This window comes from Enterococcus sp. FZMF, from assembly GCF_030263915.1.
Taxonomy (GTDB): Bacteria; Bacillota; Bacilli; order Lactobacillales; family Enterococcaceae; genus Enterococcus_D; species Enterococcus_D casseliflavus.
This window is the reverse complement of sequence record NZ_CP127160.1, coordinates 1,815,001-2,045,686: the sequence shown is the minus strand read 5'-3', so window position 1 is coordinate 2,045,686 and position 230,686 is coordinate 1,815,001. Positions and strand designations below refer to the sequence as shown.

General features: G+C 42.7%; 205 protein-coding genes, 1 tRNA gene, 2 rRNA genes, 9 pseudogenes, 3 riboswitches and 3 other annotated features (2 of these 223 running past the window's edge). Of the genes and pseudogenes, 163 read left to right on the top strand and 54 right to left on the bottom strand.

What is annotated here, in order from left to right:
• From QN079_RS09890 to QN079_RS16690, 3 genes and pseudogenes are all read left to right on the top strand, one after another.
• A protein-coding gene (locus QN079_RS09890) for a phage holin, LLH family (RefSeq protein WP_289229641.1) crosses the window boundary here: on the top strand, positions 1–47 show its 3' portion. Its footprint begins 289 nt before the window's first position; 47 of the gene's 336 nt are visible here — the last part of the coding sequence; its start codon lies off the left edge, out of view; it ends in the stop codon at positions 45–47.
• Between the two features lie 35 nt (positions 48–82).
• Positions 83–550 (top strand): annotated as a pseudogene (locus tag QN079_RS16695) (N-acetylmuramoyl-L-alanine amidase); the annotation flags it as partial.
• A 327-nt stretch (positions 551–877) separates the two neighbouring features.
• Positions 878–1,060, top strand: a pseudogene (locus QN079_RS16690) (N-acetylmuramoyl-L-alanine amidase); the annotation flags it as partial.
• Positions 1,061–1,579: 519 nt separating this feature from the next.
• Here QN079_RS16690 and QN079_RS09880 read toward each other — a convergent pair.
• The 3 genes from QN079_RS09880 to QN079_RS09870 form a co-directional block, all read right to left on the bottom strand.
• Positions 1,580–1,837: a hypothetical protein gene (locus tag QN079_RS09880; RefSeq protein WP_289229639.1), complete on the bottom strand. Its 258-nt coding sequence runs from the start codon at positions 1,835–1,837 to the stop codon at positions 1,580–1,582.
• A 188-nt stretch (positions 1,838–2,025) separates the two neighbouring features.
• Positions 2,026–2,316, bottom strand: a complete 291-nt coding sequence (locus QN079_RS09875; protein ID WP_289229638.1) for a DUF5960 family protein — start codon at positions 2,314–2,316, stop codon at positions 2,026–2,028.
• A gap of 151 nt (positions 2,317–2,467) precedes the next feature.
• The gene (locus QN079_RS09870) at positions 2,468–3,085 is read right to left on the bottom strand and encodes a DUF4352 domain-containing protein (protein WP_213357303.1); all 618 of its coding nucleotides are present in this window, start codon (positions 3,083–3,085) and stop codon (positions 2,468–2,470) included.
• A 311-nt stretch (positions 3,086–3,396) separates the two neighbouring features.
• Here QN079_RS09870 and QN079_RS09865 point away from each other — a divergent pair, with 311 nt between their 5' ends.
• A complete protein-coding gene (locus QN079_RS09865) occupies positions 3,397–3,906 on the top strand; it encodes a QueT transporter family protein (protein ID WP_005229760.1) in 510 nt (169 codons plus the stop codon).
• An 85-nt stretch (positions 3,907–3,991) separates the two neighbouring features.
• On the opposite strand, the gene cbpA is transcribed toward QN079_RS09865, so the two are convergent.
• A complete protein-coding gene (gene cbpA, locus QN079_RS09860) occupies positions 3,992–4,630 on the bottom strand; it encodes a cyclic di-AMP binding protein CbpA (RefSeq protein WP_005229762.1) in 639 nt (212 codons plus the stop codon).
• Between the two features lie 155 nt (positions 4,631–4,785).
• On the opposite strand from cbpA, the gene rpmG reads away from it, so the two are divergent.
• The 6 genes from rpmG to QN079_RS09830 all read left to right on the top strand — a co-directional run bounded on the left by rpmG (position 4,786) and on the right by QN079_RS09830 (position 8,747).
• A complete protein-coding gene (gene rpmG / locus QN079_RS09855; protein ID WP_005229764.1) occupies positions 4,786–4,938 on the top strand; it encodes a 50S ribosomal protein L33 in 153 nt (50 codons plus the stop codon).
• A gap of 12 nt (positions 4,939–4,950) precedes the next feature.
• Positions 4,951–5,121: a preprotein translocase subunit SecE gene (gene secE, locus QN079_RS09850; RefSeq protein ID WP_005229766.1), complete on the top strand. Its 171-nt coding sequence runs from the start codon at positions 4,951–4,953 to the stop codon at positions 5,119–5,121.
• A 118-nt stretch (positions 5,122–5,239) separates the two neighbouring features.
• Positions 5,240–5,782, top strand: a complete 543-nt coding sequence (nusG, locus tag QN079_RS09845; protein WP_005229769.1) for a transcription termination/antitermination protein NusG — start codon at positions 5,240–5,242, stop codon at positions 5,780–5,782.
• 128 nt (positions 5,783–5,910) lie between these two features.
• Positions 5,911–6,108 (top strand): hypothetical protein, encoded by a 198-nt coding sequence (locus QN079_RS09840; protein ID WP_289229637.1) that lies wholly within the window; start codon positions 5,911–5,913, stop codon positions 6,106–6,108.
• Between the two features lie 75 nt (positions 6,109–6,183).
• Positions 6,184–7,362: an IS256 family transposase gene (locus QN079_RS09835; RefSeq protein ID WP_289229636.1), complete on the top strand. Its 1,179-nt coding sequence runs from the start codon at positions 6,184–6,186 to the stop codon at positions 7,360–7,362.
• Positions 7,359–8,747, top strand: coding sequence for a DUF1576 domain-containing protein (locus tag QN079_RS09830; RefSeq protein ID WP_289229635.1), 1,389 nt, complete (start codon positions 7,359–7,361; stop codon positions 8,745–8,747). Before QN079_RS09835 ends, QN079_RS09830 begins: the two co-directional genes overlap by 4 nt.
• A 152-nt stretch (positions 8,748–8,899) precedes the next feature.
• Here the strand turns inward: QN079_RS09830 and sdaAA are convergent, their stop codons facing one another.
• Both sdaAA and sdaAB read right to left on the bottom strand, forming a co-directional pair.
• Positions 8,900–9,772 carry an L-serine ammonia-lyase, iron-sulfur-dependent, subunit alpha gene (sdaAA, locus tag QN079_RS09825; RefSeq protein ID WP_289229634.1) on the bottom strand — a complete coding sequence of 291 codons (873 nt, stop codon included), beginning with the start codon at positions 9,770–9,772 and terminating at the stop codon, positions 8,900–8,902.
• Between the two features lie 14 nt (positions 9,773–9,786).
• Positions 9,787–10,452: an L-serine ammonia-lyase, iron-sulfur-dependent subunit beta gene (gene sdaAB, locus QN079_RS09820; RefSeq protein WP_005229781.1), complete on the bottom strand. Its 666-nt coding sequence runs from the start codon at positions 10,450–10,452 to the stop codon at positions 9,787–9,789.
• A 318-nt stretch (positions 10,453–10,770) separates the two neighbouring features.
• Here sdaAB and rplK point away from each other — a divergent pair, with 318 nt between their 5' ends.
• The 4 genes from rplK to rplL all read left to right on the top strand — a co-directional run bounded on the left by rplK (position 10,771) and on the right by rplL (position 13,172).
• Complete coding sequence (rplK, locus tag QN079_RS09815; protein WP_005229787.1) at positions 10,771–11,193, top strand: 50S ribosomal protein L11; 423 nt, start codon at positions 10,771–10,773, stop codon at positions 11,191–11,193.
• Positions 11,194–11,293: 100 nt separating this feature from the next.
• Positions 11,294–11,983: a 50S ribosomal protein L1 gene (rplA, locus tag QN079_RS09810; RefSeq protein ID WP_005229790.1), complete on the top strand. Its 690-nt coding sequence runs from the start codon at positions 11,294–11,296 to the stop codon at positions 11,981–11,983.
• A 63-nt stretch (positions 11,984–12,046) separates the two neighbouring features.
• Positions 12,047–12,173, top strand: a sequence feature (ribosomal protein L10 leader region).
• Between the two features lie 65 nt (positions 12,174–12,238).
• A complete protein-coding gene (gene rplJ / locus QN079_RS09805; RefSeq protein WP_015509955.1) occupies positions 12,239–12,739 on the top strand; it encodes a 50S ribosomal protein L10 in 501 nt (166 codons plus the stop codon).
• A gap of 61 nt (positions 12,740–12,800) precedes the next feature.
• Positions 12,801–13,172, top strand: a complete 372-nt coding sequence (rplL, locus tag QN079_RS09800; RefSeq protein WP_003127081.1) for a 50S ribosomal protein L7/L12 — start codon at positions 12,801–12,803, stop codon at positions 13,170–13,172.
• Positions 13,173–13,289: 117 nt separating this feature from the next.
• Here rplL and QN079_RS09795 read toward each other — a convergent pair whose 3' ends face one another.
• Together QN079_RS09795 and QN079_RS09790 are read right to left on the bottom strand one after the other, a co-directional pair.
• Positions 13,290–13,463, bottom strand: a complete 174-nt coding sequence (locus QN079_RS09795) for a hypothetical protein (RefSeq protein WP_005231922.1) — start codon at positions 13,461–13,463, stop codon at positions 13,290–13,292.
• 147 nt (positions 13,464–13,610) lie between these two features.
• Positions 13,611–14,630, bottom strand: a complete 1,020-nt coding sequence (locus tag QN079_RS09790; protein ID WP_289229633.1) for a branched-chain amino acid aminotransferase — start codon at positions 14,628–14,630, stop codon at positions 13,611–13,613.
• A 210-nt stretch (positions 14,631–14,840) separates the two neighbouring features.
• Here QN079_RS09790 and QN079_RS09785 point away from each other — a divergent pair, with 210 nt between their 5' ends.
• Together QN079_RS09785 and QN079_RS09780 are read left to right on the top strand one after the other, a co-directional pair.
• Positions 14,841–15,809 carry a pyridoxal-phosphate dependent enzyme gene (locus tag QN079_RS09785; RefSeq protein ID WP_213334328.1) on the top strand — a complete coding sequence of 323 codons (969 nt, stop codon included), beginning with the start codon at positions 14,841–14,843 and terminating at the stop codon, positions 15,807–15,809.
• A gap of 282 nt (positions 15,810–16,091) precedes the next feature.
• Positions 16,092–17,374, top strand: a pseudogene (locus QN079_RS09780) (ISL3 family transposase).
• Positions 17,375–17,516: 142 nt separating this feature from the next.
• Here QN079_RS09780 and QN079_RS09775 read toward each other — a convergent pair.
• Genes QN079_RS09775 through QN079_RS09765 form a run of 3 tightly spaced genes read right to left on the bottom strand, consistent with a single transcriptional unit; the run spans position 17,517 to position 20,705 of the window.
• Entirely contained in the window at positions 17,517–18,341 is an 825-nt protein-coding gene (locus tag QN079_RS09775) for a TPM domain-containing protein (RefSeq protein WP_015509953.1), read from the bottom strand.
• Entirely contained in the window at positions 18,338–19,459 is a 1,122-nt protein-coding gene (locus tag QN079_RS09770; protein ID WP_289229632.1) for a TFIIB-type zinc ribbon-containing protein, read from the bottom strand. Before QN079_RS09770 ends, QN079_RS09775 begins: the two co-directional genes overlap by 4 nt.
• A gap of 16 nt (positions 19,460–19,475) precedes the next feature.
• Positions 19,476–20,705: an SPFH domain-containing protein gene (locus QN079_RS09765; RefSeq protein WP_289229631.1), complete on the bottom strand. Its 1,230-nt coding sequence runs from the start codon at positions 20,703–20,705 to the stop codon at positions 19,476–19,478.
• A 283-nt stretch (positions 20,706–20,988) separates the two neighbouring features.
• Between QN079_RS09765 and dnaX the strand changes: the two genes are divergently transcribed.
• From dnaX to QN079_RS09700, 13 genes and pseudogenes are all read left to right on the top strand, one after another.
• Positions 20,989–22,710: a DNA polymerase III subunit gamma/tau gene (gene dnaX / locus QN079_RS09760; protein ID WP_289229630.1), complete on the top strand. Its 1,722-nt coding sequence runs from the start codon at positions 20,989–20,991 to the stop codon at positions 22,708–22,710.
• A 20-nt stretch (positions 22,711–22,730) separates the two neighbouring features.
• Entirely contained in the window at positions 22,731–23,045 is a 315-nt protein-coding gene (locus tag QN079_RS09755; RefSeq protein ID WP_081118470.1) for a YbaB/EbfC family nucleoid-associated protein, read from the top strand.
• A 14-nt stretch (positions 23,046–23,059) separates the two neighbouring features.
• Positions 23,060–23,656 (top strand): recombination mediator RecR, encoded by a 597-nt coding sequence (recR, locus tag QN079_RS09750; RefSeq protein ID WP_005229813.1) that lies wholly within the window; start codon positions 23,060–23,062, stop codon positions 23,654–23,656.
• A 20-nt stretch (positions 23,657–23,676) separates the two neighbouring features.
• A complete protein-coding gene (tmk, locus tag QN079_RS09745; RefSeq protein WP_213356613.1) occupies positions 23,677–24,324 on the top strand; it encodes a dTMP kinase in 648 nt (215 codons plus the stop codon).
• A gap of 32 nt (positions 24,325–24,356) precedes the next feature.
• Positions 24,357–24,686, top strand: a complete 330-nt coding sequence (gene darA, locus QN079_RS09740; protein WP_289229629.1) for a cyclic di-AMP receptor DarA — start codon at positions 24,357–24,359, stop codon at positions 24,684–24,686.
• Positions 24,687–24,700: 14 nt separating this feature from the next.
• Positions 24,701–25,633 (top strand): DNA polymerase III subunit delta', encoded by a 933-nt coding sequence (holB, locus tag QN079_RS09735; protein WP_015509950.1) that lies wholly within the window; start codon positions 24,701–24,703, stop codon positions 25,631–25,633.
• A gap of 29 nt (positions 25,634–25,662) precedes the next feature.
• Complete coding sequence (locus QN079_RS09730) at positions 25,663–26,463, top strand: PSP1 domain-containing protein (RefSeq protein WP_005229821.1); 801 nt, start codon at positions 25,663–25,665, stop codon at positions 26,461–26,463.
• Positions 26,464–26,482: 19 nt separating this feature from the next.
• Complete coding sequence (locus QN079_RS09725) at positions 26,483–26,830, top strand: DNA replication initiation control protein YabA (protein WP_026008088.1); 348 nt, start codon at positions 26,483–26,485, stop codon at positions 26,828–26,830.
• Between the two features lie 70 nt (positions 26,831–26,900).
• On the top strand, positions 26,901–27,761 hold the full coding sequence (gene rsmI, locus QN079_RS09720) for a 16S rRNA (cytidine(1402)-2'-O)-methyltransferase (RefSeq protein ID WP_015509949.1): 861 nt from the start codon (positions 26,901–26,903) through the stop codon (positions 27,759–27,761).
• A gap of 171 nt (positions 27,762–27,932) precedes the next feature.
• The gene (locus QN079_RS09715) at positions 27,933–29,150 is read left to right on the top strand and encodes an ammonium transporter (RefSeq protein WP_289229628.1); all 1,218 of its coding nucleotides are present in this window, start codon (positions 27,933–27,935) and stop codon (positions 29,148–29,150) included.
• 16 nt (positions 29,151–29,166) lie between these two features.
• Positions 29,167–29,508, top strand: coding sequence for a P-II family nitrogen regulator (locus QN079_RS09710; protein ID WP_005229830.1), 342 nt, complete (start codon positions 29,167–29,169; stop codon positions 29,506–29,508).
• A gap of 150 nt (positions 29,509–29,658) precedes the next feature.
• Positions 29,659–30,783, top strand: a complete 1,125-nt coding sequence (gene dinB, locus QN079_RS09705) for a DNA polymerase IV (protein ID WP_005229832.1) — start codon at positions 29,659–29,661, stop codon at positions 30,781–30,783.
• Between the two features lie 19 nt (positions 30,784–30,802).
• Positions 30,803–31,461, top strand: a pseudogene (locus QN079_RS09700) (DNA alkylation repair protein).
• Between the two features lie 136 nt (positions 31,462–31,597).
• On the opposite strand, the gene nrdG reads toward QN079_RS09700, so the two are convergent.
• Complete coding sequence (nrdG, locus tag QN079_RS09695) at positions 31,598–32,194, bottom strand: anaerobic ribonucleoside-triphosphate reductase activating protein (RefSeq protein ID WP_289229627.1); 597 nt, start codon at positions 32,192–32,194, stop codon at positions 31,598–31,600.
• A gap of 83 nt (positions 32,195–32,277) precedes the next feature.
• Entirely contained in the window at positions 32,278–34,473 is a 2,196-nt protein-coding gene (nrdD, locus tag QN079_RS09690) for an anaerobic ribonucleoside-triphosphate reductase (RefSeq protein WP_289229626.1), read from the bottom strand.
• Positions 34,474–34,760: 287 nt separating this feature from the next.
• Here nrdD and QN079_RS09685 point away from each other — a divergent pair, with 287 nt between their 5' ends.
• From QN079_RS09685 to lplA, 6 genes are all read left to right on the top strand, one after another.
• Entirely contained in the window at positions 34,761–35,525 is a 765-nt protein-coding gene (locus QN079_RS09685) for an ABC transporter ATP-binding protein (RefSeq protein WP_005229848.1), read from the top strand.
• Positions 35,515–37,569, top strand: coding sequence for an FtsX-like permease family protein (locus QN079_RS09680; protein WP_289229625.1), 2,055 nt, complete (start codon positions 35,515–35,517; stop codon positions 37,567–37,569). Before QN079_RS09685 ends, QN079_RS09680 begins: the two co-directional genes overlap by 11 nt.
• Positions 37,570–37,757: 188 nt before the next feature.
• Positions 37,758–38,840, top strand: a complete 1,083-nt coding sequence (locus tag QN079_RS09675; protein ID WP_010749523.1) for a M42 family metallopeptidase — start codon at positions 37,758–37,760, stop codon at positions 38,838–38,840.
• Positions 38,841–38,849: 9 nt separating this feature from the next.
• Complete coding sequence (locus tag QN079_RS09670; protein WP_230319135.1) at positions 38,850–39,635, top strand: DUF975 family protein; 786 nt, start codon at positions 38,850–38,852, stop codon at positions 39,633–39,635.
• Between the two features lie 206 nt (positions 39,636–39,841).
• The gene (locus tag QN079_RS09665; protein ID WP_005229857.1) at positions 39,842–40,582 is read left to right on the top strand and encodes an MBL fold metallo-hydrolase; all 741 of its coding nucleotides are present in this window, start codon (positions 39,842–39,844) and stop codon (positions 40,580–40,582) included.
• 18 nt (positions 40,583–40,600) lie between these two features.
• A complete protein-coding gene (gene lplA, locus QN079_RS09660; protein WP_015509943.1) occupies positions 40,601–41,605 on the top strand; it encodes a lipoate--protein ligase in 1,005 nt (334 codons plus the stop codon).
• Between the two features lie 45 nt (positions 41,606–41,650).
• On the opposite strand, the gene proS is transcribed toward lplA, so the two are convergent.
• Together proS and QN079_RS09650 are read right to left on the bottom strand one after the other, a co-directional pair.
• Complete coding sequence (proS, locus tag QN079_RS09655; RefSeq protein WP_142968228.1) at positions 41,651–43,084, bottom strand: proline--tRNA ligase; 1,434 nt, start codon at positions 43,082–43,084, stop codon at positions 41,651–41,653.
• Between the two features lie 41 nt (positions 43,085–43,125).
• Positions 43,126–43,330: a binding site (T-box leader), on the bottom strand.
• A gap of 96 nt (positions 43,331–43,426) precedes the next feature.
• Positions 43,427–45,304 carry a hypothetical protein gene (locus QN079_RS09650; RefSeq protein WP_353957170.1) on the bottom strand — a complete coding sequence of 626 codons (1,878 nt, stop codon included), beginning with the start codon at positions 45,302–45,304 and terminating at the stop codon, positions 43,427–43,429.
• A gap of 142 nt (positions 45,305–45,446) precedes the next feature.
• Here QN079_RS09650 and QN079_RS09645 point away from each other — a divergent pair, with 142 nt between their 5' ends.
• The gene (locus QN079_RS09645; RefSeq protein WP_010749528.1) at positions 45,447–45,965 is read left to right on the top strand and encodes a S24/S26 family peptidase; all 519 of its coding nucleotides are present in this window, start codon (positions 45,447–45,449) and stop codon (positions 45,963–45,965) included.
• Between the two features lie 62 nt (positions 45,966–46,027).
• Here QN079_RS09645 and QN079_RS09640 read toward each other — a convergent pair whose 3' ends face one another.
• From QN079_RS09640 to QN079_RS09625, 4 genes are read right to left on the bottom strand one after another with little or no spacing between them, the layout of a single operon-like run.
• On the bottom strand, positions 46,028–46,708 hold the full coding sequence (locus tag QN079_RS09640) for an energy-coupling factor transporter transmembrane component T (RefSeq protein ID WP_289229623.1): 681 nt from the start codon (positions 46,706–46,708) through the stop codon (positions 46,028–46,030).
• Positions 46,635–48,047 (bottom strand): ABC transporter ATP-binding protein, encoded by a 1,413-nt coding sequence (locus tag QN079_RS09635; protein ID WP_289229622.1) that lies wholly within the window; start codon positions 48,045–48,047, stop codon positions 46,635–46,637. Before QN079_RS09635 ends, QN079_RS09640 begins: the two co-directional genes overlap by 74 nt.
• The gene (locus tag QN079_RS09630) at positions 48,044–48,646 is read right to left on the bottom strand and encodes an ECF transporter S component (protein ID WP_289229621.1); all 603 of its coding nucleotides are present in this window, start codon (positions 48,644–48,646) and stop codon (positions 48,044–48,046) included. Before QN079_RS09630 ends, QN079_RS09635 begins: the two co-directional genes overlap by 4 nt.
• Positions 48,639–49,262: a YkoF family thiamine/hydroxymethylpyrimidine-binding protein gene (locus QN079_RS09625; RefSeq protein ID WP_289229620.1), complete on the bottom strand. Its 624-nt coding sequence runs from the start codon at positions 49,260–49,262 to the stop codon at positions 48,639–48,641. The genes QN079_RS09630 and QN079_RS09625 overlap by 8 nt, the downstream gene beginning before the upstream one ends.
• A 93-nt stretch (positions 49,263–49,355) precedes the next feature.
• A riboswitch (TPP riboswitch) is annotated at positions 49,356–49,455 on the bottom strand.
• 321 nt (positions 49,456–49,776) lie between these two features.
• Between QN079_RS09625 and QN079_RS09620 the strand changes: the two genes are divergently transcribed.
• Together QN079_RS09620 and QN079_RS09615 are read left to right on the top strand one after the other, a co-directional pair.
• Positions 49,777–51,315, top strand: a complete 1,539-nt coding sequence (locus tag QN079_RS09620; RefSeq protein WP_118215709.1) for a metal ABC transporter substrate-binding protein — start codon at positions 49,777–49,779, stop codon at positions 51,313–51,315.
• A 66-nt stretch (positions 51,316–51,381) separates the two neighbouring features.
• On the top strand, positions 51,382–52,392 hold the full coding sequence (locus QN079_RS09615; protein WP_015509935.1) for a plasmid pRiA4b ORF-3 family protein: 1,011 nt from the start codon (positions 51,382–51,384) through the stop codon (positions 52,390–52,392).
• Positions 52,393–52,482: 90 nt separating this feature from the next.
• Here the strand turns inward: QN079_RS09615 and QN079_RS09610 are convergent, their stop codons facing one another.
• Positions 52,483–53,598 carry an NAD(P)/FAD-dependent oxidoreductase gene (locus QN079_RS09610; RefSeq protein WP_289229619.1) on the bottom strand — a complete coding sequence of 372 codons (1,116 nt, stop codon included), beginning with the start codon at positions 53,596–53,598 and terminating at the stop codon, positions 52,483–52,485.
• Between the two features lie 118 nt (positions 53,599–53,716).
• Here QN079_RS09610 and recQ point away from each other — a divergent pair, with 118 nt between their 5' ends.
• The 16 genes and pseudogenes from recQ (at position 53,717) to QN079_RS09530 (ending at position 73,510) form a co-directional block, all read left to right on the top strand.
• Positions 53,717–55,483 (top strand): DNA helicase RecQ, encoded by a 1,767-nt coding sequence (recQ, locus tag QN079_RS09605; RefSeq protein WP_289229618.1) that lies wholly within the window; start codon positions 53,717–53,719, stop codon positions 55,481–55,483.
• Positions 55,484–55,539: 56 nt separating this feature from the next.
• A complete protein-coding gene (locus QN079_RS09600; protein WP_289229617.1) occupies positions 55,540–55,959 on the top strand; it encodes a GNAT family N-acetyltransferase in 420 nt (139 codons plus the stop codon).
• A gap of 57 nt (positions 55,960–56,016) precedes the next feature.
• Positions 56,017–56,760 carry a MurR/RpiR family transcriptional regulator gene (locus QN079_RS09595; protein ID WP_015509932.1) on the top strand — a complete coding sequence of 248 codons (744 nt, stop codon included), beginning with the start codon at positions 56,017–56,019 and terminating at the stop codon, positions 56,758–56,760.
• 541 nt (positions 56,761–57,301) lie between these two features.
• Positions 57,302–57,667: an EF2685/EF0750 family sortase-dependent surface protein gene (locus QN079_RS09590; protein ID WP_289229616.1), complete on the top strand. Its 366-nt coding sequence runs from the start codon at positions 57,302–57,304 to the stop codon at positions 57,665–57,667.
• Positions 57,668–57,711: 44 nt separating this feature from the next.
• Positions 57,712–60,045 (top strand): annotated as a pseudogene (locus tag QN079_RS09585) (lectin-like domain-containing protein).
• Positions 60,046–60,347: 302 nt separating this feature from the next.
• Positions 60,348–62,492, top strand: a complete 2,145-nt coding sequence (locus tag QN079_RS09575; RefSeq protein ID WP_289229613.1) for a glycoside hydrolase family 3 N-terminal domain-containing protein — start codon at positions 60,348–60,350, stop codon at positions 62,490–62,492.
• A 222-nt stretch (positions 62,493–62,714) separates the two neighbouring features.
• Positions 62,715–63,716 (top strand): LacI family DNA-binding transcriptional regulator, encoded by a 1,002-nt coding sequence (locus QN079_RS09570; RefSeq protein WP_289229612.1) that lies wholly within the window; start codon positions 62,715–62,717, stop codon positions 63,714–63,716.
• Positions 63,717–63,729: 13 nt separating this feature from the next.
• Positions 63,730–64,656 (top strand): ROK family protein, encoded by a 927-nt coding sequence (locus QN079_RS09565; RefSeq protein ID WP_289229611.1) that lies wholly within the window; start codon positions 63,730–63,732, stop codon positions 64,654–64,656.
• 48 nt (positions 64,657–64,704) lie between these two features.
• Positions 64,705–65,652, top strand: coding sequence for an ABC transporter permease (locus QN079_RS09560; RefSeq protein WP_016610970.1), 948 nt, complete (start codon positions 64,705–64,707; stop codon positions 65,650–65,652).
• A 12-nt stretch (positions 65,653–65,664) separates the two neighbouring features.
• Positions 65,665–66,540 (top strand): carbohydrate ABC transporter permease, encoded by an 876-nt coding sequence (locus QN079_RS09555; protein ID WP_005236529.1) that lies wholly within the window; start codon positions 65,665–65,667, stop codon positions 66,538–66,540.
• 18 nt (positions 66,541–66,558) lie between these two features.
• Positions 66,559–68,202 (top strand): type 2 periplasmic-binding domain-containing protein, encoded by a 1,644-nt coding sequence (locus tag QN079_RS09550; protein ID WP_016610972.1) that lies wholly within the window; start codon positions 66,559–66,561, stop codon positions 68,200–68,202.
• Positions 68,203–68,215: 13 nt separating this feature from the next.
• Positions 68,216–68,794 (top strand): YesL family protein, encoded by a 579-nt coding sequence (locus QN079_RS09545; RefSeq protein WP_289229610.1) that lies wholly within the window; start codon positions 68,216–68,218, stop codon positions 68,792–68,794.
• Between the two features lie 162 nt (positions 68,795–68,956).
• A pseudogene (locus QN079_RS09540) lies at positions 68,957–70,265 on the top strand (PTS transporter subunit EIIC); the annotation flags it as partial.
• A pseudogene (locus QN079_RS16685) lies at positions 70,241–70,585 on the top strand (PTS sugar transporter subunit IIB); the annotation flags it as partial. The pseudogenes QN079_RS09540 and QN079_RS16685, both read left to right, overlap by 25 nt.
• Positions 70,585–71,916 (top strand): 6-phospho-alpha-glucosidase, encoded by a 1,332-nt coding sequence (locus tag QN079_RS09535; RefSeq protein ID WP_289230734.1) that lies wholly within the window; start codon positions 70,585–70,587, stop codon positions 71,914–71,916. The pseudogene QN079_RS16685 and the gene QN079_RS09535, both read left to right, overlap by 1 nt.
• A gap of 220 nt (positions 71,917–72,136) precedes the next feature.
• On the top strand, positions 72,137–73,510 hold the full coding sequence (locus QN079_RS09530; protein ID WP_010749542.1) for a gluconokinase: 1,374 nt from the start codon (positions 72,137–72,139) through the stop codon (positions 73,508–73,510).
• Positions 73,511–73,528: 18 nt separating this feature from the next.
• Here the strand turns inward: QN079_RS09530 and QN079_RS09525 are convergent, their stop codons facing one another.
• On the bottom strand, positions 73,529–74,269 hold the full coding sequence (locus QN079_RS09525) for a MurR/RpiR family transcriptional regulator (protein WP_289229608.1): 741 nt from the start codon (positions 74,267–74,269) through the stop codon (positions 73,529–73,531).
• 151 nt (positions 74,270–74,420) lie between these two features.
• Between QN079_RS09525 and QN079_RS09520 the strand changes: the two genes are divergently transcribed.
• From QN079_RS09520 to QN079_RS09500, 5 genes are all read left to right on the top strand, one after another.
• A complete protein-coding gene (locus QN079_RS09520) occupies positions 74,421–75,173 on the top strand; it encodes an IclR family transcriptional regulator (RefSeq protein WP_026008086.1) in 753 nt (250 codons plus the stop codon).
• A 110-nt stretch (positions 75,174–75,283) separates the two neighbouring features.
• Positions 75,284–75,931: a bifunctional 4-hydroxy-2-oxoglutarate aldolase/2-dehydro-3-deoxy-phosphogluconate aldolase gene (locus QN079_RS09515; protein WP_005229908.1), complete on the top strand. Its 648-nt coding sequence runs from the start codon at positions 75,284–75,286 to the stop codon at positions 75,929–75,931.
• A 1-nt stretch (position 75,932) separates the two neighbouring features.
• Positions 75,933–76,931, top strand: a complete 999-nt coding sequence (locus QN079_RS09510) for a sugar kinase (protein ID WP_289229607.1) — start codon at positions 75,933–75,935, stop codon at positions 76,929–76,931.
• Between the two features lie 12 nt (positions 76,932–76,943).
• Entirely contained in the window at positions 76,944–77,786 is an 843-nt protein-coding gene (gene kduI / locus QN079_RS09505; RefSeq protein ID WP_005229915.1) for a 5-dehydro-4-deoxy-D-glucuronate isomerase, read from the top strand.
• A gap of 22 nt (positions 77,787–77,808) precedes the next feature.
• On the top strand, positions 77,809–78,615 hold the full coding sequence (locus tag QN079_RS09500) for a gluconate 5-dehydrogenase (RefSeq protein WP_005229917.1): 807 nt from the start codon (positions 77,809–77,811) through the stop codon (positions 78,613–78,615).
• A gap of 258 nt (positions 78,616–78,873) precedes the next feature.
• Here QN079_RS09500 and QN079_RS09495 read toward each other — a convergent pair whose 3' ends face one another.
• From QN079_RS09495 to QN079_RS09475, 5 genes and pseudogenes are all read right to left on the bottom strand, one after another.
• Positions 78,874–79,545 carry a rhamnogalacturonan acetylesterase gene (locus tag QN079_RS09495; protein WP_289229606.1) on the bottom strand — a complete coding sequence of 224 codons (672 nt, stop codon included), beginning with the start codon at positions 79,543–79,545 and terminating at the stop codon, positions 78,874–78,876.
• 10 nt (positions 79,546–79,555) lie between these two features.
• A pseudogene (gene uxaC / locus QN079_RS09490) lies at positions 79,556–80,944 on the bottom strand (glucuronate isomerase).
• Between the two features lie 20 nt (positions 80,945–80,964).
• A complete protein-coding gene (locus tag QN079_RS09485) occupies positions 80,965–82,476 on the bottom strand; it encodes a UxaA family hydrolase (protein WP_289229605.1) in 1,512 nt (503 codons plus the stop codon).
• Positions 82,477–82,488: 12 nt separating this feature from the next.
• Positions 82,489–83,892 carry a tagaturonate reductase gene (locus QN079_RS09480; RefSeq protein ID WP_289229604.1) on the bottom strand — a complete coding sequence of 468 codons (1,404 nt, stop codon included), beginning with the start codon at positions 83,890–83,892 and terminating at the stop codon, positions 82,489–82,491.
• A 71-nt stretch (positions 83,893–83,963) separates the two neighbouring features.
• The gene (locus QN079_RS09475) at positions 83,964–84,944 is read right to left on the bottom strand and encodes a LacI family DNA-binding transcriptional regulator (protein ID WP_005229927.1); all 981 of its coding nucleotides are present in this window, start codon (positions 84,942–84,944) and stop codon (positions 83,964–83,966) included.
• A 162-nt stretch (positions 84,945–85,106) separates the two neighbouring features.
• Between QN079_RS09475 and QN079_RS09470 the strand changes: the two genes are divergently transcribed.
• Positions 85,107–87,320, top strand: coding sequence for an AraC family transcriptional regulator (locus QN079_RS09470; protein ID WP_289229603.1), 2,214 nt, complete (start codon positions 85,107–85,109; stop codon positions 87,318–87,320).
• Between the two features lie 60 nt (positions 87,321–87,380).
• On the opposite strand, the gene QN079_RS09465 is transcribed toward QN079_RS09470, so the two are convergent.
• Positions 87,381–88,268, bottom strand: coding sequence for a carbohydrate ABC transporter permease (locus QN079_RS09465; protein WP_015509917.1), 888 nt, complete (start codon positions 88,266–88,268; stop codon positions 87,381–87,383).
• Positions 88,269–88,527: 259 nt separating this feature from the next.
• Between QN079_RS09465 and QN079_RS09460 the strand changes: the two genes are divergently transcribed.
• The 12 genes from QN079_RS09460 (at position 88,528) to QN079_RS09405 (ending at position 100,396) form a co-directional block, all read left to right on the top strand.
• The gene (locus tag QN079_RS09460; protein ID WP_289229602.1) at positions 88,528–89,496 is read left to right on the top strand and encodes an ABC transporter permease; all 969 of its coding nucleotides are present in this window, start codon (positions 88,528–88,530) and stop codon (positions 89,494–89,496) included.
• Between the two features lie 15 nt (positions 89,497–89,511).
• Positions 89,512–90,189, top strand: coding sequence for a DUF624 domain-containing protein (locus QN079_RS09455; RefSeq protein WP_289229601.1), 678 nt, complete (start codon positions 89,512–89,514; stop codon positions 90,187–90,189).
• A 165-nt stretch (positions 90,190–90,354) separates the two neighbouring features.
• A complete protein-coding gene (locus tag QN079_RS09450; protein ID WP_289229600.1) occupies positions 90,355–91,476 on the top strand; it encodes a glycoside hydrolase family 88/105 protein in 1,122 nt (373 codons plus the stop codon).
• Positions 91,473–92,789 (top strand): glycoside hydrolase family 28 protein, encoded by a 1,317-nt coding sequence (locus tag QN079_RS09445; RefSeq protein ID WP_128488409.1) that lies wholly within the window; start codon positions 91,473–91,475, stop codon positions 92,787–92,789. Before QN079_RS09450 ends, QN079_RS09445 begins: the two co-directional genes overlap by 4 nt.
• The gene (locus tag QN079_RS09440; protein WP_289229599.1) at positions 92,786–93,676 is read left to right on the top strand and encodes a dienelactone hydrolase family protein; all 891 of its coding nucleotides are present in this window, start codon (positions 92,786–92,788) and stop codon (positions 93,674–93,676) included. Before QN079_RS09445 ends, QN079_RS09440 begins: the two co-directional genes overlap by 4 nt.
• The gene (locus QN079_RS09435) at positions 93,637–94,554 is read left to right on the top strand and encodes a pectinesterase family protein (protein WP_289229598.1); all 918 of its coding nucleotides are present in this window, start codon (positions 93,637–93,639) and stop codon (positions 94,552–94,554) included. Before QN079_RS09440 ends, QN079_RS09435 begins: the two co-directional genes overlap by 40 nt.
• A complete protein-coding gene (locus QN079_RS09430) occupies positions 94,551–94,997 on the top strand; it encodes a DUF4064 domain-containing protein (protein ID WP_289229597.1) in 447 nt (148 codons plus the stop codon). Before QN079_RS09435 ends, QN079_RS09430 begins: the two co-directional genes overlap by 4 nt.
• A complete protein-coding gene (locus QN079_RS09425; RefSeq protein ID WP_289229596.1) occupies positions 94,994–96,586 on the top strand; it encodes a glycoside hydrolase family 43 protein in 1,593 nt (530 codons plus the stop codon). Before QN079_RS09430 ends, QN079_RS09425 begins: the two co-directional genes overlap by 4 nt.
• Positions 96,587–96,589: 3 nt before the next feature.
• Positions 96,590–98,083: an extracellular solute-binding protein gene (locus tag QN079_RS09420; protein WP_289229595.1), complete on the top strand. Its 1,494-nt coding sequence runs from the start codon at positions 96,590–96,592 to the stop codon at positions 98,081–98,083.
• 149 nt (positions 98,084–98,232) lie between these two features.
• Entirely contained in the window at positions 98,233–99,066 is an 834-nt protein-coding gene (locus QN079_RS09415) for a sugar phosphate isomerase/epimerase family protein (protein WP_289229594.1), read from the top strand.
• 165 nt (positions 99,067–99,231) lie between these two features.
• Positions 99,232–100,104 carry a VOC family protein gene (locus tag QN079_RS09410; RefSeq protein ID WP_289229593.1) on the top strand — a complete coding sequence of 291 codons (873 nt, stop codon included), beginning with the start codon at positions 99,232–99,234 and terminating at the stop codon, positions 100,102–100,104.
• Between the two features lie 64 nt (positions 100,105–100,168).
• Positions 100,169–100,396: a hypothetical protein gene (locus tag QN079_RS09405; RefSeq protein WP_005229963.1), complete on the top strand. Its 228-nt coding sequence runs from the start codon at positions 100,169–100,171 to the stop codon at positions 100,394–100,396.
• Between the two features lie 88 nt (positions 100,397–100,484).
• On the opposite strand, the gene QN079_RS09400 is transcribed toward QN079_RS09405, so the two are convergent.
• The 3 genes from QN079_RS09400 to QN079_RS09390 form a co-directional block, all read right to left on the bottom strand.
• Complete coding sequence (locus QN079_RS09400; RefSeq protein WP_123833686.1) at positions 100,485–101,756, bottom strand: hypothetical protein; 1,272 nt, start codon at positions 101,754–101,756, stop codon at positions 100,485–100,487.
• A gap of 196 nt (positions 101,757–101,952) precedes the next feature.
• A complete protein-coding gene (locus QN079_RS09395; RefSeq protein ID WP_289229592.1) occupies positions 101,953–103,179 on the bottom strand; it encodes an Ltp family lipoprotein in 1,227 nt (408 codons plus the stop codon).
• Positions 103,180–103,584: 405 nt separating this feature from the next.
• A tRNA-Leu gene (locus QN079_RS09390) sits at positions 103,585–103,667 on the bottom strand.
• A 191-nt stretch (positions 103,668–103,858) separates the two neighbouring features.
• Between QN079_RS09390 and QN079_RS09385 the strand changes: the two genes are divergently transcribed.
• From QN079_RS09385 to QN079_RS09370, 4 genes are all read left to right on the top strand, one after another.
• Positions 103,859–104,971, top strand: coding sequence for a hypothetical protein (locus tag QN079_RS09385; RefSeq protein WP_289229591.1), 1,113 nt, complete (start codon positions 103,859–103,861; stop codon positions 104,969–104,971).
• Positions 104,968–106,182, top strand: coding sequence for an ABC transporter permease (locus QN079_RS09380; protein ID WP_289229590.1), 1,215 nt, complete (start codon positions 104,968–104,970; stop codon positions 106,180–106,182). Before QN079_RS09385 ends, QN079_RS09380 begins: the two co-directional genes overlap by 4 nt.
• A gap of 10 nt (positions 106,183–106,192) precedes the next feature.
• Positions 106,193–107,068 carry an ABC transporter ATP-binding protein gene (locus QN079_RS09375; protein WP_289229589.1) on the top strand — a complete coding sequence of 292 codons (876 nt, stop codon included), beginning with the start codon at positions 106,193–106,195 and terminating at the stop codon, positions 107,066–107,068.
• Positions 107,069–107,235: 167 nt separating this feature from the next.
• Entirely contained in the window at positions 107,236–108,453 is a 1,218-nt protein-coding gene (locus tag QN079_RS09370; protein WP_005229975.1) for a pyridoxal phosphate-dependent aminotransferase, read from the top strand.
• A 55-nt stretch (positions 108,454–108,508) separates the two neighbouring features.
• Here the strand turns inward: QN079_RS09370 and QN079_RS09365 are convergent, their stop codons facing one another.
• Positions 108,509–108,688, bottom strand: a complete 180-nt coding sequence (locus QN079_RS09365) for a hypothetical protein (RefSeq protein WP_005229977.1) — start codon at positions 108,686–108,688, stop codon at positions 108,509–108,511.
• Positions 108,689–108,847: 159 nt separating this feature from the next.
• Here QN079_RS09365 and QN079_RS09360 point away from each other — a divergent pair, with 159 nt between their 5' ends.
• The 5 genes from QN079_RS09360 (at position 108,848) to QN079_RS09340 (ending at position 116,189) form a co-directional block, all read left to right on the top strand.
• Entirely contained in the window at positions 108,848–109,693 is an 846-nt protein-coding gene (locus QN079_RS09360; RefSeq protein ID WP_289229588.1) for a helix-turn-helix domain-containing protein, read from the top strand.
• A gap of 68 nt (positions 109,694–109,761) precedes the next feature.
• The gene (nagA, locus tag QN079_RS09355; protein WP_289229587.1) at positions 109,762–110,907 is read left to right on the top strand and encodes an N-acetylglucosamine-6-phosphate deacetylase; all 1,146 of its coding nucleotides are present in this window, start codon (positions 109,762–109,764) and stop codon (positions 110,905–110,907) included.
• 122 nt (positions 110,908–111,029) lie between these two features.
• A complete protein-coding gene (locus QN079_RS09350; RefSeq protein WP_115232458.1) occupies positions 111,030–111,869 on the top strand; it encodes an SDR family oxidoreductase in 840 nt (279 codons plus the stop codon).
• Between the two features lie 195 nt (positions 111,870–112,064).
• Entirely contained in the window at positions 112,065–112,766 is a 702-nt protein-coding gene (locus QN079_RS09345; protein ID WP_015509898.1) for an ABC transporter ATP-binding protein, read from the top strand.
• On the top strand, positions 112,767–116,189 hold the full coding sequence (locus tag QN079_RS09340) for an ABC transporter permease (protein WP_502875131.1): 3,423 nt from the start codon (positions 112,767–112,769) through the stop codon (positions 116,187–116,189).
• A gap of 44 nt (positions 116,190–116,233) precedes the next feature.
• Here the strand turns inward: QN079_RS09340 and QN079_RS09335 are convergent, their stop codons facing one another.
• Positions 116,234–116,833 carry an FUSC family protein gene (locus QN079_RS09335; RefSeq protein WP_005231932.1) on the bottom strand — a complete coding sequence of 200 codons (600 nt, stop codon included), beginning with the start codon at positions 116,831–116,833 and terminating at the stop codon, positions 116,234–116,236.
• 98 nt (positions 116,834–116,931) lie between these two features.
• On the opposite strand from QN079_RS09335, the gene QN079_RS09330 reads away from it, so the two are divergent.
• Complete coding sequence (locus QN079_RS09330; RefSeq protein WP_289229585.1) at positions 116,932–117,894, top strand: aromatic acid exporter family protein; 963 nt, start codon at positions 116,932–116,934, stop codon at positions 117,892–117,894.
• A gap of 32 nt (positions 117,895–117,926) precedes the next feature.
• Here QN079_RS09330 and QN079_RS09325 read toward each other — a convergent pair whose 3' ends face one another.
• Positions 117,927–118,883 (bottom strand): Gfo/Idh/MocA family protein, encoded by a 957-nt coding sequence (locus QN079_RS09325; RefSeq protein WP_289229584.1) that lies wholly within the window; start codon positions 118,881–118,883, stop codon positions 117,927–117,929.
• A gap of 123 nt (positions 118,884–119,006) precedes the next feature.
• On the opposite strand from QN079_RS09325, the gene QN079_RS09320 reads away from it, so the two are divergent.
• The 9 genes from QN079_RS09320 (at position 119,007) to purB (ending at position 127,236) form a co-directional block, all read left to right on the top strand.
• Entirely contained in the window at positions 119,007–119,510 is a 504-nt protein-coding gene (locus QN079_RS09320) for a hypothetical protein (protein WP_005229993.1), read from the top strand.
• 32 nt (positions 119,511–119,542) lie between these two features.
• Positions 119,543–120,553 carry a M15 family metallopeptidase gene (locus tag QN079_RS09315; RefSeq protein WP_353957182.1) on the top strand — a complete coding sequence of 337 codons (1,011 nt, stop codon included), beginning with the start codon at positions 119,543–119,545 and terminating at the stop codon, positions 120,551–120,553.
• Complete coding sequence (locus QN079_RS09310) at positions 120,550–121,155, top strand: glycoside hydrolase family 73 protein (protein ID WP_005229997.1); 606 nt, start codon at positions 120,550–120,552, stop codon at positions 121,153–121,155. Before QN079_RS09315 ends, QN079_RS09310 begins: the two co-directional genes overlap by 4 nt.
• A gap of 20 nt (positions 121,156–121,175) precedes the next feature.
• The gene (locus QN079_RS09305; RefSeq protein ID WP_010749577.1) at positions 121,176–121,853 is read left to right on the top strand and encodes a beta/alpha barrel domain-containing protein; all 678 of its coding nucleotides are present in this window, start codon (positions 121,176–121,178) and stop codon (positions 121,851–121,853) included.
• Between the two features lie 82 nt (positions 121,854–121,935).
• A riboswitch (purine riboswitch) is annotated at positions 121,936–122,033 on the top strand.
• A 76-nt stretch (positions 122,034–122,109) separates the two neighbouring features.
• On the top strand, positions 122,110–122,691 hold the full coding sequence (locus QN079_RS09300) for a xanthine phosphoribosyltransferase (RefSeq protein WP_289229582.1): 582 nt from the start codon (positions 122,110–122,112) through the stop codon (positions 122,689–122,691).
• Entirely contained in the window at positions 122,691–123,995 is a 1,305-nt protein-coding gene (locus tag QN079_RS09295) for a nucleobase:cation symporter-2 family protein (RefSeq protein WP_010749579.1), read from the top strand. Before QN079_RS09300 ends, QN079_RS09295 begins: the two co-directional genes overlap by 1 nt.
• A 329-nt stretch (positions 123,996–124,324) precedes the next feature.
• Positions 124,325–124,813 (top strand): 5-(carboxyamino)imidazole ribonucleotide mutase, encoded by a 489-nt coding sequence (gene purE, locus QN079_RS09290; protein ID WP_289229581.1) that lies wholly within the window; start codon positions 124,325–124,327, stop codon positions 124,811–124,813.
• The gene (purK, locus tag QN079_RS09285) at positions 124,797–125,924 is read left to right on the top strand and encodes a 5-(carboxyamino)imidazole ribonucleotide synthase (RefSeq protein ID WP_015509893.1); all 1,128 of its coding nucleotides are present in this window, start codon (positions 124,797–124,799) and stop codon (positions 125,922–125,924) included. Before purE ends, purK begins: the two co-directional genes overlap by 17 nt.
• Positions 125,925–125,937: 13 nt before the next feature.
• Complete coding sequence (purB, locus tag QN079_RS09280) at positions 125,938–127,236, top strand: adenylosuccinate lyase (RefSeq protein WP_077453800.1); 1,299 nt, start codon at positions 125,938–125,940, stop codon at positions 127,234–127,236.
• 48 nt (positions 127,237–127,284) lie between these two features.
• Here purB and pbp4 read toward each other — a convergent pair whose 3' ends face one another.
• The 3 genes from pbp4 to QN079_RS09265 form a co-directional block, all read right to left on the bottom strand.
• Positions 127,285–129,333 carry a penicillin-binding protein PBP4(5) gene (pbp4, locus tag QN079_RS09275; RefSeq protein ID WP_289229580.1) on the bottom strand — a complete coding sequence of 683 codons (2,049 nt, stop codon included), beginning with the start codon at positions 129,331–129,333 and terminating at the stop codon, positions 127,285–127,287.
• A gap of 1 nt (position 129,334) precedes the next feature.
• Positions 129,335–129,940: a DUF1054 domain-containing protein gene (locus QN079_RS09270; RefSeq protein ID WP_118215140.1), complete on the bottom strand. Its 606-nt coding sequence runs from the start codon at positions 129,938–129,940 to the stop codon at positions 129,335–129,337.
• 100 nt (positions 129,941–130,040) lie between these two features.
• Positions 130,041–130,475: a hypothetical protein gene (locus QN079_RS09265; protein WP_353957169.1), complete on the bottom strand. Its 435-nt coding sequence runs from the start codon at positions 130,473–130,475 to the stop codon at positions 130,041–130,043.
• Positions 130,476–130,689: 214 nt separating this feature from the next.
• Here QN079_RS09265 and purC point away from each other — a divergent pair, with 214 nt between their 5' ends.
• From purC to QN079_RS09170, 19 genes are all read left to right on the top strand, one after another.
• Positions 130,690–131,415, top strand: a complete 726-nt coding sequence (gene purC, locus QN079_RS09260; protein WP_289229578.1) for a phosphoribosylaminoimidazolesuccinocarboxamide synthase — start codon at positions 130,690–130,692, stop codon at positions 131,413–131,415.
• Entirely contained in the window at positions 131,406–131,678 is a 273-nt protein-coding gene (gene purS / locus QN079_RS09255; RefSeq protein WP_010749587.1) for a phosphoribosylformylglycinamidine synthase subunit PurS, read from the top strand. Before purC ends, purS begins: the two co-directional genes overlap by 10 nt.
• A complete protein-coding gene (gene purQ / locus QN079_RS09250) occupies positions 131,675–132,352 on the top strand; it encodes a phosphoribosylformylglycinamidine synthase subunit PurQ (protein WP_010749588.1) in 678 nt (225 codons plus the stop codon). The genes purS and purQ overlap by 4 nt, the downstream gene beginning before the upstream one ends.
• Positions 132,345–134,573 carry a phosphoribosylformylglycinamidine synthase subunit PurL gene (gene purL, locus QN079_RS09245; RefSeq protein ID WP_289229577.1) on the top strand — a complete coding sequence of 743 codons (2,229 nt, stop codon included), beginning with the start codon at positions 132,345–132,347 and terminating at the stop codon, positions 134,571–134,573. Before purQ ends, purL begins: the two co-directional genes overlap by 8 nt.
• The gene (gene purF, locus QN079_RS09240; protein ID WP_010749590.1) at positions 134,558–135,982 is read left to right on the top strand and encodes an amidophosphoribosyltransferase; all 1,425 of its coding nucleotides are present in this window, start codon (positions 134,558–134,560) and stop codon (positions 135,980–135,982) included. Before purL ends, purF begins: the two co-directional genes overlap by 16 nt.
• A 115-nt stretch (positions 135,983–136,097) precedes the next feature.
• A complete protein-coding gene (purM, locus tag QN079_RS09235) occupies positions 136,098–137,144 on the top strand; it encodes a phosphoribosylformylglycinamidine cyclo-ligase (RefSeq protein WP_015509886.1) in 1,047 nt (348 codons plus the stop codon).
• A complete protein-coding gene (purN, locus tag QN079_RS09230) occupies positions 137,141–137,725 on the top strand; it encodes a phosphoribosylglycinamide formyltransferase (RefSeq protein ID WP_010749592.1) in 585 nt (194 codons plus the stop codon). Before purM ends, purN begins: the two co-directional genes overlap by 4 nt.
• The gene (gene purH, locus QN079_RS09225; RefSeq protein WP_015509884.1) at positions 137,718–139,253 is read left to right on the top strand and encodes a bifunctional phosphoribosylaminoimidazolecarboxamide formyltransferase/IMP cyclohydrolase; all 1,536 of its coding nucleotides are present in this window, start codon (positions 137,718–137,720) and stop codon (positions 139,251–139,253) included. Before purN ends, purH begins: the two co-directional genes overlap by 8 nt.
• A gap of 16 nt (positions 139,254–139,269) precedes the next feature.
• The gene (purD, locus tag QN079_RS09220) at positions 139,270–140,556 is read left to right on the top strand and encodes a phosphoribosylamine--glycine ligase (RefSeq protein WP_289229576.1); all 1,287 of its coding nucleotides are present in this window, start codon (positions 139,270–139,272) and stop codon (positions 140,554–140,556) included.
• Positions 140,557–140,725: 169 nt separating this feature from the next.
• The gene (locus tag QN079_RS09215) at positions 140,726–141,640 is read left to right on the top strand and encodes an aldo/keto reductase (RefSeq protein WP_016611032.1); all 915 of its coding nucleotides are present in this window, start codon (positions 140,726–140,728) and stop codon (positions 141,638–141,640) included.
• 210 nt (positions 141,641–141,850) lie between these two features.
• Positions 141,851–142,828, top strand: a complete 978-nt coding sequence (gene guaC, locus QN079_RS09210; RefSeq protein ID WP_005230038.1) for a GMP reductase — start codon at positions 141,851–141,853, stop codon at positions 142,826–142,828.
• Between the two features lie 121 nt (positions 142,829–142,949).
• Positions 142,950–144,050, top strand: coding sequence for a non-hydrolyzing UDP-N-acetylglucosamine 2-epimerase (gene wecB / locus QN079_RS09205; RefSeq protein ID WP_142974097.1), 1,101 nt, complete (start codon positions 142,950–142,952; stop codon positions 144,048–144,050).
• 390 nt (positions 144,051–144,440) lie between these two features.
• Positions 144,441–144,612, top strand: a riboswitch (M-box (ykoK) riboswitch).
• 187 nt (positions 144,613–144,799) lie between these two features.
• On the top strand, positions 144,800–147,391 hold the full coding sequence (gene mgtA, locus QN079_RS09200) for a magnesium-translocating P-type ATPase (RefSeq protein ID WP_289229575.1): 2,592 nt from the start codon (positions 144,800–144,802) through the stop codon (positions 147,389–147,391).
• A gap of 434 nt (positions 147,392–147,825) precedes the next feature.
• Positions 147,826–148,935, top strand: coding sequence for a pyruvate dehydrogenase (acetyl-transferring) E1 component subunit alpha (gene pdhA / locus QN079_RS09195; protein WP_005231936.1), 1,110 nt, complete (start codon positions 147,826–147,828; stop codon positions 148,933–148,935).
• 2 nt (positions 148,936–148,937) lie between these two features.
• Positions 148,938–149,915, top strand: a complete 978-nt coding sequence (locus tag QN079_RS09190; RefSeq protein WP_289229574.1) for an alpha-ketoacid dehydrogenase subunit beta — start codon at positions 148,938–148,940, stop codon at positions 149,913–149,915.
• Between the two features lie 25 nt (positions 149,916–149,940).
• A complete protein-coding gene (locus QN079_RS09185) occupies positions 149,941–151,587 on the top strand; it encodes a dihydrolipoyllysine-residue acetyltransferase (RefSeq protein ID WP_015509880.1) in 1,647 nt (548 codons plus the stop codon).
• A gap of 7 nt (positions 151,588–151,594) precedes the next feature.
• A complete protein-coding gene (lpdA, locus tag QN079_RS09180; RefSeq protein ID WP_005230052.1) occupies positions 151,595–153,001 on the top strand; it encodes a dihydrolipoyl dehydrogenase in 1,407 nt (468 codons plus the stop codon).
• 110 nt (positions 153,002–153,111) lie between these two features.
• Positions 153,112–153,365 (top strand) — a binding site (T-box leader).
• A gap of 50 nt (positions 153,366–153,415) precedes the next feature.
• Positions 153,416–154,687: an O-acetylhomoserine aminocarboxypropyltransferase/cysteine synthase family protein gene (locus QN079_RS09175; RefSeq protein WP_074932646.1), complete on the top strand. Its 1,272-nt coding sequence runs from the start codon at positions 153,416–153,418 to the stop codon at positions 154,685–154,687.
• A 162-nt stretch (positions 154,688–154,849) separates the two neighbouring features.
• Positions 154,850–156,049, top strand: coding sequence for an MFS transporter (locus tag QN079_RS09170; RefSeq protein WP_289229573.1), 1,200 nt, complete (start codon positions 154,850–154,852; stop codon positions 156,047–156,049).
• 72 nt (positions 156,050–156,121) lie between these two features.
• On the opposite strand, the gene QN079_RS09165 is transcribed toward QN079_RS09170, so the two are convergent.
• Positions 156,122–156,646, bottom strand: a complete 525-nt coding sequence (locus QN079_RS09165; protein ID WP_005230058.1) for a type 1 glutamine amidotransferase domain-containing protein — start codon at positions 156,644–156,646, stop codon at positions 156,122–156,124.
• A gap of 188 nt (positions 156,647–156,834) precedes the next feature.
• On the opposite strand from QN079_RS09165, the gene QN079_RS09160 reads away from it, so the two are divergent.
• From QN079_RS09160 to QN079_RS09065, 20 genes are all read left to right on the top strand, one after another.
• Positions 156,835–157,740, top strand: a complete 906-nt coding sequence (locus tag QN079_RS09160; protein WP_271772738.1) for a hypothetical protein — start codon at positions 156,835–156,837, stop codon at positions 157,738–157,740.
• Between the two features lie 207 nt (positions 157,741–157,947).
• Positions 157,948–158,220 carry a UPF0223 family protein gene (locus QN079_RS09155; protein ID WP_008381425.1) on the top strand — a complete coding sequence of 91 codons (273 nt, stop codon included), beginning with the start codon at positions 157,948–157,950 and terminating at the stop codon, positions 158,218–158,220.
• An 8-nt stretch (positions 158,221–158,228) separates the two neighbouring features.
• On the top strand, positions 158,229–158,996 hold the full coding sequence (locus tag QN079_RS09150) for an inositol monophosphatase family protein (protein ID WP_005230062.1): 768 nt from the start codon (positions 158,229–158,231) through the stop codon (positions 158,994–158,996).
• Between the two features lie 129 nt (positions 158,997–159,125).
• Entirely contained in the window at positions 159,126–160,964 is a 1,839-nt protein-coding gene (gene typA, locus QN079_RS09145; RefSeq protein WP_005230064.1) for a translational GTPase TypA, read from the top strand.
• A gap of 240 nt (positions 160,965–161,204) precedes the next feature.
• A complete protein-coding gene (gene rlmD, locus QN079_RS09140; RefSeq protein WP_289229572.1) occupies positions 161,205–162,572 on the top strand; it encodes a 23S rRNA (uracil(1939)-C(5))-methyltransferase RlmD in 1,368 nt (455 codons plus the stop codon).
• Positions 162,573–162,994: 422 nt separating this feature from the next.
• Entirely contained in the window at positions 162,995–164,656 is a 1,662-nt protein-coding gene (locus QN079_RS09135) for a phosphoenolpyruvate carboxykinase (ATP) (RefSeq protein WP_289229571.1), read from the top strand.
• Positions 164,657–164,729: 73 nt separating this feature from the next.
• Positions 164,730–165,158, top strand: coding sequence for a VOC family protein (locus QN079_RS09130; RefSeq protein ID WP_289229570.1), 429 nt, complete (start codon positions 164,730–164,732; stop codon positions 165,156–165,158).
• Positions 165,159–165,494: 336 nt separating this feature from the next.
• Positions 165,495–166,325, top strand: a complete 831-nt coding sequence (locus tag QN079_RS09125) for a prenyltransferase (protein WP_289229569.1) — start codon at positions 165,495–165,497, stop codon at positions 166,323–166,325.
• Positions 166,326–166,432: 107 nt separating this feature from the next.
• Complete coding sequence (locus QN079_RS09120) at positions 166,433–167,125, top strand: response regulator transcription factor (protein ID WP_010749609.1); 693 nt, start codon at positions 166,433–166,435, stop codon at positions 167,123–167,125.
• Positions 167,118–168,101, top strand: coding sequence for a sensor histidine kinase (locus QN079_RS09115; protein ID WP_142974086.1), 984 nt, complete (start codon positions 167,118–167,120; stop codon positions 168,099–168,101). The genes QN079_RS09120 and QN079_RS09115 overlap by 8 nt, the downstream gene beginning before the upstream one ends.
• Positions 168,102–168,194: 93 nt before the next feature.
• Positions 168,195–168,953, top strand: coding sequence for an ABC transporter ATP-binding protein (locus tag QN079_RS09110; protein WP_010749611.1), 759 nt, complete (start codon positions 168,195–168,197; stop codon positions 168,951–168,953).
• Between the two features lie 3 nt (positions 168,954–168,956).
• Positions 168,957–170,930, top strand: coding sequence for an ABC transporter permease (locus QN079_RS09105; RefSeq protein ID WP_289229568.1), 1,974 nt, complete (start codon positions 168,957–168,959; stop codon positions 170,928–170,930).
• Between the two features lie 323 nt (positions 170,931–171,253).
• The gene (locus QN079_RS09100) at positions 171,254–171,946 is read left to right on the top strand and encodes a M23 family metallopeptidase (RefSeq protein WP_289229567.1); all 693 of its coding nucleotides are present in this window, start codon (positions 171,254–171,256) and stop codon (positions 171,944–171,946) included.
• A 128-nt stretch (positions 171,947–172,074) separates the two neighbouring features.
• Positions 172,075–172,626: a CDP-alcohol phosphatidyltransferase family protein gene (locus QN079_RS09095; RefSeq protein ID WP_195961653.1), complete on the top strand. Its 552-nt coding sequence runs from the start codon at positions 172,075–172,077 to the stop codon at positions 172,624–172,626.
• 141 nt (positions 172,627–172,767) lie between these two features.
• Positions 172,768–173,751: a serine hydrolase domain-containing protein gene (locus QN079_RS09090; protein WP_289229566.1), complete on the top strand. Its 984-nt coding sequence runs from the start codon at positions 172,768–172,770 to the stop codon at positions 173,749–173,751.
• 391 nt (positions 173,752–174,142) lie between these two features.
• Positions 174,143–174,394 (top strand): hypothetical protein, encoded by a 252-nt coding sequence (locus tag QN079_RS09085; protein ID WP_289229565.1) that lies wholly within the window; start codon positions 174,143–174,145, stop codon positions 174,392–174,394.
• Between the two features lie 167 nt (positions 174,395–174,561).
• Positions 174,562–174,864, top strand: a complete 303-nt coding sequence (locus tag QN079_RS09080; protein WP_289229564.1) for an antibiotic biosynthesis monooxygenase family protein — start codon at positions 174,562–174,564, stop codon at positions 174,862–174,864.
• 58 nt (positions 174,865–174,922) lie between these two features.
• On the top strand, positions 174,923–175,387 hold the full coding sequence (locus QN079_RS09075; RefSeq protein ID WP_015509866.1) for a hypothetical protein: 465 nt from the start codon (positions 174,923–174,925) through the stop codon (positions 175,385–175,387).
• A gap of 48 nt (positions 175,388–175,435) precedes the next feature.
• The gene (locus QN079_RS09070; protein WP_270290267.1) at positions 175,436–175,894 is read left to right on the top strand and encodes a DUF3788 family protein; all 459 of its coding nucleotides are present in this window, start codon (positions 175,436–175,438) and stop codon (positions 175,892–175,894) included.
• A gap of 315 nt (positions 175,895–176,209) precedes the next feature.
• A complete protein-coding gene (locus QN079_RS09065) occupies positions 176,210–176,623 on the top strand; it encodes a VOC family protein (protein ID WP_270275812.1) in 414 nt (137 codons plus the stop codon).
• An 88-nt stretch (positions 176,624–176,711) separates the two neighbouring features.
• Here QN079_RS09065 and QN079_RS09060 read toward each other — a convergent pair whose 3' ends face one another.
• Positions 176,712–177,596, bottom strand: coding sequence for a LysR family transcriptional regulator (locus tag QN079_RS09060; RefSeq protein ID WP_289229563.1), 885 nt, complete (start codon positions 177,594–177,596; stop codon positions 176,712–176,714).
• Between the two features lie 211 nt (positions 177,597–177,807).
• Between QN079_RS09060 and QN079_RS09055 the strand changes: the two genes are divergently transcribed.
• The 3 genes from QN079_RS09055 to QN079_RS09045 all read left to right on the top strand — a co-directional run bounded on the left by QN079_RS09055 (position 177,808) and on the right by QN079_RS09045 (position 180,132).
• Positions 177,808–178,905, top strand: coding sequence for an alpha/beta hydrolase (locus tag QN079_RS09055; RefSeq protein WP_375856484.1), 1,098 nt, complete (start codon positions 177,808–177,810; stop codon positions 178,903–178,905).
• Between the two features lie 122 nt (positions 178,906–179,027).
• Complete coding sequence (locus QN079_RS09050; RefSeq protein WP_289229562.1) at positions 179,028–179,540, top strand: cyclophilin-like fold protein; 513 nt, start codon at positions 179,028–179,030, stop codon at positions 179,538–179,540.
• 22 nt (positions 179,541–179,562) lie between these two features.
• The gene (locus QN079_RS09045) at positions 179,563–180,132 is read left to right on the top strand and encodes a sugar O-acetyltransferase (protein ID WP_289229561.1); all 570 of its coding nucleotides are present in this window, start codon (positions 179,563–179,565) and stop codon (positions 180,130–180,132) included.
• 78 nt (positions 180,133–180,210) lie between these two features.
• On the opposite strand, the gene floT is transcribed toward QN079_RS09045, so the two are convergent.
• Together floT and QN079_RS09035 are read right to left on the bottom strand one after the other, a co-directional pair.
• Complete coding sequence (floT, locus tag QN079_RS09040) at positions 180,211–181,665, bottom strand: flotillin lipid rafts scaffold protein FloT (protein WP_142974387.1); 1,455 nt, start codon at positions 181,663–181,665, stop codon at positions 180,211–180,213.
• Between the two features lie 25 nt (positions 181,666–181,690).
• Positions 181,691–182,218, bottom strand: a complete 528-nt coding sequence (locus tag QN079_RS09035; protein ID WP_034858578.1) for an NfeD family protein — start codon at positions 182,216–182,218, stop codon at positions 181,691–181,693.
• Between the two features lie 426 nt (positions 182,219–182,644).
• On the opposite strand from QN079_RS09035, the gene QN079_RS09030 reads away from it, so the two are divergent.
• Positions 182,645–182,773, top strand: a complete 129-nt coding sequence (locus tag QN079_RS09030; RefSeq protein ID WP_005236316.1) for a hypothetical protein — start codon at positions 182,645–182,647, stop codon at positions 182,771–182,773.
• A 79-nt stretch (positions 182,774–182,852) separates the two neighbouring features.
• On the opposite strand, the gene spxB is transcribed toward QN079_RS09030, so the two are convergent.
• From spxB to QN079_RS09015, 3 genes are all read right to left on the bottom strand, one after another.
• Positions 182,853–184,586 carry a pyruvate oxidase gene (gene spxB, locus QN079_RS09025; RefSeq protein WP_289229560.1) on the bottom strand — a complete coding sequence of 578 codons (1,734 nt, stop codon included), beginning with the start codon at positions 184,584–184,586 and terminating at the stop codon, positions 182,853–182,855.
• A 127-nt stretch (positions 184,587–184,713) separates the two neighbouring features.
• Positions 184,714–185,406, bottom strand: coding sequence for an N-acetylmannosamine-6-phosphate 2-epimerase (locus tag QN079_RS09020; protein ID WP_289229559.1), 693 nt, complete (start codon positions 185,404–185,406; stop codon positions 184,714–184,716).
• 180 nt (positions 185,407–185,586) lie between these two features.
• Positions 185,587–186,072 carry a MerR family transcriptional regulator gene (locus QN079_RS09015; protein ID WP_005230125.1) on the bottom strand — a complete coding sequence of 162 codons (486 nt, stop codon included), beginning with the start codon at positions 186,070–186,072 and terminating at the stop codon, positions 185,587–185,589.
• A gap of 137 nt (positions 186,073–186,209) precedes the next feature.
• Between QN079_RS09015 and QN079_RS09010 the strand changes: the two genes are divergently transcribed.
• Positions 186,210–187,688, top strand: coding sequence for an MDR family MFS transporter (locus QN079_RS09010; protein ID WP_289229558.1), 1,479 nt, complete (start codon positions 186,210–186,212; stop codon positions 187,686–187,688).
• On the top strand, positions 187,685–188,392 hold the full coding sequence (locus QN079_RS09005; protein ID WP_289229557.1) for a DUF4811 domain-containing protein: 708 nt from the start codon (positions 187,685–187,687) through the stop codon (positions 188,390–188,392). Before QN079_RS09010 ends, QN079_RS09005 begins: the two co-directional genes overlap by 4 nt.
• 133 nt (positions 188,393–188,525) lie before the next feature.
• Here the strand turns inward: QN079_RS09005 and QN079_RS09000 are convergent, their stop codons facing one another.
• From QN079_RS09000 to QN079_RS08990, 3 genes are read right to left on the bottom strand one after another with little or no spacing between them, the layout of a single operon-like run.
• Positions 188,526–189,680 (bottom strand): pyridoxal phosphate-dependent aminotransferase, encoded by a 1,155-nt coding sequence (locus QN079_RS09000; protein ID WP_289229556.1) that lies wholly within the window; start codon positions 189,678–189,680, stop codon positions 188,526–188,528.
• 17 nt (positions 189,681–189,697) lie between these two features.
• Positions 189,698–190,420, bottom strand: a complete 723-nt coding sequence (locus QN079_RS08995; RefSeq protein ID WP_005230134.1) for an amino acid ABC transporter ATP-binding protein — start codon at positions 190,418–190,420, stop codon at positions 189,698–189,700.
• Positions 190,413–191,894: an ABC transporter substrate-binding protein/permease gene (locus QN079_RS08990; protein ID WP_005230136.1), complete on the bottom strand. Its 1,482-nt coding sequence runs from the start codon at positions 191,892–191,894 to the stop codon at positions 190,413–190,415. Before QN079_RS08990 ends, QN079_RS08995 begins: the two co-directional genes overlap by 8 nt.
• A gap of 415 nt (positions 191,895–192,309) precedes the next feature.
• On the opposite strand from QN079_RS08990, the gene QN079_RS08985 reads away from it, so the two are divergent.
• The 5 genes from QN079_RS08985 to QN079_RS08965 all read left to right on the top strand — a co-directional run bounded on the left by QN079_RS08985 (position 192,310) and on the right by QN079_RS08965 (position 197,267).
• Entirely contained in the window at positions 192,310–192,972 is a 663-nt protein-coding gene (locus QN079_RS08985) for a 2,3-bisphosphoglycerate-dependent phosphoglycerate mutase (RefSeq protein WP_225001362.1), read from the top strand.
• Between the two features lie 103 nt (positions 192,973–193,075).
• Positions 193,076–193,342 (top strand): ACT domain-containing protein, encoded by a 267-nt coding sequence (locus QN079_RS08980; protein ID WP_005230142.1) that lies wholly within the window; start codon positions 193,076–193,078, stop codon positions 193,340–193,342.
• 8 nt (positions 193,343–193,350) lie between these two features.
• Positions 193,351–194,700, top strand: coding sequence for a PFL family protein (locus QN079_RS08975; RefSeq protein ID WP_289229555.1), 1,350 nt, complete (start codon positions 193,351–193,353; stop codon positions 194,698–194,700).
• Between the two features lie 140 nt (positions 194,701–194,840).
• Positions 194,841–196,433, top strand: coding sequence for a TPM domain-containing protein (locus QN079_RS08970; protein ID WP_353957181.1), 1,593 nt, complete (start codon positions 194,841–194,843; stop codon positions 196,431–196,433).
• A gap of 216 nt (positions 196,434–196,649) precedes the next feature.
• Entirely contained in the window at positions 196,650–197,267 is a 618-nt protein-coding gene (locus tag QN079_RS08965) for an HAD-IA family hydrolase (RefSeq protein ID WP_005230151.1), read from the top strand.
• A 72-nt stretch (positions 197,268–197,339) separates the two neighbouring features.
• On the opposite strand, the gene QN079_RS08960 is transcribed toward QN079_RS08965, so the two are convergent.
• Together QN079_RS08960 and QN079_RS08955 are read right to left on the bottom strand one after the other, a co-directional pair.
• Positions 197,340–198,782 carry a sensor histidine kinase gene (locus tag QN079_RS08960; protein WP_289230733.1) on the bottom strand — a complete coding sequence of 481 codons (1,443 nt, stop codon included), beginning with the start codon at positions 198,780–198,782 and terminating at the stop codon, positions 197,340–197,342.
• Complete coding sequence (locus QN079_RS08955; RefSeq protein WP_289229553.1) at positions 198,772–199,440, bottom strand: response regulator transcription factor; 669 nt, start codon at positions 199,438–199,440, stop codon at positions 198,772–198,774. Before QN079_RS08955 ends, QN079_RS08960 begins: the two co-directional genes overlap by 11 nt.
• Positions 199,441–199,610: 170 nt before the next feature.
• Here QN079_RS08955 and QN079_RS08950 point away from each other — a divergent pair, with 170 nt between their 5' ends.
• The gene (locus tag QN079_RS08950; RefSeq protein WP_289229552.1) at positions 199,611–201,410 is read left to right on the top strand and encodes a penicillin-binding transpeptidase domain-containing protein; all 1,800 of its coding nucleotides are present in this window, start codon (positions 199,611–199,613) and stop codon (positions 201,408–201,410) included.
• A 193-nt stretch (positions 201,411–201,603) separates the two neighbouring features.
• Positions 201,604–202,644, top strand: coding sequence for a CAP domain-containing protein (locus tag QN079_RS08945; RefSeq protein ID WP_289229551.1), 1,041 nt, complete (start codon positions 201,604–201,606; stop codon positions 202,642–202,644).
• A gap of 118 nt (positions 202,645–202,762) precedes the next feature.
• Here QN079_RS08945 and QN079_RS08940 read toward each other — a convergent pair whose 3' ends face one another.
• Positions 202,763–203,788, bottom strand: coding sequence for an AraC family transcriptional regulator (locus tag QN079_RS08940; RefSeq protein ID WP_289229550.1), 1,026 nt, complete (start codon positions 203,786–203,788; stop codon positions 202,763–202,765).
• Between the two features lie 167 nt (positions 203,789–203,955).
• Here QN079_RS08940 and QN079_RS08935 point away from each other — a divergent pair, with 167 nt between their 5' ends.
• The 6 genes from QN079_RS08935 to holA all read left to right on the top strand — a co-directional run bounded on the left by QN079_RS08935 (position 203,956) and on the right by holA (position 212,444).
• Entirely contained in the window at positions 203,956–205,245 is a 1,290-nt protein-coding gene (locus tag QN079_RS08935) for a PTS sugar transporter subunit IIC (protein ID WP_289229549.1), read from the top strand.
• Positions 205,246–205,264: 19 nt separating this feature from the next.
• Complete coding sequence (locus QN079_RS08930) at positions 205,265–207,859, top strand: family 78 glycoside hydrolase catalytic domain (RefSeq protein WP_289229548.1); 2,595 nt, start codon at positions 205,265–205,267, stop codon at positions 207,857–207,859.
• A gap of 86 nt (positions 207,860–207,945) precedes the next feature.
• Positions 207,946–208,587 carry a helix-hairpin-helix domain-containing protein gene (locus QN079_RS08925; RefSeq protein ID WP_289229547.1) on the top strand — a complete coding sequence of 214 codons (642 nt, stop codon included), beginning with the start codon at positions 207,946–207,948 and terminating at the stop codon, positions 208,585–208,587.
• Between the two features lie 93 nt (positions 208,588–208,680).
• Complete coding sequence (locus tag QN079_RS08920) at positions 208,681–209,178, top strand: ComE operon protein 2 (protein ID WP_005230159.1); 498 nt, start codon at positions 208,681–208,683, stop codon at positions 209,176–209,178.
• On the top strand, positions 209,150–211,393 hold the full coding sequence (locus QN079_RS08915; protein ID WP_289229546.1) for a DNA internalization-related competence protein ComEC/Rec2: 2,244 nt from the start codon (positions 209,150–209,152) through the stop codon (positions 211,391–211,393). The genes QN079_RS08920 and QN079_RS08915 overlap by 29 nt, the downstream gene beginning before the upstream one ends.
• Positions 211,394–211,424: 31 nt before the next feature.
• Positions 211,425–212,444: a DNA polymerase III subunit delta gene (gene holA / locus QN079_RS08910; protein ID WP_289229545.1), complete on the top strand. Its 1,020-nt coding sequence runs from the start codon at positions 211,425–211,427 to the stop codon at positions 212,442–212,444.
• Positions 212,445–212,496: 52 nt separating this feature from the next.
• On the opposite strand, the gene rpsT is transcribed toward holA, so the two are convergent.
• Positions 212,497–212,751 carry a 30S ribosomal protein S20 gene (gene rpsT / locus QN079_RS08905; RefSeq protein WP_005230162.1) on the bottom strand — a complete coding sequence of 85 codons (255 nt, stop codon included), beginning with the start codon at positions 212,749–212,751 and terminating at the stop codon, positions 212,497–212,499.
• A 236-nt stretch (positions 212,752–212,987) separates the two neighbouring features.
• Here rpsT and QN079_RS08900 point away from each other — a divergent pair, with 236 nt between their 5' ends.
• Together QN079_RS08900 and QN079_RS08895 are read left to right on the top strand one after the other, a co-directional pair.
• Positions 212,988–214,043, top strand: a complete 1,056-nt coding sequence (locus QN079_RS08900) for an inorganic phosphate transporter (RefSeq protein ID WP_005230169.1) — start codon at positions 212,988–212,990, stop codon at positions 214,041–214,043.
• A gap of 12 nt (positions 214,044–214,055) precedes the next feature.
• Entirely contained in the window at positions 214,056–214,679 is a 624-nt protein-coding gene (locus QN079_RS08895; protein ID WP_289229544.1) for a DUF47 domain-containing protein, read from the top strand.
• A gap of 76 nt (positions 214,680–214,755) precedes the next feature.
• Here the strand turns inward: QN079_RS08895 and QN079_RS08890 are convergent, their stop codons facing one another.
• From QN079_RS08890 to QN079_RS08880, 3 genes are all read right to left on the bottom strand, one after another.
• The gene (locus tag QN079_RS08890; protein ID WP_289229543.1) at positions 214,756–215,589 is read right to left on the bottom strand and encodes an undecaprenyl-diphosphate phosphatase; all 834 of its coding nucleotides are present in this window, start codon (positions 215,587–215,589) and stop codon (positions 214,756–214,758) included.
• 148 nt (positions 215,590–215,737) lie between these two features.
• Positions 215,738–216,442 (bottom strand): histidine phosphatase family protein, encoded by a 705-nt coding sequence (locus tag QN079_RS08885; RefSeq protein WP_005230175.1) that lies wholly within the window; start codon positions 216,440–216,442, stop codon positions 215,738–215,740.
• A 33-nt stretch (positions 216,443–216,475) separates the two neighbouring features.
• Positions 216,476–217,096, bottom strand: a complete 621-nt coding sequence (locus QN079_RS08880; RefSeq protein ID WP_289229542.1) for an MBL fold metallo-hydrolase — start codon at positions 217,094–217,096, stop codon at positions 216,476–216,478.
• Positions 217,097–217,194: 98 nt separating this feature from the next.
• Here QN079_RS08880 and QN079_RS08875 point away from each other — a divergent pair, with 98 nt between their 5' ends.
• From QN079_RS08875 to QN079_RS08865, 3 genes are all read left to right on the top strand, one after another.
• On the top strand, positions 217,195–217,608 hold the full coding sequence (locus QN079_RS08875; RefSeq protein ID WP_289229541.1) for a GNAT family N-acetyltransferase: 414 nt from the start codon (positions 217,195–217,197) through the stop codon (positions 217,606–217,608).
• A gap of 280 nt (positions 217,609–217,888) precedes the next feature.
• Complete coding sequence (locus tag QN079_RS08870) at positions 217,889–218,425, top strand: hypothetical protein (protein WP_289229540.1); 537 nt, start codon at positions 217,889–217,891, stop codon at positions 218,423–218,425.
• A 256-nt stretch (positions 218,426–218,681) separates the two neighbouring features.
• Positions 218,682–221,174: an ATP-dependent DNA helicase gene (locus tag QN079_RS08865; protein WP_289229539.1), complete on the top strand. Its 2,493-nt coding sequence runs from the start codon at positions 218,682–218,684 to the stop codon at positions 221,172–221,174.
• Positions 221,175–221,265: 91 nt separating this feature from the next.
• Here QN079_RS08865 and QN079_RS08860 read toward each other — a convergent pair whose 3' ends face one another.
• Positions 221,266–221,757 (bottom strand): YajQ family cyclic di-GMP-binding protein, encoded by a 492-nt coding sequence (locus QN079_RS08860; protein WP_005230187.1) that lies wholly within the window; start codon positions 221,755–221,757, stop codon positions 221,266–221,268.
• Positions 221,758–221,910: 153 nt separating this feature from the next.
• On the opposite strand from QN079_RS08860, the gene QN079_RS08855 reads away from it, so the two are divergent.
• The 9 genes and pseudogenes from QN079_RS08855 to QN079_RS08815 form a co-directional block, all read left to right on the top strand.
• Positions 221,911–222,846: a YitT family protein gene (locus QN079_RS08855; RefSeq protein ID WP_005230189.1), complete on the top strand. Its 936-nt coding sequence runs from the start codon at positions 221,911–221,913 to the stop codon at positions 222,844–222,846.
• Positions 222,847–222,920: 74 nt separating this feature from the next.
• Entirely contained in the window at positions 222,921–223,250 is a 330-nt protein-coding gene (locus QN079_RS08850; protein ID WP_005231940.1) for a metal-sulfur cluster assembly factor, read from the top strand.
• Between the two features lie 756 nt (positions 223,251–224,006).
• Positions 224,007–224,324 carry a DUF2500 domain-containing protein gene (locus QN079_RS08845; protein ID WP_015509816.1) on the top strand — a complete coding sequence of 106 codons (318 nt, stop codon included), beginning with the start codon at positions 224,007–224,009 and terminating at the stop codon, positions 224,322–224,324.
• Between the two features lie 443 nt (positions 224,325–224,767).
• Positions 224,768–225,312, top strand: a pseudogene (locus QN079_RS16610) (zinc-binding dehydrogenase); the annotation flags it as partial.
• Between the two features lie 210 nt (positions 225,313–225,522).
• The gene (locus QN079_RS08835) at positions 225,523–226,461 is read left to right on the top strand and encodes a dihydroorotate oxidase (RefSeq protein ID WP_142974400.1); all 939 of its coding nucleotides are present in this window, start codon (positions 225,523–225,525) and stop codon (positions 226,459–226,461) included.
• A 65-nt stretch (positions 226,462–226,526) separates the two neighbouring features.
• A complete protein-coding gene (locus QN079_RS08830) occupies positions 226,527–227,048 on the top strand; it encodes a GNAT family N-acetyltransferase (protein WP_289229537.1) in 522 nt (173 codons plus the stop codon).
• A 139-nt stretch (positions 227,049–227,187) separates the two neighbouring features.
• Positions 227,188–227,373, top strand: coding sequence for a hypothetical protein (locus QN079_RS08825; RefSeq protein ID WP_005230211.1), 186 nt, complete (start codon positions 227,188–227,190; stop codon positions 227,371–227,373).
• 541 nt (positions 227,374–227,914) lie between these two features.
• A 16S ribosomal RNA gene (locus QN079_RS08820) occupies positions 227,915–229,474 on the top strand.
• Between the two features lie 229 nt (positions 229,475–229,703).
• Positions 229,704–230,686: ribosomal RNA gene (locus tag QN079_RS08815) — 23S ribosomal RNA — on the top strand (it continues 1,932 nt past the right edge of the window).
• Together the 16S and 23S rRNA genes form the textbook arrangement of a ribosomal RNA operon.

Below are 230,686 nucleotides of genomic sequence, written 5' to 3'. Positions count from 1 at the left end.
CAGTAAAAGGGATGAAAGATGGCGTTGACCAAGGAGTGGCTGAATAAGCCGCTCTTTTTCTATACCTAAAGGAGGAATATTTATGACAATCCAATCAGTACACGCAGGACATGGCGGAAAGAAAAACGGAAATGCATGGACAGATCCAGGAGCGGTAGGCTGCGGTTATAAAGAAGCGGATGTAGCACGTACAATCACCGATTTAATGGTCAAGAAAACTGGCGCAAAAAACGTTACCGATAATACAAGCTCGACATCGAATGGAATTATCAACAATGTAGCGGCGAACATCAATAAATGTGCTGACGGCTGGCAAATTTCTAATCACTTGAATGCCTTCAACGGAAAAGCTACGGGCGTGGAAGTCTTATATGGTTCAGCAACTAATAAAGCAACAGCTGCCAAGGTATCTGCCGCAATTGCCAAAACATTAGGTTTAGTTGATCGTGGCGCCAAAAACGGCTCTTGGCTAGGTATCGCTCGTAACTCGGGATCAGGTAAAAAAGTCCTGTTGATCGAATGGGGATTTATCGACAACGCATCCGATATGAAAGCTTTATTCGCTAAAATGGATGCAGCAGTTAATGCGGCGCTGGCTGTGTTCGGATATTCTGCAAATTCATCTAGCAACAACAATACATCCACAAGCAAGCCAGCTGCTTCAACAAGTTTTAAAGTAGGAGACAAGGTGAAAATCACTGATGCGCTATATAAGGATAGTACAGGCGCTGGTCGGTCGACTGCTAGTCGTGGTAAAACTGGCACAATCAAGCGAGTTGTGAGTGGCAACAAACCATATTTGATTGACAGCCTAGGTTGGGCCCACAAGAACGATATCCAACTGGTTACTAGCTCAACTACAACCGCTACTAAAAAAGTAGGCGATACCGTGACAGTGCAAAGTCATGCCACTCAATACCAGACCGGGCAAAATATCCCGTCTTGGGTTAAAGGTAAGAAATATAAAATCAAACAGATTAAATCAGTTAACCAATCTAAATCTAAAAAAGCATACTTGCTGGACGGAATCAATTCTTGGTTCTTGGAGCAAGATGTCAAGTAACACAAATACCCCTTACTCATTTGAGTAGGGGGCTTTCTTTTCTAATATTCGTTTTACTTGCAGTAAATAAGTTTATACTATACATTAGTAATTGCGTGCAATACTTTATGAAGAGTAGTTAGGCGGTGGTAGCTTGGGGAAGTGCGCCTAATACTCTTCTTGTTTATTTTATCATTATTTTTATTTAATAGATATTATTGTTCAGAATATCGTCTAAAATATTTCTATGTTTTTCAGCATATTATAATATTCACTTCATGACAAAAATAAATAAATCTGTCTCTCAAAATTATATAATATTTTTATTTGAATTAAACTAAGATAAATTGTAAAATAGTGATAGCCTTTAAAAAGGCTATCTTTTTTATCATTTCTGTGCCCACTCTACCCGAGGGTGGGTTATTTTTTTTGAAAAAAATAGCACAGCATATTCTCATATGCCGTGCAAGTGGAACCATGTTCCGTCATCATAATAATCATCATATAGTAATTTACTTAATAGGCAAAGTAATACGCTTATCGAACATTCATTGCTTCAAATTCAATCATGATCTTCGTTTTGCCAAGAACACTATACTTCTTCACAACAAACTGTTTGCGATCGTTATACTCGCCAGCAACCACAATTTGCATTCCTTCATCTACATCTGCCAAGAAGTTCAAACTATGCGCTGCAATCAGGCAATTCTCATTATCCAAAGAGAACCGCACCAAAGGGGTCTTGCTCATCTTCAACACACGTATCTTCGAAACATAGCCTTTCATCGATTTCATAACAATCGCCTCCATAAGCTTGTACATAATAGCGACAATCCGTTTTACCTAAAGTGACAGCAACATAAAACTCGACACATTTTGCGCCGTATAAAGCTTCCTGTGACTCAGAAATACTGTACGGAAAATCATTTATAAACTCAGAGAAAGATAGGTAGCCCTGCTCATATTGACTGATTATGTTCATATCAGTTACCGCCAGGTTTATATTTAATGTTAGGATCATACTTCCTAAGTATCTTGTCTTGTGTCCTAACGTGATCAAATAGATAGTTTTCTCCGTCTTTCTTAAATACATAAGCCAATTCTTCTGGGTAACCACTATAGCTTGATGGCACGGTAAAGTAGGGTTTGCCGAAGTTCTCCATCGTCCGAACAAATTGATCGTACAATAAGTGCGCTGGACCCATTCTTTCTATAAACTCATAGTAGTAGCGTTCAAAAGCATATGTCCGTTGATTAGCTAATGGTATTTGCATATCAATCACTCCTTGCAAGAATTATACGAACGAACGTTCGTTTTGTAAAGCGAACAGAAAATAAAAAAAGCTCCCTACCAAATCAGGTAGGAGCAATTTTGTGAGTTTGTTTAATTCAAACAACCGTATTTTAAGTTCTGCCATTCATCAATTATTTAGTCAAATCGAATGTGACATCAAAATCTTTATAATTATCCTCGTCGTAATTTTCGGTGTCGTAGCTAGCCGACCATTTCAATCGAATATTAGACACGTTGCTAACATCTTCTATTTTAGGCACTGAAAATGTCACAATTCCTTCTTTTGTTACACCGCTTAAGATTTCTCCACCAATACTATCACTTAAAAACATCTCAGCTTCGATTTGCTGACCCTCCACGACCATTGTTGCTTGGTCTGGATAAGTATCGAAATCCATGTCCGAATTGTTGGTAATTTCGAAATATACTTGAACAGCGTATTTATTTTCTAGACCTTGCATTTCAATCTCATCATCGGATAGTTCTACAATCACTACTTTATTGATGTTCGTGGTCAGGCCATTCCAATCTTCTGAAAAATTCGCTGAATATTCGGCACGGTCCACAGTAGCGCTATTGCTTTCTACGGTGCTGCTTTCTGTCGTATTTTCAGCAGAAGATTCAACAATTGATTCGGTTTGAGCAGTGGCAGAACCTTGAGTAACTGTTTTCTCATCTTCGGGACTTGAGCAAGCCGATAAGAATAATAAATTGATACCAATAAAAACACCCAAATAAACTTTTTTCATGTTCGTTATAAACTCCTCTTCTTTTTTCTTAATTGTATCAGAAAAGGGCGATACTTTGTAAACAAAAATGATAGTGCTTAACTAAGTAATAAAAGTAAAAAGATTAAATAACACAGCTTTCGAGGGTTTCATCCACAAAACATCCACACAGTTTATCCAAATTAATATAATAAACGGAAAACAAAAAGAGAACAATGTGCATAGAAAGGTTGATAAAACAATATTCTTGTGTATAATAAGTACTTGTGCGAAGCGCACCGCGGTTCATCAACCATCCCGCGTAATCAAAACTCGGAGAAAGTAGGGATCAAATGGAAAAATCAACAAATCTAACCAATCAACGTTTGCGTGTCGTCGCAGCCAATGGGATCATTATGGCACTTTATGTTGCTGTAACGGTTCTGGTCGCACCAGTCGCCTCAGGAGCGATTCAATTCAGAATATCTGAAGGGTTGAATCACTTAGTCGTTTTCAACAGAAAATTGATGTGGGGTGTCGTCGGTGGGGTCGTTGTGTATAACTTGTTCTTTGGAATGGGGATCTTGGATGTCGTATTCGGCGGTTTCGGAAGCTTTTTAGCCTTAGGAGCAACTGCCTTGGTACATAAGAAGATTCCAAATGTTTTCTTAAGACTCGCATTTAATACAATTGTTTTTTCATTAAGCATGTTCCTGATTGCGATTATGCTAAACATCACCTTAGCATTACCTTTCTGGCCAACCTTTGCAACAACGGCATTGAGTGAATTTATCGTGATGACGATCACTGCACCTGTGATGTATATCATCAATCGTGCCGTTCGTTTCGATAAACGCGTTTAAAAAAAAATCTTGTTTTTTGCTTTGATGGTTCTCAAAAAACAAGAAAAAAGATCATTCCTTTCTTTCTTAGGAATGATCTTTTGTTTTATTCTGCTTTTAGGTCTTCGATCTCCACAACTTTGAAATTTTTTGCTTCCAGTTGAGAAACGATCTTGTCGCATAATTCTTTTGATGTGTTCGCTGGTAAAGTGATCATCGTACGACGGATAAATTCATCTTTACCGATATCCAGTGTGATACAGCTGGCAATACTGCTGTATTTTGCGATTATTTTTGCGATGACTGCTAAGTCGCCTTGTTGACCAGTTGATGCGATCGTCAACACGTAGCTTCCTTGCTCAACACTCCATGACTGTGACAACATGTTCAACAAAGAACTGTGTGTCAAGATGCCATAAAATTGATTGTTTTCATCTAATACAGCAATATAAGGCAATTCTTTGATCGTGAAGAAAACGTTAAAGAAAGAAGAATTGACATAAATAAATTTGGTTGCATTTTTTAGTAGATAAGTGACTGGCAAAGTCATGTCGCCGCCGTTTGCTTTGTGGCGATAAATGTGCATTTTATAAATATTTCCTCTGAAAATCTTGCCTGATTCATCTAGGATAGGCACACAACGATAACCAGATTCTTCCAAAATTGCCAGCGCTTCTTCTAAAGTAGCTGTTTCTTTTACCGTTGTTAAATCGCGTTTTTTGTAAACCATTGTTTTTAATAACATAATTTTCCCTCCCAAATACCCATTTAACACCATTATCATACCACAAAATTAGAAGAAACTATATTTTTACAACAGAAAATCAAAAATTGACACATTCTTAAATAAATGGTATTTTTAGTGTTGGAAAACTTTATAAAAAGGGGGAGGACACTAAGATGGCAACAAAAAAAGCTGCTTTGGCTTGTTCTGTCTGCGGATCCCGCAACTATTCAAAATCAGTCAGTGAAGGTAAAAAAGGCGAACGCCTTGAAATCAACAAATTTTGCAAGTATTGTAATCAATATACGTTGCATCGTGAAACGAAGTAAGGAGGGAATCAAATGAAATTTTTGAAAAATGTTGTTGAAGAAATGAAAAACGTTTCTTGGCCATCAAAAAAGCAATTACGGAAAGATACCTTTGTGGTGATTCAAACAACCATTATTTTTGCATTGATGTTCTTTGTGATGGATACACTGATTCAAACAGTCTTCAATTGGATCCTAAAGTAAGACTTCTTACTGATAGCGCTAGTCATTTATCGCAAATCATGCTATAATCGCTTTGAGGAAAAACTTCGGTGCAGCTGAGGTTTTTTTATTTTACAAAAAGATGGGGAGTCCGAAAAAAATGGAATCTTTTGAAAAAAATTGGTATGTACTGCATACTTATTCTGGCTATGAAAACAAAGTAAAAGCGAACCTAGAGTCACGTGCACAAAGCATGGGTATGGGTGATTATATTTTCCGTGTCGTCGTTCCCGAAGAAGTAGAAACAGAAGAAAAAAACGGCAAAACCAAAGAAATCGTTCATAAAACATTTCCTGGCTATGTATTAGTTGAAATGGTCATGACGGATGAATCTTGGTACGTTGTACGTAATACTCCTGGGGTAACAGGTTTCGTTGGTTCCCATGGTGCAGGAAGCAAGCCAGCGCCTTTATTACAAGAAGAAATCAATTCAATTTTACGTTCGATCGGTATGAGCACTCGGACGGTTGAACTGGAAGTAGAAATTGGCGAAACCGTCAAAATCATCGAAGGTGCGTTTTCTGGTCTAGAAGGACAAGTAGCAGAAATCGATGAAGAAAAACAAAAACTAAAAGTGAACATCGATATGTTCGGTCGTGAAACGAGTACAGAACTTGATTTTGAGCAAGTAGATAAGATTTAACTACTGGATTCACTAGCAAGAATGACTCTTTTACGGTAAAATAACAGTAATGAGAATAAAGTGGACCAATTCGTTGGCCCACTTTTTTTCTCAAAATCAGTAAGCGCTTTATAAGAGGAAGGGGTCCTATGTCAAAACTAGTCACTTTTTTTAGAGTAAAGTTTCACAATGATTTTCATCCCCATGGTAAAGGGATGATCTCTGTACATAATGGATATAGCTTGTTATTTCTTTTCAATTTGCTGCTATTTTTCTTTGCTATGTTGTTTTTTGATCCAATGGTGGCAATCGAAGGAGAGTGTAAAATATTTTGTGTAAATGAATAAAACCATACAAAAAAGGAAGTCCCTTCTGTAGAATAAAGTTAACGACAACCAATTCACAGAAAAGAGGACTTCCCTATGAATGATTTTACTACAGAAATTGTACAAACTCTAGTCACTAAAGGCGATTTAAATGAATTATTCCGGTCACACTTAGAAAGAGCGATAAACACTCTCCTACGGACAGAATTAACGGCTTTCTTGGATTATGAAAAATATGACCCCACTGGTTTTAATTCCGGTAATTCGAGGAACGGTTCTTATTTTCGATCAATCAAAACCGAATATGGTGAACTAACCTTGGAGATACCTAGAGATCGAAATGGTGAGTTTAAACAACAAACTTTACCAGCCTACAAAAGAACAAACGACACATTGGAAACAACCATTATCCATTTGTTCAAAAAAGGCGTTACGATGTCTGAAATCGCTGATTTAATCGAAAAAATGTATGGACATCATTATACTCCACAAACCATGTCAAACATGACTAAAGTGTTGACTGAAGAAGTAAACGCATTTAAAGCCAGAGCCTTAAATGATAAGTATGTCTCTATTTTTATGGACGCTACTTATATTCCACTAAAACGTCAAACCGTGTCAAAAGAAGCCATTTACATTGCCATTGGAATACGAGAAGATGGTACTAAAGAAGTACTAGGTTATGCGATTGCCCCGACTGAGTCAACACACGTTTGGAATGAGCTACTACAAGATATTAGCTCCAGAGGCGTTCAAGATGTCTTGCTCTTTATTACGGATGGCTTAAAAGGTATGAAAGATACCATTCATAAAATTTATCCGAAAGCAAAATACCAACACTGTTGTATCCATGTATCTCGTAATATTGCTCATAAAGTACGTGTCAAAGACCGAAAAGAAATCTGTGATGACTTTAAGACTGTTTATCAAGCCAATTCAAAGGAAGAAGCGAGTACCTTCTTGTCCTGTATGGTTGAGAAGTGGCAGAAAACTTATCCTAAAGTGACGCAGTCGCTCATAGAAAACCAAGATTTATTGACTTTCTATGAGTTTCCGCCTAGTATTCGCAGAACCATTTACTCAACCAATCTGATCGAGTCATTCAATAAGCAAATCAAGAAATACAGCCGCAGAAAAGAGCAGTTCCAAAATGAAGAATCATTAGAACGTTTCCTAGTATCCATCTTTGATACATACAATCAAAAATTTCTAAGCAGAAGCCATAAAGGTTTCCAGCAAGTAACCGATACATTAGCTTCAATGTTTAATAAGTGACAGATTATTTTGCAGAAGGACGATTTATTTACACAAAAATATTGACGCTCTCAATCGAAGAGCTCAAGTTGATTTTGTTTTCGGAAAGTCATTTAGTCACCGATTATATTGCCATGACCTCGGTAGGGACGGCTTTGTTAAATAGCAGTCTGATGACCTTTGTAGCGATCTCGATTTGCTATCACTATCGGGTACCGATCACGGGCGGTGCAGTCTCTGCGATCTTCATGGTGACTGGCTATGGTTTTTTTGGAAAAAATCTCCTGAATTTTATCCCAATATTTTTAGGCGTTCGACTGTATTCGTATTTTATGAACGAACCATTGAAAAAATTTCTGTTGATCGCCCTCTATGGGTCATCGGTTTCCCCAATCGTCAGCTATTTTGCTTTCAATGATTCCTTACCACCATACTTTAGTCTAGTGATGGGGTATGGCATTGGGATCTTCACCGGTTTTTTGATGGTTCCTATGGCCTTATACTTTCAAGCGCTGTTTCAAAGCGTCAGTCTATACAGTGCGGGATTTACTTCAGGGATGCTATGTACACTGGTCGCTGCCATCTGCCGAATGTTTGGCTTGACGATCGAGCTAAGAACATTAGTATCTCAAGAGCAGCAACCTCGATTGATTTTTATGATGCTAGTTTTAGGTGGGGTATTCGTCGGCTATGGCTTGTTGATGGCGATCAAGAAAAAACGATTGAATATGCGAGCGATTTGGTCGCATAGTGGCAAAATCGAGCGAGATATTTTAAGGGATACTGGCGTATACAATACGATGATCAATATGGGGTTAATGACATTCTTGTTAGTGGCTTACGTTGTCAGTATTGGTGCGGTTTTAAACGGACCAGTTATCGGTGCGATCTTTTGCGTCATCGGCTTTTCTGCTTGTGGCTCTCATGTGTTTAACTCGCTGCCTTTATTGGCAGGGGTGACGATCGCCAATCTATTGAGCGTATACACCATCAACGAGACAGTTACAGTCACGTCAGCGATTTTTGCGATGATGCTCTGTGCAGTAACGAATGCCTATGGCTGGAAAGGCGGCTTGGTGGTCGGTTTTGTCCACGCCTCAATGGTACTGAATATTGATTTCTTACATGGAGGTTTGAATCTGTATAACAATGGTTTTTCTGGCGGGCTCGTCGCCATGATGATCATTCCCTTATTGGATCTCAGCAAACAGCTCTGGCAAAAATCAGCCGATCAGGCACAAGCTACCCAGGAAGAAAAACCACAAATGGACTTGAAAGCACAAAAAAGCGAGCAGCCATTGGTCCCAATGGATCAAAGAGAAGGAAAACCTAAATTTTCCGAGCCTGTGAAGGTATTAAAACCCGTTGCCCAAAAGAAACACTATAGGTTAGGTGAGTGGGAGTAGAAAAATCGCCAATGCCATTTGGTACTTGTTTAACAAGCATGGGTTGCATGTCTTTTCGTCGCTGGAAATCATGGGAAAATGAAAACCAACCAAGAACAAGCAACGATTGGTTGTTCTTGGTTGGTTTTTATTCGTGTTCGTTTCTAAAAAAATCAACGATTGGCTTCTAAGATTTCTGCCTGCAAGCGTTGGGCAGTCGGTGTCATGGCCAGACCGCCTTCAGCCGTTTCCTTGAAAATGCTAGGCATTTGCCGACCGACTTGATACATCGCTAAGACCACTTCATCAGGTGGGATAACACTTTTGATTCCTGCCAGTGCCATGTCGGCAGAGATAAAGGCTTGGGAAGATCCCAGGGCATTGCGCTTCACGCATGGGACTTCGACTAAGCCCGCGACAGGGTCACAAATCAAGCCCATCATATTTTTGAGGGTGATCGCCACCGCTTGAGCCGCTTGGTGAGGGGTGCCACCTTTTGCACAAACCAAAGCTGCCGCTGCCATTGCGCTAGCAGAACCGATCTCCGCTTGACAACCGCCTTCGGCTCCAGAAATCGAGGCATTGTTGGCAATCACTAGACCAAAGGCGCCGGCTGTAAACAAAAAGTCGACTTGTTGCGCTCGAGTCAGTGCCAAACGTTCACGTACGGCCATCAAGACACCAGAAACAACACCCGCACTACCGGCGGTCGGTGTTGCACAGATCAAGCCCATTTTCGCATTGACTTCGTTGACTGCAATGGCATTTTGGACCGCTTGTAGAATGGTTTCTCCGCTTAAAAAATCACCGGCAGCAAGATAGTCGTTCATGCGTGTCGCATCGCCGCCGGTCAACCCCGTCACCGATTTTACACCAGCGACACCTTCAGCGACTGATTGTTCCATAACAACTAAATTCTTTTCCATGATTGCAAGGATCTGTTCGCGACTACGGCCAGTATTTTCTGCTTCGATCGCAATCATCATCTCTGCAACGGAAGGATAATTTTTACTCTCTGTTACTAATTCTTCTATTGTATAGAACATGTGCCTTTTCTCCTTTAATCAAAATACGCAGCGCTGTAAACGTGTGGCAAAACTTTGATTTGTTGCGCCAGCTGATCATTGCGCTGATCGACTTCGATGATCATGATTGCTTTATCACCAACAGCTTCTCTTGTTACAGTCATCGTACCGATATTGATTTGAGCCTCTGATAGTAAATTGGTTACTTTTGCAATCATTCCTGGAACATCTTGATGAACGATCACATAAGTTGGCGTACCCAGCGTCAGAGAAATTTTGAAGCCGTTAAGCTCTGAGATTTGAATATTGCCACCACCGATCGAGATACCAGTGACAGAAAGTTTGTGGCTACCTTTTGTCAAAATCATCTTGACCATATTTGGATGTTCCGCTTTTTCTTTTTTAGGAACGAATAGGACTTCGATCCCTTTCTCATAAGCGATTTTTAAAGAGTCTGCTAGGCGAGCATCATCTGGCTCCATGCCTAAAAGACCGCCAACTAACGCAATATCGGTTCCATGACCGCGATAGGTTTTGGCAAACGATTCATACAAAAGGATATCAACACTGTCTGGCTGTTCACCAAAAATACTGCGAACGATTTTTCCGATCCGAGCCGCACCGGCTGTATGAGAACTGCTGGGACCCACCATGATGGGACCGATTATATCAAATACACTGCGGTATTTTAATTGTTCCATTTTTTTCACCTCGATAGTAGTAAACGAATAGGGAAGAATTCCAGTAGTAGTGTAGCATAAAAAAATGAGAGAATGAAAAAAGCAGACCAAAAGCAAGGGATTTTTATTTATTTTTTTATCAAAGGAATGACGAAAAGCGATGGTGAGTATTTTTTCAAAAAAATATGCTGAAAAACCTTGAATTATTCCTTAAAGATGCTATAATATTCCAGTGTGCTTTCGTCACACGTTTTTTGTGTGTGCACATGAATCACCAAAGTGGGAGGAGAAATTTGGATCTCCAATTAACCACATCACGGACTCAAGGAGGTATGTCTCGTGGCAAAAAAAGTAGAAAAAATCGTTAAATTGCAAATTCCTGCAGGTAAAGCAACACCAGCTCCGCCGGTAGGTCCTGCGCTAGGTCAAGCGGGTATCAACATCATGGGATTCACTAAAGAATTCAATGCTCGTACAGCTGATCAAGCAGGTTTGATCATTCCAGTAGTGATCTCTGTATACGAAGACCGTTCATTTACTTTCGTTACAAAAACACCACCAGCAGCAGTATTGTTGAAAAAAGCAGCAAACGTTGAAAAAGGTTCAGGCGAACCAAACAAAACAAAAGTTGCAAAAGTTTCACGCGATCAAGTAAAAGAAATCGCTGAATTGAAAATGGAAGACCTAAACGCAGCTGACGTTGAAGCAGCAATGCGCATGGTTGAAGGAACTGCACGAAGCATGGGGATCACTGTAGAATAATTACAGCCCTAAGGAAGTAGCTTCTCAGTCGGCTTCATATTGAAAAATATGGGACACGTGGGAGGTTCTACCGTTATAACCACATCAAGGAGGAAACAAAATGGCTAAAAAAAGCAAAAAAATGCAAGAAGCATTGAAAAAAGTTGATGCTACAAAAGCTTATTCAGTTGAAGAAGCAGTAGCTTTGGCAAAAGAAACAAATATTGCAAAATTCGACGCAACGGTTGAAGTTGCTTACAAATTAAACGTAGACCCTAAAAAAGCGGATCAACAAATCCGTGGCGCGGTTGTATTACCAAACGGTACTGGTAAAACACAAACAGTTTTAGTTTTTGCTAAAGGCGATAAAGCCAAAGAAGCAGAAGCAGCTGGTGCTGATTTCGTTGGTGACGACGATATGGTTCAAAAAATCCAAGGTGGCTGGTTCGATTTTGACGTTGTTGTTGCAACGCCTGACATGATGGCTACTGTTGGTAAATTAGGTCGTGTGTTAGGCCCTAAAGGTTTGATGCCTAACCCTAAAACTGGTACAGTAACAATGGACGTAACAAAAGCAGTTAACGAAGTTAAAGCTGGTAAAGTAACTTACCGTGTTGACAAAGCTGGAAACATCCACGTACCAATCGGAAAAGTTTCATTTGAAGATGACAAATTAATCGAAAACTTCAAAACAATCCATGAAACATTGTTGAAAGCTAAACCTTCAGCAGCAAAAGGTCAATACATGAAAAATATCTCAGTTACAACAACATTTGGACCTGGGATCCATGTAGAACAAGCTTCTTTCTAATTTAATACAAAAATTTAAAACTTTTATTGACTTGACTGCCTTATCTATGGTAAGGTAGTCAAGGTTAAAAGTTTAACTGTACCGAAGACAGTAGGTGGCATTTGCCTTAATTTCCTACCGAGGACGTTTATTGAGAACCTTCAATAGTCCCTCTATGTCTACGGTGGCATAGAGTTTTTTATTGTCTTTTTTTAAGACAAAGGAACCGTTCGTTTCGAAGAAACTCTTCCATCAAAATCAGGAGGTGAAATATAAATGAGTGAAGCAGCTATCGCTAAAAAATCCGCGATCGTTGATGAAGTGAGTGAAAAATTCTCTGCAGCCGCATCTGTAGTCGTTGTTGACTACCGTGGATTAACTGTTGATGAAGTAACTCGCTTACGTAAACAATTGCGTGATGCAAACGTTGAGATGAAAGTTATCAAAAACTCAATTCTTTCTCGTGCTGCTGAAAAAGCTGGTCTAGAAGGTTTAGGTGAAGTATTCACTGGTCCTACTGCCGTAGCATTCAGTAACGAAGACGTTGTTGCACCTGCAAAAATCATTAACGATTTCGCAAAAGAAGCAAAAGCTTTAGAAATTAAAGGCGGTATCATCGAAGGCAAAGTTTCTTCATTGGAAGAAATTACTGCATTGGCGAAATTGCCAAACCGCGAAGGACTTCTTTCTATGTTGCTATCTGTGCTACAAGCACCTATCCGCAACGTGGCTTACGCTGTCAAAGCAGTGGCAGAAAAAGAAGAAGATGCAGCATAATTGCCGCATGATTTTTCAGTATTAAAAAACTAAACTACTTACTTAAATGGAGGAAAACAAAATGGCATTGAACATTGAAAACATTGTCGAAGAGCTAAAAGGCGCGACAATCTTAGAATTAAACGATTTAATTAAAGCTATCGAAGAAGAATTTGGCGTATCTGCTGCAGCTCCTGTAGCTGTAGCTGGTGGAGCTGGCGATGCTGGTGCTGCTGAAGAACAAACTGAATTCACTGTAGAATTGACTGCAGCTGGCGATCAAAAAGTTAAAGTTATCAAAGCAGTTCGTGAAGCAACTGGCTTAGGCTTGAAAGAAGCGAAAGCAGTCGTTGACGGAGCTCCTTCAGCAGTTAAAGAAGGCATCTCTAAAGATGAAGCTGAAGCATTGAAAGCAGCTTTAGAAGAAGTTGGCGCTTCAGTAACAGTTAAATAATTTTTCTTAGTGTCAAATCCTTTTTTATGAAGGGATTTGGCGCTTTTTTTTAGTAAATGAAATTCCTGCAAAAGGAATAAGCAGCGATCCCCGTTTCTTACTAGCGAGGATCACTGCTTATTTTTTTCGGAATTGTTGGAATAGGAACACAAAAATAAAAAAGAAAAATGCTTCCCACAATGTTGTGGTCCAGCTAAAGCTGCGGTTGATACCAAAAACGAGATTACCGATATTGGAAACCACCAAATACAATGCTGTTGCAAGCAAAGAATAGCCGAGTCGTTTACCCATCATTACGCCTCCCTTTGCTATGATTGTAACAAGACGAAAGAGTTGTGGCAATCAATTCTCTCCTGATGGAAAGGAATTGGTTGGCGGAAAGAGAATAAAACGAACGATCACAGTGGACCGTTCGTTTATAATGGTCTATGGGTGTGGCTATTTCAATGGGACATCAAAGATCCAACCTGTTGGGGCCGCAATATCTCCAAATTGAATGCCGGTCAATTGATCATACAATGCTTTTGTTTGTGGACCAACTTCCGTTTCACTATAGAACACATGAAAATCCTCACCGTTTTGGATCCCGCCGATTGGGGAGATAACAGCAGCTGTTCCGCAGGCACCCGCTTCGACAAACCGATCCAGCTCATTGAGATAAACATCGCCTTCAACAGGGGTCAATCCTAATGAGTGTTGCGCTAGATGCAGCAATGAATATTTTGTGATACTTGGCAAAATAGAAGGAGATTTTGGTGTCACAAATTCATTGTCAGCCGTGATTCCGAAAAAGTTAGCAGAACCGACTTCTTCGATTTTGGTATGCGTTTCTGGATCCAGATAGATGCAGTCGGAAAATTTCCGCTGATGGGCTTCGTATCCAGGCAACAAACTCGCAGCATAATTTCCACCAACTTTGGCTGCGCCAGTACCATTTGGTGCCGCGCGATCATAATCAGAAACAATGAAATTGGTCGGTGTCAATCCGCCCTTAAAGTAAGGACCGACAGGCATACAAAAAACCGTAAAGATATACTCTGGTGCTGGACTGACACCGATGTTTTCTCCGACCCCAATCAATAGAGGACGAATATACAAGGTGGCGCCGCTGCCATAAGGCGGAACATATTCCTGATTTGCTTTTACTACTTGTTTTACCGCATCTAAGAAAAAGTCCTCAGGAACCTCTGGCATGCGCAGGCGATAGGCACTGCGATTCATCCGTTTGCTATTTTCGTCTGGACGGAACAAATTGATGCCGCCATTTTTTCTTCGGTAGGCTTTTAGTCCTTCAAAACATTGTTGTCCATAATGAAGAGCGGTTGATCCCTCGTGGATATGCAGATAATTATCCTCGGTAAGTTCGCCTTCATTCCAAGAACCGTCTTTCCATGTTGCCAAAAAACGCCATGGCGTCTTGATATAAGAAAACCCTAAATTTGACCAATCGATTGTCATTCGTTCACACCCTTTTTTAATTTTTCTAAGTATAGCACTTCAGAAAAGAAATGTCATTATTTTCTGAAAATTCTTCTGTAAGAATAGTTGGTGACATTGACGTGTAAAGGATAGGGAAGTGCTCTTTGCTTGTACGAGTTCCCCAGTTTGTTTTTCTACAAGTTCTGTGCTTCAATGAGAGTATAAAAAAACAAAAAAGGGGGAACGTTTGTGATTGAGGAAGTGTTGACGGACAGTCTGGGGATCGCTGCTGCGTATCGACGATTGAAACCAATCATGATCCATACACCACTTGCACCAAGTAATATTTTAGGCAAAGAAAAAGAGGGCACGATATTTTTGAAATTAGAAAATCTACAGCGTACCGGCTCCTTTAAAGCGCGGGGGGCGTATAACAAGCTCGCTTCATTGACTGATGCAGAAAAACTTCGCGGTGTCATCGCCTGTTCTGCAGGAAATCATGCGCAAGGTGTTGCTCTCGCAGGATCGTTACTAGGGATCAATGTCCGAATCTTTATGCCATTAACGGCTGCTAAAACAAAAATAGAGGCGACAAGAAGCTATGGCGCACAAGTCGTTTTAGCAGGAGAGACGTTTGATGAAACCAAACAACTGACAGTAGACGCCATGAAAGACAGTGGCGAAGTTTTTGTCTCTCCCTTTGATGATCGTGCAGTAATGGAGGGGCAAGGAACGATTGCGATCGAACTGTTGGAGGATCTTCCAGATGTTGATAATGTCATTATTCCCATCGGCGGTGGTGGGTTGATCGCTGGGATGGCTTTAGCCTTAAAAGAACTTCGTCCAGAAGTCAAAATCATCGGCGTTCAATCCTATGGCGTTTATGGTATGATCGCATCGATCTGGCAGCAAAAGCTGGTAGCCAATCGCCGCAGTAGAACGATCGCCGACGGCTGTGATGTCGCTTTGGCAGGGGAGCTGACCTATGATGTTTTAAAGACCCGTATCGATGAAACGGTCTTAGTTGAAGAATCCGACATCGAACAAGCGATCCATTACTTGGCTTTGAAGGAAAAAGTCATTGCAGAAGGTGCTGGTGCATTAAGTACAGCGGCGATTTTAAGCGGACAGATCGATCATTTACTTCGTGGAAAGAAAACTGTGGCATTGGTCTCCGGCGGCAATATTGATTTCTCTGTGTTTAAGGAAATAATTTGAATAAAAAGTATACTCAAGTAAAATCGATGAGGTTCATTTGAAATTATCAAAAGGATCTCTATATCTTTACCTGCGATAGGGTCAAAATCATTGTGACGATAGCTAAAGGATCTTGTCGATTCATGGTATGAATAGCAGCAAAAAAAGGCTCTATAATTTATGGGACTGATGAATCAGAATTGATTCTTCAGTCCCATTTTCATTTTAGGTATTAAAAAACATATCGTTCTCTAGTATGATTAAATCACCACAAAATAAACAACTGAGAGGATGATATGCTATATGAATGATTCTATCAAAAAAATGCTGAGAATAATAGAGAAAGATTTGATGATTACAGAGGTCTCTTACGAGACCCTTCAGAAGAAAAAGACGTTGGTCGTCGATGCTGTTCTCTCGCCTACTCCTCGTGCTTGTAGAAGTTGTGGTTCTACTGTGGTAGATGGAAACGGGAAAGCAATTATAGTGAAAAATGGGAAGAAGGAAACGATTGTCCGTTTTGAACAATACAATCATATGCCTTTGGTTATGCGCCTAAAAAAGCAGCGCTATACCTGTAAAAACTGCCGAACCCATTGGACGGCTCAAAGTTATTTTGTCCAACCCAGACATTCAATCGCAAATCATGTTAGATATAAAATTGCTTCTTTACTGACTGAAAAAGTATCTTTATCTTTTATTGCGAAAAGCTGTCAGGTATCTTTGACCACCGTTATTCGTACATTGAAAGAGTTTAAAAGCTATTTACCAAAGCAATCTAAGAAGATTCTCCCCAGAGTATTGATGGTTGATAAATTTCGTTCGCATGCTTCCATAGAAGATAAAATGAGCTTTATTTGTGCAGATGGCGAAACAGGAAAATTAATAGATGTTTTGCCTACGCGTAAATTCCCCCGATTAACAAGCTATTTCTTAAAGTGTACCAATCCAGAAGAAGTAGAATTCTTGGTGACAGACATGAACGCCGCCTACTTCCAGCTCACCAAACGTGTTCTGCCAAATGCGAAAATAGTGATTGATCGGTTTCATATTGTCAAACACATGAATCAAGCGTTCAATGAGTTGCGTATCCGTGAAATGAATGAACTTCGTAAAGCCAGGCAGAAAAACTGAAAAAGAACTGGCGCTTTTTGCTAAAAAATCGTGCAAACATCAACCATTATGAATACAAAACATGGAAAAGTTTCCGAGCACCAAAATACCCATTTCTTACTGAAGCAATGATGATTGATCGATTGCTTGAGTTTTCTCCGCCCCTAAAGGAGGCGTATCGCTTTTTTCATGAATTAGTTGAAGCCTTTCGAGACAAAGACCCTGACTTATTTTTCTCCTTATTGGCAGAACTTCCCGAAACGTTAGATGACAGCTTTCGGGAAAAGCTTCAAAACCTTCTGACCTATGAAGAAGGCATCACCAACGCAATGATCTATCCTTATTCCAATGGAAAAATAGAAGCGAAGAATACCCACATAAAGACAATGAAACGAGTATCCTACGGATTTAAATCATTCGAGAACATGAGAATTAGAATCTTTTTGATCAATCAATTAATCAATGTAAGATAACAAAAAATCTGAGCCAGAATGTGGTTCATTCTGACCCAGATTTGATTTTGCACAACTCATCAGTCCTTATTGACAAAGAGCCCAAAAAAAAAGTTCCCGTTTGAAGGAACTCTTTTTTACATTCAAAACAACTATTTAACGATTAGAAACTGCGTCCGCCGCCGCCGAAAGTACCGCCGCCAGAAGAGTGGGTCGTACTGCCGCCTCCGCCGCCAGAAAAACCGCCACCACCGCCGCCTCCGCTATTATCCGAAGGACGGGGGATGCGTCTGGTTGTGACAAAGGAGTTGACTAAGCGATCTTCTTTTTGAGTCAGATCAATACTTGATTTTTCTAGATAGTTAAATTTGTAGCCGCCCATTTTTAATTGATAACGGGATTTAACAATGATGAAAAAGGCGATACTGATCACTGCCGCGATCGCTAAGCAAATAGCAATTTCTAGTGGCGTCATCACTTTGTAATAAGTAATTTTTCCAGTATCACGATCGATACGATAGTGATCGGCAGGAACACCTGCTTCCACAAAACCAGCTGCTTTTTGCAGATAGACCAATGCCGCTTGGTAATAATTTCCCTCTGCCATCTGGTCAAATACCGCATCAAGAAGATTGTCTAGACGTGAATCGGTGAGGTAATCGATCATATTTCCAGAAGTCGAAACGTGAAATTTACGTTGCGACATATCGATCACCAAAGCGGATCCGTTGTTGTCGTTGCCGATCCGTCTCGAAAGATACCGATTAGTATACAACTCGATATCTCCCGTGTTGCTGTTCGTTGTTTGAATAAACACTTCGCCTTTGATTTTCGCATTCAGCGCTTCTGCTTCTTCATTTAACTTCTGGATTTCTTGTTCGGTAAAAAGTCCAGCGTGGTCTGCGACTGTCTCTTCGGCTGCAAAGGCGGGCAGGGTGGTGAAGAAAAAGCCAACCAGCAGAAGCAACAAATAAGATAGTTTTTTCATAAGAAATACGCTCCAATCAATGCGAGGATGGTCGTTGCCGCGAAAATTGCGCCACTGACGATTCCCAAGCGTTTGTAACTGATCGGTAAAACACCGCTGACTTTTCCTGTTTGCCCATTCATCGCATAATAAAAGGCACTCTTGTTTTCATCATCGGCTCGATAGGTCACTAGCCATACAGGAAGCAAAACGTAGTTGTTTTCTTCTTTTGTTAGATTGATGGATCGATTGTTGCGTTTAAAACTAGTATAGCCATTGACCGTACCTGCTAGCAGATTTTCAGCATAACCCGATAATTCGTTTTTGACTTCGTCGGAAAGATCAATGTATTCAATGTCTCTTTTTTCTGCTTGGAAGCCGGCTAAATACTGACTGCGAAAATTAACAGCTTTTTCAAGGGGAAACGGCTGAACACCAGTTACCATTTTTTGCTGAACGTTTTTTGACAGCGCATTTTTGAGTAATTCGTTTACCTTGATTTTGCCTAGTCGCAAGACGTCGTATTGTTTATGCTCGGTATATTCAATGTCACCCACTCGCCAAATTCGCAAGGAGGTACCCATTCCTGAAAGGGAGCCGTTCATCTCGGCATCGACGACCCAATAAGGGAAGTATACGCCAGTCAATTTCTCTACTTGTGCTTGGTCGAAGAAATCCCGTGGGACGAATTTTTTCTTTTGCGCCCATTCTAAAAACTTTTGCGTTGCTTCTTCTTTTTCGATCGCAAAGGGAAGGACTTTGTTTGGCAAAAATTCTCCCGAAAGCCGTCCAGATAAAACGACCGGGTTATGGCAAAAGTAGCAATAGGTTGCAGCTGTAGTTGCATCCGTCACGATTTCAGCACCGCAGCTGGGGCAGGTGAAAAGGTCCATCTGTCCCGCTTGTGCATTGGCTTGTTGCTGCACTTCTTCTTCAAGGCTCGGCTCCGTCACTGAGGCAGCCGTGGCATCTAAAGAAGAATCAGCGGCCATTTGCGCTTCTTTTTGCTTTTCTTCAAAGGCAGTGACTTCGTCTTCAGTAAAAATACTCAGACAAAATGGACAATGAAATTTTTGATCGCCAGGATCAAAGGTTAAAGCGCCCCCGCAATTGGGGCACTTATGTGTGATAACATCCATCAGCAATCCTCCTCAATTAGTCTACTGGGACACCTTTGAAAGGTTTGCCGCAATTCGGACAGAATTTTGGAATGCCGTTGGCTAAATCAATCACTTCACCACAATCGCTGCATTTCATTTTCAGACTTGGTCCATCGCTCGTTGGTTTAGGCGTGCCGCAATTGCTGCAGAATTTACCAGTATTAGATGTGCCGCATTGTGGGCAGTCCCAATGATCTGCGTTGCTTTGTGCAGGTGCTTGTTGCTGCTGCATCTGCTGTTGGTTGTTTTGTGACGCTTGGTTCAAATAACCGCCACCAGCGTTCATCCCCATGCCCATGCCAACAAACCCAGTCGTAGCGCCAGCGGCATTGCTACCGGCAGATTCCATACCACGAGCTACCGAACCTTGAACATAGCCTTCACGAATCGAAGGGTCACCTAACATTGCCCCTTGGTTCCGCATGTTGATCAATTTTACGGAATCATCCGTATAAGAGATGCTTGCGACGGCAACCGAAACGATTTCCATTCCTCGGAGTTCTCGCCAGCTGTCATCAAGAACTGTTCCCATATATTTGCTTAATTCCATGCTCTTAGATGGAACGTAAGAAATTCGTTCGCCATCAGCGGACATTTTGTTGATCGCTGTTTGTAGGGCGGTCAAAAATTCAGCTAAGTACTGCTCGTTGATGTCGTTGATATCGACTTGACTTTTGTTTTTTGGGATCGCATTCGTATAGAACAAAATTGGATCGGTAATTCGTAAGGAATAGTTTCCGTGCGCCCGCAAGAAAAGTTCTGCGTTGTAAAAGTTGTCAAAATAATTCAAAGGCGAGGAAGTACCGAAGCGAATCCCATTGATTTCTTGTAGATTGATATAAAAAACTTGTTGTTTTTGCGGTGTAACGCCACCAAACTTAAAGCGGTCAAACGTTTCAGAAATCGCATCTTTCAATGAACCGTTTAACATTGAAGGCGCTAATTCGTTTTTCACTGTATAGTAGCCTTCTTCGGCGGTATAATCGATGATTCGCCCGCCATCAACCAATAACATCATCATATTCGGATAGACATGGATCACTGAGCCATCAGTGATGACATCTTCTGTGCCTTTTCTGTTGGAACCGCGTTTGTCATTACGCCGCACTTTGACACCTTTTGTCATTACTGTCGAATCGCTCATATTGTCAGGCTCGATCACCTCTAGCCATTGATCTGCTAATCCGCCGCCAATTGCGCTTGTTGCCGCTTTGATAATACCCATTTTCAGTCCTCCTTTAAATTGTTTTCATCACAATAGATGAACATAGATTCATTATACCATAGGAGGTGAGATTTACGTTATCAGTCTAAAGTTGGAGAGGAGTTTTTCGCAAAATCCATCAATAAACGGTTCGTTCGCAGGTGGATTTGAATAAAAGAGACAAATTGGAGATTGCGGATTAAATTTCCATTTCTTTTGAGATTCCCCCACGCAAACGGTGGTTTTTTTGGCTGATATTACGTATAATAGAAGGTAGCGAATTTTGAAATGAGTGTGGAAAACTATGGCTTATCAAGCATTATATCGTGTTTGGCGTTCTCAGCGTTTTGATGATGTTGTCGGACAAAAAGCAATTACCCAAACCTTAAAAAATGCAATCGATCAAAACCAGATCTCGCATGCCTATTTATTTACGGGTCCTCGAGGAACCGGGAAAACAAGTGCAGCGAAAATTTTTGCCAAAGCCATCAATTGTCCGAACCAGGTCAACGGTGAGCCTTGCAATGAGTGCGACATGTGTCGCTCAATCACAGCAGGGACGCAAGAAGACGTGATCGAAATCGATGCGGCAAGCAACAACGGTGTAGAAGAAATTCGCTTTATTCGTGATCGTGCGAACTATGCACCGACCCAAGCTGAATACAAAGTTTATATCATCGATGAAGTGCACATGCTGTCAACAGGTGCATTCAACGCTTTACTAAAAACATTGGAAGAACCGCGGAAAAATGTTGTCTTTATTTTGGCAACAACAGAGCCCCATAAGATTCCAGCAACGATCATTTCTCGAACCCAACGTTTTGATTTCAAACGGATCAATACGCAAGATATCGTGGGTCATTTAGAAACGGTCCTTACTACTAGTGAGATCAATTACGAAGCAGAAGCTTTACAGATCATTGCGCGAGCCGCAGAAGGCGGTATGCGGGATGCCTTGAGTATCACCGACCAGGCGATCGCTTTTAGTGATGGAACCGTAACGACCCAAGATGCTCTTGAAGTGACGGGCAGCTTGTCCTATGAAATGATGGACCGTCTGATGCAAGCTTGCGGGGAAAAAGAAGTTGCCGATGCGTTAGCGACCTTGCGGGAGTTATTAGCCTCTGGTAAAGAAGCCCGACGTTTATTGGAAAACTTGTTGGTTTATTGTCGAGACTTGCTGATGTATCAACAAGCGCCGCAGCTGCTCTCTGAAAAGTCGCTGCAGTTGACTGAAGCGTTTCAAACGCTGGCAAAAAATACCCCGCCAGCAAAAATCTATCACTGGATCACGGTCTTAAACGATACGCAAAATGAAGTACGATTTACGAACAATCCTACGATCTATTTGGAAGTGGCTGTGGTCAAATTAGCCAATGATCCAGAAAGTGCTGCTGTTGCTAGCAATTCAGCTGATAATAGTCAAGAAGTGGCGCAGTTACGGCAAGCATTGCAAAAACTTCAGGCAGAGGTGCAACGACTGCAGGAGAATCGACCGGCAGGTGCCGTTGCGGAAACCACTGCGCCAGTGAAGAAAGCCAAGGCGAGTACTACGTTCCGTTTACCAAAGGAACGCGTGTTCCAAGTACTGAAAAGTGCAACGAAGAAAGACTTGGCAAACGTTCGCAATGTTTGGGACGATCTTTTGATGTCTCTTTCCGTGACGCAAAGAGCGATGCTGCATTCCAGTGAAGCAAAAGCTGCCAGCGAATCGGGCGTCGTGATCGCTTTTGACTATGAGATCTTATGCCAGCGAGCAAGTAACGACCAAGAGTTTCAATTGATGATCCATAATCAATTGTCTCGTATGATCAAAGACTATGCCGCCCAGGCTGTCTTTATCACAAAAGAAAGTTGGCCAGCACTACGGCAAGAGTTTTTGGCCGGCGGTCAAGCAACGGCAGATTCGGAAATTGAAGTAGACCAAGAGGAGACCGAAGCCGCTCCTGTCGAACCTGAAAATGACGACTTAGTAACAAAAGCGCAAGAGTTATTTGGTGAATTAACCAGCATTGAAGAAAATTAATGAAAATGGAGTGATTGATAATGATGCGAGGCATGGGAAATATGCAAGGCATGATGAAACAAATGCAAAAAATGCAAAAAGAAATGATGAAAGAACAAGAAGCGCTGAACAGCAAACAATTTATCGGCGAATCGACAAATGGCTATGTCAAAGCGACCTTTACTGGCGATAAGACGTTACAAGACATTGCTATAAATGAAGCGATCGTTGATGCTGACGATGTGGAAATGCTGCAAGATATGATCATTTTAGCTGTCAATGACGGATTGAAGAAAATTGAAAAAGAATCGGAACAAACGATGGGCAAATACACAAGAAACATTCCGGGTCTATAAAAGGAGAAATGACGGTGCAATATCCTGAACCGATCGCCCGATTGATCGACAGTTACATGAAACTGCCGGGAATCGGACAAAAAACCGCGACACGTTTGGCATTTTATACGATCGATATGAAAGAAGAAGTCGTCAATGAGTTTGCCAAATCGTTGCTTAGTGTCAAACGAGATTTGCACTTTTGCAGTATTTGCGGAAATATAACTGAAGAAGATCCTTGTGAGATCTGCAGTGATCCAACAAGAGACAAAGAAACGATTTTAGTGGTTGAAGAGCCTAAAGATGTCATGGCACTAGAAAAAGTCCGGGAGTATCATGGACTTTATCATGTGCTGCATGGCGTGTTATCCCCGATGGAAGGGACAGGTCCAGAAGATATCAACATTGCATCGCTGATACAGCGGCTGCATGATGATCAGGTCAAAGAAGTGATTATTGCGACCAATGCGACCACGGAAGGTGAAGCAACGGCGATGTATATGTCACGTTTGATCAAGCCTGCTGGTATTAAAGTCACGCGTTTGGCTCATGGCTTATCTGTGGGCAGCGATATTGAATACGCGGATGAAGTGACCTTGCTAAAAGCAGTAGAAGGTCGCCGAGAATTATAAAGATATTGGAGGCAATTAGGGTGAATGGATTGTTTATAACCATCGAAGGACCGGATGGTGCTGGAAAAACCAGTGTGATCGAAGAGTTGTATCCTCGGTTACAGCTTGAAGCAACAAGAAAAATCGTGAAAACAAGAGAACCTGGCGGAGTTAAAATCGCTGAAAAGATTCGTAAAATTATTTTAGATCCGCGAAATGAAGAAATGGATGAGCGGACGGAAGCCTTACTTTATGCAGCGGCCCGCCGCCAACACTTGATTGAGGTTGTCCTGCCGGCATTGAATGCTGGACACATCGTGATCTGTGACCGCTTTGTTGACAGTTCGCTTGCCTATCAAGGAGCTGGACGCCGCATCGGGATTCCTGAGATCGCACGGATCAACGAGTTTGCAACGGAAGGAACGACGCCTGATTTTACCTTGTATCTAGATGTTGACTCTGATACCGGCTTGCGTCGCATCCAAGAAAACCGCGCACATCAATATGACCGCTTAGATTCAGAAGGATTGGAGTTTCACCAACGGGTTCGTCATGCGTATCTCAAGCTGGCGGAAGAAAATCCTGTACGCATTCATAAGATTGATGCTAGAATGGGGTTACAAGAAGTTGTTGAATCCAGCTATTCAGCAATCGTTGAATCGTATCCTACTTACTTCAAGTCAATCTAGGGTAGGTTGGATAACACAAAGGAGATGGTCCCATGAAATTAATTATGGCAATCGTACAAGACAAAGACAGTAATCGTTTGGCAAATGAGTTTATTGATGCCAATATCCGTGCTACAAAATTGTCCTCAACGGGTGGGTTTTTAAAGGCTGGCAACAGTACGTTTATCATTGGTATTGAAGACGATCGGGTACAAGATGCATTAGAATCGATCAAAAAAACCTGTCAATCAAGAAAACAATATGTCTCGACACCGATGTCTCTAGACATTTCCTTAGACGGTCAAGTTCCTTATCCAGTCGAAGTCGAAGTCGGCGGAGCAACTGTGTTCGTGCTACCGGTTGACGGATTCCATCAATATTAAAAAAGGAGCTTTTCATGGAGGAGTTATTTCTACAAGAATATCAGCCTCTTGTTTTTGCCCAACTAAAAAAAAGTATCAAGCATGGGCGCATTGCTCATGCTTATCTTTTTGAAGGGGACAAGGGGACTGGCAAGCACGAATTAAGTCTGTGGCTCGCAAAACGCCTTTTTTGTACCAATGTGCAAGAAGAAGCCCCGTGCGGCACATGCAGCAATTGTCTGCGGATCGCCCAAGGAGAGCATCCTGACGTCATCCAAATCGAGCCGGATGGACAGATGATCAAAGTCGACCAGATTCGGCAGCTGCAAGAGGAGTTCTCAAAGAGCGGCTTTGAAAGTCGTCTGAAAATCTTTATTTTGTCTCAAGCTGACAAAATGAACAACAGCGCTGCCAACAGCCTATTAAAGTTTTTGGAAGAACCGGTGGGAAACTTTTTGGCGATTTTAGAAACTGAGAGTTTAGGACGTATTTTGCCGACGATTCAGTCTCGCTGTCAGATCATTCATTTTTCGCAGCTGTCAAAAGAAAAACTACAGGAGAAGCTCCAAGAAGAAGGACTTTCCAAAGAGACGAGTCGACTTCTGAGCCACTTGACGAATAGTTATCATAAAGCAGTTGAAATCTCGCAGAATGAATGGTTTAATGAAACTAAGGATGCTGTTAAGCGTTGGGTGAATTACCTTTTGAAGAAAGACCCGCAAGCATTTATTTTTGTTCAGAAAAAATTATTGGGTCTAGCAAAAGAAAAAAATCAGCAATCAGAAATCTTTTTGCTCTTGTTATTTTACTTTCAAGAGGAACGAGATCGATTGTTGGCACAAGGTTTATGGGGAAAAGAGATCAATCGTGCCATTGAAGCCGCATTGCAAGCACAAAAAAAATTGCAAGCCAATGTATCTTTCCAAGGAGTGGCAGAACAATTTTCCGTGAAAATCATCTATGGATAAAACGCAGCAGCCGGAAAAGGAGACCAGAGATGATCGAAGTTGTCGGAGTGCGTTATCATGACGTGGGCCAGATTTATTTTTACACACCAAAAAAACAGACCTATACCATAAATGAACAAGTCATCGTGGAATCACAAGATGCCAAATGTCTTGCCACGGTGGTTACCAAAAGCAGAAAAATGAATGAGAGCGATTTGCCTCAAGCAGTCAAACCGATCCTGCGTCGAGCGACGAAAAAAGATTTGGAGCAAGCTGCCGCCAATCAAAAAGCAGCAGACGAAGCGTTGAAAATCGGGAAAGAAAAAATCCGAGCACACCAGCTACCAATGAAGCTGATTCGGGTGGCGTATACCTTTGAGCGCACAAAACTGATTTTTTCGTTCACGGCAGAAAGCCGCGTTGATTTTCGTGAGTTGGTCAAAGACTTAGCAAGTGAATTTCATACACGGATCGAACTGCGCCAAATTGGTGTCAGGGATGAAGCGAAGGCGCTGGGGGGAGTTGGACCCTGCGGTCGCAAACTATGCTGTGCGACGTTTTTAGGCGATTTTATCCCAGTGTCCATCAAGATGGCTAAGGATCAAGGACTCTCCTTAAATCCTGCAAAAATTTCAGGGTTATGTGGTCGTTTGATGTGTTGTCTTAAGTACGAAAGTGAAGAGTATGAGCGTGCAAAAAAAGAATTGCCGGATCGCGGCAAGGAAGTTGAAACGCCAGATGGCAAAGGACGTGTGGTTGGGCTGGATCTGTTGAGCCGAGTGATCAAAGTCCGTTTGCATGATCGGCAAACACCAATCGAGTATGATTATGAAGAACTAGTGACAAAATAAGTAGGTGACCATAATGAGCATGGACAAACGATCAATATATGACGGATTGAATCAGTTAGAAGTGGAGTTGCAAAATTCCTTGAATAATCTTGCGGAAATGAAGCAGTCTTTGCAAGAAATCGTCGAAAAAAATACGACATTAGAATTGGAAAATCAACGCTTACGTGAACACATTCGTGAGTTGAACCAAGTGGCAGATGCACCCGCTGAATCGGTCAAACAAGAGCTTTCTAAATCGCGGATGAATTTAGAAAAGATTTACGAAGAAGGATTTCATGTTTGTTATGACTTATACGGTTCTCGCAGAGAACATGACGAACCTTGTGCGTTTTGTCTAGAAGTGATCTATCGTGAAAGCGGCAAATAGCTGACAGACGAAGCGGTTCGTTAGAAAAAAGATCAATTTCTGCTGGTCTTTTTTTCGAAAGGAGCAGTACATGCAAAAGCAGCAAAGTTATAAACAAGACACTGGAAAACTGTATCTTGTTCCAACACCGATCGGTAACTTGGAAGATATGACGTTCCGATGTGTCAAAATTTTAAAAGAAGCGGACCTGATCGCAAGTGAAGATACTCGAAATACCCAGAAATTGTTGAATCATTTTGAGATTGCGACACCGCAAAAAAGCTTACATGAACACAATTATAAAGAACGGGTGCCACAGCTGATAGAACAGCTGCAAATGGGCAAGACTATTGCCCAATGCAGTGATGCTGGTATGCCCTCCATTAGTGATCCAGGTCATGAATTAGTCAAGGCGTGCTTGGTCGAAGGAATCGCAGTGATTGCGCTCCCAGGTCCTACGGCTGGTTTGACCGCGCTGATCGCTTCTGGCTTATCACCGCAGCCGAATCTTTTTTATGGCTTTTTACCTCGTAAGAAAAAAGAACAAAAGCAAGCGTTAAGTGAATTGGCAAGCCAAAAAGCTACGATGATTTTTTATGAGTCACCGTATCGAATCGCAGCGACGATCGAAACGATGAAAGAGGTATTGGGAGAACGTCAAGCAGTTATCTGCCGTGAATTGACAAAAATCCACGAAGAATACTTGCGAGGGACCTTTTCAGAATTGATTGAATACCTCGACCAACAACCGATCAAAGGGGAATGCTGTCTATTAGTGGAAGGCGCTTCTGAAATCCCTGAAGTCGTTTATGAAGGAAGCTATGCTGAACAGGTGGCAGCCTTGATGGAAGAGGCAGACTTGTCTTCGAAAGAAGCCATCAAAGAAGTGGCTAAACGCAATCAAGTGAAGAAACAGCTTGTTTATCAAGCCTACCATCAATTAGAAACGTAATCATACCGAGAATTCTCTCGGTATTTTTTTGTCTTTTTTCGGACTTGTGTTAAATTATCTGACATCAACAGTTAGCTATTTTCAGAAAATTCACGATTTTCTCAGAAAAATCTAGATTATTTGAACATATGATGTTAGGATAGCTAACATAAAGAAAAGGAGGCGTCAAAAATGAACACAGGGAATATTGCATTTATTTTAATTTGTAGCGGTATGGTTTTTCTTATGACTCCAGCATTGGCATTTTTTTACGGAGGATTGGAACGTCGCAAAAACATCCTCAATACCATGATGATGGTGATTTGTACGATGGGCTTGGCGTCTGTGCTATGGGTCGCTTTAGGGTATACCTTATCTTTTAGCGGCACAGGCTCATTTATTGGGAATTTAGATAAAGTCTTTTTCAATCATGTCTCGATGACAGAAGGAGAAGGGATTCCTGAAGGGTTATTTGCGGCCTTTCAAATGATGTTTGCCTTGATCACAACGGCGATCATTACTGGATCTGTCGTGGGCAGAATGCGTTTCTCAGCTATTTTCCTATTTATCGGCTTCTGGCTAGTTCTCGTGTATTTTCCAATGGCACATATGGTATGGGGCGGCGGTTTCTTAGATGCGATCGGCTCGATCGATTTTGCAGGAGGCAATGTCGTTCATATCAGTTCGGGTATCAGTGGGTTAGTCTTAGCGATCGTTGTCGGTAAGCGGCGAGAATTTCATCAAACCGAATATCGTCCTCATAATATTCCATTTGTTGTACTAGGTGCTGGCCTTTTATGGTTTGGCTGGTTTGGCTTTAATGCTGGCTCTGCGTTAGCAGCTGATGGTCTAGCGATCCACGCCCTAATGACCACGAATACGGCAGCAGCCAGTGCGATGCTTTCTTGGATGCTGATCGAAAAAATCGTGTTGGGCAAACCGACGATCGTTGGTGCGTGTACTGGAGCCGTCGTGGGCTTAGTTGCCATCACACCAGGTGCGGGATTTGTCTCGCTTTGGTCTTCCTTTATCATTGGCGCTTTAGTCAGTCCGTTTTGCTACTTCTTTATTTCTGTCATCAAACATCGTCTAGGCTTAGATGATGCACTGGATGCCTTTGGCTGCCATGGCGTAGGCGGGATCTTTGGCGGTTTGATGACAGGGATCTTTGCGGATCCAGCAGTGGGTGGACAGTCAGGATTGCTATATGGCGGCGTTGATCTTTTTCTCGCACAAGCCGAAAGTATCGTATTTACGATTCTATTTGCAGGTATCTTATCCTTTGTCATTATCACTTTGATCAAATGGGTGATGCCGATTCGCGTATCGCAACAAGAAGAAGCAGTGGGGATGGATCGGATCGAACATGACGAAACGGCCTATCCTACCTTTATGGGGTTAGATTCTTAAGAGTGGAGGAGCAGTCATGAAAAAAGTTGAAGCGATTATTCGCCAAGAAAAATTAGAAGAACTAAAGGCCGCTTTGGACCAGTCTGATTTGATCAGCGGCATGACAGTCAGTCAAGTGCTGGGCTGCGGCAATCAAAAAGGCCTCAAAGAGTTTATTCGTGGCCAAGAAGTGATCACAACTCTTTTACCAAAAGTAAATGTCCGTTTTGTTTTAGCAGATGAAAAAGTCGATGCGGTGATTGAGCTGATTGTATCGATCTGTCGGACAGATGAAGTCGGTGACGGCAAAATATTCGTCTACCCGTTGGAAGAAGCGATTCGGATTCGCACTAATGAACGAGGGGAAGCTGCCTTATAGTAGAACTTCTTGGACCATGAAGAGGGCCGTAAAAGCAGTGAATGTAGAAGGAAGGACCAATGAAGATTGGTCCTTTTTGTGTGCTTCCCTCGATTCCTTGCTTGATAGGGAACCTCTGTTCGTTTATAATAAGAAGTGAGGTGAACAACGATGTCGGAACTGCAATTTCCCTTAAAAAATGATACGAGCCGCAAAATTATTCATATTGATATGGATGCTTTTTTTGCTTCGGTGGAAGAACGGGATGATCCAGAGCTTGCCAAGCATCCCCTCGTCATTGCCCGTCACCCAAGTGATACTGGCGGACGAGGAGTGGTCACGACCGCCAATTATCTGGCACGACAATATGGCATCCACTCGGCAATGAGTGCGCAAAAAGCCTATGAGCTTTGTCCTCAAGCGATTTTTAAACCGGGAAATCATCAAAAGTATCGTGAAGTGTCCCAGCAAGTCAGAGAAATTTTTCATCGATACACCGACATCATCGAACCAGTTTCTATTGATGAAGCGTATCTAGATGTCACAGTCAACAAGATCAATTGTCCTTCAGCAATTAAGATCGCTCGTTTGATTCAACGAGACATCTGGCAAGAGACTCATCTGACCTGTTCGGCAGGAGTCAGTTACAACAAATTCTTGGCAAAACTGTCTTCGGATTATCATAAACCACGAGGATTGACGGTGGTGATGCCAGATGAGGCAGTGGCATTTTTGCAACAATTACCCATTGATAAATTTCACGGGATCGGGAAGAAAACTGTTCCGCGGATGCATGAGTTAGGTATTTTTACAGGAGCTGATCTGTATGGCTGGAGTGAGATGGCGCTGATTCGTGAATTTGGCAAAATGGGGTATTCCTTGTATCGGAAAGTTAGAGGGATCCATGATTCCCCAGTTAGTGTGACGAGAGAACGGAAATCAGTTGGAAAAGAGCATACATACGGCAATCCATTAACCAGTGAAGAACAAGTATTGAGCCAGTTACGGGCTATCGCAGAAGAAGTCGAAAGATCCCTGAAGCGCACACAAAAACATGGCAAGACGGTCGTGTTGAAAGTTCGTTACAGTGATTACTCTACGATCACCAAGCGAGTGACCTTGCCAACCTATGTTCATAAAAAAGAACAGCTATTTTCCGAAGCAAGTCTGATTTGGGAAGAAATTTTAGGTCTGGAAAAAGGCATCCGTCTTTTGGGGATCACCGTCACAAATCTTGATCCACTGACCTATGAAAATATCGTACTACCCTTATGGCAACTATCTGACGAGCAGTAGGCAGAAGAGGAGGAGCAAAATGACACTCTATCAAGTATATGACACAATGACAGGATTGGCTGATCAGGAGCGAAGTGAAAAAATGGCCGCCTACATGCGGCATCAGTTTGATTTTTTAGGCATTCCTACGCCGTTGCGCCGCCAGCAGGAGAAAAAGCGACCTTCAAAGCAGCAAAACAAACGAAAACGGTTGATTGGGACTTTATCGATCATTGTTGGCAAAGCAGCTATCGGGAACACCAATACCTTGCAATTGATTATTTAGTGGTGATGGAGCCGTTTCTAGCGGCCATCGATCTGGCAAAAATTGAACAGCTAGTCATAACAAAAGCTTGGTGGGATAGCGTGGATGCCCTAAGTGAGGTTGTCAGAAAACTAGTTCGCCGACTGCCAGCGTTAAAAGCTGAAATGCTTCGCTGGAGTCTTGAGGAAAATCTTTGGCTGCGGCGAGTGGCAATACTCCATCAACTGCTGCAAAAAGAACAGATGGATCGACCACTGCTTGAAGAGGTCCTCGTCAATAATTTGGGGAGTTCTGAATTCTTTATCAACAAAGCCATTGGCTGGAGCTTACGAGATTATGCCAAGACGAATCCTCAGTGGGTCCAAGACTTTCTGCTTCGCTATCAAACAAGTCTGGCGCCTTTGACGATTCGTGAAGCAAGTAAGTACCTGTAAAAAGCTTGGTCACTGAGTTGATATAACATAAAAAAACACCGTGCATCATCTTTGAAGGAAGAGGAGGTGACCGCCAAAAGTTCGATTTTTTGGTCTAACTTTTGGATCACCTCAAGATGCACGGTGTTTATAGTTTTTAAATTTGTTTTTTGATTTGTTCGTAGCTTGCTTCAGCATCTTTGCACTTTGCCCAGATAACCGCTTTTCCTTGTTCCCGAGATGCAGCAAGATCAATGATTCGTTGATTGCTGCTGCCGCGAAACTGCAAGTTTAAATTTCGTTTGCTCAGTTCAAAACGACCGTCGACTAAAATATCGATTTTGGATAAAAGTTCCAATTTATCGGGTGTTTCCAAAAGCAATTCTTCATAGGTGTAGCCTGACCAGCTCCAAATATCTTTGCTGTGCCCAAATTCAGCACGCACCCGATCAACGACTTTCAGACAGACTGTTGTGTTCAAGAAAGGTTCGCCGCCTAGGAGGGTCAGCCCTTGGACATAATCATGCCGCAGATCTTCGATGACTCGATCCTCTAGTTCTTGCGTAAAAGGTGTACCATAGCGAAAGTTTTGGACCGCTTTGTTGAAACAGCCTTCACAAGCAAAGAGACAGCCGCTCACGTATAAACTATTTCGAATGCCTTCACCATCAACAAAGTTGAAGGCTTTGTAATCAGCAATATAATTTTGGCTATATTCTTTGGCTTGCCATTCTTTAGGTTTCGGATTTCTCATAAGAAAACTTCTTTCTATCATGAATTACAGGGATTGGTCTTCAAGAAAAGGAGTGTAGAAGAATTCTAGCACTCCTTTTTCGTTTATTCTTGCAAATGTTTGACCCGGGCAGAAATTTCTTTGTGCCGTCCATTGACCATTGGACGAGCTTGAGGATTTCCAAGATACCCACAGGTTCTTTTGACGACGTCACAACTTTTTGGGTCATGATTGCCACATTGTGGGCATTCGAAGCCCCGTTCGGTTGGATTGAAATCTCCTTCATACCCACACTCATAACAGTGATCGATAGGGGTATTTGTTCCAAGATAGGCGACCCGATCATAAGCGTAATCCCATACCGCTTCTAACGCTTTTGGATTTTGCTGCAAGACTGGGTATTCACAGTAATGAATAAACCCGCCAGAACAGTATTTTGGATACTCTTTTTCAAAATCAAGTTTTTCAAATGGTGTCGGATTTTTCCGCACATCATAGTGGAAGCTGTTGGTGTAGTATTCTTTGTCGGTAATGTTTTCAACTTCACCGAATTTTTCGGTATCCAAGCGGCAGAAACGATCAGTCAGGCTTTCACTAGGCGTCGAGTATACGCTGAAATGATAGCCGTATTCATCGCCCCAAGCATCTGCATGAGCTTTCAATTCTTTCACGATCGCTAGGGTAAAGGCTTTTGCTTCTGGATCTTGTTCCCATGTTCCACCATAAAAAGCCGAAGCAGCTTCATACAAACCGATATATCCAAGAGAAACAGTAGCACGTTTGTTTTTGAATAGTTCATTCACATTGTCTTTGCGATCCAAACGTTCACCGAAAGCCCCATACATATAAAGGATCGGCGCATTCGCAGGGCTGGCTTCTTTACAGCGCTCCACCCGATAGACAAGAGCATCCTTGACGATTTGCAGACGATCTTCCAGCAGCGTCCAGAATTTTTCTTGATCACCATTTGCTTCTAAGGCGATCCGAGGAATATTCAATGTTACGACGCCTAGATTCATCCGACCGACATTGACTTCTTCGCCACGTTCGTTTTTCCAGCCTTGCAAGAAAGAACGACAGCCCATCGGCACTTTAAAGCTGCCGGTCAATTCAATTAATTTATCATAATTCAAAATATCAGGATACATCCGTTTGGTGGCACACTCTAAAGCCAGTTCTTTAATATCATAGTTCGGATCGGTAGGGGCCAAGTTGACGCCACGGCGAATACTAAAGATCAATTTTGGAAAAATAGCGGTACGCTTCTCACTGCCTAACCCGTTGATGCGAATTTGGAGAATCGCTCGTTGGATCTCCCGTTCGAACCAGTTGGTTCCTAAACCAAACCCAAGGGAAGTAAACGGCGTTTGTCCGTTTGAGGTGAATAACGTATTGATTTCGTATTCTAGACTTTGCATTGCATCGTAGATATCTTTGCGCGTTTTGCTCTTCGCATAAGCTTCCCGACGTTCAGGCGACTCGATCCATTCTTCGGCATCTTTTAGATGCTTTTGATAATTCAACTCAGCAAAAGGAGCCAATAATTCATCTGTTCGATCAGCAGAACAGCCGCCATATTGACTCGATGCTACGTTTGCAATGATTTGTGAGATTTGAGCGGTGGCCGTTTGGATCGATTTTGGCGATTCCACTTCGGCGTTCCCAATTTTAAACCCATTATTCAGCATGCCTTTAAAATCGATCAAGCAGCAGTTGGTCATTGGGGTGTAAGGATGATAATCCAAGTCATGGTAATGAATGTCGCCTTTTTGGTGAGCATTTGCCACGTGAGGAGGGAGCATTTTCAAACCGATCGATTTTCCTACGATCCCAGCGGTCAAATCACGTTGTGTATTGAACACATTGCTATCTTTATTGGCATTCTCATTGACGACCGATTGATCTTTATTCATCAATTTGTTGATCGTAAAGTTGATGTCTGTGGCTTTGCTGCGCTCGAAATCACGATGGGTCCGATAGTTGATATATTCTTCAGCCAAGGCATACTCGTTTTTTGCTAATAAGATATGCTCGACGATATTTTGGATCTCATAGATTTTTACATTCGTACGAAAACGTTCCGCGATCTCGTGATCGACACTGTCAACGATCTCGGTGATTTTTTCGTGGTCGATGGGCGAAAGCTCGCCGTTGATTTTTCTTAGGGCTTTCACTAACGCATCGTAAATTTTTTGATCATCAAAATCGACAAGCCGTCCATCACGTTTTACGATTTTTAACTGACGCAAAGCGGACTGTCTTTCCAACCCTTGCTCAGGATTTCTCTTAATGTTCATCATTTCTACCACTCCTTATCTTCCTCAATATAATAAAACAAATTGTAGAAATGAGCAACTATATATAGTGGTGAATAAGGGTTGGTAAATTGGATATACACAATATATGGTGTATATTCATTGGGGCGTTTTCTGAGAAAACTGATAAGATTAAGGATTTGGTTGTTCCATGTTTCACATAATGAATAAAAAACTTTTTTAAATTTATTTTTTCTCTGTTTTGAAGCAGAAGTATTCAATGAAAAAGTATGCTACCATAAGGAGAGAATTTTATTAAAGGAGGGTTCTATGTGAAAAATATGATTGATGTGAAGCATCTGACCAAAAGTTACGGCACTCGTTTCAATCAAACCAAAGTATTAGATAACCTTTCTTTTGCAGTGGATCAAGGAGAATTTGTCGGGGTCATGGGGCCTAGCGGTGCTGGGAAAACGACCTTGATGAATCTGTTGTCTTCAATTATGCGACCTAGCTTAGGCTCGATCTATATCGATGGCAAAGACATTACCCGAATGTCGGAAAAAGCCCTCAGTGATTTTCGTCGTCAGCAGATCGGTTTCATCTTTCAAGACTTTAATCTTTTAGAGACGTTGACAGCCAGAGACAATATCTTGCTTCCCCTTGCCATTGATCGTTTGCCCGTGAGTGAAACCCAAGAGCGCATTGAACAAACGGCCAATTTGTTAGGAATCGAGCACTTGTTAGATCGCTACCCAGAAGAATTGTCTGTAGGGCAAAAACAGCGGGTCGCTGCTGCTCGAGCAATCATTAGTCGTCCGGCGGTCCTTTTTGCTGATGAACCCACTGGCGCCCTTGATTCAAAAGCGGCGACAGAATTGTTACGGTATTTAGCGCAAATCAATCAACAAGAGAAAACGACGATCTTGATGGTCACGCATGATCCTTTCACCGCCAGCTACTGCAACCGAATTTTATTCATCCGAGACGGTGTCTTCTTTGCAGAAGTCGTCAAAAAAGGCGGGCGTCAGGAATTTTTCGAAAAAATCATCGATATGCAGGCAACGATTGGAGGCGGTCCGCGCCATGTTGTTTAAAATCGGCTGGCGGAGTTTCTTGCGGCAGTTTCGCAACTATATGGTGTATTTTATTTGTATGATGACCGCCGTGATGATTTTTTATTCCTTTAACGCCTTGATGAATGATCGTCTGCTGAATCAACGGGTCCAGCAAGATATCCGCATTGAAGGGGTTTTAGGATTCGGCAGCAGTGTGGTTGCCTTTGTCGTTTTGTTTTTTATGCTGAGTGCCAATCATTTTTTTCTTAGTCAGCGACAAAAAGAAATCAGTGTTTACCAGCTTTTGGGGCTGCGGCAAGGTCGTCTGGCTTGGCTGTTGCTGCGGGAAACGTTTCTATTGAACTTTTTCTCTTTAGTGACTGGCATCTTTATGGGGATTATTTTTTCGAAATTTTTTTCTATGATTTTGATTCGAGCGATGGGTTTGAATTTAACGAGTCATTTCTTTAATTCACCCCAATCGATTTTTTCAACGGTTTTTGTCTTTATCGCGGCGATGATTATTTTGAGTATTCAAGTGATCCTTTTTGTTTGGCGTACCCCAATGAGTGAGCTGATCAAGACTGAATACCGCTTACCGATCAAGAAAATGAAAATGACCCCGTTTCGTTCATTAATGGGGGTTCTAGGTCTGATTCTACTGGGGGTAGGCTACTATTTGTCTTTGACCCTGCGGGAAACGTGGACCAACTATATCACGTACACACAAGATTTTTCAGCAATTTTATGGATTCCTTTATTGATTCTGTTTTGTTGTGTGACGGCAACCTATCTTTTTTTTGATTGCTCGTTGCCGGCATTGTTATATTTTTTGAGTAAGCCGAAAAAACGTCTTATCAAAGGGGCGAAACTGATTGCTTACAATAACGTGCGGGCTTACTTGCAAAGAACGTGGAAAAGCTATGCGCTTTTGACGATCATCACAGCGATCGCAATCTCCCTGATCGGGGGAACGATGGGGGTCATCTCATTAAACTATCAAGCAACGAACCGCATTTATCCAACGTCCTTTCAAGTGTCAGAAGAGCAGGCAGATACCTTGCGGGACCTTTTAGAAAAAGCCGATACACCGATTATTGCCGAACAATCGATTCCCTATAAAATGACCAATATGACGGTCCAAACCCGTTACCTTGGAGAGTTGCAAGACGAAAATATTGAAAATATCATGGTGAATCTGGTCGCTTTTTCTGATTATCAGCGTCTGCGAAAACTGGTTCCCGATGCCCCGGAGATTCAACTGCGTACCGATAAACAAGCGGTGCTTTTTGACAGTCAATACGATGTGACTCGTTCGTTTATCACCTATCGCGATGAGGTCAAAATCGGCAGTCAACATACGTTCAAACTCATTCAAGCAGAACAGGATTATTTTGGGGATTCTGCCTTGCGCTATTCCTTGCCAAATGTCCTTGTCATCCAAGATGATGCGTACCAGCAAGTTGAGGGCTTCACCTATAGCGTTGCTTATTTACAAACAGACAAGGTGCAAACGGAGAGCTTGACTCAGCTGCTAGATGAAGAGCTGCCGATTGAGTGGACGCATCCTTTGACCTATGAGTTTAGCGATGACCAAAAAAGCGTGCGTTTTTATCCAGAGACTGCCCGAGATTCCACCAGTGAGAATAACCAGATGACCGCATATCGACTGACCTTAGCGAATCGTTTTACAACGATGCGCGGCGTGCGGCGGCAAGCAGGAATCGTTTTGTTTGTGTCATTATTTGTAGGTGTGATCGTTTTGATCACGACATCCAGCAGTTTGATCGTTCGGCAATTTTCAAATACCGAGCGGGAGAAACACAATTACCGATTATTGACCAAACTAGGTTACACCCGAAAAGAAGTACGCAAACTCGTTTACTGGCAAAACATCTGGATCTTTATGCCAGGTACGCTACTGGCGATCTTGCATGCCGTCTTTGCCATCAATACCTTCACCCAAATCATCGACAGTCCTGGGTATTGGGTCGCTCATTTGTTTGCGGCAGTTGCAGCAGTCGTCTATCTATTTGCCTATTTGATTACCGTCAAGCTGTGTCTGCGAATAATTGAAACTTGATTGAATTCTTGATAAAACGATCCTTAGAATTGAAGCGAACCTTACAAATTAGACCAAAAAATCTAATCTTGAGGATCACGACAAAACGAGGATCGTTTTTTCATTTAACCAATCTTTTTGTATTTCCCTCTGGCACCAGATTAAGAGAATGGTATAATCATAATCAATGAGACAAAGGAGGAAGCAAGATGGAGAAAAAAGAAGAACAGCTTTTAATAGACCTAACGACTGCACGTGGGGTTCCTGGGAATGAGGAGGAAGTGCGTGAAGTCTTTAAAGAATATGCCAAAGACTTTGCTGAAGATATCTTTTTTGATGGTTTAGGAAGTGTCATTGCCAAACATGTTGGTGATGGCGGTGGACCGAAAATTTTTATATCGGGACATATGGATGAAGTCGGCTTTATGGTAACTAAAATCACAGAAAAAGGCTTTATTGAATTCCAGACCCTTGGTGGTTGGTGGGGGCAAGTGATGCTGGCACAGCAAGTCGAGATCAAAACCAATGAAGGCAAATTGATCCACGGTGTCGTCGGTTCAAAACCACCCCATGTCTTGAGTCCAGAGACTCGAAATAAACCGTATGATATCAAAGATATGTTCATTGATATCGGCGCTTCAAGTGAAGAAGAAGCCAAAGGCTGGGGGATCCGTCCGGGCGATATGATCACCCCTTATATCCAATACAAACGGATGAACGACAGCAAATTTTTATTAGCCAAAGCATGGGACAATCGAATCGGCACGGCGGTATCACTGCGGGTATTAGAAACCTTGGCAGCAGAAGGACATCCAAACTGCTTGTTTGCTGGCAGTGACGTGATGGAAGAAGTTGGCCTAAGAGGGGCGCGAACAAGCACTCACTTAGTGAATCCCGATATCGCGATCGCACTAGATACTGGCACCGCTGGGGACACACCTGGAATGACACCAAAAGAAGCGGATTCTGTGTTAGGCAAAGGCCCACAAGTCCTGATTTTCGATGCTTCCATGATTCCTCACAAGAAATTATTGAATTTTGTGATCGATGTCGCAGAAGAGATGGAAATTCCTTTCCAATATACCGTGATCACTGGTGGAGGAACCGATGCTGGTCAAATGCATTTGACTCGTGATGGGGTCCCTTCGATCGCTATTACCGTGCCAGTTCGTTACCTGCATTCTCATACTTCTGTCATTCATGAGGATGACTACTTCAATACAGTCAAGCTTGTAACGGAAGTGGTTCGCCGCTTAGACGATAAGACCGTTAAAGCATTGCGCAGTTACTAAGGTGAGTCTATGAGATCAAATACAATGATTCGAGAGACCGCCAAAAACTCCTTGCGCGGATTCTGGGGAACGTTCGTCTTAAGTATTTTAGCGACGGTTGCGGTACAAGCGGTGGTCAGCTCGCTTTTTAGTAGTATTGGGACTTCTTTTGGTGCAAACAATGCAGGGAGCTGGATCGATCTGATCTTGGACAATTTTGTCTTCTTTGCGTTTTCGGTAGCGTTGAGTATCATGGCACTCTATCTGGTTCGTGGCAGAGGAATCAAGGTGGCGGATATTTTTCTAGTCTTTGATAAACGTCTGTATGTACCGTTTTTGCTACTAAATTTAGTGAGCGCGCTTTTAAATTATCTTTTGAGTTTTGCGATTTTCTTGCCGCAGTTTGTCTTATCAGGACTCAATCAATATTTGGACTTGGTATTCAATTTTAATCGGGGAATCTCTATTGATGTGGCGATGTTTAATGGCTCGGTCGCTTTTGTGATTGGGACCTTTCTCTCCATCATTTTGTTCTTCTTTTTGTCACAAGTCGTTACTGGTGTGATTCAATTAGCAATCTATCTGCGCTATGATCAACCGGAATTAGGGGTTCTTCAGTCAATTAAAGTGGCCTTTGCGCTCTTGCGTCCACATCTGGGTCAATACATTTGGCTACAGTTATCATTGATTGGCTGGTTTATTCTCGGCTTTTTGGCACTGATGATCGGGATGCTATGGGCAAACGCCTACGCTTATGCAGTCAATGCAGTATTTTATGAGGAATTGATCAATGAACAACGAGCGATGATCAGATAAACAAAAAAGACGACGGCCCATTGGTCTGGCTCCCTGCAGATAGAGTAAAAAACTCATTCATAGGGTTCTACCAATAGACGTCGTCTTTTTCTCGTTTTCTCGATCTTTTTTTGCAAAAAAATGGTCGGATTTTAGTCAAATCAGCTGAGATGTGATAGCATAAAAGAAGTAGAAAACCAGCTTGAGCCAAAGAGGAGGAAACACAAGTGAAAATAACTGTCTTAGGTTGTTTAGGTGCCTATCCGTATAATGGTGAAGGGACTACTGGCTATTTAATTGAGTCAGAAGGCTTTCATTTGCTGCTTGATGCGGGAAGCACCACCTTGGTCCAACTAGAAAAAATCCTTGATCCCTTAGACTTAGATGCAGTGATTCTGACGCATTACCATCACGATCATATTGCGGATCTAGGGGTATTGCAATACTATTGGCAATTATATCCAGGAAACGAAGAACGCCAGGTTTTGCCAATCTACGGACACGGGGAGGACACAGTTCATTTTGAAAGCCTGACGATGCCTGGAGTGACTCAAGGAATTGATTACCTCCAAACGGAGTCATTGGAATTGGGCCCGTTTACCATTACCTTTATGAAGACGATCCATCCAGTCACTTGCTATGCCATGCGATTTGTTGAGAAAAGTACAGGCAAGGTTTTTGTTTTTACAGGCGATTCTGGCTACTTAGAATCTTTTGTTCCGTTTGCACAAGGAGCTGACCTGTTTTTGGCAGATACCTATCTTTTTGCAGGCAATGAGCGGCACAAGGCTCATTTTACGTCAAAAGAAGCAGGCGAGATTGCCCATGCGGCACAGGTAAAAAAATTAATGTTGACGCATTTGCCGCAACACGGTGATTTAGAACAGTTACGAGAAGAGGCTGCACTAGCTGCCAATGGGATCCCCGTTGAATTGGCGGCTGTTCAAAAAATAATTGAAATCATCTAATTAGGAGGAACGAATAGTATGCTTTTTGTACCGAACGAACTGAATGACCCACGCATCAATTTAGCCATCGAGATTTTTCTTCTTCAAGAAATGAAAGTGGATGAACCCATCTTACTTTTTTACATTAATGAACCATCGATTATCATTGGACGCAATCAAAATACGATCGAAGAGATCAATAAGGAGTATGTGGATGAACATGGGATCCATGTCGTTCGTCGTTTCAGCGGCGGCGGTGCAGTCTATCATGATTTCGGAAACTTGAATTTCAGCTTTATTATGCCTGACGATGGGAATTCTTTCAGAGATTTTGAAAAACTGACCAAACCAATCGTCCAAGCTTTACATGAGATGGGGGTTGAAGGGGCGCAACTAAAAGGCCGCAACGACCTTGTGATCAATGACATGAAATTTTCTGGGAATGCGATGTACGCAACAAATGGCCGGATGTTTGCTCATGGCACGATCATGTTTGACAGTGATATCAATGAAGTAGTCAACGCCTTGAAAGTCCGTAAAGACAAAATCGAATCAAAAGGCATCAAATCGATCCGTTCAAGAGTGACCAACATCAAACCATTCTTGCCAAAAGAGAAGCAAGACATGACGACTGAAGAGTTCCGTCAAGAAATCTTATTGAAGATTTTTGGTGTCGATTCCGTGGAAGACGTCAAAACCTATGAACTAACAGAAGAGGATTGGGTCAAGATCAATGAGATTTCCGATAAGTATTATCGTAACTGGGATTGGAATTACGGCAAATCACCAGCCTTTGATATCGAACGCCGTCATCGATTCCCGATCGGCTCCATCGAAGTTCGTTTAAATGTGGCAGAAGGAAAAATCACAGATGCCAAAATCTTTGGCGACTTTTTCGGCCTAGGGGACATTGCAGATGTAGAACAAGCCCTGATCGGTACTCGTTATGCCAAAGAAGATTTGGCACAAGTCATTGCCAACATTGATGTCAAAAAATATTTTGGCAACATCACGCCTGAAGATTTTCTTTCATTGATTTATTAATCAAAAAACGAAGCAGCCTTTTCCATCTGGCTGCTTCGTTTTTTATTAGTATGCGCGGGCGATCCAAACGGTGTGTTTGGCAGGTTTGCCGCTGACAATATCGACTGTTTTTTCCATTGGTGCTTCAAACGGAATGTTTCGGGTAGTAAAGCCAGTTTCTTCTTTGATTTTGGCCTCGGTTTCTTCCGAGCCGTCCCAACCGATCAAAACAAAACCAGTCACTTTGTCTTCTTGTTTGCACGTTTCGATATGGGCTTTTAGTTCATCCAATGTATCGATGTTGGTGTACTCATTTTCTTTGTTTCGTTCCTTCGCAGCTGCTAATAAACGTGGAGTCATTGCTTGTAATTCTTGGTCAACAAACGCTTCTAATTCCTCAAGCGCCACCGTTTGCTTGTCAGGTAGGTCACGGACTTTGACCATGACTTTGCCAGCTTCTAAATCTCTTGGGCCACATTCGATTCGCAAGCAAGCGCCTTTTAGTTCCCATTCATTGAATTTATAGCCAGGTGAGTTATCAGAATCATCCAAACGAACACGAATGCCCTTGGCTTTAAAGTTGGCATACAGTTCTTCTAATTTTTCTAAGATGGCTGGATTCTTTTTCCAAGGACCGACTGGTAACAACACAACTTGGGTTGGTGCAATGGTTGGTGGGAAAACTAAACCATTTTCATCGCCATGGGTCATGATCAAGGCACCTAACAAGCGGGTAGAGACACCCCAAGAGGTTGTGTGGGCATGGGTATGCTTGTTTTCTTTCGTTAAATACGTAATATCAAATGCTTCAGCAAATTTTGTCCCCATGTAGTGGCTGGTTCCTGCTTGGACTGCTTTGCCGTCTTTCATCATCGCTTCGATCGAATAAGTATCTACTGCCCCCGCAAAGCGCTCAGATGGGGTTTTTTGTCCACGATAAACAGGGATCGCTAGAAATTCTTCGCAAAGGCGGGCATATTCATCTAAGACTTTCATGGTGCGTTGACGAGCATCTTCTTCATTTTCATGAGCGGTATGACCTTCTTGCCATAAAAACTCTGAGGTACGCAAGAAAGGCAATGTTTTCTTTTCCCAACGAAAGACGTTTGCCCATTGATTGATTTCATAAGGCAGGTCACGGTAGGAGTTGATCCAATCAGAAAAGGCAGAGCCGATCATGGTTTCTGAGGTTGGACGCAAGGCCAAAGGTTCTTCCAGTTTTTCGTTGCCGACTTCTGTGACCCAAGGTAATTCAGGGGCAAAGCCTTCGATATGATCCGCTTCCTTCATAAAGAAATTTTGCGGAATCAGCATTGGGAAGTATGCATTGCGAATGCCTTCTTTTTTCAAGAAACGATTGAACTCCTCTTGAATATGTTCCCAAAGTTCGAAACCGTCAGGACGGAAAATAATGGAACCTTTCACTGGGGAGTAAGCCATCAATTCGGCTTTTTGGATCGTTTGGATATACCATTCTGTAAAATCATTTTTTTGTGTCATTGTTTTTCCTCCTTAAAAAAATAAAAAAGCATCTCGTCCTAAAAAAGGACGAAATGCTTGGATTTCGCGGTACCACCTTTGTTGATTATCGATCAGGATAATCCAACTCGTAAAGGATAAGGCCTTTCCACCGACCGTTTTGCGGTCATTGCCATTGGGTAGGTTCATTTTATCAGCGGGTGTCGATTTTTCAGCTGTCATCGACTCTCTAAGACCATCATAAAATTACTATTCCAATGCTTGTTGCTGTTCTTTATCATGCTAAAGCGAAAAAGCGAAAAAAGCAAGAGTTTTTTCGCTTTTTCTTAAAATAGACCGTTTAACGTATCGGAGAAAAGGCAGTCAGTCAAAAGACAGCAGATCCGCTTTAGCGGCAAATGTTAAACGCAAAAAATGAAAACCATCTGAATCCTCGATACGCAGACTTCCTTGATAGACAAGACAAATTTGTTCCAGCATTTGCACATCATTATGGATCGCCTGTCGTTTTGCTTCATCAGTTTGCAGTTTTTCTGTCTCATCCTCTGTCAAAAGCGGCATTTGACAGTCGATATGTAGCTGTTCTTTTGTGTCAGTCACTTTCAACGAAAGCCTGCGATTTTGAGGATCTGTGACCGAACAGGTGTAGCGGATGGCGTACTCTAAGCAATGGGCGATCAAGGACAGACGATCATTTTCTTCCAATCGTTCCAGTGGTTCCGTGAGGTCATCGCAGGTAAGCGTGATCCTTTTTTGAGCGGCAGTGTGTTGATAATCAGCAAGCAGCATCGTCGTGATCGATTCTTTTTCAACCGCAGGGATCGTTAGCTGCTGCTTGATTTCTTCTTCAATCTCGCAAAGACCTTCATACGCAGCCGCTAGTTGTTCGTCTTCTAACATGTCTTTAATGGTATGGGTTCTCTTTTTGATGATTTGTAAAACTTGCTGCCATTGTGCCGTTTGATCTGGACCGATCGCCTGCTGATTTTCATACAATCGCACTTTGATGTCTGCTGTGTCGATCTGCTTATTTTTGCCTTCACTGGCAAAAAAGAGTTCGAGGAACCCATAACAAGTAAAAATAAGTATCAGTAAGAAAAAGATGATCGAGCGCCAATTGATGTCAGATTGCGGGAGGACTAAAATATCCTGGATATACAAGAACCCATGACCGATTGCCGCGACAACGATCCAAGGTGCACAAAGGACATAAAATTGATTCTTTTTTAACGCCTCATAAATCGCCGCAAACGAAGTCACAAAGGTGCTGGTGATGTTTAACAAAAACAGATAGTTCATGACGATTGGCAAACTTTGTTTTTGAAAAAGTGCCAAAAACATGGCAAAGATCCCGAAGGAGTAGTGAACAACCAACCATTTCTGATAATACTTACGTACGAAGTGCATGTTTGTGTAGTAAAACCCAATCAAAAACATGGGCGTAATAATCGAAAGAAAATTTAACATAAATGAATTCACGATGGGAGAAAAAAGCAGTCCACCCAGCAGATCCCCGAAGCCTGCTTCTAAACCTGCACTTAAGGCAAAGCCACTGAATAAAATGGAAGAGACTTTCAGCTTTCTTTGGTTGATAAAAGAAACGAAGAGATAAAATAAATTAAGGATACAAATAAATCCGGTAAATAGGAGGATATAGATATTCAAAATTGATAGACTAAAAACATAACCGATCAATGCATTGGCAGGACCGAAAAAGACTTCGGCTGGAAAGCCAGAATAGGTGTCGAAAGGACTAGTCACGTAGATCTTCAACGTCTTTCCAACGTAATCCTCTGGCAATGTGATAAAAGATAAGGTTTTGCCAGGATGGTTGAAGGTCAATGAATGTTCGGCAGCTTCATTGGTATAAATTTCTTGATCATCCAGATAGACGGTCATGTGTTGATGATCGCCAATCAGCAGCATCGTTGGATATTTGTATTCGTTGGTCATTTTTCGCTGCATGACAAATCGCTCATTGGCTTTTACGCTAGGTAAATATTTCACATAACGGCTAATAAAAGTAGAATCAGGATTGTCTTCCGCATAAAAAATCCAATCTTCCTTCTTCTCCACGGTATGGTTATCAGAAGTAGGATATAGGAAGAGTATAAGAAAAAAACCGATGCTTCCTAGCAAAAATAGAACGAGTAGGATAAAGGGAATCCAACGTTTAAAAAAGAACTTGTTATTTAAAAAAAGCATACTTTTTCTCCTATGTTTTTTAATCGCCTTTAGCATAATATAAATAGTAAAATAAAGTCAAATAATAATCAGAAAAAATATGCATAAAAATTCAATGAATCGTTTTTAAATATTTGAAAAAAATTTAATTATGTTATAGAATCGAAAAAGAAACTGAGCCTTAGAAGGAGAAAAGAAAATGAAACTTTTGCCAAAACAAAGTATCATGCTCTCACTTTTTGTATTGTTGTTTATGCTGATTTCTGTTTTAGCGGTCGTGATTCCTCATGCGTTTGGTTTCACAATGGCCATCGTTAACAGCGATGCAATGGAACCTACATATTCCGAAGGGACATTACTTTTTGTTAAAAAGGCTTCAGAAGACAATTTGGTCGTTGGTAATGAAGTGACCTATTATGTCGATCACGGCAGACAGATGCGCACACGGCGAATCGTTGCAGTGGGAGAAAACCAATCGGTGCTTTATGCGATCGGTGATAACCAAAGCCAGATGGAACCAAAAGAAATCCAAAAAAGCCAATTGATTGGGCAACCCATTTTTTATATCCCTAAAGTTGGGGCTTGGCTCAATCAAACGACGATCCAGCTTTTTAAAAACATGTATTTCCTTTTCGCAATGTATATTTTAGTGACCACCTTGTTTGTAACGCTCTATCAAATAAAATCTGGATCCATAAAAAAATCAATCATCTCTTAGCCATAAGAAGGAAAAAGCCAAAGAAACGGCAGTGTTTCTTTGGCTTTTTCTCTTTTTCCCCTTCATAAGAGCAGTGTTCCAGCGAGGCCGATTATCAGACAAAAAGATAGAAAGAGCATATCGGCGAAAGTGATGCGAAATGACTTGGCGTAGGTTCGCTTTGCCTCGCTGTCAAATCCTCTTGAAAGCATCGCAGTCGCCAAGAGCTCAGACCAACGAATCGATTTGACCAGTAAAGGGATCAGCATCTTGAATGAAAATGGATTGACGGGGATTCCTCTAGAACGCATGCTATTACGGATATTCTGATACTCGGCTGGAATGATGGGCGCAATTTGAAACGCAGCGAGCAGACCGTAGGCAAAAACGGCAGGGAGTCGCAGCTGTTGCTGTAGCGAATAAATCAGCTCATTGATCGTGGTCGATACACTGAAAGAACTGCCCAACATACCAAAGCAATAGATACGGCTTGCCATGTCAAGTCCATAGCGCATAGCTGCTGCTGAGGAGGAGCCACCTTGGTTGTCCTGGTAGTAAAGGAGTCCGGTGAAAAAGACCCCCACAGCTGCCAAGGTCAATGCAGAAACAAGCAAAAGGCTTTTTTTCAAAGAGCGTTCGCTTACAGAAACAGCAAAGAACAGGACACAGAGTAGCAGATTCAATCTGAAATTATTTTGAAAAGAAACCAGTAAGGCGAGTCCTAAAATGGCGAATAACTTGACTGTCGGGTTGAGAGTGCGCATCTATGTCCTCCTTTTCATAATGATTAAAATCAATGATTTGTGAACAAAATGCTTCCAATAATAAGACATCGTGACTAACGATCAAAACCAAGGTGCCGCTTGCGGCTTTTTCGGCTAACAGCTGCATGACCTGCCAAGCTTGCTTGACATCTTGGCCATAGGTCGGTTCATCCACCAACAGTAATTTGACTGGTCGCTGCAATAAAGCTGCTACTGCCAAGCGTCTTTGCTGGCCTTGGCTGAGTAGAAAAGGGGACTGAGTGCTCTTGTTTTGTAGTCGCAATTTTTCCAGCAGTTTGTCACTCTCGGTCGCTGCACGTCCTTGGCTAAGCTCCTGTGCCACTGTAGCAGCCAAAAACTGGTCCTGCGGATTTTGCATGATCCAGCTGATGGACCGAAAAGGGGAGGGATGCTTCTTGATTGGATCCCCGCACAGGCGAATGGTTCCTGAGTATGCCTGCTGCTGCAAGATCGCTTTTAAAAACGAAGATTTGCCGCTGCCGCTACGTCCGGTGAGCCCAATCATTGTCCCACTATCAAAAGTAAGATTTGGAAAAACAATCGCTTGGTTACGGATCGGCAGGCGAAAATCTTGAAAAGATAGCCACTCTTTTGCAGAAAGTTTCTTAATCTCAACAGGCGGTAGTGACCTGCGCAGCTCCTGATCGAGTGTGCGCATCTTTTCTTGATCGACGGATCTGAATCCTTCTTCAATCAGCAGCCACTCAGCTACCCAGTCAGCAGTTTCTTTGATTTGATGGTCGATCAGTAAGATGCCAATGGCATGTTGCTTTTGGAGCTGTCGCAGTTTTCGAATGATTTTTTGACTTGTGTCAGCGTCCAAATTGGCAAATGGTTCATCCAAAAGTAAGTAGCGACTCTTTAAAATCAGACAACAAGCCAATGCTACTAACTGTTTCTCACCGCCAGACAAGGTCGTAAAGGGCTGATCGGCAAGATGGCTGATCTCGCAAAACGTCAAGGCTTCCGCTACTTTTTTTGGCATGTCGGCTTGGGGAATACATTGATTTTCAAGACAAAACAGTAGTTCTTCTCGAGGCGTGGCCATACAAAATTGCATATCTGGATTTTGAAACAGTAAGCTGATCGACGTGCTTCTTTCTCGAATGGAAAGCTGGTTTAGCGTTCGGTCATCGATCGTATAGGTTCCTTCTTCAAACCCTTTCTCGTTAAGCCCCGCTAAGAGGTGGAAAAGAGTGCTTTTTCCTGTTCCTGAAGCACCATAGATTCCTTTTGTTTCTCCAGGGGCTAAAGACAGTGTCAGATCAAGCCGTTTTTGATCCACGAAAAAGCAGCCGTTTTTCACGAGCAGGCTCATGTCGCTTCTCGTTTGGCGCTAATGGTTTGGTCTTCAGCAATCGGATAACTGTTGAGAACGCCCATGCGTGTCAGATGATCACAGACGATCTTCACCAAAAAGGCGGAAAAGAATAAAGAAGAAAGCAAGCGAATAATAAAAATCACCACCAACAACTGCCATTGCAAGTCAACGAAATTTGACCGAATGATCCCCCAAAGAAAACTCGTGATCGTGGCGCCAATGGCACCAGTGATCAAAGGGAACCAGCCATAGCGACGGTAGCCACCTAATGCAAAGCCAGCTTCTGTTCCAATCCCTTGTACAAATCCGCTGATAAAAATAATCGGTCCATAAAAATTCCCCATAAACACTTCTAAAAGTGCGGCGATCATCTCAGTGATCGTCGCTGCGCCCGGTTTGCGCAGCACATAGCCAGCAAAAGCCGCTGCCATAAACCATACCCCGAAAATAAACTCATTCGCTAAAACAGACAAACCAAAGGGGGTTAAAAGCGTACCTAACAACAGCCCAAAATGAACAGCGCCCAAATAGATCACACCAAAAATCAACGAAGCGATCCCCACCATAATGACATCTTTTAAGACCCATTTAGTCATGCGACACCGCCTTCTTTTTGGAAGGACTGTTGACTGAGACCGTTGCTTCTAACACATAATGGGGAAGATGGTCATGAGCATACGCTAATGCCGCTTCAAAATACCCAAAGAGTTGGTTGGCCGTTCCCGTCAGCATCGTGACATAATGGGCGGAGCGAGGCGCCAAACCATAGGTTTCTGCCAGTTGGACGATGGTGGCGATCTCTTCCATATAATTGTTTTCCCCAAATACATAAAACGAGTATTTACAATCCACGTCAAACGTACCATTCATAAGATTGCTTGCTTTATTGGGTTGTGCCTGGTCTCCATTCAAAAACGCGTCACCTGCAGAATCGCCAGGACAGCCCTTAGAAAAAGTAAACTCACCCACGAGGTGTGTCTTGGATTCGTAAGCGTTGATAAATAGCCCAGCTGCCGCATCGACAACACTTGGGGCTTCCCCTCGGAAAAGGGTGCTGAACAGATCGGTTTGCTGCCAAACAGCTGTTGTATCCGTCCGCTCAATGCTCGCTACGATTTGTTGCGCGAAGTGGTCTTTCATGGGGTACAAACTTACTCGGCACCCAGTGATATCGATCCCGCCTGCGGCACAGGCGATTGGTTCATTTGTCATTTTCTCTTCTCCTCTCGATGGTTTTTCTGTCTACAAAAAAAGCGTTCCTCCTTTTTCTATCCACACGTAGACAGAAAAAATGGGAACGCGAAAAATCATGCGCTGCCACTTCCCTACGTTGGTACTAACCAAATCAGGTTCTAAGGGACCAGACTTACGTCTATCTCAGCATAAAGCGCCCCTAGTGGATAATCTTCTATTCAATTACCCCTCGAGTGTAGCACAGGACCCAGCAAAGGACAATAAAAAGAGATGTTCGACGATTGAAAAAAATCAGCAGAGCAGGTCTTTCAAGGAAATTTCTTCACTGATATCTGTGGTGGTACATATGAAGGTTTTTACATATAAAAAAACAAGTGGAAAAGCGGTTGACAGGTTGCAAATAGTTGTGTAAAGTATAAAACCGATGGTAAAACGTAAACGTTACGTTTTGTTTTTATAAATCGTAATTGATTAATCAGTATTTTACCAAGGGAAAGAAAAAGAGGAAAAATAAAAGGAGTGTAGTTAGAAAATGAAGAAGTTTTTTAAAATAACGATGTTATCAGCAGTAGCCCTCGCATTGGCTGCCTGTGGTCAAGGTGGATCTGACGCTACGGAGCAGTCAGGAAACGCCTCTTCTGAGAATGAACAAATTCAGGTCATGGCCACGTTTTATCCGATGTATGATTTTACACGCCAAGTCGTAGGGGATGAAGGGCAGGTCGAATTATTGATGCCCGCAGGCACTGATTCCCACGACTACGAACCTTCTGCAAAGGACATGGCAAAGATCCAAGATGCGGATGTCTTTGTCTACAACAATGAAAACATGGAAATGTGGGTTCCTTCGATTGAAGCTACGTTAAATGATGGCGATGTGACAGTGGTCAAAGCCACAGAAGGAATGGTCTTACTTCCAGGAGACGAGGATCATGATCATGACCACGATCATGGCGACGATGGTCATTCCCATGAATTGGATCCCCATGTTTGGTTAGCACCAAGCTTAGCCATGAAACAAGTAGAGGCGATCCGTGACCAACTAAGTGAGGCTTATCCAGCGAAAGCAACAGCCTTTGCTGAAAATGCTGCGAATTATTTAGCGAAGTTACAAGAGCTTCATGCGTCTTATGAAGAAGCGTTTAGCAATCCAGCGCAAAATCACTTCGTGACCCAGCACGCAGCTTTTGGTTATTTGGCATTGGAATATGGGTTGACCCAAGTACCGATCTCTGGTCTTTCACCAAGCGAGGAACCTTCCGCTTCACGAATCGCAGAACTAAAAGAGTTCGTTCAAGAAACAGGTATCCAAACGATTTACTTTGAAGAAAATGCCAAAGACAGTATTGCACGAACGTTAGCTTCAGAAGCAGGTGTCGAACTGGCTGTCTTGAATCCATTAGAAGGGTTGACCCAAGAACAAATGGATAACGGGGAAGACTATATTTCGATCATGGAACAAAACCGTGATGCCTTGAGAAAAACGACCGATGTAGCAAATGACAAAGAAATAGCGGAAGCCGAAAAAGAAAAAACGGTTTATAACGGCTATTTCGAGGATGCAGATGTTCAAGATCGTCCCTTATCTGATTGGGCAGGAGAATGGCAATCCGTGTATCCATTTTTACAAGACGGAACATTAGACCAAGTGTTTGATTATAAAGCAAAAATGGACAAGAAAATGACGGCTGACGAATACAAAGAGTATTATACGACCGGTTATCAAACAGATGTTGCTCAGATCAAGATCACAGACAATACAATGACGTTTATCTTCGATGATGGTACGAAGAAAGAAGCAAATTATGTGTATACTGGCAAAGAGATTTTGAACTATTCCGCTGGTAATCGTGGCGTACGTTTCTTGTTTGAAAGCACTGACGAAGATGCGGCATTCAAATACATCCAATTCAGCGACCATATGATCGCACCAAGTGCGTCCCATCATTTCCATATCTACTTCGGCAATGATAGTCATGAAGCCTTATTAGAAGAAATGGATCATTGGCCAACCTATTATCCAACTGGGATGAGCGGATTAGAAATTGCACAGGAAATGCTTTCCCATTAAAAAAAAGATTGACAATCCTCGCTCTTTTCGTCAAAGTAAACTTGATAGGAAGGAGCGAGAATTTTTTTGGAAAAAACATTGAAGAAATTAGCGAAAGTGATTGACCGTATGATGGATCACGTTGATTTGTATGGCGGACCAAGTGTGGTTAGTGACGACGATCTTGAACACTACTTAGATCCTGTTTTTTACTTGATCTTTTGCGCGGAAACAGATGGTGGCATGACTAAATTAAAAGACAAAGTCTTTGTCGAATCGGTGTATACCGAAATGCTGCCTCAAGAAGTACCGTACAGTTTAAATTTTCTTCCGTTTGCCAAAACAGCCATTGAAGACTTTTATTACTGCATGTATAAAGAAAAGCATATCACCAAATCACAATACCAAGAAATCGCCTTTGTATTGGCTGAAAAACAACCTATCTTTTTCGCACGGATGTCCAAACCCCAGTTTTGGTCAGCTGAAAAGAAAGAAGCGATGTTAGCGATGATTCAAGACACCGATCCTGAAGAACATGAACTATTGCCCGTTGATGACCCGCGTATTGCTGCAATCTCGCCAAAAATCGTCCCATTTCCAACGAAACATACGGCCTTTGATGAAGCGGCGAATAGACCAGTCGCCTATCAGATCCGTATTGATTTAGAAGGATACCGTCCGCCAATTTGGCGTCGTTTGATCATTCCTGCAGGGCTGACTTATGAGCAGCTGCATATTTTGATCCAGATTGCCTTTGAGTGGATGAATCAACATTTGTACTTGTTTATTGCCGGTTCGAAATCGATCGGCTTAGGCAATTCCGTACCAACGGATGCTTCCGGTATTGACCAAGATTTTCAGTATTGCAAGTCCATGACCTACATTTATGATATGGGGGCAGATTGGACACATAAGATCAAAATTGAAAAAGTGTTGACGACAGAAGATCACCCAGATCCCGTCGTTCCAGTTTGTATCAAAGCTGTTGGCGATGTTCCAATTGAAGATGCCTTTGATGACGATTTCCGAGAACCACTGGATCGCGAGATCATCAATGAAATGTTACTCGATTATTGGGAAACAGGAGAATATGTTTAGCGATCAGCTAGAAGACTGTATCGTAACTCTGCAAGACTATCAATGACAACCACCAGACCCTAGCGGTTCTGGTGGTTTTTTAGTCTTCTGTCAAAGACGCTTCTTGATATATTCTGTCATCGGTTTTGTGTAGCTCAAGAAATTTTTTGGTTGAGATCGTCCATCATTGATCCGATTGGCTAGGAGATAACCGATATAAGGCCCGGTCGTTAACCCAGAAGAACCAAGTCCACTGGCGGCGAACAAATTCGTTTCATCAGGCACTTCCCCAAAGAACGGCGCAAAATCAGAAGTATAGGCACGTGTGCCAACGCGCATGGTCACAGGCGTGGCAAAGAGTGCTTCGGGATCTTCAAGAAAAGCACCGATTCCTGTCATCAATTGTTGCTTGGCAGCTTCCGTAGGCGTCAGATCCCAACCAGCATCATTTTCATGCGTAGCGCCTAATAAAATTTGACCATTTGAGAAGGGGATCAAGTCGCCTTCACCCTCTAGCATGGCGACTGGCCAATTATCTGTCGGCAAGTTGGCAGCAAAGGAAAGCAATTGGCCTTTTTGCGGACGAATATCAACGTGATACCCCAAAGGTGATAACAAGTCTAACAATCCAGGTCCAGCTGTCAGACAAAGAACCTCTGCCTCAAGGAGTTGATCCTTTGCTTTGATTTGCCAATGGCTGTCCTTTCTTAAAATCTCGGCTTTTTCTTCGATAAAAGTCACTTGCTGCTGTAAGGCAACTCCTTTTACGTGCGCAAGATAAGCACGACCATCTAAACGACCACCTCCTGAGATCCGTAATGAGGACATTTCCTTCAATAATGGCAGTGCCTCTTTGGTTTGTGGTCCTGTCAGCAACTCGATCTTGCCGATTTCTGGGGCTTCTTTGCGGCGACTCACAGCCAGATCTGCTAGCTCCTGAAGCGCGTTTTCGGGACGCACCACCAACGTGCCACAGGGGGCATAGATGGATTCATCTAAAGCAAAATCCCGCACCAATTTTGGGAAAAACGCGGCACCATCTTGTGCAAGCTGACACCATTTTTTATTGCGGCGTTTGGAGAGCCAAGGGGAAATGATGCCAGCACTAGCAGACGTTGCTTGCCCGATAAGGGAATCAACGACAGTCACGTCAAATTTAGTTTTATCAAGATAATTGGCGAGGGTCAATCCAATGATCCCACCGCCGATAATCACAACTTTTTTCATAGTAGAAGACTCCTTTGATTGATTTCAATGAAAAGCGAATAAAAAGCGAAAGTTCTCTTAATGCCGTTTTCTTTGCGTACTTAATTGCGTATAATAAGGAAATGGAAAAGAGGGTATTATGCAAACTATTCAAACAGTCTTAAAAGAACATTTTGGCTATTCACAGTTTCGTGAAGGTCAAGAGACGATTATTCAATCTATTTTAACACAACAAAATGTTTTGGGAATCATGCATACTGGTGGCGGGAAATCGATTTGTTATCAGTTGCCAGCGCTCTTGCTGGATGGGGTCACCTTGGTCATTTCACCTTTGATTTCTTTAATGAAAGATCAAGTAGACAGCCTCGTTGATATGGGGATCCCCGCTGCTTACATCAATTCTTCCTTGACAGGATCACAGATCAATCAACGCTTGCAAGAAGCTCGCCAAGGACGAATCAAGCTGCTGTACGTTTCTCCAGAACGTCTGGACTCAGAAGCTTTTCGCTATTCGCTGCGGCAGATGCCGATCGCTTTGTTAGCCGTTGATGAGGCCCACTGTATTTCCCAATGGGGGCACGATTTTCGCCCGAGCTATCTGCGGCTCGCCGAAACGATCGACAATTGGGAACAAAAGCCAACGATCGTAGCCCTTACCGCAACAGCTACGCCCAAAGTTGCCGAAGATATCGAAAACTTACTTTCGATTCCAGCTGAAAATCAAGTCAAGACCGGCTTTGCGCGGGAAAATTTGGCTTTTCAAGTCGTCGAGGATCAAAAAGATACCTACATAACGACGTATTTGAAAATGAACCAAGGACAATCAGGTATTATTTACGCCAGCACCCGCAAAGAAGTGGAACGAATCTATCACCTGTTGAAGCATGAACACGTGTCAGTCGGGTATTACCATGGCGGGCTTTCAGAAGAAGAGCGCTCCTTTTTCCAAGAAGAATTTCTCTATGACCGCCTACAAGTGATGGTAGCCACCAATGCATTCGGAATGGGAATCAACAAAAGCAACGTCCGCTTCGTGATCCATGCCCAGATACCAGGTAATTTGGAGTCTTATTATCAAGAAGCAGGACGTGCTGGACGAGATGGGGAACCTAGTGATGCGATCTTGCTTTATGCTCCGCAAGACATGCAGATCCAGCAATTCTTTATCGATCAATCCGAATCAGACATTCTTTATCGCCAAAACGAATACTTGAAGTTGCGGGAGATGAGCCAATACGGACATACACAACTGTGTTTGCAGCGCTATATTTTGCGTTATTTCGGAGAAGATGGTCCCGATTGCGGACGTTGCAGCAATTGTCTTGATGAAAGAGAACAAGTGGATATCACAGTGGATACACAAAAAGTGTTGTCATGTGTGAAACGAATGGGCGAACGCTTTGGGAAAGCCATGGTGGGGAAAGTGCTAACTGGCTCAGGCGATCGAAAAGTCAAACAGTGGGGCTTTGAAAAGTTACCAACTTATGGATTAATGAAAGATTGGTCCCAAAAGGAAGTCAATCAGCTGATCGATTATTTAACAGCATCAGGGTATCTTTTGCCTTCTGAAGGGCAATACCCGTTGTTAAGTGTGACCAATGCGGGGATTGATGTGTTGCTTGGAAAAGCAAAAGTTTATAGAAAACAAACCAAAGTCAAACAGTTAGTGGTGGATGATGAGCTATTCGATCAACTGCGCACCTTACGATTGAATCTCGCACAAGAACAAAATTTGCCGCCGTATGTGGTTTTTTCTGATAAAACACTGCGAGAGCTGGCAGAAGTTCAGCCAAAAACGCCGATCGAGTTTTTACAGATCAAAGGAGTTGGCCAAAACAAGTTGGATAAGTATGGCGACGCCTTTTTAGCATTGCTTTCTGAATACGAAAAGACGGAAAGTGACTAAAATAGACAATTTTTTAAGATAAGACTAAAAAGACAGCAGGAAGGGACGAAACATCAGTGATTACGATTCGACCGGCAGTAGCTGCAGATCAAGCATTTTGGTTTTCTTTGGATACTCACTTACCAACGGAAGTCTTCGCCAAAAAGATAATGGAAAAAACTGCTTATGTTGTAGTTGCAGACGATCAGCCAGTAGGGTTGCTGCGCTACAATTTTTTCTGGGACACGATTCCTTTTTGTACCATGTTAGTGATCGCAGAAGCGCATCAAGGCAAGGGAATCGGGAAACGGTTGGTTACTTATTGGGAACAACAGCAAAAAGCAGCTGGCCACGCTCTTTGCTTGACTTCCACACAAGTCGACGAGCAGGCACAGCATTTCTATCGCAAACTCGGTTACCAAGATGCCGGTGGGTTACTTTTGACAAGTCCTGGATTTGAACAGCCGATGGAATTGTTTCTTGTCAAACAGTTGTGATGTTTCTGCCAGCTTATGGTACATTGATAGGAGAACAAAAAAATAGGAGCGTTTAACATGTCTTTTTTTGGAAAAATCGATTTCAATGAGTTATCAGAGACCGATCGTGCAATCTATCATTACATGTCCAGCCAAAGTGATAAAATTCCTTACATGCGTGTCCGGGAGATCGCGCTTGAATCACACACTTCAGCTTCTTCGGTCATGCGCTTTATCCGTAAATTAGGGTACGAAAGCTTTACGGAGTTTCGTACCCAGTTTAAAGTTCCTGAATTAGATGCCGTTAGTTTTTATAGCAGCATGAATGTCCTGAATGCTGAACATTTTCCGCGAGATATTGAAGGAAAGATTCGTCGGATCGCAGAAAGAATGTTGGAATGCGACAACATCATTTTTTATGGCATCGGTGCCTCTGGTTCCATGTGTGAATACGCTGCCCGCCGTTTTGCTACGATTGGGTTTAATAGCTATGCATTAGTGGATAATACGTACCCCATTTTTGCTAAGTTGAAGCATACTTCGGATAATATGATCGTCGTCTTGTCCATCACGGGAACGACTACCGAGATCATTGAAGTCGTCAATGGGTTTCGTAACAATCCAGACTTCACCACGGTAGCGATCACCAGTGACGCCAATAGCACTCTGGGACGAATGTCCGATTATGTCTTGGACTATTCAGTTGATGTAAAACGCATCAACAAGTATGAAGATTTGACGACGCAAATTCCTTGCCTTTTCTTAGTGGAAGCTTTATCAGAGACGGTTCGTCAGTTTTCGTTAACAGCAGAAGAATTGTAAACGGATTTTTCTCTTTATTCACACGTAAATTAACAAACAGCTTCATTCCATCAAAAGGGATTCCTTTGATGGAATGATTTGGCTGTTTGTTTTTTTATTGTGAAAAAAATAGGTGTAGGTATCGATGGGAATCGACTTGAAAAGTTTGCTGTATGAAAAAAAGTAAAGTGACAAGCAAGGGGAAATGAGGGTTGAGATAAAGTGTGCAGTAAAAATGACTTGGATTCGTGTCATTTTCAATAGATTTTTATAGAATGACGAGTATTTTGGAAGGAATGAGCCACGAAAGATAACGAAGATTCACAATATTCACCATTTGAAGAAGAATGTGAATTTTATCAAAAGTCAATCAACGATATAATAAATAGGACATGTTTGAAAACCATCGTTTTTGAGATGTGTTATTTTATTTTGAGTGGTATTTTTAATAAGGCTGATAAACCATGCTTTAAAATGGTTTTCTTCCACATTTCTTGCAAATCCTTTTATAATCTCAAAAACGATGGTTTTTGAAGTGAATTCTATAAAAGGAGGAGGGAGAATGAACATCAAAGGTGCGCGTTTTTTAGCAAAACTTCTAAAAGGCTGTCTCGCCTTATGGGTCGCTTGCAGCTTTCCAATAACAAGCTTCAGCGATGAGCTGCGATCAACCGAAACAGATGGAACCGTGCAGTTTACAGGAGTATATGAAACGCTAGATCCTCCAGAACCATCACCGCCAACAGAACCAGTTCCACGCCCGCCGCAAGACACGGTGAAGCCGGGGGGAGAACTGCCTCAGACTAACACCGTTCAGCGATTGGATTGGGTGATTCTAGGAGGTCTTTTGTTAATTATCGCGCTTGACTTATATGTACTAAAACAAATCATTCGAAAAGGAAAAGCTACTTCCCAAAAGTGGGAATAGCGTCCATTTAACAAACAAGAGAATGACATTTAGGAGTGAATGGGATGAACTCATTTTTTCGTATAAAAAATAAAGAATTGCTGGTTTTGCTTATCTTACTCCCTCTGATTATGATGTTCACAATCATGAATGCCGAGACGATTTTTTCGTGGACCCCAGAGGATGAACAAGAGGAGGAATCAGCTGAAGATGTAATCGGAGAAATCTCCTTTCCAGAAGAATTGATCCAAGGAGAAGTGGATCATGTACTAGATTTTATCTTCTACTCAGAAGCTGCCCTTGAAACGGTGGACCTCGCTTTGCCTGAACAAGTAAACATCGATCAGGAAGCATTGATGAAGGGGCTAATTGCTGTAAAAATAGAAAACGAAGGTGCGTGGCAGCTGACCAGCGAGACCCCACAAACTACCTTTGTCTTACCGATTATTGTGGATACGAGCGGAGAATATGAGCTCATCGTTGCCGATTCTGCGTCACAACGGCTTCTGATAGTTGAAAACACGGTGATTGAAGATATTGATCAAGACGAAGATGAAAATGATTCTGCGGAAGCTGCACCAGAGGAAGAAGTAGACGAGGCTTCGGATGAGGCAGCGAAAGAGGCGGAAGTGGATGATAGAAGTGATCAGATGGTCGAAGTGACGATTGACAAAAACAATTTTAGAGAACACTTTGATGTCCAAGGCACTGCTACTTACAATGAAGAAACTGGTCTATTAGTCTTGACAGAAGATATCACTTGGTCAGTCGGTTATGTTACCTTAAAAGACAGAATTAGTCTGGATCAGCCATTTACGCTTAAAGGTAGAGCTAATATAGGGGCTAAACTGAATGGTGCTGATGGGATGGCGTTTGGCTTTCACAATTCTGAGACTCACATAAGAGGTCACGAAGGCAATGCGTTTGGAATTGGAGGATTGAGGGATGCTTTTGCTTTTAAGCTAGACAATAACTATAATGATACTCGAGGTTTTTTTGACGAGAATAGGTTTATTGTTGAAAGGGACCCTATAGCCGTCGGTGGAGCACCTTTTGCTGGCTTTATCTATCATAGGACGCCATTGTTACTGGAAACATATATGGGAAATGACGCTCCAGCAGCAAGAACGGGTGCCAGAAATGGGGCAGATGATCCGATCTTGATTGAATATCAGCCAAATAATGAAGGTCGCTGGTTTCAAGTTACGTATAGAGATCGGACTTGGCGACGTGATATCAGTGACTGGCAGCCCGCTGATGTTTCTGCAATGGCATTTATTATAGCCGGCAGCACGGGAGCGAGAAGTGATCGCCATACCTTTTATTTTGAAGAAATGAACTACTACATTGGTACCGGAACCGTCCATGTAAACTATCTGGATCGAAAGACAGGAGAGCCTATTCTTCCTACTGAAACACTAGATCTGCCGTTACGTTTTCTTCATACACTGGACCCCAAGAACCGAGAGAGCGATGAACCCTATCAGTTAGGGTATGACTATTATGGTGTTGAGTATGAAGCAGAACACTTTGACCCAGATACATTTGACATTTTGCCGCAGCCGTTCCATCAGGAGGTGACTTTTTTATTTGATCGCGTGCCATCGAACATCAAAATCAATCACATAGATGAAGAAGGGGTAGCACTGAGGTAAACAACCTATCAAGGAGAATTCGTAAATGAATCGGTCGATATCCTGCCTGTGGAGATTCCTTATTATCAATATCTTTACGAGCGGGACGGTCAGCCGCTGGAAACAAGAGTCACCCGAGATGAACAAGAATACTGGCTGGTTTATGGTTTAGAAAGTACTCCGCAACCAGTAGATCCTCTTGACCCGGATACGCAAGTAAACCCTGAGAATCCGCCTGAGATTGATGAAGAACAAGGGTTTGTCAGCTTGGATTTTGTTTCCCAATTCCAGTTTGGGACAGTTGGCATTCGGTCAGAAACGACGACCTATGATGCCTTACCGCAAAAACTGCTTCATCCGGCTGATCCAAATGATAATCTACGCCCTAATTATGTGCAAGTTTCGGATCGGAGGCGGGAAAATTCTGGTTGGACCCTCCGTGCAACCTTACGAACCCCTTTTGAAAGTGATGAAGGGCATCAACTGAATGGTGCTAGAATTTTGTTAAACAATATCGATGTAGCAACGACTCGAGAAAATGCGTCTGATCCCCCTACGTATAAACCGCAAGCAACCCTGACTGTTGGACAGGCTGAAGTGATTGCGCAAGCAAATGCCAACGAAGGTAGAGGCACTTGGGTCCAGCGCTTTGGCGATCGAGAAACAATGGATCAAAGTGTGAAACTTGAGGTGCCAGTGAGTGCAGCACCTCAAGCCACGCGATATACAGCAACGATCCTCTGGGAACTTTCCTTTGTTCCTTAAGAATAAAGTAAAAAGAAGCTGCAGCTAGTTGCAGCTTCTTTTTATTAGAATCATGGAAGAGACAATGTCGGATGTATCAGGGGATTCGGTGCGATCCATTTTTTGTGGTACACCTTGTACCATGATGAAGATTTTTCCTTTTTCCCATGAGTTGCACCAAAGTAGGAACACTATCTTTTTTTGAAAACGTTTTTAATTATACTGGATGAAAGGAATAGATACTTTTTTGCTTCTGCTAAGAAGGCGCAAATAGGGCTTTTTTTAAGCAAAAGAAGAGAACCGAATGATTGGAGAGAATAATAGTGGAGACCGTAAAACTAAAAGAACTGATTGACCAAATGACCGTAGCTGAAAAAGTGGGCCAGTTAGTCCAACTGACGCCAGATTTTTTTGCACAAGGAGGAGAAATCACGGGTCCGATGCAGCAATGGCAAATGAGTGAAGACCAATTATTTACGATTGGTTCTGTGTTGGGCACTCATACTGCTGAACAAGTATATGCCATCCAAACGTCTTATCTTGAGAAAAGTCGTTTAAAGATTCCCCTTGTTTTTATGGCAGATGTTATCCATGGGTATGAAACGATTTTCCCAATTCCGCTTGCCTTAGCCTCTTCCTTTGATGCGCAGTTAGTGGAAGAGGTTGCTAAAGCTTCAGCGAAAGAAGCGGCAGAAGCTGGTATCCATGTCACGTTTTCACCGATGGCGGATCATGTCAAAGACGCGCGCTGGGGAAGGGTCTTGGAAAGTAATGGGGAAGATCCCACCTTATCTTCTGTATTGACGGCTGCTTATGTACGAGGGTATCAAGGAACTGCTTCCCTTGCAGAAAATAAACAGCGAATTGCCGCTTGTGTCAAACACTTTATCGGCTATGGCGCTGCAGAAGGTGGACGGGACTACCATACCGTTGATTTGTCCGATCTGGAGCTCTATCAGAATTATTTGCCCGCGTTTCAGGCTGCGATTGAAGCAGGGGCACAATTAGTAATGACCTCCTTTAATACGATCCACGGTGTTCCTGCCACCGCAAATCAACCCTTATTGCAGGAAGTATTACGACAAAAGCTGGGATTCGACGGCTTGATCATCTCAGATTGGGCAGCGGTAGCGGAATTGATGGCGCATCGTGTCGCTGCTGATCGAAAGGAAGCCGCAAAGAAAGCTTTTACTGCTGGCGTGGAAATGGATATGATGAGCGATTGCTATCTGAATGCATTGGAACAAATCATTCATGCAGAACCTGAAATGAACGAGCAGCTAAATAAGGCTGTCTTTCATGTGTTAAGCTTAAAAAATAAGTTGGGTCTTTTTGAAGACCCTTTTAGAGGATTAGTGCAGGGCAACTTAGCACCAAAATTAGCGCAGGAAACACGCCACCTTTCACGAGAAGCAGCAAAGAAAACAACGGTTCTTCTGAAAAACCAAGCACTGTTACCGTTGCAGAAAAAGCAAAAGGTCGCGTTGATCGGCCCCAAAGCAGCTTCGAAGGATCTTTTGGGGGCTTGGTCGTGGATCGGCAAACCGGAGGCTGCGGTCTCCTTAGCGGAGGGTCTTTCTCAAAAAGAAATTGACTTAACTGTCTTATCGTATCCTGACGGGGAAATGCTGACGAGCACCTTTATTGATAAGGCGTGTAAAGTTGCTAAAGAAGCTGAGGTTGTTTTATTGGCTCTGGGGGAAACTAGTGAGGAAGCGGGAGAAGCGGCAAGTCTGACCAAACTTTCTTTATCAAGAAAGCAAGAAGCATTGATTGAAGCAGTAAGTCAGGTCAATCCTAGGATCGCAACGATTCTTTTCTGTGGCAGACCACTGGTTTTGACCGCCATCGAGCCTCTTTGCCAAGCCATCATGATTGCCTGGTTCCCTGGATCAGAAGGAGGCAATGCGTTGGCAGATTTGTTGATGGGCGAGTCTGAACCGCAAGGACGTTTAGCTATGAGTTTTCCTCGAGCAGAAGGCCAATTACCGATGACCTATGCGCAACTCTCTACAGGGCGTCCACTGACTGAAGAGAATAGTGATCAAAAATATATTTCGCGTTATATGGATGAAAAAAATGAGCCATTGTTTTCTTTTGGCTCGGGGATGGGCTATGGTCGATGCACGATCACCCACACCCAAATCATTAATCCTCAGGAAAAGGATGCACCATTTGAGGTCAGCTGCACGTTGAAAAATGAGGGAGATGTGCCGCATACGACGACACTGCAACTCTATAGCAGAGACGATGTTACAGAAGTAGCGCGACCGATGCGGGAATTAAAACAATGGCAAAAAATCCATCTTGCTGCAGCCGAAGAAAGGCAGCATTCATTCTATGTTACACCAGAGGATTTTGCTTATGTTCATTCCGATTTCTCGACAAAAAGTGATCCTGGTACGATTTCTTTATACCTTGGCTTTGCTGCTGCCTCAGCGAAGTTGATTGGTACGCTCACGATTTAAAAGCCTTTCGAGGCTTTTTTTTGTAGGTACAACTTGTACCATGATGGCACAGGTTTCAAGTTGCTGGTACAAACGCCAATCAGCCCTAGAATCATTGTGGATGAAAACGTTTTTATATATAGTTGGATTATCAGATGACCAGTGAGGAAGCGGTCGTTCATTTTTCCGATAAAATAAAAACGTTTTTATTTTTGTGGGATCAATTTAGGAGGTGAGGGTCATTTGGCAAATCGAATCACGATCCGAGAAGTGGCGAAAGAAGCAAATGTGTCGATTGCGACGGTTTCTAAAGCACTCAACGGTGTCGATGTTGTTCGTCCAGCTACGAAAGAACGCGTGATGGCGGCAGCACAACGTTTGCATTATGTTCCCAATTTAATGGGCAAACAATTGAAAAACACGAAAACGAAAATGCTCGGTTTCTACACTACCAGCATGAAAGGGCCTTACTTTAGCGTATTAGTTGAAGCGATTGCCAGAAAGGCAGAAAAACATGGTTATGCGGTCAATGTCTTCTTATCCACGGATAAACGAGTGGTTCTCAATAGTATATTAGGCGGTGTTGTTGATGGCATTATTGGCTTTGAAGATTTTTTAACGAAGCAGGATTTGGCTGCAATGGAACGAGAACAAATCAAAGCCGTCTTTATCGATCGAAACATCCAAGAGAAGAACTTCGGCAGTGTAGTCTTTGATTCTTTCGAAAAAGGAAAAGCAGCCACCGAGTATCTTTTGTCACTTGGCCACAAAAAAATTGCCTTTATCAGTGGTATCACTGGTGTTTATGATAGTGATGAGCGCTTAAGAGGGTATTTAGAAGCATTAAACGAGGCAGGGGTTTCTAAACGGTCGGACTATCAATTACAGGGGTTCTTTGAAGAAGAACGAACGAGAGTCCGTGTGCAACAGTTTTTGTTAGAGCAGAAAGATTTACCCACAGCGTTTCTGGCGGGAAATGATCTTAGTGCGATCGGAACGGTCAAGGCGATCCATGAGACCAAGTGGCGGGTGCCAGATGATTTCAGCGTAATTGGTTTTGATGGCATCGATCTTTTGGACTATTTCATGCCTCGGTTGACGACTGTGAAAAATCCAATCCAATTGCAAGGGGTCACGGCAGTCAAACACTTGATCGAAATGATTGAGGAAAATGCCATTGGGATCTCCTACGTTTTATCAGGGGAATTGTGCATCAATCAATCGACAAAACAAGTAAATGAATAATGAGGGTGAAGCAATGTTTATTGGAATCGATGTTGGAGGAACCACCATCAAATATGGTGTGATCTTGAAAAACGGTGAAATTGTCAAAAAAGGACAGATGCCGACGATCCATGAAAAGGAGGGATTTTTGCAATCCATCACAGCATTGATCAAATCATTGCAGCAAGAAGCAATAGTCGATGGTGTCGGGATTAGCGCACCGGGCATCATCCAAAAAGATGGCACGATGATTACAGCAGGATCAATCAAATCCCTTTATGGAATCAATTTAAAGCAAGAAATAGAAGAACGTGTCAAGCTACCGGTCATGGTTGAAAATGATGCCAATGCAGCGGCGATCGCTGAAAAATGGCTTGGGCACGCACAGAACTGTGAGAACTATCTATGCCTTGTCGTCGGTACAGGCATTGGCGGTGGGATCATTGTTAATGATCAGCTTTATCGCGGCAGCCATGGCATGGCAGGTGAATTCGGATGGATGCTGATCGATAGCTTACCTGACCAAGGAAATTTAGAAACTGTTTCCTTGAACCAAAGAGCTGCTGTCGTGGGTGGTCTTTTCCATCAGTACCAGTTGGCACTTCAACAGCTTGGTCGGAGTGATTTCCCTCAAGATGCGGTGGAGATCTTTCAGCGAGGAGCGCAAGGAGAAGTGGTAGCGAACCAAGTGCTTGCACAGTTTTTTCAAGATTTATCGGTGGGATTGCTCAATTTGATCAGTACATTTGATCCCGAGCTGATTTTGATTGGTGGTGGGATCAGTGAAAATGATGGGTTTATGGCAAGGCTTGAAGAGACCCTCCATCAGCTAAAAGCTCGCCATGAAAGTATTGGTTACTTAGAAGGACGCACGATTGCACCGATTCGACGTGCAAAATTAAAAAACGATGCAGGTATGATTGGTGCGGTCTATCAGTTGATGAACCAACGAAGGAAGTAACTCATTTCCTTCAGATGAAAAAGTAAGCGTTTTAGAAAGGGTGGAACAATGGAATCTAAAGGAGTCGTACTTAAAGCAACCCCAAAGAAAAGAACCTTTTTGCAGAAACTAAAAGGCCAAAGTTTTTATCAAGCAATGGTTTGGCCAGGGATTATCCTGATGATTATTTTTAATTTTATCCCACTATACGGGATCGTCATCGCATTTAAAGATTACTCAGTGCTTGATTCGATCGCGAATGCAGAGTGGGTCGGTACCCAATATTTCCAAGAATTTTTTAGTGATTCAATGTTTTGGACGGTGATGAGTAATACGTTAGGCATCAGCTTTTTTAAACTACTGATTGGTTTTCCAGCAGCGATTGGCTTAGCGGTATTGATCAATGAAATCGTTCATGTGCGCTTGAAGAAGGTTGTTCAAACGGTGTCTTATTTGCCGCATTTTCTTTCTTGGGTCATCTTAGGAGGCATGTTTATTACGTGGTTGTCTGATACCGGTTTGGTCAATAATTTACTGTTAGGTGTTGGGTTGATCGATGAACCGATTCGCTTCTTGACTGATCCCGAAAAATATTGGGCGATTGCAGTCATTTCCGATATTTGGAAAGAAGTTGGATGGAATACGATTTTATACATTGCTGCTATGACAGGGATCAATCCAGCTCTTTATGAAGCAGCGAGAATGGATGGCGCCACGAAGTTTCAGCAGATCACTCGGATCACGATCCCTTCGATCCGTCATATTATCGCCTTGACATTTGTTTTGTCAGTCGGTGGGTTATTGGGTTCAAACCTCGATCAAACACTCGTCTTACAAAACCCTGTCAATTATCAGTCCAGTGAAGTCATTAATTCATTCGTCTATAAAATGGGGATTCAACAAGGAGACTTCTCCTATGCGACCGCCGTTGGTCTATTTGTGTCGGTTGTTTCATTGATCCTTGTGGTCGGTAGTCATCTTTTGACAAAAAAAATCAGTGATGAATCAGTCTTTTAGAGGAGGGAAAGTATGAAACAAACATTTTCAAAAGATGAGAAGATCTTCAATACTGCCAATGTGATTTTCATGGTGTTCTTCTTAGCCATCATTGCGTTGCCACTATGGAATATCGTTGCCTTATCTTTCAATGATGCAACCGATGCCGCAAGAGGGGGGATCTATTTCTGGCCACGGGAATTTTCACTAGAAAGTTACTACACCGTTTTTGAAGATTCTGCGATCTATAAAGCCTTTGTCATCTCAGTTGCAAAAACAGTGATTGGTGTTGTTTTGCATACGGCATTGACGGCGATGGTTGCTTACGGGATGAGTCGTAGAAACTTAATGGGGCGGAAAATCTATATGAACATGGGGATTTTAACGATGTTCGTTTCTGGAGGGATGATTCCTACCTTTCTCTTATTTAAAGAACTCGGCTTGTTAAATAATTTTTGGGTTTACATCATACCTGTCTTATTTTCTTTTTACGACATGGTGATTTTGATGAATTTTTTCCGGAGCATTCCATTTTCGCTGGAAGAATCTGCCATGATGGATGGCGCCAATCCTTTTATTATTTTCGTAAAAATCATTTTGCCATTGTCCCTTCCGGTTTTGGCAACCATCGCATTATTCCACGGCGTCTTTCAGTGGAACGACTACATGACCGCCAATATCTATGTTGATGATCGTAGTTTATATCCTTTACAAATGCTACTATTTCGGATCGTTTCGGAAAATCTATCGCCTGCAGTAGCAACAGGCACCAATGTGGTCAGAAATACGACTTCTCAGTCACTGCAATTAGCAACTATGGTGGTAACGACGGTTCCTGTCGTCGTGATCTATCCATTTTTACAAAAGTACTTTATTCAAGGGATGACTCTTGGATCAGTAAAAGAATAGATAAAAGGAGAGAAAAAAATGAAAGCAAGCAAATTATTCTTAGGAATCGGTCTCGTATGTACATCAGTCGTGGTATTAGGCGCCTGTGGTAATTCCAACAGCGAGTCAAAAGGAGCTGCTGTAGTAGAAGATCTGCCAGAAGCTCGCTTTGAAGCAGACAAAGATACCCCAAGCTGGCAAAAAGACACTGACCATGAAGCGACTTTGAAATGGTATGTCAATTTTGATTGGTATGCTCAGCCAGGTTGGGGAAAAGATACTGTGACACGAAAAATCAAAGAAGATATGAATATCAATGTCGAATTTATTTCAGGGAATGATGAGAACCTTAACACGATGTTAGCTGGAGGCGATCTGCCAGATATCATGACCTTCGATAAAAATCTATCTGCTGCCAACGAAGCGACGAAATTTGCTTTACCACTGAATCTTTTGGCAGAAAAATACGATCCTTATTTCCTAGAACATGCAGCGAAGCCTGAATCTGTTCAATGGTTTACTTTAGAAGATGGCAATATCTATGGATACCCAAGCTTTTCAACGACTGCGCAAGATTATGAGGACGGCAATGTAGTGGGAGATCAAGTCTTCATTGTCCGTAAAGATATTTACGAAGCATTAGGTGAACCTGATATGTCGACGCCCGAAGGATTTTTAGATGCGTTAAAACGGGCAAAAGAAGCATTTCCGACAGCAGATGATGGTGCTGCATTAGTCCCATTTGCTTCGACTGCATTAGATATTTCCAATGGCGGGGATGGCGCTTATGGTGGTACTTTGCAAGATTTTCTAAGCATTGCACCAAGTGTTGATGGGCAATTCAATGATCGAGACGCTGATGAGGAGTATATCACGTGGATCGAGACGTTTAGAAAAGCTTACAATGAAGGATACATCACCAACGACCAATTTTCAGATAATGACAACACGATGAAAGAAAAACTAGGGCAGGGCCGTTACTTTGCTTACTTGCATACAAACACGAAAGGACTCAATGAGTTCATGTCAGACAATAATGCCCGTAATCCTGAACAAACCTATATTGCCGTCGATGGGCCGAAGAATTCGAATGGCGATGATTCCACTTTTACTGGCGGAAATATTGGTGGATGGACACAAACCTTTATCACGACGTCGACAAAAGAACCCCAAAAAGCCATGGAGCTTTTGACCTATTTGGCAAGTGAATATGGCACGATGGTCACGACCTTTGGGATTGAAGGGGAAACATACAACCTCGTAGATGGCGTGGTTGAATACTCAGAGGAAACAGAGGCCTTACGAAATTCGGACATAGCTCGTTTTGACAAGGAAGTTGGGCTAGGTTCTTATTGGTTTGTTGGGAATGACAATTATGCTATCCAAATGGGACAAAAACCAGCTACATCGATTCGTCAGATGGTGGAATGGTCTCAAGATAAGTTAGCACCACGTTTTGAGATCGAAGACATTGATCCTCGCACCGGTTCTGAAGCAAGAAACCTCACTTCCATCAACACAGCAAGAGTGCAAGCGTTGGTCAACTTTATTCAAGCAGACTCTGAAGAAGCGGGACGTCAGATTTGGGAAGACTACTTACAAGAACGAGAAAACAATGGGTGGTCAGCAATCGTTGATTACCGAAATGAGAAAATCGCTGAAAATATTGAAAAACTAAACTAAAGGTGTGTGTGTGATGTTTGCTTTAGAGAGTCGTTTTTATCGTCTTTGCGAAGTTATTTTTCGTATGCTGGTTTTGAATCTCTTGTTTTTGGTGGTGTCGTTTCCGATCATCACGTTTCCTACAGCTATGCGAGCGGTCGTAGATGCTTATGAACATCCTGAAGCAAAACTGCTACGCCCCTTCTTGAAAAACAGCAAAAACGCATTGTTGAAGACCCTACCATTAGGGGTCTTCAATCTCTTCTCATTTTTATGCGGACTCAGCTTGTGGCGTTCTGCTGCTTTGACGAATTCATTGTTTTTCTCTTTTTTGACCATCATTTTTCTTACATTTTTGTTGTCCTACAACATTAACCTGTATGTGATGCAATCAAAATTGCAAGATCGGCAAAACCTGTTTGACCTTTTTCGTAGTAGTTTTTTCTTTACGATGATGCACTACCATAAAGGGATCGGAATTTTAGTCCTAGCAGCGATCGGCTATTTCTTCACATGGCAATCAGCACCAAGTATCTTCTATCTGTTTTGTCTGTCTGGGCCCTTGTATTTTTATCAAAAAGTGTTGCATCTAAACAGAGTGGATCAATCTTGATTCACTCTGTTTTTTGCTTGTATTCGCCACTAGCAAGGAAGTAGACAGGATGAAACATGTTCCAATCTTTGAAACGCATTGAATTGAAAACGTTTGCTATTCTATTAGTGACAAATGTTCCCTATAATGAACCTACAAATCAACTACAAAGGAGTTTCCTCAATGAAAGAAAAAGTGATGGATGCGATGCAGAAATTCTCCAGGGCAATGTTTGTGCCCGTTTTGATTTTGCCGATCGCAGGGATATTGATTGCCGTTGGGAATGTGTTTACAAATGTCCGCTTGCTTGAGCAGTTTCCTTTTTTGGATAATCCGATAACCACCGGTTTTGGTAGTATCTTATCCGCTTCCTTATTACCGATTTTAACCAATTTAGGCATTATTTTTTGTGTTGGGATCGCTCTAGGGCTAGCCAATAAGAAAAAGGCTGAAGCGGGATTTACCGCGTTGTTGGGATATTTCGTCTTCTTAAATGCCATGAACAAATTCATGGAGCTTCGGGGGATGTTGGTTCCAGCCGATGCGCTTCAAGGTTCAGGGCAAGCGATCGTTTTAGGGATCCAAGTGCTGGATATGGGGGTCTTTCTTGGCATCATTTTAGGAATCGTCGTGGCATTGGTCCACAATCGTTTCATCGATACGAGCTTTAACAATGCCTTTCAAGTTTATGGCGGCGCGCGCTTCGTCTTTATTGTCTTGATTCCGGTCGTCGTGTTATTAGCCATCGTTTCCACGTTTGTATGGCCAGTAATGCAAACTGGCATTGACGGTTTAGGCGGCATCATTCAACAAACGGGAAACTTTGGTATCTTCTTGTATGGTACGCTAGAACGCTTATTGATTCCAACTGGCTTGCATCACTTGATCTACACGCCGTTTTTGTATACTTCATTAGGCGGTGTCGCAGAAGTTGGCGGTCAAGTCTTTGAAGGGGCACGGAATATTTATTTTGCGGAAATTGCTGACCCAGCAGTCCGCGTATTATCGCAAAGTGTCATTTGGGACGCTCGTGGGATCTCAAAAATGTTTGGACTGATCGGTGCCTGTTTGGCGATGTATCAAACGGCAAAACCAGAAAATAAAGTCAAAGTCAAAGCCATTTTGATTCCCGCAGTTGTGACTTCCTTTATTGCAGGTGTGACTGAACCGATCGAATTTTCTTTTATGTTCGTGGCACCTGTTTTGTTCGTCATTCATTCTGCACTTAGCGGCTTGAGCATGGTGGCGTTAAATCTCTTTGGTTCTCGCGCCATCGGACCGAATGGCTTCATCGACTTTCTTTTGTACAACTTGCCCTTAGGGATCGAGAAAACTCGCTGGCCAGTGTACTTGATCGTCGGGGTCGTCTTCTTCTTTCTTTATTACTTCTTGTTCCGCTTTTTGATCACGAAACTGAATTTGAAAACGGTCGGGCGTGAAGAAGAAGGGGCAGAGACCAAACTGTACTCGAAGAAAGAGTACAAAGAAAAACAACTTGCTGGAGCAGGTGTCGGGGTCATGGCGAGTGACCAAGCCGCCCCTAGTCCAACTAGTGAAACAAGTATCTCAGCAATCATCACCAAAGCGCTAGGTGGCGATGACAATATCAAAACCATCGACAACTGCTATACCCGCTTACGTTTAAAACTAAAGGATCCTGAACTCGTGGATGAAGCACTGCTAAAAGACGAAACACAAGCCAAAGGCGTGATCAAAAACGGTGAAAATGTCCATGTCGTTTACGGGTTGACCGTGCCGAAAGTGCGGGAAGAATTAGAAAATTATCTTGGAAGAGAAGGAGAGATTGAATGATGAAAAATTTTTCAGTAGTGATCGCAGGGGGCGGCAGTACTTTTACCCCGGGAATCGTTATGATGCTGCTTGACAATCAAGAACGCTTTCCTTTAAGAAAGCTGAAACTATACGACAATGATGAGGCACGCCAAGCGATCCTTGGAGAAGCCCTAGCGATTTTATTAAAAGAACAAGCACCGCAAATCGAATTTTCGTTTACGACGGATCCTGAAGAAGCCTTCAGCGATGTCGATTTCTGTATGGCGCATATCCGAGTAGGAAAGTATGATATGCGGGAAAAAGATGAAAAAGTCCCTTTGCGCCATGGCGTCTTTGGCCAAGAAACCTGTGGACCAGGAGGGATCGCTTATGGGATGCGCAGCATCACTGGTATGCTGGAGATCATTGATTACATGGAAAAGTATTCCCCCGATTGTTGGATGCTGAATTATTCCAATCCAGCTGCAATCGTAGCTGAAGCATGTCGGGTCTTGCGTCCTAAATCAAAAGTTCTGAATATCTGTGACATGCCCGTGGGCACGTTGCGTCGGATGTCGCAAATCATTGGCAAGCAGCCAGAAGAGTTAGAAGTTCGCTACTTTGGCTTGAATCATTTTGGCTGGTGGACCAGCGTCAAAGACAAAGAAGGCACGGAGTACATTCAAACCATTCGGGACTACGTGGCAGAACACGGCTATTTGACACAGATCGAAGTGGATACCCAACATACAGACCCAAGTTGGCAAGACACCCATAAAAAAGCCAAAGACCTCTTGGCGCTCACACCAGAATATCTGCCAAATACGTACTTGAAGTATTATTTATACCCAGATTACGTCTACGACCACATGAAAGAACATCCAGAGTATACGCGTTCCAATGAAGTGATGGAAGGACGGGAAAAACGAGTGTTCGATCATGCCAAAAAAATCACGGCACAAGGATCTGCTGAAGGGATCGCTTTTGAGATTGATGCCCATGCAACCTTTATCGTTGATTTGGCACGCGCCATCTCTTTTAATACGCATGAGCGAATGGTGATGATTGTGGAAAACAACGGCGCAATTGCGAACTTCCCGGATGATGCCATGGTGGAAGTGCCATGTATCGTCGGTTCTGATGGACCAGAAGCTCTTGCTCAAGGAAAAATTCCTGCCTTCCAACAAGCGCTCATGTTCCAACAGGTGACTGTGGAAAAATTAGTGGTCGAAGCATATGTGGAAAAGAGCTATCAAAAAATGTGGCAAGCGTTAAGCCTTTCCAAAACGATTCCTAGCGCAAAAGTAGCCAAAGAGTTACTCGATGATTTGGTCTCGGAAAATGGTGATTACTGGCCAGGATTGTCTTGATTTGTTTCACATTTGCGAAACATTCGCTGGTTGGATAACTGAAAGAGGAAGATTCTCCAAGAATCTTTCTCTTTTTTGATTTTTGTTGTGGAAGGATAATTCTCTGAAGAAAATCACCACGAAACGTCTTATCAACAAAACGATCAGACAGGTATACTAGAATATGCCACTAACTATGGTAGAATAAAGCTAATTGAATCAGATGAGAGGGAGCAATGCGATGTTTTTAGGGATTGATATCGGCACGACAGCCATAAAGTTTGGGGTCATTGAAGATCGGAAAATAATTTACTCACAGTCATTACCAATCAAAACCCATAGCCACGGGTTAAAACAGACCCAATCAGCGACCCAGATCAGTAGCCAATTGATCAGTGGTGTCACAACGATTCCCGCTCAATTAAAAGCGGCAATCACAGTGATCGGGTTCAGTACCGCCATGCACAGTTTGATGCCAGTGGCTGGTGAGACAGCAGAAGAGATTTACATTTGGTCAGACAATCAAGCGAGTCAAACGATGACGGCCTTTCGTCAAACGGATCTGGCGGCAACGTTTTATGAAGAGACAGGGACACCGATCCATGCGATGTCTCCCTTTGCGAAACTGGCTTATTTCCAAACAAATGGTTCATATTCCAAAGAGACGAAATGGTTTGGCTTAAAAGAACTAGCAATGGCGTTGTTTACCGGACAAGCACGGATCGATTATAGTACCGCATCAGCGACCGGTCTTTTTTCTTTGAAAGAAAAGCAATGGAGTCAAAAAATTCTCAATTATTTATCCCTTTCAAAAGCCCAATTAGCGCCTTTATGTGCACCGACTGATCGTTTTTTGATTACCGAGGAGATGGCGCAGCGGTGTGGCTTGAAGCCTGAGGTAGAAGTGATGTGTGGGGCTAGTGATGGGTGTTTAGCAGCATATGCTGGCTATATTTCTACAGGGATCCGCAACAGCTTGACGATCGGAACCAGTGCGGCGGTTCGTAAAGTAAGTGAGACCACCGTCTTTGATCGCCAAAAACAAAATTTTTGCTACTATCTGCAAGATGACCTCTATGTCGTAGGGGCACCTTCAAACAATGGTGGCTGTGTCCTTGCTTGGGCAAAAGAGACCTTATCAGAAGATCCTGATGCGTTTTATCATTATCTGCCTCAAGTCATGGAGGAGTCGCCGATCGGCAGTAACGGCTTACGTTTTTTTCCCTATTTAAACGGGGAGCGGGCACCTTTTTGGACAAATGAGATCACAGGCGGCTTTTCTGGCTTGACCCTGAAACACAATCGCTCAGACATGTTGCGGGCAGTTATCGAAGGCATGCTGATGAACATCGATTTATTAAAGCAAATGGCGCAGTTGGAAGGGGCAGTCACTGTAAGTGGTGGTTTCTTTCAAACAAAACTTTTAGGTCAAATGACCGCGGATGTGTTGGGGCTGACCTGTTATCTTTCCGATGAAAACGAACCGATATTCGGCTTGTATGATTTATACAAAAGCTCTGTTGTGCGGCAAGATCAGCCAGATGAAAAATTTGTTCCTGATCCGCAGAACCAAGCGCTCTATCAAGAACTGGCAAAAACCTATTTTCAAGCATAAGCAAAAACCAGCAATCCACTAGGGTTGCTGGTTTTCTTTTTCAACATGCGTAAAAGCGTCGACGATATATTCCATCAATAAGAGCAGTTTACCAAAGAAGCTAGTGTACTGGATGTTTTGGGTGTCGTAGGGACGTTCATCGGTCACTTCAAAGGAAAAGGTCGCTAGTTGATTGGCGCGATGATCACCGTTCCCGCAAAACAAAACAGTTGGTATGTGATGTTCATTGGCTAATGCCATCTTTTCCAGCACTTTTTGTGTTTCGCCAGATTTAGAAATGGTGATCAACATACTGATGTTCTCGATGTTGTTACTAATGATCCCACCTGAGTCAGAAGCACTGACTAATAAGGTTTTGATGCCGTTGACAAGCATTTTTTTGTGGAGGTATTCTGCCACGATCCCAGAAAAACCTGTTGCATAAATCGTAATAAACTTGTGCTTGTTTCGTCCATAGATTTCTTTGATCGCATCGATCGTATCTGCAATACTGGCAGCGTCAATTTGGTAATCGATGGCGGCTTCAGTGATCGTCTGATTTTTCAAGCGATTCTTTAAGAAGTAAAGTAGCTCTAGATAGCCAGAAAAACCCAATTTTTGCGCAAGCCGCACGATGGTTGCGGGGGAAGTGTAGATCGCTTTAGCGATTTCTCTTAAGGGCAGTCCATCGATCGCAGCGGTATTTGCAAGCAAATAATCAAGGATTTGCAGCTCATTGTCAGTCAATTTTTTTCCTTTGATCAATACATTTAAGTCCATTGTTCGGCACTCCTTTGTCTTGTCTTCATCATACAATGAATAACGACAGAAAGTAAAATAGGAATCGCGTTATGCAGATATATAGGAAAAAAGATTGTGCATTTCCTAAAAAGATATTATAATTTCTTATATAGAAAATAAAGGTGGAGAAATGATGACGCAAAAACCATATGGAACCGTACTACTAAAAGCAGCAACCATTTTAGATTATCTCGCAGAAGCGCCAAGTAAACCATTGCAAGAAATTTCCGAAGCAACGAAACTAACCCCATCCACAGCTTTGAAAATATTAGAAACGCTGCAAATGATCGGCTATGTCAAACGCGACAAAGAGAAGAATTATCGCTTAGGGTCTAAGCTGATCAAGTATGCCAATCAAAACATTCAAGAGCTTGATTTAGTGGAAATCAGCTTGCCTTACTTGGAAGCATTGCAGAAAACGGCGGATGAAACGATCCACTTAGGGGTCTTGACTGCCAATGAGATTCTTTATGTCAATAAATTGGAGCCCCACAATCAAACGATCCGCATGTCTTCCAAAGTAGGGATCACAAGACCATTGTATAGTTCTGCCATGGGGAAAGCCGTTTTAGCGGAGTTTGATGCCCCTCAAGTGGAAGAATATTTGGCAGCAACGCCTTTAACCGCTTATACGGAAAACACCATTACGAATCAGTTGAAGTTGAAGAAAGAATTGGAACAGGCAAAAGAAAACCAAGTAGCGTTTGATGATGAAGAAATGGAACAAGAAATCTATTGCATCGGCGCCTCACTGATAAAAGATCAGGAGATCGTTGGGGCGTTTTCTATCAGCCTACCGAAATACCGCTTGACCCCAGAATACAAATCAACATTGATCGATGCGATTATTGCGACAAAACAACAAATTGAACAAGCATTATAAACTTTTTAGTGGAAAGCCCTTGCAAATAAAAACGAGAACGGTATAATAAACTTGTAAGTTTCTTTATAATAAATACCATTTTCCAAATAGGAAATAAATGGAGGGTCTCAATGAAAAAAGTAGCGAATTTAATGAAACTAAAAGAAAGCGGCGTGATCGCTGTTGTGCGTGGCGCTTCAAAAGAAGAAGCACTACAAGCAAGTAAAGCGATCGTTGCAGGGGGGATCACTGGCATTGAGTTGACTTTTACAGTGCCTCAAGCGGCGGATGTAATCGCTGAATTAGTAGCAACCTTCAAAGATAATCCAGAGGTAGTCGTTGGTGCTGGGACCGTTCTTGATGCAGTGACCGCTCGCTTAGCGATCATGGCAGGAGCACAATATGTGGTAAGCCCAACCTTTGATCAAGAAACGGCTGAATTATGTAATTTATATCAAATCCCGTATCTGCCTGGTTGCATGACCATTTCAGAAATGAAGGACGCCTTAAAAGCAGGCGCAGATATCATTAAACTATTCCCAGGTAGTGCGTATGGACCAAGTATCATCTCGGCCTTCAAAGCGCCATTGCCACAATTAAACATTATGCCGACCGGTGGTGTCAGCTTAGACAACATGCAAGAATGGTTTGCGGCAGGTGTCGTAGCCGTTGGTGTAGGGGGGAATTTGTTAGCGCCAGCAGCAAGTGGGGATTTTGACAAAGTAACAGAAGTAGCGAAACAATATGCGGCAAAATTAAAAGAGATTCGAGGAAAGTAAGATGGCAAACATTCTGACACTAGGAGAAATCATGTTGCGTCTATCGACAACGTTAGGCGACCGAATCGCCCATAGTTCGATGTTTGCTGCCCATTATGGCGGTGGGGAAGCCAATGTTGCGATCTCCTTGGCGAATTTTGGTCATCGCGTTTCTTTTGCTAGTAAAGTGCCTGAGAATGCTTTAGGAGATGCCGTTTTTCATCATTTACGAAGCTATGGCGTCAACTGTCGCCACTTGCTTCGTGGCGGTTCCCGACTAGGTACTTACTATATTGAAACCGGTATCGGGGAACGAGCAGCGCGAGTGGTTTATGATCGCGCAGGCTCTAGCTTTGCTCAAATGAAAGAAAATGAGTGGCAATCTGACCTTTTTGATGGGGTTGACATTGTTCACCTTTCAGGGATCACGCCCGCTCTTTCAACGACTTGGCAGACACTTTTGCTGACGTTGATCAAAGAAGCGAAAGCAGCTGGTTGTAAAATCAGTTTCGATATCAATTATCGTGGAAAACTGTGGACGACCGCTGAAGCACGCGTCTTTTTGCAAGAAGTGCTCCCTTATGTCGATTATTGCTCGGCAGGACAGTTAGATGCCCAAGTCTTTATGGATGTATCAGCTCCAACAGAGGAAGTCGAAGATGACTACTATTATCAAGAAATGCATCGGAAATATTCAAATATCCAGCTCTTTTATTCAACTAGTCGTCAGGTGCTCTCAGCAAGTCACAATCAATTGACAGGAAGCCTATGGCACAACGGCAATTATGTCGTTTCTGCTACCCATGAGATCAATCCAATCGTTGATCGCGTCGGCGGCGGCGATGCCTTTTCAGCTGGTATCCTACATGGTCTTGTCACGAAGAAACAAGACCAAGAAATCATTGATTTTGCAACTGCAGCATCTGCTTTGAAACATACGATCCATGGCGACTGTAATCAGTTTAGTGCCAATGAGATACAAGAATTTATTGCAACAGGTTCAGGAAAAATTATCCGATAGGAGGAATAAAACATGCAACACATGGAAACACGCTATACCCATAGTCCACTTGATATTCGTCACTATAGTACCGAGGAATTACGCAGAGAATTTTTGGTAGAGAAAATTTTCACACCAGGACAAATCATGCTGACCTATACCCACAATGATCGGATGATCTTTGGCGGAGTGACACCGACAGAAGAAGCGTTAGAAGTGCAATTAAGCAGCGAATTAGGGGTGGAATACTTCTTAGAACGTCGCGAATTAGGTGTCATCAATATTGGAGGACCTGGTGCGATCACGATCGATGGCCAAAAAGAACCAATGAAAAAACAAGACGGCTACTATATCGGCAAGGAAACCAAACAAGTCTTGTTCCACTCAGATGATCCAGCAAATCCAGCGAAATTCTATCTATCTTGCGTGCCAGCACATAAGAAATACCCAAATGTAAAAATCAGTATCGATCAAGTCACACCAATGGAGACAGGCGAGGGCTTGACATTAAATGAACGGAAAATTTATCAATACATTCACCCAAATGTTTGTGAAAGCTGTCAATTACAAATGGGGTACACGATCTTAGAACCAGGCAGTGCTTGGAATACGATGCCAAGTCATACCCATGAACGTCGGATGGAAGCATATGTGTATTTTGATTTTGCCAACGAAGACACAAAAGTGTTCCATATGATGGGCAAACCAGATGAAACGAAGCATTTAGTCGTTAGTGAAGAACAAGCAGTTATTTCTCCAAGCTGGTCGATCCATTCGGGTGTTGGAACCAGTAACTACTCCTTTATCTGGGCAATGTGTGGCGAAAATATCACCTATACCGACATGGATATGGTGGCAATGGACGACTTAAAATAAAAAGAAAGAGGGTTTATCAATTATGGATTTTTCAATGGATCAATTTCGTTTAGATGGTAAGATCGCATTAGTGACAGGAGCTGTCTATGGGATCGGTTTTACGATCGCTCGTTCATTAGCAGCAGCAGGAGCAACGATCGTTTTTAACAACTTGGATCAAGAATCAGTGGATAAAGGATTAGCAAACTATCGTGAAGCAGGGATCGAAGCCCACGGCTATGTCTGTGATGTAACGGATGAAAAAGCAGTCAACGAAATGGTCAAGCAGATCGAAGAAGAAGTTGGCGTGATCGATATCTTAGTCAATAATGCTGGGATCATCAAACGAATTCCGATGTTGGAGATGTCTGCTGAAGACTTCCGCCAAGTCGTTGACGTGGACTTGAACGCTCCATTTATCGTTTCAAAAGCAGTCTTACCGTCAATGATCAAAAAAGGACATGGAAAAATCATTAACATTTGCTCAATGATGAGTGAATTGGGAAGAGAAACGGTGGCTGGTTACGCAGCGGCTAAAGGCGGCTTGAAAATGTTGACGAAAAACATTTGTGCTGAATTTGGTTCAGCTAACATTCAATGTAATGGGATCGGACCTGGTTATATTGCAACACCGCAAACCGCACCATTACGAGAGATCCAACCAGACGGTTCTCGTCACCCATTTGATCAATTTATCGTAGCGAAAACACCTGCTGCCCGTTGGGGTGAGCCAGAAGATTTAGCAGGACCAACTGTTTTCTTAGCTTCTGAGGCATCCAACTTTGTCAATGGACATGTCTTATATGTAGACGGCGGTATCTTGGCGTATATCGGGAAACAACCTGAATAAAACAATCAGTAGTAAGGATGGGGACGATTGCAATCGTTCCCATTTTTATGGTGCAACACCTAAGAAATGCAAGGCTTTAAAAGGTAGCTTGGCGATAAAGGGGTTGAAGCAAAGGAATGGCAAACAAATCTTTTAGAAAGAGTGAAAAGCAAAACGCTGTGAAGGAAAATGTTCTTCGCAGCGTTTTGCTTGAGTAGCTCTTTTTCAAATCAGGTAGCGTATTTATGTTAGGGGAAGATTCAACACGAACAATGAGTTTCAATCTAAAAGAACTTGTTGTGCAAGCGGTAATGGAGCATTTGTCAAACATTTGGCAACTAATTTGGCGACGGCTGTAGCACCTTGGTTATTCAAATGGGTGTTATCCGTAATGCCGGCTGGATAATTGGGGTGCTGGTTTTTTTCTAAATGAAGAAAATAGGTTTTCGCCTGTTGTGGTTCCAGTGCTGAAAAGAACCGTTGTGTTGCGGCAAAAAGATCCAGACAGACCACATCCAAGGAGGTAGCCAAAGCACGCATTGCTTCTGGGTAAGGACCGACTGCCAAAGGATCAAGTTGCTGTTGGTCCACGTAATGCAAACGAGTGATCGAGGTCAATAGGATCGGTGTCGCTTGCTGCTGGCGTGCCGTTTGCACGAAGGTTGCTAAATTATGCTGATATTCTACAGGTGTCGTACCACGACTATCTGTTTTTTGATCGTTGTGTCCAAATTGAATCAAGAGATAATCACCAACATATACTTCTTTTTTTGCCTGCAACAAGCGTCCTTCTTCAATGAAGCTTTTGGAGGAACGCCCATTTTTTGCCAAGTTGACGATTTGATGCTGGGGGAGATAGCGTGAGATCTTTTCACCCCAGCCCGTTTCTGGACGAGCGCTAGGCTCTTTGATCGATGCGGTGGAATCACCGACGATGACGATTTTTTCCATTGTCTTTCTCCTAAAATTTGAAGTAGTTGTTGGCGTTTTGATAACAGACATTTTCTACTAATGGTTTTAGCTGACGAAGATCAGCAGGTGCTTCACCACGTACAACGATCTCAGCAAGCCATTCACAAAAGACGCGTCGGAAATATTCATGACGGGTGTAAGACAAAAAGCTTCTTGAATCCGTCAGCATGCCGACAAAGTTAAAGATCACACTGCCGTCTGCGAATTTCGTCAATTGGTGACGCATGCCTGCGCGGGTGTCGTTATACCACCAGCCAGATCCTAACTGCAATTTATTATTGCCTTCTTGCTGGAAGCACCCCATCAAAGCGACGAGTGCATCATAGTCATTGGGATTTAAGGAGTAGAGAATCGTTTGAGGCAAATGGTCCTGCGCATCAGCAGCGTTCAATAATTTCTGCAAGCTTTGAGTCAGTGGTTGATCATTGATGCCATCGTAGCCCGTATCTGGTCCCAAGCGCTCAAACATTCGTTGATTGCAGTTACGGTACGCATGGACATGCAGTTGCATCGTCCAACCATGTTCGTGATACAGCTTCATCAGTTCAACTAGAACATTGGTTTTGAAGAACGAGACTTCGTTTTCCTCCAAAGATTCTCCAGCTAATGCTTTGGCAAAAATTGCTTCAAGGGATAACTGTTCGTCTGCAGCATACACTAAAGTATCCAGTGCATGGTCAGACAAGCGGCAGTGATGCTGGTGAAAGTAGGTTACACGGTCCCGCAAGGCTCTCAAGAAAGCATCGTAGGTAGTGATCGCGTTTTCGACACTCTTTTCGAGTTTGGTAACATAGGTAAGAAAATTCGGATGGTCGATTTGTAACGCTTTGTCAGGTCGAAAGGTCGGCAAGACCCGAAAACGTTGTTCTGTTTGGCTTAATTGGTGATGATAGTGAAGATCATCGACTGGATCATCTGTGGTGCAAACGATCTCGACGTTACTGCGAGCAATCAAAGCTCTTCGGGTAAAGTCTTTTTGCTGCAATTTTTCGTTGCATAGCCTCCACAAAGTTTCGGCGTTTTCTTCAGTAACGGGAAGATCGATCTCAAAAAATCGCTTTAATTCTAAATGGGTCCAACTGTAAAGGGGATTTCCCACCAATTTTGGCACTGTTTGACACTATACCAAAAATTTTTCATAATCACTGGCATTGCCCGTAATCGCTTCTTCGGGTACGCCACAAGCGCGCATCAATCGCCATTTGTAATGATCACCACTTAGCCATGCCTCGGTGATAGTTTTAAACGGCCGATCCTCATAGATTTCTTTCGGGTCTAGGTGGCAGTGGTAATCAATAATCGGCAGCTCTTTGGCATAGTCATGGTATAGTGTTTGAGCAATTTCATTTGGCAATAAATAGTTTTCATTTAAAAACATGTCGGACCTCTTTTCTTTGATTATAGTGTCACGCCATTTTTAAAGATGGCGATCTCACGAACGTTGTTGGCTTCATTACGCGTCGGTTTTCCACTGGCAGTATCGATGATCGCTTGAATAAAATCTTCCAGCACGACCTCCATCGGCTCTTCCAACAAGCGACCAGCGTTGAAATCCATCCAGTGGGGTTTCTTATGATAAATCTCTTGATTTGTGGCAACTTTCATGGTCGGCACATAGGCACCAAATGGCGTGCCGCGGCCAGTGGTAAATAAGACGAGTTGACAATCGGCAGAAGCCAGTGCAGAAGCGGCAACAAGGTCGTTTCCTGGACCTTCCAGCAGGCTCAAGCCTGGCTTACGGAGTTTTTCCCCATATTTTAAGACATCGACGACAGCGGAAGTCCCAGATTTTTGAGTACAGCCTAATGACTTATCTTCTAGCGTAGTGATGCCGCCTGCCTTATTGCCAGGAGAAGGATTTTCATAGACCGGTTCACCGTATGCAAGAAAATAATCTTTAAAGTCGTTGATTAGATGGAGGATTTTTTCAAAGGTTGCTTCATCTTGTGCACGCGCCATCAAGACTTGTTCAGCGCCAAACATTTCGGGTACTTCCGTCAAGACCGTACTGCCACCTTGAGAAACTAAAAAGTCAGAAAATGCCCCCAACAAAGGGTTGGCGGTGATCCCAGAAAACCCGTCGGAACCCCCACATTTTAACCCGATCTTTAGCTCACTCAAGGGAACGGCTTCTCGTTGATCCTCTTTTGCTGCTTCCAGTAATTCTTCTAATAAGCTTTCGCCGACCGCAATTTCATCGTCGCTTTCCTGTGCCACTATAAATTTGACGCGCTTTGGATCGTAGTCACCCAGGTTTTTCTTAAACTCGGGAACGGTGTTGTTCTCACAACCTAAGCCAAAGACCAAGACGCCACCGGCATTTGGATGATGCACCGCATCAATTAAAATTTGACGGGTGTTTTGATGATCTTGGCCTAACTGGGAGCAGCCGTAGGGATGTTTAAGGATCGTAATATGATCAAAAGTGCCAAGATCTGGATGATTCTTCTTGAAGTTTTCAACAATGATCTCTGCGATGCCATTGATACAACCAACTGTTGGCACGATCAGTAAATCATTACGAATTCCAACTTTGCCGTTTGCTCGACGGTACCCTTGGAACGTCGCAGCCCTTTTTGGATAACGGACAGGATGCAAATCGGGGGCATAGGTGTATGCTAAGGTACCAGAAAGGTTGGTTTTGACATTGTGGGTATGCAACCATTGGCCAGTTTTCACGTCAGCTAAGAGATGTCCAATGGGATAGCCATATTTGATCACGTCTTGTGATTGTGCGAGGTCTTTGAGGGCGATTTTGTGTCCTTGTGGAATATCCTCAAAAAGGGTGATCGTTTGACCTTCAAATGCAAGGGTCGTTTTAGCAGCTAGTGGTTTTAATGCGACTGCGACATTATCTTTAGGGTGCAATTTCAATAGTTGCGCGGGTGTTTCTGTTAATGTGCTGGACATAAAGATTCTCCTTTATTTCAAACTTGGCTCAGGGGTGTCAATCGACGCAAGTAACTGGCGGGGTCCGTCTTGTTTTAGACATGCGCACATTTCATTGATCGTCTCTGTCATAAAGCTCAGGTCTGCATGCCAAAGTTGCTCATTTTTTAATAGAGCTGCGATCTGTTCTTCTGCTGGTAATTGTTTCACTTGCTGAAATATGGTTGTCACTAGCTCATCATCTTGAAAGGGTCGTGTGAGATAGAAAGTCAGCAATCCAGCCAGTGCGGCAGTGATTCGTTTTGGTACCTGCTGGTTTTGTTGGACATAACGACTTAAGACTGGTTGAAGACGCGCACGGAATTTTGAGACGCTGTTTAAAGCGATCGATTGCAGCTGATGCTTCACATAAGGATTTCTGAAGCGCTCTTTGATTTGGTCCGCATAAGCTGTAAGCTGTGCTTTAGGCAAATCAAGCATTGGAATCAACTCTTCCTGAAAAAGACCATCCAAAAAGGCTGCAAATTCACGGTCGTTCATTACTTCTTCAACGGTTTCTAAACCCGCTAAAAGACCGAGTGGAACCATCGCCGTATGAGGACCATTTAATAAATGTACTTTTTGTTCACGGTAAGGAGTCATATCTTCTGTCACGATCACATTCAACCCAGCTTCTTGCAAAGGGAGCTTTTCGGCTACGCCGTTTCCTTCGATCACCCATAGCATAAAGGGTTCCGCAGTGACCATTACGGCATCCTCATAGCCAAGAACCTCTTGGTATTGTGCCACTTTGTCGCGAGGATATCCTGGAACGATCCGATCGACTAAGCTGCAGCAGAAGGTGTTTTCTTTTTCTAACCAGTTGACGAAGTCTGATTCCAAAGACCATAATGCGGCATATTGTAAGACGATCTCTTTTAGTTTTTCCCCATTCCGATCGATCAATTCACAAGGAATGATCAAAAATCCCTTTTTTCGTAGTTGAAAACGACGATACAAAAGAGCGGTCAGTTTTGCGGGAAAACTTTGGGGAGGGGTATCGTGTAAGGTATCCTCTGGGTGAAACGCAATACCTGCTTCCGTCGTATTAGAAACGATAATCTCAAGTTGCTCGTCTTCGGCTAAAGCAAGATAGTCTTCCCATTGCTGATAAGGATTCAGCACTTGATCAATGGTGGAGACGACTTCAAATGTTTGAGATAAAGCGCCATCGACAAGTCCTTCTAAGATAACGGTGTAGAGATTTTCTTGTTGTGACAACAGCTCTTTCAAGCCGTGATCAATCGGCTGTACCACAACGTCACTGCCGTTAAAAAGACCGTTCTTGTTCATTTGCTGCAGTTGCCAGTTAAAAAAGCCCCGCATAAAATTGCCTTCCCCGAATTGAATCACTCGGGCTGGATAGGTTTGATGGGGTTGTTCGGTAATTTTTTTCATAGAATCCTCCTTAAAAAATAGTTATGCACACGTTAACATTTTTTGCGTAAGCGCTCTTGAAAACAAGAGGCTTACAGCGATTGACGAATGATTAACGAGGTATCAAAGAAATGTTGTTTCTCAACCACTTGATTGGCAAATGCTTGCAACAGCAGAGTTGCTGCCAATTGACTCATTTCATAGACTGGTTTGCGGATCGTTGTTAATGGGGGATACGTATAGGGAGAAAAGGAACTATCATCAAAACCGATGATACCGATCTCCTCTGGGATCTTTCGTCCTGCTTGATGACAGGCATTGATCGCCCCGATCGCCATATCATCATTGGCGCAAAAAATCACTTCAGGTGGTTCAGGTAAAGCGAGTAGTTGCTGGGCACCCAGCTGACCACTTTCCAAAGAGTAGTCGCCAGCTACGAAGTATTCTTTCGGGCAGACAAGCTGCTTTTCTTGAATCGCTTTCATAAATCCTTTGCGGCGCTCTCTAGCGGAACCAAAGGAAGCGATCCCTTCGATCATGGCGATCTTTCGAAAGCCTTGTTCAAGCACATAGGTGATCATTTGATAGACCCCTTGGGCATCATTACTAGTGACATTCATCAAGGTTGCATCCTGTAATTGACGATTCAAAACGACGATGGGAATGTTTTTCTTTGAAAGAGCAGCGATAAAGCCGTCATCACGATCGCTTTGACTCATCACGATCGCTCCATCGAGGCGATTCGGCTCTTCATCAAATGTATCGGATTGCAATAATTCATGAACCGCCAAAGTATATTCGGATGGTAGGGTATCACTGATTCCTTTGATCACTTCGACTAAAAAGCTATCGGAAGTACCAATGGATAGATGAGAAAAATAAAGACCAATGATATAGGATTTTTGATTCACCAGACTTTTGGCATTGACATTGGGCACATAGTGTAAAGATTCAGCGATGGCTGCGATCTTCTTTTTTGTTTCTGGCTTAATTAATGGGCTATCGTTTAGCGCACGAGAAACAGTTGTATGTGAAACACCAGCGACTTTGGCGATATCTTTGATCGTGACCATAGAAAACCTTCTTCCTTTTTGCTTGATTCAAGCATAGCTTGTTCCCACGAGAATGTCAATACACCAAGGATGCACACGTGAAACATTTTTCAAAATAACATAGGAACTTTTTCTGGGATGTGCTAGTATAAAAGAAGATAGTTAGGTAATGGGAGGGTGTCTATGAAATTCTTTTTAAGCTATCATCAAACGTCCAACTTGTTTTATAAAATATTTATTTTGATTTTTCTAATTGGTAGCGCTTTAATCGTTGGGTTTAGTGGGGTCATTTATCATCGAACGTATCAAAACATTCAAGAAACATTTTTGCAAAGTCAACATAATTTGGTCAACCAAGTCAAAGAAAATCTGGATCAAAAAATTCAGATGGTGGAGTATGCCTTTTCTACATACAGTAGCACACAAAGCTTTTCCGATACGATGGAACAGCCGTTTTCTGTGACGAATTATCGACAAGTACGAGAGATCAATTCACAACTGGCTTACATTGGTGTGATGGGGATCGAAAACGCCAGTTACCAATTGGTGAATTTGAACCAGCATTGGAAAATCGAAGAAGGCTCCTTAAAACAGATCGATGATACTGAATTCGCTGCTTTTCAAGCGTTGATCGACAACCAACGCTACTTGTATTGGTTGCCAGAAGATGGCTATTTAAAAATGGTGATGACGCTGCCTGTGTTTCGACAGGAAACCACTGCTTTGGGGATCGCTGAAATCCAAGACCATACCATTGCGCAGTTGGTGGCAGATCATGACGATTCCTTTTTGAATATTTTTCATGCTGACGGACAACTGCTTTTCGATAATGGTGAAGTGATCGATTCTGCCTTACAAGAAACAATGATTGCAGCTGCCCACGGCGATGGCATCTTCACTGACAAAGAAAACAATAAGTATGTGGTCACACAATCGGATTACAATCAGTGGTATCATGTGATCCGCCTGGCGCCTGCTAGCGTTTCACAAGCAATCCGTGAATTAAGAAGCGGTTTGATCGTGATTGGCAGTCTTTTGATCATCCTCTTTTTATTAGTATCCTATCGCATTGCGATCGTGGCTACCTCACCCATCAATCGGATCGGTGAGCTTTTAAAGCCCAAAAAACAAGGTCAGAAATTAGAAGTCAATCAGTTGATTTCCGATATCGACCAGGTCTTACATCAAAACCACGATCTCGCCGTCAAAGTCGAGCATCAAAAGCCCGAATTAGAATCCTTGTTTCTATTAAACTTGTTTCGCGGCTGTATCTCAGAAGAAGATATTCACTTAAAACTGTCACAATTTGGGTATGAAGTATCCAAAACAGAACACTTTGCCGTATTACTGATTCAAATCGATGATTTGTGTGGACGAGAAACAGCGACTATTGATATTTTCTTGCTTGCCATCGAGAATCTCGTTTCTGAGATCATTCCAGAAAATTTGCGTTTTCAACCAATCATCTCCAGTCAAGAAACCCAAGGAACGATTTTAAAGCTTCCTGAATCAGTTGACCAAAAACAAGTATTGACCTATTGTCAAAAGATCCATCAAGCGGCAAAAGATTACTTGAAAATCAAAATAAGTTGTGGGGTCTCACAATCCTATGACCGCCTCGTAGAAACCAAATTAGCGGTTGATAACGCCAAAGAAGCCTTGCACTATCGAATGAATTTAGGGGAAGAAGTCATTATCTTTTTTGACGACATTGCAGCACAATTAGACAATAATGCGATCGTTCAATACCCTAGAGAAGCAGAAAGCACCTTTTTGGATGCGATGCGTAGTGGGGAACTAGCGACCATCAAAGCAAGTTACACGGAAGTCGTACGGGAAATCATTCATGAAAACAAAAATCCGTTGACGATTGAAAGTGCCTTGTTTAAGTTGATCAACAGTATCGTTCAGCTAGGGCAACTCTTAGGAGCGGATCATACCAGCTTGCAGAATAGTCGCAAAGTTTATCAATCCGTGCTTAATCAAACCAGTTTGTTCAAAGTTGAGCAAATCATCTATCATGAGTTAGTTTTACCTATCGTTGAAACGACACAAGCCAAAACAGATCGAGAAATTCGCTCCTTATCTGAAAAGATGGTCTTGATCGTACACCAACAATACGATCAAGATCTCTCCTTAGATAGCATTGCTGAACAGCTGCATTATAATGCCAATTACTTAAGTAATGTGTTTAAAAAGGAATTATCCATCAATTTTGCCGATTACTTACAAAACTATCGGTTGCAAATCGCCAAAAAATGGTTGCGGGAAACGGATATGACGATCAAGGAAATCGCAGCCAACCTTCAATATACCAACTCTCAAAACTTCATTCGCTTTTTCAAAAAGAAAGAAGAGATGACACCTGGAGAGTATCGCAAACGATCCAAAGACTAAAAGAAAAAAGCGCTTTTTGATCGTCGATCAAAAAGCGCTTTTTTCTTTGCTGCCTGTTGGTTACCCTTTGACGGAACCAACCATTGCACCTTTCACGAAATACTTCTGGACAAAGGGATAGGCGATCAACATTGGGAGAGTTGCAACGACAATCACGGCCATTTTTACGGATTGTGCTGGGGGGACAACATCGACACTAGCGGCATCGGCGTTCATCCCGCTGGAGACGATCACGATTTGTCGAAGGAGCACTTGGATCGGCCATTTCGCTGAATCATTGATGTACAAGATTGCTGATTGATAAGTATTCCAATAACTAACAGCGTAGAACAAAGAGATTGTCGCAATCGATGGTAAGGAAAGAGGTAAGATGATACGGAAAAAGACGCCCCAATCAGAGCAACCATCCATTTTTGCGGATTCCTCTAAACTATCAGGAATCCCTTGGAAAAAGTTTCTCATAATGATCATATTATATGCACTGATGGCGCTCGGTAAGATCAATGCCCAGAGAGAATCGATCAAGCCGAGGCTTTGTACCAAAATAAAACTTGGGATCATCCCACCGCTAAACAACATGGTAAATACGACAATAAAGTTGAAGATGCCGCGTCCATGCAAATATTTTCTCGAAAGAGCATAGGCCATAAAAGAGGTCAAGATCATTGAAAGAACCGTTCCGACGATGGTCACGAAAAGGGAAACACCAATACTCGTAAAAATCGTGGGTGTCGAGAGAATATACCGGTAAGCATTTAAGCTAAATTCACGTGGGATAATGATAAATGTTCGTGTCGCGATCTCAGAAGAAGAAGCAAAGGAGCTTCCGAGAATGTTTAGAAAAGGTAAGAGACACGTTAAGGTGAAGAGTAGTAGAAAGCCAATAATAAATCCTTGAACGACCCGTTCACTTTTCGGGCGGTTCGTTTTTTTCAGGGTTTGTTGCATAGAAAAAACCTCCATCTTTTTTTACTTAAATAGGTACTTCCAACGTATCATGAGGCGGGGACAACGTATATAATCACTTTTACATGTTAAGAAATTCACAATAGTGATAAACGTTGATAAATCAAGGGTTTTCCAAATCGATTGAGAAATAACCTTAAAAAATGTATGCCTTTTCAAAGCTGAGAAAATGATTATATACGTTATCTTTTTTTCACGCTACCATGGGACTATCAAATCAAAAAAATTCGGAGGAACAAGTATGGAAACAAAAGTTGATAATTACTTCTCACCACTTAATGAAGAAGAACAGCGGCTGCGGCTGAAAAAGAAAAAATGGGCGCAAATCAGAAAAAATCGTGCCCTCTATATTATGGTATTGCCGGGGATTTTATATTTTCTTATTTTCCGTTACATACCGATGGGCGGTTTGGTCATCGCTTTTCAAGACTACCAACCATTCTTGGGGATCCTAGGAAGCCCCTTTGTTGGCTTCACTCATTTTATTCGGCTCTTTACTGAAGATACCTTCGTGATGTTGATGCGCAATACACTGATCATGTTTTTCTTAAATATCACGATTTCTTTCCCTTTTCCTATATTATTGGCACTTATGCTAAATGAAGTAAACAATCGCCGTTTGAAAATAGGGATTCAAACCATCATTTATTTGCCTCATTTTATGTCGTGGGTCATCGTTGTTTCCATCTTCTATGTTTTATTAACGACAGAAGGTGGTGTAATCAATAACATGATCGAAAGTCTTGGTGGCGAACGTATCCCGTTTCTAACAAGCCGCACGTGGTTGCGTCCAATGTACATTTTCCAAGATCTTTGGAAAGGTGCCGGTTGGGGGACGATCGTCTATCTAGCCGCTATTACCAATGTTGATGAACAGCTTTATGAAGCTGCGGATATGGATGGGGCTGGCAAGCTACGAAAAATGTGGCATATCACATTGCCTTGTATTCGTCCAACGATCGTAACCTTATTGATTTTAAAGATCGGTTCGATCTTAGATATGGGCTTTGAGCATATGTTCTTGTTGATGAACTCAATGAACCGTGAAGTTGCCCAAATCTTTGATACCTTTGTCTATACCGCCGGGATTCAAAATGGTCAATTGAGTTACTCGACAGCTGTTGGGCTGTTTAAAGGACTTGTTGGCTTGATCCTCGTTATCTTTGCGAATCGTTTGGCGAAAAAAATTGGCGAAGACGGGATTTATTAAGAAAGAAGGGATCACATGACGATCGAAAAGATCACGAAAATCAACGAAGGATTACTCGCATTTTTGACGCTGATCGTACTTCACTTTCTTTGGCTCAGTGTGACTCTCCTGGGAGGGGGCCTCTTTGGCATTGGCCCTGCGTCGTATGCCATGATGAAATATTATGATCGCTGGCTTCGTCTTCATGAACGACCACCTTTGATCAAAAGTTTTTTCTACTATAGTAAAGAACGGTTCCGACAATCGGTGCTGATCAGTTGGTTGTTTCTGATCATTGCAGCGATCGTGATCACCAACATATTTGCGCCATTTCCATGGTTTATCCAAGTAGCGAATGTCCTCTTTTTGATTGCGTTTCTCTTTTTATTCATGCACGTGTATACCGTCATGGCAGCCACCAACTTTGTGACCGTGTTTGAGATCCTGCGGGGGAGTGCGTTGTTAGGTTTAGGCTATCTGCATTATTCGATCATAAGTTGGACGATTTTGATCGTTGGCTATTTAGTCCTGGGTAGTTATTTCTTGATCGGCCTCTTTTTGATGGGTAGCAGCTTAGTTGGTGGTGTTTTTGCCCTTGCTGGTAAAAAAATTCTTCAAGATATCCACCCAATTGAAACAGATCAGGTGGTTTCAAAAACGGCATCGACTACGGAGCAAACCGTTGCCAGCAAAGGAGATGAGGTCATTATCTAAAGAAAACGGCTCAAAGACTTTTACTGGTCCGCAAACAAAACGGTCACTAGAGAACACCTGAAAATAGCAAGACAAGCTGAACCCTCATGAAATACAGCCGGTAGAACGGATTCATTCAAATAGCTCTATGAATTGAGGAGACTACAATAAAAGGAAGTATCGTACATGAAGAACTATTCGGAAATTGCTTTGAACACATTATTTGAGCGCTATGACTACTTATGCAAAGAAAAAATTTATCACGGAAAATGGTCCTATGACATCGGAGTCGTTTTACAAGGCGTGAAAGAAGCCTATGAGCAAACTGGTGACAAACGCTATTTCGATTATATCCAAAACACGATGGATTTTTATATTGACGAAGACGGTCGTATCAAAAACTATCAGATGGATGCGATGAATATCGATTACATCAATAATGGCAAATGTTTATTCTTACTATACAAAGAAACAGGTGCTTCAAAATACAAGATCGCCTTGGACACGCTGTATCAACAATTACAGCAGATGCCAAGAACAAGCGAAGGCGGGTTCTGGCATAAAAAAATCTATCCTTATCAAATGTGGTTAGATGGCTTATATATGGGGGCCCCATTTCTAACAGAATACGCACTGACATTTGAGAAAGAAGAAGCATTGGAAGATGTAATCAAGCAATTCACCTTATGCTTTACTCATACCCTAGATCGAAAAACGGGTCTTTTGTATCACGCGTGGGATGAACAAAAAGTCCAGCCGTGGGCAGATCCTGAGACCGGTTGTTCAAAAAATTTCTGGGGACGGTCAATGGGATGGTTCATGATGGCACTCGCAGATACGATGGTGCTATTAGGGGAATCAGAGCAGAAGAATCCATTAGAAAAAATGTTTGTCTCCTGTCTAGAAGCTCTTGCTAAAGTAAGAGATCCCCAGAAAAAAGTGTGGTATCAAGTCTTAGATAAAGGCAGTGAGCGTGGGAATTATTTAGAAGCATCCGCTTCTTCAATGATTTGTTACGCAACAGCGAAAGCAGTCAAAGCAGGGATCATCGATCAAAAATGGCAAGTGTTTGCCCAAGAGACCTATCAAGGATTGCTTGATGAGTTTGTCTTTTTAACAAAAGAAGGCTGGTTGAATCTGATCAGAAACTGTGAAGTTGCTGGTCTTGGTGGACCAGATGATCGAGATGGTACGTTTGTTTACTATATCAGTGAACCCGTTATCACGAATGATTTCAAAGGATACGGTGCCTTTTTACAAGCGAGTTTACTGCTACAACCACTAACGGAGGAAGGAAGCAAGAAATGAATATCCAATTGACTACAGCTGATTTACAAGAAAAAGAAGGTCTGTTGACAGAAGCGATTCAAGAAAAAATTGATGAATTGCATCAACAAGGAGGAGGCAGAATCACTTTTTCCGCAGGACGCTATCCGACAGGAGCGCTCTTTTTAAAAAGTAATATTGAACTGCACCTACTATTGGGAGCGACCTTAGTATTTTCTGATGATCCCAAAGACTATCCCGTCGTCGTGTCTCGCTGGGAAGGGGTCAAACGGGAAGTTTATGCCTCTTGTTTATATGCCGAGAATGCGGAAAATATCGCTGTCACAGGATTAGGAATGCTTGATGGACAAGGGCAAAGATGGTGGAAGACCTTTCGGGAAAACCGTGAACAACTTGCTTATCCACGACCTAAATTGATCAGTTTTGACTCTTGCCAGCAAATTACGTTGAAAGATATCCGTCTTGTCGATTCACCAAGTTGGACCGTCAATCCGATTCTTTGCCAAGATCTAACGATCGATAATCTTCGCATCAAAAATCCAGCGGATTCGCCAAATACGGATGGGATCGATCCTGAATCTTGTAAAAATGTCCGCATCAGTAACTGTCATATCGATGTTGGTGATGATTGTATCGCCATCAAATCAGGAACGGAGGACACCAAAGAACGGGTCGCTTGTGAGAATATCACGATCGTAAATTGCCATATGCTTCATGGGCATGGGGCAGTCGTTCTAGGTAGTGAGATGAGCGGCGATATTCGTAATGTCACCATCAGTAATTGTATTTTTCAAGATACCGATCGTGGGATTCGGTTGAAATCCCGTCGGGGACGTGGCGGAACGATCGAAGATATTCGAGTGAATAACATTGTGATGGATAATGTTATCTGTCCATTCACTTTAAATCTTTACTATTTCTGTGGACCGAAAGGCAAAGAAAAGTATGTTTGGGATAAAAATCCGTACCCGATCACCGAGGAAACCCCTCATTTTCGGAGAATCCATTTTGCAAATATCTCGGCTCGGAATGTTCATGCGGCCGCTGGATTTGTTTATGGCTTGGCTGAACAATTTATTTCAGATATCACTTTCCAAGATATTGCTGTCTCTATGGCTGAACACCCAATTCCAGGAAAGCCTGCAATGATGACAGGTATCGAAGAGATGACAAAACAAGGCTTTTATATTGGCTGTGGACGGAATATTCAGTTTGATCGTATCAATTTGGAAGGCGTAACTGAAGCGTTCCATATCGAGAATAGTCGGGAAATCTCCGTCACACAATCATTTGAGAATCGTCAGCCTCTGGCATTTCAAGGAGATTTTTTGTGAGGGATCCTCAGTTACTTCAGCTGCTAGGTCCTGATATGAAAGTTGCACCACAAGTGGTTCAGCAAACAAAAGAGCAAGTGAAAAATTATACCTTGGAACATTTACTTCTACGATTAAATCAAGAAGAGGATGTCCCTGCATACTTTGCTTATCCTAGCTCTCAGCAACCTGTTCCACTCGTTTTGTTCAATCATTCTCATGGCGGCGACTTCACGAGGGGGAAAGAAGAACTGCGACAAAGTCCGTGTTATATGCAAAAAGAAAGCCTATTCGCTACATTTATGAAGTTGGGCGTCGCCGTTGGGGTGATCGACATGTGGGGCTTTGGCGAACGAAAAAACGGTGAGAATGATAGCTACAAGCGGTTTTTGTTGCAAGGCAAAACATTATGGGGACAACGAATCTATGACAATCAACAGTTTTTGACCTATCTTGCTTCCCGTAAAGAAGTGAAACAGTCCGCTATCGCCACATTGGGACTTTCTATGGGCGGCTTGATGAGCTGGTGGTTGGCAGCACTTGATGAACGGATATCAGTGGTGGTGGACATGGCAGCACAAGTGGACTATCAAGCATTGATCGAAGAGGACTGTCTAAGCAAACATGGGTTTTACTATTATGTTCCTAATGTGTTGAAAGACTTTACGACTGCGGCGATCCAAAAACAGATCGCACCACGCCCGCGTTTGAGTTTGGTTGGCAAAGAGGATCGTGGCTGCCCCTCAAGCGGCGTCGCTCGTTTGGATCAGCAGATCGGGCAGCATTATGAAGCAATAGGCTACAAGGAGCATTGGCAGGCGTGTTGCTTGCCAGGCGGTCATGAAGAAACCAAGGAGATGAGAGCGCAGTGGATCGAATTTCTAAAACAGCACCTCCTATCAAGCTAAAGGTTAGTAAAGAGCCGCAAAAGGGTGATTTTACGAGTATCCAAGCAGCCGTGCTGGCTGCTGAAGCCTTAAAAGCACCTTGTGAAATCACGATCGCCTCTGGCGTGTATCAAGAACAGGTGAAAATTTATAAAAACCAGCTTACGTTGATCGCGGAACCTAACACGTTCTTATGCTACCACTTGGCTGCCGAGCAAACCGATGAAAAAGGGCAAAAAAGAGGAACGTTTCAAACAGCGACGCTCTTTATCAATAGCCGAGAAGTCTTTGTAAAAAACCTGACCATCATCAATGACGCAGGGTATGGGCAAGCAGTCGGGCAAGCAGTTGCCGTCTATATCGAAGGGGATGACATTCGCTTCGAACGCTGTCATCTCGATGCTTTTCAAGATACCTTGTGCCTGGGTCCATTGCCAAAATATACCAAAGAAGGCGAACCAATGATCAGTCCTTGGCGAAAGACAATCTTTGACCAACAACAGAGTTTGTTTTTGCATTGCAGAATCAGTGGAACAGTCGATTTTATTTTTGGCGGTGGTTCCGCCACCTTTGAAGAGTGTCGCTTGCATTGTAAAAATACACCACAAACGAACTACGTTACTGCTGCCTCAACTAGCAAACAAGCAAGCGGGTTAACCTTCGATCGGTGCCGAGTGACAGGGCACAAAGTCTATTATTTAGGCCGTCCTTGGCGTAATGACGCCAAAGTCACCTTTTTATCCTGCTGCTTTGATCAACAGCTCGCCCCTTGCGGATGGTCTGATTGGGGAAAAACAGCAAGCCACCAAACGGTCACATTCACGGAGCGAATGTGTTGTTACCAAACAAGTCCCCAACGTCCTGAATGGGTGACTCTTGAAGGAGTGATAGAAAAATGAGCAAGGCAAAATGGTCTGGCTGGATCGGGATGGTTCTCGCTCTGGTGTTGATGGGCGGCTTTTCCTTGGCGATCAATCAAATGACTGTCCAGCAGTTCGATGAGATCTTTCAACGTGCGTTTCCCACTATACTGAATCAAATGACGGCAGAAGCAGCATTGGCGCAATTTCAAACACTCGGCGCTTGGTTTGGCTTCACGCTGGTGGCACTCCTGATATTGGTTTCAGTGGCGACGATGCTTGTTCGCTATCGTAATTATCGAAAGCAATCTTGTGCTATTTATTTTTTGACTGGTGTCGTGACATTGATTGGTAGTCAAATGATCGCTTTTCCGATTGCCTTTTGTTTCTTTTTAGCGGCGGGTTTTTGTTTTCTCCATCGCGATGACGGACACAAGAAAAAAACAACGGACGCAGTCAGCAAACAAGGAGGGGTTGCATGAAGGCAATAATCAATAATCCGATTTTAAGAGGGTTTCATCCTGATCCGAGTATTTTAAAAGTCGAGGATACTTATTATTTAGCGGTTTCTTCCTTTGAGTGGTTGCCAGGAATTCGGGTCTACTGTTCTCAAGATCTAGTTAATTGGTCCCATGAAACAGATATTCTGACCAATCAAGTGGATTTATTAGGCAACGCAGCAAATTGCAGCATTTGGGCACCGCAAATCAGTTACGCAAACGGACAATACTATTGTGTCTATACAAATGTTCGCAACACGACACGCCCCTTCAAAGACTGTCGAAACTATCTCATCACGGCTCCTACCATTCATGGGCCATGGAGTGAGCCCATTTACTTAAATGGTAGTGGCTTTGATCCGTCCTTGTTTCATGATCAAGAGGGGCGTATCTGGTTATTGAATGCGCTTTGGGATTATCGTAAGGATACACCAAATAAATCGGTGGGGATCGTGCTCCAAGAATACTCTGAAGCACAAGGCCGCTTGATCGGTGACAGAGTGCCAATTTTTTCTGGAACCCAGCTGGCGAAGACTGAAGCACCGCATCTTTATTACCATAATGAGTGTTATTACTTACTGACGGCAGAAGGAGGAACGGGTGCAGGTCATGCGGTAACAGTTTGTCGTAGTAAAACCATCACTGGACCTTATGAAGTAGATCCGCATTTTCCCATGATGCGTGCCTATCAGCGCGAAGATTCCCCTTTTCAATGTACAGGTCATGGCAGTTTGACGATTGCGCCATCAGGAGAATGGGTCATGAGCTATTTGATGACTCGGCCAGTAGAAGGGGCAGCGATCCTTGGACGAGAGACAGCACTCCAAACTGTCTATTGGGATCACGAAGGATGGCTGCGTCTTAGCAATAACGATACGATCCCAGATCAAACCATCAGGCTCGCTAGCGACGCTCAGAAGCAAAGGGCATCACCTGCTGTTTTTATTGATGACTTTAAAGGATCGTTGCAAAAAGCATGGAACGGTAGACGATTGCTGCCCAATGAAGAGTGGTGCAATCTGAGTGAGCGACCAGGGTATTTGCGATTGATCGGCGGAGAATCGATGCAATCGAACTTTCATAAGCACTTATTGGCGATTCGTCAACAAGACTTTTGTTTTGAAGCTGAAACAGTGATGGGATACCACCCCCAATCGTTCAATCAGATGGCTGGATTGTCGCTTTTCTTAAATGAAGAAAACTATTTGTTTTTCTACGTAACCTATGATGAAAAAGAAGACAAGGTCCTTCGGATGCTGCGGTGTTGTGAAGGAGAATTTCACTTGTTCCCAGATAAATTGCCCCTCGCTGCTGCAAGTGAGCCGATCGGATTGAAAGTAGTCGGTTCTTATCTAGAAGCCCAATGGTTCTATCGGCAATCACAAACGTGGCATCCCTTTAAAAAGCAAAACATCCAGTTCTTGTCTGGTGGTTTTACGGGGAATTTCATTGGAATCAGTGCCCATGATTTAGATCACTTTGGCAAAAGCTATGCCGATTTTGAATATTTTACGTATCAAGGGAAAGATCCGCTCGATGATGGCTCCCTAAAAATAGAGAAAGAAGGTTAACAAATGAAAAAGTTGAAAGTTGCAAGTTTATTATTATGTGCTGGACTGTTTTTAGCAGGCTGCGGCGATGGTGGAGGTTCACCTGAAGGACCAGAAAGCGAAGGGAAATCAAGTATTTCGTGGATGGCGATGCTACATACTGCTTCCCCACCATCTGGAGATGTCACGCAAAAGTTAGAAGAATACACAGGGGTCGAGATCGACTTTACGTGGGTGCCAGATGCTTCAAAAACAGAACGCTTGAATGCAGCATTGGCGTCGAATTCTTTAGCAGATATCGTTAGTCTGACAGAAATCAATAACACAACCGTCCGCAGCTCACTCGCATCTGGAATGTTCTGGGATGTGGAACCCTATTTAGAAGAGTTCCCGAATTTGGCAGAAATCTCCGAAGATCGGTTAGAGTCTTCTCGAATTGATGGTCGAATCTACGGCGTTCCGTTTTTAAAACCGATCGCTCGTTATGGCGTCCTTGTCAGAAAAGATTGGTTGGATAATTTAGGATTAGACGTGCCATCGACATTAGAAGAATTAGCAGCTGTCGCCCAAGCCTTTACGGAAGATGATCCAGATGGAAACGGTGCGGATGATACGGTTGGTTTCGTAGAGCGTGATGAATCCTTTAACGTTGGGTTCCGTTCACTTTCAGGTTACTTTGGTGCAGACAATTGGTTTACGATCACGGATGATGATGAGGTGATACCATCCTTTATGCAACCAGAATACAAAGAAGCAATGGAATGGTTCCGTAATATCTATGATAACGGCTGGATGAATTCTGATTTTGCGGTAATGGCGAAAAATGATCAGAAGAACTATATCGTTCAAGGTCGTGGTGGGATCGTATTGAGTGGTTTGCAAGAAGTACGTAACTACATTGATGATGCAGCTGGTACTGATGAAGAGCATATGGAATGGGTCTTGATTAATGATATCGTCCATGAAAATGTGGAACGTCGTATCCTTTCTGATACCAATGGTGGAATGGGCGGCTGGTTAGCCATTCCGAAAAACAATGTTGAAACCGAAGAAGACTTACGTGTTGTTTTGAAATTTATCAATGATTTGATGGACGAAGAGCCGTTTACGTTGATGACGCAAGGGATCGAAGGGGTCCATTATGAAATTGATGATGAGGGTGTCTGTGTCCGTTTAGATGATACGAAGTGGCAACAAGAAGTACAACCATTTTCTTCGTCTCGTCCATCAGAATTAGTAACAGTTTTCCCTTCAAGCAACCCATATGTCAACTTAGCCAATGAAAAGATTCGCGAAAATGAAGAGTTTGCGGTGATCAATCCTGCACAATCGCTGACCTCTGAAACCTATGATCGTTCATGGTCAAGCTTGATTGAAGGAATCTCAGACGCTTACTACCAATATATGACTGGGGAAATCGAGATCGATGGGTTTGATACAGCGATCGAAACCTTCTTAAGAAATGGTGGACAGCAAATCATTGACGAGTTCACGGAAGACTATCGTTCACAACAATAAAGGTCACAAAAGGTTCTGATCATCTATTGAGAAGAAATGGATGAAGTGAGGAGCCGCTACTGCTGAAAGATTTGAAGACCAAGACCAGTTGAAGTGATTCGCTGCTTGGTCTTCTTTTTGCTTCAAAAGCAGTGAAGAAAGGAGAAGCTATGTTTCAACTAACTGTTCGGGGGCATGATTTAAAGAATTATGGGTCCCCAGAAGAATTAGCGCAAAAAATTGCCGCCAAAAACATTCATAACATTCAATTTGCATTAAATAAATCCTTCCCACAATGGGCAGAGCCAGAGCAATTAAGCCCTGGTTTAGGCCGCTTTTTCAAACGAGTTTTTGGTCAATCTCACGTTCAGGTCGCTTTATTAAGTTGTTATTGTAATCTGATCCATCCTGATCTGGAAAAACGGGAAGCGATTTTATCCAGATTCGAGACCTATCTCGCACATGCCAAATATTTTGATGCAGCTATGGTCGCAAGTGAAACTGGTTCGGTTTTGCCAAATATGGGGTATACCGAGGAAAATTTTAGTGACGTCGTTTTCGATGATTTGGTTCAGGTGATCAAGCGTTTGGTCCAAGTGGCTAAGAGACATCAAGTGATGCTAGGAATTGAAGCGGGCTTGAATCATCCACTATCATCGATCGACCGAATCCAAGAATTGCTGGAACGGGTACCCTCTGACTATTTAGGGATCATCTTTGATCCAACCAATCTGATTACTGCGAAGAACTATCAAGAGCAAGTCGCTTTGACAAGGGAAGCTTTTTCTCGCTTTGGCGATGCCATCGTTTGCTTGCACTTGAAAGATTATCAAGTAATCGATGGGAAAATCAAGGTAGTCCCATTGGGAGAAGGAATGATTGATTATCAACAACTATTGGCCATCACCGCTGAATACAAGCCATATTGCTATGTTGTGTTAGAAGGGACGACCGAAGAAGCGTTGCAGCCAGCCATTTCACTGATTGAAGCACTGAAAAAGTGAGCGAGTTGTCTTTGATTGTGACTGATGAGGAAATGCTTTATTTCTAGGAATCACGGAAGATCACGGAGTCCTTTCCTCAACAAGCAGATTTATTTACTTACTAAAAGTTAGTGTTATACTTAAAGGTACAAGTGAATTTAACTGTTTAGAAAAGAGGAAATAGCGATGAAAATGATTCAATCAACCTATCAAATCGATGCAGCAGCCGCAATTGGCAAAGTCGTTTTAAAAGTAGCAAACATAGAAAAAATGAGCCAGTTTTATTCGGACGTGATCGGCCTGACTTTATTGGAGCAAAGTGTAGATCACGCGCGATTAGGCGTGGGAGCGCAAGCGCTTTTAGTTCTAGAGAAGGTGAGTGATCCGTTGCCTTTGACACGGAAAACAGGCCTTTTCCATACGGCGTTTCTTTTGCCTAGCCGTAAAGACCTAGGAAATATGCTGATTCATTATTTGGAAACCAAAGCTCCCCTGGATGGTGCCAGCGATCATGGATATAGTGAAGCGTTATACCTGACCGACCCAGAAGGAAACGGGATCGAGGTGTATCGTGACAAACCGATGAGTGAATGGGATATTCGAGCAGATGGTGAGATCGTAGGCGTTACTATCGAAATGGACGCGCAAGGCGTGCTGGGAGCCGCTGACCGATCTCAAACGACCTTTCCAGCTGGCACCACGGTGGGGCATGTCCATTTGAAAGTGGCGGACTTGGCAAAAACAGAAGAATTCTACACAGAAGTTTTAGGCATGCGTTTGACTTCAGATTTTGGTAGCCAAGCAAAGTTTTTTGCTGCTGGTGCGTATCATCACCATATCGGATCGAATATTTGGATGGGAAGAAATGTTCCAGCTATGGAAGAACAGGATCTAGGCTTAGCGTACTTTACGATCGTATTGCCAGCTTTGGCTTTTTCTACGTTACGAAGTCATCTAAAGGCAAGTGGCGTTTCGTATGAGTTAGAAACAGACAGCCGCTTGCATTTGACTGATCCGAATGGGATCAATCTGATCATCGAAAGAAAGAATCAGCCTTAAGATGGAGGTTTTTTCATTCATGAAATGAGAGAATAACTTATAATCAAGTAAAAGGAGAGCAAGCATGAAAAAAAACGGGGCGGGACAATCACTATTTCTAGCATTATTGATCAGCATGGGCTTATTTTTCTTTGTCCAAGGGAAACAATTAATAGAAAGTGGGGCGTCTCCTGTGATTTTTATTGCTTTTTCGGCTTTTGCAGGAATTATCGGAGTTGGTGTCTATGGTCTTCAAGCAATAATGAAGCAGCATCGGCGCAAAGCCATGGTACCAATCAAAACCAAAAAATAAAGAAACCGACCAATCTTAAACAGGAAGATTGGTCGGTTTTTTGTTTAAGCTAAGACAAAATGGGAAATGGGGTCTCGTCCCCTACATATTAATTTTCCATGTTTTCAATCGCAAATTCGATCTCATCAGGTGAGAAGCCGTTCCCTTCAAGATGAGCAGCCATATTTCTTTGACGGATCCCTAACACCCGACGGGATTGATTGGCGCGTCCTAAAGCATGGCGATACCAATCTACATCTAGGGTTTCTAGTGCCCATTGTGTTTCCTCCGCAGTAAAACCTTCTGTTTCTAACAGTTCTGCCATCTCTTGTTTTGAATAAAAGCGACGATTTCCTTGCGCTCTAACGAGGAAAAAGGCTTCAAGTTCTCGTTCTGTCGCATTGTTTTCGCGCTCATAGCGTGCTGCTACAGTCGGGGCGAGATGAAACCCTGCTAAAATCGTTTCCTCGGTCACTTCGTTATCAAACACGTAGGTTCTGAATTGAAAACGATTGTCGTTTTCCAGTTCAAGCCATAGTGATTCAACCAGAAATCGATAACCGTATGGAATCGTTTCATAAACAGCATCGGCAATTTCGTAAAAATAAGCGGAAACGGCTTCGTAAGGAGTCATTATCTCGGGAACGATTTCCGTCGTTTGTCCATTAAACAAAGTGATTGCGGAAGGGTAGGTCTCACCAGCATTCGTAAATGTGAGAATCCCCACTGGCTCATATTTTGTTGAAAAGACATTCATGGTCACACCGTTCGCCAAATCAATCGCACTCTGCCACTCGATTTCTTGGTCATCGCTTTGTTGGTGTAAGTGTTCAAGTGTATCAGGTGTCAAACCAAGCTTTTCTCGTGTATCTTCATTGATTTCTTCTTCATCGGCAAGTGGATTGTTTGCTCCAGCGGTCACTAGTGCCAAATCCTCTTCGTATTCGTTGAATAATTCTTGCAATTTTGCTCGTCTACTGACGATGATCGGGCTTTCCTCATGGATGGCAAGTAAGGCTTCGATACGGCCATTGCGAGCGGCAACCCAACTGGGCATATCCAGATAGCGAGCTTCGATCGCTTCTTGAGCGAGTGCGATCATTGTTTCCGTGTTTTCAATGAATGCCGCCTTGTGTTTTGAGTTGCTATTGACCTGGTCTAGAAAGGCCAATTCTGCTTCTTTGCCTCGAATCATCAGTTCGAGATTTTCAATACTTAAATCATAAGTAAGATTTTCTGCATGATAGGTATGTTCCCAACCAGCATCTAAAGCTGCACCGATGCGCTCAGAAAGTTCCTCAGGGCTTGCTGAATTTATCGTCCCACATCCTGAAATCAGGGACAGTATTAGTAATAAAGGCAACAAAACTTGTTTTTTCATTTTTCTCCTCCTCGTGAGACTCTAGTAAACCTCGCCAATTTGTACGAATGAACGCATCAGAGCACTTTCTTGGGTATAAACATAGCCACAATATAAGGGACATCAACTGACCCCCAAAGTTAGACCAAAAAACCTAACTTTTTGGGGTCACTACAACAGCATATGGGCATCGCGATGCCCTTTTCTTCGCTAGCTTTTAGTTACCTATGTTTGTCATCGCGTAGTCGATTTGTTCTTCTGAAAAGTCTTCAAAAGTCAATAACCGGCGAATGTTGTCAGGAGGAAGACTCATCAAGGAATGGTAACTATTTGCTTTCTTCAACGCCTGCTCGTTCCAATCAATCGTGAGCTGATCAACTGCCCATTGTGCATCATTATGGGTAAACCCTTCAAATTCTAATTGTTGTATCAATCGTGCACGTGAGAAAGCCATGAGGTTCGTAAAGGATTCGGCACGAGCGATTGCTCGTCTTTGTTCTGAAGATCCTTTATTCTCGGTCTGAGTTTGTTCGTCCTTGTTTTGCTCTTGCTGCAAAGCCGAAGCTGCTTCTTGTTTGGCGTTTGCTTCTTGAAGCTGTTGATACACGGTAGTAACCATGTCTTGATCAATGTCATGATCAAAGCTATAGGTCATCACCGCCAGCTGATGTTCATCAGAAGATTGATCGAATCGATTCATAAACATCAACGATTCACGAGGAATATTTACGGCGAGCGCTCGTAAAATCGTTTCATAGAAAGCAGCTTTTTGCTCGTCGGCAGTTTCCCGATTAAGAACAGTAAACCCAGATGCGTACTCCTCATCGGGCATCGCAAAAACGAAGACGTCAACATTCGTTTCGCTTGTGTGGTAAACGGTGGCAGTGAGTCCATCGTCAAGTTCGATTGTGCGATGAAGAGTAAGCGCATCTTCTGTGAGCTGCTGAAGCTGCTCGATATCGTCTGCCAAAAGCCCCAGCTTTTCCCGCGGATCGGCTTCAGGAATCGTTTCGTTTGCTACCTCTAGTAGACTGTCGAGGTTGTCTTGATTACTGAGGATGATCGGACTTTTTTCATGGATTGCAGCAAGGGCTTGGCTGCGACCAATGCGAGCGGCAAACCAAGCAGGGACATCGATCCGACGCTCCACTAACGCTCGTTCAGCGGTTGCCATCAAATCAATCGTGTGGCTGATCAATTGCTGAAGGTCTTCGTCGGAAGAATCAAGTTCTTCCAAAATAGCCAGTTCGGCTTGGCTGCCGGCAATCAGCAATTCTAAGGTCGCTGGTTGATAATAGGCCCAACCCGTTCCGGACTGGTTTGTATATTCCAGTCGTGCGTCGATGCCAAGCGCAACGGTCTCTGACAGTTCTTCATCTGCCTTCGTGCAGCCGATAAGCAAAATAACGAATGACAATAGGGTGATCAGTATTCTTTTTTTCATTAGACTCCTTCTTTCTATCGAAAGTAACTGAGAAAACGGTCGGCAGAGGTTGGTTCATCTGGGGGAAGGAGGAGGGCAGGTGAATGGAAAAAATGTTGAAAAGATTTCCATCACAAGTTCATTCAAGCAATTGTTTCTGATACGCTAATAAGAAAAAACGGAACATCGAACTAAATTTTATGAATAGCCGTTATATTATTCATTTTATATGAAAAATATCACTAGATGCAATGATAAAAGGATTTTTATTGAATTTTTTATATTTAGGGAAAGGAAGGTTACTATCAACTTTTGAGGAGTAGGTACTCAAGATCAAAGCGATCAAGGGAATTCATTGAAGGATCGCCAGGGGGGATCTTTTGTGCAAACAAAAAACAGCTTCCCACAATGGGGAAGCTGTAAGGATGCGGAAAATGGGATTTGAACCCACACGAGCGATTGCTCACAAGACCCTCAATCTTGCACGTCTGCCATTCCGTCATTTCCGCAAATACTATAAGGAAACGCAGGCTAAGGTAGTTCTGTCACGCCGCGTCTAGAAAATATCTTACCTGATTTTCAGCAGGTTTGTCAATAACTTTTCCAAATGCTATTTGAAAGAATTTTCAGACTTTAGATTGCATTTTTTTCCATAAAAGGTATGCTAAAAGAATGAATAATTTTTTTGAGAGGAGAGCAAATGAACTATTTTAAAAACCAACTGGTAAAAGCTGTTAAGCAGAAAACATTCATCTTCCTACTCATTGGTGCCATTAGTTTAGGCTGCTGTTTTTCCATTTATTTGAAACTGATGGAACCTGTCAACTTGCCCGCTACCATTACCGCAGAAAAAGCGGAGGCTTCACGGCTTGTTGATCGCTACCAAGCCAATCAATCTGGTTCACCGGATGAGCAAGAGGTATATCAGCTATTACTTGATAACAATACTCTGACCTCACGGCAGCTGTCCAACTTGATTATGGAGGAATATGAACGATTTAATCAAACGAGTATTCAAATGGCGGAGCTAAAAAAGCAGATTTGGGCGTCTGCAGTTGATGACAAAGCCTTTTTACCGCCGATGTGGTCGATCGAACAAGAGCAGACGGTCTATCAAGCCTTAGACGAGCAAGAAAAAGATCCGGTTCTCACGGCTGCTAATACCCAGACGGCTGTCGCTTTGGCAATAACGTTTTTACTGAATTTTGGGTTCTTCTTCTGGGCTTTTTTTGCTAGTGACAATTTATTAGAAGAAAGAGAACACTTCTCCTTGATCCGCTCATACCCACAGATTTTCCCGATTCGGATGGTCAGTAAGGTTTTTGTCAAAACGATCACCAATTTAGGAATCTTGCTCGTGTTTTTCTTAGGCGTCTTTCTTTCAATGAGCCTTCTGGGGGAGTTCGGGGATTGGCAGTATCCAATAGCCGTTTATCTCAGTGGGGATTGGGTAGCCTTACCTTTTTGGCAGAGCGTTTTATCTAGTATGGTTTCTTTTGCCTTGCTGATTGGTTTGATCGAATGCTTAGGTTTTGTCATGAACATGGTCGCAGCCAATCGATACGTCTCTTTCTTTTTATTGGTGCTTTTTTATGGATTCGGCTTGATTCCGATGCTGCAAAAGATCCCTATATTACCAGTTCATCTAGCTGCTATGGATAAATTTTATTCGGGTGCCTTTGCTTTGGGCTCCGGCACTTCTTGGGGCGTCTATGCCAGTTGGATGCTGACGCTAGTGTGGATCTTCCTTTGTTTAAGCATCATGCTTGTTGCGGATAAACAGAATCGCTTGTTGAGAGGAGGTAAAGGATGAAAGACTATTTTTTCTTTGAATTACGCCAGCTGTTAAAAAGCAAGAAAACCATTGGCCTTTTTTGCTTGCTGCTGATCTACAGCGGCGTTTACAGTTTTTGGCAAAGAGACTTTCGCCCAATTGAACGAGTAGATAAAACAGAAATGCAACAACGCTATACCGTGCGACAAGATTTTCTTGATCAACAAGCAGCCAATCCCTCTGACCATTGGTCGGCATTCATGGCAGTCGAAATGTTTACCCCATGGAATGAAGCAGAAAAACAACGGCTCGACGCGCTAGCCGAGAAAGACTGGCAAGCATACGCACAAAGCACAAGTACTTGGTATCATCTCGCTTTGCAATTTACCGATGAACGAAATATATTTTATACCCCTGATTATTACACGTTTCGAAATTACTATGCTGGGTATGACGGGCGCTTCGGCTATGCATCAACCGCAAAACTGATGGAGGCTTTTAGCCAGCTGCCCAATAGCAAACTCTCTCAAGCAGTCATGGAGCAAAAAACGGGGGTGCAAGCATTACAGCGAAGCTTTACTGAATATTTACCGATTCTATTAATTGCTGTTTCTTTATTTTTGGCGATCGATTGTTTACCAAAAGAACGAAGACATAAATCTCTGTTTCTTTCACTGCCATTATCGACAGAAGAGATCCTTTGGAGCAAAACGGCAGCGTTGATGGTTGGTTCTGCAATCGCAACGCTAGGAACCATGTTCTTTATCTGGTTTGGCTCTGGTATTCAATTCGGCTTTGGTTCCATGGAACTGCCAGTCACGATTTTATCATCGTCCTTTGATGCCCGCTACCCGATCACAGATTTCAATGCTTTTGAAACACAAGCCATCGGTCTTTTTTTAAGTCAATGTTTTCTTGCAACGCTTTTCTTGCAATTTCTTTATTGTCGCGGCATCTTGCTGTTCAGTGCCCTGTTTCGCTCAGAGCTGATTAATCTGCTTGTGGCTGGTTTTTGTTTGCTTTCGCCCTTTCTTTTCCAACGGCGCTGGTTTAGTGCCTACCTTGATAAAACGCTGTATGTCTATCTGTATCAAAATGTGGGACAAGTCCTTTCAGGCTGGACACGCTTTTACTTTGGTTCTGCAGGATTTACGATGGAGAAAGGCTTACTTTTATTAGGCGGGGTTTGGCTTCTGATCGAATTGTGTTTCTTTTTGACGATCCAACGCAAAAAATTTCATTTGGCATAGGAGGAACGATATGTTAGAACTGAAAAATGTGACTGTCACGTATACGAGAAAAGTATTGGATCAACTTTCCGTTGCTTTTTCTCCCGGGGAGATCGTCGGGTTAGTCGCCCCTAACGGCACTGGGAAATCCACGCTACTGAATGTGGCGATGAATTTCATCCAGCCGAATGAAGGCGCAGTATTTTTAAACGGCAGTCAAGTATATGTGACCAAAAAATCAGAAGTGGCAGCGCATCAACAAATTTCATTTTTTCCTGACCAAAATGATTTGTACAATGATTTAAGCGGACTCGAGCATTTGAAACTGTATCAGCGAATTTGGCGTTCAGAGGAACGCTTGGTGGAAGAAACGATTGCTCGTTTGCGAATGAGCGATTATATCAAACGCCCAGTGGGAACCTATTCGCTGGGGATGCGGCAACGTCTGTGTTTTGCGATGCAGATCGTGACAGATACGCCATACATGCTGATGGATGAGGTGATGAATGGCTTAGATCCGACAAATGTCGAATTGATCTCCAACGTGTTGAAAGCCTTGCGGGAGCAAAAGAAAGCGATCGTGATCGCTTCGCATATTCTGACGAATTTAGATTCTTACGCGGATCGGGTCTTGTTTTTAAAAGACGGTAAGATCATTCACGAATACCTTGGCCGCAAGTCGTTGATCAATGAACCGTTGTATGTAAAGACGGACTCGGCGGATTTCTTGGTGGCTTTTCCAGAGTTAACGACAGTGACTATCGATCTGCAAGGGCGAATCTATCTAGTAGAAATCAGCGATCCGCAGCTGCCGCAACGTTTTATCGCAGCAGGAATCACTGATTTTTCGGTGGGGCATTTGGCGTTAAATGAATTGTACTTGAAGTATTTTCCTGAAAATTCCTGAATGAACCAAATTCAGTGGATGAACACAGGGCAAGCCCTCTCGACCGAGAGGTGAAAAATTTTCGCCACAGTTAAATTTTTTTTGCTATAATAGGTTCAATCTGAAAAGAGATCAACGACGAGAACCAATAACCTGACGTTGACCTATGGTTAAAGGAGAAATGGAATATGAAGAAATTTTCAAAGTCGTCAAAACTTGAAGGGGTCAGTTATGATGTACGCGGCCCTGTTTTAGAAGAAGCTGATCGGATGCAAGAAGAAGGCATCAGTATCTTAAAATTAAATACTGGGAATCCCGCGCCCTTTGGCTTTGAAGCCCCAAATGAAATCGTTAGAGATTTAATCATGAATGTGCGAGAGTCGGAAGGCTATTCTGATTCAAAAGGGATTTTCTCGGCCCGTAAAGCGATCGAGCAATATTATCAATTACAAAAATTTCCTGATGTGACCATCAATGATATTTACACAGGTAATGGTGTTTCCGAGCTGATCACGATGTGTATGCAAGGGTTATGTAACAATGGGGACGAAGTGCTCGTGCCGATGCCAGACTATCCCTTGTGGACTGCTTCGATCTCATTAGCTGGCGGAAAACCCGTCCATTATATTTGTGATGAACAAGCAGATTGGAATCCTGATATCGAGGATATCAAAGCCAAAGTAACCAGCAAGACGAAGGCCATCGTCATTATTAATCCAAATAATCCCACCGGCGCCGTTTATCCGAAAGAAGTTTTGCAACAAATCGTCGAGGTTGCTCGTGAGCATGACTTGATCATTTTCTCCGATGAGATCTATGACCGTTTAGTCATGGATGATTATGTCCATGTACCGATTGCTACACTAGCACCAGATCGCTTCGTTGTGACGCTAGGCGGTTTGTCTAAGTCTCACCGAGTGGCAGGCTTCCGCGTTGGCTGGATGGTTCTCAGCGGGGATAAGTCCAATGTCAAAGACTATATCGAAGGCTTGAATATGTTGTCATCGATGCGGCTGTGTTCCAATGTTTTATCGCAACAAATCGTCCAGACTGCATTAGGCGGCTATCAAAGCTCCGATGAGCTGCTGCTGCCAGGTGGTCGAATCTATGAACAAAGAGAGTTTATCTACAAGGCAATCAATGATATTCCTGGATTGTCAGCAGTGAAACCGAAAGCAGCCTTTTATATTTTTCCTAAAATTGATATTCAGCGCTTTAACATTACCAATGATGAACAATTTGTTCTCGACTTTTTACATGAACACCATATCTTGTTGGTGCACGGCGGTGGGTTCAATTGGCAACAGCCCGATCATTTCCGTATCGTCTACCTTCCTAATATGGAAGATTTAAAAACGACTGCTGAAAAAATGACAGAATTCTTGGCAGCGTATCGCCAGAAGTAAGTACATGAAAAAGCACCGCTCCTTCAGCGATCGTGAGGGAGCGGTGCTTATGTTTTTATTCGGTAACTGGTTGACAAATTTTTTTGCTGACAATCATCCGATTGGTAAACTTATCCAGCATTTCAGCACTAGGATCGGTCACTTGAACGAGGACCGAATTTTCATATTCCCGTTCGATGATCCCTTGGTATTTTTTGCCTTCCCATGTAAAAAAGATCGTACTGTCGATCGTCATCTTAACACCTCATTTGAAATTGTGGAAAAATAACAAGACATTCTTGAAATTGCTTTCCTTTTTGTCATTATGTGCTAAAATAAAGAAAATTAAAAATGCGAATTCGCATTTTTGACAAGAAACGTTCGATTTTTTTAGAATTCCCCCTGGAGGACGATTATGAAAAAAAGAGATGAATCTTTTGGTCAAAATATCCGTTCAATTCGGTTGAAACGAAAGATGACCCAGAAGATGTTAGCGGAAGATATTTGTTCGCAAAGTGTGTTAAGTCGTATCGAAAACAACGAAGAGCTGCCCAATGTCTGGGTGATGTACCAAATCTGTCAACGCTTAGGCGTCACCTTAGATCAAGTAATGATGCTTCATTCGGAAGAGATCAACAAAACCAATCAAATCTTTGCCGAAATCGAATCACATTTTGTCCATAAACAATTTCAAGAAATGCGGGAAAAAATGGAAGACAAGGCGATCAAGGATTATCTGTATCTGGATTCAGATATGCAAATGTATTACTACTATCTAGGCAGCTGTGATTATTTCCTCGATCAAAACTATGATGCCGCCCTTGAGGCGCTGAAAAAAGGACTGGCCTATTCCTATCAACAGGATAAGACCAATGTTTCGGTGATGGAAATTCGTATCCTGAGCTGCATGGGTCGTGTCTATAGTGATTTGCTGCAACTGGGTGAGGCGCGTTTTTACTTAGAAAAAGCCTACGGTGCCATGCATGCCTTGCCGCCAGAGCGACTGTCCACAGCGCTGACCAAAATTTATTACAACTATGCGGTCTTTTTAAAAGAGCAACAAGAAGACTGTCGCGCGCTAAAAGTAACCAACGAAGGCATTGCTCTAGCGAGAGAGAAAAATAGCTTATATTTTCTAGAAGAATTGTTTGAACTAAAAGGACAATTGCTTCAAAGACTAAAAGAAGAAAAAGCAGCTGAAAAAAGTTTTCAACTGTATCGTGCCGTCATGGATATTCGCCAATCTGACAAAGTGGTGTAGACCTTTCTTGACTTCTGCTGCAAATAAGAGTACTTTTAAGAAAGAAAAGAAATAGAGGAGCGATCAAGATGAATAAATATATTTACGCAGACAAATTCTTTCTGAAATCAGCGGTTCATGGCCCTGGTTACTTGGAGGTCAAGGAGGGAAAATTCGGCGCGATCGTCGATGAAGTCCCTGCTGGTGCAGACGTAGAAGATTATTCAGGCAAATGGGTAGCACCGGGTCTTGTGGATACTCATATCCACGGGTTTATGAACCATGATGTGATGGATAACGATGCAGAAGGCATCAAAGCCATGTCAGAAGGTCTTTTGTCTTGTGGTGTGACATCTTTCTTACCGACAACCTTAACATCCAGCAAAGAACGGTTGCGTGATGTTGCTGAAACCGTTGGGAAAGTCAAAGACGAAGTTACAGGAGCGAAGATCCAAGGGATCTACTTTGAAGGACCGTTCTTTACTGAAGAACATAAAGGGGCACAAAATCCGATCTATTTTGGTGATCCTGATATTGATACCTTCCATGAATGGCAAGAAGCTTCTGGTGGAATTATCAAGAAAATCGCCTTGGCTCCTGAGCGCGAAGGTGTGAGTGAGTTTGTTTCGCAAGTGACGGAAGAAGGCGTAGTGGTTGCGCTAGGGCATAGTAACGGAACGTTACAAGAAGCGCAAACAGCAGTAGAAGCTGGTGCCAGTGTTTTTGTTCATGCCTTCAACGGAATGCGCGGATTAAACCATCGTGAACCTGGAATGGTCGGTGCTTTACTTTCATTAAAAGAAGTTTTTTCTGAGTTGATTTGTGATGGCCACCATGTGCATCCTCAAGCAGCTGAGATTTTGATGGAAAAAGCTGGTCACGACCATGTGGCCTTGATCACCGACTGTATGATGGCTGGCGGTATGCCAGACGGTGATTACATTTTAGGTGAATTTCCAGTAGTGGTAAAAGATGGCACGGCTCGAATGGAATCAGGCAATCTTGCTGGCAGCATCTTGAAACTAAAAGAAGCCGTGAAAAATGTTGTAGAGTGGGGAATTGCTACTCCTCAAGAAGCGGTCATGATGGCCAGCTTGATCCCAGCGATCAGCTGCAAGATCGACCACGCTTGCGGTATGATCAAACAAGGTCGTCCAGCCGACTTCATTGTTTTGGATCAAGAAATGAATTTAGCAGTCACTTATTTAGATGGTGTTTGCCGTTACCAAGCATAAAATGAAACAATCTGCTTCAAGAAACAAGAAGAGAGCTTCTCTTGATCTGTTTTTTGAGCAGATTTTTTTGTTTTCAGTTATGATGAAAGAAAACGGTATTCTTAGAAGGGGAAGGTGGCAAATTGAAGACGATTTTAGTTACGGGTGCCAACGCTGGCATGGGCTTTGCAACAGCCAAACAATTGGCAGAATTGGGGATGCATGTGATTTTGTATTGCCGTTCTGCCGAACGAGGACAGGCAGCACAGCAACGTTTGAAGGAAGAGACAGGCAATCCAAGCATCGATCTAGTGATCGGTGATTTGGGGTCGTTGGCTAGCGTACGCAAGTCAGCCGCTGAAATCAATGCCCGCTTTGAGAAATTGGATGTACTGATCAATAATGCGGGCATCGTCAATTTAAAAAAAGAGCGAACAGCCGATGGATTTGAACAAATGCTGGGCGTAAACTACGTGGGGCATTTTGAACTGACCCGTCAGTTATTGCCGTTAATAAAACGTGCGGATGCTGGTAGGATCGTTAATGTTGCTTCTGGTGCTTACAAATTTGTAAAGAAAAAGGATCAGCGCTTTTTCGATGTGGCGAATTTTTTGCCTTGGCGGGAATATGGCCGCTCAAAAAAAGCCCTGATTTTATTTACAGATGCGCTTGCGTTTCAACTGCGCAATACGACCGTTACTGCCAATGCCTTGCATCCGGGAGCTGTGGCGACGAGCTTAGGGGTCAGCCGACAGACGGGATTTGGTCAATCTGTCTACAAAATGCTCACGCCTTTTTTCAAAACACCAGAGGAAGGGTCCGATACAGCGATATATTTGGCACTAAGCCCCGAGGTGGCTGGCATTAGCGGGCGCTACTTTGTCGATCGGCAGGCAGTGCCGACGGAGATCCTTGATGAGCGGCAGCAAGCGCAAAAACTTTGGGAAGAAACCCAGCGAAGAATTGCCGACCAAGCACAATGATTGGTTTTTGTTCTTTGTCAATCAAATTAGATGGAAGTGTAAAATCGATTCTGGGAGAGAATGAGCATCATTTTGTCTCAGATTTATTAATTTGATAAAATAAGCTGCTTTTTTGCTGTTTCTTTCGCAGGAATAAGTATGATACACTATTAAGCGAGAAAGCGCATGCGGCGCTGGAATTCTTGGAGGAACATAATGAGTTATATCGAAGTTGTGAAAGAAGTGAAGAAATACACAATGGGCGACACGGTCATTGCTGCTAATGATGGTGTTTCGTTTTCCGTAGAAAAAGGAGAGATCGCACTGATCCTTGGTCCTAGTGGCGCTGGTAAGTCCACCGTTTTGAACATATTAGGTGGAATGGATCAATGTGATAGTGGCAAAGTGATCGTTGATGGAACAGATATTGCTGGCTTTGATGCCAAACAATTGACGACCTATCGCCGCAAAGATGTCGGTTTTGTCTTTCAGTTTTATAATTTGGTCCCTAATTTGACAGCCAGAGAAAACGTTGAACTCTCAGCACAAATCGTGCCAGAGGCACTTGATGCAGCTGAGATCTTGACCCAAGTTGGGCTTGGTGATCGCTTGGATCACTTTCCAGCGCAATTGTCTGGTGGCGAGCAGCAGCGAGTCACGATCGCTCGTGCTATTGCGAAGAAGCCCAAATTGCTGCTTTGTGATGAACCAACTGGGGCCCTTGACTATGAAACGGGGAAACAGATTCTAGCAATTCTAGAAAAAACGGCTCGCGAGACTGGGACGACCGTTTTGATCATTACACATAACAGCGCATTGGCTCCCATGGCTGATCGTGTGATCCATATCAATGATGCAAAGGTCCGCAAGATGGAAAAAAATACTCATCCGATTCCAATTGCCTCTATTTCTTGGTAAATGCCTATGAAAAAAACATTATTACGTTCCAGTTTACGTGAAATCAGGCAAGCACCCGGACGGTTTTTGTCCATATTAGGCATTATCTTTTTAGGGGTCGCTTTTTTTGTGGGGATCAGTGCAACTGGTCCGAATATGGAACAAGCAGCTGAAGATTATTTTGCTCGCCAGAAATTAGCGGACTTTACGATTGCGTCAACATTAGGGTTGTCGACTGCCGATCGGGAAATCATTGAAGAAATGCCTGGTGTCACGTCTGTTGAAGCAGAGCAGATCGCCGATATCAATGCCGAAAATCACCGTGCCGTGATCCGTGTCTTTTCCCTTTCGAAGGAGCGGCAAGTCAATCAATATCAGGTGACTTCTGGTCGATTGCCACAAAAGTCAGGGGAAATTGCTTTGGATCAAGCGGCACAAAGCAGCGGTGGGTTTGCACTAGATGAAACTTTTGAACTGCCAGAAAGCGGTGAAAACCAGCTAGAAACGCACACTTACACGATCGTTGGCTTTGTCAATAGTCCCGAATTTATTGAGAATTTTCATCGAGGCAATAGTACCGTTGGGAATGGGACGGTCGATTACTTTGCAGTAATTCTAGAAGAAGATTTTAAAGAAACTGCGTATGCTAGATTGTTAGTTCGTTTTGATGAGCTATCGCAAGTGGCTAGCTATTCAGAAGCATATCAGACAAAAAGGGATCAAGTAAGTGATGAAGTAGAAGAACGGTTGGCTCCGCGGGCACAAGGACGGCGGCAAGAGTTGATCGATGAAGCGCAACCAGCCATTGATGAGGCCAAAGAACAGATCCGTGATGGCGAAGAAGCATTGCAGCAAGCGCAAGCGGAACTTGACGACGCAACAGAGAAATTGGCGCAGGCGCATCAGGAGTTGACGGAACAAGAAGCAGCTTTTCAGACAGAGATTCAAACTGCCCAAGAGCAATTGAATGGAGAAGCGCAAAAATTAGCTGAGGGGAAACAGGCATTGATCGAAAATCAACGCCTGCTAGATCAAAATGAACAAGCATTGATTCAGCAAGAAGCCCAAGTACAGTCAGCCCAAGCTCAGTTGGCACCCGTTTTGGCACAAAGACCTGAACTACAAAGGGGCATCCAGCAGGTAGAGGAGCAACTGGCGCTGGCATACCAAGGCATGGATCAAATCAGAAGTGTGGGTCAACTTTCTGCAGAGGAGCAAATGGCCCAGCTGCCTACCGTCTATGCACAAGTAACCGCCGCTCTGGCACAGTTGAACCTGCCGACAGATGTCCTTGGTCCGATTCCTGATCTGGAGGAAATCGATGAAACGATGATTGCTACTATGCTGACGGCAGCAGAAGATACATTGCGTCCACTCATTGCCGAAGGTGAGCAACAACGTGCTCAATTACTTGGGCAAATGGCTGCGATCGATGACCAAGAAGCGCAACTTCAGCAGGCACAACAGCAAGTCAATGCTGGCTGGAGCCAAATCAGAGCTGGGCGCCAAGAATTGGCACAAGCGCAGACCCAGATCACCCAAGGAGAGACGCAGCTGAGCGACGCTCGTGAGACCTTAGCTTCTGAAAAAGCAAAGGGTCAGTCTTTATTAGCTGCTGGTTGGCAAGAATATCGAGAAAACGAAGCAACCCTTCAAGAAAAGCTTGACGAATTTAAAGAAAGAGCACCAAAAGAACGCGAAAAACTTGAAGATGCCAAAAAAGAAGTTGCTGAGAAAGAGCAGGAATTATTGGATCTAAAACCGGCAGTTTATCGTGTCGCGAACCGCGATGCGAATCCTGGTTATTCAGAGTACCAAGACAATGCGGAACGAGTTTCTTCGTTAGCGACGATTTTCCCAGTTATCTTCTTTTTGATTGCAGCGTTAGTCAGTCTAACCACCATGACGCGGATGATCGATGAAAAACGTAGTGAGATCGGTACATTGAAAGCATTAGGCTATCGTAACTGGGAGATTGGACAGAAATTTTTGCTTTATTCCTCTGCAGCAGGCATCACAGGTGCTGTATTGGGTCTAGCGGTCGGCTTTTCCTTTTTTCCAGCAATCATCATTCAAGCTTATGGACCGCTTTACAATCTCACGGAGTATGACACCCCATGGTATTTGCGGCTTTCATTGATTGCTGTGGGAGTCAGCTTGCTTTGCACCATCGGTATCGCACTGCTGGTTTTACGTTTTGATTTAAGACAGTCATCGGCTTCATTGTTACGACCAAAGGCACCCAAAACAGGAAAACGAATTCTCTTAGAAAGAATCACCGTTATATGGCGGCACTTAAGTTTTATTCAAAAAGTTACAATGCGAAACCTGTTTCGCTACAAGTCCAGAATGCTCATGACCATCTTAGGGATCGCGGGATGTACCTCCATGATCTTGACTGGATTTGGCCTAAGAGATTCCATCAGCAATATCATTCCTTTACAGTTTGAGAAAATCTGGCAGTATCAGGCGGTGATCACCTTTGATGATGAGGATTCGGAAGCAATGAGTGAAACAAAAGCCGCCGCAGAAGATATTGCTGGTTTTGAAGCAGGGTTATTCTTGCATACGGAAAGTCTGACGTTGGCTCAATCAGGGGTCACGCAGCAAGAAATAACCGTCACCGTGCCAGAAGATCCTGCGGCTTTATCGAGATTTGTCCACTTGAATGATCGGGTTTCAGGAGAAGCTTACGAGCTAGAAGGAGAGGGCGCCATCATCAATGAAAAGCTTACTAAGTTGTTTGGATTATCGGTGGGTGATACGATAACGTTGACGAATGAAAGCGGCGAAGCATTTGAACTGAATGTGGCTGCAATCGCAGAAAACTACACAGGGCATTTTGCTTATTTGACCCCAGATGCGTATCAAAAGATCTTTCAGGCCGCCCCTTCTTACAACAGTGAGTTATTGAAATTCAGTCAGCGTTTGACGAAATCGGAGGAAGAAGCGATCGCGGCTGATTTGATGGCACAAGACAATGTCATCAATGTTTCCTTCCTCTCAGCTTCAGCGGATGCCTTAGATGACACGACAGCAACCTTGAACATCGTCATCTGGATCTTGATCTCGTCTGCGGGGGCATTAGCCTTTATCGTGTTGTACAACTTGAACAACATCAATATAGCGGAACGCATTCGCGAGTTGTCGACCATCAAAGTATTGGGCTTTTATGATCGAGAAGTGACCATGTACGTCTTTCGTGAAAATATCTTTCTGACGATCTTCGGCATTGCATTTGGTTTATTATTAGGGGTGCTTCAGCATCAATTTGTCTTACAGACCATCGAAGTCGATATCGCCATGTTTTCACCGACAGTCGAACCAATGAGCTATGTGTATGCCGCTGGATTGACCTGCTTATTTTCAAGCGTGGTAGGGATCGCAATGTATTTCAAACTGAAACATGTCAATATGATCGATGCACTGAAAGCCAATGAGTAACAAAAACAGCCTTTTCTCAGAATGATTCTGGAAAAAGGCTGTTTTTATTTTTCTTGTTTTTCTTGTTCGGAAATCTCGCCTTGGACTTCTTCTAGCATGGCTTTTAGTTCAAGCTCTTTTTGCCTCAGCACCACCAGATCTTCTTGGATTTCATCCTTTTTCTCTTCCTCAGGTGGTCGAATGACGAAATTGATCGATAGGGCAACTAACGTGCCGATAAAGGTGTCCAATACACGGTCTAAGGCGAAGATGATCGATTCCCCTTGAGGGACACTGGAAGTGATCAAAAGCATCGTCGCAATAGCAGAGATAATGCCAGAATTGTTATTGATGCCATCTGAAAAAACGATGACAAAAATGACTAGCGCTGGCAAGACAAACAATTCGATCAGAAAGTCATTTTGAAAATATTGCTTCGTCAAAAAGTAAAAAATGGCTGTACCGCCGCCGATCGTATTTCCTAATACCCGTGACTTACCAAAAGAGATCGTTGTGGTCAGGTCTTGTCGCAAAGAAAACACAGCCGACAAGGCAGCAATCAATGGTTGGCCACGATCAAGAAAATGAAAGAGCAGAATACAAAGCATGACAGCGATGGCTGTTTTTATCGTTCGCATACCTAAGCGAAAACGCCCCAGTTTCATGGTCAAATGCCCCCTTTACTTAATCATACCCAAAGCAGTTGAGAAATTCTAGTCTTATTCCTCACAATTTAGTATACTTTTCACAGGAGGTGACAAAAATGAAAATCGGAATGAGGACCTTGAAAACGGCGATTGCTGCTGGTTTATCAATGTTTCTGGCACAACAGATCGGTCTTTTGTATGCGCCAGCCGCAGGGATCATCGCCATTTTAAGCGTCGGTAATACAAAGAAAACGTCACTTTTTACGGGAATCGGGCGTTTGATCTCTTTGGCGATCGCAACGCTCTTAGCTTTTGTCAGCTTCCATTTATTAGGCTTTGGGCCGATAGGATTTGTTCTTTTTCTCTTTCTCTTTATCCCAACCGCTGTCTATTTCAATTTGACCGATGGGATCGTCGTCAATTCTGTCTTGGTGACCCATTATATGATGGAACGTTCGTTTGCTTGGCCACTGATTGGGAATGCTTTTTTATTGATGAGTATTGGCATTGGCTTTGCACTTTTGTTCAATTTATATATGCCAGATGGCGAACGAGCATTGAAAGAAAGACAGCAATTAGTGGAAGAATCGTTTAAAAGTCTTTTAAAAGACATGTCGATTGCCTTAACTGAAAAAGAAAAGGCGACGCTTCCCCAGGTCTGCCAAACGCTTTTGGGGGATATCAAGCAAGGCAAACAACAAGCAATGGTGCATAGTGAAAATCAATGGCGAGGAGAAGCCTCCTATTATGAAGAGTACTTTACCATGCGCCAAAGTCAGGCACGCTTACTCTTAGGAATGGTTGACTTATTGCAGTTGTTTTGGGTAGAAGAAGCCTATACAAATGCGTTTCAAGAGTTGCTATCCTTTACTGCCGAGTCCTTTCACGAAAATAACGATGGGAAAGAGATCTTGGCAAAAATTGCTGCGCTTTATGAAGATTATCGACAAAAGCCATTGCCCCAAACAAGAGCAGAGTTTGAAAATCGCGCTCAGCTGTTTCAGTTTCTGCAAACCTTTAAAAGTTTTATTGAAATCAAAGCCGACTTTTCTGATCAAATGCAAACAATGGCACGCTAAAAAAAGACTCCTAAAAAGGAGTCTTTTTCATTTTACTGCTGTTCCCAAAAAGCTTGCATTTGATCAAGAACGTCAATGACATCGGTGGTCAAATGGATCGATCCTTCGATCTCGCCATCGATGGCTTTGATCATATTGGCAATTTCATAATTAAGGGCTTGACTGCTGTCGCCAGCTTCAATCACTTCATTTGTTCCATCTCGGAAATGGATCACGGCTTTGTCCGCACGAGGGTATTCATCTACGGTAATGTATCCTTCTTCGAAAGCGACGATACCGGTTTTAGGCATTTTCGCTTGAAAAGTCAGCGTGACACTAGCCATTTCATCGGCTGGATTTTGTAGGATCGTGACTGATTGTTCATCCACACCTGTAGAGAAGGGCTTCATGCTGCTAAACGTCACTTCTGGTGTATCCGTCATGAAAAAGCGGGCAAATGAAACAGCATACGTACCGATATCCAATAAAGCACCGCCACCTAAATCTGGATTGAAGAAACGATTGCTTGGGTCTGGATCTTTGTAGCTGCCAAATGGTGCTTGGATCATTTTTAATTTTCCTAATCGTCCGGCATCGATCTCTTCTTTCAACCGAGCATAAACCGGCATATTGAAAATCGTCATTGCTTCTTCTAAGATTAGATTTTTTTCTTTGGCTAAGGCTAGTTCTTCCGCTAGCTCATCGGCACTGGTGGTGATGGCTTTTTCGCAGAGGACATGTTTTCCTGCCATCAGAGCTTTTATAATAAATTCATGATGAAGATCATTAGGTACTGCAATATAAACAATATCGATTTGCGGATCTTCTAACATGGCATCTGTGCTTTCACAGGCATGGGGAATAGAGTGTTTCTCAGCAAATGCTTGGACTTTAGGGAAACTCCGGGCACTGACCCCATATAGTTCACTTGCTTCATTAGAAAAGCCAGCAGCAAATTGCGTTGCGATATCTCCGAGGCCAATCATTCCCCAACGGTATTTTTTCATCATTGATCATCTCCTTCGTATTTAGTATAACAAAAGAAATCAATTCTTTAAAATAATCAAAAACAATCGCAAAAAGTTTCCATTACGGCTGACTTTCAGTAAAATATAGAAGAGGAGGGATAACATATGCATAATGTATCAATTGCAATTATTTTAAATACCATCATCGAGCAATACGCATCAGAAAAACAGTTTTATGAAACACAATTAGGCATCACCGAGGAGCAATGGGAGGCATGGAAAAATGGCACAATGAGTCTGTCACCTGCTGAAAATCAGAAAGTGAAGCTGCTGTTTTCAGATTATGAATGGATGTTGATCCAAAAAATCATTCGGCAAACCGTCATTTATCCAGAAAAACGCAATCAAGCGGTCGTCGAGTTCAAAAAAATGAAGACCCAAATCGCCAGAACGTGGTTAGCAAGCGATTTAGCGAAAGTCGAATTGTTAACAGAATCTGAAGAAACAGCCCAATACCTTGATTTGAGAGTCAGTATTACGTATGATGAGTGGGGTTATGATGATATACTAAACTTCCGATTGCCCGCTTTTGTTCAGCAGCAAATTCGCAATGAAAAAATCGAACTGTTGGAGTGGGTCAAAGAAAATCTGGAAGAAACTTACAACTAAAGGTAGGATATTTTTTGAAAAAGTATTATGGAATGGCTGCGGCGGCGGGCTTCTTGTTTCTGGTTCTTTTAACCATTCAAGTGAACCGAGTGACCGCAGTCACCCCAACAAAGAGTGCAAGTATCGCTCGTTCAACAGATCAAGCAACAACGAGTGAAACAACAGAAACAAATGAAAAAGAGCCAAATGGGAACACGCAAGAGTCACAAGAACAAGCAAGTGCTAGTGATGAAGTGAACGAAGAGGATTTTCCAACTGTCTCATTGGATGATTGGTCATTAGTTTTGGTAGGCCCAAACAATAAAATCAAAAGCGAAATTGCCCAAAAAGATTTAGGGAAATTGTCGAATGGCTATCTCGTCGATCAACGCATCGTTTCAGCTTATGAAAAGCTGGCAGATGCCGCAAAAGCTGCAGGACATCCTTTGGTGATGGTCTCTGCCTACCGTTCAGTCGCGTATCAAGAGGAGATATTCAATGCCAATGTCAACACCCTGATGAGTCAAGGTCATACAAAAGAAGAAGCAATTCGGATCACGAAACTGACCTTTACTGAGCCTGGCTATAGCGAACACCATACTGGGCTTGCTGTTGATGTTGTGGATCAGGATTGGTATCAAAATCATACAGGAGAACTGCTCAATGAGGGGTTCGGTGATACTGAGGGTGGAAAATGGCTACAAGCTCATGCAAGGGAGTATGGGTTTATCATCCGTTACCCGAAAGGAAAACATGCTATTACGCAAATCGATTATGAGCCTTGGCATCTGCGATATATAGGGGTCGAAGTGGCAACCTACATTGAGGAGCAGGAGTTGACCTTTGAAGAGTTTCTGGAAGAAGCAAAAGAACACATCGCTCGAAAAGAAGCAGAACTGTCCTCTCACGAATGGGAAGATCCTTTGGCAGAGGACTGGATCTATGAGGGGTCTCTTGCTAAAAGTCAGGAAAGCAGTGAGCTTCCACAAGATGAGTTGTTGCTGAATGGAGGCAATTTGTTTTCTGAAAATGTGTTTAGTCAGACAAAGGAAGTGAAAAAATGAGCGCAAGACGAAAAAAACAGAAGACTCGTTTCCCATTAGTCTTTCTAGGGTTATTCTTGATTGGGATTGCTTTTATTTTTTCCTTGAATAGTTTGGCAGACCCTCTTCCAAAAGAGGAAGAAACAAACACGGAAGCCATCTCCCATGAAGAATTTATTGATCGCATCGCTCCTTACGCACAAGAACTGCAAAAGGGCTACGGGATTTTACCAAGTATCATTATTGGACAGGCAATCCTTGAATCAGATTGGGGTCAAAGTTCTCTAGCCAGTGAATACAATAATTTATTTGGAATTAAGTCGTTTGGCCATTCAAAAAAGGTGACATTAGATACCCAAGAGTTTTATAATGGAGAATGGGTCACGATTCAAGGAGATTTTCGTGTCTATGATACTTGGGAAGAATCAATGGATGATCATACGATGTTGTTTGTAAATGGTGTGGATTGGAATCCTGCACTTTATGTAAATGTCTTGACAGCAAACGACTACCGCAGTGCCGCACAAGCATTACAAGATGCAGGGTATGCAACGGATCCGGATTATGCCAGCAAAATCATTCAAGTCATTGAAACCTACCAATTGAATCGATTTGATCAATAAGAAAAGAGAGTTGGCTGCTTATGGAAGAAAAATATATGCCAAAAATCACCACCGATTTGCGTAAAGATATCGTGAAAGTGCCTAAAGTTATTCGAGAGGCTAGCGGTATTCAAATATTTGGAAAACAAATCCGCTCCATTATTTTCACAACGGATATTGCGATCATCCGTAATACAAATGCGGATGCTGTGATTGCGGTCTATCCCTTTACACCACACCCAGCAATTACGAAAGCAATCATCGAAGCAGCGGACATTCCAGTGTTTTCTGGTGTCGGCGGGGGCTTGACCCAAGGATTTCGCTCGTCTTATATGAGCATGTTTGCTGAAGCCCAGGGGTCGATCGGGGTCGTCTTAAACGGACCAACGCCACTGAAAACTGTGGAGCAGGTCTGTAAAGTTGTAGATATTCCCGTTATCAGTACCGTAACGAGTAAGTATACCGAAATTGATGCCAAGCTTGAAGCTGGTGTGAAAGTCATCAATATCAGTGCGGGCAAGGACACAGCAGATACCGTGGCTTTCTTCCGTAAAAAATATCCGAAGCTTCCGATCATCGCAACCGGTGGACCAACCGATGAAAGCATCTTAGAAACGATTGAAGCAGGCGCTAATGCCATCACCTACACGCCACCGTCCAATGGGGAGCTTTTCAGTAAAAAGATGGAACACTATCGCGATATGGAGAAGCCAGAGTAGGAAATGATCCACAAATGAGAATATTTTTATTTATAAAGGGCATTCCATGCTTGTGTTTTTAATCAAAGACAGGCATAATCGAATCTATCATTTAAAAATTACTTGTATATCGTCGAAATATGGTCGACAGTCTCTACCCGATACCGTAAATATCGGACTATAAGTAAAAATCGTGCCTGTTAGACACTTTTTTTGCTTTGGCAAAAAGAGTGTCTTTTTTTTCAGGATGGAATAGAAAGGAACGAGGAGAGCTAGGATGGAAAAATTAGTTGAGCGTATCAAAACACACGGAAATGTGCTGGGCGAAGGGGTTCTTAAAGTGGACCAATTTTTGACCCACCAAGTGGATTATGAGTTGATGAAAGAAATCGGTACAGTCTTCGCGGAACGGTTTCAAGGAAGCGGCATCACAAAAGTAGTGACCATCGAAGCTTCAGGGATCGCACCAGCCCTTTATACTGCAGAACAGTTACAAGTACCAATGATCTTTGCCCGTAAAGCAAAGAGTCTGACAATGGATGAAGAGCTGCTGACTGCATCTGTCTATTCCTTTACCAAGCAAGTGACCAGCCAAGTATCGATTTCCAAGAAATTTTTAACTTCAGAGGATACAGTCTTGATTATTGATGATTTTTTAGCAAACGGACAAGCAGCAAAAGGCTTGATCGAACTGTGTCAACAAGCAGGAGCCAACGTCGTCGGTATCGGTATCGTGATTGAAAAATCATTCCAAAGTGGTCGACAATTACTTGAAGAAATGGGGATTCCTGTTGTTTCACTAGCACGGATCGCCTCATTGTCTGAGGGACAAGTCAGCTTTATAGAGGGAGATGCCTAATGAAAGAAACGAATAGCCGTTCAGCAGTTTTAGGCTTGCAGCATTTGCTAGCGATGTATGCAGGAGCTGTTGCCGTTCCTTTGCTGATTGGAACAGGTCTGGGCTTCAATGAAGCTCAGATGACGTATTTGATCTCGATCGATATTTTCATGTGCGGAATCGCTACGCTTTTGCAACTAGTTGTTACCCGCTTTTTCGGGATCGGCCTACCAGTCGTTTTAGGCTGTGCCATCCAAGCTGTCTCCCCATTGATTTTGATTGGCACCAAATCAGGGATCAGTGCGATTTACGGAGCGATCATTGCCGCTGGGATTTTCATTGTTCTGATCGCTGGCATTTTTTCGAAAATCAAAGTCTTGTTTCCCCCATTGGTGACGGGAACCGTGATTACCGTCATCGGCTTGACCTTGATTCCAGTCGCCATCACTAAAATCGGTGGAGGCGATGCTGCAGCTGCTAACTTTGGTGATCCAACGAATTTATTGTTAGGCTTTGTGACGATTGCCTTGATCATTGGGGTGCAGGTCTTTGGGAAAGGCTTTATTCGCTCGATTGCCGTTTTGATCGGTTTGATCGGGGGGACCATTTTAGCAGCGCTCTTAGGATTGGTGGATCTTTCTGCCATCGCCCATGCGCCTGTGTTTCATTTGCCTCAGCCTTTTTATTTTGGCTTACCAACCTTTGATCTGTGGTCGATCGTTTTGATGATCATTATTTCCATCGTGAGTCTGGTAGAGTCCACTGGCGTTTATTTTGCGCTGGGAGATATTACTGAAAAACCGATTACAGGCAATGACTTAAAGCGCGGCTATCGTGCGGAAGGCTTGGCGGTGATCCTTGGGGGGATCTTCAATACATTCCCTTATACTGGATTTTCACAAAATGTAGGTTTGGTTCAACTTTCAGGTATTAAGACGCGACGCCCGATTTTCTTTTCAGCTATCTTTTTGATCGTATTAGGGCTGTTTCCAAAAGTTGGTGCCATTGCGCAAATCATTCCAGAAGCAGTACTGGGAGGCGGCATGTTAGTGATGTTTGGCATGGTCGCTGTTCAAGGGATGCGAATGCTGAGCAAAGTTGATTTTATGAATGACAAGAACTTGTTAGTGATTGCGGTATCGATCGGTTTTGGTTTAGGGTTCAATATGATGCCAACCTTATTCAGTCAGATGCCTGAAACCGTCCAAATGTTTACAGGCAATGGGATCGTCATGAGTAGTTTGACAGCCATTGTTTTGAATCTGTTCTTCAATGGATTGCCGAAAGAAACAGACGAAGTGACGGAATTGAGCTTGCAACAGTAAGTTGATTTGATCCAGACGAGGATTCGTCTGGATTTTTTGTATTGTTCCTTTATTTGTCTTTTTCCTACCAAACAGAAAGACTGAATGGTTTTCTTAGCCATAAAAACGAACGATACAAAGATAAACTAGCAAATAGTTCGAAAATATTTTGACATTGCTCCGGCAACTCGTTACTATTTAAAGGGGAAAGTGATTGTTAGTCATAACGTGCTATGCAAGGGGCGTTGGGTCGCAGTGACAAACTGCTGCTAACAAACTAATTTCGTGAGAAAATACTTCTGAGCTTGTTTCAGAAGAAACTAGTAAAAAATCGTTGGAGGGAAAATCAAATGAAACCAGCAGTTGCAGTGATTATGGGGAGCAAGTCAGATTGGGAAACAATGAAGGAGTGCTGCTTGATTTTTGATGAGTTAGCGATACCTTATCAGAAAAAAGTCGTTTCGGCACATCGTACACCAGATTTGATGTTCGAATTTGCCGAAACTGCTCGTGCAGAAGGAATCAAAGTCATTGTCGCAGGAGCAGGGGGAGCAGCTCATTTGCCAGGAATGGTCGCAGCGAAAACAACGTTGCCCGTCATTGGTGTGCCTGTACAATCTCGCGCATTAAACGGGTTGGATTCCCTACTATCGATCGTGCAGATGCCAGCTGGTATACCAGTGGCAACAACAGCGATCGGAAAAGCTGGCGCAACTAACGCAGGACTACTTGCAGCGCAGATGCTTTCCATGTATGATTTAGAGATAGCGGAGAAATTAAACGCGCGAAGAAATACATTAAAAGAAATTGTATTGGAAAGTAGTGATCAACTTGATTAAACCTTTAATGCCCAACGCAACGATCGGAATCGTTGGCGGAGGACAGCTAGGTCGTATGATGGCAATGAGTGCCAAAGAAATGGGCTTTCGGGTTGGCGTCTTAGACCCTACTGCCAATTGTCCAACAGCCCAAGTCGCTGATTGGCATATTGTTGCTGCCTACGATGATGTGTTTGCTTTAGAAGAAATGGCTCGACGTGCCGACGTGATCACCTATGAATTCGAAAATGTCAGTGTCGAGGCTTTGAATTCCATTTTGCCTTATTCCCATATCCCTCAAGGGACTGACCTGTTAGCAATCACTCAAGATCGTTTATTAGAAAAGTCATTTCTAGAGGCTAACAATATCGTGATTGCACCTTATGCCACGATCATCAGTCCAACAGATATCCAAGATGCCATCGACAGTATCGGTTATCCCTGTGTGTTAAAAACGACTAGAGGCGGTTATGACGGAAAAGGGCAGCACGTGTTATACAGTACCGCAGATTTAGCGCCTTCGATGAACTTACTGCGTGAAGGGACGTGCGAATTAGAAGCGTGGATTCCTTTTGAGAAAGAATTGTCGATTTTAGTTGCTGGTAATGGAGAAACCTTTACCACTTTCCCAGTGGTAGAAAACATCCATCGCAACAATATTTTGCATCAAACGATCGCTCCTGCGCGCATTGATCCAGAAGTTGCCGAAGAAGCCAAACGGATCGCTCATATTATTGCGAAGGCCTTGGATCTGCAAGGCGTTTTAGCCATCGAAATGTTCTTGACTAAAAGTGGCGGCTTGTATGTCAATGAGTTAGCACCGCGACCGCATAATTCTGGTCACTATTCGATCGAAGCTTGTTCCATGAGTCAGTTTGATGCCCATATCCGGGGGATCTGTGGCTGGCCATTACCAGAAGTTTCATTGCTTTCACCAGCAGTCATGGTCAATGTCTTAGGCGATGAATTGACAGAAACGTATGAGCTGATTGCCACAAAACCTGCTTGGCAATTCCATTACTATGGCAAAGAAGAAGCTAAAACCGGGCGTAAAATGGGTCATATCACTGTTTTGACGGAAGATATCGCAGAGACCACTGAAGAAATCTATCAAACCAATATTTGGGATTAAAGGAGATAATAACATGTTAGAGCGTTACACAAGACCAGAAATGGGTGCTATTTGGACCGATCAAAACCGTTACCAAGCGTGGTTAGAAGTAGAAATACTGGCGGATGAAGCTTGGGCGGAACTAGGGGAGATACCGAAAGAGGATGTTGCTTTGATTCGTGAAAAAGCAACCTTCGATATCGACCGTATCTTAGAGATCGAAGCGCAAACGCGACATGATGTGGTTGCTTTTACCCGAGCAGTCTCTGAATCTTTAGGTGATGAAAGTAAGTGGGTCCACTACGGCTTGACGTCGACGGATGTTGTTGATACTGCGTATGGCTACTTGATGAAACAAGCCAACGACTTGATTCGGGAAGATTTAAATCGTTTTGTGACGATCATTGGTGAAAAAGCCAAAGAATACAAACATACCGTAATGATGGGACGTACCCATGGTGTACATGCGGAACCAACGACCTTTGGCTTGAAATTAGCCTTATGGTATGCGGAAATGAAACGCAATGTCGAGCGTTTTGAGCGAGCAGCAAAAGGGGTCGAAGCAGGAAAGATCAGCGGAGCAGTTGGAACCTTTGCAAATATTCCACCGTTTGTCGAAGAGTATGTCTGTGAAAAATTAGGGATTCGTGCGCAAGATATTTCCACACAAGTACTACCTCGTGACTTGCATGCAGAGTATTTCTCTGCAATGGCGTTGATCGCAACTAGCATTGAGAAATTTGCAACCGAAATCCGGGGCTTACAAAAATCAGAAACCCGAGAAGTTGAAGAATTCTTCGCAAAAGGTCAAAAAGGTTCTTCTGCCATGCCCCATAAGCGTAACCCAATCGGTTCTGAAAATATGGCGGGACTTGCACGAGTCGTTCGCGGCCATATGGTGACAGCTTATGAAAATGTCTCACTGTGGCATGAACGGGATATCTCACATTCATCGGCAGAACGGATCATTATTCCGGATACGACGATTTTGATCGATTATATGCTGAATCGCTTTGGCAATATCGTCAAAAATCTGACTGTTTTCCCAGAGAATATGAAGCGCAATATGAATGCGACCTTTGGATTGATTTACAGCCAACGAGTGATGTTGAAATTGATCGATCACGGTATGACAAGAGAGCAAGCCTATGACTTGGTTCAGCCAAAAACAGCGCAAGCTTGGGATGAGCAAACGGATTTCCGTCCACTATTAGAAGCTGATCCAGCCATTACGGATGTGTTGACCAAAGCAGACTTAGACGATGCGTTTGATTACAACCATCACTTAAAACAAGTCGACACGATCTTTGAACGTGTCGGTTTAGCCGAATAAGAAAAAAGCCGCAACCTTCAGATCCTTATCTGAAGGTTGCAGCTTTTTTTAATAATGTTCAGCTAAGTAGGTCAATAGCTCAGGTGCTAAACCAGTTGCTGATTGGTTTTCCTGGCGATCTTCTAGCATGGAGACCATCAGAAATCCTTGGTCTTGCGAATCAAAGGCAAATAAGAAGCTGTTTTCCTGGCCTTTTTCATCTTGCTTTTCTTTGATTTCAGCTGTTCCTGTCTTAGCAGCTAATGGAATGTTTAATGCTGCCAAGGAATGTGCAGTTCCGTTTGGATCGGAAACAACGGCGGTCAAATCTTGATTGATTTGATCGATCGTTTCTGCTTTAAAGACTTCTTTGTCTTTTTGCTCTGCCTCTTTCACTAAACGGGGATAGACCAGCTTCCCTTGATTGGCAAAGACGGAGTAGATCGCCGCTTGCTGGATTGGATTCAATAACAATTCTCCTTGGCCATAGCCGGTATCTGCCAGTAAAATGTCCGAATTGAAGGAGTCTTCATTTGAAATTTGAGCAGGATTCATCGCGATCGGTAAATCCAATGTTTCACCAAAAATCAACTTCGACAAGCCGTCACGAAAGGCATCTTCGCCCATAGATAGGGTTTGTTGCGCCATATAAATGTTATCAGAGTATACCAGTGCATCCTTGAGATTCACAGAAGCTACATCAGTAACTCTCGTCACAAAGTAGTCGCCCCACGAGCTATCTTTTTGCCATTTCAATCCATCGATTGCGATACTCTGCGTAGGATCGATCGTGCCATTTTCCAAGCCGATCGCACCAGTGATGGCCTTAAAGGTCGAACCAGGTGCATAGGCCGTAGCAAAGCGGCTGATGAAAGGCAGGTCTTCATTTTGTTCATACGCATCATAATCTTCTTGTGAGATCCCTTGGGTCATTTTATTGGGATCATAACTTGGCGAGCTGGCAAGTACCAGCAGATCGCCAGTTTTGGGTTCGGTAACGACCGTTGCTCCTGCTTGGTTTTGTAAGGAGTCAAACGCCGTCTTTTGCGCTTGGGCATCAATGGTCAATTGGATATCCTTGCCATCTGCGCGTTCTTTTTCTAAAAGGACGGCTTTCTCAGCACCATCTTCATCTGTGATGGCGATTTTTCCGCCGTTTTCTCCTCGCAACTCTTTATCGAAGGCAGCTTCCAGACCACTACGACCAATTTGTCCGTTGCTTGCTAGTGTTTCATCTTTTTCGATATCTTCCGCTGTTACATTTCCTAAGTAACCAATCAGTTGGGCGGCAGCTTCCCCAAGTGGGTAAGTGCGTCCAGTCGTTTCTTTTAAACTTGTTCCAGTTGGCATCTCATCCGTTGGTTCGATGATCTTCAAGGGAACGAACAACTCATCTTGAACCCAAGATTGACCCAACGCTTGATTGATGGCTTCTTCTGTCAGGTCGAAACGTTCCGCGATCGCTTTGATATTGGCGGTTTTTTCGTCTCCCGTGCCCAGTTGCCCCGGAACGACGCCTAACTCATAAAGCGTGCCATTTTCTGCTAGTGGTTCGTTGTTTCGGTCGAGAATCTCGCCGCGAGTGGCATTATCTACGGAGATACTGACTTTGTCTTGTCCCTCCATTCCTGGAAAGATTAACTGAGGGGACCAATCGATCTTGGCTTCGTTATCTGCTACAGTGATCGTGCCACTATAAGAAAGCTCGGTTAATTCACCTAACGAGGTGGTCAAGGAACCGTTGTATTGGAAATTGAATTGATCGGAATCCTTGTCATTAGGAGTTACCTCAATCCCAGATGCTTTAAATGATTCGGCACCGATACCAGTGAAGATCGCTTCGTATTTTTCAGAGACTTCGTCTGCGGTAAAGCCGGTTGATGCTAAACTGTCTTCAGACACGAAGGCAGGCAAGTCACTGTACTTCTGATCGGCCAAAGCGTCGATAAAGGAAGTGAGGGCTTTTTTAGCAGCCGCTTCTTCTTGCCGATCCTGATAGACGGTATAACCATAATAGCCGCCGCCTAGTACCAATAAGGCGGCAGGAAGTGCCAACCAGACGAAGCGCTTGGGCTTTTTCGCTGGCTTTTCGTTGCGAGAGCGCCGATTTTCTGACATATTATTGTTCCTCCTTCAAAGCCGTCATACGGGCATGATAAAGCGGCAACAGTGTTTGATAAACTGCTAAAATATCCGCCATCTCAACGTCTTCGATCATTTCTTTCGGAAAAATCTTTCCAATTTGAAGCTCACTTTTTTTGACTTTCTTCAATCGTTCCAGATAGGTTGGCCACATGGCGATAGGGTAGTGGTCGTATTTTGTGTGATCAGGAGAAAGTGTAAAGTCAGCTGGTAATTGATCGAATAATTCTTTTTGGGCCAACCAGGATTCAGCGATCGTTGCCTGATTTTTCGGTTGATCGATCACGCTGAGCCAAACAAAGACATACGCTTGATTGATCCCAATTTGAAAGTGGGCATCCATTTTATAGCCTCGTTTGTTCGGACCGATCCCTGCCCAGGTTTCGGCAGGAGGGTAGACGGTTCTGCGTCGGTGCTGAGCAATATGCAAATAAAAAGGCTCTTGGCAGCTTTCTTCAATTAATGGGATCGCTGTCTCACCGATCGTTTGAAAAATCGGCTGAATCTCGGCACGGATTTTTTCCATTCGTTCGTCTAATGTTTCTAAAGAAAAAGCATCAAATGATTGTTTCGTAAATAGCATAATCGTATCCTTTCTGTTGTCTGAAAATAGTATAACAAAAAAAGCCCGATAAATTACGGGCTTTTGTTTATTTTACCTTTTTTTATCGAAGGATACTCAGTCAATTTGCCGCTGGACTCAATTTAAACGTTGGTGTCTGGCTTTGTTCCTTCAAAAGATGCAAAAGATCATCCAAGAAAGAAAAGTCCATTTCTTCTAAATTAAAATAAATCCGAAAAGAATACGTATGTTTAAATAAGCTTTGGCGATGGATTTGATGAATGATCAATTCGTCATTGCGCTCATTTTGAAATTGTAGAACACGCTTTTGTTCTTCGGCATAATGAGGGCGAGTCCCTTTTTTGAAGGGACTGAATAAATAGAAACTTGTTTGTTGGTTGATGGAAAGGATTTGCTGCACGGCCAATAATTCGTTATGGAGCTGTTGTTTTTCTTTGTCTGATAAATGAGCTAAAAAAAGTTCAGCACGATTCTTTAGCGACCACATATAGTACTCCTCCTTGAATGTAGCTACAATACGACCTAAATATAGCATGAAAAAAGAATATTGTAAACGCTTTATAAATCCTTCACTGCTTCTAAAGAGGAATCTGCTTTCAACCAACTAGGTAAAAAGCGAACATTCGTGTTTATTAATATGTAAATGTACAGATAATCATTGACCCGCTTTTTCTGCGTTGTTAGAATAATAAGCAAATAAAGATGTGTGTCATCGCTATGTGAAAAATATTACTTAACTGAGGTGGATTATGGAATCAGAAGTGCTTCTTTATGAAGGAAAAGCCAAAAAATTGTTTAAAACCAACGAAGAGGATGTATTGAGAGTCGTTTATTTGGATCAAGCTACTGCATTGAATGGTCAAAAGAAAGATGCCGTTGTAGGAAAGGGTGCCTTGAACAATCAGATCACTGCGCATCTTTTTCAGCGGCTAGCCGACAAAAACGTCCCAAGTCACTTTCTTCAATTAGTGTCTAAACACGAACAATTAATTCGAGCTGTCACCATGATTCCTTTAGAAGTCGTTGTTCGCAACACGGCTGCTGGTAGTTTTTCAACGCGCTTGGGCATCGAAGAAGGAACCAAACTGCCAAAGCCGATCGTAGAGTTTTACTACAAAGAAGATCGCTTGGATGATCCGTTTATCAATGATGATCATGTGTTTTATATAGGGCTTGCCTCAGAAGAGGAGCTGGACCAGATCAAAACATTGGCGCTGCAAGTCAACGCTGCGTTACTGGAAATCTTTGCGAACATCAACATTCGCTTGATCGATTTTAAAATCGAGATCGGCAAAACCAAAAAGGGCGAGTTGCTTCTGGCTGATGAGATTTCACCAGATACTTGTCGTTTATGGGATATGGGGACAAATGAGCATCTTGATAAAGATGTTTATCGACGTGATTTAGGGGACATCGTTCCTGTTTATGAAGAAGTCTTAAATCGTTTAGAAAAGGAGAATTCAGCATGTATTTAGTCAAAGTTTATGTAACCTATAAGGAATCTGTTTTAGACCCTCAAGGAGAAGCTGTGAAAGGAGCGGTTCATCGCTTGGGGTATCAAGATGTCAGTGATATTCGGATCGGGAAATACTTTGAAATCAAAGTGACACCTTCAAACAATCAAACACAAGCAGCTGTAGCAGAAGAAATCGAAGCGATCTGCGACAAGCTTTTGGCAAATGTCAATATGGAAACCTACCGTTATGAAATGGTTCAAATGGAGGAAGCGGCCCTATGAAATTTGCAGTGATCGTTTTTCCTGGATCAAATTGTGATGTTGATTTGATGTGGGCAATCAAAGATATCATGGGGGCAGAAGCAGAATATGTGCGCCATGATGCAGACAGTTTAGCTGGTTTTGACGGTGTTTTGCTTCCAGGAGGATTTTCTTATGGTGATTACTTAAGATGCGGAGCGATTGCCCGTTTTTCTACGATCATGTCAGAGGTCATTCGTTTGGCAAATGAAGGCAAACCTGTCTTTGGTACCTGCAATGGGTTTCAAATTTTAACGGAAGCGGGCTTGTTACCAGGGGTTTTACAAAGAAATGAATCACTCCATTTTATTTGCAAACCGGTCCGTCTGCAAGTGAATAATCAAACAGCTTTTACTTCTGAGTATGAAACGGATCAAGTCATTACGCTTCCTGTCGCTCATGGTGAGGGCAATTATTATTGTGATGAAACGACTTATCAGGAATTGGTTGCCAACAATCAAATCGTTTTCCGTTATGAAGATAACGTCAACGGCAGCCTACACAACATCGCTGGTATCTGTAATAAAGCTGGCAATGTTCTAGGCATGATGCCTCATCCAGAACGAGCGATGGAAAGCTTATTGGGCTCAGAAGATGGCAAGAAGTTTTTTGCTTCATTATTGAAAAATTTTGGGAAGGTGCCGGTAAATGGATAAAATGATCGTAAAAGAACCTACACCACAAGAAATCAAAGACACGAAATTATACGAGCAATGGGGATTGACCCAAGAAGAATATCGGATGATCTCAGAAGATATTTTGGGACGTTTACCGAACTATACCGAAACTGGACTCTTTTCAGTGATGTGGAGTGAACATTGTTCTTACAAAAATTCCAAACCTGTTTTGCGGAAATTCCCGACAGAAGGGCCGCAAGTACTGCAAGGGCCTGGAGAAGGTGCGGGTATCGTGGATATCGGCGATGATCTAGCCGTCGTTTTTAAAGCGGAAAGCCATAATCATCCTTCTGCGGTGGAACCTTATGAAGGAGCAGCAACTGGTGTTGGTGGGATCATCCGCGACATCTTCAGTATGGGAGCAAGACCGATTGCTGTTTTAGACTCCTTACGATTTGGTGAGTTAGATAATCCAAGAACGAAATATCTTTTGGAAGAAGTCGTTGCTGGAATCAGTGGCTATGGCAACTGTATTGGGATTCCGACCGTCGGTGGTGAAGTGGCATTTGATCCTTGTTATGAAGGTAATCCATTAGTCAATGCGATGTGTGTAGGGATCATTGCCCACAAGGATATTCAAAAAGGGCAGGCCAAAGGTGTTGGAAACACCATCATGTATGTCGGCGCAAAAACAGGACGCGACGGGATACATGGGGCGACTTTTGCATCGGAAGAATTTGTCGAAGGGGAAGAACAACAACGTTCCGCCGTACAAGTCGGTGATCCTTTTATGGAAAAACTTTTGTTGGAAGCTTGTTTGGAATTGATCGTGGATCATTCGGACATTTTAGTCGGAATTCAAGATATGGGTGCTGCTGGATTGGTTTCTTCTAGTGCCGAGATGGCATCAAAAGCCGGATCAGGGTTGCGTTTAACGTTAGATGATGTTCCACAACGAGAAACCAATATGACGCCTTATGAAATGATGTTGTCAGAATCTCAAGAGCGGATGCTGATCTGTGTCAAAAAAGGACATGAAACTGAAGTGGAAGCACTCTTTAAGAAATACGATCTAGAAGCCGTCGTGATCGGTGAAGTAACAGATGATGGCAACTATCGTTTGTTCCATCACGGACAGGAAGTCGCTAATTTGCCCGTAGATGCTTTAGCTGAAGATGCGCCGACTTACTACAAAGAGATGGCAGAACCGAAACGGATCAAAGTGTTTAAGGAAACACCAGACTTTGTTCCAGTGATTCATTCAGCAACGTCTGTATTTGCCGATCTACTGCAGCAGCCGACGATCGCTTCAAAACGCTCGATTTTTGAAACCTACGACTCGCAAGTTCGTACCAATACCGTGGTAGGACCCGGCGGTGATGCCGCTGTTTTACGAATCAAGGGAACCAATAAAGCCTTGGCGATGACGACTGACTGTAATGCTCGTTACCTGTACTTAGATCCAGAAGTCGGCGGACAGATCGCAGTTGCAGAAGCTGCTCGAAATATCGTCGCTTCCGGTGGGCGTCCATTGGCGATCACTGACTGCCTTAACTTCGGCTCGCCAGATAAACCAGAAGGATTCTGGGAGTTATCCACGGCTGCTGACGGGATCTCAGAAGCTTGTCGTGTGCTAGAGACACCAGTCATTTCTGGGAACGTCTCCTTATACAACGAAACGGACGGACAATCGGTCTATCCAACGCCGGTAATTGGGATGGTCGGATTGATCGAAGAGCTGGCGCATATCACGACGCAGCATTTCCAAGCAGCGGGGGATCTGATCTATGTCCTAGGGGAAACCCATGCTGACTTCAATGGGTCTGAATTGCAAAAACTGCAGACAGGAAAGATCGCTGGGCGTTTAATGTCCTTTGACCTTGAAACAGAAAAAATGAACCAACAATTGGTTACCGCAGCGATCCAAGCAAGTCTTGTTCAAAGTGCCCACGATTGTGCCGAAGGTGGTTTAGCGATCGCTTTAGCCGAATCCGCTTTTGACAAGGGCTTTGGTCTAAATGTGACCGTGTCATTGCCAGCAGCACAATTGTTTTCAGAAACCCAATCCCGATTCGTGATTTCAGTCGCACCTGATAAGCAAGCAGCTTTTGAAGCGCTGGTAGGCGCTGCTGCAACAGCGATCGGGGAAGTGACTGCTGATGGCCAGATTCGCATGCAAGCACAAGATGATACGATCGAGATGCCCCTTACTGAGGCGAAATTGAAATGGGAGGAAGCCATTCCATGTTTAATGAAGTAAAGAGCCTCAACGAGGAATGTGGGGTTTTTGGTGTTTGGGGTCATCCAGATGCCGCTCGTGTCACCTACTTCGGACTACACAGTTTGCAACATCGCGGCCAAGAAGGTGCAGGGATTGTCACGAATGATGCGGGGAAACTCAATGGCCACCGTGATTTAGGGTTGCTAGCGGAAGTCTTTTCGGATGAACGTGTCCTCCAGCGTCTGACAGGAGATGCTGCCATTGGTCACGTTCGTTACGCAACTGCTGGTAATGGTAGCGTTGATAATATTCAACCATTTTTATTCAAATTTTTTGATCAGCAGATTGGCTTAGCTCATAACGGCAACTTGACGAATGCGAAAAGTCTACGGAAATCCTTAGAAAAGGCTGGTGCGATTTTCCACTCGAATTCCGATACAGAGATTCTCATGCACTTGATCCGTCGCAGCGAAGAACCGCTTTTTATGGATCGGGTCAAGGAGGCATTAAATCAAGTTAAAGGAGGATTTGCGTACCTTTTACTGACCGAAAATGCCATGATCGCAGCACTAGACCCCAATGGCTTTCGGCCATTGTCAATCGGGAAAATGGTCAATGGTGCTTATGTGGTGGCTTCAGAAACCTGTGCGTTGGAAGTCATCGGTGCGGAATTTATTCGTGATGTCCGACCAGGCGAAGTCGTGATCATTGATGATGCAGGCATTCAAATTGAACAGTATACCCAAGAAGTACAACCTGCGATATGTTCGATGGAGTTTATCTATTTTGCCCGTCCTGATTCCAACATCGCTGGCGTCAACGTCCATCGTGCCCGTAAAAATATGGGCCGTCGCTTAGCACAAGAGGCGCCGATCGAAGCGGATATGGTCATTGGTGTACCGAATTCATCCTTATCTGCTGCCAGCGGGTATGCAGAAGCTTCAGGTATTCCCTATGAATTAGGCTTAGTAAAAAATCAATACATCGCACGAACGTTTATTCAACCGACGCAGGAGTTAAGGGAACAAGGTGTACGGATGAAGCTCTCAGCTGTTCGTGGCGTAGTCGAAGGCAAACGAGTGATTCTAGTCGACGATTCGATCGTCCGAGGAACCACCAGCCGCCGTATCGTGCAACTGCTAAAAGAAGCCGGTGCCAAAGAAGTTCATGTACGTATCGGTTCGCCGCCTTTGCGCTATCCGTGTTTTTACGGGATCGACATTCAAACGAGAAAAGAATTGATCGCAGCCAAATATACGGAAGCTGAGATTTGTGAAAAAATCGAAGCAGATTCTTTGGCCTTTTTAAGTGAAGACGGGTTGATCGAAGCGATCGGTTTAGATTTTGACGCACCTTACTCAGGATTGTGTATGGCCTATTTCAATGGCGATTATCCAACCCCTTTGTATGATTATGAAGAAAACTATCTCGCGTCTTTAGCTGAATAAATTGTAGGCAAAAATGGTTTTTCAAACGAAGCAGTGAAGGACCGCTGGTTTACTTGCGTTAACGACGAATGAGCTGAATGAAGAAAAGCGGATGAATGATTGAGGAGGAACAAACGTGGCAAATGCATATGCAAAAGCCGGTGTCGATGTCGAAGCCGGTTATGAAGTAGTCGAACGGATCAAAAAGCATGTGAAACGAACAGAACGTCTAGGCGTGATGGGGGCAATCGGGGGTTTTGGTGGCTGTTTTGACTTATCATCGTACCAATTGAAAGAACCAGTACTCGTTTCTGGGACAGATGGTGTAGGAACTAAGCTTTTATTGGCGATCCAGCAAGAACAGCACACAACGATCGGCATTGATTGTGTCGCAATGTGCGTGAATGATATCGTCGCTCAAGGGGCAGAACCTATCTACTTCCTTGACTATGTTGCAGTCGGTAAAAACGATCCTGCAAAGATCGAACAAATCATTGCTGGTGTCGCAGAGGGCTGTGTGCAAGCGGGTGCTGCCCTGATTGGTGGGGAAACCGCTGAAATGCCGGGAATGTACCAACCAGAAGAATATGATCTTGCTGGCTTTGCCGTAGGAATCGTCGAAAAAAGTCGCTTGATCACTGGAGAAACCATCAAAGAAGGCGATGAGCTGATTGGTTTGCCTTCATCAGGCATTCACTCGAATGGGTACTCTTTAGTCAGAAAAGTCTTTTTTGAACAGCATGGCTATACAGGAGCAGAAACATTTGCAGAACTTGGCAACCAAACACTTGCAGAAAGTTTATTGACGCCAACGAGAATTTACGTGGATGCATTGAAGCCTTTATTGACAGAAGGATTGCTAGCTGGAATTTCTCATATCACTGGTGGCGGATTTGTTGAAAATATCCCGCGGATGCTGCCTGAAGGTCTGGCGGCAGAAATCTCCTTAGACACTTGGCCGCAGTTGCCGATATTTGATCTGATCGCTGCTCATGGCGCGATTCCTCACCAAGAAATGTTCGAGATTTTCAACATGGGGATCGGTATGGTCTTAGCCGTTGCGCCAGAAAATGTTGCGGCAGTAATGGCGCTTCTATCCGCCAATGAAGAACCAGCGTATCGGATCGGTAAAGTGACGAAACGTGACAACGAAGCTGTCTGCTTTAAAGAGGCAGTCCGATGAGGATCGCCGTCTTTGCTTCTGGAACGGGCAGCAATTTTACAGCGATCGCCGATGCGATCCAGGCTAATGAAATCAAAGGGGCGCAGATCGGATTGGTCTTTTCCGATAAACCTGCAGCGCCAGTGATAGAAAAAGCCCGCGCAAGAGACTATGAAACGCTTGTCTTGGAGCCAGCTGCTTTTGCGTCAAAAGCAGCCTTTGAAAGGAAATTGATCGAAGAATTGCAGTATCATGCCATCGATTTTATTGTTTTAGCTGGGTATATGCGGATCATCGGGAACACCCTATTATCCGCTTACGAAGGCAGAGTCATCAATATCCATCCCTCGTTGTTGCCGAGCTTCCCAGGCAAATCTGGGATTGCCGATGCCTTCGCTTATGGCGTGAAAGTGACGGGGGTTACGGTTCATTATGTCGATGCTGGCATTGATACAGGGCCAATCATTGCCCAAGAAATCGTTCGGATTGACACCGACGATACGTTAACAAGTGTGACAGAGAAAATTCATCAAGTGGAACACCAAATCTATCCAGCTGTTTTAGCTGAAATTGTGGAAAAGGGGCTATCAAATCGTGAATAAACGTGCATTAATCAGTGTGTCTGACAAAGAAGGACTGGTACCATTTGTCCAAGAATTGACCAATTTAGGATTTGAGATCATTTCAACTGGCGGGACCAAAACCGTCTTGGAGGAAGCAGGGCTTCAACCGATCGGCATCGAAGCGATCACAGAATTTCCTGAAATGATGGACGGTAGGGTAAAAACGCTACATCCGCGGGTGCATGGTGGTCTGTTAGGGCGACGTGATCTGCCTTCTCATATGGAGGCAATGGCTGAGCACGGTATTTTACCGATCGACCTCGTTGTCGTCAATCTTTATCCATTTAAAGAAACGATCAGCAAGCCTGATGTCACAGAAGCCGACGCAATCGAAAATATCGACATCGGCGGACCAAGCATGCTGCGTTCTGCGGCAAAAAACCATGCCTCAGTAACTGTTGTCGTTGATCCCAAGGATTACGACTGGGTTTTAACTGAGCTGAAGGAAGGCAATACGACGTTGGCATCAAGAAAGAAATTAGCTGCCAAAGTCTTCCGCCATACCGCAGCCTACGATGCCTTGATTGGTGAATACTTGACCAAAGCGGTGGCTGAAACAGAAACGGAGAACTTGACGAAAACCTATGTTTTGAAACAAACATTGCGTTATGGTGAAAATAGTCATCAGAAAGCTTCCTTCTATCAAGACGCATTACCCGTGCCCTATTCGATTGCCAGCGCAAAACAAATCCACGGCAAAGAATTGTCTTACAACAACATTAAAGATGCTGACGCTGCCTTACGGATCGCAGAAGAATTTACAGAGCCAACTGCAGTAGCCCTAAAGCACATGAATCCATGTGGAATCGGAAGTGGAGAAACGATTGCTGAAGCTTTCCAAGAAGCTTACGAAGCAGACCCAGTGTCGATTTTTGGCGGGATTATCGTCTTAAATCGTCCAGTTGATGTGGCAACTGCGCAGCAGCTGCAGCGGATTTTTCTTGAGATCATTATTGCACCTGCATTTGAAGAAGGAGCACTTGAAATCCTAACGAAGAAAAAAAATCTGCGCTTGCTGGTTGTTGATTTCGAAAAAGCAGCCAAACAGCCAGAAGTTGTCTCTGTCCTTGGGGGCTTATTGGTGCAAGAACCAGACGATCAAATGGAGTCACCAGCAGATTGGACCGTGGTGACCAAAAGGCAGCCGACACCAGAAGAAATCGCAGCCTTGGCATTTGCTTGGAAAGCGGTGAAACACGTGAAGTCCAATGCGATCGTTTTAGCCAATCAACAGCAAACCGTCGGGATCGGTGCTGGTCAGATGAACCGCGTTGGTTCAGTGAAAATCGCTGTGGAACAAGCCCGTGAAAACAATAAATTGGCTGGTTCAGTGCTGGCAAGCGATGCCTTTTTCCCGATGGATGACAGTGTCGAATATGCAGCACAACAAGGAATCAAAGCGATTATTCAACCTGGTGGTAGTATCAAAGATCAAGAATCGATCGACATGGCAGATAAGTACGGTGTGGCGATGGTCTTTACTGGTGTTCGTCATTTTAAACACTAAGAAATAGGAGAAGACGATGAAAATACTTGTTATTGGTAGTGGTGGCAGAGAACATGCCGTCGCAAAAAAGTTTCTGCAAGACCCTCAAGTTGAAACAGTCTTTTGTGCAATGGGCAATCCTGGAATGCGAAAAGACGGGATCGTGACAGTCGCAATTGAAGAGTCCGATCATGAAGGTTTGATTGCTTTTGCTCAAGAGCAGGAGGTTGATTGGACCTTCGTTGGTCCAGAAGTTCCATTACTAAATGGCATCGTAGATGATTTTCAGGCGGCGGGCTTGGAAATTTTTGGTCCCAATCGACAAGCAGCGATGATCGAAGGATCAAAAGAGTTTGCCAAAGAATTGATGCGTGCCAATCACATTCCAACAGCTGACTATCAAAGCTTTACAGATAGTGCGCAAGCAAAAGCATATATCCAACTTAAAGGTGCACCGATCGTTATCAAAGCGGATGGCTTAGCGGCAGGCAAAGGCGTAGTTGTTGCTGAAACCGTTGATGAGGCGAATGCAGCTGTCGAAGCGATGCTGGAGCAAAATGCTTTTGGTGAAAGTGGTGCAAAAGTGGTGATCGAAGAGTTTTTGGCTGGCGAAGAGTTTTCGCTCTTGGCGTTTGTTAAGGACGAAGCCGTCTATCCAATGGTCATTGCCCAAGACCATAAACGTGCGTTTGATGGCGATTTAGGGCCGAATACAGGAGGTATGGGGGCGTACACACCAGTACCGCAGATTCCGCAAGAAATGGTCGATCAAGCGGTCAAAGAAGTTTTACTTCCTGCAGCAAAAGGGATGATTCGTAATAAGACACCATTTACTGGTATTCTTTATGCAGGTCTGATTGCTACTAATGATGGACCGAAAGTCATTGAATTTAATGCTCGTTTTGGTGATCCAGAAACGCAAGTCGTGTTAAGTCGTTTAGATAGTAGCCTGGCACAGATCATTGATGATCTCTTGCAGGATCGAGAGCCCGCGATCCGCTGGAATCAAGCGGCTTCGATCGGTGTCGTGATTGCATCGCAAGGATATCCTGGCAAGTATCAGCAAGGAATGCCTGTTCCATCTCCTCAAGGAGAAGGAACACAATTCTTTTATGCAGGAGTGGAGGAGACTGCTGATCAAGGCGATTTGACGGCAGCTGGTGGTCGTGTTTTTCTTGTGGAAGCTTCAGCTGAGGATTTAGCTACTGCCCAAAAGAACGTCTATGAAGCAATCAATAAATTGCCTTTGTCGGGTTTGTTTTATCGAAATGACATTGGTGACAAAGCCTTACACTATAGCAACTCATCAAAGGCGATGAAGTAAAGAACGTTTCAATGCGTAATGCAAATTGAAAGTAAAGGATGACTGCCAGTAGAACCAATCGGTTGTGCTGGTGGTTTTCATTTTATAGGAGGTTTTTTTGACGTTGGTGTAGCGTTTTCATCTTGTTGTGCTAAAATAAGAATGTAGTTTAAATAAGGAGGAACTTTACGTGAAAAAAATTAAATTCGGTCCCACTGATTTAGAAGTATCTAGCGTGATTTTAGGTTTGATGCGAATCAACAATGCCAAAGACCCAGTGAAAGTATTGACGACAGCGATTGAAAATGACATTACCTTTTTTGACCATGCCGATATCTATGGGCGCGGGGAGTGTGAAACGATTTTTGCGGAAGCGTTAGCAAAAACGGATGCCAAAAGAGAAGAGTTGTTCATTCAATCAAAATGTGGCATCGTTCCAGGTGAAATGTTTGATTTTTCGAAAGAGCATATCATTTCCTCCGTGGAAGGTAGTTTACAGCGTTTGAAAACCGATCATTTGGATGCGCTACTATTGCATCGCCCTGACACTTTGTTTGAACCAGAAGAAGTGGCAGCTGCCTTTGATCAATTAGAAAAAGACGGCAAAGTGAAATACTTCGGTGTCAGCAATCAAAAACCTGGTCAAATCGAATTGTTGAAAAAATATGTTTCCCAACCTTTAGTAGCGAATCAGCTGCAATTCGGGATCATGCATACGGGAATGATCGATCAAGGAATTCATGTCAACATGACGGATGCTGGTAGTGTCGATCATGATGGAGAAATTCTTGAATATTCTCGCTTGCATGAGATGACGATCCAAGCTTGGTCTCCGTATCAATATGGTTTCTTCGAAGGTGTCTTTATCGGTAACGAGAAATTCCCAGAGTTGAACGAAAAATTGACCGAACTAGCGGACAAGTATCAAACGACACCAACAGGTATTGCTTCTGCGTGGATCTTACGTCACCCTGCAAACATGCAAGTGATTGCTGGAACGATGACCCCACATCGGATCGAAGAAATCGCGCAAGCATCTTCGATCGTATTGACCCGCCATGAATGGTATGAGGTGTATAAAGCAGCAGGAAACATCTTGCCGTAATTTATTAGTAAATCCCGTTTTTTTCAGTACTTATAAGGATGAATGTTCGCAAAAGACGAACATTCATCCTTTTTTTTCAAAAAGTATTTCTAAAAAGCTTGTATTTCACTTCTAGGTGGTTTAAATTGTTGTGGGCGTTAAAAATAGGCTGAGGCCATTTGATGCTTGCTTCACTCTTAGTAAGATTTGGAGGATATTTTTATGTTTGACATGAAAGTTTTTGATTACGAAGATATACAACTGATTCCTAACAAGTGTATCGTGAACAGCCGTTCAGAATGTGATACCACGGTGACATTAGGCGGACACTCTTTTAAGATGCCTGTCGTTCCTGCAAATATGCAAACGATTATTGATGATTCGATCGCAGAATTTTTAGCTGAAAATGGCTATTTTTATATTATGCACCGCTTTGATGAAGAAGCACGGATTCCATTTATCAAAAAAATGAAGAGCCGTGGCTTGATTGCTTCTATCAGCGTAGGTGTCAAAGAAAATGAATATGCCTTTGTGGAAGAACTAGCTGACAAAGAGCTTGTTCCTGATTTTATTACGATCGATATTGCTCATGGCCACTCAAACGCCGTGATCAATATGATCCAACACATCAAGAAGCATTTGCCAGCAACGTTTGTGATCGCTGGAAATGTTGGAACGCCAGAAGCAGTTCGTGAATTGGAAAACGCTGGTGCAGATGCAACGAAAGTCGGCATTGGACCTGGGAAAGTTTGTATCACAAAAATCAAAACTGGTTTCGGGACTGGCGGCTGGCAGTTAGCAGCACTACGCTGGTGTGCCAAAGCTGCTCGCAAACCAATCATTGCAGATGGCGGCATTCGGACACACGGCGATATCGCTAAATCTGTCCGTTTCGGTGCAACAATGGTCATGATCGGTTCGTTGTTTGCAGGTCATGAAGAATCACCTGGTGAAACGAAAGTAGAAAACGGTGTTGTGATGAAAGAATACTTTGGTTCTGCATCGGAATTTCAAAAAGGCGAAAAGAAAAACGTGGAAGGAAAGAAAATTTGGATTCAATACAAAGGTTCTTTGAAAGACACGTTAGTTGAAATGCAGCAAGACTTGCAGTCATCGATCTCTTATGCAGGTGGAAAAGATTTAGAATCGATTCGTAAAGTGGATTACGTAATCGTGAAAAATTCGATTTTCAATGGAGATACGATCTAAACAGGATACTAAAGAAGCGACCTCCTATTGGTCGTTTCTTTTTTTGTAAGAAGAACCATTTTGTTTTTCTGTTTTCTTCGTTATAATAGAAGCAATGAAGAGTAGAGGAGCGGGTGACCAAATGACAATCAAAGTGATGTCAGTGTTCGGTACCAGACCGGAAGCCATCAAAATGGCGCCACTAGTTAAGGAATTGGAAAACGACCCGCGTTTTGAATCGATCGTTGTGGTGACGGCGCAGCATCGAGAAATGTTGGATCAAGTATTAACGGTTTTTGAGATCACACCAGACTATGATCTGGATATTATGACTTTAGGGCAAACTTTAACAGGGATCACCACCAAAGTTTTACTAGATCTAGAACCGATCCTGCAAAAAGAAACTCCTGATATCGTGCTGGTTCATGGGGATACGACCACCGCTTATGCAGCCGCAACGGCCGCCTTTTATCAGCAAATTCCTGTGGGGCATGTGGAAGCCGGTTTGCGCACATGGAACAAAAAATCTCCTTATCCAGAGGAAGCCAATCGTCAGTTAATCGATGTCTTAGCTGATTTTTATTTTGCGCCAACTTCCCAAAGCAAAAAAAATCTGCTGGCTGAAAACCGCAATGAGGCCGCGATTTATGTAACAGGTAATACCGCCATTGATGCGATGCGTTATACGATCTCGGAGGAATACCAGCATCCAGATCTTTCCGCAGCAGATCAAACCATGATCCTACTAACAATGCATCGTCGAGAAAACTTAGGTGCTCCGATGCAGCAGGTCTTTCGTGCTTTAGCGCAGATCGCAAAAGAGAAGCCAACGATCAAAGTGGTTTTCCCTATGCATAAGAATCCTCAAGTGCGAGGGATTGCTCAGGAGATTCTTGGGGAACTAGCAAATGTTACGTTGATTGAACCTTTAGACGTCATTGATTTTCATAACGTTGCGAATCAAAGTACCTTGATTTTGACGGATTCCGGTGGTGTTCAAGAAGAAGCGCCGTCATTAGGTGTTCCTGTTTTGGTCTTGCGAGATACAACAGAGCGTCCCGAAGGCATTGCTGCAGGTACGTTAAAACTGATCGGTACGTCTGAAGCTGCGGTTTATCAAGAAACAAAGCGACTGCTAGAAGATCCAGAAGCTTACAATGCCATGGCACATGCAGAAAATCCATACGGCGATGGGAAAGCAAGCCAGCGAATCCTGCAAATTTTAGCCGATCATTTTTCGTGAGAGCTAGAGTGAATAATAATTCTCCCAGTATAGGGGAACATAGAGAAAGAGGCAGCTGTTTGTTACATGGCTGTCTTTTTATATACATGAAACCTGCGGGAACGCCGTTTCCATTTTTTCGTTGATTGTGACAAACGAAGAAGCTTGATTAAGTGTGAGTTTCGCTTTGAAAGGATTTCTGTTCATCTGCTCGTATATAAAGGTTTATCAAGTATAAAATCACATCGGTTCTTTAATGTTGTTATTTTATTGTAAGACCTTTCATTTGAAAACCTATGGAAAACTTTGAAAAAAGGGTACTTTTTTCCTTAGATGCTGTTGACATTGGTTAGGATAGCAGTTATTATGTGGGTAGTTGGAAGAAAGACTTCCGACGAACTGACATTTTATACAAATAATTGTTAGGTGAGGCTCCTATATGGACACAAGCTGCTGCCGCAAAAGCATCGAGAGATGCTTAGTTGGTAGGACAGGTCTAATCGTGAAGGTTAAACCCAAAGCAGCTGATAGCAAATTTGCTATCTACGCCCTATAGTGCTAAAGCTCTACAATGATCATGAGTTTTTTACGCATGCTTATTGGGAGCGTGCGTTTTTTTGTGTCTTTTGCGCGCGTTCCACAGTGACTTACCTAATAAAAAGAAAGGAAGATTCACATGGAATACCCCAGTCCCCAGATGAAACAGCGGAGTAGTTATCGAATCGCTAGGGGTGGCGCAAGCAACTCCTAAGTGCTAGGAGGAAAAAAAGATGTTAAAAAAACTATCGAAAGATCAAGAACTAAAATTACTTGCAAAATTGACCGAAAGAGAATTATTGATGGAGATGCGGACCTCCTTTCAAGGGTTATCGGAAGAAGATGCTGCAGAACGTTTAGCAGAGTATGGTCCAAACAAAGTCGACGCACAAAAACCAACACCCGCTTGGTTGATGATCTTAGGCGCTTTTAAAGATCCCTTTGTGTTAGTTTTAGCCCTATTAATGATTATTTCTTTTGTAACAGGCGATATTGAAGCAGTGATCGTGATGGGGATCATGATTTTAGCCAGTGTCATGATTACTTTCGTCCAAGAATACCGTTCCCAAAAAGCAAGCTTAGCGTTAAAAGAACTTATTGAAAATACTTGTTCCGTAACCAGAGATGGAATCACGAGAGAAATTCCAATGGATGAAGTCGTTCCTGGAGACATCGTCACCTTAGCAACTGGCGACATGATCCCTGCGGATGCGATCTTGATTTGGACCAAAGATTTATTTATCAATCAATCTTCATTAACAGGCGAATCAATGCCCGTTGAAAAATTTGTCGATGCTGGGATCAAAGAAAGCGATGAACAAATTTCTGCACTAGATATGCAAGATCTTGTTTTCATGGGTACCGATGTTTTAAGTGGTCAAGGAAAAGCCATTATTTTGAAAACCGGTCAAAGTACATTCTTTGGCGATATTGCTAAAAATGCGACCACGAAACGCGGCAAAACAACCTTTGAAGATGGCTTAACGAAAGTCAGCAAACTATTGTTGCGAATGGTCATGGTTCTTTTCCCAATCGTTTTATTGATCAATGGATTAACCAAGGGTGATTGGGGCGAAGCGTTGTTCTTCGCGATTGCAGTAGCAGTTGGTTTGACGCCAGAAATGCTACCAATGATCGTTACCAGTAACTTAGCCAAAGGGGCGATCTCTTTGTCAAAAGAAAAAGTGATCGTCAAAGAATTGCCTTCGATTCAAAACTTAGGTGCAATGGATGTATTATGTACCGATAAAACGGGTACGATCACCGAAGATCGTGTCGTGCTGGTACAACATTTAAACCCGTTTGGCGTAGAAGATAAACAAGTTCTTGATATGACCTATTTAAATTCTTACTATCAAACAGGGTGGAAAAACCTGATGGATATCGCAGTGCTAAACTACTATGAAGAAGAAGGTTTGGCAGCGCCATTTAACGATGTGACAAAAATCGATGAGATTCCTTTTGACTTTTCACGTCGTCGCTTGACGGTTGTTGTCAATGCGGATGGTCATCAACTGATGGTCACAAAAGGTGCAGCTGAAGAAATGGAACAAGTCTGCAAATACGTAGAAGTTGATGGCAAAGTGATGGAATTGACTCCTCAATTGAGAGAGCAATTACGTCAAGTGAACCTGCGCTTGAATAAACAAGGAATGCGCGTGTTGACAGTTGCCGTAAAACGCGATGCTCACGCAGATGCCGTTTATTCTGTAGCAGACGAACAAGACATGATCATGATTGGCTTTATGGGCTTCTTAGATCCAGCAAAAGAAACAGCCAAAACAGCGATTGCTTCTTTACACGGTCATGGCATTAATGTCAAAGTGTTGACTGGAGATAATGCGATCGTTGCGCAAAAAGTTTGCCGAGATGTTGGTATCGATGCAGATGAACACTTATTGGGAACCGATATTGATCATCTGTCAGATGAAGAGTTAGCAGCGAAAGCTGCAAAAACCAATCTGTTTGCAAAATTAAACCCAATGCAAAAATCACGAATCATTGAAACCATTCAAGCAGCAGGCCATACAGTCGGCTTTATGGGAGATGGCATCAACGATGCGCCTGCTTTACGCACGGCAGATGTTGGCATCTCGGTTGATACAGCAGCGGATATCACCAAAGATGCCAGCTCGATCATTTTATTAGAAAAAAGTTTAAATGTCCTTGATAAAGGGGTCATCGAAGGGCGAAAAGTATTTACCAATATGATGAAGTACATCAAAATGACGTTGAGTTCGAACTTCGGGAATGTCTTCTCGATCTTAGTTGCTAGTGCCTTTTTACCTTTCTTACCAATGTTGTCCATTCAATTGTTGGTTCAAAACTTGGTGTACGATATGGCACAATTGACGATTCCATGGGACAACGTAGACAAAGCAGAGTTAGAAAAACCAGTCAAATGGCAAGTAGGCGGACTATTGAAGTTTACCGTCGGCATTGGACCGGTCAGCAGCATCTTTGATATTTTGACCTTCTTTGTGATGTGGCATGTCTTTAGTGCAAATACGATCCAAGAGCAAGCCTTGTTCCAAGCAGGATGGTTTATGATCGGCTTAACGACACAAACCTTAGTCGTTCACATGATCCGAACAAGAAAATTACCATTTATCAATAGTATTGCTTCACCGGCAGTCTTGATCTCCAGCGTCCTAGCAATTGCAGTTGGCTTCTTAGTTATCTTGACGCCATTGCACACAGTCTTCGATTTTGCGGCGCTGCCATCAAGCTACTGGCCATGGTTTATTGGTATCAATTTCGCTTATTTAGTAACAGTTGAATTTGCCAAACGCATTTACATTCATGTGACGAAAGAATGGATTTAAAAAAACAGGTCGGCGTTCTTCCTATGGAGGGGAGAATTGCCGATCTGTTTCTTTTTATCCAATCTCTGTATTATTTTTTTCTCATCTTAAGAAAATTCTTTTTGATTCAAGTCGAATCCTTCACAAGTAATAAAAGGAGGTTAATGGTAAATCTGTTTAGCCAAATGATGATTGCTGTACTATTCTTAAATAAAAAAAAGAATCTGAAAAGAAAAAATTGAAGAAAGCGATTGCTTTAATGTGATAAATTTCACTAATGTTTTCTTAAGAGTTGCTACAGTGGGAATTGTTTTATTAAAAAAAATACCCTTTTCACTTGTCATTTTCGAAGTTAAATGATAATTTATAAGAGTAAATGAAATTTCGATAGTACAGATTTAAACCCTGTTACATACGAAAGTGAATTTTTATATCAGAGAGGAAAGTGTGTCAAGATGGCAAAAAAACAAAAAGCACTTGATTTCCAAGCGATTTTGGAGCAAGTCAATGCAGATTTTCCAACTTACCAAGCTTTGGACAAAGACGGGAAAATTGTAAATCAAGAGTTAGTACCAGATTTAAGTGACGACGAATTAGTTGAATTGATGACTCGTATGGTATGGTCTCGTGTATTAGACCAACGCTCAACTGCGTTAAACCGTCAAGGTCGTCTAGGTTTCTTCGCGCCAACTGCTGGACAAGAAGCAAGCCAATTAGCAAGTCAATTTGCTTTTGAAAAAGAAGACGTTCTATTACCAGGTTACCGTGATGTACCACAATTGATCCAACACGGTCTGCCATTGAAAGAAGCGTTCTTATGGTCACGTGGTCACGTTGCTGGGAACCTTTACCCAGAAGATTTAAAAGCATTGCCACCACAAATCATCATCGGTGCACAATACGTCCAAGCAGCCGGCGTTGCTTTAGGATTGAAAAAACGCAATAAGAAAAATGTTGTATTCACTTATACAGGTGATGGCGGTTCTTCACAAGGGGACTTCTATGAAGCAATCAACTTTGCAGGGGCATACCATGCAAACGCTGTATTCTACATCCAAAACAATGGTTTTGCGATCTCTACACCTCGTGAAGTACAAAGTGCGGCACCAACATTGGCACAAAAAGCAGCAGCAGCTGGGATCCCTGGTATCCAAGTTGACGGTATGGATCCATTGGCAGTGTACTATGTTTCTAAAGCAGCTCGTGAATGGGCAGCAAACGGCAACGGTCCTGTATTGATTGAAACCTTGACTTACCGTTACGGTCCACATACATTGTCTGGTGATGATCCAACCCGTTACCGTTCAAAAGACATGGACAGCGAATGGCAACAAAAAGATCCATTGGTACGTTTCCGTACTTACCTAACTGAAAAAGGACTTTGGTCTGAAGAAAAAGAAGAACAAGTCATTGAACAAACAAAAGAAGAAATCAAAGCAGCGATCGCTGAAGCTGACCGCGTGCCAAAACAAAAAGTTTCAGATTTCTTGAAAAACATGTTTGAAGTTCAACCACAAAACATTAAAGAACAAATTGCAACTTACGAAGCGAAGGAGTCGAAATAGTCATGGCACAAAAAACAATGATTCAAGCAATTACAGATGCCTTAGCTGTTGAAATGGAAAATGACAAAGAGATTTTAGTCTTTGGTGAAGATGTCGGTAAAAACGGCGGGGTTTTCCGTGCAACAGAAGGTTTACAAGAAAAATTCGGCGAAGCTCGTGTCTTCGATACCCCTCTTGCTGAATCTGGTATCGGCGGCTTGGCTTTCGGTTTAGCATTAGAAGGTTTCCGTCCAGTTCCAGAAATCCAATTCTTTGGTTTCGTATTTGAAACCTTTGACGAAATCGTTGGTCAAATGGCGCGTACTCGTTACCGTATGGGTGGTACACGTAATTTACCAATCACTATTCGTTCACCATTTGGTGGCGGTGTGCACACACCAGAATTGCACTCAGATAACTTGGAAGGATTGATCGCTCAATCACCTGGTATCCGTGTCGTTATTCCATCAAACCCATATGATGCAAAAGGATTATTGATTGCTTCTATCCGCAGCAATGACCCAGTTGTTTTCTTAGAGCACATGAAACTTTACCGTTCATTCCGTGAAGAAGTGCCGGAAGAAGCATACGAAGTTCCTTTAGACAAAGCAGCAGTAACTCGTGAAGGTTCTGATGTTTCCATCATCACTTATGGTGCGATGGTTCGTGAAGCAATCAAAGCTGCTGACAACTTAGCGAAAGAAAACATCAACGCTGAAATCATCGACTTGCGTACAGTTGCTCCTCTTGATGTTGAAACGATCATCAAATCAGTTGAAAAAACTGGTCGTGTGGTTGTCGTTCAAGAAGCACAAAAACAAGCAGGTGTTGGCGCTCAAGTCGTTTCTGAAATTTCTGAACGTGCGGTTCTATCACTAGAAGCTCCAATCGGACGCGTGTCTGCACCAGATACGATCTTCCCATTCGGTCAAGCTGAAAACATTTGGTTGCCAAATGCAAAAGACATCGAAGACAAAGTGAAAGAAATCGTGAACTTTTAATAGTTGAAGAAGGGAAGAATAGAAAATGGCATTTCAATTTAAATTACCGGATATCGGTGAAGGAATTGCAGAAGGCGAAATCGTAAAATGGTTCGTCAAAGCAGGGGATACCATCAATGAAGATGATACCTTACTAGAAGTTCAAAATGATAAATCAGTGGAAGAAATTCCATCTCCAGTAACAGGAACAGTGAAAAACATCGTTGTCCCTGAAGGTACAGTCGCAAACGTTGGGGATGTCCTTGTTGAGATCGATGCACCAGGACATGAAGACAACGAAGGCGATGAAGGTGTAGCAGCAGAGTCTCAAACACCAGCAAAACCAGCGGCAGAACCTACAACGGAAACGGCTGAAGCATCAGCTGGTTCTTCTGAAGGTTCAGGCGTTTTCCAATTCAAATTACCAGATATCGGTGAAGGTATTGCAGAAGGTGAAATCGTAAAATGGTTCGTTAAAGCAGGAGATACCATCAATGAAGATGATACGTTGCTTGAAGTTCAAAACGACAAATCAGTGGAAGAAATTCCATCTCCAGTAACAGGAACAGTGAAAAACATCGTTGTTGCTGAAGGAACAGTCGCAAATGTTGGGGATGTTTTAGTTGAAATCGACGCACCTGGTCACAACAGTGCGCCTGCTTCATCAAGCACATCTGCAGAAGCACCAAAAGAAAAAGTGGAAACTTCTGGTTCAGCAAGTGTTGTTGAAGCAGCAGATCCTAACAAACGCGTCTTGGCTATGCCTTCTGTCCGTCAATTTGCTCGTGAAAAAGATGTTGATATTTCTCAAGTATCAGCAACAGGTAAAGGCGGCCGTGTAACAAAAGAAGACATCGAAAACTTCCTATCAGGTGGCGGACAAGCTGCAAAAGCTGAAACTCAAGCTCCTGCGAAAGAAGAAACAAAAGCTGCAGCAACTGAAAGCAAACCAGCAGCTCCAGCAAAAGCCTTCAAATCAAACTTAGGTGATTTAGAAGAACGTGTGGCCTTAACACCTACACGTAAAGCAATCGCTAAAGCGATGGTAAACAGCAAACAAACAGCACCTCATGTAACCTTGCATGATGAAGTTGAAGTAACAAACCTATGGGATAACCGTAAGAAATTCAAAGAAGTTGCTGCTGCAAACGGCACAAAACTTACTTTCTTACCATATGTTGTGAAAGCATTGACTGCAACAGTGAAAAAATTCCCTATCTTGAATGCGTCGATCGATGATGCAAAACAAGAGATCGTATACAAAAACTATTACAACATCGGTATCGCAACAGATACTGACCATGGTTTGTATGTACCAAACGTAAAAGATGCAGATCGTAAAGGCATGTTTGCTATCGCTGATGAAATCAACGAAAAAGCAAAACTTGCTCATGACGGCAAATTAGCTGCAGATGATATGCGTAACGGTACCATCACGATCAGTAACATCGGTTCAGTTGGTGGCGGCTGGTTCACACCAGTAATCAACTACCCTGAAGTAGCTATTTTGGGTGTAGGTACGATCGCGCAACAACCAATCGTAAACGCTGAAGGCGAAATCGTTGTCGGACGTGTGATGAAACTTTCATTAAGCTTCGACCACCGTATCGTTGATGGCGCAACAGCGCAACAAGCAATGAATAATATCAAACGTCTATTAGCTGATCCAGAGCTATTAATGATGGAAGGATGATTAACAAATGGTAGTTGGAGATTTTGCTGTTGAATTAGATACAGTTGTAATCGGTGCGGGACCTGGCGGCTATGTAGCTGCCATCCGCGCTGCTGAAATGGGACAAAAAGTAGCAATCATTGAAAGAGAATACATCGGCGGCGTTTGTTTAAACGTTGGTTGTATCCCTTCAAAAGCTTTGATCGCTGCAGGTCATCATTACCAAGAATCTTTGGATTCAACAATGTTTGGTGTAACAAGTGAAAATGTTTCCCTTGATTTTACCAAAACACAAGAATGGAAAGACAACAAAGTCGTTAAAACGTTAACTTCTGGTGTTGGTTTCCTATTGAAAAAACATAAAGTTGAAACAATTGAAGGAGAAGCTTTCTTCGTTGATGATCACACATTGCGTGTCATCCACCCAGATTCAGCACAAACTTACTCTTTCAACAATGCAATCATCGCAACAGGTTCTCGTCCAATTGAAATCCCTGGTTTCAAATTCGGCGGACGTGTCCTTGATTCAACTGGCGGATTGGCATTAAAAGAAGTTCCTAAAAAATTCGTTGTTATCGGTGGCGGTGTCATCGGTTCTGAACTAGGTGCAGCGTATGCAAACCTAGGTGCAGAAGTAACGATCCTTGAAGGTTCTCCTCAAATCTTGCCAACCTATGAAAAAGACATGGTCAAATTGGTTGAAGAAGACTTTGCGAAAAAAGGTGTAACAGTCGTTACCAACGCAATGGCGAAAGAAGCAATTGACAATGGCGATAGCGTAACTGTGAAATATGCCGTAGATGGTAAAGAAGAATCAGTTACTGCTGATTACGTGATGGTTACTGTTGGCCGTCGTCCAAATACTGATGACATGGGCTTGGAACAAGCAGGTGTTGAAGTAGGCGAACGCGGATTGATCACGGTTGACAAACAAGGCCGTACCAACGTATCAAACATCTACGCAATTGGTGATATCGTTCCTGGTGCTGCATTAGCACATAAAGCCAGCTACGAAGCAAAAATCGCTGCTGAAGCAATCTCTGGCAAAAAAGTTGCTGTTGATTACAAAGCGATGCCTGCAGTTGCCTTTACTGACCCAGAATTGGCTTCTGTCGGTATGACCATCAAAGATGCCAAGGATGCTGGAATTGAAGCAAAAGCATTCAAATTCCCATTCTCAGGTAACGGTCGTGCGTTATCTCTAGGAAAAACCGAAGGATTCATTCGCTTAGTAACAACGGTTGAAGACAATGTGATCATCGGTGCGCAAATTGCTGGTTTAGGAGCAAGCGATATGGTTTCAGAACTTGCTCTTGCTATTGAATCTGGCATGAACGCAGAAGATATCGCGTTAACCATCCATCCACATCCATCTCTAGGTGAGATCACAATGGATGCTGCTGAGTTAGCTCTAGGTTTACCAATCCACATTTAAGCTTTTTGAAACTCGTTCATCATTTGGTGAACGAGTTTTTTTATCACCAAAAATAAAGCGATCCTAAGTTATTGACAGAATCTTCTGTAAATGATACGATGCTCTTAATATTTTAACCGTTGATGAGGAAAGTACATTGATTTGGCAAGCCTAGAGAGTCTTCGTAGGGTGCAAGAAGAACTTGTAGAATCAATCGAAAATGGCCTCAGAGGTGATCTTCTGAACTTGTACGAAAGATAAGAAGATCCGGGTGCGCCCGCTATCGCGTCAGAGTATAACGACGTTTATTTGTCGCGTACTTGCTGAGAAGCATGCTGGAAAGTCTGCTTGAATAAAGGTGGTAACACGTAAACACGTCCTTTGATATCTCGATATCAGAGGGCTTTTTTATTTGTATTATTAAGGAGGAATAGTATGACAGAAAGATTTGAGACGATTCAATTACACGGAGGACAAACACCAGATCCTACCACAGGGAGTCGCGCCGTACCCATTTATCAAACCACATCGTATGTGTTTGAGGACGCAGATCAAGCGGCAGCGAGATTTAGTCTTAGTGAGAATGGCAATATCTATACCCGTATTACCAATCCGACAACGGCTGTTCTAGAAGAACGATTAGCCCTCTTAGAAGGCGGTGTCGGTGCGTTAGCAACGGCTTCTGGCTCAGCAGCGATCACCTATGCGATTTTAAATCTTGCACAAGCAGGAGATCATATCGTTTCTGCTGCTTCAATTTATGGGGGGACCTATAATTTATTCGCTCATACGTTGCCAGATTTTGGCATCACTACAAGCTTTGTTGATAGTGAAGATCTGGCAGCACTAAAAGCAGCCATCCAAGAAAATACTAAAGCAGTTTTTCTAGAGTCTTTAGGCAATCCAGATATTGATATTGCCGACTTTAAAAAGATTGCAGCGATCGCTCATGAAGCAGGGATTCCCCTCATCATTGACAATACCTTTGCGACTCCCTATCTGTTTCGAGGATTTGAGCATGGGGCGGACATCGTCGTTTATTCCACGACAAAATACCTCGGTGGTCACGGCGCTGCTTTGGGAGGGGCCATTATCGACAGCGGCAACTTTGATTGGACAAATGGCAAATTTCCCAAGCTGGTCGATCCCGATCATAGCTACCATGGAATCTCATGGGTAGAAGCCGCTGGTAACGCTGCCTATATCACTCGAGCACGAACGATTCTTTTACGGGATACAGGCGCTGCGATTTCTCCCTTCAATTCATGGGTGTTGCTGTTAGGCATCGAGACGCTTTCGTTGCGGATGGAACGTCATGTAGAAAATGCGCAACAAGTTGCTGAATTTTTAGCCAAGCACTCGGAAGTCTCTTGGGTTCATTTCCCAACACTGCCGGACAGCCCCTATTTTGAACGGGCGCAGGAGTATTTCCCCAAAGGGACCAGTTCCGTCTTTTCCTTTGGATTAAAGGGTGGATCAGAAGCAAGCAAAACCTTTTGTGGCGCAACCAAGCTCTTCTCTTTGCTGGCAAATGTCGGGGATGCAAAGTCCTTGATCATCCATCCAGCTTCGACGACCCATTCCCAGCTTAGCGTAGAAGAACTTGCAGCAGCCAAAATTCGTCCAGAGACGATTCGCCTATCCATTGGATTGGAAAACATCAACGATCTATTGGAAGATCTCACGCAAGCCTTCCAACAGCTCTAAATAGTTGAAGCAGTAGGAAAAGCGCAGGATACTATGCTGCGCTTTTTTGTTGTCGGTTAGTGTTTCAAATAAAACTGCGGTTTCTGTTGTTAGAAGGATAGTAAATCCATCGGTTCTATGCTATATTTAGTTGCTAAGGAATATGGATAAGGTGGGGGATGTATGCGTAATCATGCAAGTGACAAGAGGATTCGGTTTTACTACACAAGTTTGCAATTTCTTTATTGGATGATGTTTTGCTCAATCTATGGCTTTGCGACGCTTTTTTTGATTTATTTCAAGGTCGATCCAGCAAAAATTGGCGGTATTTTAGCCTTAGTCAATATTGCGTCTACGATTTTGCAGCCCTTCATCAGTCAAGTCATTATCAAAAAAAGTAAAGTACCGCTGATCGTTGTCTTGAAAACGATGACAATCGGCGTGGTCGCGGTGCTCTTAGCAGGTGTGATTTTCCCTGCATTATCAATACTGACCTATGTCTTAGGAGGGATTTTGCTCGTTTCCATGCAGTCCTTTCTCAACGCCTTGGCGTTTGAATACACGAATAGCGGCAACAAAATCAATTTTGGCTTTTCGCGTGCGGGTGGGTCACTAGGATTTGCGGGGACCTCCTTTTTACTGGGGCAGCTCTTGGAGGAGTTTTCGGCAGCCCTTTTGCCAATGATCGCTATCGGGCAGGCCGTTTTGTTTCTCATTATTTTGCTTTTGCTGCCAGCGATCAAGAAGCCAGAAATGCCCGTGATGCTGACAGAACAAAGTCATTCAGGTGCCTTTTTGAAGAAATATCCTTTTCTACTCTTTCTCTTTGTCGGGTTTAGCTTTCTTTTCAGCTTCCACACGATGATCAACAGCTTTTTGGCACAAATTTTTGCCAATATTGGCGGTGGCAGTAAGGAAGTTGGCATCGCCCTGATGGTTGCGGCGTTATGCGAATTGCCAGGCATGATTTTCTTTGAACAGTTAGTGAGGATACGGTCTAGCCGTTTTTGGCTGTTGTTTTCCAGTGTTGCCTTTGCCATTCGTGGGGTGCTCATGCTGTTGATCAGCTCCATTATCTTGATGGAATTGAGCCATTTGATGCAAGGGGTTAGTTTTGCTTTGTTTATTCCAGCTTCGGCTTATTTGTTCAACCATAGTTTGGCAGATGAAGATCGGGTTTTTGGACAAACGATTATTATCATTGCTACCACGATCGGTGGCGTGATTGGCAATCTTTTGGGCGGGATGCTGATCCAAAGCTTCGGTGTTTGGGAAATGCTTTTGATTGGGACTGGGTTTGCCGTTCTAGGTGCTGCATTGACCTTTATCGGTGTGAAAAAAATCCCTAAAAGTAACAAGAAACTAGCGATCCTAAGCGAATGATCGATAGGTAGAAAAAAGAGTTGCGGCCGTATTTGCTTCGGTCGCAACTCTTTTGAATCTGATTAACGGGTACTATTTCTTTTCTAATACAGCGATAAATTCCCGCATATAGTCTGGTAGATCTGGAGGACGGCGGCTGGAAACGATATGTCCATCCGTAACCACAGGTGTATCCACCCATGTGGCTCCAGCATTTGTCATATCATCTTTGATGCCTGGTGTACTGGTGACCGTCTTGCCTTGCAGGATATTCGCAGAAATCAAGACCCAGCCTGCATGACAGATTTGACCAATGACTTTTTCGTCTTTGTCCATCGTTTGCACGAAAGAGATGACCTCTGGGAAACGTCGTAATTTATCAGGCGCCCAACCACCTGGAACTAAGATGGCATCGTAGTCATCGGCATGAATATCAGAAAAAGCATAGGCTGATTCTGCGGGTACACCGTATTTGCCAATATACGTTTTATGCGCTTCTTCACCGACTAAATCGACTTGCGCGCCTTCTTCCCGTAACCGATGGACCGGGTACCACAGTTCTAAATCTTCGAAATCATTGTCGACTAAGGCAATGATTTTTTTGTTTTCTAAACGCAAGAGAATTCCTCCTTTTTCTTGTTATTCTTACTGTAACATCATGCAAAGAGAAACACCAAAAGTATGCTTCTTAAAAAATGCCAAGAAGCTATTTTGAGAATGGTCATTCAGAGAAATGGTAGTGATGTAAGCGTTGTAATCATTAGGAAAGTAAGAGATAATGAAAGAAAGCCAAAGGAGGCGAAGATGTGGAAGCATTCGAAAATGCTCGAAAATTTATTTACAAAAACGCGCGCCCTTTAGACCTTGCTCGTTGGCAGTATCATTTTGAAAATGGATCTCGCGAGGCTGTACTACAGGCGTTACAATTCTACCAAAATGAAGATGGTGGGTATGGGCATGGTTTGGAACCTGATCATTGGAATCCCAACAGTACACCGATTGCAGTGTGGGAGGCATGTCGAATTTTAAGAGAGCTTAAATGCCTTCATTCGACAAATCCACAAGTCCAAGGGATTTTAAGGTATTTAGCTAGTGGAAAAGAGTTTTCTGAAGGGAAATGGTTCAACCAAGTGCCGTCAACGGTATCCTATCCGCATGCGATTTGGTGGGAGAGTCCTGTAGGCGTGCCAGCAGACAACCCAACAGTAAGTCTAGCTGGTATGATCTTAAAAACAGGGGAAGCTACCCTCTATCAAAAAGCACAAGAAATCGTCGAAACAGCAGTTGCAAGTTTCCTTAAGGAGCCAACCAGTGAAATGCACACATTAGTCGTCTATCTAGAATTATTACAAGACTGTGAAGAAATCCAGTATCAGCCTGTTTTAGCAAATGAACGCTTTCGCGAGATCTTATTCCAGCAAATTCGCCATACTGTCTCAAACGAGCCAGAAGAGTGGTTCACGTCTTATGTCAGCAAACCTTCAAATTTTTTCTTTACAAGAGAGCAGCTGCTTGGGATCTTTAGTGAAGAATTATGTAAAAAAGAAGCCCAAGAAATTTTAAAATACCAACAAGAAGATGGATCATTTGTCATTCCATGGCAATGGGGAACGGATTACCCAGAGTTTTTCATAAGTAAACAGTGGTGGAAATCAATTACTATCATTAAAAATTTTTTGTTTTTGCAGGCTTTTCTAGACGAACCTTTTTGAAATCGGTCATTTTCTAATAAGCAATCTCGTTGAAAGAACAAAGGAATTTCCTTCTTATTTGAGATTCATGGGTTTCAGCTTCTAAAAATCTGAATAGTTTGTATACAAGAGGTACATTCATTGCTAGGATGTACCTTTTTTGCAGCGGAGGCTCTGACCTATTTTTAATTTTGTGGTACACTGAATAAGATGAATAGGAGTGGTAATATGCGGGATTATCAATATCCTCTTGACTTAGATTGGTCGACAGATGAAATGGTCGTCGTCATGAAGATGTGGGAACGATTAGAACAAGCCTATGAAAAAGGCCTTCCTAGTAGCACGTTTCTTGAGGCGTATCAAGCCTTTAAGAAAGTCGTTCCTAGCATTGGCGAGGAACGCCGTTTAGGCAGAGAATTTGAAGAACTATCAGGCTATTCGCTGTACCATGCTGTGCAGGCAGCGAAAAAGACTGAGGGAAAACTAAAAATGAAAGGGTAGATCAACGAATGCATGAAATCGTTAATGAAGTTCGCCAGTGGATGATCGCTGCAGGTGAAACGATCAAAGACAATTTAAATAAAGAAGACTTAGTGGTCGAGACAAAATCAGGACGGAAAGACTTAGTGACAGAATTGGATAAAGCCACGCAAGATTTTCTGATTGGTAAGATCCAATCCTATGATCCGGATGCCAAAATTTTAGGTGAAGAAAACGGACTGGACACACTTGCCGACATGAGTGGGCGGGTCTTCATCATTGATCCGATCGATGGAACGATGAATTTCGTGTTAGAAAAAGAAAACTTTTGTATCATGATCGCGATTTACGAAGAGGGCAAAGGGCGCTTTGGCTTTGTCTATAATGTTATGAAAGATGAATTCTTATGGGGTGGGCCAGAGATTGGTGTCTATAACAATGGCAAGCAGATCGAACCGCCGAAAGATATTGCCTTATCCGAAGGTCTCGTTGGCTTGAATTCGCCCATGTTGATCCATAACCGCCACCACGAAACCGAGGTCAGTGACAAAGCATTAGGCATTCGTATGACTGGCTGTGCTGGGGTAGAGCTGATTGCCCTCGCTAAAGGACAAAGAGCAGGCTATCTTTCTCATCTTGCGCCATGGGATTATGCGCCAGGGGGCGTTTTGTTAGAAACCCTTGGATTAAAAATGGCAAACATCAAAGGAGAGCCGCTATCCTTGAATGGACGGGAATTGTTCGTAGGCGGTACACCGAAAGCTTTTGAAGAATTATTGGCGATCGTCAATCAATAAGAAAAAGCCAGATATTTAATAAATATCTGGCTTTTTCTGTAAAAATGAAAACTTTGCACTATATTTCAGAAAGAAATTCTGGTATAATGGCTTGTCGAGTGCAATGTCACCAAAAAAGGAGTTTATAAATTGAATATTAGAAATGATATCCGCAACGTCGCTATTATTGCCCACGTTGACCACGGAAAAACTACATTAGTTGATGAATTATTGAAACAATCCCAAACGTTAGATAGCCATACCCAATTACAAGAACGGGCGATGGATTCAAATGCGATCGAAAAAGAACGTGGTATCACGATCTTAGCGAAAAATACAGCGGTTGAATACAACGGAACCAAAATCAATATCATGGATACCCCAGGACACGCGGACTTCGGTGGTGAAGTAGAGCGGATCATGAAAATGGTCGATGGTGTTGTTTTAGTTGTTGATGCTTATGAAGGAACGATGCCTCAAACACGTTTCGTATTGAAAAAAGCGTTGGAACAACATTTAGTCCCAATCGTTGTTGTTAACAAAATCGACAAACCATCTGCTCGTCCTGAGCACGTGGTAGATGAAGTATTAGAACTATTTATCGAATTAGGTGCAGACGATGACCAATTGGACTTCCCAGTGATCTACGCTTCAGCGATCAACGGAACCTCAAGTGAATCAGATGATCCTGCCGATCAACAAAAAACGATGGCACCATTGTTTGATACGATCGTAAAACACATTCCAGCGCCAATCGACAACAGCGATGAGCCATTGCAATTCCAAGTATCTTTACTTGATTACAATGACTACGTTGGACGTATCGGAATCGGACGTGTCTTCCGTGGAACGATCAAAGTTGGTGACCAAGTTGCTTTGATGAAACTTGATGGCCAAGTGAAGAAATTCCGTGTCACAAAATTATTCGGTTTCTTCGGTTTGAAACGATTAGAGATCCAAGAAGCGAAAGCTGGCGATTTGATCGCTGTTTCTGGGATGGAAGACATCTTCGTTGGTGAAACAGTCACACCGATCGATCACCAAGATTCATTGCCTGTTTTACACATTGATGAGCCAACGTTACAAATGACCTTTGTCGTGAACAACTCACCATTTGCAGGTCGTGAAGGGAAATTCGTAACCGCTCGTAAAATTGAAGAACGCTTGATGGCGCAACTACAAACAGACGTGTCTCTACGTGTTGAACCAATCGGACCAGATTCTTGGACTGTTTCAGGACGTGGCGAACTTCATTTGTCGATCTTGATCGAAAACATGCGTCGTGAAGGCTTTGAATTGCAAGTTTCTCGTCCAGAAGTTATCGAACGCGAAATCGATGGCGTGAAATGCGAACCATTTGAACGAGTGCAAATCGACACACCAGAAGAATACATGGGTTCAGTGATTGAATCACTAGGGATTCGTAAAGCAGAAATGCAAGATATGATCAATACAGGAAATGGACAAGTACGGATCATTTTCTTAGCACCAGCTCGTGGCTTGATCGGCTATACGACAGAATTCCTATCAATGACTCGCGGCTACGGTATCATGCACCACACCTTCGACCAATACTTGCCAATGATTCAAGGGCAAATCGGCGGACGCCACCACGGCGCACTTGTATCGATCGATACAGGAAAAGCAACGACTTACTCAATCATGAGTATTGAAGAACGTGGAACGGTCTTCGTTGAACCAGGTACTGAAGTATATGAAGGAATGATCGTCGGCGAAAACTCTCGTGACAATGACTTAACGGTCAATATTACGAAGGCAAAACAAATGACCAACGTCCGTTCAGCGACGAAAGACCAAACATCTGTCATCAAGAAACCAAGAATCCTTTCACTAGAAGAATCATTGGAGTTCTTGAACGATGACGAATACTGTGAAGTAACACCAGAAAGCATTCGTTTGAGAAAACAAATCTTAAACAAGAGCGAACGGGAAAAATCACAGAAAAAGAAAAAAACAGCTGACAAATAAACAATGATCGAGGTTTTTACCAACTTCTGATCTGTTCGATTTTCCGAAGGATGGAAAAGGGATTGCTCCTGTGGTGCAGCGGCTCTTCGCCGCACCCCCTAGAAAAGCAATCAGCCGATTTCCCTCCTTCGGTTCTTTTTTGCACGTCTACCCGATCTGTTGAACCGTTAAAATAAGCAGCGCTTGCAATTTCGACCATTCCTTCTTAAAATGGAGAAAGCAAGCACAAAGGAGAAATCTATGAAAAATTATCCTGTTAAAAAGAATCAGGAACTTGAAGTCGATATTTTGGACCTTTCCCATGAAGGAAATGGGATCGCCAAAGTCGATGGGTACTTATTATTTATTGAAAACACCCTGCCAAATGAACGTGCCTTAGTCAAAGTGTTGAAAGTCGGCAACAAATTTGGTTTTGCCAAAGTGATGAAGCTGTTGCAAGCAAGTCCTGATCGGCAAGAATTACCGAATGAAGCATTGTTGCGCACCGGGATCGCCCCATTGGGTCATTTGAGCTATGACAAACAATTAGCCTTCAAACAGCAGCAAGTAGAGAATGTTTTGGCTAAAATCGCCAAACTGCCTGAAATCAAGGTCAAGGCACCAATCGGAATGGAAAAACCATTTGGTTACCGCAACAAAGCGCAAATCCCTGTGCAAAAGATTCATGGAAAATTAACGACTGGATTTTACCACAAAAACAGCCATACTCTGGTACCGATCGAAGACTTTTATATTCAAGATCCAAACATCGATCAAGCAATCATCAAAGTCAGAGATATTTTGCAGCGCTTCAATGTCAAAGCCTACAATGAAGAAGCCCATGAAGGGTTCTTACGCCACATTGTCGTTCGTCGTGGGCATCACTCAGGTGAAATGATGGTCGTATTAGTGACACGTAAACCGAAATTCTTCAAGGGAGAAGAGATCGCGGAAGTGATCCACGAAGAGATTCCAGAAGTTGTTTCTGTCATTCAAAACATCAATGAAGAAAAAACCAATGTGATCATGGGCGAGTTCGAGCGTGTCTTGTATGGCAAGTCATCGATCGATGATCAATTATTAGGCAAAACCTTCCAAATCTCAGCGAAATCTTTCTACCAAGTCAACACAGCGCAAACAGAAGTCTTGTACCAAACCGCCTTCGAGATGGCACAACTGTCTGAAAATGATATCGTTGTGGATGCCTATGCAGGAATCGGAACGATCGGAATCAGTTTGGCTGATCGCGTGAAAGAAGTGTTAGGGATGGAAGTCATTCCTGAAGCAGTGAACGATGCCAAAGCCAATGCCAAAAGAAATGGTGTCGAAAACGTGCATTACTTTATCGGTAAAGCCGAAAAGATCATGCCGCAATGGCTACGTGAAGGCATTCAACCGACGGTCGTCTTCGTTGATCCACCTCGCAAAGGTTTAGATGCCAGCTTTATTGAAACGACCGCTGCAGTTAAACCAGAGCGCATCGTTTACATTTCCTGCAATCCAGCAACCTTGGCTCGTGACCTCGCGTTGTTTGAAGAAGAAGGGTATGTGACAAAAGAAGTCCAACCTGTTGATTTGTTCCCACAAACGACCCATGTGGAGTGTGTCGTGTTGTTAGAACGTCGTTAAGAAAAACGAGTTCTTTTCAGTGATTTTGACCGTGAGTTCTTTTTATGGTAATTGTCATAAAGTCTTACGATAACAAAGTTACTAGAGAAGGCGAGTCAATTGAGAAATAAGCAACTATAACCCATCTGTCTATCTAATTACTTCGATTGTAACGTTTGGAATGGATGAAATATAAAACCAGAAACTGGAACAGAAAGACACTCTTTTTTGTTCCAGTTTTTTTGTTCTTTCTCACTAATGATGAGCGGGGAGAAAATCAATGCAAAAAGCAGGGAAGCTACAAATATGCAGACAGCCAAATCCTTTAACAAAATGGTTTGTCAGCAATTTATAGTTAATGTGTATAAAAATATGGCATGGCGTGATTAGAAAGTATTATAATAAACGTAGTGAATAGAAAATTTTGTTAGGAGGGATTGTACATGGCAACGATTCGTGCATTTTCACACAAAGAGATTACACCGCAAAATACGCATTTGTCGAGCTTTAAAGTGTTGATAGAGTCAGCTTTTTATGGGAACAATGTCACTTGGATTCATGATCTAGCCACTGCCTATCACTTAGCAAAAGAATCTTCTGGCGCTATTCTTACGGATATGCCGGTAACACACACCAAGGAGTTAGGACTACCAAAGGATGCAAAAGTCATCGTGTTTAATGACGGAAAAGTGGTTGGACGGACAGCGGCAGCTCGACGCATCATCGGGCATCCTGGAATCCAGCGAGAATTATATGAAGACATTTTGCGAGATGCCTTATACCAAGGAACCCGCAAGCAATTTTATGGTGGTGAAGTTGTTGTAGGATTAGATGAAGCGTTTATGGTCAAAGCTCACCTGTTGATACCAGAGCACTATGAAACCAACTTTTACTCTTATTTGTTGAATTTTCAATTGATGACGAAATCATGGGAAGAAAGGTACCAACGTTCCAAAGAATATCCAGAGACGGACATTTTTTTGTACGCTGATCCAGATTGGTCTCATCCTGATTTTCCTTATGGACTGTCTCTTTTTGATCCTGAACACAATGTTGCGGCAGTCTTAGGTTTAAACTATTTTGGTGAATTGAAAAAAGCGACATTAACTTTGGCTTGGGCTACCGCGCATCGCCATGACTTTGTGGCGTGTCATGGGGGAATGAAGCAGTATCAGTTACCGAATCGAACATTTACGATGGCTGCTTTTGGTCTTTCAGGATCAGGAAAATCGACCATCACATTGGCAGAACATGGTGGCAAATATGAGATCAAGGTTCTGCATGACGATGCATTTGTGATTAATCAAACAAATGGTGCCTCCACTGCTCTGGAACCTTCTTATTTTGATAAAACGCAAGACTATCCATTAACTAACCCAAATGTCCGCTACTTTATCACCTGTCAAAATGTTGGGGTTACTTTAGACGAGAAAGGAAAAAAGGTCCTCGTGACCCAAGATATTCGTAATGGGAATGGTCGAACTGTCAAATCACGATATGTCACACCTAATCGGGTGGACCATTTAGATTCGCCGATCGATGCAGTATTTTGGATCATGAAAGATGACACGCTGCCTCCTGTAGTAAAAATTGACGATCCGATTTTAGCCGCTGTTTTTGGGTTGACCTTAGCTACGAAGCGCACGACAGCTGAACATATTGTCGAGACCACGGATATAGATAAACTGGTCATCGAACCTTATGCCAATCCATTTAGAGTCTATCCTTTAGGGGAAGATTTTGCCCATTTCATGCACTTGTTTAAAGAAAACCAAACGGCTTGTTACATTTTAAATACAGGCTTTTACAAAGACAAGAAAGTCACGCCTGAAGTCACGCTGACATCGATTGAAAAAATTGTGGAAGGTGAGGCTAAATTTAAAAATTTCGGCGGGATCACCGAAATGAGTTTCCTGCCAGTAACAGGCTTTAAAGTCGATTTTCAAGATGCCTCCTATGTTGCTCATTTAAGAGAGCGGATGCAAGGACGGCTGGACTTTATTTTGGCTCAAGAGACAGAAAACGATGGCTATAATAAGTTGCCTAAAGAAGTAGCAACGGCAATGGAAAAGGTGATTTCTACATTAAGTGAGCTTCCTAGCTAATTTAGTTGAATCAAACTTCCGCAAGCGGCTTTTTTCCTGAAACACTTATTTTGTTTGCCAGAAAGGAGCGAATATGAACATTCAGTTTCACCATATCCAAATTACAGTCAATGATGTAAAAAAAGCAGAAGGCTTTTATGATCAATTATTTGCACTATTAGGTTTTGACCTCCAGAAGAAATATTCTGGGTATTTAGAACATGTCGATATGGAAGTAGTAGAATATATAGGCGATTCATTTGATTTCGGCATTTGTTCCCCACGAAAAGAATGGAAGAACGAGAAAATCGATTCAAGAAAACCTGGCTCTGTTCAGCATATAGCATTTAAAGCGGAAAGCCGCGAAGTCGTAGATGCGATCTTTCCCAAAATAAAAGCTTTAGGGGTAAAGATCCTTCACGATCGACCAATGGAGTACAAAGAGCGCATCGCCCCTAATTACTATGCCTTATTCTTTGAAAGCCCAGAAGGCATTCGTTTTGAACTATTTCATTATGCCTGATTCCTTAAACTAAAAGAGCGTGGCATGAACTTGTTGCGTGAGCGTGTTTCTATTCAGGTGATCTTTCATTGTGGGGTTCGTATAACCATGCGATTTCAGAGACAAACTTTTTTTAAACCTGTCATCAGTATAACTAGAACACTCTTTTTTAAAAGTAGGTCCGTCTAGAAAAAACTATTTGTTTTCTAAAATTCATTTGGATAATTCAAAAACAAAAACCTAACACATGTTTAAAAAAACGTTCGAATGTTTATCATTCTAGAAGCGATTGCACCGTGGGTCAATGAGGATTATTGGGTTGATTGCACGACACTTAAGAGATGGAGGAAGATCAATATGGATCAGAGGGTTCAGCAAGACATCGAAGCAATCATTTCCCATCAATATGATCATGGCGCCGATTTATGGTCGACGCCAGACCATAAATTACTAAAAGGAGCACCCTTTGCGACCTTAGAAAGTCCTCTTTATTTACTTGAACTTGGCATGTCACGTGAGGAGAACTTATTAAAAGAGACAGCCGCATTAATCTTTCAAGGATGGAGAGAAGACGGCAGATTTAAAATTTCTCCGTCAGGGGGGATCTATCCATGTCATACAGCGTTGGCTTTGCGAACGCTGTGTGCTCTTGGTTACGCAAGGGACCAGCGGCTGCAACAGACCTTTCACTATTTTCTTGCTACTCAGGAAGCAGATGGCGGCTGGAAGTGCAATAAGTATAGTTTTGGTCGCGGCCCTGAGACCCACTTTTCCACGCCAATGACGACGTTAACGGTCCTTGATGCTTTTCGCTATACTCATGATCGTGAAAAAATGGAAACGCTTAAGCAAGCAAGCGAATTTTTGCTTGCTCATTGGGAGCTCCGTCAGCCAATCAGTCCCTGTCAGTATGGGATGGGTACATTATTTATGCAGACAGAATACCCCTTTAGAGGATACAATCTTTTTTATTATCTGTATGTCTTGTCTTTTTATCCTTCTGCCAGAAAAGACGCACGATTTTTGGAGGCTTTGCAGCAGTTTGAATCGAAAGTTCAAAATGGCAATGTCATCGTAGAACGGGTCGTACCCAAACTGGGGAAACTGAATTTTTGCCAAAAAGGGCATATCAGTCCCTTTGCCACACAGCGTTACCAAGAAATTCTTGCTCGATTGGCAGAGGATTGAGGAAAAACAGCCCTTTGAAAGGTTCCCCCCATCTAGACGATTCTTTTTCTTTTCTGGTACACTGTCTGTAAAGAAGCAAGTGATTAATCAACAGAGAGGAGAAAGACATGCAAAAAATATATCTTGTTGAAGATGATGCAACGATCGTCTCTGTTCTAGCAGAATATTTACAGCAATGGGGGTACGAATGTGTTTCCGCGAAGAATTTTGCTAGCATCTTGCAAGAGTTTCATGAGATCAAACCGGATCTCGTTCTTTTAGATATTTCGCTGCCTTATTACAACGGGTATCATTGGTGCCAAGAAATTCGCAAGAAGTCAGAAGTGCCGATCATTTTCCTTTCGTCGATGGATCAACAGATGAATCAGATCATGGCGATGAACATGGGAGCAGATGATTATTTAACAAAACCCTTTGATTTAGCCTTCGTTTTGGCAAAAATCCAAGCATTGCTGCGGCGGAGCTATCAGTATAGCCACCAACAAGCGCTGACCTTTGAGATAGGGCAAGTAACCTTTTATCCCACAGAAAATGTATTAAAAAAACAGGGGGAACAGTTGCCACTGTCTCCAAATGAAGCTCGGATTCTTTCCTTGCTTTTGCAGCATCGAGGGAAGATCGTAGCCAAAGAGACCATCATTGAAATGCTCTGGAATAGTGAAGAATTCATCGATAATAACACATTAGCGGTCAATATGACCCGCTTGCGAAAAAAATTAAGCCAGATCGAACTATCCGATTTGATCCAGACGGTAAAGAATAAAGGGTATTTGATAGAAAAGGAACACGCCTATGACTAACGTGAAAGAATATTTCGTCCTTTATGGAAAGTTTTATCTCGTTTACCTGCTGTTTAGTGCGGGCCTATTTGGGCTATTCTTTCTCCACAGCCTTTCGTTGGAGCCCTTCATTGACTATGTGGTCTTTTCAGGGGTGATCTTAGGGGGACTTTCCCTTTTTCATTATTTTCGTTACGCACAAAAAAGAAAGCAGCTGCAGCATTTATTAAGAAAAGAACGTATGACGGAAGCGGCGTTGGCGTTCTTACCTGCCACTCGAAATCGTTTAGAAGACGAATACCAAGCCCTTCTTAAACAATTGGCAAGAGAAAAAACCACTTCTGATTACAAGGCAGCGTTAAAAAATGAAGAAATTTATGAAGATTTCGGCCTATGGCTTCATCAAATCAAAACGCCTCTAGCTGCGCTAGATCTTTTGGTCCAAAGCGATTCGTTGTCACCGACGGAGGTCAAAGCGGAATTATTTAAGGTGAATGATTACTTGCAAATGATGTTGAATTATTTACGACAAAATTTAGCGAATGAAGATTTTGTCTTTGAGTCGATTGCTTTAGCGCCCCTCGTTCGTCAAACGATCAAAAAGTATGCCTTGTTTTTCTCGAAAAAGAATCTGCAACTGGACATGGCGGTGGATTTGACGGTGACATCCGATCGAAAGTGGCTCGTTTTTATTTTTGAACAGGTTCTTTTCAACAGCTTGAAGTATACCGAAACTGGTGGCATCAACGTTTTCACTAAAGACAATGCCTTAGTGATTCAAGATAGCGGCATTGGTATTCGTAAGGAAGACTTACCAAGGGTGTTTGAGAAAGGATATACGGGACAAAATGGTCGCTTTCAGCAACGAGCGAGCGGCCTAGGCTTATATATGAGTCAACAAGCGGCTGAAAAAATCGGCTGCCGTTTAGCGATTGATTCTGAAGTAGGACAGGGAACCATCGTCACACTTCATTTTCCCACCACAAATAACGGATAGCCGCAAACTTTCAACACTGTAAGTTTGCGGTTTTTATTGTAAGTCGCTTTTTTCTGCCAGTCAGCTTATTCTAAAAAGGAAGGAGGGAACAAGATGACACTTTTAAACATTCAACAAGTAAAAAAAATCTATCAAAGCCAGCTGAACGGACAACCCGTTGAAGCGTTGAAAAATATTACCTTTATGGTAGAAGAAGGGGAATATGTCGCTATCATGGGGGAATCAGGTTCGGGAAAGAGTACGTTGCTGAACTTGATGGCGACGTTAGACCAACCAACAGCGGGTGAAATGCAGCTGAATGGCATCGATCTGACCACGATCAAAGAAAAAGACGCAGCGAGTTTTCGACGGGATCACTTAGGCTTTGTTTTTCAAGACTTTAATTTATTGGACACCTTTTCGGTAAAAGACAATATTTTATTGCCATTAGTTTTATCAAAAGTTTCCGTCAAACAAATGGAAAAGCAGCTTCAGCCTATCGTACAAACTTTAGGGATCGCCGATTTATTGCAGCACTATCCGTATGAATTGTCTGGCGGACAAAAACAACGAGTTGCTGTCGCACGAGCAATCATCACAAAACCGGAACTGCTATTAGCAGATGAGCCAACCGGAGCGCTGGATTCGAAAACCTCTGATCAATTACTGACATTATTTCAACAGATCAATCAAAATGGACAGACGATCGTGATGGTCACTCACAGTTCGATCGCAGCCAGTCGCGCACAACGCGTCTTGTTTATCAAAGACGGGTATGTGTTTCACCAGCTGTATCGAGGGGATCGCAGCAATACCGCTTTTCTAGAAGCAATAGCCGAAACAATGACTGCTGTCTTTGCAAAGGAGGAGTAACCAATGTTCTTTCAAAAAATCGCCTTCTCCAATTTGCGTAAAAATGCCAAAGCTTACACACCCTTTTTATTATCTATGAGTTTCTTGGTGGCTGTTTTGATGATGACGCAAATCATCGTGAACAATCCAGGAATGAAGGAACTTCCTAGTAGTCAAAGCGCCATCTTCATGTTTCGTTTAGGAAATATCATCCTCATGATTTTTGCGGCGATCTTTTCCTTTTACACCAATAACTTTTTGATCAAGCAGCGAAAAAAAGAATTTGGTCTCTACAATGTTTTAGGACTAGGAAAACGTGAGATAGCCTTCGTGGTCTTTTGGGAACTCTTTTACAGTTTTCTCATTAGCCTTGCCGCCGGACTGATCAGTGGCTTATTGTTTGCACGATTAGGATTTTTGATACTGAAGAAAATCTTAGCCGTAGGCGAGTTCTTTGTCTTCAAACTGTCATTTGAGAGCATTGGCTTGGTGATCCTGTATTTTATGTTCGTCTTTGGTTGTTTATTTTTATTTGACATACTGCAAGTCCGCAAAACCAATCCACTTCAATTACTGCAGGGAAGCAAGCGAAATGAAAAAGAACCACGAGCAAAAGGTATTTTGGCAGTATTAGGTGTCCTATGCTTAGTGGCAGGCTATACGATCTCTGTGACGATCAAGTCGCCCATCAGTGCATTAGGCCTGTTCTTTGTCGCCGTCGTCCTCGTAATCTTGGCTACCTATTTGTTGTTTATTGCGGGCAGTATCAAAGCTTTGCAGTTTTTAAGAAAACGAACGACCTATTATTATCAAACGACCCATTTTATCAATGTCTCTACCATGTTGTATCGGATGAAGCAAAATGCGGCTGGTTTAGCAAGTATTTGTATTTTATCAACGATGGTGTTAGTGACCGTTGCTACGACCGCCAGTCTTTATTTTGGACAAAAGAATGTGATCGAAACCCGTTTTCCTTACGATGTTCAAATTGAGTCAGCGGCTGATTCCCTGCAAATCAACACAGCAATTGATGGACTTGAAGATAAGCTAACGATCAAAGAGCGCCAACAAGTCACTACAACAAGACCGTTGCTTTTTACCTTTGAGGAACCAAATTTTGTTCCCTCAACCACTTTTGAAGAAAATAGCGGTAGTATAGATAAAGCCGTGTATCTTATTTTTCTTACCAGTTCTGAATACCATGAAATCACCGGGAAAACAGGACCCGCTGACGACGAACTATTCGTTTTTCCCACCACCTGGACGCATCAAGCATTACCAGAAAAGACGACGATCGATGATCGTCAATTTCGCTTGCGGGAATTGAAAGAACTGCCAACATTCACGAAAGTAGAAAACCCCGTTCAGCATCTTGTTCTCGTGGCGGATGATCAGTGGCTTGCCGAAAAGCTAAGCTCTTGGTATCAAAACGAAGAGTTTCAACTTTACCAGCAACCAGTGACAACAACAGTCTTTAATTTTCAAACAGAAGAAGCAAGCGATCGCGAAGCCATCGCAAAAGAGATTCGCAGCGAACTTCTGGCAGCAGATGCTCAGGCGAGCGTTGAATCAAAAGATCTTTTTGAAGTTGAGACAAAAACCTTTACCGGCGGCTTCTTCTTCTTAGGCTTGATTTTTGGTGTGATCTTTATTTTAGCTGCTGCATTGATCATTTATTATAAACAAGTTTCCGAAGGGATGGAGGATAAAGAACGTTTCGAGATCTTGCAAAAAGTTGGGTTAAGCCATAAGGAAGTCAAGCAAGTGATCCAGCAGCAAGTTTTGATGATCTTCTCATTTCCTTTGGTGGCAGCGATCATCCATTTGGCGTTTGCTTTACCAATGATTCGAAAATTACTGATTCTTTTTGGTCTGACGGATCGTAACTTATTGATCACGGTAACGATTATTTCTGTCCTATTGTTTACAATGATTTATCTACTGGTGTATTTCATCACCGCAAGAGTCTACTATCGATTGGTGGAGCGCAAACAGTAGCGGGGGGACAAATGCTATTTTGTCAGACGATAACTAGATGGATTAGTCGTCACCGCCAAGAGCTACAAAAAAATAAAATGTAAGAACACCTCATCCATGAAGCGACGCTCAAAAGTTAGGATTTTTGGTCTAACATTTAGTAAACACTACATGATTGAGGTGTTTTTTTGATAGGCACGCCCGTTAGCCCACTTTTTTAGAGTTGAAAAAAAGCCTTAGGTGACCTATAGTGAAAAGGAGTAAAGCACGGGTATAGAGTGCCGCGCGATTGATAGTCATTTCAAAATAAAAGTGATCATGTGATCCAAAAAGGAGAAAGCCCTATGAAAGAGCAGCCGATAACCATTGGATTCCCCTTAAGAGGTGAGTGGCTTGCGCCGACTAGACCAGCCGAGAAGATTCCTAGCCATGGTACCGATCGAATGGGGTTGCGTTATGCCTTTGATTTTTTACAAGTTAATTTTGAGGGGAAAACCAAAGCTTTTCATGATCGAAGCTTTTTGCGCTATTTCTTCTTAGGGGTCCCGCTGGAGAGCTGTTATTGTTGGGGCGAAAAAATCTATGCACCTTGTGATGGCGAAGTAATTGTTGCAAGAGATGGCTATCGGGAACGGAAAATCGTTCACTGGATCAGAGACTTTTCGATTGCTGTAAAAAATGGTTTGTTTTTTAATGAACACAAAGATGATTATCAACAAATAGCTGGCAACTACATTGTGATAAAAGCTTCTGAGGGCGTTTATATGGCATTTGTCCATCTGCAAAAAGGATCTGTCACTGTTTCCGTAGGACAAAACATCACCAAAGGGATGGTGATCGGAAACGTTGGCCATTCAGGAAATTCGACTTCGCCGCATCTGCATTTTCAAGTGATGGACACAAGTGATATCGCCCATGCAAAAGGTCTTCCTTGCCGCTTTGAAGAATATGAAGTGTACCAAGCAGGGGGATGGACAAAGGTGCAGAATCGGATATCAGGAAGTACGGATCGGATACGATTGTTGAAGGAATACTAAGGACCAGATTTGAAACATTCACATCAGGGCTTGCAGGATGCTCAACTGAAAGAACGTTTAAAAGTCTTTGGACTACTTTTAAGTACGTGAAATAATCTTAGGCTTTCAAAATTTGTGAAGAAAATGAAATGCAAGGAGAACAAATGAATCATTTACCCAATATCCTTACCACATCTCGACTGATTCTCGCACCACTTTTACTATTCCTTCAGCCAATGTCTGGCTGGTTTTGGCTGCTCTATTCCTATTGTTTTTTAAGCGACCTCGTCGATGGGCTGCTTGCAAGAAGGATGAATCTTACGAGTGAGGTGGGTGCCTTACTAGACAGTTTCGCAGATGTAAGCTTTTTTCTCGCTGTTTTTCTTTCTTTTCTACCACAGCTGTTGGCGGCTCATACACTTTGGGTCTGGCTACTAGTGATTGCTATGATTCGTTTTGTCAGTTATCTGATTGGCTATGTAAAATATCGGTCTTTTAGTAGTCTGCATACATGGCTCAACAAAGCAGTCGGTTTTCTTTTAGGTAGTTTCCCATTGCTGCTCATGGTGAGTCCTGCAAAAATTGTTGTCTTGATTTTGGGGACCATCGCCACTGTTTCCGCATTAGAAGAATTGCTGATAACGATCCTCTCAAAAAATCTGGATAGAAATCAAAAATCGATATTCGAAAGTTTTAAGTAAAGCGCCTCTATCATTGAGGGCCTTTTTTTGCGTATTCATCGCTAATAGTCTTTTAAAAGACCCTTCAAAAACAATTTTAAAAATAACATTGAAAACAATTTTTAATGGTATTATGCTTATCTTTGAAGGGAGGCTTCACAAATGAATAGACAAGAACTGCATGCATGTATCAGCAAAAACCAGCCTAATATTTGCCAAATTGCTGCCTACCAAAATGGAAAGGAAGTTTACTCGGATGAATGGCATGAGTATAAGCCAGAGGATACTTGCCACCTTATGTCCGCTACGAAAAGTATCGTTTCTCTACTAGTTGGGATAGCGATCGATCAAGGTGTCATCCGAAGTGTCAATGACAAAGTACTCGATTATTTTCCAGACTATCAAGTAAAACGGGGCGAAAAAACGATTCAGGATATTACGATCAGACACCTATTAACGATGCGAGCCCCGTATAAATGCAAAGGTGATCCATGGACAAAGGTTTGTTCGAGTGACGACTGGACCAGCGCCTCGCTTGATTTATTGGGAGGAAGAAAAGGAGTGACAAATGAATTCAATTATCAAACGGTTTGTCTGCAGATCCTCACTGGTTTGTTAGCGAAAGCTTCTGGAATGACGACCGTTGATTATGCGAACCATTATTTATTTCGACCTCTTGGTGTAGCCGAACTGACCAATTATTATGCGGAAACGGCACAAGAGCATAAGCACTTTACGATGAGCAAGGCACCAAAAAAACCGGTTTGGTTTTGCGATCCTTTAAATATTGGCACTGCAGGTTACGGGCTTTGTCTTTCAGCAAAAGATTTAGACAAAATCGGTGAGCTATGCTTGAACCAAGGCATCCATCAAGGACAACAAGTTATTTCTTCACAATGGCTCACTGAAATGGTCAATCCGCTAGAGACAAACATAGAGAAATTTCAAAATATGAGTTATGGGTATTTATGGTGGATCTTGGATGCTGAGAAAAGCACCTATGCCGCCATCGGCAATAGTGGAAATGTCCTTTATATTGATCCCGAATCAGAGACTGTTATCGCCATTACGGCGTATTTTAAGCCAACTGTCTTTGATCGCATCGACTTTATCGAGAAAGAGCTAAAACCGTTCCTTTTGCACTAATGAGCGTTAAGAAAAAGCAGTCTGCTGTCAAAAGTTGATTGCTTTTTTTGTAGGCGAAAGCTTAATGATCCTTTTTGTGACTATGGCAGGCAGGTGACCTACTGAAAAAGCTCGGTTGCTAGCCTTTTATGAAATTATAATTTAGCAATTTGATCCCGCAGGTAGGAGGCTAATTCAATAATAAACGGAAGATAAATGAGAAATGAATAAAATGACCAAACTATCAACGACGTAAACTTGGTATACTATAATTGAGAAGAAAATCACAAGTGAAAGGAGCGGTCGGGGTGTTTTCAGAAATCAGTATCTATCAAGTGAAACCCAGTAGTGTTGAGACTTTTGAAGCAGTCATGCAGGAAGCAACAGAGGCAATGAAGGCCATGGAGGGGCTTTGTTCTTTCGATTAATGAAACGAACCCATTACATCAAAGAAATGAGGACCATCAAGGAAGGTCGCCTGCCAGATCCATTGACGAGAATCATAAAATGTGTGAAATATGCTCACTATTGGGAGTTTGATAGCGAAGAAAATTATGGCAAAGCTCAAAAAAAGTTGTATGAAAGTTACTGGAAAGCAATGGAGAAATGTTTGATCGTTCCCCACGACAAACTATTGGGGGAAGTTCTTGAATGCTCGCTTTAGTACCAAATGCTCTCCTGCTGAACGGACTTTTTGTTGCAACTGTTAAGAAAGGACAGGGTAGAAATACAACGGACGTTAAAAAAGTCATTTGAACGGTTGAATGGAGAACTGTTAGTTTTTTTTTAAACGCTCTATTACTTGATGGAATCTAAAAGGAGGAAGCCCCGATGGCACAGGTTGCTTTTCATAATTCGTACAAATTAAAAAAAGGCGTTTCAACAGAGGAATTTGTTCGTGTCGTTGAACAATTAAACCGAGAATACATTTCCAAACAAAGAGGATACCTTTCTTTTGAATTATTAGTAAATGGAGAAACTTGGGCAGACATCACCAAGTTCGAAACGAAAGAAGATGCGGAAACATTTGCCCGATGCGGCACGCCTAATGCCTTTGCACAAAAGTTTTATTCATTCATCAATTTAAACAGTTGCAGCTCTCACCTATACACCATTGAAAAAACGTTCCAATAACTAGCCACTATGGAATGAACAGCGCAAAAAACAATTCATATGAAAAGAGGAACTTCTTATGACAAAGACAGCAGAATGGTATCAAGGAAAAGCCGGTCGGGCAGAACATTTGGTCTATTTAAATAAGGAAGCCAAAGAGCTTGAGAAACTGATTCAAGGTGACAAAACAATGATCATTCGGGGGGCAGCCGGCAGAAAATCACCTTTAGGAGGAAGAGCCAAAATCAACGATCTTGTTTATTTTGTGGAGACCGGCGGCGATTTGACCATCACTCATCGGGGCATCATTGCCAACGTAATTGAATCTGAAAAGATGACGAAAGAAGAATCTATAGATTTTGTAAAACGCTATGAAAAAGAGTTGAATTTATCGAAAAAACAAGTCGATCGATGGGCAGGGAAAAAGTATCTAGCGGTCTATGAAATCGCTGAATTAGAAGAAATAACACCGTTTCAGTACAATCGTGAAAAAAATATGGATGATTGGGTCATCACAGATGATATCAACAAAATCAAATTGTAACGTAGCGAAAACCTTAAAAAACGAAGCGCAAAGGAGTTGAGTGGAAGGATGGAAGGCAAAAAGCAATTGTTTCGAGACAAAAACGTGAAACCAACAGAGCAGCTGATTTCAGAATCTCTGGATGAAGGATATGTCATTTATCAACGTTTTATCGAAACCCTTGAAAACGAGGGGATCTCTCTTATGGATTGGCGCTATTACCAAGATGGAAAAGCGTGGTTGTCAAAAGGCGAATACAAATGGACAACGACTCGTGGAACGAATAAAGTGAAACCAATTTTTTGGCTCTCGATGTGGGAGGACTTCTTCAAAGTCTCTTTTCACTTTAGCGAGAAAGTCCGAACACAGTTATTGTCTTTACCAATCAGTGAAGAGACAAAGGAAACCATTCATAAGGCGCCAACTAATGGCACGAAAATGAAGTTTTTTTCTGTGATTTTTGATGTCGCTAATCCATCACTCTTTGAAGATATCACCGAATTGATCGTGTTCAAAAAAAGTAAATAAAGTAAGAGTATGTTTATTTAACTTGGATAGTCTGATTATATTACATCTATCAAAAAGGAATCTTTGTTATAGTTTACCCATTTTTTAGGTTAAGAAAAGTAAAAGTCAATCAGAAGACTCTAAGTTTATCGCCTTTCCTCTGATTGGGTTTTAATATAAGTAACTCTTAAGAAAACCAACGCTAATTTTGATTAGATTATCGGATAAAATTCACAATGAAATAAATTTTACTCGCTAAATATGCTATTATGGGTAAAATATGCTTTAATTACTTTTGAATTGATGGAAGACACATTGGAAAAGGAGAAAAGACAAATGACTATTCAACGAATCACAGCTTGCGTTCAAGTCAAAGGAGACTATCAGAAGTGTTATCATTTTTATACGGAAAAAGTTGGTTTGGTACCAACTTATGGCGATGAGTCAGGTCCTTATACAAGCTTTGCATCGAAGAAAGAGGAGGCGCCTTTTTTTGGTATGTTCCGAGTGGATGCCGTGATCGATCAAATGGAGGGCTATCCGATTTCGGATAATCGGATTTCATCTGATACGCTTTCGGCAACGTTTCACACCACGGATTTTGAAGAAGATTATACGAGAATGAACAATGCTGGTGTAGTGTTTGAAGTGAGTAAAACCGTTTTGGGGGAAGGGGACCAAGCTTTTCATATTGCCTATTTCCGCGATCCAGAAGGAAATTTGCTAAGCTTGGAGGATGGCGGTGTCTAAAGAGTTCACATTCAAAAAGAATCAGAAAAAAACGTAAAGAAAGATTTATCTCATAATTGTTTTGAGATAAATCTTTTTTTATTTGAAATCATTCCTCTATAAAGCGTTCCTTCATCCGCTCCAAGAAAAGTCCAGAGGCTTTTGAAAAAACTTGGGTGTTCTTCCAAATGACTGCAAGATCTGATTCAAGAGTGGGACACAATTTTCTAAAGCATAAAGGACTGTCAGGGGTGAAGTTGATTAATTTGTCGAGGGTCAATGCATAGCCGACGCCTTCTTCAACCAACTTTGACGCATTGTACACGAGATTATACGTGGCAACGACAGTCAATTTGTTCATGTCTTTTTTCAACCATTTAGAAAGCTCACTGCTGACCAGACTTTGTCGTGAAGTAATCAAGGGAACCTCCCAGAGATCCTTTGGTGTGATGACTTCGTTACTAGCAAGGGGACTGTCTTTTCGCATCAAGACGCCCCAGGTGTCTCTGGCAGGTAAGCGCAAGGAATGGTATTTTTTGACGTCGACGGGGCTGATCACGACGCCAAAATCCAACAATCCTTTGTCCAACCGTTCTTTGACCTCGTCAGCATTGCCGCTAAATAAATGAAATTTGACGTTAGGGTACTCAACTTGAATCTCCTTGATGATTTTTCCCAACATCTGGATCACGTAGGTTTCTCCAGCACCGATCGACACGTTGCCCGCAATCGTATCTCGAGGCGACAAAAATTCTGAACGGGTCTTTTCTAACAATTCTACGATTTCTTCCGCCCGCTTACGAAACAAGAGGCCATCTTCCGTCAGCGTAATTTTGCGATTGCCTCTGGTGAACAGCGTGACACCTAATTCTTTTTCTAACTCCATTAACTGTCGTGACAGGGATGGTTGCGAGAGATGCAGATGTTTTGCGGCAGCTGAAATCGTTTCTTTTTCTGCAACTGTTAGAAAGGTGGTTAAACTTTTTAATTCCATAGGTCTATACTCCTTTTTCTATGCTATATATGAATAGTTAGGTATTTGATATTAGTATTTTACATAGAAAGATGCTGCAAGTACAATAGGTTTATCCAAAAATAGCTCAAGCGATCAAGAAAAAACGATCATCCAGACCTTGATCATTTGAGAAACATTGGAGAATCGCCCTAAGGTACAGGATAGATGACCGAGAAAGAAGGCGAATGAAATGAAAAAATGGCAAAAGAAGGCCCTTGTGTCTTTAGTTGTGCTGGCACCGTTGGTTTTAGGTGCTTGTAGCAGCAATAATGAGGAGACGAATGAAGAGCCGCAAGCCAGCTCAGGAGGAGAAACGATGACAGAAAATGTTTCATTGACAGATGAATGGGATAAAGTTTTCCCAGAAAGTGACACGGTGAATCACCGAAAAGTGACTTTCCAGAATCGTTACGGGATCACTTTAGTTGCGGATCTTTATGAACCAATTGATGCGCAAGGACCACTTCCAGCAATCGCCGTTAGCGGACCTTTTGGAGCAGTCAAAGAGCAGACATCTGGTCTATATGCGCAAACGATGGCAGAGCGTGGTTTTGTTACGATCGCTTTTGATCCGTCCTATACAGGTGAAAGCGGTGGCGAACCACGCTATGTGGCTTCCCCAGACATTAATACAGAAGATTTTCAAGCAGCCGTCGATTTTCTATCTGTCCAAGAAAACGTAGATGAAGAAAGAATCGGTTTGATCGGGATTTGTGGCTGGGGTGGTCTAGCTTTGAACGCCGCAGCCATCGATACCCGTGTGAAAGCGACTGTTTCTGCCACCATGTATGACATGTCGCGAGTCAATGCTCAAGGGTATTTTGATGAAATGGGGGCTGAAGGACGCCATGAATTGCGCCAGCAGCTGAACGCCCAACGTACAGTTGATTTTGCAAATGGCAGCTACGAACGAGCAGGTGGGGTACCAGATACACTGCCAGAAGATGCCCCTGTCTTTATGCAGGATTATTTTGATTATTACAAAACAGACCGAGGCTACCACGAACGTTCCTTGAACTCTAATGATGGTTGGAATGTCACGTCTTCGCTGTCATTCTTAAATATGCCACTTTTGTCTTACATTGATGAGATCCAAAGCGCCGTTTTATTGCTTCATGGAGAAGAAGCCCACTCACTTTACTTCAGTCAAGACGCCTTTGAGCAATTGCAAGGCGATAACAAAGAGCTGACAGTCATTCCTAATGCTTCGCATGTTGATCTATACGACCAAACAGAGGTGATTCCTTTTGACCAAATGACCGAATTCTTCCAAGAGCATTTGAATTAAACAGCAACAACCAGCTGCACGACTGTTCAGTCCCATATCTTCTGCTGAGCAGTCGTGTTTTAGAAAATAAGCATTCCGTTGCCCGCCGCTACATCGAATCATCAGCAGAAAGGAGCGAAGCCATGTTGATAAAACTCATCCCTGCTGTCTTGCTGTTCCTACTAAGTGCCTGTGGGACAAGTGGAACAGAGGAGAGGCATGCGCTGTCTGCCAGCGAAACTTCCTCTGAAGCAAGTCAGGATCATGATCAACCGACGATTGAATCAGCAACAACTGTGGTCATTACGGTTGGTCAACAGGATTTTATAGCAAAGTTTTATGAAAATGAGGCGTCTGAATACCTAATGAATCAAATGCCCTTCACGTTGACAATGAGTGACTTGAACAACAACGAGAAATATTATCGTTTTTCTGAGAATTTGCCAGAAATGACTACAGAACGGCCGGAGATCATTCACGAAGGAGAAATCATGAGCTGGAATAGTCATACATTGGTGCTGTTTTATCAGACCTTTACCAATTCTTATGGTGGCTATAGTCGTATCGGCGTGATTGAAGATCCAGCAGGATTAAGAGAAGCGTTGGGGGGAGAAGACTTGGAGGTTGTCTTTTCGCTAGAAAATACTCGTGAGTAACGAATGATTAGGAGAAAAACAAATGACGATCGATCAATTAAACAAAATTATGGCAAGTGGTGAACCCTTACTTGCCGGTTCGCAAACTTCAAAACAAATGATGGCTTTGAGTGCTGAGGCGAGAAAATTGACCATGAAAATCAATACGGTTTATCATGAACCTCATGAATTACAAGAACTTTTTGCTCAATTGACTGGGAAAGCAGTTGAACCGACATTTTCGCTTTTTCCGCCTTTTTATACAGATTATGGCAAAAACATCCAAATTGGCAAAGGGGTGTTTCTTAACGCCGGTTGTCATTTTCAAGACCAAGGAGGGATCACGATCGGTGATGATACCCTAATTGGGCATAACGTTGTTCTAGCTACCTTGAATCATGGCCTTCACCCTGAAGATCGTAGCACGCTTTATCCAGCCCCCATTACGATTGGGAAGAATGTCTGGATTGGCTCAAATGCAACGATCGTGGCTGGTGTGAACATCGGTGACCATGCAATCATTGCTGCTGGGGCAGTGGTGACCAAAGATGTCGCTGAACGCACGATCGTGGCTGGTGTACCTGCAAACTATGTCAAAGAGGTCACTAAGTAAGCACAATAGCAATGAGTAAGAAAAAAACTGCTGTTCGCCCTGTCGCTTTTGAAGCGATGGAGACGAACAGCAGTTTTCTTAGTCTTGAGGCGGCTCGCTCGTATTGGAACCGGCGAAGTTTTCGATCAACGATTTCACATCAAGACCGAGGGTTTCTTTCAAAGTTTCTTGTGTGGTCGATAAGAGATTGGTGGCATAATTGGTGACACGATTGGCACCGCCGCCTTCACCTGATCCTGTATCAACGACCGAAATTTTATCGATATTGCCTAATGGGGCGGCAGCCTCTTTGACTAATTGCGGCATGATCTCAACGATCATGCTAAGGATCGCTGCTTCATCATATTTCTTGAAGGCTTCGGCGATTTTTTCCTTCGTTTCAGCTTCCGCCGTTCCTTTCGCCAAGGTCGTCTCCGCTTCTGCCAAACCAATCAGACGAATCTTATCGGCTTCAGCTTTTGCCAACGACTCTGTTCGAAACTGCTCAGCTTCAGTGGTTGCTAACGCAGACGCTTTTTTCGCTAATGCTTCTTGTTCAAGCGCATAACGATCGGCATCGGCTTTTTTCTTGATCTCAGAATCAAATTGGCGTTCACGACGCAAGATTTCTTTTTCTTCCAATTCGATTTGTTTTTGTCGTTCAACGACTTCGACTTCAATCTCTTGTTCTCGGACTTTTTGTTTCATGATGGCACTTTGCAGATGATAGGCTTGATCGGCATCGGCTTTGGCGATGTCTTGTTCTTTCTTATATAGCGCCAACTTCAATTCTTTTTCCTTCAATGCTTCAGCGATTTCGGTCATGCGTTTTGATTCCGCTGTTTGCGATTCTTGTTCCGATTGGGCTTTTTTGATGCGGGTTTCTTTCAGCGCTTCAGCTTCCGCAATTTCAGCATCCCGTTTGACTTGGGCGATTCTAGGTTTTCCAAGAGAATCTAAATAGCCATTTTTGTCTCGTACTTCTTTGATCGTAAAGGAGACAATGATCAAGCCCATTTTCGCTAGATCGACAGAGGCCACTTCTTGCACGCTTTGGCTGAATTTGTCGCGATTTTGATAGATTTCTTCGACGGTCATCGAACCGAGGATCGAACGCAGGTGACCTTCCAAGACTTCTCGTGCCTCATTTTCTAATTCTTCACGGGTTTTTCCTAGAAACTGTTCCGCTGCCGTTGCGATTTCTTCTACGGATGAGCCGATCTTGATAATGGAAGTTCCATCACACATAACGGGAACTCCTTGTTCCGTATACACTTCTGGTGTTGAAACATCTAGCTTGCTGGATAGCAAGCTGATTCGGTTTGATCGTTGGAACACTGGCAAAACAAAGGCTCCGCCACCACGCACGATTTTGATTTTGTTATTGCTCTCATCCGCATGAACATTTTTGTTGCCAAGGTAACTTCCGCTGATAATCAACGCTTCATCGGGCTTGGCTGTTTGATATTTCGTGACAAAGATGATCAAAAGCATCAGTAAAATGAACGCCACGATTGCGATCGGAAAGACAATTGGTGATAAGAAAATATCCATAGATGCACCTCTTTAGTGATTTATTTTAGTTGTCCAAAAATTTTTCTGTATAGGGAACGACGTAGCAAATACGCTCTTTGACTTCAATAATCAACACTTTTGATCCTGCTGCTAATGGTTCATCGATAGGTTGAAAAGCCGAGGCTGGACGATTACTTGAACCAGTGACACTTGTGAGTTGAATTTCACCCATTCCTTCACAAGGAATCGGCGTCAGCACCGTTGCGATTCGACCTTCAAAGTCTTTCTCGGAACTCGAAAGCGTCGCTTCAGCATTCCTCATGGGAATCAGCACGTAAAAATTCAAGAGAAAAACGAGCCCTGTAGACAGACAAGCGCTACCAATGAAAAGCATCATCGAATAGCCTGGGAAAATAGTTTCCCCTAAGTAACCGAAAAGACTCGTAAAGGCAAACCAGGGGATGATCAACATCGGATCAATTGGACCATCAAAATCGAAGATATCGCCAAACAGAAGCAGCAAAAAGGCTAAAATGGCACAGCCAATCAATACATACAAATAAATCTGATCAGGTGCGTAAGTGTGCAGCACGTATCCACCTCCTTTCAAATAGAGTGATTTGTAAGAACAATGAAAGCTAAGAAACAATCGGAAGAAGAACGAGGGAAGGAAAAGAACGGAATAGGTGTTCTGTTATAATTATACCAATAAATAATAAAAAAACTTAAATAAAATAGTAAAATTGAACAAATAGTACAACAAAGGGAGGTTTATTTTTTTGAAAGAGCCGATCAAAAATCAGCTTTTTTTCATCAGCCATTGACAAACCAGGAAAATCCAAGTAGATTAAATCAGGGTACTAGAAAAAGGCAAAATTAGCTGCAGATGATTTGAATCGTAAGAGGCAGCTTTTATTTTCTATTACCATAGATCGAAGGTAGTTGTTCGCAAACATAAAAGAAGTCAGGAACACTTCTTTTCAACCGACAGTATTGCTAAGAAATAGAGGTGGAATCGATGGATCAAAAAGAAAAAATGTTAGAGCTAATCAAGAAAAAACAAGGCGGCGGCCGTTCAAAAAAAATGGAATCCCCAAAAAACGATCGAAAAAACATGCGTAAAGGCCCGAAAATTTATAATAAGTAAGGCGATGCATTAGAAACATGAAATGGTTGATGAAAAAAAAGAGAGAAGGACAGGATTTCTGTCTTTCTCTCTTTTTTATTTACTCTTGAGAATCCACGTACAACTCACTCAAAGCTGGCAGATCATGGACTTGGTATTTTGCTTTAAAAGCTGCGATTTCTTCAGCGCTGAAGCGGTTCGGATCAAGTTTCAGTTCTTCGACAGGAAGAGGGCGTTCGTTAGCGATCTTGACATCGATCACCACAGGTCCGTGGCTTTCTTTAGCTTGTGTAAAGACGGATGCTAATTCTTCTTCCTTCGTTACCGTGAAGCCTTTCGCACCCAATGCTTCCCCAACTTTACCAAAATCAGCACCGGCTAGTTGGACACCGAACTTGGTTTGCTCGGTATCTTCTTGCTCCGCTTCGATGAAGCCGAATGAGTCATTGGAAAAGACCACGTTGATGATTGGCAAATCATATTTCACTTGGGTGATGATGTCTTGCATTTGCATCGCAAAACCGCCATCCCCACTAAAGGTAAATACTTGGCGATTCGGATAGCTCAATTGAGCTGCGATCCCACCAGGTACACCATTGCCCATTGTCGCAAACCAGCCAGACGTTGTGAAACGCTGTTCACCCGTCATTTCTAAATGACGGATACTGTGAATCGTCACATTACCGACATCCGTGACAAACAGGGCATCAGGAGCTGCAATCCGGTTGATTTCTCGATAGACAGGTTCAGGACGCAAAGGAACTTGCGAATCATGGTAAAAACGATGGCGCCATTCATGCCAATTGCGACAGTTTTCTTGATTGGCTTTTAACCAAGCATCTGCAGGACGAGGGGCTGCCATCTCTGTCCATTTTCTAAGAGCGGTCGCACCATCTCCTAAAACGGAGACATCCGTCTGATGACGACGACCAAATTTCGAGGCGTCGATATCAACTTGGACAAAGTTGGCACCAGGATTGAAAAAGCGGCGGCCAAAAGGGAAGTCACTGCCGACAAAAACGATGAGATCGGCTTCTGCCAAAGCTTCATTGGCAGGTTTTGTCGCAACCCGTCCAGCAAATCCAAGAAAGTTTTCATAAAGATCAGGCACGATGCCTTTGGCTAAGACAGAAGCTGCGATAGGCATCGAGAAATGCTTAGAAAAAGCATCGAAGGCATCAAAATGACCAAAGAGACCTTGTCCGATATAAAGGACGGGTTTTTTTGCTTGTTCAAAATAAGGAAGGGCAGCCTGTAAATCCTCTTCATCAGGCTGGAGAACACCTGTCTTATGATTTTTTGCGGTTGCAATCTCCTGTTCGTCGATTTCTGCAAACCCGTAATCGACCGGGATCGTTACCACAGCGACTCCTTTAAATTTGTAGGCTGCTTTAATGGCTTCGTCCACCACGTGGGGCAAACTTTCAGGGGACATGACCGTGCGATTGTAGATACTGACATCAGCGAACATCGGATTTTCATTCATTTCTTGAAAATCATTGTAGTTCATCGAGCTCGAAGCTACTTGTCCTAACAAGGCAACGACGGGCACGTTATCCATTTGAGCATCATATAAGCCATTGATCAAATGGGTGGCACCCGGACCAGCAGAACCAAAAACCGCACCGACTTTTCCCGTTAGCTTGGCATCAGCCGCTGCTGCCAGCGCACCTGCTTCTTCATGACGTACTTGAATATACTTGACCGATTGCCGTTCATGGTACAAAGCATCCATCGTTGAGTTGAAAGAGCCACCGGGGATTCCATAGATATGGTCGATGCCCCAAGCTTCAAAAACCTTGATCATTGCTGTACCAGCATTGATTTTTGTCATTTTCTTCACTCGCTTTCTCTGTTGTCATTCGTTCTCTTTTAAGTATAAACGTTTCTCAAAAAGACAACAAAGAATGCGCCTTCTGTCACAAGGCGCAGTGAAAGACTTATTTTAGGAAATGAACGACTCAGTTGCGCAGCTCTTGCACGAATCGGCTGGCGATCTCTTTTGGTCGGGTGATGGCACCACCAACCACGATACCCGTCACACCCATATCTTGGATTTTCTTTGCTTGTTTCGGGGTGTGGATCTTGCCTTCGGCTATCACTGGAACCTTTGCCGCAACCAATTGCTGGATCAATTGATAATCTGGTTCGTCAATGGTGGGACTATTCGCCGTATAGCCGGACAAAGTTGTACCAACAAAATCGACGCCCGCTTCAAAGGCATTGATGCCTTCCTCATAGGTGGCGATATCTGCCATGAGTAGTTGATGGGGATAAAGAGTTTTGATTTGTTTGATAAAGGCATTGACCGTCAAGCCATCGTGACGTTTGCGCAAGGTGCAGTCCAAAGCGATCACCGCAATCTGTAAAGCTGCTAATTCGTGCACCTCTTTGATGGTCGCTGTGATAAATGGTTCTTCAGGTGGATAGTTTTTTTTGATGATTCCGATGATCGGTAGATCAACAGCGGCTTGGATTTCGCGAATATCGCGAACGGAATTGGCACGGATGCCAACAGCTCCAGCTTCTTGAGCTGCTTTTGCCAATAGGGGCATGACACCGCCGTTTTCGGTATATAAGGGTTCTCCAGGCAATGCTTGACAAGAAACAATCAACTCGCCCTTGATTTGTTGGGTAAAGACTTCTTTTTCCATTTATATGACACTTCCCATTCTACTAAAGGTTCGTTTCTCCCTTCGACTATATCATGAGGTTTTTTGCTTGTAAATGAATCAACACCTCTTTGAATCAAAGGCAAGACATTCAAAAAACGTGCAGCAAGCATCATTGTCATGGATACTTGCTGCACGTAACGAATAGGCTAGGCAGATTTTTTATTCTGCTTGTTTTGACGTGCATTGCTTGAACTTTTCAAAATCGATCGTTTGATTAGCAGGCAGCACTTCGTATTGCAATCGTTCTGTTTCTTCATCGTGAATGATATGGAGGATTTTTCCTTCGTCATCTACTGGTCCCAGACTGATGATCGTAAAGCGTTCATTGATGACTTCTAAATTTTGTAAAACCCCAGAAAACACTTTGCGAATATGATGGGCGGTTTTGATTTTTTTGTCCGCTTTTTCAACAGCCTTGGCCAACGTAAAGCCTTCATCTAAAAACGTTTTGATCATTTCCACTTTGACGACCGTGGGCAGTCGGTATTTTCGTGGGGCATTTTCTTCTTGTGGGACCGATTGAATAAATCCTTTTTGTTCCCAATAACGCAATTGGCGAGGGGAGATATCACACATTTGGCTAAGTTCGCTGATGCCGACCAACAAGTTTTCATTATCAACGAGTTTTCGAAAAAGATGAGACATACGGACTCCATTCTTGTAAAGGTATTTGTTAATATTGTAACTTGTTTTACTTTTATGTCAAGTAGGTTGACAAATTTCAGGGAAAGATTTAAAGTAAAGAAGGTTTTATGAAAAATATACTGAAAAGAGTGTGAAATATGTCAACGAGTCGTCCTTTAGATATCTACGGCAAACCTTACAACCGTTCCTTACTGGTCATGGTTTTGCTGATCGGTACGTTTTGTACTGTTTTGAACCAAACATTGTTAACAACGGCTTTTCCAACTTTGATGGATGCCTTTGACATCTCAGCATCTGATGTTCAATGGCTGACCACTGGTTTCTTGCTGGTCAATGGGATCATGATCCCGATCACCGCATGGCTGATCAACAAGTTCAGCTCGAGAAGTCTTTACTTAACGGCAATGAGCATCTTCCTTGCAGGATCGATCGCTTGTTTTGCTGCACCGAACTTTTCTACATTATTGATTGGCCGCTTAGTGCAAGCTGCCGGTGTAGGGATCTCGATGCCGCTTTTGCAAAATATCATGTTGTCGATCTTCCCACCAGAAAAACGCGGTTCAGCCATGGGCATGTCAGGAATCGTTATTGGGTTAGCACCAGCCTTAGGCCCAACGTTATCTGGTTGGATCATTGATCATTATGACTGGCGCTATTTGTTCGGAATGGTCATTCCGATCGTCGTTTTAGTCTTAGTCTTAGCGCTCTTTCTAATGAAGAGTGTGATTGAATTGTCGCATCCGAAAATCGATCTGTTCTCAGCGATTTTATCAACCCTTGGTTTTGGTACATTGCTCTATGGCTTTTCAAGCGTCGGCGACAAAGGGTGGGGCAGTATGGAAGTAATCGGTTTTCTAGCAGCCGGTGTCTTTTTCATTGCTTTCTTTGCATGGCGTCAATTGCACATTGAGCATCCGTTCTTAGAGTTGCGCGTGTTCAAATCAACGACCTTTACCTTGGCGTCGATCCTTTCAGGGGTCACGAATATGGCGATGATCGGTGCTGAAATGGTTCTCCCATTGTATATCCAAAACATTCGTGGTGAGTCAGCGTTTCATTCAGGATTGATGTTATTGCCAGGTGCGTTGATCATGGGGATCATGATGCCGATCACTGGTGCGATCTTTGATAAGTATGGTGCAAAACGTTTAGCTATCACCGGGATGTTTATCTTGACTGCCGCAACCTTACCATTTGCTTTCTTAACAAAAGATACACCGATTTTGCATATCATCATTCTTTATGGGATTCGGATGTTCGGGATCTCAATGGTGATGATGCCAGTAACGACTTCAGGAATGAATGCCTTACCTGGTCATTTGATCAGTCACGGTACCGCGGTAAACAATACGTTCCGTCAAGTAGCCAGCTCAATTGGTACGGCTATCTTGATCAGTGTCTTGACAAACGTCACCAAGGGCAACTTGCCAAGTGATTCTTTGCTGGATGCAACGCCTTTGGCATACAAAGAAAAAGCAATCGAAGCGACTTTATCTGGCTACCATGCCGCCTTTTATGTGGCAGCGGTCTTTAGCTTCTTAGGATTCTTGATCGCCTTCTCCTTAAAGAAAAAAGAACCGCGATTGACGGTTCTTGAAGGAGGTGCGGACAAATGATCTTGCTTTTGATCGTTCTTAGCGTGTTAGGGTTTGCGGTACTGAATGTCTTTGCCAAAAACAAGCTGCAAACAGGTTTATCATTGGTCTTAGGTCTAGTCTTCGTGGCAAGTGTCGTCGCATTGATGGCCAATTTGACCTATCATTTTGGAATGGAAAAAGAAACGACTGCTAAAACAACCCCACTGGTTTCTAGTGCCGATAACGAGAATTTTGATTTGCTATTGTATCAGCCATTAGGAGATGGTACGGAAAAAATCTACCTATATAAAACGGATGCTGATCAAGAGGAACCAAAACAAACCGGTACTGATAAAGTGACTAATGTTGTGGAAACAGGGGCTGATTCAGCTCAATTAGAAACAAAAACGACGCGCTGGGTTTATAAAAGTGACCTATCACGCTTCTTGTTCGGGATCGCTGATAACGATGGCCAATATGTCAGCCGTACCAATACGTTCTCATTGCCAGATTCATGGGAAGTCTTGAGTGTGGATCAAGCAAAAAAACTGGCTTCTTTAGCGAAAGAACAAGCAGACACTATGAAAACACAAGGACAAGCCTATGTCCAAGAAAAAATGCAAGCTGCATTAATGGCTGATCCAACTATGGATGAGGCAGCCCAAAAAGCAAAAATCGCTGAATTGACAGAAGCTTATCAAAAAGAAGTGATGGCAAAATTGCTAGAAGAAGCAAAAAAGTAAAAACGAGCAGATAGTCAGGGGATGGAAGAATCAAATCGGATTCTTCTGTCCCTTTTTATATGGAACGTGATACTTTTGAAAAACGGCTACCACCAAAAAAAATCCCACACACTAGAAGTGAGTGGGATTTTCTTTAGTCAAATGAGCACGCGGCAATGCGGTCGAAAGCTTCTTTTAACAAGTCCAACGATTGGGTGGCAGCTAAGCGAACATAGCCATCGCCGGTCGTTTCTCCAAAGGCTTTCCCAGGGATCATCAGCACACTGGTTTCCTTTAATAATTTCTCGACAAAGCTGACAGAGTCCAACCCCGTTTGTTTAATGTTGATGAAGGCATACATGCTTCCTTTGACTGGGGATAAGGAAAGGAAGGGGATCTCAGCAACCCGTTGTTCAATGTAGGTCAGTCGTTCCTTAAAGACAGCAACCACTTGCGGCACGAGGGTATCATAGTGATTCAATGCGTAAATACCTGCCCGTTGTGAAGGAGTTGGTGCCGAATAGGCGATCGCCTCATTGATCAGTTTTGCCGTAAGATTGATCGATTCAGGTGCGATCATGTAACCGATCCGCCAGCCTGTCATGGCAAAGGCTTTTGAGAAACTGCTGAATGTGATGGTGTTCTCAGGTGCGAAGGCTGCCATCGGTACAAAGGTGTCATCAAAGCAAAAGGCTTCATAGACTTCATCTGAGAGGATCAGTAAGTCATGGTCAATGGCAACTGCTGCGATTTTTTCAAAAGTTTCTGGAGAAAAAACAGCACCAGTAGGATTGTTGGGTGAATTGATAATGATTGCCCGGGTTTTCTCAGTGATAGCGGCCTTTAAAACCTCGACGTCGATTTGAAAGCCATCTTTTTCAAAGGTCGGAATAAAGACTGGCACACCACCGACTAGTTCGACTTGTTGTTTGTAAGGCGAAAAGTACGGTTCGTGAATAATCACTTCATCACCGGGATCAATGATGGCAGCCAAAGCTAAGTACATGCCATGCAATGCACCGACAGTTCCTCGTACTTGGCTAGGAGAAAAAGTAAGCTGGTATTGCTTTTGATAAAAATCAACGACGGTTTGGATAAAATCAGCACTGCCGTCTGAAGCGGTGTATTTTGTATGACCCGCTTTGACGTCAGCAAAAGCTGCATCAATGATTGTCGCATCTGTAATCAAATCAGGATCACCAATCGACAAATCAATCAAATTCGGGGTTTTCTTCGCAAGAGTGGCGATCTCCATTAAAAGATTTTCTTCTGGTTGTAAAAAACGTTCTGCAATCAACGGACGGTTCATTTTGTCATCTCCAATTTCTATAAAACTTTGCTTAAAAAATCCTGTGTCCGCGCATTTTGCGGATGCTCAAAGATTTGTTCTGGTGTTCCTTGTTCTTGAATGATACCGTCAGCCATAAAGATGACACGATCGGCAACTTCTTTAGCGAAGCCCATTTCGTGGGTAACGACGACCATCGTCATGCCTTTTTCTGCCAAAGCTTGCATGACTGTCAACACTTCTCCAACCATTTCTGGGTCCAATGCTGAGGTTGGTTCGTCAAAGAGCATTACATCAGGATCCATTGCCAATGCTCTAGCAATAGCCACCCGTTGCTGCTGCCCGCCAGAAAGGCTAGAGGGGTAACTATCCGCTTTTTCAGCTAAGCCAACTTGCTCCAGCAATCCTTTCGCTGTCTCTTCGGCAGCAGCTTGCTCTTGCTGTTTGACTTTGATCGGGCTGATAGTCAGATTTTCTAACACCGTTTTATGAGGGAATAAATTGAAGCTTTGAAAGACCATTCCCATTTTTTGACGAATCTGATCGATTTTCACCCCTTTTGCCAATAAATCATTGCCTTCGAAGGTGATTTTCCCACCAGTCGGCTGTTCAAGTAGATTCAAGCAGCGTAAGAAAGTACTTTTCCCACTTCCTGAGGGTCCGATGATCACAACGACTTCACCAGGTGTCACTTCAAGATCGATTTCTTTTAAGACGGTATTCTCGCCAAATGTTTTCACTAATTTTTCAACTTTAATCACTAGTTTTCATTCTCCTTTCAGCAACACCCAATAGACGTGAGAGGGCGAAGGTCAATACAAAGTAGATCAATGATACGATAACGTATGGTAAAAATGGTTTGAAGCTGGCCCCTTGAACGACGCCTGTTTGGAAAATCAGTTCAGACACACCGATCACCGATACGACCGAAGACTCTTTGATGACCGTGACAAATTCATTTCCTAGAGCAGGCAAGATGTTTTTGATGGCTTGCGGGAAAATGATGAAGCGCATCGCTTGGATCTGATTCATGCCTAATGAACGAGCGGCTTCCAGCTGTCCTTTATTGACGGCATTGATCCCAGCACGGATGATTTCTGCCACATAGGCGGCACTGTTTAGTGCTAAGGCAATACAGCCGGCAGCTAATTTCGAAAGCTCTAAGCCTAACACGCCTGTTCCAAAGTATACAATAAATATTTGTACTAACAAAGGTGTTCCCCGAACATATTCAATATAGACAGCGGCAATGACTTTCAATGCTTTTGACTTAGAAAGCTTCATAAAGGCTAACAAGCTGCCACCGATAGAGCCGAATAATACGCCAACCAAGGCTAGGAAGATCGTATAGCCAGTTCCAGTGATGTAAAAAGGCAGATATTTTTCCCAAAAGCTTTGCTCTTCATCGATCGTGCCTTCTTCGGTAAACATCAATCGATAGGCATCTTCTTTGTATTGGCTTAAAAGATCATTACTAATGATAGTTTCAATGGAGGAATTGAGTTTTTCCAGTAAAACTGGCGCTTCTTTCGAGATGGCGATCGCGGTCTCCTTCACGCCGTTTTCAAACGTGACATTTTCGGCTAATGCCAAGGTATCATTCGCCGTCACATAAGCTTCAGCGACGGGACCTTCCATCACGATCGCATCGATCTTGCGTGATTTTAGATTGGTGATCAAATCAGGCACCCTTTGCAAAGAGGTGACGGTCGAGCCAGTCAATTCTGTATTTGCCAGCTCTTCTTGTGTGGTTTGTCGTTGTGCACCGACAGCTACACCATCAAAATCAGCCGTCGATTGGAAACGATCCGCATCTTCTGCTCGAACCAGGACGGTCTGTTGGACTTCCATATAAGTGTCAGTGAAATTGACTTCTTTACGGCGCTCATCCGTAGCAGCCATCCCAGAGATGACGACATCGATTTTACCCGTTTTTAGAGCCCCTAACAGCGCGTCGAACCCAAGCTCCTCAATTTTCAGATCGACCCCTAAGTCATCTGCAATTTTTTGGGCAATCGAGATATCGATCCCCACGATTTCATTTTTTCCATCAACATTGGCACGGAATTCATATGGTGCATAATCGGCAGATAAACCCACGACCAATACACCATTTTCTTTGACTTTTTCATAGATTGGATCGGTTTCTTCTGCATGTGCTTGTCCGACAAAGAAAAACGGCAGCAACGCTGTGATGATCCCTAATAAAACAGTACCCTTACTAAACCTTTTCATGTAAACGCCCCTTTAACTTTTTCTGCGCATCTATTAAAAATGCAAATAATAACTAATAAATGTATAAAAATACATATAAGTGATAGAAACTATCATAGCATAACATCAGTTGAAGTCAATAAGTCAGAGAAAAAAAGTCAAAAATTGTTGTAGAGCGTAAAACCATTTATTCAAATTATTTGCAATCCAAGGAAGAACAAAGTGGAGAAGGAGCAGCAGCCATTTTCTATACACATCTATTTGAAAGGATGCTTAGAAAATAACGGATAGTGAAGAAAGAAAGCAGCTTCGCTTAAACGAGAAACAGGATCTGCAATGACAAAATAAAAAGTTGTCTGAAACAAAGCGGCAAAAACGAAACATAAGACATTTTTTGGATTTCTTGCGATAATAAAAGAGAAGAGGAGGCGATAGAATGAAGGTCGTATTGATTCGACATGGTGAAAGCGAAGCAAATTTTGAAAATTACTGGACAGGGTGGCTAGATGTTTCTCTGACCGAAAAAGGCCGACAACAAGCTTGGGCTGCGGGGGAACAGATCAAAGCATTGGGGATTTCCTTTGATTTTGCCTTTACATCTGTGCTGCAGCGAACGATCATCACTTGCGATGCCGTTCTGGAAGCCAGCGATCAGCTTTGGGTCCCTGTGAAAAAAACATGGCGCCTAAATGAACGTCATTATGGCCAATTAGTAGGGGTCAATAAAGATGAGATGGTGGCAAAGTATGGAAAAGAACAGGTGCAAAAATGGCGACGTGGATATGATGAACCGCCTTTATATGTGGAGAAAAATGATTTAGACCGACGCTATGATTCTTTAGACCCTCGCTTGATACCTAAGGGAGAAAATCTGGGGATGGTGGTGGCGCGAGTAGTCCCATTTTGGCAAGACCAGGTGGTTCCGTTACTTAAAGATCATAAGAATATTCTCATTACTGGTCATGGGAACAGCTTGCGGGCGTTAGTCAAATACTTGGAAGACGTGCCAAAAGACGCCATGGATACGATCGATATTCCTAACGCACAGCCGATCATTTATGAGTTTGATAGCCAAGCAAATAGGATTGAACGGGCGTAATAACGAACATTTAAAGAATAAACCACAATTTCGTTTGATGTTACATCGAAAATGTGGTTTTGTTGTGCTATAATAAGAAAAATTTTATGAAAGGCGGGAGGATATGAAAGCCGTATTAACCGTTATTGGAAAAGACAAGGTTGGGATCATTGCTGGTGTTAGCCAGAAATTAGCAGAATTAGAAATCAATATTTTAGATGTGTCCCAAACAATCATGGAAGATTACTTCACGATGATGATGCTTTTAAACATGGATGCCAATCAGGATTTTGATGGTGTTCGTGAGGAGCTTCACCAAATTGGTCGTACATTAGGTGTAAAAATCAGCATTCAAAATCAAGAGATTTTTGATACCATGCACAAATTATAGGAGGCACTATGGAGACAAATCAAATACTTGAAACCATTCGCATGGTGGAAGAAGAAAACTTAGATATTCGTACCATCACAATGGGGATCTCATTATTGGATTGTATTGACGCCGACATTGATCGTACCTGTGAGAAAATTTTTCGAAAAATTACAACAAAAGCGAAAGATCTTGTCAAAGTCGGCGAAGAGATCGAAAGTGAATATGGCATTCCGATCATTAACAAGCGGATTTCGGTTACCCCTGTAGCGATCGTAGTGGCAGCTTGCCAGCCGACACCCGCAGACTGTATCAAAGTTGCGAAGACCTTGGATCGAGCGGCGCAAGAAGTCGGAGTAAATTTCATCGGCGGCTATAGCGCACTAGTAGAAAAAGGCTATCAAGGCGGCGACCTTGCATTGATCGAATCGATTCCAGAAGCCTTGGCTCAAACCAATTTTGTCTGTTCGTCGGTCAATATTGGATCAACGAAAGCTGGGATCAACATGGATGCAGTACGTCTGATGGGAGAAACAGTCAAGAAGACGGCTGAGGCATCAGATATGGGCTGTGCGAAGCTCGTCGTCTTTGCGAATGCAGTGGAAGACAATCCCTTTATGGCGGGTGCTTTTCATGGGGTCGGTGAAGCTGATGTGGAAATCAACGTTGGTGTCAGCGGACCTGGTGTCGTCAAACGTGCCTTGGAAAAAGTCAAAGGCGAGTCCTTTGATGTCGTGGCGGAAACAGTCAAAAAAACAGCTTTCAAGATCACGCGGATGGGGCAATTGGTCGGGCGCGTGGCTTCAGAGCGCTTGGGCGTTCCATTCGGGATCGTCGATCTTTCGCTGGCGCCAACTCCTGCAGTCGGCGATAGTGTGGCATTGATTTTAGAAGAAATGGGTCTAGAATCTGTCGGTACCCACGGAACGACGGCGGCTTTGGCCTTGTTAAATGATGCTGTAAAAAAAGGCGGCGTAATGGCATGTAACCATGTTGGAGGTCTGTCGGGTGCCTTTATCCCCGTTTCTGAAGACGCAGGGATGATCAAGGCTGTAGAAGCTGGTTTATTGAATTTAGAAAAACTTGAAGCCATGACGGCGATCTGTTCTGTCGGTTTGGATATGATTGCGATTCCAGGAGATACTTCTGCTGAGACGATCGCCGCAATGATTGCGGATGAAGCAGCGATCGGCGTCATCAACCACAAGACGACAGCTGTCCGAATCATTCCAGCGAAAGACAAAAAAATCGGCGACCGCATTGAATTTGGTGGATTATTAGGGACGGCACCAGTGATGAAAACCAATCCTGCACAGTCTACTGATTTCATTTTACGTGGGGGACGTATTCCCGCTCCGATCCATTCATTCAAAAATTAATTTGTACTCCTTTAATAGGAAAATATGATAAAATGACCTTTAAAAGACCGACCAAAATGCTGTCTTTTAAAGGTTTTTTAGTCATGTAACTATTTTTTTCATGCTTAAGGCGGATGTTTTATCATTTGAAATCGAATACAATGAAAGATAACACGATGAAAAGGGGTGGTAAAATGAAGAAAATCTTCCAACTTGGGATGTTGGTTTTTGTTGGTTTGATGGGATTTTTTGTCCTTCAACCATCAATTGCCTTTGGACAGACATTTGTTCGTGATGATGCCGGGGTCCTTTCACAAGAGACGATCAAACAAATCGATACTTTGAATAAAGAGGGCTTTCAATCATTGACTGGAGCACCAGAATATGCTGTGATCACGATCCCTTCTTTAGATGGGCAATCGATTGAAGAGCGTAATTTGGAACTGTTCAATGAGTATGGTTTAGGAAATCCAGAGGACAATAATGGACTATTGTTTCTCTTTGCCATTGACGATCGTGAATTTCGTCTGGGTTATGGCGATGGACTATCCTATGTCTTCAGTGAGCTATCGGAAGATGATTTAGTGGATGAAGATGCCAAAGACGCATTACGAGATGAAGATTATGATACAGCGATATTGGCAGCTTCTAATGAAGTCTATCAGCGAATGAAAGAAGCGGATGAAACGATTGGTTTAGGGACGATCTATCAAGATGGCAAGCAAATGTTAGCAGAAAAACAGGCACAAGAAGCAGAAGCCACTAAGCAGATGTGGTTCACTATTGGTAAAATCGTCAGTGGTGTCGTAGCGGCAGCAGCTGCAGGCCTTGTCGGGTTCATCAGTTTTCGCCATCTTAAAACCAAACGGCGTTTTGAAGAGCACCTGCCATTGCCGAAACATCTGTTAGAAGATAGTCACTTCCAACAGAAAGATTTCTTGAAATGGGCAAGCAATAGAAAGAACTATCAGCGTTACCATCAGTATCAGACAGCAAAAGATTGTCGACAAGCATTTACGCAGTATGTGACGAGTACTTATGTGCCAGCGAAATTGACTTCGGTCACTGGATTGTCGACAGCGGATAAACGAGTCATCCAACACAGCTTGACGAATCCAGCAATTGGCGCCTATTTTTCAAACTTGCTGATGAAGAAACAAACCACGGTCAAACATTTCGGTCAGGTGATCCTTACACAACATGACACCTTAAAAACCTATGAAGCCCAATTAGGCAGGGAAGTGACTGAACGGATGGCAGACTACGATTTGACTGATGCGGTGTTACCCGAGAATCTGCCTTTAGCAGATGCTTATCGAGCAGAAATAGCCAAGCAAGCCAAAGAAGAGATCAGAAGACGCAATGAGCAAGGGCGATACTTAGCTCAACTTGTGACGGAAAAAGCGACCTATCCTGAGATGGTACAAGCCATTCCAAAAGAAGTTTCTGATGTTCTAGCGGAAGTGAAAACAGATGCCTTGTTCCAAGTTGACTTGAAACAGGTTTATCAAAATCACCCAGATTTAGCGAACAAATTATCCTCATTTGATGCTTCTGATCGAGCAGCCGTTTTGAATAATGCTCGCCAAGAGTATGACCCCCATGGTATGAATATGGCGTTGTTCTTTGTGATGATGAATAATCATGTGACCCATCAAGAACAAGTCATTGCCGATACGCAAAGTTCTTCGAATGATTTTGGCGGCTTTAGCGGAGGAAGCAGCAGCGGTGGCGGTGTTTCTGGTAGCTGGTAATTTTTCGTAAGGAAGAACGTTCATTGTTCTGCAATACATTCGCTTGCATGTAGGTTTGTGCAAGCGGAAGGATTGTATGGTCAATGGCGTTTTTTCTTGTAGAGGAAATCCCTTGATAAATAAGACAAATCAAACAAAGTGTGGTAAACTTTTTAGAGTTACTGAAAATGAATGGAACTTTCATTCATTTGAAAAAGGGAGAAAACGAGGGATATCATGTACCAATCTTACATATGGGATTTTGACGGAACACTTTACGACAGCTACCCAATCATGTTAAAAGCTTTTATCAAGACATTGAAGGAGTATGGCTTTGATCCAGATCCAGCGGAGATTTATTATATACTGAAAGATTCATCTTCCAAAAAAGTTGCTGAAAAATACAACTTAGATTTTCAAGAGTTCACTAAAGCATTCAAAGCAAATGAAGCGCTGGATGATCGTTTGCCGCTTTCCTTTGCAGGAACCAAAGAAACATTAGAAGCCGTGGTTGCTGCTGGGGGCAAGAACTACATTTTGACCCACCGCGATGTCGTCTCAACGAAAGAACTGTTAGAAAAAGAACAGATGGCAGACCTGATCGTTGAGATCGTTGGCCCAGAAAACAACTTCCCCCGCAAACCGGATCCAACTTCCCTGATTTATCTTGTTGAAAAGTATCAACTAGACAAAGATCAGACTGTCATGATCGGTGATCGCACGATGGATGTTTTTGCAGGACAAGGAGCAGGTGTCAAGACGATATTTTATGATATAGAAGGTCTCTTAAAAGATGTATCTGCCGACCATACCGTCCAATCAATGGCTGAAATACAAGAAATCATTAAGTCTTGAGAAATCAAGGCTTTTTTTGTGCAAAGAAAGTAAGTCATTCAGTACTCATGACGAACGGTATAAACGTGGTTCTCACTGGTCTTCTAGTCTTGGCACAACAAACCAAAAACAAGTCACACCATTTTTCGACTCAGCGCCATATTCGAAGGCATGAGAAGTCAAAATGGTTTTTACGATCGCTAAGCCGATGCCGGTTCCTTCTTTATGTCCTGCTTGATGTTGGACGCGTTGGTATCTTTCCCAAATAAGTTCGAGTTGTTCTGGAGGGATATCTTTTCCAGGATTGATGACAGCAACTTTTGTTCCTGCAGATGTATTCGTTAATTTGATTAAGAGTCGTTCATTTTTAGGTGTATGGTTGATGCCATTGTTTATTAAATTACGCAAAACCTGTTCCTTTTTGATGCGATCAAAAAGAGCATTTCCATTCGTACGATCTGCTTCAAAATCGACAGTGATCTCATATTGATTGGCGATCCCTCTTGCGTAAGCAACGACGGAGGAAACCACCTCGTATGTATTCCAGATTTCATTTTTAAGCTGTGTGTAGCCAGCTTGCATGATAGAGAAATCCATGATGTCATCGACCATAGCACTCATGCGGTGGGCTTCGCTGATAATTAGGTCCATATGTTCTTTTCGAAGGCGTTCGTCGTTTCCAGATACATCACGTACCATCTCCCCATAGCCAGTGATCAACGCGAGGGGGGAGCGTAGTTCATGAGAAACATTGGCAATGACTTCTTTTCGCAAGACGTCTACTCGCTGAAGTTCTGTGCTTAAGTCCGCAACCGATTCAGAAAGTGTACCTAATTCATCACTACGCTTAAGTTTGGGTACGGAATAAAGCTCGCCGTTGGTTAAGCGGATGATGGCTTCTTTGATGGTTTTGATCGGGCGAATAAAATGCTGTGCTAAAAAAAAGGAGATCGTTGACGCAAAAATAGTTAATATGATGGTGAATAGAAAGAGTTGCTGTCGATTCAAGCTTTGAAGCGCTTCGATTTGAGCGATCGTATTGGAGAGCAAAAGGGCAGCTGGGCGTTGGAAAAGAGTGGTAGGAACGCCAATAAGAATGGCAGAAGACTTTTCAAAGTCTTCTACAGCACTCAGGCTCTCGCCATCAAGGACAGTTGGTGCGTGAGATAACAACCAGTTGTATTCGTTGCTCAACCCATCTATGTTTAATTGTTGTCCATTGTTAAATGCCGCCAGAATTTCGCCATCCTCGTCGACTAAGAAAAGAGTCCCAACGATCGTTTTACTGAGGAAAAGTAATGGCTCTTCTGGTAAATCATCTGGATCTACTGCCATTTCTTCAATAGCGGCAGCTGTTTCCTGAACTGTTTCTAAAAGTGATTCTTTCGTTACATTGATATAATTTGGTTCAAAGAGCAAAATTTGAACAGTCCACAAAAAAGCGATGCCAATGATGACCAGCAGCATATTGGCGGACCAAAGCCGCACGAGTAATTTACTTTTGATGTAAGTAAAACCTAACCGACTAGTCTTCATAATCAAATTTATACCCAACTCCCCAAACCGTTTGGATCAACTCTCGGTAATCCCCTAGACGCTCTCGCAAGGACTTGATGTGTGTATCCACTGTTCTGGTATCTCCGAAATAATCAAAGCCCCAGACACCTTCTAAAATTGATTCTCGGCTCAAAGCGATATGATTATTTTTCGTCAAATAGACCAGCAGATCGAATTCTTTTGGCGTAAGCGGCAGAGGATTCTCTTTGATCGTTACAGTATGAGAAAAAACATTGACTTCGAGATCGCCAAAAACGATCTTTTCGAACTGAAACTGATTGCTTCGTTTCAACACAGCTTTGATGCGAGCCATCAGCTCTTTAGGGCTAAATGGCTTGGCAATATAATCATCGGCACCAAGATTGAAGCCAAAGAGTTTGTCATACTCTTCCTTTCGAGCGGTAATCATAATGACTGGCGTGTTACAGCTGCCTCTGATTTCCGAAAGCGTCTGAAAGCCATCTTTTCCCGGCATCATGACATCTAGGAGGATCAAATCGAATGAATGATTGGTTAATTTTTCCAAAGTTTCTTTTCCATCCGCTGCCTCAAAACATAGATACCCTTCGATCTCCGCATAAGTTTTCACTAAGGCACGCATATGAGTATCATCATCAACAATCAATATTTTTTGCAAATTTAATCACATCCTTAAAAATAATTTATATTTTTTAAAGTATATCACAGCATAATCGCTGATTTAATAGGAAAATGACTCTTTGAAAAATAATTGTTCTTTCCCTCACAAGATCATCACAAATACCCAATACTATAGAGGTATATTCAATCGAAAGGAGCGCTTTGGCGATGTATGACTATCATATGGTCAGAAAGAAAAAAGCAAAGAAAAATCGTAAGCTAGTCGGTCATTGGTTATACATAATCAGTCTTGCGCTTTTTATGGGGTTTTCTGCACGTTTGATTTACATTGTTCAAGTCGGCGTGATTGCAGGCGTCTCTTTGTCTGAAAGAATAGAAAATTTGTATTATAGTTCAAGATCGATTGAAACAAGTCGAGGGGCGATTTTTGATCGGCAGGGGACAGTGATCGCACAAGATATTCTTTCCTATACTGTTCGAGCGGTTCTTTCTGAAGATTACATTGATAATGGACGACCCATGTATCTAGACAGAGCGCGCTTTGAAGAGACCGCAACGATTCTTTCGGAGTATTTACCTATTTCTAACGAGCAAGTTTTGTCAATCTTGTCAGATGGTGCGAATCAAACAGATTCGCCTGTCTTTCAAGTGGAATTTGGCAATGTTGGCAGTGGTCTAAGTGTGACTACTCGAAATCAAATCGAAGCGGCGTGTGATGCAGCTGGAATCAACGGTATCTATTTCGATGCTCGTTCAAGTCGCAGCTATCCGAATGGTATCTTTTCTTCACATTTAATAGGGACCACGTCAGATGATGAAGAGATTCGAGTTGGAGTTTCTGGATTAGAATATGTACTGAACGACTTTTTGAAGAATCAAAATGGGCGAGAGTCCTTTCAAGTCAATGCTTCAGGGAATCCTGTTCCCGCAACCAATCAAACCGTAGAAGAAGGAGTAGATGGGAATGATGTTTGGACGACATTAGATGCTCATCTGCAGTTATTCACTGAATCAGTGATGGATGAAGTTATGGAACAAACACGACCAGAAAATCTAACGGCTTTATTGATGGATGCGAAAACTGGGGAGATTTTAACGATGGCTCAAAGACCTAGTTTTCATCCAGAGACCCAAGAAGGAATTGCGGATGAGCACTTTATTTGGCGTAATCTTTTTACGGAAGAGATGTATGAACCTGGTTCGACCTTGAAGCTGGCAACCGTTGCGGCAGCTATTGATGAAGGTGTTTTTGATCCGACGGAACGCTACAATCCTGTGAGTATGCAGATTGAAGATCGAGTCATCAATGACCACGACTCAGGAGCAAATGGTGAGTTGACGATGCGGCAAGCGTTAGCTTGGTCAAGCAACACTGGGATGGTTCGACTTCAGCAACGGATCGGTTTTGATAATTGGGCACAGTATTTAACTGATTTTGGATTAGGGAAAGTTACAGGAAGTGAGCTTCCTGGGGAAGTGCCTGGGATCTTACCTTCAAGAAATCGGGTGGATTATGCCATGAGTTCCTATGGCCATGCGATCGGCGTCAATCAGATGCAGATGATGCAGCTATTTAGTGCATTTGCCAATGGTGGCGAGATGATACGTCCGCAATTGATTCGGCGAGTAGGGGAAGAGACCCAAGTTTTTCCAGAAGTCGTTTCCCAGCCTATTTCACAAGCAGCAGCTGATGCTGTTTTAGAATACATGACCGATGTAGTGACGGATGAACGTTATGGCACCGCTTATGATGTATACCAACTGACGAACCATGAGATTTCTGTCAAAACTGGGACTGCTCAGATCGCCAATGAGAATGGTCAAGGCTACATGACGGGAGAGTTTGATTATATTTATTCGGCGGTCTCCATCTACCCAACCGATGATCCACAGTTTATTCTTTACCTCACTATCAAGCGACCAGAAGAATACGATCGACATACATTAGCTAAAATCGCCAATCCCTTGATGGAGCGTTCGATGGCGCTGCAAAGTTTTCGTGAGTAAAAAAGTTTCTTAACAGGAGCTTAAAAAGACCTAGATCATCTAAGAAATTTCATGATGCAGCTGGTCAACTTCCCACAGGAATGATAGTCTTTAGAAAAGACAGGAAGGGTGCATCAGCGATCCAATCTAGGGATGAATGGATAAACGATCGCGCTAAAGCTAACACATAAAGATTCATTGACGGAGGTGTCATATGAAAAAAATAAAATTCTTGATCAAAAGCATTTTTCTCATCGGGCTTCTTTATTTTGCAAGCCAGATGATCACATGGCAAGACGGGCGCTTGGCATTTCGTGATGCCCGACTCAACGAGATCACTCAATCTCTCTCGTCCCAATTTTCTCTTTCACAAGACACTTCAGCAAGGCCAGCGGCAGAAACGCCTGCCCAGACATATTTATATAATGAATCACGACAAGTGATCGAAGAAACCTTTGGGGAAGCGATCAATGAATCAGCGAATCGGTATGGACTGAACTGGACTTCCTATCACGATGATTTTCGTAACTTCATGATGGTGATGTACGATGAACATGATATTGCGCAAGGGATCTATACGAATCAAGATACGATTCTTATCGATGACACGCTAGGTATCGGGTCTTCAAAAGCAAGCGTTCGTAATCAGATGTGGACGCGTCAAGAAAGTCTACAACGAGGATCACGACGGTATCGCATCGATTCGGATGCCGACTATGATCTGTTCTTGCAAGACGATCAATTGATTACTTTTTTCTATGATGTTCATGCCGAAGATACAGTGACTGCGATCCAAATCATCAATCGCTCCCTAGAAACACGCCATGCGAATGATTTTCGCCAAAATCAAGCCGCCATTTTAAGCGGTTTACGAACACAGTTATTTGAATTAACGAATGCTACCCGAGTGAATTTTGGTTTGTCACCCCTTGGTTTCAGCGAAGCAACCAGTGAGACTGCCGTGAAGCATAGCCAAGACATGGCAGAACATCGATACTTTGACCATATTGGGTTAGATGGATCGACTCCATTTGATCGGATGCAAGAAGACGGGATCAGCTTCACTGCTGCAGGGGAGAATTTGGCATTTGGCCAGGCCAGCAGTATTTACGCCCATCAAGGTTTAATGAATTCAGAGGGACATCGGGCAACGATTCTAAACGATGAGTATCAATTTCTCGGGATCGGTATTGCGATCGATACCAGCGAACAGCCTTATTATACAACGTTGTATCACCGAGGATCGGCGTCGTAAATTCCTGAATTGCTTGAAACTGATTAGTAAAAAAACACTGCTCATTTGAGATTGTTGCGTTAGCATCATCAAGTGAGCAGTGTTTTTTTGTCGATAAAATGGTGTGCAGCAGTATTATTTAGTTTTGACGGTAGGCATGAGGAGAGCACTGATACTTCTTTTGAAACAGCTTATAGAAGAATGAGACATTTTTATAGCCGACTTGGTGTGCGATTTGTTCCACAGGTAGGGAGGAGTTTCTCAACAATAAACTGGCTTGATTGAGTTTTAATTCTTGAAGGATCGTCACAAAGGATCGACCAAGCTGCTGACTGATACGGCGACTCAAATAGCTCGGGTTGTATCCAAATGTCTCCGCAACCGAAGCTAGTGTGCAAGTAGCGAAATGTTTCTCCAGATAGTCCAACACTTCTCCGAGGTACAATTGGTCACTGTTTTGCGACTCGATCCGTTGTTTTTCCTGGAAGTTACGAACGAGTTCGGAAAAAATAATGATCATATAGGAATGGATGACTTCATGAGAACCGAAGGAGGGATTGAAGAACTGGGCCAAGACCCCGAAAATCGCATCAATCAAATAGTCGTTGTTACTCGTTTCAAACACTAAGTATTGATTGTGCTTTTGGCTTTCAGATAACGCATTGATGGCAAAATCGGCGATCATGCTATTGGATGCTAACCGACTGAGCATCTGCGTGGAAAAGTACTCTTTGCTGATCAAAAAGTTAATAACAATGTCGTCTTGATTTGTTTCGATAATTTGATGGATCACCCCAGTATCTAGTAAGCAAAAGTCACCTGCCTTTAGGATCACTTTTTTCTCATTGATCATGATCGTGACTGTTCCAGAAAAAACATAATTCATTTCGATAAAATCATGCTGATGTAGTGGCGTAGATGAAAAGCGTGCATGTTTTAAAATCAAGAGCTGGCTTGTCTTAAGAAATCCGCTATCATGCGGTCGTTTTCGTATGAGACGAGAAAGGTGTTTTTCGAAGGTATATTGGTAAATTGGCTCATTTTTCTCAGTGTAGACTTTCTTGAAATCCTCATAATTGTATGGAAGGGTTTGCGTCTTTTTAAGGGCTATTTCTTCGGTAGTCGTCAATTGTTGTAACTGCTGCAGAATGTTTTGTTTATCCATCGCTTTCTCCTTAGGTAAAAAATAGTCAATGAAATAGTAGAGTATCGTCATTGAAGACAGGTAGAGATAGTATATAATACTTGTATGGTAGCGTTATCAATTATCATAATCCGGATGATAATAATAGTCAATAGTACCAGCAAATTCGAAAGAAATGGGGAATCACCATGAACCACGACAAACCATCATTAGGGGATAAGATCCAAAGTACCCTTGGTCCATTTGCAAGTAAAGTCAATGGGAATATTTATATTACTTCAGTTAGGGATGCAATGTTAGCATACATGCCATTCACCTTTATTGCGTCGATCTTTTTAATTATTGCTTTTTTTCCGATCCAACAAGTGACCGATTTTATTACTATGGTGTTGCGAACAGAAGATGCTAGTGTCTGGCAAGAGAAATTGCTCTATGTCAACAATGCCACACTCGCAATCGGTGGTTTGCTAGTTGTCATTTCCCTCGCAAAATCTCTGGCAGAAAAAATTGAAACAAATGTTTTGCAATGTGTCTTAACTGCTTTTGTTTCCTTTTTACTATTAACACCGTTGGATGCAATGGAAGCAGGGACTTTTTTAGATATCACCCGCGTTAGCGCGCAATCGATGTTTTTAGCGATTATTGTCGGTATTTTTAGTACAGTTCTTTATAAAAAAATTGAGGGCAAAGGAATCAAAATCAAAATGCCAGCAGCGGTACCACCAGCTGTTTCTGGTCCATTCGAATCGGTGATTCCATCTTTTCTTGTCATCACGACGATTTGGGTCATCCGAGTCATCATCGAAGCCTTATTTAACAGTGATGCCATGACGTTGATCAATGGGACCCTTGGGATTCCATTAACTATGTTAGGTGGCTCCCTAGTTGGAATGGTCGTTGTGAAAATTTTCGAGCAATTCTTGTGGTTTTTTGGCCTTCATGGAACTTCGATCATTCAAGCAGTGATGGACCCAATCCATCAAGTCCTTGAAGATCAAAATCGTGTGGCATCAGTGGCGGGAGAGATTCCAACGAATATTATCAGTATGAGCTTTCGGAATCATTTTGCCTCGATTGGGGTCGTCGGTGCGATCATTGCTATTTTGATCGTAGCAAAAAGCAAACAGTACAAAGAGGTTGGAAAAATTGCTAGTGTTCCTTATATTTTCAATATCGGTGAACCAGCGTTGTTCGGGATACCGTTAATGTTGAATTTCAGTTTTCTCATTCCCTTTGTTTTTGCGAATGCCGTCACAACGATCGTCGCTTACTTTGCCTTTTATTTCGGGTTAGTCCCGATCCCAACAGGGCTTGCACAAATTCCTTGGACGACTCCGCCGATCATTAGCGGCTATTTTGTCACTGGTAGTATCATGGGCGCATTGCTACAAATCGTCTTGATCGTGATCGCAACGGTGATTTGGTTGCCATTTATCAAAGTTGCTGATAAGCAGATCTGTATTGAAGAAGCACAATAACCCACGAAAGGAGCAGCCTATGAAAGAAACGATAACCATCAACGGGAAGACAAAGCCATTAACAGTGGATTTAAATGATCCGGTCCTTATTGAGTGGTCGATGACCAATCACCAAGGCTATCGATTGCAACTCTTCAATGAACAGCAGCAAGCAGTGTATGACGTTTCCAACATAGCCGCTTCTGAGAATAAAATGGCGGTCCACTTACCACAGCATCCGCAGCGAAAAAAATATCAAGTCAAATTGACAGCAGGAGCAGGAAACGATGTCACCATTTACAGCAGTGTGTTTTTCACCATAGAAAAGCGTGAGCAACCTAAAGAAACCATGGGCAAGTGGATCACTCGCTTAGATGATCCCATTAAAAAAGAACGGTTTTACTTTTCAGAAGAGAAAAATAGCTGCTTGTCCCGCTCCTTCACACTGGAAAAGTGTCCTTCCTATGCAGTGATCGATTGCTGCGGGCTTGGTTTTTATCGCTTATCTGTTAATGGAAAAACGGTATCAGATGTTTACTTAAACAGTGATGTAACGAACTATGATCAAGTCGTCTACTATGATACTTATGAATTAACTGATTTTTTACAGGAGGGAGACAATCGGATCGAAGTTGAACTTGCGAATGGCTGGTACAACCCTGCTCCGATTGAGATTTTAGGACGGTATAACATCCGCAAACAACTAGCGATCGGTAAACCCTGTTTCTGGGGGGAGCTTCAGTTAAATGACGGAGGAGAGAATCGCTACATTTACTCAGACAATCAGTGGCAAAGTAGTTTTGGGCCTTATTTGCAAAACAATCTTTATATAGGAGAAATCGTTACCGATGTACCTGATCCTCGTCCAGAAGGAAAAACGGTACAAATTGCTGGTCCCGCGGGACGTTTTAAGCCAAGCTTTATTCCTAAAATCAAGCGCACACAATCGATCGTTCCCCAAAAAATGACCGAAACTGCAGCGGGACTGCTTATTGACTTCGGTCAAATCATCAGCGGTCAATTTGCTTGTACACTTGAGAAAGATTTCATTGGTCAGATCAGAATCAGCTATGCAGAAACATTAGATGAGCAAGGCAACCCTGATTATACGTCTACGATCAGTGGAACTTATGGCGTCTACGATCCCTATGAAGGGAAGCAGCCAGATGATCCCATCGTTCAACGAGACATCATTGAGAAAACGGCAGCGAGGACGTTCGTTTTTGAAAACCGCTACACGTATCATTCCTTTCGCTATGCGTTGATCGAGACGAAACCTGCTAACAACCTTCAAGCGATTGTGGGCGCAATCAAAGCCTATCGCCTGCATACGGATGTGAAATCGTTGGTAACCCTTGAAACCTCCGATCCCTTCTTGAATCAGTTATGGGCGGTTGGCCAAGCCACGCGGTTGAACAACATCCACTCGTATTTTGAGGACTGCACCCGTGAGCGGTTCGGATATGGCGGAGACATCGTCGCTTTATTGCCAACACAGATGGCAGATCTGGCGATTGAGCCGTTGTTGGAAAAAGTGTTGTGGGATTTTGCCAACGACCAACGACCGGATGGTGCAATGACTGCAACTGCGCCATTTGTAGGAATCATGACAAATGGTCCATCAAATGGTGGTGGTGCGTTAGGGTGGCAATTGGTAGTTCCAGAGCTTGCTTTGGCATTGGTGAAGACCTATGGGAAACAAGCAGTGGTTGCCAAGCTGCGTCCACACTTGGAACGGCATCTCAACTATTTACTCGCTTTTGATTTTGATTATATCGCCCAGTGCTGCCTCGGTGATTGGGGAGCAATTGATGAAACTCAGCAAAACGGGGTCATTACTTCGCCAGATCAGTCCTTTTGCTCTGCCTGCATGTATCTGCTTTTACTACAGCGTTACCAAGAATTGATCGACTTGAGGATCATTGGTAACGAGGACTATTGTCAGCGAGTGACAGCAGCGATCCAGTATACGACACAGCAAATCGAACAGCAGTTTTCTAAAGGAAATGAGCAATACGGTGCGGATACCTTGTCTAGCATGATCTTTGCAATGAAAACAGGACTCAGTGAAAAAAAACAAATCTTGCCAAAATTAGTACAAAGGATCAAGCAGCAAGAGGGTATTTTCTCTTTCGGCATCTTCGGGATGGCATGGAGTTATCAGTTGCTGGCTGAAGCTGGCTATAATGATATTATTTTTGATTGGTTAACGAGGAAATCTGCACCTAGTTATGCAGCAATGTTGGCAAGCGGAAACGGCACTTTGATGGAACATTTTCCAACGCCGCAACATTCAGCCACTTACGAGGGTTCGTTGAATCATGCCATGTTTGCTTCTTATGGGTATTGGTTTGTCCGTCATTTATTAGGCATTCAGATGACAAGCGCTGGGATACTGATACAACCAGCCTTCGATGTACCTGTAGCCCATGTCAAAGGCTCCTTACAAAGTACGTTTGGATTAGTAACTTTAAGCTGGGAAAAGACTGATCGTACCGTTCGCTTAACGGTGGAGTTGCCACGAACATGTGGCTATGAAATCAGTCAGATGAAAGGTTTTAGAAAAGTCAGCGAGAAAATAGAGGATGAGGGGAGCCAAAAGAAAGTTACCTGTATCTATACGATTACTTCTTAGCTAGTGAAAAAGTCGACACGTGGAAAGTGTTGACTTTTTTCTGTCGTTTTCTATTTTTTGCGTATTTCATCTATGAGGTGGTGAAAATGGATCAATGGAAGCTGCTCAAAGACTATTGGCGATTTGCAGTTGGTGGTGCTGTTTTGATGGTTTTGCTGATCATCTGGTTTGTACCGTTCTCGCAAAACAAAGAAACAAACTGGCAATCAATGGCAGATGCAGCAGGTCAATCGTCTGAAATGGGGGAAGGTGGAACCCTTCAAGAAGATGGTCTTCACGATGAAGAGTATGAGATCGTTATAGATGTCAAAGGAGAAGTGCACCAACCGGGCATTTATCGTTTAAAATCAGGTGCACGGATGTATGAATTGATCGAACAAGCAGGTGGTCTGACAGAAGAGGCGTTAGAAACAGCCATAAACTTAGCACAGGTGTTGCAAGATCAACAGATGGTGATCGTCCCTCATAAAGAGGATCAAGCGTTTATGGAGATGAATGTTTCAGGAGTAGGTGGCAGCCAGACAGCAGTGACACAAATCAATCTGAATCAAGCCAATGCGCAGCAACTGCAAGAACTGCCAGGCGTGGGTGCCAAAAAAGCAGAGGCAATCATCGCTTACCGCGAAGAATATGGCTTTTTTAAACAGATTGATGACCTAAAAAAGATCACAGGCATCGGAGAGAAGACCTTTGAGTCCTTGAAAGAGATGATTACAGTGACGGACTGAACCAAATAAAAGTAAGAAATACTAAGAAATGACGGTTGAAAATTCAAGAAATTCGATTAGAATAGAACTAATCAATCGCAAAGGAGCAAATGAATGAGCAATACGAGAATCCCTTGGGACCAATATTTTATGGCGCAAGCTGTTTTACTTTCTTTACGCAGTACGTGTTCCCGACTTGAAGTCGGCGCTACATTAGTCAAAGATCGCCGAATCATCGCTGGAGGCTACAATGGGTCAGTCAGTGGCGATGTACACTGCATCGACGATGGCTGTTATGTTGTCGATGACCATTGTATTCGGACGATTCATGCAGAAATGAATGCCTTATTGCAATGTGCAAAATTAGGGGTGTCAACAGACAATGCGGAAATCTATGTGACGCATTTCCCTTGCCTTCCCTGTACGAAAGCAATTTTGCAAGCAGGGGTCAAAACGATCCATTATTTGAATGACTATCGTAACAATCAGTATGCAATGGAATTGATTCAACAAGTAGGTGCTTCCGTCCACCAAGTTGAACTCGATCCGGTGTATTTTGAAAAACTTTCATTTGGTGTGCTGAATGATGCACAACCAACAAAAGAGAACTGATTCATTTTTATTTCTTAGTATTATTTTTGCTTGTTCGGTGACTGCTTACTATGTGCAGTCCATCTTACTGGGACTCATTGCACTTTATTATTTCGGGATGCTTGTCTTAAGACGACAAGCATTTTTGTGCATGATTTGTTTTGTCGGACTGTTGCTGTTAAGTGTCCGCGTCTGTCTTTCTCGGACTGGAAACATACAAGAAGGTGAGTATCAAGGGGTAGTCAATGTGTTGCCAGACACGATCAAAATCAATGGCGATCTGCTTACGTTTGAAGCAAAATCTTCCACAGGTAAAGTGATTGGTCGTTACACGATTTCTTCAGAGACTGAAAAACAGCAATGGCAGGATCGATCCGATTGGGGAAGAAAGCTGCTGGTGAAAGGATTTTTCTCTCTTCCTGAAAAACCACGAAACCGCCACGGGTTTGACTATTCTGCCTATCTAGCCAGTCGATCAATTATTGGCACAGTCCATATCGAGCAAATGGTAGGAATGGAAGCAGCAGACTCAGGCTTTTCGCTTGCAAAAGTTCGAGCAGAGGTTATTTCTTCTGTGCAACGAATCTTTCCTGAACGCTCAGCAGCCTATATCAATGCGTTGCTCTTTGGTTTTAAAGACCATGACTTTCAAGAAGTACGTCAAATGTATCGTGCTAGTGGCTTATTGCATTTCTTTACGATCTCAGGAATGCATGTCGTCTTATTTTTCAAGTGGTTTCGCGGATGCTTCTGCCGATTGGGGTTTACGCAAAAAGAAATGCTGTTGCCAATGGGGGTCTTTTTCTTGGTCGTAATTGGGATTTGTGGCGGCGGCATTAGTGTCTGGCGTGCTGTCTTGGCATTGTCGGTTACTCAAGTGACCACTCTTTATCAACAACGGCTATCAGCAAGTGATCATTATGGGATCGTCTTAACGGCTCTTTTATTCGTTGATCCCAAAGTATTGCTTCAAACATCGGGGCAACTAAGTCTTTTGATGACCTTCCTGATAATGATGCAGCGACCGATCAAATTGACGTGGTTTTGGCGCAGTCAGTTCCTCACGGTGCTAGCTGCGCCTGTCATTGTCTCGCTCTTTTATGAATTTCCATTATTTGGGGGCTTTTTGACGTTTGTCTTTTTACCGTTTTTTCAATTGGTTTTGCTGCCAGCCTGTTTCTTAATGTTCATTGCTGGGACGCTTTTCCCAACCATCAGTGGGCTGATTGCGCTTTTTGAAGAGCTTTTATTACTTATGGAAGTTGTCGTGGGCGCTGTAGGAGGCGTATCGATAACGGTGGGTGCCCTTCCTGCAGGATTGGCAGCTAGTTGTTGTTTGCTTGGCCTGCTCTGTTACCAAAAGAAACGGTGGCTGCTGGTGATCTGTTTTTCGATTGTTGTACCAATCGTCTTTCAACAGAATCGCGTTTTACCCACCATTAGTTATGTCGACGTTGGTCAAGGCGATAGTATCGTTTTACAGGCAGAAAAAAATCGCGAAGTTTATGTGATCGATACTGGAGGTTCTCTATCTTTTCCGAAAGAAAACTGGCAAGAGCGCAAACGACAAGCTGCCGCGGAATCTACATTGATTCCTTTTTTGAAAGGGGAGGGAGTCAGGAAGATTACTGGTTTGTTTTTAACTCACGGGGACACGGACCATATGGGAGATGCGCTAGCATTGATGAAGGCGATCCCTGTTGAAACGTTATATCTTGTACCAGGAAGTGAACAAGATCACCGTATCGCCAAGCTATTAAAAGAGCTGCCTAAGCAGACAAACGTTGTTTGGACGACGGTTGGCCAAGTGGTGGGGGATTCCCTTCAGTTGCAAGTATTGGCACCAGAATCAGGTGCAGGACAAAACGAAGATTCGATGGTGATAAAAACCAAGGTAGGGGATAAAACATTTTTGTTTACTGGCGATCTCGAACAGGCAGGGGAAAAAAAGTTGATTCATGATTATCCGAATTTAAAAGTTGATGTATTGAAACTAGGGCATCATGGCAGTCGAACCTCGACGGTACCTGAGTTTGTTGCGGCAATCGATCCCCAATTCGGGATCGTTTCAAGTGGACGGAACAATCGGTACGGGCATCCTCATGAAGAGGTGCTTGAAACGTTGGCAAATCAGACCGTTTTGCGAACCGATCAGCAGGGCATGATCCAATTTATTTGGTCTGAAAAACAACAATCATTTTTGATAAAAACGCTGCTAGACTATCCGATTGACTAATGGTAGGATAAGAATGAAAGCGGGGGGAACGATGGAATTACAAAAAGCGTTGCAAGCAATTCGAACCAAGGAGTTGCAATCGATTTATCTGGTCATCGGCAGTGAAATGTTTTTACAAGAGCAAGTTCGCACGGCCTTTTTGGAGCGTTTTTCCGTTGGGAAAGATGATCTGAATTTTGCTTCCTTTGACATGGAGAAAGATTCCCTTGATATGGTGATCCAAGAAGCCCAATCGTTGCCTTTTTTTGGCGATCAGCGATTACTGTTCGTTGAGCGGCCATTTTTCTTAACGGCTGAAAAAAAGAGCAATGCACCTGAGCATGACCTAGATGATTTTTTGAATTATATCAAAGACCCATTGGAATCATCGGTAATGGTGATTTTTGCAGATGTCGATAAATTAGATGAACGGAAAAAAATTACTAAGCAATTGAAAAAAGCCGCAGTTGTGATTGATGTCCCACCTATGAAAGAAGCCGACGTGCGTCAGTATCTCCAACAGTCGTTGGCCAATGATGGCATCGAAATGAGCCGAGAGGCGTTTGATTTGTTTTTACGGTTAACGGATCTGCACCTATCAAAAGCGATGCAGGAGTTACAGAAACTACGGCTGTATGCAGGAAATGGCAATAAAATTACGAAAGAGATCGTCTTGCAGTTGATCCCTAAGACGTTGGAACACAATGTCTTTGAATTAACCAGCGATGTCTTAAAGGGGAACGTATCGGATGCGTTGCGCTTGTATGACGATCTATTATTGCAAGGGGAAGAGACGATCAAGATCAATGCTATCTTGATCAGCCAAGTCCGTCTGCTGTTACAGGCGGCGATTTTGATGAAAATTGGCTACCAGCAAGCCAATATCGCAGAAACGTTGGGGATTCATCCGTACCGAGTGAAGTTAGCGATGCAGCAAGCTCGGGGGTTTGGAGAAAAGCAATTAGCGGCACTATATAGTGAATTGATCGAAAATGATTACTTAGTAAAAAGTGGTCAGATGGACAAAGAGTATTTGTTCCAGCTATTTGTTTTAAAACATGGCAAACAGTAAGTTAAAAAGAAGGGCGCAGCAATCGATGATTGCTGCGCCTTTCTTAATTTGCTTATTTTGCAATTTTTTTACTTAAACGAGATTTGTCGCGACTAGCTTTGTTCTTGTGGATCAATCCTTTAGTCTCAGCCATATCGATTGCTTTAACAGCATCTTTATATAACGCATCTACGTTATCAGCACCAGCTTCAACAGCTTGATCAAATTTTTTGATTGCTGTACGCATTGTGCTTACTTGAGATGAATTCTTAGCATTAGCCGCTTCGCTTGTGCGAACACGTTTGATTGCAGATTCAATGTTTGGCATGTATTTCACCTCCGAAAAAAAAGTTCAATTACGTTTAGAAAACGTATAAATCAACACTAGTCATTATACCTAATGCCAAGAGTGATTGCAATAAAAGTTGTAAAGAAATTTTACTTAACACAAAAATTTGTTTTTTGGCCGTGCTATTTTTTGCTTTATGGATTTTAAAAATGCTTCTTTACACATTTTTTACTGAATAGTTATAAAAAGTTTACACAGAAACAGCTTTCTATGCTATGATTACTTCGGAATTTTTAAATGGGGGAATCTATGTGAATATCGCTTTGTTTCTAACGATTGTGTTGTCATTAGGGGTGATTTTCGTCAACGGCTGGACGGATGCGCCGAATGCTATTGCAACCGCTGTCTCCACGAGAGTCTTACGCCCGAATATCGCCATTGGCATGGCAGTCGTCATGAATTTCTTAGGTGTGCTAGTGATGACGTATTTTAATGCGCAAGTTGCAGAAACCATCAGCAACATTGTGACTTTTGATTCAGGCGGGAGTTTTCGAGTCTCACAGATCGCATTGGCCGCTGCCTTGTTTTCAATTGTTGTTTGGACGGTCGCAGCTTGGTATTTTGGGATCCCAACCAGTGAATCCCACGCGTTGATCGCAGGACTGACTGGTGCAGCCATGGCCCTTGGTGGGTTACATGCAGTCAATGGCGAGGAGTGGCTGAAAGTTTTGATCGGTCTTGTCGTTTCTACGTTGATGGGTTTCATTGGTGGCTTTCTGATCACGAAACTGATCGTATGGCTCTTTCGCGATACCCAACGGCGAAAAGCCAACAAAATTTTTACAGTTGGTCAAGCCATTGCGGCTGGTGCCAATGCGTTCTTACATGGTGCACAAGATGGCCAAAAATTTATGGGTGTCTTCATGTTAGGGCTTTTCTACAACAATCTTGCTGAAAAGACCGGCAATGGCTTTTCGATCCCACTCTGGGTGATGGTTCTTTGTTCCTTGACCATGGGGATCGGTACTTCTGTCGGTGGGATGAAAATCATCAAATCAGTAGGGATGGATATGGTAAAACTGGAAAAATACCAAGGCTTTTCTGCAGATGTTACCGCTGCGATCTGTTTGTTCTTGTCTTCCGTATTTGGTATCCCAGTTTCAACGACCCATACAAAAACGACTGCCATCATGGGGGTAGGGGCTTCTCGACGTTTTTCTAGCGTTGATTGGCGCATCGTGAAAGAAATGATCTATGCTTGGATTTTAACGTTTCCTGGTTGTGGGTTGATAGCGTTTCTAATGGTGAAAATTTTATTGCTAATTTTGTGAGGAGAGAAAGTAATGGCACGAAAAAAAGGATTTGATTATTTTGCGGCAATGGAGCAGTTGGCAACAAATGGCCATCTAGCTGCGAAACGTTTTTCGCTGTTGATCAATGATTACTCTGAAACAGCGATAAGTGAAGCGGCAGCTGAGATTCATGGATTAGAAAAGGAAGGCGATCAGGTGATCGCTGAGCTAACGAATGAGTTGTACGACTCATTTATCACACCGATCGATCGCGAAGACATCCTGGTCATCTCTGAGCGCTTAGATGATATTTTGGATGGCATTATGGGATTGACTTATTTATTTGAGAATTTGGTCATTACGAAGATCCGCCCCGAGACGAACTTATTTGCTGAAATGATCGTTCAAGCGACACAGGGGGTCGAAACAGCATTAAAAGAGTTTCCGAAGTTCAAAAATTCAAAAACATTGCGTCAAATGATCAACGATGTAAATACGATTGAATCAGAAGCAGATCTTTTGTATTCAAAAATGAAAAAAGCGTTGTTTACGGATGAAAAAGAAGTGCTGGAAATCATTAAATGGAAAGATATTTATGATCGCTTTGAATCGATTATCAACGACACCGAAAGTGCGGTTGATATTATCGATGGTATGGTGATCAAAAACACGTGAGGAACTAGAGAGCATTCAAACGAAAAAAAAGAGCAACTCTTGGGCAGGTAACTGCCGCAATAGTTGCTCTTTTTGCTTATAATTGGATCAGCCAATAGCCGATCAAAATGATTCCTAAAACGATGCGATACCATCCAAATACGGTAAAATCATTCCGTTTGATGTAGTTCATCAAGAAACGGATCGCGATGATCGAAACGATGAATGACACGATGGTTCCTGTCAATAAGATGACGGTTCCTTGGAAATCAAAGGCATTGCCATCTTTCAAAAACTTGAAGATTTTCAAGGCACTGGCACCAAACATGGTGGGAATACCTAAGAAAAATGAAAATTCAGCAGCAACATAACGAGAAGCGCCGATCATGATAGCACCTAAGATAGTAGCACCAGAACGAGAAGTTCCTGGGATCAATGCCAATACTTGGAACATCCCAACGATCAATGCCGCTTTGTAGGTGAACTTATTCAAATCGGTACATTTTGGTGCTTTATTTTTGTTGCGTTTTTCTACCACGATAAAGCCGATCCCATAAACGATCAAGACGATCGAAACGGAGAAAAAGTTGTAGAAGTGCGCATCTAACCAATCATCTAACGGTAATCCGATAATAACCGATGGCAAGACCGCCACGACGACTTTAAACCATAACGTCCATGTATCTTTTTTCTCTAACTCATTTTTATGCGGTGAAAAAGGGTTTAGTTTATGGAAATACAAGTAGACGACTGCTAAAATCGCACCCAGTTGTATGACAACATTGAACATCGTCATAAACTCGGGAGTTACATTCAATCCGATAAATTCGTCGGCTAGAATCAAGTGACCCGTGCTGCTGATTGGCAGCCATTCCGTGATCCCTTCAATGATCCCAAATAAAATCGCTTTTATGAAATTTGTAAAAAACATTGGTTCAGTCCTTTCTATGACAAAATACAACTCTTAGTATACCGTTTCCTGATTCGAATACCAATCTTTTTCCTAAAAAAAGGGGGCAGTTTTTAAAACAAAAACTGCTCCTTTCTTAAAGAAATTGATCAACTGCCAAAGGTTTCTCTTAGGATAAAAGTTCTTGAGAGAGTGCCAAGCCTTTTTTGATGTAATCGGTATTGCCCACTTCAGCAATCGTAAAGCTGCCATCTTCGTAGATCAGTCGAGTGACCGAGCCATTTTCAATATCCATGCGAACATTGTTCTCATCATTGATCAGATGCAAAAGAAAAGCGATCGTTAAGCCGTGAGACACGACTAGCGCATTACCGCCGCCTTTTTTCTCAACGCGGTAGGCGATATCTTCAAACCCTGTTTTGACACGTTCGGTCAACACATCAAAGGTTTCCGCCCAATTGGCTGTATCTGCGTGATAGATCGCATTGGCGATCGCCTCAAACGAGACATGATTGGCAATCATATCATCGTAATCAGGAAAATCAAGAATCCGTGGCAGAACGCCCCACATTTCTGCATCATAGGCACCTTCAAGCGAGCCAAAGCACCATTCACGAATCCGTTTGTCGATATGATAAGGGATCTCTGGTCCTCTGACATGTTCACCCAGTATCAGACGCATCGTTTCGATCGCACGGCCGCTGTCACTGGATACTGCTTCCACAAAATCCACATCTCGTAACCCGAGTCCTAAATAATGGATGCCTTGTTCACCAGTACGAGTCAATGGGGTGTCGCACCAACCTTGCACACGCTGCAATGTGTTGAACATGGTTTTCCCGTGACGCACGACATACAATTCCGTTTTTGCCATAAGTAGTAATTCCTCCTTTGGTTCGTAATTCGTTTATGCGTTAAAAAACGGATTGGTCCGTTTCTCAATCTCGATCGTTGTTGGTTCCCCGTGGCCAGGATAAACGGCCATCTGATTCGGTAAAACAAAAAGTTGCGTTTGGATGCTGGTCAGCAATTGCTCAAGATTGCCAGTTGGTAGATCGGTCCGACCGATGCTACCTTTAAATAAGGCGTCTCCAGAAACGACAAACTTGTCAAAAATAAAACTGACGCTGCCGATGGAATGACCTGGGGTTGCAACAACCTTAAAGGACATGCCAGCTATCTCGTACGCTTTCAATTCTAGTTCGAATTCTGCTGGACGTGCGGTGATGGTTCCTAATTCAGGATGACGACCAGAAAGGTTTTTCATAGGATCACTTAGCCATTCTTGCTCAAGCGGACTAACGTAAACGGGGATCTGATAATAATCCCGCAAATGGTCAACTGCGCCGATATGGTCATAATGAGTGTGAGTCAATAAAATCGCTGCTGGTTTTGCGCCTGTTTTTTCGATCTCAGCGATCAATCTCGCTGCTTCTGCTCCAGGATCAATAATCAACAAAAAATCTTCTTTCCAAATAAGGTAACAATTTTCTTGAACGGGTCCTGTCACTAAACCAATGATTTTCATGCTAAAACCTCCTAGGATCACAAATACTTGTGTCTGACTATAAGTATAGCTTAAAGTATAAGAGGAAACAAAGAAAGGTTTTTAGGAGTGAAAAATTAATGATAAAAACGATGAACACAGAAGACAATCGTCAGGCGATCTGTCAATGGCTCAATCATTCAACGAAAAAAACAGAGGCAGTGAGTGCCTTTTCCGATCAAGAACAGCTTTCATTTGCATTTTTTGACAATCAGGATCAACTTGGTGGGTTGATTGGGAAACGGACAGGTAATACGATTCATATTCAATTGTTTGCAGTTGATCCAAACCATCAGAATCAAGGGGTGGGGAAACAATTAATGCAAGCACTTTTCGATCACGGTAAAAAAGCGGGGTGTCGTTCCGTGACAGTTACCACCCAAGACTACCAAGCGCCACAGTTCTATCAAGCAGTCGGCTTCGAACAATTTGCTGTGCTTTCTGACACACCTGTACTTGGCACGGATAGGCTTTATTTCGTGAAGATACTGTGACCACCCTTTGGCAGGCAGGTGATAAGGCTAACCAATAGTTTGATGAGAGAAAAGCTCAGAATTATTGTGGGAATTCGAAAATTTTTCTAAGAAACCGCATTAGCAAAAAACTGCTGTTATACTAATTAAAATAAGAAAGCGCGTGTTTCGTTTGAAACTGGTCTAATTTTTTCCTGCAGCAGAAACATTCGTCGTGACTAAGTTCGGGGAAAGTAAGTGTTCAGGACCTTGTGTTCGTTTTGATTGGTATACATCAACTTTTTGTAAGAAGGTGTTTTTTATGAAAAAATCGCTCCAATTCTTTTTCACTGTATGCTTTGCTGTGCTTCTTTTAGCGAGCTGTGCTGAGGAAGAGCTATCCATCGATGATTCGAAAGAAGTTTCTGAAACCGTTACTTCCGCCTCAAAAGCGGTTGAAAATGGCGACCTTGATTTGATGTTGATCCAAGATGAGAGTGTCATCTTTCCGCAAAGCCAAGGGGTTTATGATTTTCATGAGAATGAGTTGACGATCGTTAAGCAGTATTTGCCGATGGCAGACTTAGAAGATAGTTCAGCCAGCTCTAGTGATGTTGCCTTGTATAAAGGACAAATCGAAAGTGATTTTCAGCGTCATTTTTCCCATTCAGAGGTACAGTTGTCCAACGATCCTTATCAAATTTATGAGATCACCTATCAAGATGCCTCATACATCGTCGAAGGAAAACGTTTGACGATCATGGCAGATGGGCGAACCTTTGAGTTCACCTTAGATCCCAATAATCAGAAGGCCTATGATCAAAATGGCGTTAGCTATGACATTCAGGTCGATCAATAAATTCTCTTAAAAAATATTCCTGCTTTACTTGCTTAGGTGAGTAGAGTAGGTTTTTTTGGTAACCTTTCGTCAAACCCATTTTCTGGAAGTGGAAATGGCGTTGATTACCTGATGAGAAGGCATTTTGCCGCAAGTGGTTTTTTTAGAGATCAAACCTGTTTGGATAGGATACTCTCCGCAGAGGATGAAAAGCTGTTTCTGTTCGCTTTTCCAAAAGTGATCTATCCGCTATAATGGCAAACGAGAAGGTGAACACGTGTATAAAGGAAAAGTTGCGGTTAGAAAAATCGTAGAATTTATTTTGCGCAGAGGCGATATTGATAGCCGCAAAGTCAGTAATCATACCGCACAAGAAGGCGCCCGTATCCATCGCCAACTACAAAAAGAGGCTGGGGATGCGTATCAAAAAGAAGTCTTTTTCAAACGAGAAAGCCAAATTGAGAAAGATTCGATCACTGTCGAAGGACGTGCCGATGGTCTCTTTTTTGATGCAGCTGCTAATTCTTGGGTGATCGATGAGATCAAAACTTCAGAACCAGCTTTCGAAGATATCCCTGAAGATCAAATCGATTTGTTTTTTGCCCAGGGAATGGTTTATGCTTATTTGTTTTTACTACAAGAAAATGAACAAGCTGCGCTTACTGATAGTGAAAAACAAGAGAACCCAGAAGCAGAACCTACTGCTGAAGGAGAAAATGATCCGAGGAGACCCATCGATCGGATTGCCGTGCAATTGACTTATTATCAAACCACTGAAAAGCTGACCACCCGTACGAGAAGAACATTTCAGTTTTCAGAATTAGCTGTTTTTTATGAAGAATTACTTCAGGAATATCATAAATGGTTAGTTTTTCAAGAGAATTGGCGCCGTGTCCGCAATACGTCTTTGCAGCTGCTGTCTTTTCCCTTTGAAACCTTTCGCAAAGGGCAGCGAGAGTTAGCAGCAGCGGCGTATAAAACACTAAAAAATGGCAAGCGACTTTTTGCGGAAGCGCCAACGGGAACTGGAAAAACCATGTCAACGCTGTTTCCCGCATTAAAAGTTCTCGGGGAAGAAGGGGCAGATCGGGTCTTTTATCTGACGGCGAAGACGATCACCAGACAAGTGGCTGAAGATGCGTTGAGCAAGTTAGCAGACAACGGTAGTGAAACCAAGAGTGTCACGATCACTGCCAAAGATAAAATTTGCTTTCTGGATGAACGAAACTGTACGCCAGAGCATTGTCCTTATGCACAAGGTTATTACAATCGAATCAACGAAGCTTTGTGGGATCTGTTGCATCACGAAAACCAAATAACTCGAGAAGTGATCGAGACTTATGGAATGAAGCATACGGTTTGTCCCTTTGAGCTTTCACTGGATGTCAGTGTCTTTTGCGATGTCATTATTGGTGATTATAATTATTTGTTTGATCCAACCGTTTATTTACGGAGATTTTTTGAAGAGCCAGACGAAGAGTATTTCTTTTTAGTGGATGAAGCCCATAACTTAGTTAACCGTTCGAAAGAAATGTATTCCGCAACGATCTCCCGTCATCCATTTAAGGAATTAAAGAAGAAGCTGCCGAAGGATCAACAGAAATTAAAACGCGCACTAAACAGAGTTGATAAAGAATTTGCGGCTTTAGCCCAATTAGCAAAAGAGGAAGGATGGTCATACCACCATCAAGCAGCTCCCCATGAAACAATGGTCAATCAGCTATACAAATTAGCTGAATTGATGAAGGAATGGTTGCCGGCAAATCCTGAGCATGAATTGCAAGAAGAAGTGCTGCAAGTGTATTTTGAAGCCAACCATTATTTGAAGATCAGTGAATTTTATGATGATCACTACGAAACGACGGTGGAGATCGACCGCTATGATATCAAATTACGGCAATTTTGCATCGAACCAGCGCCGTTTTTGGAATCCGTGTTAGATAAGGGCAAGGCTAGCCTGTTGTTTTCTGCGAGCTTTACCCCTTTGTCGTATTATCAAGAAGTATTAGGTGGCGGCGATGAAGCTTTGCGCTATCGCTTGCCAAGTCCTTTTGATCCGAAAAATCAGGGGATTTTTATTGCGGACTATATTCAAACGACGTATCGCCAACGTGAAGCCAGCATTCCTGCGATCGTTGATGCGATCCAGCAAATGACGGCAGCGAAAGCGGGAAACTATATGGTCTTTTTCCCATCTTATCGTTACTTGGATGATGTGGCGGCAGCATTTTCTCAACAGGCGCCAGAGGTGGAGGTCTTGATTCAGGGGACTGCTATGAACGAAGCAGAGCGCGAGGCGTTTCTTGCGCAGTTTCAATCTTTTGACTCGCAACAATCATCCTTGCTGGATAAAAGTCAAGACGAACCAAAGAGTCAACCAAAAACTTTGGTGGCATTTTGTGTCCTTGGAGGAATTTTTTCTGAAGGGATTGACCTAAAAGGCGATCGCTTGATCGGTGCAGCAGTGGTAGGAGTCGGACTGCCGCAAATCAATCACGAGCAAGAATTGATTCGGGAATATTACGATGAGAAAAAGGCAGCTGGCTTTGCGTATGCCTATCAGCTGCCAGGGATGAATAAAGTCCTGCAAGCAGCCGGTCGAGTGATTCGGGATGTCAGCGATCGTGGCGTGGTGTTATTGCTGGATCAGCGCTTTCGGACACCGCGTTACCAAGAACTTTTCCCACTGCATTGGCAGCATGCCTTGCAGATTCGTCGGCCGCAAGAGTTATCAAAAGCATTGACTCATTTTTGGCAAGAAAAAAACTAGAAGCAGAGCTTTCAGGAGCGGTTGCGCAAAATCAGTAGATAAAGCTGATTTTGCCTAACCATCACGTTAGACTCTGTTCTAGTTTTTTTGATTAGCGATAATTTGTAAACTGTAAATCGATCGTCAGGGGCAGTTTACGTAACAATTGGATCACCTCTTGCAGATCGTCACGGCTTTTGCCTGTTACCCGAATTTGATTGTCTTGAATTTGGGTTTTAACTTTTAGCTTGGCGTTTTTGATCGCTGTCGTTATTTTTTTGGCGTTTTCTTTATCGATGCCATTGATCAATTCTGCCGTTTGACGAGCTTTTGCCCCCAAGGCATGCTCCGTTTCGCCAAATTGAATATTTTTCGTTGGTACATTCCGTTTGATCAGCTTCGCAAAGAGCACATCTTTGATTTGCTCCAACTTAAATTCGTCATCTCCAACGATCGTCAGTTTGCCCTCAGTCATCTTGATTTCTACTGTGGAGCCTTTAAAATCAAATCGGTTTTTCAATTCTTTTTCCGCCTGTTGAATGGCGTTTTTCACTTCTTCTGTGTTGATCTCAGATACGACATCAAAACTTGCTTCTTTTGCCAAAATCAATCACTCCTCTCATCTCTTACCTATGATTTTAACATGGAGGCGAACGATGCGGGAATGAAAAGTAAATTTTTGCAAATAATTGTTTCATTTTTTCACACAAACTGCTATTCTTTGGAAGGAGATTTTTAGTGAAGGAGCTAGATCATTGTGAGTAAGTTATTAACGAAGCACGAACAATCAGAACGATTGAAAAAAATAGGGGTTATTTTGCTGTCAGGTATTACTGCAGCCATTGCTTTAAATTTCTTTTTGATTCCCGCAAACGTTCTTTCTGCTGGGATGAACGGGGTCGCCCAATTGATCGTGGCACTTGCCTTGGAACATTTTGGCGTTCACCTTAGTACAGGGCTGTTTATTTTCCTCTTAAACTTGCCTATCTTTGTTCTCGGGTTCATCAAACTCGGGAAATCATCGACACTATTGAGCTTTATCAATGTCGTTGTCGTTTCCGTCTTAACGATGATCCTTCCGCAAGGAGCGATCACTGACAATATTTTGGTTAACGCTTTGCTAGGTGGCGTACTGTTGGGCGTCGGCGTTGCGTTTTCACTGAAAATGGGTTTTACCACCGGCGGAATGGATATTCTTTCGTTGATATTATCAAAAACGACTGGAAAAACAGTTGGTAAATATATGTTTATTTTAAACGGCATCATTGTCATGGTCTCAGGTTTCGTCTTTTCTTGGGAAAGTGCCTTGTACACGATCATTTCGATTTTCGCAATGAGCTACGTTGTGGACATGCTGCACACAAGTCATCAAAAGGTAACGGCAATGATTATTACGACCAATGCGGAAGCTGTTGGGAAAAATATCTCTAAGCATGTGTTTCGCGGCATGACTTTGTTCCCCTCAGTCGGAGGGTATTCAGGCGTACCTGGCAATATGATCATGATGGTCGTGACGCGCTACGAGATCTACGATTTAGAACAAGCCGTTTTAGAAGCTGACGGCAATGCGTTTATTAATTTTGTGCCGACCCAATCGATTACAGGCCGTTTTGCGACAGATGATGAACAACGGACCTTTAAAACGACAGGGGTCTTCCCAGAACTGAAAATACACAAGAAAAGCCGGCCATAATCAAGGATCGTCCATTTACAAATCTTGCAAAAGAAGGTATTATTTGAAACAAGAATTAAAGGAGGTCTTCAACCGTGGCATATACTGAAGTAGAAGCAGAAGCAATCAAAGAGCGTGTCTTGGCTGCCTTGGAAACCGTGATTGACCCTGAGTTGGGGATTGATATAGTGAATCTAGGCTTAGTTTATGAAGTCGAATTTGATGCAGAAACAGGCAATACTGTAATCAAAATGACCTTAACAACAATGGGCTGTCCCTTAGCCGACGTATTGACTGAATCGATACACGAAGCACTAAGCGATATTCCAGAAGTCAAAAATCCAGAGGTAAAATTAGTCTGGTATCCCGCTTGGACGACCGATAAAATGAGTCGTTACGCACGGATTGCTTTGGGGATTCGTTAAGGATTTTCAATCATAGAAAGTTGTTTCATATTTGTTAACTAGATGGAACAAGCTGTTTTCTTAGGTATCGGACAGTTGGCAAAATGAGGATATAAACACAGAACTCTTTTATTAACTTTGAAAAAGTTGGTAGAAGAGTTTTTTTATAGAATACTTTCTTAAATAAACAGTTACTTGGTGAAAAAGTTATGCTTTTTTACTAAAAGCATTAAAGAAAATCATATATTTTTAAACCTGAAAGCTCAACGTATTTTCCATTCATATGACAACTCAAAGTGAGTTAGTATTTAACTTTGCCGAAATAGTAATACTTTCTATAAACCTTCGATCATTTTGACAAAAAGAGAGCACAGATTAAATTCTTATTCATCCACATTGATAACCTTAAGGTGCATCCCAGAAAACATGTCTAAATAAAAGTTACTGAATTTAGTCAGAGGCTTTGGGATACGATGAATTTTCCTTAAGGAGTCAATGTAGAATGAAGAAGGATGATTCTAGGAATGCTTTTTCAAAGGTCATGTGATTTCATCCTATCAACTGACTCTTGGTTAACAAATATACAAATGTGTTCTATGCAACCATACATATAGGAAAACGATAGCCAAACTACAGTTTCGGTCAATCATTTAGCGAGTTACATATTTTTATTAGAGATTCGAGATTAATTAATTGTATTAATGTATAATTATAGTTAAGTTGTAAAAATGATTTGGTTGATTCCCTTGATCATAAAAACAAAAAGGAGTGTGTTTTGTGGATTTTCTATTTACTTTATTTGCTTTTATTTTCGTCGCAGTTATCTTATATCATATTGTCGAATTCTTAAAGGATCAATCTACGCCAGAAGTGGCAGTACTTGCCACGCTAGTAGATAAACGAATGACTAGTAGCACGAATATTGCTGCAAACGGCTTTACGAATCAATCCATTACCTATTATCTTTTATTTGAAATCGCAAGTGGCGAAAGATTAGAATTTAAAGTAGGGTATGGAAAATACAAATTATACGTCATCGGAGATACTGGAGTGTTGAGGTATCAAAGAAAAAGGTTTAATTCACTTGATAGGTAAAAAATTTGTATGTATATAGTATGTGTTTATTCGTTTTCAATTTCAAAAAAAAGTTGAACAGTCAATTAAAAAACTCCTATTCAAGTGTCTTATCATTTGAAATGATTTGAATTGTACGCTTTCGATGGAAAACGCAAGTATCATCGAGTAACACTTGAGAATTTCTACTTATGAGGTCGCATAAATAAAACCAAAACCGAAGGAAATTTCCTGCGAGGAATGGCTTAATTTAGTTCACCCATTCGATTTATTGGCGGAAGTGATGAGCTACGGATAGTTTTTAAATACTCATAAATAGAATAGATTGCTTCACCAAAATCTCGTGACTCATTGTTACGAGGTTTTTTGTTTTTTACGTGACTTCAGAAATAATTGCAAAAAGGAAAAATCGTTCTTGGTTTTTCACAAACATTTTCTCTTTCAAGTGACAAAGTCGTTGCCGTTTTGGGTTAGGAACGATTGGGTTGCTGACGATCCAATGGTTAAAAATTGCGGGTGTGAAAAAGATTATTGGCATTGATATTCAATCAGAGAAACTGAAACAAGCATTAGATTTAGGTGTCACCGATACGATCGATCTTAGTGTTCAAGACCTTGAAAAAGAGATTTCTCGGATAACGGATGGTTTAGGCGTAGATATTGCAATGGAGTGTGCAGGTACTAAAATAACCGAAGAACAATGTCTCTTAGTGACAAAAAAAGACGGGAAAATTGGATTTCAAGGGATCACTTATTCTGATGTTTTGATTAAGCAACGGGCATTTGAAAAATCTTTCGCAGTGAATTAACCATTAAGGGTTTTTGGAATAGCTATTCTGCGCCTTTCCCAGGCAAAGAATGGTTTGATTCAATAACCTTTTTAGAAAGCGGACGCTTGAGTGCCAGTCATAGGATTTCCCATCGCTTTCCGTTAGAATATCTTCAAAGAGCATTTGATTTAGCGGTAAATAGAAGTGAAAGCTTAAATAAAATCATGATCATGCTCTAAAAACTAGACATTTGATTACAGCACAAACAGATTGTTTTCAAAAACCATATTTATTCAGCAAGCTTTAACAAGCTGCTATGGATATGGTTTTTTTATTTGCTACAGTGATTAAATAGGTTGCTCCTTCTAAAACCTGTCCCAATCAAAGACACCGTTGCATTTTCAGAAATGAAACGGTAAACTAGTTGAAAAGATTGGAGGAATGAATCAATGTTAGCTACGAATTTTGGGAAATATACATACGAAAATCCGTTTATGAACGCCTCAGGGGTCCATTGTATGACGATCGAGGAATTAGATGAATTAGCGGTATCAGCAGCTGGATCATTTGTCACGAAGAGTGCAACGCTAGAAGCACGTGCCGGAAATCCAGAACCACGTTATACCGATTTACCTTTAGGAAGCATCAATTCGATGGGATTACCAAATCTAGGGGTGGACTACTACTTAAATTATGCCATCAAAAAGCAGCAGGAAATGACCCAGCAAGCGCCTTTCTTTTTCTCTGTCGCTGGTATGAGCGTGGCTGAAAACATTGAGTTATTGAAGAAGATCCAAGAAAGTGATTTTGAAGGAATCACTGAGTTGAATCTTTCTTGTCCAAACGTGCCAGGAAAACCACAAGTTGCCTATGATTTTCCTTTGACCGATCAAATTCTTGAAACAGTCTTTAGTTTTTTTACAAAACCTTTAGGTGTCAAATTGCCGCCATACTTTGATTTGGCTCACTTTGATGAGATGGCTAAGATATTAAACAAGTATCCGTTAACCTACATCAATTCAATCAACAGTATTGGGAATGCTTTATTCATCGATCCTGCTACTGACTCGGTAGTCATCAAACCAAAAGATGGTTTTGGTGGTCTCGGAGGCGAATATGTGAAACCGACGGCATTAGCCAATGTGCGGGCTTTCTATACACGTCTCAAGCCAGAAATCAAAATTATTGGTACTGGTGGGATTCGTAATGGTCAAGATGCGTATGAGCATTTGTTGTGTGGTGCCTCTATGTTGCAGATCGGCACAGAGTTGCAAAAAGAAGGGCCGGCGATCTTTGAACGATTGACGAAAGAGTTAGAAACGATCATGAAAGAAAAAGGATATCAATCAATCAGTGAATTTCAAGGCAAACTAAAAACGATTGATTAAAACGACTTTCTATCATCCTCTGTTTCTTTTTATAGAAGAAAGTCATAGAAGAAAGGTGGGGTTAAATGGAGAAATTTCGTAAAACAACTGAGGGCGATTTAACGGAGTTAATGGCGCTGATTGAGGAAGGAATTGCTTTTTTAAAAGCTCAAGGATCACCACAATGGCAAAATGGCTATGGCCCAAAAGAAACTCAAATCAAAGAAGATATTGCAAAAGGTGAAAGCTATGTGTTAGTGAAAGATGGGAAAATCGCAGCGTCTGCGGCACTGGTTTCTGGTGATGATCCTGTCTACAACGCAATTACCGGCGCAGGGTGGGATGGAAACGGTCCGTATCTATCCATTCATCGCGTCGTTGTCAGTTCTCATTTTAAAGGGCAAAAGTTAAGTGCCAAATTGCTGCAAGCTCTTGAAGTGGTTGCTTTAGAACAAGGAATACTTGATTTGCGTATCGATACGTATAAAGCCAATATTGGGATGCAAAAGAATATCCAAGCAGCTGGCTATCAATATAAAGGAGAGGTAACATTTCCTTTTCCGAATGGAGAGCGATTGGCTTTTCAAAAACGTTTGATCACAAACTAAACATTCTTTTTCCATTCTTGTCCCTTGGCTGAAAGAATGGAAAAGGTGTGTCAAAGTGAATTTTTGGTATGAAAATGTGGATAATGGTTGTCAGAATCCTTTCGGCTTGCTAAGATAAGCACGTAAAGGACGGTGCCAAATGAAGAAAAGAATCAAAAAGAAAAAAGCTTATAAAAAATACATCCATGATATTTTTGCAGGTTATGAAGAAATGCTTGAAAATCCAGCGATCGATGAGAAGAAGTTCTCTTATTTGAAAGAAGAAACAACCTTAAAACGAGACGATCAAAATCAAATCCGTTTCCGTACGATCGATATTGATTAAACTACCTTTTGGGTAGTTTTTTTCTTTGTTTTTGTTAATTGGAAAAATTTCAGAAAAAAAGCTTGCTCTTTCATTCATAGAATGATAAAGTATTCAACGTTGGCAATTGAGCCAGCGGGTCAAAACAACAGTTGAAAAATCTTCAAAAAAGACTTGACCAAAAATAAAACAGATGATATTATAACGAAGTCGCAATAATAAAATAGTTAATCAATGTTGATACATCAACAAAATTAATTGAAAAAAGTTGTTGACAAATAACAAATCATTTGTTATTCTAATTAAGTCGCTGAGGCAGCCGCTACGAAGTTGAAAAACAACGAGCGAAAAAAACTTTTTAAAAAAGAGTTGACAATTAAATGTCACTCTGATATGATATAAAAGTTGCTAACACAGAACGGTGGACCTTTGAAAACTGAACAAAGCAAGCAAACGAACCAATGTGTAGGACGTTTCAATTTATTGGAACAAATACATGCAAGCAATAGCTAGCAAAGTTAATTTTTATGAGCTTAATGACCGTATGGTCATTCAAACAAATCATTATGAGAGTTTGATCCTGGCTCAGGACGAACGCTGGCGGCGTGCCTAATACATGCAAGTCGAACGCTTTTTCTTTCACCGGAGCTTGCTCCACCGAAAGAAAAAGAGTGGCGAACGGGTGAGTAACACGTGGGTAACCTGCCCATCAGAAGGGGATAACACTTGGAAACAGGTGCTAATACCGTATAACACTATTTTCCGCATGGAAGAAAGTTGAAAGGCGCTTTTGCGTCACTGATGGATGGACCCGCGGTGCATTAGCTAGTTGGTGAGGTAACGGCTCACCAAGGCAACGATGCATAGCCGACCTGAGAGGGTGATCGGCCACACTGGGACTGAGACACGGCCCAGACTCCTACGGGAGGCAGCAGTAGGGAATCTTCGGCAATGGACGAAAGTCTGACCGAGCAACGCCGCGTGAGTGAAGAAGGTTTTCGGATCGTAAAACTCTGTTGTTAGAGAAGAACAAGGATGAGAGTAAAATGTTCATCCCTTGACGGTATCTAACCAGAAAGCCACGGCTAACTACGTGCCAGCAGCCGCGGTAATACGTAGGTGGCAAGCGTTGTCCGGATTTATTGGGCGTAAAGCGAGCGCAGGCGGTTTCTTAAGTCTGATGTGAAAGCCCCCGGCTCAACCGGGGAGGGTCATTGGAAACTGGGAGACTTGAGTGCAGAAGAGGAGAGTGGAATTCCATGTGTAGCGGTGAAATGCGTAGATATATGGAGGAACACCAGTGGCGAAGGCGGCTCTCTGGTCTGTAACTGACGCTGAGGCTCGAAAGCGTGGGGAGCGAACAGGATTAGATACCCTGGTAGTCCACGCCGTAAACGATGAGTGCTAAGTGTTGGAGGGTTTCCGCCCTTCAGTGCTGCAGCAAACGCATTAAGCACTCCGCCTGGGGAGTACGACCGCAAGGTTGAAACTCAAAGGAATTGACGGGGGCCCGCACAAGCGGTGGAGCATGTGGTTTAATTCGAAGCAACGCGAAGAACCTTACCAGGTCTTGACATCCTTTGACCACTCTAGAGATAGAGCTTCCCCTTCGGGGGCAAAGTGACAGGTGGTGCATGGTTGTCGTCAGCTCGTGTCGTGAGATGTTGGGTTAAGTCCCGCAACGAGCGCAACCCTTATTGTTAGTTGCCATCATTTAGTTGGGCACTCTAGCGAGACTGCCGGTGACAAACCGGAGGAAGGTGGGGATGACGTCAAATCATCATGCCCCTTATGACCTGGGCTACACACGTGCTACAATGGGAAGTACAACGAGTTGCGAAGTCGCGAGGCTAAGCTAATCTCTTAAAGCTTCTCTCAGTTCGGATTGTAGGCTGCAACTCGCCTACATGAAGCCGGAATCGCTAGTAATCGCGGATCAGCACGCCGCGGTGAATACGTTCCCGGGCCTTGTACACACCGCCCGTCACACCACGAGAGTTTGTAACACCCGAAGTCGGTGAGGTAACCTTTTTGGAGCCAGCCGCCTAAGGTGGGATAGATGATTGGGGTGAAGTCGTAACAAGGTAGCCGTATCGGAAGGTGCGGCTGGATCACCTCCTTTCTAAGGAATATTTCGGAAGACTACACATCGTTTGCCTTTGTTCAGTTTTGAGAGGTTTACTCTCAAACAAAATTTGTTCATTGAAAACTGGATATCGAAGAAATAATCAAAACAAGTAACACACACCGAGTTGAAATGTTAAAAGAGTTTTTTAATAAGTTCAACGCTTATTTTCTTGAGCAACCTTCTATCGCTAGAAGAAGTACTCAAAACCGACCGTAAGGTCAAAGGTTAAGTGAATAAGGGCGCACGGTGGATGCCTTGGCACTAGGAGCCGATGAAGGACGGGACTAACACCGATATGCTTTGGGGAGCTGTAAGTAAGCTATGATCCAGAGATTTCCGAATGGGGGAACCCAGCATCTTTTATAGGATGTTACGTCTGCGTGAATACATAGCGCAGTCGAGGTAGACGCAGAGAACTGAAACATCTAAGTACCTGCAGGAAGAGAAAGAAAATTCGATTCCCTGAGTAGCGGCGAGCGAAACGGGAAAAGCCCAAACCAACAAGCTTGCTTGTTGGGGTTGTAGGACTCCGATATGGTAGTCTATTCAGATAGTCGAAATACTTGGAAAAGTATGTCAAAGAGGGTAAAAACCCCGTAGGCGAAATTTGGATAACACCTAGGAGGATCCTGAGTACGGCGGAACACGAGGAATTCCGTCGGAATCCGGGAGGACCATCTCCCAAGGCTAAATACTCCCTAGTGACCGATAGTGAACCAGTACCGTGAGGGAAAGGTGAAAAGCACCCCGGAAGGGGAGTGAAATAGATCCTGAAACCGTGTGCCTACAACAAGTTAGAGCCCGTTAATGGGTGATAGCGTGCCTTTTGTAGAATGAACCGGCGAGTTACGATAGCATGCGAGGTTAAGTTGAAGAGACGGAGCCGTAGCGAAAGCGAGTCTGAATAGGGCGAATGAGTATGTTGTCGTAGACCCGAAACCATGTGATCTACCCATGTCCAGGTTGAAGGTGCGGTAAAACGCACTGGAGGACCGAACCCACGTACGTTGAAAAGTGCGGGGATGAGGTGTGGGTAGCGGAGAAATTCCAAACGAACTTGGAGATAGCTGGTTCTCTCCGAAATAGCTTTAGGGCTAGCCTCGGAATTGAGAATGATGGAGGTAGAGCACTGTTTGGACTAGGGGCCCATCTCGGGTTACCGAATTCAGATAAACTCCGAATGCCATTCATTCATATCCGGGAGTC

Bases quoted from the DNA above. Each gene is read 5' to 3' on its own strand.
- QN079_RS09270 (WP_118215140.1), bottom strand. From the start codon at position 129,940: ATGCTATTTACGAAACAATCATTTGATGCTTTTTCTTTAGAAACATTA.
- QN079_RS09110 (WP_010749611.1), top strand. From the start codon at position 168,195: ATGACACTTTTAAACATTCAACAAGTAAAAAAAATCTATCAAAGCCAG.
- guaC (WP_005230038.1), top strand. From the start codon at position 141,851: ATGAAAGTTTTTGATTACGAAGATATACAACTGATTCCTAACAAGTGT.
- QN079_RS09725 (WP_026008088.1), top strand. From the start codon at position 26,483: ATGGACAAACGATCAATATATGACGGATTGAATCAGTTAGAAGTGGAG.
- QN079_RS09565 (WP_289229611.1), top strand. From the start codon at position 63,730: ATGTTTATTGGAATCGATGTTGGAGGAACCACCATCAAATATGGTGTG.
- pdhA (WP_005231936.1), top strand. From the start codon at position 147,826: ATGGCAAAAAAACAAAAAGCACTTGATTTCCAAGCGATTTTGGAGCAA.
- QN079_RS09430 (WP_289229597.1), top strand. From the start codon at position 94,551: ATGAGCAAGGCAAAATGGTCTGGCTGGATCGGGATGGTTCTCGCTCTG.
- QN079_RS09020 (WP_289229559.1), bottom strand. From the start codon at position 185,406: ATGGAAAAAGAAGTCTTTACCCAACAAATCAAGGGCGAGTTGATTGTT.
- purN (WP_010749592.1), top strand. From the start codon at position 137,141: ATGAGGATCGCCGTCTTTGCTTCTGGAACGGGCAGCAATTTTACAGCG.
- QN079_RS09500 (WP_005229917.1), top strand. From the start codon at position 77,809: ATGGATTTTTCAATGGATCAATTTCGTTTAGATGGTAAGATCGCATTA.
- QN079_RS08885 (WP_005230175.1), bottom strand. From the start codon at position 216,442: ATGGCAAAAACGGAATTGTATGTCGTGCGTCACGGGAAAACCATGTTC.
- QN079_RS09050 (WP_289229562.1), top strand. From the start codon at position 179,028: ATGTTGATAAAACTCATCCCTGCTGTCTTGCTGTTCCTACTAAGTGCC.
- QN079_RS09870 (WP_213357303.1), bottom strand. From the start codon at position 3,085: ATGAAAAAAGTTTATTTGGGTGTTTTTATTGGTATCAATTTATTATTC.
- QN079_RS09460 (WP_289229602.1), top strand. From the start codon at position 88,528: ATGGAAACAAAAGTTGATAATTACTTCTCACCACTTAATGAAGAAGAA.
- QN079_RS08980 (WP_005230142.1), top strand. From the start codon at position 193,076: ATGAAAGCCGTATTAACCGTTATTGGAAAAGACAAGGTTGGGATCATT.
- QN079_RS09005 (WP_289229557.1), top strand. From the start codon at position 187,685: ATGATCTTGCTTTTGATCGTTCTTAGCGTGTTAGGGTTTGCGGTACTG.
- purC (WP_289229578.1), top strand. From the start codon at position 130,690: ATGGAATCAGAAGTGCTTCTTTATGAAGGAAAAGCCAAAAAATTGTTT.
- QN079_RS09510 (WP_289229607.1), top strand. From the start codon at position 75,933: ATGGCAAACATTCTGACACTAGGAGAAATCATGTTGCGTCTATCGACA.
- QN079_RS09400 (WP_123833686.1), bottom strand. From the start codon at position 101,756: ATGAAAAAACAAGTTTTGTTGCCTTTATTACTAATACTGTCCCTGATT.
- QN079_RS09125 (WP_289229569.1), top strand. From the start codon at position 165,495: ATGGATCAGAGGGTTCAGCAAGACATCGAAGCAATCATTTCCCATCAA.
- QN079_RS09155 (WP_008381425.1), top strand. From the start codon at position 157,948: ATGCGGGATTATCAATATCCTCTTGACTTAGATTGGTCGACAGATGAA.
- QN079_RS09520 (WP_026008086.1), top strand. From the start codon at position 74,421: ATGATGACGCAAAAACCATATGGAACCGTACTACTAAAAGCAGCAACC.
- rlmD (WP_289229572.1), top strand. From the start codon at position 161,205: ATGAAAAATTATCCTGTTAAAAAGAATCAGGAACTTGAAGTCGATATT.
- QN079_RS09365 (WP_005229977.1), bottom strand. From the start codon at position 108,688: ATGACGATCGACAGTACGATCTTTTTTACATGGGAAGGCAAAAAATAC.
- QN079_RS09610 (WP_289229619.1), bottom strand. From the start codon at position 53,598: ATGAAAAAAGTTGTGATTATCGGCGGTGGGATCATTGGATTGACCCTC.
- QN079_RS08960 (WP_289230733.1), bottom strand. From the start codon at position 198,782: ATGAAGACTAGTCGGTTAGGTTTTACTTACATCAAAAGTAAATTACTC.
- rpmG (WP_005229764.1), top strand. From the start codon at position 4,786: ATGGCAACAAAAAAAGCTGCTTTGGCTTGTTCTGTCTGCGGATCCCGC.
- QN079_RS09880 (WP_289229639.1), bottom strand. From the start codon at position 1,837: ATGAAATCGATGAAAGGCTATGTTTCGAAGATACGTGTGTTGAAGATG.
- QN079_RS09560 (WP_016610970.1), top strand. From the start codon at position 64,705: ATGGAATCTAAAGGAGTCGTACTTAAAGCAACCCCAAAGAAAAGAACC.
- QN079_RS09650 (WP_353957170.1), bottom strand. From the start codon at position 45,304: ATGCTAAAGGCGATTAAAAAACATAGGAGAAAAAGTATGCTTTTTTTA.
- QN079_RS08925 (WP_289229547.1), top strand. From the start codon at position 207,946: ATGGATCAATGGAAGCTGCTCAAAGACTATTGGCGATTTGCAGTTGGT.
- QN079_RS08895 (WP_289229544.1), top strand. From the start codon at position 214,056: ATGGCACGAAAAAAAGGATTTGATTATTTTGCGGCAATGGAGCAGTTG.
- QN079_RS09030 (WP_005236316.1), top strand. From the start codon at position 182,645: ATGGATCAAAAAGAAAAAATGTTAGAGCTAATCAAGAAAAAACAAGGC.
- purQ (WP_010749588.1), top strand. From the start codon at position 131,675: ATGAAATTTGCAGTGATCGTTTTTCCTGGATCAAATTGTGATGTTGAT.
- QN079_RS09470 (WP_289229603.1), top strand. From the start codon at position 85,107: ATGAAATTCTTTTTAAGCTATCATCAAACGTCCAACTTGTTTTATAAA.
- QN079_RS09295 (WP_010749579.1), top strand. From the start codon at position 122,691: ATGAAAGAAACGAATAGCCGTTCAGCAGTTTTAGGCTTGCAGCATTTG.
- QN079_RS08875 (WP_289229541.1), top strand. From the start codon at position 217,195: ATGATAAAAACGATGAACACAGAAGACAATCGTCAGGCGATCTGTCAA.
- rsmI (WP_015509949.1), top strand. From the start codon at position 26,901: ATGCAAAAGCAGCAAAGTTATAAACAAGACACTGGAAAACTGTATCTT.
- QN079_RS09415 (WP_289229594.1), top strand. From the start codon at position 98,233: ATGTTTCAACTAACTGTTCGGGGGCATGATTTAAAGAATTATGGGTCC.
- QN079_RS08890 (WP_289229543.1), bottom strand. From the start codon at position 215,589: ATGTTTTTTACAAATTTCATAAAAGCGATTTTATTTGGGATCATTGAA.
- QN079_RS09730 (WP_005229821.1), top strand. From the start codon at position 25,663: ATGATCGAAGTTGTCGGAGTGCGTTATCATGACGTGGGCCAGATTTAT.
- kduI (WP_005229915.1), top strand. From the start codon at position 76,944: ATGCAACACATGGAAACACGCTATACCCATAGTCCACTTGATATTCGT.
- QN079_RS09640 (WP_289229623.1), bottom strand. From the start codon at position 46,708: ATGCGCACTCTCAACCCGACAGTCAAGTTATTCGCCATTTTAGGACTC.
- QN079_RS09310 (WP_005229997.1), top strand. From the start codon at position 120,550: ATGAGCGCAAGACGAAAAAAACAGAAGACTCGTTTCCCATTAGTCTTT.
- QN079_RS09070 (WP_270290267.1), top strand. From the start codon at position 175,436: ATGGAAGGCAAAAAGCAATTGTTTCGAGACAAAAACGTGAAACCAACA.
- QN079_RS08970 (WP_353957181.1), top strand. From the start codon at position 194,841: ATGAAAGATAACACGATGAAAAGGGGTGGTAAAATGAAGAAAATCTTC.
- QN079_RS09485 (WP_289229605.1), bottom strand. From the start codon at position 82,476: ATGTCCAGCACATTAACAGAAACACCCGCGCAACTATTGAAATTGCAC.
- QN079_RS09080 (WP_289229564.1), top strand. From the start codon at position 174,562: ATGGCACAGGTTGCTTTTCATAATTCGTACAAATTAAAAAAAGGCGTT.
- QN079_RS09425 (WP_289229596.1), top strand. From the start codon at position 94,994: ATGAAGGCAATAATCAATAATCCGATTTTAAGAGGGTTTCATCCTGAT.
- QN079_RS09865 (WP_005229760.1), top strand. From the start codon at position 3,397: ATGGAAAAATCAACAAATCTAACCAATCAACGTTTGCGTGTCGTCGCA.
- darA (WP_289229629.1), top strand. From the start codon at position 24,357: ATGAAATTAATTATGGCAATCGTACAAGACAAAGACAGTAATCGTTTG.
- rplJ (WP_015509955.1), top strand. From the start codon at position 12,239: ATGAGTGAAGCAGCTATCGCTAAAAAATCCGCGATCGTTGATGAAGTG.
- QN079_RS09525 (WP_289229608.1), bottom strand. From the start codon at position 74,269: ATGGACTTAAATGTATTGATCAAAGGAAAAAAATTGACTGACAATGAG.
- QN079_RS08990 (WP_005230136.1), bottom strand. From the start codon at position 191,894: ATGAAAAGGTTTAGTAAGGGTACTGTTTTATTAGGGATCATCACAGCG.
- pbp4 (WP_289229580.1), bottom strand. From the start codon at position 129,333: ATGTCAGAAAATCGGCGCTCTCGCAACGAAAAGCCAGCGAAAAAGCCC.
- QN079_RS08880 (WP_289229542.1), bottom strand. From the start codon at position 217,096: ATGAAAATCATTGGTTTAGTGACAGGACCCGTTCAAGAAAATTGTTAC.
- QN079_RS09715 (WP_289229628.1), top strand. From the start codon at position 27,933: ATGAACACAGGGAATATTGCATTTATTTTAATTTGTAGCGGTATGGTT.
- rplA (WP_005229790.1), top strand. From the start codon at position 11,294: ATGGCTAAAAAAAGCAAAAAAATGCAAGAAGCATTGAAAAAAGTTGAT.
- rplL (WP_003127081.1), top strand. From the start codon at position 12,801: ATGGCATTGAACATTGAAAACATTGTCGAAGAGCTAAAAGGCGCGACA.
- QN079_RS09320 (WP_005229993.1), top strand. From the start codon at position 119,007: ATGCATAATGTATCAATTGCAATTATTTTAAATACCATCATCGAGCAA.
- QN079_RS09670 (WP_230319135.1), top strand. From the start codon at position 38,850: ATGAGATCAAATACAATGATTCGAGAGACCGCCAAAAACTCCTTGCGC.
- QN079_RS09535 (WP_289230734.1), top strand. From the start codon at position 70,585: ATGAAAAATTTTTCAGTAGTGATCGCAGGGGGCGGCAGTACTTTTACC.
- mgtA (WP_289229575.1), top strand. From the start codon at position 144,800: ATGTTAAAAAAACTATCGAAAGATCAAGAACTAAAATTACTTGCAAAA.
- QN079_RS09410 (WP_289229593.1), top strand. From the start codon at position 99,232: ATGAAAATGATTCAATCAACCTATCAAATCGATGCAGCAGCCGCAATT.
- QN079_RS08835 (WP_142974400.1), top strand. From the start codon at position 225,523: ATGTTAGCTACGAATTTTGGGAAATATACATACGAAAATCCGTTTATG.
- QN079_RS09445 (WP_128488409.1), top strand. From the start codon at position 91,473: ATGAATATCCAATTGACTACAGCTGATTTACAAGAAAAAGAAGGTCTG.
- QN079_RS09015 (WP_005230125.1), bottom strand. From the start codon at position 186,072: ATGTCTCATCTTTTTCGAAAACTCGTTGATAATGAAAACTTGTTGGTC.
- QN079_RS09060 (WP_289229563.1), bottom strand. From the start codon at position 177,596: ATGGAATTAAAAAGTTTAACCACCTTTCTAACAGTTGCAGAAAAAGAA.
- QN079_RS09115 (WP_142974086.1), top strand. From the start codon at position 167,118: ATGACTAACGTGAAAGAATATTTCGTCCTTTATGGAAAGTTTTATCTC.
- QN079_RS09000 (WP_289229556.1), bottom strand. From the start codon at position 189,680: ATGAACCGTCCGTTGATTGCAGAACGTTTTTTACAACCAGAAGAAAAT.
- QN079_RS09265 (WP_353957169.1), bottom strand. From the start codon at position 130,475: ATGCTATATTTAGGTCGTATTGTAGCTACATTCAAGGAGGAGTACTAT.
- purL (WP_289229577.1), top strand. From the start codon at position 132,345: ATGGATAAAATGATCGTAAAAGAACCTACACCACAAGAAATCAAAGAC.
- nrdD (WP_289229626.1), bottom strand. From the start codon at position 34,473: ATGATGAACATTAAGAGAAATCCTGAGCAAGGGTTGGAAAGACAGTCC.
- QN079_RS08830 (WP_289229537.1), top strand. From the start codon at position 226,527: ATGGAGAAATTTCGTAAAACAACTGAGGGCGATTTAACGGAGTTAATG.
- QN079_RS09420 (WP_289229595.1), top strand. From the start codon at position 96,590: ATGAAAAAGTTGAAAGTTGCAAGTTTATTATTATGTGCTGGACTGTTT.
- dinB (WP_005229832.1), top strand. From the start codon at position 29,659: ATGTCGGAACTGCAATTTCCCTTAAAAAATGATACGAGCCGCAAAATT.
- QN079_RS09755 (WP_081118470.1), top strand. From the start codon at position 22,731: ATGATGCGAGGCATGGGAAATATGCAAGGCATGATGAAACAAATGCAA.
- QN079_RS08825 (WP_005230211.1), top strand. From the start codon at position 227,188: ATGAAGAAAAGAATCAAAAAGAAAAAAGCTTATAAAAAATACATCCAT.
- QN079_RS08975 (WP_289229555.1), top strand. From the start codon at position 193,351: ATGGAGACAAATCAAATACTTGAAACCATTCGCATGGTGGAAGAAGAA.
- QN079_RS09840 (WP_289229637.1), top strand. From the start codon at position 5,911: ATGTCAAAACTAGTCACTTTTTTTAGAGTAAAGTTTCACAATGATTTT.
- rpsT (WP_005230162.1), bottom strand. From the start codon at position 212,751: ATGCCAAACATTGAATCTGCAATCAAACGTGTTCGCACAAGCGAAGCG.
- QN079_RS09335 (WP_005231932.1), bottom strand. From the start codon at position 116,833: ATGAAACTGGGGCGTTTTCGCTTAGGTATGCGAACGATAAAAACAGCC.
- QN079_RS09075 (WP_015509866.1), top strand. From the start codon at position 174,923: ATGACAAAGACAGCAGAATGGTATCAAGGAAAAGCCGGTCGGGCAGAA.
- QN079_RS09405 (WP_005229963.1), top strand. From the start codon at position 100,169: ATGAAAAAAAACGGGGCGGGACAATCACTATTTCTAGCATTATTGATC.
- QN079_RS08915 (WP_289229546.1), top strand. From the start codon at position 209,150: ATGATGCACAACCAACAAAAGAGAACTGATTCATTTTTATTTCTTAGT.
- dnaX (WP_289229630.1), top strand. From the start codon at position 20,989: ATGGCTTATCAAGCATTATATCGTGTTTGGCGTTCTCAGCGTTTTGAT.
- purF (WP_010749590.1), top strand. From the start codon at position 134,558: ATGTTTAATGAAGTAAAGAGCCTCAACGAGGAATGTGGGGTTTTTGGT.
- QN079_RS09835 (WP_289229636.1), top strand. From the start codon at position 6,184: ATGAATGATTTTACTACAGAAATTGTACAAACTCTAGTCACTAAAGGC.
- floT (WP_142974387.1), bottom strand. From the start codon at position 181,665: ATGGATATTTTCTTATCACCAATTGTCTTTCCGATCGCAATCGTGGCG.
- QN079_RS09135 (WP_289229571.1), top strand. From the start codon at position 162,995: ATGGCAACGATTCGTGCATTTTCACACAAAGAGATTACACCGCAAAAT.
- QN079_RS09480 (WP_289229604.1), bottom strand. From the start codon at position 83,892: ATGAAAAAAATTACCGAACAACCCCATCAAACCTATCCAGCCCGAGTG.
- cbpA (WP_005229762.1), bottom strand. From the start codon at position 4,630: ATGTTATTAAAAACAATGGTTTACAAAAAACGCGATTTAACAACGGTA.
- lplA (WP_015509943.1), top strand. From the start codon at position 40,601: ATGCTTTTTGTACCGAACGAACTGAATGACCCACGCATCAATTTAGCC.
- QN079_RS09380 (WP_289229590.1), top strand. From the start codon at position 104,968: ATGAAAGACTATTTTTTCTTTGAATTACGCCAGCTGTTAAAAAGCAAG.
- QN079_RS09340 (WP_502875131.1), top strand. From the start codon at position 112,767: ATGCCTATGAAAAAAACATTATTACGTTCCAGTTTACGTGAAATCAGG.
- purB (WP_077453800.1), top strand. From the start codon at position 125,938: ATGTTAGAGCGTTACACAAGACCAGAAATGGGTGCTATTTGGACCGAT.
- QN079_RS09175 (WP_074932646.1), top strand. From the start codon at position 153,416: ATGACAGAAAGATTTGAGACGATTCAATTACACGGAGGACAAACACCA.
- QN079_RS09375 (WP_289229589.1), top strand. From the start codon at position 106,193: ATGTTAGAACTGAAAAATGTGACTGTCACGTATACGAGAAAAGTATTG.
- nagA (WP_289229587.1), top strand. From the start codon at position 109,762: ATGAATAAATATATTTACGCAGACAAATTCTTTCTGAAATCAGCGGTT.
- QN079_RS09590 (WP_289229616.1), top strand. From the start codon at position 57,302: ATGAACATCAAAGGTGCGCGTTTTTTAGCAAAACTTCTAAAAGGCTGT.
- QN079_RS09105 (WP_289229568.1), top strand. From the start codon at position 168,957: ATGTTCTTTCAAAAAATCGCCTTCTCCAATTTGCGTAAAAATGCCAAA.
- QN079_RS08870 (WP_289229540.1), top strand. From the start codon at position 217,889: ATGAAAAAATCGCTCCAATTCTTTTTCACTGTATGCTTTGCTGTGCTT.
- QN079_RS08945 (WP_289229551.1), top strand. From the start codon at position 201,604: ATGAAAAAAATAAAATTCTTGATCAAAAGCATTTTTCTCATCGGGCTT.
- QN079_RS09315 (WP_353957182.1), top strand. From the start codon at position 119,543: ATGGCTGCGGCGGCGGGCTTCTTGTTTCTGGTTCTTTTAACCATTCAA.
- purE (WP_289229581.1), top strand. From the start codon at position 124,325: ATGAAACCAGCAGTTGCAGTGATTATGGGGAGCAAGTCAGATTGGGAA.
- QN079_RS09550 (WP_016610972.1), top strand. From the start codon at position 66,559: ATGAAAGCAAGCAAATTATTCTTAGGAATCGGTCTCGTATGTACATCA.
- QN079_RS09330 (WP_289229585.1), top strand. From the start codon at position 116,932: ATGAAAATCGGAATGAGGACCTTGAAAACGGCGATTGCTGCTGGTTTA.
- QN079_RS09325 (WP_289229584.1), bottom strand. From the start codon at position 118,883: ATGATGAAAAAATACCGTTGGGGAATGATTGGCCTCGGAGATATCGCA.
- lpdA (WP_005230052.1), top strand. From the start codon at position 151,595: ATGGTAGTTGGAGATTTTGCTGTTGAATTAGATACAGTTGTAATCGGT.
- sdaAA (WP_289229634.1), bottom strand. From the start codon at position 9,772: ATGTTCTATACAATAGAAGAATTAGTAACAGAGAGTAAAAATTATCCT.
- holA (WP_289229545.1), top strand. From the start codon at position 211,425: ATGGAATTACAAAAAGCGTTGCAAGCAATTCGAACCAAGGAGTTGCAA.
- QN079_RS09675 (WP_010749523.1), top strand. From the start codon at position 37,758: ATGGAGAAAAAAGAAGAACAGCTTTTAATAGACCTAACGACTGCACGT.
- QN079_RS09680 (WP_289229625.1), top strand. From the start codon at position 35,515: ATGTTGTTTAAAATCGGCTGGCGGAGTTTCTTGCGGCAGTTTCGCAAC.
- spxB (WP_289229560.1), bottom strand. From the start codon at position 184,586: ATGACAAAAATCAATGCTGGTACAGCAATGATCAAGGTTTTTGAAGCT.
- QN079_RS09620 (WP_118215709.1), top strand. From the start codon at position 49,777: ATGAAGAAGTTTTTTAAAATAACGATGTTATCAGCAGTAGCCCTCGCA.
- purS (WP_010749587.1), top strand. From the start codon at position 131,406: ATGTATTTAGTCAAAGTTTATGTAACCTATAAGGAATCTGTTTTAGAC.
- QN079_RS09300 (WP_289229582.1), top strand. From the start codon at position 122,110: ATGGAAAAATTAGTTGAGCGTATCAAAACACACGGAAATGTGCTGGGC.
- wecB (WP_142974097.1), top strand. From the start codon at position 142,950: ATGACAATCAAAGTGATGTCAGTGTTCGGTACCAGACCGGAAGCCATC.
- QN079_RS09775 (WP_015509953.1), bottom strand. From the start codon at position 18,341: ATGAAAAAACTATCTTATTTGTTGCTTCTGCTGGTTGGCTTTTTCTTC.
- QN079_RS09635 (WP_289229622.1), bottom strand. From the start codon at position 48,047: ATGAGCCTGCTCGTGAAAAACGGCTGCTTTTTCGTGGATCAAAAACGG.
- QN079_RS09630 (WP_289229621.1), bottom strand. From the start codon at position 48,646: ATGACTAAATGGGTCTTAAAAGATGTCATTATGGTGGGGATCGCTTCG.
- QN079_RS09555 (WP_005236529.1), top strand. From the start codon at position 65,665: ATGAAACAAACATTTTCAAAAGATGAGAAGATCTTCAATACTGCCAAT.
- QN079_RS09455 (WP_289229601.1), top strand. From the start codon at position 89,512: ATGACGATCGAAAAGATCACGAAAATCAACGAAGGATTACTCGCATTT.
- QN079_RS09595 (WP_015509932.1), top strand. From the start codon at position 56,017: ATGTCTTTTTTTGGAAAAATCGATTTCAATGAGTTATCAGAGACCGAT.
- QN079_RS09765 (WP_289229631.1), bottom strand. From the start codon at position 20,705: ATGGGTATTATCAAAGCGGCAACAAGCGCAATTGGCGGCGGATTAGCA.
- QN079_RS09515 (WP_005229908.1), top strand. From the start codon at position 75,284: ATGAAAAAAGTAGCGAATTTAATGAAACTAAAAGAAAGCGGCGTGATC.
- QN079_RS09530 (WP_010749542.1), top strand. From the start codon at position 72,137: ATGTTTTTAGGGATTGATATCGGCACGACAGCCATAAAGTTTGGGGTC.
- QN079_RS08920 (WP_005230159.1), top strand. From the start codon at position 208,681: ATGAGCAATACGAGAATCCCTTGGGACCAATATTTTATGGCGCAAGCT.
- QN079_RS09055 (WP_375856484.1), top strand. From the start codon at position 177,808: ATGAAAAAATGGCAAAAGAAGGCCCTTGTGTCTTTAGTTGTGCTGGCA.
- nusG (WP_005229769.1), top strand. From the start codon at position 5,240: ATGGAATCTTTTGAAAAAAATTGGTATGTACTGCATACTTATTCTGGC.
- QN079_RS08985 (WP_225001362.1), top strand. From the start codon at position 192,310: ATGAAGGTCGTATTGATTCGACATGGTGAAAGCGAAGCAAATTTTGAA.
- QN079_RS09370 (WP_005229975.1), top strand. From the start codon at position 107,236: ATGAAGAAATTTTCAAAGTCGTCAAAACTTGAAGGGGTCAGTTATGAT.
- recQ (WP_289229618.1), top strand. From the start codon at position 53,717: ATGCAAACTATTCAAACAGTCTTAAAAGAACATTTTGGCTATTCACAG.
- QN079_RS09190 (WP_289229574.1), top strand. From the start codon at position 148,938: ATGGCACAAAAAACAATGATTCAAGCAATTACAGATGCCTTAGCTGTT.
- QN079_RS09120 (WP_010749609.1), top strand. From the start codon at position 166,433: ATGCAAAAAATATATCTTGTTGAAGATGATGCAACGATCGTCTCTGTT.
- QN079_RS09645 (WP_010749528.1), top strand. From the start codon at position 45,447: ATGAAACTTTTGCCAAAACAAAGTATCATGCTCTCACTTTTTGTATTG.
- QN079_RS09395 (WP_289229592.1), bottom strand. From the start codon at position 103,179: ATGAAAAAAAGAATACTGATCACCCTATTGTCATTCGTTATTTTGCTT.
- secE (WP_005229766.1), top strand. From the start codon at position 4,951: ATGAAATTTTTGAAAAATGTTGTTGAAGAAATGAAAAACGTTTCTTGG.
- holB (WP_015509950.1), top strand. From the start codon at position 24,701: ATGGAGGAGTTATTTCTACAAGAATATCAGCCTCTTGTTTTTGCCCAA.
- nrdG (WP_289229627.1), bottom strand. From the start codon at position 32,194: ATGAGAAATCCGAAACCTAAAGAATGGCAAGCCAAAGAATATAGCCAA.
- QN079_RS09360 (WP_289229588.1), top strand. From the start codon at position 108,848: ATGAAAAAAAGAGATGAATCTTTTGGTCAAAATATCCGTTCAATTCGG.
- QN079_RS09385 (WP_289229591.1), top strand. From the start codon at position 103,859: ATGAACTATTTTAAAAACCAACTGGTAAAAGCTGTTAAGCAGAAAACA.
- QN079_RS09090 (WP_289229566.1), top strand. From the start codon at position 172,768: ATGAATAGACAAGAACTGCATGCATGTATCAGCAAAAACCAGCCTAAT.
- QN079_RS09130 (WP_289229570.1), top strand. From the start codon at position 164,730: ATGAACATTCAGTTTCACCATATCCAAATTACAGTCAATGATGTAAAA.
- QN079_RS08935 (WP_289229549.1), top strand. From the start codon at position 203,956: ATGAACCACGACAAACCATCATTAGGGGATAAGATCCAAAGTACCCTT.
- QN079_RS09450 (WP_289229600.1), top strand. From the start codon at position 90,355: ATGAAGAACTATTCGGAAATTGCTTTGAACACATTATTTGAGCGCTAT.
- QN079_RS09345 (WP_015509898.1), top strand. From the start codon at position 112,065: ATGAGTTATATCGAAGTTGTGAAAGAAGTGAAGAAATACACAATGGGC.
- QN079_RS09100 (WP_289229567.1), top strand. From the start codon at position 171,254: ATGAAAGAGCAGCCGATAACCATTGGATTCCCCTTAAGAGGTGAGTGG.
- sdaAB (WP_005229781.1), bottom strand. From the start codon at position 10,452: ATGGAACAATTAAAATACCGCAGTGTATTTGATATAATCGGTCCCATC.
- QN079_RS08900 (WP_005230169.1), top strand. From the start codon at position 212,988: ATGATTACTTCGGAATTTTTAAATGGGGGAATCTATGTGAATATCGCT.
- QN079_RS08965 (WP_005230151.1), top strand. From the start codon at position 196,650: ATGTACCAATCTTACATATGGGATTTTGACGGAACACTTTACGACAGC.
- QN079_RS09790 (WP_289229633.1), bottom strand. From the start codon at position 14,630: ATGACAATCGATTGGTCAAATTTAGGGTTTTCTTATATCAAGACGCCA.
- QN079_RS09185 (WP_015509880.1), top strand. From the start codon at position 149,941: ATGGCATTTCAATTTAAATTACCGGATATCGGTGAAGGAATTGCAGAA.
- QN079_RS09625 (WP_289229620.1), bottom strand. From the start codon at position 49,262: ATGACAAATGAACCAATCGCCTGTGCCGCAGGCGGGATCGATATCACT.
- QN079_RS09710 (WP_005229830.1), top strand. From the start codon at position 29,167: ATGAAAAAAGTTGAAGCGATTATTCGCCAAGAAAAATTAGAAGAACTA.
- QN079_RS09770 (WP_289229632.1), bottom strand. From the start codon at position 19,459: ATGGATGTTATCACACATAAGTGCCCCAATTGCGGGGGCGCTTTAACC.
- QN079_RS09475 (WP_005229927.1), bottom strand. From the start codon at position 84,944: ATGGTCACGATCAAAGATATCGCCAAAGTCGCTGGTGTTTCACATACA.
- QN079_RS08940 (WP_289229550.1), bottom strand. From the start codon at position 203,788: ATGGATAAACAAAACATTCTGCAGCAGTTACAACAATTGACGACTACC.
- QN079_RS09305 (WP_010749577.1), top strand. From the start codon at position 121,176: ATGGAAGAAAAATATATGCCAAAAATCACCACCGATTTGCGTAAAGAT.
- QN079_RS09065 (WP_270275812.1), top strand. From the start codon at position 176,210: ATGACTATTCAACGAATCACAGCTTGCGTTCAAGTCAAAGGAGACTAT.
- purD (WP_289229576.1), top strand. From the start codon at position 139,270: ATGAAAATACTTGTTATTGGTAGTGGTGGCAGAGAACATGCCGTCGCA.
- QN079_RS08950 (WP_289229552.1), top strand. From the start codon at position 199,611: ATGTATGACTATCATATGGTCAGAAAGAAAAAAGCAAAGAAAAATCGT.
- QN079_RS09495 (WP_289229606.1), bottom strand. From the start codon at position 79,545: ATGGAAAAAATCGTCATCGTCGGTGATTCCACCGCATCGATCAAAGAG.
- QN079_RS09465 (WP_015509917.1), bottom strand. From the start codon at position 88,268: ATGCAACAAACCCTGAAAAAAACGAACCGCCCGAAAAGTGAACGGGTC.
- QN079_RS09795 (WP_005231922.1), bottom strand. From the start codon at position 13,463: ATGGGTAAACGACTCGGCTATTCTTTGCTTGCAACAGCATTGTATTTG.
- proS (WP_142968228.1), bottom strand. From the start codon at position 43,084: ATGACACAAAAAAATGATTTTACAGAATGGTATATCCAAACGATCCAA.
- QN079_RS09095 (WP_195961653.1), top strand. From the start codon at position 172,075: ATGCAAGGAGAACAAATGAATCATTTACCCAATATCCTTACCACATCT.
- QN079_RS09045 (WP_289229561.1), top strand. From the start codon at position 179,563: ATGACGATCGATCAATTAAACAAAATTATGGCAAGTGGTGAACCCTTA.
- QN079_RS09150 (WP_005230062.1), top strand. From the start codon at position 158,229: ATGCATGAAATCGTTAATGAAGTTCGCCAGTGGATGATCGCTGCAGGT.
- QN079_RS09545 (WP_289229610.1), top strand. From the start codon at position 68,216: ATGTTTGCTTTAGAGAGTCGTTTTTATCGTCTTTGCGAAGTTATTTTT.
- QN079_RS09875 (WP_289229638.1), bottom strand. From the start codon at position 2,316: ATGCAAATACCATTAGCTAATCAACGGACATATGCTTTTGAACGCTAC.
- QN079_RS09170 (WP_289229573.1), top strand. From the start codon at position 154,850: ATGCGTAATCATGCAAGTGACAAGAGGATTCGGTTTTACTACACAAGT.
- QN079_RS09010 (WP_289229558.1), top strand. From the start codon at position 186,210: ATGTCAACGAGTCGTCCTTTAGATATCTACGGCAAACCTTACAACCGT.
- QN079_RS08930 (WP_289229548.1), top strand. From the start codon at position 205,265: ATGAAAGAAACGATAACCATCAACGGGAAGACAAAGCCATTAACAGTG.